General features: G+C 72.2%; 154 protein-coding genes, 4 pseudogenes and 2 riboswitches. Of the genes and pseudogenes, 70 read left to right on the top strand and 88 right to left on the bottom strand.

The annotated features are described in order from the left end of the window. Positions 1-107 precede the first annotated feature (107 nt). On the bottom strand, positions 108-3,647 hold the full coding sequence (gene dnaE / locus ABZ693_RS09710) for a DNA polymerase III subunit alpha (protein WP_359875236.1): 3,540 nt from the start codon (positions 3,645-3,647) through the stop codon (positions 108-110). Positions 3,648-4,036: 389 nt separating this feature from the next. Here dnaE and ABZ693_RS09705 point away from each other — a divergent pair, with 389 nt between their 5' ends. The 5 genes from ABZ693_RS09705 to ABZ693_RS09685 all read left to right on the top strand — a co-directional run bounded on the left by ABZ693_RS09705 (position 4,037) and on the right by ABZ693_RS09685 (position 9,156). Then, positions 4,037-4,765 (top strand): hypothetical protein, encoded by a 729-nt coding sequence (locus tag ABZ693_RS09705; RefSeq protein WP_359875235.1) that lies wholly within the window; start codon positions 4,037-4,039, stop codon positions 4,763-4,765. 41 nt (positions 4,766-4,806) lie between these two features. Next, entirely contained in the window at positions 4,807-5,622 is an 816-nt protein-coding gene (locus ABZ693_RS09700) for a thioredoxin domain-containing protein (RefSeq protein WP_359875234.1), read from the top strand. A gap of 285 nt (positions 5,623-5,907) precedes the next feature. Beyond that, complete coding sequence (locus tag ABZ693_RS09695; protein ID WP_359875233.1) at positions 5,908-7,554, top strand: alkaline phosphatase D family protein; 1,647 nt, start codon at positions 5,908-5,910, stop codon at positions 7,552-7,554. A gap of 319 nt (positions 7,555-7,873) precedes the next feature. Continuing rightward, a complete protein-coding gene (locus tag ABZ693_RS09690) occupies positions 7,874-8,839 on the top strand; it encodes a zinc metalloprotease (RefSeq protein ID WP_359875232.1) in 966 nt (321 codons plus the stop codon). Positions 8,840-8,988: 149 nt separating this feature from the next. Then, positions 8,989-9,156 carry a hypothetical protein gene (locus ABZ693_RS09685; protein WP_359875231.1) on the top strand — a complete coding sequence of 56 codons (168 nt, stop codon included), beginning with the start codon at positions 8,989-8,991 and terminating at the stop codon, positions 9,154-9,156. Positions 9,157-9,270: 114 nt separating this feature from the next. On the opposite strand, the gene ABZ693_RS09680 is transcribed toward ABZ693_RS09685, so the two are convergent. The 6 genes from ABZ693_RS09680 to ABZ693_RS09655 all read right to left on the bottom strand — a co-directional run bounded on the left by ABZ693_RS09680 (position 9,271) and on the right by ABZ693_RS09655 (position 14,600). Continuing rightward, positions 9,271-9,840, bottom strand: a complete 570-nt coding sequence (locus ABZ693_RS09680; RefSeq protein WP_359875230.1) for a dienelactone hydrolase family protein — start codon at positions 9,838-9,840, stop codon at positions 9,271-9,273. A 107-nt stretch (positions 9,841-9,947) separates the two neighbouring features. Continuing rightward, positions 9,948-11,534, bottom strand: coding sequence for a Na+/H+ antiporter (locus tag ABZ693_RS09675; RefSeq protein WP_359875229.1), 1,587 nt, complete (start codon positions 11,532-11,534; stop codon positions 9,948-9,950). An 87-nt stretch (positions 11,535-11,621) separates the two neighbouring features. Then, entirely contained in the window at positions 11,622-12,122 is a 501-nt protein-coding gene (locus ABZ693_RS09670) for a GNAT family N-acetyltransferase (RefSeq protein WP_435842381.1), read from the bottom strand. Beyond that, positions 12,119-13,060: an RluA family pseudouridine synthase gene (locus ABZ693_RS09665; protein ID WP_359875228.1), complete on the bottom strand. Its 942-nt coding sequence runs from the start codon at positions 13,058-13,060 to the stop codon at positions 12,119-12,121. The genes ABZ693_RS09670 and ABZ693_RS09665 overlap by 4 nt, the downstream gene beginning before the upstream one ends. An 87-nt stretch (positions 13,061-13,147) precedes the next feature. After that, entirely contained in the window at positions 13,148-13,720 is a 573-nt protein-coding gene (gene lspA / locus ABZ693_RS09660; RefSeq protein ID WP_359875227.1) for a signal peptidase II, read from the bottom strand. Positions 13,721-13,754: 34 nt separating this feature from the next. Then, complete coding sequence (locus ABZ693_RS09655; protein WP_359875226.1) at positions 13,755-14,600, bottom strand: TraR/DksA family transcriptional regulator; 846 nt, start codon at positions 14,598-14,600, stop codon at positions 13,755-13,757. 583 nt (positions 14,601-15,183) lie between these two features. Here ABZ693_RS09655 and ileS point away from each other — a divergent pair. Continuing rightward, complete coding sequence (gene ileS / locus ABZ693_RS09650; protein WP_359875225.1) at positions 15,184-18,324, top strand: isoleucine--tRNA ligase; 3,141 nt, start codon at positions 15,184-15,186, stop codon at positions 18,322-18,324. 270 nt (positions 18,325-18,594) lie between these two features. On the opposite strand, the gene ABZ693_RS09645 is transcribed toward ileS, so the two are convergent. From ABZ693_RS09645 to rsmH, 16 genes are all read right to left on the bottom strand, one after another. After that, entirely contained in the window at positions 18,595-19,728 is a 1,134-nt protein-coding gene (locus tag ABZ693_RS09645) for a DivIVA domain-containing protein (RefSeq protein WP_359875224.1), read from the bottom strand. Positions 19,729-19,794: 66 nt separating this feature from the next. Beyond that, positions 19,795-20,085 carry a YggT family protein gene (locus ABZ693_RS09640; protein WP_359875223.1) on the bottom strand — a complete coding sequence of 97 codons (291 nt, stop codon included), beginning with the start codon at positions 20,083-20,085 and terminating at the stop codon, positions 19,795-19,797. An 83-nt stretch (positions 20,086-20,168) separates the two neighbouring features. Beyond that, positions 20,169-20,792, bottom strand: a complete 624-nt coding sequence (locus ABZ693_RS09635) for a cell division protein SepF (RefSeq protein ID WP_359875222.1) — start codon at positions 20,790-20,792, stop codon at positions 20,169-20,171. Between the two features lie 136 nt (positions 20,793-20,928). Continuing rightward, positions 20,929-21,648, bottom strand: coding sequence for a YggS family pyridoxal phosphate-dependent enzyme (locus tag ABZ693_RS09630; RefSeq protein WP_359875221.1), 720 nt, complete (start codon positions 21,646-21,648; stop codon positions 20,929-20,931). Continuing rightward, positions 21,648-22,427 (bottom strand): peptidoglycan editing factor PgeF, encoded by a 780-nt coding sequence (pgeF, locus tag ABZ693_RS09625; RefSeq protein WP_359875220.1) that lies wholly within the window; start codon positions 22,425-22,427, stop codon positions 21,648-21,650. The genes ABZ693_RS09630 and pgeF overlap by 1 nt, the downstream gene beginning before the upstream one ends. Next, positions 22,424-23,641 carry a cell division protein FtsZ gene (gene ftsZ, locus ABZ693_RS09620; RefSeq protein WP_359875219.1) on the bottom strand — a complete coding sequence of 406 codons (1,218 nt, stop codon included), beginning with the start codon at positions 23,639-23,641 and terminating at the stop codon, positions 22,424-22,426. The genes pgeF and ftsZ overlap by 4 nt, the downstream gene beginning before the upstream one ends. A 280-nt stretch (positions 23,642-23,921) precedes the next feature. Next, on the bottom strand, positions 23,922-24,716 hold the full coding sequence (locus ABZ693_RS09615; RefSeq protein WP_359875243.1) for a cell division protein FtsQ/DivIB: 795 nt from the start codon (positions 24,714-24,716) through the stop codon (positions 23,922-23,924). A gap of 99 nt (positions 24,717-24,815) precedes the next feature. After that, a complete protein-coding gene (gene murG / locus ABZ693_RS09610; protein WP_359875218.1) occupies positions 24,816-25,910 on the bottom strand; it encodes an undecaprenyldiphospho-muramoylpentapeptide beta-N-acetylglucosaminyltransferase in 1,095 nt (364 codons plus the stop codon). Positions 25,911-25,916: 6 nt separating this feature from the next. Then, the gene (gene ftsW, locus ABZ693_RS09605) at positions 25,917-27,266 is read right to left on the bottom strand and encodes a putative lipid II flippase FtsW (protein WP_359875217.1); all 1,350 of its coding nucleotides are present in this window, start codon (positions 27,264-27,266) and stop codon (positions 25,917-25,919) included. A gap of 58 nt (positions 27,267-27,324) precedes the next feature. Continuing rightward, positions 27,325-28,764, bottom strand: a complete 1,440-nt coding sequence (gene murD / locus ABZ693_RS09600; RefSeq protein WP_359875216.1) for a UDP-N-acetylmuramoyl-L-alanine--D-glutamate ligase — start codon at positions 28,762-28,764, stop codon at positions 27,325-27,327. Then, a complete protein-coding gene (gene mraY, locus ABZ693_RS09595; protein WP_359875215.1) occupies positions 28,746-29,816 on the bottom strand; it encodes a phospho-N-acetylmuramoyl-pentapeptide-transferase in 1,071 nt (356 codons plus the stop codon). Before mraY ends, murD begins: the two co-directional genes overlap by 19 nt. Beyond that, entirely contained in the window at positions 29,813-31,243 is a 1,431-nt protein-coding gene (locus tag ABZ693_RS09590) for a UDP-N-acetylmuramoyl-tripeptide--D-alanyl-D-alanine ligase (RefSeq protein ID WP_359875214.1), read from the bottom strand. The genes mraY and ABZ693_RS09590 overlap by 4 nt, the downstream gene beginning before the upstream one ends. Before the next feature lie 4 nt (positions 31,244-31,247). After that, positions 31,248-32,984, bottom strand: a complete 1,737-nt coding sequence (locus ABZ693_RS09585; RefSeq protein ID WP_359875213.1) for a UDP-N-acetylmuramoyl-L-alanyl-D-glutamate--2,6-diaminopimelate ligase — start codon at positions 32,982-32,984, stop codon at positions 31,248-31,250. Positions 32,985-33,000: 16 nt separating this feature from the next. Next, the gene (locus ABZ693_RS09580) at positions 33,001-35,037 is read right to left on the bottom strand and encodes a peptidoglycan D,D-transpeptidase FtsI family protein (protein WP_359875212.1); all 2,037 of its coding nucleotides are present in this window, start codon (positions 35,035-35,037) and stop codon (positions 33,001-33,003) included. Positions 35,038-35,040: 3 nt separating this feature from the next. After that, the gene (gene ftsL, locus ABZ693_RS09575) at positions 35,041-35,487 is read right to left on the bottom strand and encodes a cell division protein FtsL (RefSeq protein ID WP_359875211.1); all 447 of its coding nucleotides are present in this window, start codon (positions 35,485-35,487) and stop codon (positions 35,041-35,043) included. 118 nt (positions 35,488-35,605) lie between these two features. Continuing rightward, positions 35,606-36,562, bottom strand: coding sequence for a 16S rRNA (cytosine(1402)-N(4))-methyltransferase RsmH (rsmH, locus tag ABZ693_RS09570; protein ID WP_359875210.1), 957 nt, complete (start codon positions 36,560-36,562; stop codon positions 35,606-35,608). 266 nt (positions 36,563-36,828) lie between these two features. Between rsmH and ABZ693_RS09565 the strand changes: the two genes are divergently transcribed. The 4 genes from ABZ693_RS09565 to ABZ693_RS09550 all read left to right on the top strand — a co-directional run bounded on the left by ABZ693_RS09565 (position 36,829) and on the right by ABZ693_RS09550 (position 42,416). Then, entirely contained in the window at positions 36,829-37,482 is a 654-nt protein-coding gene (locus ABZ693_RS09565) for a beta-class carbonic anhydrase (protein ID WP_435842380.1), read from the top strand. Positions 37,483-37,636: 154 nt separating this feature from the next. Then, a complete protein-coding gene (locus tag ABZ693_RS09560) occupies positions 37,637-38,698 on the top strand; it encodes an AAA family ATPase (RefSeq protein ID WP_359875208.1) in 1,062 nt (353 codons plus the stop codon). Beyond that, complete coding sequence (locus ABZ693_RS09555; protein WP_359875207.1) at positions 38,698-40,056, top strand: DUF58 domain-containing protein; 1,359 nt, start codon at positions 38,698-38,700, stop codon at positions 40,054-40,056. Before ABZ693_RS09560 ends, ABZ693_RS09555 begins: the two co-directional genes overlap by 1 nt. Next, complete coding sequence (locus tag ABZ693_RS09550) at positions 40,053-42,416, top strand: transglutaminase TgpA family protein (protein ID WP_359875206.1); 2,364 nt, start codon at positions 40,053-40,055, stop codon at positions 42,414-42,416. The genes ABZ693_RS09555 and ABZ693_RS09550 overlap by 4 nt, the downstream gene beginning before the upstream one ends. Positions 42,417-42,562: 146 nt before the next feature. On the opposite strand, the gene ABZ693_RS09545 is transcribed toward ABZ693_RS09550, so the two are convergent. The 5 genes from ABZ693_RS09545 to ABZ693_RS09525 form a co-directional block, all read right to left on the bottom strand. Further along, positions 42,563-42,970: an SCO2097 family morphological protein gene (locus tag ABZ693_RS09545; RefSeq protein WP_359875205.1), complete on the bottom strand. Its 408-nt coding sequence runs from the start codon at positions 42,968-42,970 to the stop codon at positions 42,563-42,565. Between the two features lie 412 nt (positions 42,971-43,382). After that, positions 43,383-44,171 (bottom strand): class I SAM-dependent methyltransferase, encoded by a 789-nt coding sequence (locus ABZ693_RS09540; protein WP_359875204.1) that lies wholly within the window; start codon positions 44,169-44,171, stop codon positions 43,383-43,385. A 66-nt stretch (positions 44,172-44,237) separates the two neighbouring features. Further along, complete coding sequence (locus tag ABZ693_RS09535) at positions 44,238-44,771, bottom strand: SAV_6107 family HEPN domain-containing protein (RefSeq protein ID WP_359875203.1); 534 nt, start codon at positions 44,769-44,771, stop codon at positions 44,238-44,240. An 88-nt stretch (positions 44,772-44,859) separates the two neighbouring features. Next, the gene (locus ABZ693_RS09530; RefSeq protein ID WP_359875202.1) at positions 44,860-45,399 is read right to left on the bottom strand and encodes a methyltransferase; all 540 of its coding nucleotides are present in this window, start codon (positions 45,397-45,399) and stop codon (positions 44,860-44,862) included. After that, positions 45,335-46,543: an RNA-guided endonuclease InsQ/TnpB family protein gene (locus tag ABZ693_RS09525; protein WP_359875201.1), complete on the bottom strand. Its 1,209-nt coding sequence runs from the start codon at positions 46,541-46,543 to the stop codon at positions 45,335-45,337. Before ABZ693_RS09525 ends, ABZ693_RS09530 begins: the two co-directional genes overlap by 65 nt. A 25-nt stretch (positions 46,544-46,568) precedes the next feature. Between ABZ693_RS09525 and tnpA the strand changes: the two genes are divergently transcribed. Continuing rightward, positions 46,569-47,027 (top strand): IS200/IS605 family transposase, encoded by a 459-nt coding sequence (tnpA, locus tag ABZ693_RS09520; RefSeq protein ID WP_359875199.1) that lies wholly within the window; start codon positions 46,569-46,571, stop codon positions 47,025-47,027. 75 nt (positions 47,028-47,102) lie between these two features. Here tnpA and ABZ693_RS09515 read toward each other — a convergent pair. Further along, a pseudogene (locus tag ABZ693_RS09515) lies at positions 47,103-47,417 on the bottom strand (methyltransferase domain-containing protein); the annotation flags it as partial. Positions 47,418-47,551: 134 nt separating this feature from the next. On the opposite strand from ABZ693_RS09515, the gene ABZ693_RS09510 reads away from it, so the two are divergent. From ABZ693_RS09510 to ABZ693_RS09485, 6 genes are all read left to right on the top strand, one after another. Continuing rightward, positions 47,552-48,577: an ABC transporter ATP-binding protein gene (locus ABZ693_RS09510; protein WP_359875197.1), complete on the top strand. Its 1,026-nt coding sequence runs from the start codon at positions 47,552-47,554 to the stop codon at positions 48,575-48,577. After that, complete coding sequence (locus ABZ693_RS09505) at positions 48,549-50,687, top strand: YhgE/Pip family protein (protein ID WP_359875195.1); 2,139 nt, start codon at positions 48,549-48,551, stop codon at positions 50,685-50,687. The genes ABZ693_RS09510 and ABZ693_RS09505 overlap by 29 nt, the downstream gene beginning before the upstream one ends. 65 nt (positions 50,688-50,752) lie before the next feature. Next, positions 50,753-51,361 carry a TetR/AcrR family transcriptional regulator gene (locus ABZ693_RS09500; RefSeq protein WP_359875193.1) on the top strand — a complete coding sequence of 203 codons (609 nt, stop codon included), beginning with the start codon at positions 50,753-50,755 and terminating at the stop codon, positions 51,359-51,361. Between the two features lie 346 nt (positions 51,362-51,707). Next, positions 51,708-52,358, top strand: a complete 651-nt coding sequence (locus ABZ693_RS09495) for a DUF4126 domain-containing protein (protein ID WP_359875191.1) — start codon at positions 51,708-51,710, stop codon at positions 52,356-52,358. Positions 52,359-52,404: 46 nt separating this feature from the next. After that, entirely contained in the window at positions 52,405-53,844 is a 1,440-nt protein-coding gene (locus tag ABZ693_RS09490) for a phytoene desaturase family protein (RefSeq protein ID WP_359875189.1), read from the top strand. 138 nt (positions 53,845-53,982) lie between these two features. Beyond that, positions 53,983-54,675, top strand: coding sequence for a type 1 glutamine amidotransferase domain-containing protein (locus tag ABZ693_RS09485; protein WP_359875187.1), 693 nt, complete (start codon positions 53,983-53,985; stop codon positions 54,673-54,675). Between the two features lie 27 nt (positions 54,676-54,702). On the opposite strand, the gene ABZ693_RS09480 is transcribed toward ABZ693_RS09485, so the two are convergent. The 5 genes from ABZ693_RS09480 to ABZ693_RS09460 form a co-directional block, all read right to left on the bottom strand. After that, complete coding sequence (locus ABZ693_RS09480; RefSeq protein WP_359875185.1) at positions 54,703-55,521, bottom strand: hypothetical protein; 819 nt, start codon at positions 55,519-55,521, stop codon at positions 54,703-54,705. Positions 55,522-55,572: 51 nt separating this feature from the next. Continuing rightward, the gene (metF, locus tag ABZ693_RS09475) at positions 55,573-56,490 is read right to left on the bottom strand and encodes a methylenetetrahydrofolate reductase [NAD(P)H] (RefSeq protein WP_359875183.1); all 918 of its coding nucleotides are present in this window, start codon (positions 56,488-56,490) and stop codon (positions 55,573-55,575) included. A gap of 299 nt (positions 56,491-56,789) precedes the next feature. Next, complete coding sequence (gene thiE, locus ABZ693_RS09470) at positions 56,790-57,473, bottom strand: thiamine phosphate synthase (RefSeq protein ID WP_359875181.1); 684 nt, start codon at positions 57,471-57,473, stop codon at positions 56,790-56,792. A gap of 134 nt (positions 57,474-57,607) precedes the next feature. Further along, a complete protein-coding gene (locus ABZ693_RS09465; protein ID WP_359875179.1) occupies positions 57,608-57,973 on the bottom strand; it encodes an Rv2175c family DNA-binding protein in 366 nt (121 codons plus the stop codon). A 43-nt stretch (positions 57,974-58,016) separates the two neighbouring features. Further along, positions 58,017-59,240 (bottom strand): NAD(P)/FAD-dependent oxidoreductase, encoded by a 1,224-nt coding sequence (locus ABZ693_RS09460; protein WP_359875242.1) that lies wholly within the window; start codon positions 59,238-59,240, stop codon positions 58,017-58,019. Positions 59,241-59,385: 145 nt separating this feature from the next. Further along, positions 59,386-59,498, top strand: a riboswitch (TPP riboswitch). Between ABZ693_RS09460 and thiO the strand changes: the two genes are divergently transcribed. From thiO to ABZ693_RS09430, 6 genes are all read left to right on the top strand, one after another. Beyond that, the gene (gene thiO, locus ABZ693_RS09455; RefSeq protein ID WP_359875177.1) at positions 59,496-60,752 is read left to right on the top strand and encodes a glycine oxidase ThiO; all 1,257 of its coding nucleotides are present in this window, start codon (positions 59,496-59,498) and stop codon (positions 60,750-60,752) included. It overlaps the preceding riboswitch by 3 nt. Next, positions 60,749-60,973 (top strand): sulfur carrier protein ThiS, encoded by a 225-nt coding sequence (thiS, locus tag ABZ693_RS09450; RefSeq protein ID WP_359875175.1) that lies wholly within the window; start codon positions 60,749-60,751, stop codon positions 60,971-60,973. The genes thiO and thiS overlap by 4 nt, the downstream gene beginning before the upstream one ends. A gap of 5 nt (positions 60,974-60,978) precedes the next feature. Further along, the gene (locus ABZ693_RS09445) at positions 60,979-61,773 is read left to right on the top strand and encodes a thiazole synthase (protein ID WP_359875173.1); all 795 of its coding nucleotides are present in this window, start codon (positions 60,979-60,981) and stop codon (positions 61,771-61,773) included. Positions 61,774-61,901: 128 nt separating this feature from the next. Beyond that, complete coding sequence (pknB, locus tag ABZ693_RS09440; protein ID WP_359875171.1) at positions 61,902-63,884, top strand: Stk1 family PASTA domain-containing Ser/Thr kinase; 1,983 nt, start codon at positions 61,902-61,904, stop codon at positions 63,882-63,884. A gap of 6 nt (positions 63,885-63,890) precedes the next feature. Further along, positions 63,891-64,742 carry a deoxyribonuclease IV gene (locus ABZ693_RS09435; RefSeq protein ID WP_359875169.1) on the top strand — a complete coding sequence of 284 codons (852 nt, stop codon included), beginning with the start codon at positions 63,891-63,893 and terminating at the stop codon, positions 64,740-64,742. Positions 64,743-64,929: 187 nt separating this feature from the next. Continuing rightward, on the top strand, positions 64,930-65,466 hold the full coding sequence (locus ABZ693_RS09430) for a DUF4396 domain-containing protein (protein WP_435842383.1): 537 nt from the start codon (positions 64,930-64,932) through the stop codon (positions 65,464-65,466). A gap of 42 nt (positions 65,467-65,508) precedes the next feature. Here the strand turns inward: ABZ693_RS09430 and ABZ693_RS09425 are convergent, their stop codons facing one another. Then, on the bottom strand, positions 65,509-66,150 hold the full coding sequence (locus tag ABZ693_RS09425; protein ID WP_359875165.1) for a sulfite oxidase-like oxidoreductase: 642 nt from the start codon (positions 66,148-66,150) through the stop codon (positions 65,509-65,511). 188 nt (positions 66,151-66,338) lie between these two features. Here ABZ693_RS09425 and bfr point away from each other — a divergent pair, with 188 nt between their 5' ends. Further along, a complete protein-coding gene (gene bfr, locus ABZ693_RS09420) occupies positions 66,339-66,815 on the top strand; it encodes a bacterioferritin (RefSeq protein WP_359875163.1) in 477 nt (158 codons plus the stop codon). A gap of 20 nt (positions 66,816-66,835) precedes the next feature. Here the strand turns inward: bfr and ABZ693_RS09415 are convergent, their stop codons facing one another. Continuing rightward, on the bottom strand, positions 66,836-67,147 hold the full coding sequence (locus tag ABZ693_RS09415) for a (2Fe-2S)-binding protein (RefSeq protein WP_435842379.1): 312 nt from the start codon (positions 67,145-67,147) through the stop codon (positions 66,836-66,838). A gap of 170 nt (positions 67,148-67,317) precedes the next feature. Then, entirely contained in the window at positions 67,318-68,673 is a 1,356-nt protein-coding gene (locus tag ABZ693_RS09410; protein ID WP_359875159.1) for a class II 3-deoxy-7-phosphoheptulonate synthase, read from the bottom strand. Positions 68,674-68,773: 100 nt separating this feature from the next. Between ABZ693_RS09410 and ABZ693_RS09405 the strand changes: the two genes are divergently transcribed. Both ABZ693_RS09405 and ABZ693_RS09400 read left to right on the top strand, forming a co-directional pair. Beyond that, entirely contained in the window at positions 68,774-68,830 is a 57-nt protein-coding gene (locus ABZ693_RS09405) for a trp operon leader peptide (protein WP_359875241.1), read from the top strand. 140 nt (positions 68,831-68,970) lie between these two features. Next, the gene (locus ABZ693_RS09400; protein WP_359875157.1) at positions 68,971-70,905 is read left to right on the top strand and encodes an anthranilate synthase family protein; all 1,935 of its coding nucleotides are present in this window, start codon (positions 68,971-68,973) and stop codon (positions 70,903-70,905) included. 6 nt (positions 70,906-70,911) lie between these two features. Here the strand turns inward: ABZ693_RS09400 and ABZ693_RS09395 are convergent, their stop codons facing one another. The 4 genes from ABZ693_RS09395 to ABZ693_RS09380 form a co-directional block, all read right to left on the bottom strand. Beyond that, complete coding sequence (locus tag ABZ693_RS09395) at positions 70,912-71,913, bottom strand: 2-hydroxyacid dehydrogenase (RefSeq protein ID WP_359875155.1); 1,002 nt, start codon at positions 71,911-71,913, stop codon at positions 70,912-70,914. A gap of 91 nt (positions 71,914-72,004) precedes the next feature. Beyond that, on the bottom strand, positions 72,005-72,652 hold the full coding sequence (locus tag ABZ693_RS09390) for a response regulator (RefSeq protein WP_359875240.1): 648 nt from the start codon (positions 72,650-72,652) through the stop codon (positions 72,005-72,007). 83 nt (positions 72,653-72,735) lie between these two features. Then, positions 72,736-73,983, bottom strand: coding sequence for a MacS family sensor histidine kinase (gene macS, locus ABZ693_RS09385; RefSeq protein WP_359875153.1), 1,248 nt, complete (start codon positions 73,981-73,983; stop codon positions 72,736-72,738). A 52-nt stretch (positions 73,984-74,035) separates the two neighbouring features. Beyond that, the gene (locus tag ABZ693_RS09380; RefSeq protein WP_359875151.1) at positions 74,036-74,782 is read right to left on the bottom strand and encodes a lysophospholipid acyltransferase family protein; all 747 of its coding nucleotides are present in this window, start codon (positions 74,780-74,782) and stop codon (positions 74,036-74,038) included. A gap of 194 nt (positions 74,783-74,976) precedes the next feature. On the opposite strand from ABZ693_RS09380, the gene ABZ693_RS09375 reads away from it, so the two are divergent. Continuing rightward, on the top strand, positions 74,977-75,759 hold the full coding sequence (locus ABZ693_RS09375; protein WP_359875149.1) for an alpha/beta hydrolase: 783 nt from the start codon (positions 74,977-74,979) through the stop codon (positions 75,757-75,759). Next, positions 75,752-76,456, top strand: coding sequence for a hypothetical protein (locus ABZ693_RS09370; protein ID WP_359875147.1), 705 nt, complete (start codon positions 75,752-75,754; stop codon positions 76,454-76,456). The genes ABZ693_RS09375 and ABZ693_RS09370 overlap by 8 nt, the downstream gene beginning before the upstream one ends. A 112-nt stretch (positions 76,457-76,568) precedes the next feature. Here ABZ693_RS09370 and ABZ693_RS09365 read toward each other — a convergent pair whose 3' ends face one another. The 6 genes from ABZ693_RS09365 to ABZ693_RS09340 form a co-directional block, all read right to left on the bottom strand. Then, a complete protein-coding gene (locus ABZ693_RS09365) occupies positions 76,569-77,348 on the bottom strand; it encodes an endonuclease/exonuclease/phosphatase family protein (protein WP_359875145.1) in 780 nt (259 codons plus the stop codon). 170 nt (positions 77,349-77,518) lie between these two features. Next, positions 77,519-78,460, bottom strand: a complete 942-nt coding sequence (locus ABZ693_RS09360; protein WP_359875143.1) for an ROK family glucokinase — start codon at positions 78,458-78,460, stop codon at positions 77,519-77,521. A 78-nt stretch (positions 78,461-78,538) separates the two neighbouring features. Beyond that, positions 78,539-79,117, bottom strand: a complete 579-nt coding sequence (locus ABZ693_RS09355) for a DUF5304 family protein (protein ID WP_359875141.1) — start codon at positions 79,115-79,117, stop codon at positions 78,539-78,541. A gap of 121 nt (positions 79,118-79,238) precedes the next feature. After that, a complete protein-coding gene (locus tag ABZ693_RS09350; protein WP_359875139.1) occupies positions 79,239-80,513 on the bottom strand; it encodes an ArsA family ATPase in 1,275 nt (424 codons plus the stop codon). A 50-nt stretch (positions 80,514-80,563) separates the two neighbouring features. Then, positions 80,564-81,007 carry an SRPBCC family protein gene (locus ABZ693_RS09345; RefSeq protein WP_359875137.1) on the bottom strand — a complete coding sequence of 148 codons (444 nt, stop codon included), beginning with the start codon at positions 81,005-81,007 and terminating at the stop codon, positions 80,564-80,566. Positions 81,008-81,174: 167 nt separating this feature from the next. Then, positions 81,175-81,930 (bottom strand): metallophosphoesterase family protein, encoded by a 756-nt coding sequence (locus tag ABZ693_RS09340; protein WP_359875239.1) that lies wholly within the window; start codon positions 81,928-81,930, stop codon positions 81,175-81,177. Between the two features lie 409 nt (positions 81,931-82,339). Here ABZ693_RS09340 and ABZ693_RS09335 point away from each other — a divergent pair, with 409 nt between their 5' ends. Further along, on the top strand, positions 82,340-84,151 hold the full coding sequence (locus ABZ693_RS09335; RefSeq protein ID WP_359875135.1) for an AMP-dependent synthetase/ligase: 1,812 nt from the start codon (positions 82,340-82,342) through the stop codon (positions 84,149-84,151). Positions 84,152-84,243: 92 nt separating this feature from the next. Here the strand turns inward: ABZ693_RS09335 and ABZ693_RS09330 are convergent, their stop codons facing one another. Beyond that, positions 84,244-85,386 carry a glycosyltransferase family 4 protein gene (locus ABZ693_RS09330; protein ID WP_359875133.1) on the bottom strand — a complete coding sequence of 381 codons (1,143 nt, stop codon included), beginning with the start codon at positions 85,384-85,386 and terminating at the stop codon, positions 84,244-84,246. A gap of 108 nt (positions 85,387-85,494) precedes the next feature. Between ABZ693_RS09330 and ABZ693_RS09325 the strand changes: the two genes are divergently transcribed. Continuing rightward, positions 85,495-86,823, top strand: a complete 1,329-nt coding sequence (locus tag ABZ693_RS09325) for a glycosyltransferase family 87 protein (protein ID WP_435842378.1) — start codon at positions 85,495-85,497, stop codon at positions 86,821-86,823. Between the two features lie 34 nt (positions 86,824-86,857). Here the strand turns inward: ABZ693_RS09325 and ABZ693_RS09320 are convergent, their stop codons facing one another. The 5 genes from ABZ693_RS09320 to ABZ693_RS09300 all read right to left on the bottom strand — a co-directional run bounded on the left by ABZ693_RS09320 (position 86,858) and on the right by ABZ693_RS09300 (position 92,320). Beyond that, positions 86,858-88,075, bottom strand: coding sequence for a hypothetical protein (locus ABZ693_RS09320; protein WP_359875129.1), 1,218 nt, complete (start codon positions 88,073-88,075; stop codon positions 86,858-86,860). A gap of 40 nt (positions 88,076-88,115) precedes the next feature. Further along, a complete protein-coding gene (locus ABZ693_RS09315) occupies positions 88,116-89,138 on the bottom strand; it encodes a C40 family peptidase (protein ID WP_359875127.1) in 1,023 nt (340 codons plus the stop codon). 218 nt (positions 89,139-89,356) lie between these two features. Beyond that, the gene (locus ABZ693_RS09310) at positions 89,357-90,391 is read right to left on the bottom strand and encodes a C40 family peptidase (protein ID WP_359875125.1); all 1,035 of its coding nucleotides are present in this window, start codon (positions 90,389-90,391) and stop codon (positions 89,357-89,359) included. A gap of 259 nt (positions 90,392-90,650) precedes the next feature. Next, the gene (locus ABZ693_RS09305) at positions 90,651-92,015 is read right to left on the bottom strand and encodes an NYN domain-containing protein (protein ID WP_359875123.1); all 1,365 of its coding nucleotides are present in this window, start codon (positions 92,013-92,015) and stop codon (positions 90,651-90,653) included. 65 nt (positions 92,016-92,080) lie between these two features. After that, a complete protein-coding gene (locus ABZ693_RS09300) occupies positions 92,081-92,320 on the bottom strand; it encodes a hypothetical protein (protein ID WP_352077993.1) in 240 nt (79 codons plus the stop codon). Between the two features lie 151 nt (positions 92,321-92,471). On the opposite strand from ABZ693_RS09300, the gene ABZ693_RS09295 reads away from it, so the two are divergent. Continuing rightward, a complete protein-coding gene (locus tag ABZ693_RS09295; protein WP_359875120.1) occupies positions 92,472-93,209 on the top strand; it encodes a rhomboid family intramembrane serine protease in 738 nt (245 codons plus the stop codon). A 54-nt stretch (positions 93,210-93,263) separates the two neighbouring features. Beyond that, positions 93,264-93,545, top strand: coding sequence for an Lrp/AsnC family transcriptional regulator (locus ABZ693_RS09290; protein WP_359875118.1), 282 nt, complete (start codon positions 93,264-93,266; stop codon positions 93,543-93,545). Positions 93,546-93,690: 145 nt separating this feature from the next. Here ABZ693_RS09290 and ABZ693_RS09285 read toward each other — a convergent pair whose 3' ends face one another. From ABZ693_RS09285 to ctaE, 6 genes are all read right to left on the bottom strand, one after another. Continuing rightward, positions 93,691-95,013, bottom strand: a complete 1,323-nt coding sequence (locus tag ABZ693_RS09285; RefSeq protein WP_359875116.1) for an aminotransferase class V-fold PLP-dependent enzyme — start codon at positions 95,011-95,013, stop codon at positions 93,691-93,693. 176 nt (positions 95,014-95,189) lie between these two features. Then, positions 95,190-95,306, bottom strand: a riboswitch (SAM riboswitch). A 122-nt stretch (positions 95,307-95,428) separates the two neighbouring features. Further along, the gene (trpD, locus tag ABZ693_RS09280) at positions 95,429-96,493 is read right to left on the bottom strand and encodes an anthranilate phosphoribosyltransferase (RefSeq protein ID WP_359875114.1); all 1,065 of its coding nucleotides are present in this window, start codon (positions 96,491-96,493) and stop codon (positions 95,429-95,431) included. A gap of 159 nt (positions 96,494-96,652) precedes the next feature. After that, positions 96,653-98,278, bottom strand: coding sequence for a cytochrome bc1 complex cytochrome b subunit (gene qcrB / locus ABZ693_RS09275; RefSeq protein WP_359875111.1), 1,626 nt, complete (start codon positions 98,276-98,278; stop codon positions 96,653-96,655). Further along, positions 98,275-99,327, bottom strand: coding sequence for a cytochrome bc1 complex Rieske iron-sulfur subunit (qcrA, locus tag ABZ693_RS09270; protein ID WP_359875109.1), 1,053 nt, complete (start codon positions 99,325-99,327; stop codon positions 98,275-98,277). Before qcrA ends, qcrB begins: the two co-directional genes overlap by 4 nt. Next, positions 99,324-100,133 carry a cytochrome bc1 complex diheme cytochrome c subunit gene (gene qcrC, locus ABZ693_RS09265; RefSeq protein WP_359875106.1) on the bottom strand — a complete coding sequence of 270 codons (810 nt, stop codon included), beginning with the start codon at positions 100,131-100,133 and terminating at the stop codon, positions 99,324-99,326. Before qcrC ends, qcrA begins: the two co-directional genes overlap by 4 nt. A gap of 74 nt (positions 100,134-100,207) precedes the next feature. After that, a complete protein-coding gene (gene ctaE / locus ABZ693_RS09260) occupies positions 100,208-100,828 on the bottom strand; it encodes an aa3-type cytochrome oxidase subunit III (RefSeq protein WP_359875104.1) in 621 nt (206 codons plus the stop codon). A gap of 188 nt (positions 100,829-101,016) precedes the next feature. Here ctaE and ABZ693_RS09255 point away from each other — a divergent pair, with 188 nt between their 5' ends. Further along, positions 101,017-101,418, top strand: coding sequence for a response regulator transcription factor (locus tag ABZ693_RS09255; RefSeq protein WP_359875102.1), 402 nt, complete (start codon positions 101,017-101,019; stop codon positions 101,416-101,418). A gap of 83 nt (positions 101,419-101,501) precedes the next feature. Here the strand turns inward: ABZ693_RS09255 and ABZ693_RS09250 are convergent, their stop codons facing one another. The 4 genes from ABZ693_RS09250 to ctaC all read right to left on the bottom strand — a co-directional run bounded on the left by ABZ693_RS09250 (position 101,502) and on the right by ctaC (position 105,976). Next, the gene (locus ABZ693_RS09250) at positions 101,502-102,761 is read right to left on the bottom strand and encodes a L,D-transpeptidase (RefSeq protein WP_359875100.1); all 1,260 of its coding nucleotides are present in this window, start codon (positions 102,759-102,761) and stop codon (positions 101,502-101,504) included. 124 nt (positions 102,762-102,885) lie between these two features. Continuing rightward, positions 102,886-103,284 (bottom strand): cytochrome c oxidase subunit 4, encoded by a 399-nt coding sequence (locus ABZ693_RS09245; RefSeq protein ID WP_359875097.1) that lies wholly within the window; start codon positions 103,282-103,284, stop codon positions 102,886-102,888. Next, the gene (ctaD, locus tag ABZ693_RS09240) at positions 103,281-105,014 is read right to left on the bottom strand and encodes an aa3-type cytochrome oxidase subunit I (RefSeq protein WP_359875095.1); all 1,734 of its coding nucleotides are present in this window, start codon (positions 105,012-105,014) and stop codon (positions 103,281-103,283) included. The genes ABZ693_RS09245 and ctaD overlap by 4 nt, the downstream gene beginning before the upstream one ends. After that, positions 105,011-105,976 carry an aa3-type cytochrome oxidase subunit II gene (gene ctaC / locus ABZ693_RS09235; RefSeq protein ID WP_359875093.1) on the bottom strand — a complete coding sequence of 322 codons (966 nt, stop codon included), beginning with the start codon at positions 105,974-105,976 and terminating at the stop codon, positions 105,011-105,013. Before ctaC ends, ctaD begins: the two co-directional genes overlap by 4 nt. Positions 105,977-106,378: 402 nt before the next feature. Between ctaC and ABZ693_RS09230 the strand changes: the two genes are divergently transcribed. Continuing rightward, positions 106,379-107,767 (top strand): cysteine desulfurase/sulfurtransferase TusA family protein, encoded by a 1,389-nt coding sequence (locus tag ABZ693_RS09230; RefSeq protein ID WP_359875092.1) that lies wholly within the window; start codon positions 106,379-106,381, stop codon positions 107,765-107,767. A gap of 81 nt (positions 107,768-107,848) precedes the next feature. Here the strand turns inward: ABZ693_RS09230 and ABZ693_RS09225 are convergent, their stop codons facing one another. Next, positions 107,849-108,823: a carbohydrate kinase family protein gene (locus ABZ693_RS09225; protein WP_359875090.1), complete on the bottom strand. Its 975-nt coding sequence runs from the start codon at positions 108,821-108,823 to the stop codon at positions 107,849-107,851. Between the two features lie 132 nt (positions 108,824-108,955). On the opposite strand from ABZ693_RS09225, the gene ABZ693_RS09220 reads away from it, so the two are divergent. Further along, entirely contained in the window at positions 108,956-109,171 is a 216-nt protein-coding gene (locus tag ABZ693_RS09220) for a hypothetical protein (RefSeq protein WP_359875088.1), read from the top strand. 73 nt (positions 109,172-109,244) lie between these two features. Next, a complete protein-coding gene (locus tag ABZ693_RS09215) occupies positions 109,245-110,663 on the top strand; it encodes a hypothetical protein (protein WP_359875086.1) in 1,419 nt (472 codons plus the stop codon). A 93-nt stretch (positions 110,664-110,756) separates the two neighbouring features. Here the strand turns inward: ABZ693_RS09215 and ABZ693_RS09210 are convergent, their stop codons facing one another. After that, positions 110,757-111,113, bottom strand: a complete 357-nt coding sequence (locus ABZ693_RS09210) for a HesB/IscA family protein (protein ID WP_018848827.1) — start codon at positions 111,111-111,113, stop codon at positions 110,757-110,759. Positions 111,114-111,431: 318 nt separating this feature from the next. Between ABZ693_RS09210 and nadA the strand changes: the two genes are divergently transcribed. Next, positions 111,432-112,619, top strand: coding sequence for a quinolinate synthase NadA (gene nadA / locus ABZ693_RS09205; RefSeq protein WP_359875083.1), 1,188 nt, complete (start codon positions 111,432-111,434; stop codon positions 112,617-112,619). Positions 112,620-112,730: 111 nt separating this feature from the next. Here nadA and ABZ693_RS09200 read toward each other — a convergent pair whose 3' ends face one another. The 5 genes from ABZ693_RS09200 to ABZ693_RS09180 all read right to left on the bottom strand — a co-directional run bounded on the left by ABZ693_RS09200 (position 112,731) and on the right by ABZ693_RS09180 (position 119,390). Continuing rightward, positions 112,731-115,865, bottom strand: coding sequence for an efflux RND transporter permease subunit (locus tag ABZ693_RS09200; protein WP_359875081.1), 3,135 nt, complete (start codon positions 115,863-115,865; stop codon positions 112,731-112,733). Positions 115,866-116,036: 171 nt separating this feature from the next. After that, positions 116,037-116,789, bottom strand: coding sequence for a response regulator (locus tag ABZ693_RS09195; protein WP_359875079.1), 753 nt, complete (start codon positions 116,787-116,789; stop codon positions 116,037-116,039). Further along, on the bottom strand, positions 116,786-118,075 hold the full coding sequence (locus ABZ693_RS09190; protein WP_359875077.1) for a sensor histidine kinase: 1,290 nt from the start codon (positions 118,073-118,075) through the stop codon (positions 116,786-116,788). The genes ABZ693_RS09195 and ABZ693_RS09190 overlap by 4 nt, the downstream gene beginning before the upstream one ends. 220 nt (positions 118,076-118,295) lie before the next feature. Next, positions 118,296-118,574 (bottom strand): PspA-associated protein PspAA, encoded by a 279-nt coding sequence (gene pspAA / locus ABZ693_RS09185; protein WP_359875075.1) that lies wholly within the window; start codon positions 118,572-118,574, stop codon positions 118,296-118,298. A 9-nt stretch (positions 118,575-118,583) separates the two neighbouring features. Continuing rightward, positions 118,584-119,390 (bottom strand): PspA/IM30 family protein, encoded by an 807-nt coding sequence (locus tag ABZ693_RS09180; protein WP_359875073.1) that lies wholly within the window; start codon positions 119,388-119,390, stop codon positions 118,584-118,586. Between the two features lie 248 nt (positions 119,391-119,638). Between ABZ693_RS09180 and ABZ693_RS09175 the strand changes: the two genes are divergently transcribed. The 3 genes from ABZ693_RS09175 to ABZ693_RS09165 all read left to right on the top strand — a co-directional run bounded on the left by ABZ693_RS09175 (position 119,639) and on the right by ABZ693_RS09165 (position 122,235). Further along, positions 119,639-120,241: a DUF3043 domain-containing protein gene (locus ABZ693_RS09175; RefSeq protein ID WP_359875070.1), complete on the top strand. Its 603-nt coding sequence runs from the start codon at positions 119,639-119,641 to the stop codon at positions 120,239-120,241. A gap of 56 nt (positions 120,242-120,297) precedes the next feature. Next, complete coding sequence (locus ABZ693_RS09170; RefSeq protein ID WP_435842377.1) at positions 120,298-121,044, top strand: class I SAM-dependent methyltransferase; 747 nt, start codon at positions 120,298-120,300, stop codon at positions 121,042-121,044. A gap of 117 nt (positions 121,045-121,161) precedes the next feature. Next, complete coding sequence (locus tag ABZ693_RS09165) at positions 121,162-122,235, top strand: S1C family serine protease (RefSeq protein ID WP_359875066.1); 1,074 nt, start codon at positions 121,162-121,164, stop codon at positions 122,233-122,235. Between the two features lie 40 nt (positions 122,236-122,275). Here the strand turns inward: ABZ693_RS09165 and ABZ693_RS09160 are convergent, their stop codons facing one another. Continuing rightward, on the bottom strand, positions 122,276-122,482 hold the full coding sequence (locus ABZ693_RS09160) for a hypothetical protein (protein WP_359875064.1): 207 nt from the start codon (positions 122,480-122,482) through the stop codon (positions 122,276-122,278). A gap of 101 nt (positions 122,483-122,583) precedes the next feature. Here ABZ693_RS09160 and ABZ693_RS09155 point away from each other — a divergent pair, with 101 nt between their 5' ends. From ABZ693_RS09155 to ABZ693_RS09140, 4 genes and pseudogenes are all read left to right on the top strand, one after another. Next, the gene (locus ABZ693_RS09155; protein WP_359875062.1) at positions 122,584-123,783 is read left to right on the top strand and encodes a bifunctional adenosylcobinamide kinase/adenosylcobinamide-phosphate guanylyltransferase; all 1,200 of its coding nucleotides are present in this window, start codon (positions 122,584-122,586) and stop codon (positions 123,781-123,783) included. A 146-nt stretch (positions 123,784-123,929) separates the two neighbouring features. Further along, positions 123,930-125,078 carry a nicotinate-nucleotide--dimethylbenzimidazole phosphoribosyltransferase gene (locus ABZ693_RS09150; RefSeq protein ID WP_359875060.1) on the top strand — a complete coding sequence of 383 codons (1,149 nt, stop codon included), beginning with the start codon at positions 123,930-123,932 and terminating at the stop codon, positions 125,076-125,078. A 122-nt stretch (positions 125,079-125,200) separates the two neighbouring features. Beyond that, complete coding sequence (locus tag ABZ693_RS09145; RefSeq protein WP_359875057.1) at positions 125,201-126,961, top strand: phosphatidylglycerol lysyltransferase domain-containing protein; 1,761 nt, start codon at positions 125,201-125,203, stop codon at positions 126,959-126,961. Between the two features lie 11 nt (positions 126,962-126,972). Beyond that, positions 126,973-127,638 (top strand): annotated as a pseudogene (locus tag ABZ693_RS09140) (hypothetical protein); the annotation flags it as partial. Between the two features lie 194 nt (positions 127,639-127,832). Here the strand turns inward: ABZ693_RS09140 and ABZ693_RS09135 are convergent. Then, the gene (locus ABZ693_RS09135) at positions 127,833-128,597 is read right to left on the bottom strand and encodes a hypothetical protein (protein ID WP_359875055.1); all 765 of its coding nucleotides are present in this window, start codon (positions 128,595-128,597) and stop codon (positions 127,833-127,835) included. A gap of 100 nt (positions 128,598-128,697) precedes the next feature. Here ABZ693_RS09135 and ABZ693_RS09130 point away from each other — a divergent pair, with 100 nt between their 5' ends. The 8 genes from ABZ693_RS09130 to ABZ693_RS09095 all read left to right on the top strand — a co-directional run bounded on the left by ABZ693_RS09130 (position 128,698) and on the right by ABZ693_RS09095 (position 141,142). Then, positions 128,698-129,462 carry an adenosylcobinamide-GDP ribazoletransferase gene (locus ABZ693_RS09130; protein ID WP_359875053.1) on the top strand — a complete coding sequence of 255 codons (765 nt, stop codon included), beginning with the start codon at positions 128,698-128,700 and terminating at the stop codon, positions 129,460-129,462. 123 nt (positions 129,463-129,585) lie between these two features. Then, positions 129,586-130,785, top strand: coding sequence for a hypothetical protein (locus tag ABZ693_RS09125; RefSeq protein ID WP_359875050.1), 1,200 nt, complete (start codon positions 129,586-129,588; stop codon positions 130,783-130,785). Between the two features lie 243 nt (positions 130,786-131,028). Continuing rightward, complete coding sequence (locus ABZ693_RS09120; RefSeq protein ID WP_359875048.1) at positions 131,029-132,546, top strand: leucyl aminopeptidase; 1,518 nt, start codon at positions 131,029-131,031, stop codon at positions 132,544-132,546. A gap of 391 nt (positions 132,547-132,937) precedes the next feature. Further along, entirely contained in the window at positions 132,938-134,326 is a 1,389-nt protein-coding gene (lpdA, locus tag ABZ693_RS09115; protein WP_359875046.1) for a dihydrolipoyl dehydrogenase, read from the top strand. Positions 134,327-134,388: 62 nt separating this feature from the next. Continuing rightward, the gene (gene sucB, locus ABZ693_RS09110) at positions 134,389-136,203 is read left to right on the top strand and encodes a 2-oxoglutarate dehydrogenase, E2 component, dihydrolipoamide succinyltransferase (protein ID WP_359875044.1); all 1,815 of its coding nucleotides are present in this window, start codon (positions 134,389-134,391) and stop codon (positions 136,201-136,203) included. Between the two features lie 124 nt (positions 136,204-136,327). Next, positions 136,328-136,951, top strand: coding sequence for a GntR family transcriptional regulator (locus ABZ693_RS09105; RefSeq protein WP_359875042.1), 624 nt, complete (start codon positions 136,328-136,330; stop codon positions 136,949-136,951). 396 nt (positions 136,952-137,347) lie between these two features. Next, positions 137,348-140,059: a pyruvate dehydrogenase (acetyl-transferring), homodimeric type gene (aceE, locus tag ABZ693_RS09100; protein ID WP_359875040.1), complete on the top strand. Its 2,712-nt coding sequence runs from the start codon at positions 137,348-137,350 to the stop codon at positions 140,057-140,059. Positions 140,060-140,164: 105 nt separating this feature from the next. Beyond that, positions 140,165-141,142 (top strand): helix-turn-helix transcriptional regulator, encoded by a 978-nt coding sequence (locus ABZ693_RS09095; protein ID WP_359875038.1) that lies wholly within the window; start codon positions 140,165-140,167, stop codon positions 141,140-141,142. A gap of 4 nt (positions 141,143-141,146) precedes the next feature. Here the strand turns inward: ABZ693_RS09095 and ABZ693_RS09090 are convergent, their stop codons facing one another. Continuing rightward, positions 141,147-142,085: an SDR family oxidoreductase gene (locus ABZ693_RS09090; RefSeq protein WP_359875036.1), complete on the bottom strand. Its 939-nt coding sequence runs from the start codon at positions 142,083-142,085 to the stop codon at positions 141,147-141,149. Between the two features lie 99 nt (positions 142,086-142,184). Here ABZ693_RS09090 and ABZ693_RS09085 point away from each other — a divergent pair, with 99 nt between their 5' ends. After that, entirely contained in the window at positions 142,185-142,706 is a 522-nt protein-coding gene (locus ABZ693_RS09085; protein ID WP_359875238.1) for a DUF4240 domain-containing protein, read from the top strand. A 29-nt stretch (positions 142,707-142,735) separates the two neighbouring features. Here the strand turns inward: ABZ693_RS09085 and ABZ693_RS09080 are convergent, their stop codons facing one another. Both ABZ693_RS09080 and ABZ693_RS09075 read right to left on the bottom strand, forming a co-directional pair. Beyond that, the gene (locus tag ABZ693_RS09080; RefSeq protein ID WP_359875034.1) at positions 142,736-143,596 is read right to left on the bottom strand and encodes an SDR family NAD(P)-dependent oxidoreductase; all 861 of its coding nucleotides are present in this window, start codon (positions 143,594-143,596) and stop codon (positions 142,736-142,738) included. After that, positions 143,596-144,390 carry an SDR family NAD(P)-dependent oxidoreductase gene (locus ABZ693_RS09075; protein ID WP_359875032.1) on the bottom strand — a complete coding sequence of 265 codons (795 nt, stop codon included), beginning with the start codon at positions 144,388-144,390 and terminating at the stop codon, positions 143,596-143,598. The genes ABZ693_RS09080 and ABZ693_RS09075 overlap by 1 nt, the downstream gene beginning before the upstream one ends. A gap of 133 nt (positions 144,391-144,523) precedes the next feature. On the opposite strand from ABZ693_RS09075, the gene ABZ693_RS09070 reads away from it, so the two are divergent. Beyond that, a complete protein-coding gene (locus ABZ693_RS09070; RefSeq protein ID WP_359875030.1) occupies positions 144,524-145,165 on the top strand; it encodes a TetR family transcriptional regulator in 642 nt (213 codons plus the stop codon). Here ABZ693_RS09070 and ABZ693_RS09065 read toward each other — a convergent pair. After that, positions 145,162-145,656, bottom strand: a complete 495-nt coding sequence (locus tag ABZ693_RS09065) for a GNAT family N-acetyltransferase (protein WP_359875028.1) — start codon at positions 145,654-145,656, stop codon at positions 145,162-145,164. The genes ABZ693_RS09070 and ABZ693_RS09065 overlap by 4 nt on opposite strands. A 304-nt stretch (positions 145,657-145,960) precedes the next feature. Between ABZ693_RS09065 and ABZ693_RS09060 the strand changes: the two genes are divergently transcribed. Further along, a complete protein-coding gene (locus ABZ693_RS09060; protein WP_359875026.1) occupies positions 145,961-147,325 on the top strand; it encodes an FAD-dependent oxidoreductase in 1,365 nt (454 codons plus the stop codon). Between the two features lie 37 nt (positions 147,326-147,362). Here the strand turns inward: ABZ693_RS09060 and ABZ693_RS09055 are convergent, their stop codons facing one another. Continuing rightward, a complete protein-coding gene (locus tag ABZ693_RS09055; RefSeq protein WP_359875024.1) occupies positions 147,363-148,850 on the bottom strand; it encodes an NsdA family TPR-like regulatory protein in 1,488 nt (495 codons plus the stop codon). Positions 148,851-149,201: 351 nt separating this feature from the next. Here ABZ693_RS09055 and lipB point away from each other — a divergent pair, with 351 nt between their 5' ends. From lipB to ABZ693_RS09035, 4 genes are all read left to right on the top strand, one after another. Beyond that, positions 149,202-150,053 (top strand): lipoyl(octanoyl) transferase LipB, encoded by an 852-nt coding sequence (gene lipB / locus ABZ693_RS09050; RefSeq protein WP_359875022.1) that lies wholly within the window; start codon positions 149,202-149,204, stop codon positions 150,051-150,053. A 102-nt stretch (positions 150,054-150,155) separates the two neighbouring features. Continuing rightward, positions 150,156-151,145: a lipoyl synthase gene (gene lipA / locus ABZ693_RS09045; RefSeq protein ID WP_359875020.1), complete on the top strand. Its 990-nt coding sequence runs from the start codon at positions 150,156-150,158 to the stop codon at positions 151,143-151,145. 258 nt (positions 151,146-151,403) lie between these two features. Next, positions 151,404-151,613: an SCO2195 family GlnR-regulated protein gene (locus tag ABZ693_RS09040; protein WP_359875018.1), complete on the top strand. Its 210-nt coding sequence runs from the start codon at positions 151,404-151,406 to the stop codon at positions 151,611-151,613. 10 nt (positions 151,614-151,623) lie between these two features. Then, positions 151,624-152,334, top strand: coding sequence for a DUF4191 domain-containing protein (locus tag ABZ693_RS09035; RefSeq protein ID WP_359875016.1), 711 nt, complete (start codon positions 151,624-151,626; stop codon positions 152,332-152,334). A gap of 244 nt (positions 152,335-152,578) precedes the next feature. Here the strand turns inward: ABZ693_RS09035 and ABZ693_RS09030 are convergent, their stop codons facing one another. Continuing rightward, a complete protein-coding gene (locus tag ABZ693_RS09030; protein WP_359875014.1) occupies positions 152,579-153,046 on the bottom strand; it encodes an RDD family protein in 468 nt (155 codons plus the stop codon). A gap of 248 nt (positions 153,047-153,294) precedes the next feature. Between ABZ693_RS09030 and glnA the strand changes: the two genes are divergently transcribed. From glnA to ABZ693_RS09015, 3 genes are all read left to right on the top strand, one after another. Beyond that, positions 153,295-154,704 (top strand): type I glutamate--ammonia ligase, encoded by a 1,410-nt coding sequence (glnA, locus tag ABZ693_RS09025; protein WP_359875012.1) that lies wholly within the window; start codon positions 153,295-153,297, stop codon positions 154,702-154,704. 346 nt (positions 154,705-155,050) lie between these two features. Beyond that, positions 155,051-155,458, top strand: a complete 408-nt coding sequence (locus ABZ693_RS09020; protein ID WP_359875010.1) for a type II toxin-antitoxin system RelE/ParE family toxin — start codon at positions 155,051-155,053, stop codon at positions 155,456-155,458. Further along, positions 155,451-155,951: a hypothetical protein gene (locus ABZ693_RS09015; protein ID WP_359875008.1), complete on the top strand. Its 501-nt coding sequence runs from the start codon at positions 155,451-155,453 to the stop codon at positions 155,949-155,951. Before ABZ693_RS09020 ends, ABZ693_RS09015 begins: the two co-directional genes overlap by 8 nt. A gap of 95 nt (positions 155,952-156,046) precedes the next feature. On the opposite strand, the gene ABZ693_RS09010 is transcribed toward ABZ693_RS09015, so the two are convergent. Continuing rightward, positions 156,047-156,322 carry a hypothetical protein gene (locus ABZ693_RS09010; RefSeq protein ID WP_359875006.1) on the bottom strand — a complete coding sequence of 92 codons (276 nt, stop codon included), beginning with the start codon at positions 156,320-156,322 and terminating at the stop codon, positions 156,047-156,049. A 148-nt stretch (positions 156,323-156,470) separates the two neighbouring features. Between ABZ693_RS09010 and ABZ693_RS09005 the strand changes: the two genes are divergently transcribed. Further along, positions 156,471-156,830 (top strand): ArsC/Spx/MgsR family protein, encoded by a 360-nt coding sequence (locus ABZ693_RS09005; RefSeq protein ID WP_359875004.1) that lies wholly within the window; start codon positions 156,471-156,473, stop codon positions 156,828-156,830. A gap of 79 nt (positions 156,831-156,909) precedes the next feature. On the opposite strand, the gene ABZ693_RS09000 is transcribed toward ABZ693_RS09005, so the two are convergent. Then, on the bottom strand, positions 156,910-157,830 hold the full coding sequence (locus ABZ693_RS09000; RefSeq protein ID WP_359875002.1) for a Gfo/Idh/MocA family protein: 921 nt from the start codon (positions 157,828-157,830) through the stop codon (positions 156,910-156,912). A 288-nt stretch (positions 157,831-158,118) separates the two neighbouring features. Between ABZ693_RS09000 and glnII the strand changes: the two genes are divergently transcribed. The 5 genes from glnII (at position 158,119) to ABZ693_RS08975 (ending at position 163,131) form a co-directional block, all read left to right on the top strand. Continuing rightward, a complete protein-coding gene (gene glnII / locus ABZ693_RS08995; RefSeq protein ID WP_359875000.1) occupies positions 158,119-159,150 on the top strand; it encodes a glutamine synthetase in 1,032 nt (343 codons plus the stop codon). 409 nt (positions 159,151-159,559) lie between these two features. Beyond that, a complete protein-coding gene (locus ABZ693_RS08990) occupies positions 159,560-160,156 on the top strand; it encodes a winged helix-turn-helix domain-containing protein (RefSeq protein ID WP_359874998.1) in 597 nt (198 codons plus the stop codon). A gap of 60 nt (positions 160,157-160,216) precedes the next feature. Continuing rightward, the gene (locus ABZ693_RS08985) at positions 160,217-161,017 is read left to right on the top strand and encodes a tyrosine-protein phosphatase (protein WP_359874995.1); all 801 of its coding nucleotides are present in this window, start codon (positions 160,217-160,219) and stop codon (positions 161,015-161,017) included. Positions 161,018-161,146: 129 nt separating this feature from the next. Beyond that, complete coding sequence (locus tag ABZ693_RS08980; RefSeq protein ID WP_359874993.1) at positions 161,147-162,034, top strand: metal-dependent hydrolase; 888 nt, start codon at positions 161,147-161,149, stop codon at positions 162,032-162,034. Next, the gene (locus ABZ693_RS08975; RefSeq protein WP_359874991.1) at positions 162,034-163,131 is read left to right on the top strand and encodes a PDR/VanB family oxidoreductase; all 1,098 of its coding nucleotides are present in this window, start codon (positions 162,034-162,036) and stop codon (positions 163,129-163,131) included. The genes ABZ693_RS08980 and ABZ693_RS08975 overlap by 1 nt, the downstream gene beginning before the upstream one ends. A gap of 19 nt (positions 163,132-163,150) precedes the next feature. Here ABZ693_RS08975 and ABZ693_RS08970 read toward each other — a convergent pair whose 3' ends face one another. Beyond that, positions 163,151-163,627: a hypothetical protein gene (locus ABZ693_RS08970; protein ID WP_359874989.1), complete on the bottom strand. Its 477-nt coding sequence runs from the start codon at positions 163,625-163,627 to the stop codon at positions 163,151-163,153. A 38-nt stretch (positions 163,628-163,665) separates the two neighbouring features. Between ABZ693_RS08970 and ABZ693_RS08965 the strand changes: the two genes are divergently transcribed. Then, complete coding sequence (locus ABZ693_RS08965; protein WP_359874987.1) at positions 163,666-164,439, top strand: TetR/AcrR family transcriptional regulator; 774 nt, start codon at positions 163,666-163,668, stop codon at positions 164,437-164,439. Here the strand turns inward: ABZ693_RS08965 and ABZ693_RS08960 are convergent. Next, positions 164,424-164,756 carry a 5-carboxymethyl-2-hydroxymuconate Delta-isomerase gene (locus ABZ693_RS08960; protein WP_359874985.1) on the bottom strand — a complete coding sequence of 111 codons (333 nt, stop codon included), beginning with the start codon at positions 164,754-164,756 and terminating at the stop codon, positions 164,424-164,426. The genes ABZ693_RS08965 and ABZ693_RS08960 overlap by 16 nt on opposite strands. Before the next feature lie 56 nt (positions 164,757-164,812). On the opposite strand from ABZ693_RS08960, the gene ABZ693_RS08955 reads away from it, so the two are divergent. Further along, positions 164,813-165,322 (top strand): GNAT family N-acetyltransferase, encoded by a 510-nt coding sequence (locus ABZ693_RS08955; RefSeq protein ID WP_359874982.1) that lies wholly within the window; start codon positions 164,813-164,815, stop codon positions 165,320-165,322. Between the two features lie 106 nt (positions 165,323-165,428). Here the strand turns inward: ABZ693_RS08955 and pulA are convergent, their stop codons facing one another. The 6 genes and pseudogenes from pulA to ABZ693_RS08925 all read right to left on the bottom strand — a co-directional run. Further along, entirely contained in the window at positions 165,429-170,756 is a 5,328-nt protein-coding gene (pulA, locus tag ABZ693_RS08950; RefSeq protein ID WP_359874980.1) for a pullulanase-type alpha-1,6-glucosidase, read from the bottom strand. An 88-nt stretch (positions 170,757-170,844) separates the two neighbouring features. Further along, a pseudogene (locus ABZ693_RS08945) lies at positions 170,845-172,227 on the bottom strand (alpha-amylase); the annotation flags it as partial. Positions 172,228-172,436: 209 nt separating this feature from the next. After that, on the bottom strand, positions 172,437-173,501 hold the full coding sequence (locus ABZ693_RS08940) for a LacI family DNA-binding transcriptional regulator (protein ID WP_359874977.1): 1,065 nt from the start codon (positions 173,499-173,501) through the stop codon (positions 172,437-172,439). After that, positions 173,489-175,174: a glycoside hydrolase family 13 protein gene (locus ABZ693_RS08935; protein ID WP_359874975.1), complete on the bottom strand. Its 1,686-nt coding sequence runs from the start codon at positions 175,172-175,174 to the stop codon at positions 173,489-173,491. The genes ABZ693_RS08940 and ABZ693_RS08935 overlap by 13 nt, the downstream gene beginning before the upstream one ends. Positions 175,175-175,381: 207 nt before the next feature. Next, positions 175,382-176,290 (bottom strand): sugar ABC transporter permease, encoded by a 909-nt coding sequence (locus ABZ693_RS08930; protein WP_435842376.1) that lies wholly within the window; start codon positions 176,288-176,290, stop codon positions 175,382-175,384. After that, positions 176,287-177,198: pseudogene (locus ABZ693_RS08925) on the bottom strand (carbohydrate ABC transporter permease); the annotation flags it as partial. The pseudogene ABZ693_RS08925 and the gene ABZ693_RS08930, both read right to left, overlap by 4 nt. Positions 177,199-177,280: the final 82 nt, after the last annotated feature.

The following is a 177,280-nucleotide window of genomic DNA, read 5'->3' as shown; positions in this document are numbered from 1 at the left end:
GGTGCCGATGGCCTCCGCCACGTCGTCCGGGTCGGTGCCGGGCGGGGTGAGCAGGGCGGAAAGGTTCACCGGCTCGCGACGCCCGGCAAACCTTCCCGGTCGCAGCACTAGCCGGCCAGGCAGGACGGGCCGAGCAGCACCTTCAGGTCACCGAAGAGCGCCGGGTCGGCCTGGACCCGGTGCCGGTCGAGCCGCAGCACCGTGGTGTTCCGCGGGCCCTGGAGCTTGATCCGGACCTCGGTGTTGCCCTTGTGACTCTGGAGGATCTCGCCGAGTCGGCTGATCATCGGCGGGGTCACCCGGACCGTGGGGATGGTCAGGATCACCGGCGCGTTGGTGCCCGCGTTGGACAGGTCGGGGACCATCAGCTCCATGGCGACCAGACGCGGGATGTCCTCGCGCTTGTCGAGCCGGCCCTTGACGAAGACGACGGCGTCCTCGACCAGCTGGGTGGAGACCAGCTGGTAGGTGGCCGGGAAGAACATGCACTCGATCGAGCCGGCCAGGTCCTCGACGGTGGCGATGGCCCAGGCGTTGCCCTGCTTGGTCATCTTCCGCTGGAGGCCGGAGATGATGCCGCCGATGGTGACGACCGCGCCGTCGGAGTGCTCGCCGCCGGTGAGCTGGGAGATGCCCGCGTCGGTCTTGTCCGACAGGACGTGTTCGAGACCGAAGAGCGGGTGGTCGGAGACGTACAGGCCGAGCATCTCGCGCTCCTGGGCGAGCAGGTAGGCCTTCTCCCACTCGACGTCGCCGAACTCGACGTCGAGACCGAAGCCGGGCTCGTCGCTGCTCTCCTCGCCCATCCCGCCGAAGAGGTCGAACTGTCCCTCGGCCTCCTTGCGCTTGACCGCGACGACGGTGTCGATCATGGGCTCGTGCTGGGCGACCAGGCCCTTGCGGGTGTGGCCCATGGTGTCGAAGGCGCCGGCCTTGATCAGCGACTCGATGGTGCGCTTGTTGCAGACGACCGCCTCGACCTTGTCGAGGAAGTCGGGGAAGGAGCCGTACTTCCCCTTGCTCTTGCGGGTGCGGATGATCGACTCGACGACGTTGGAGCCGACGTTGCGGACGGCGGTGAGGCCGAACAGGATGACGTCGTCACCCTGGGCGGCGAAGTTCGACTCCGACTCGTTGACGTTCGGCGGGAGCACCTTGATGCCCATGCGCCGGCACTCGTTCAGGTAGACGGCCGACTTGTCCTTGTCGTCCTTGACCGAGGTCAGCAGGCCCGCCATGTACTCGGCCGGGTAGTTCGCCTTGAGGTACGCGGTCCAGTAGGAGACCAGGCCGTACGCGGCGGAGTGCGCCTTGTTGAAGGCGTAGCCGGCGAACGGGACAAGGACGTCCCACAGGGCCTTGATGGCCGCGTCGCTGAAGCCCTTCTTCTTGGCGCCGGCCTCGAAGATGACGAAGTTCTTCGCCAGCTCGTCGGGCTTCTTCTTGCCCATGACGCGGCGGAGGATGTCGGCCTCGCCGAGCGAGTAGCCGGCGATGATCTGCGCGGCCTTCTGCACCTGCTCCTGGTACACGATGAGGCCGTAGGTGACCGCCAGGACCTCCTGGAGCGGCTCCTCCAGCTCCGGGTGGATCGGCGTGATCTCCTGCTGGCCGTTCTTGCGGAGCGCGTAGTTCGTGTGCGAGTTCATGCCCATCGGGCCCGGGCGGTAGAGCGCGGACACGGCGGAGATGTCTTCGAAGTTGTCGGGCTTCATCAGCCGCAGCAGGGACCGCATCGGGCCGCCGTCGAACTGGAAGACGCCGAGGGTGTCACCGCGCTGGAGCAGATCGAAGGTCTTCGGGTCGTCGAGCGGCAGCGCGAGCAGGTCCAGGTCGATGCCCTTGTTCGCCTTCACCATCTTGACGGCGTCGTCCATGATGGTGAGGTTGCGCAGGCCCAGGAAGTCCATCTTCAGCAGGCCGAGCGACTCGCACTGCGGGTAGTCCCACTGCGTGATGGTGACGCCGTCGGTGTGCCGCACCCAGATCGGGGCGTGGTCGACGATCGGCTCGCTGGACATGATCACGCCGGCGGCGTGCACGCCCATCTGGCGGACCAGGCCCTCGACGCCCTTGGCGGTGTCGATGACCTTCTTCACGTCGGGCTCGTTCTCGTACATCGCCCGGATCTCGCCCGCCTCGCCGTAGCGCGGGTGCGTCGGGTTGGTGATGCCGTCGAGGTCGATGCCCTTGCCGAGGACGTCGGCGGGCATGGCCTTGGTGAGCCGGTCGCCCATCGCGTACGGGTAGCCGAGGACGCGGGCGGAGTCCTTGATCGCGTTCTTGGCCTTGATCTTGCCGTACGTGCCGATCATGGCGACCTTGTCGGCGCCGTACTTCTCCGTCACGTACCGGATCACCTCGACGCGCCGGCGCTCGTCGAAGTCGATGTCGACATCGGGCATCGAGATGCGCTCGGGGTTGAGGAAGCGCTCGAAGATCAGACCGTGCGGGATCGGGTCGAGGTCGGTGATGCCCATGGCGTACGCGACGATCGAGCCGGCCGCGGAGCCTCGGCCCGGGCCCACCGCGATGCCCTGGCTCTTCGCCCACATGATGAAGTCGGCGACGACGAGGAAGTAGCCCGGGAAGCCCATCGAGATGATGGTGTCCATCTCGTACTCGACCTGCTTCATGCGGTCGTCCGGGATCCCGTTCGGGAAGCGCCGGGCCATGCCCCGCATGGTCTCCTCGCGGAACCAGGTGACCTCGGTGTAGCCCTCGGGGATGTCGAACTTCGGCATGAGGTCGCGCTTCTCGAACATGCCGGTGGTGTCGATCTGCTCGGCGACCAGGAGGGTGTTGCGGCAGCCCTCCTGCCAGGCGTCCGAGGAGTCGACGGCGTACATCTCGTCCGTCGACTTCAGGTAGTAGCCGGTGCCGTCGAACCGGAAGCGGTCCGGGTCGGAGAGGTTCTTGCCGGTCTGGATGCAGAGCAGGGCGTCGTGGGCGGTGGCCTCGTGCGCGTACGTGTAGTGCGAGTCGTTGGTGACCAGCGGCGGGATGCCGAGCTTCTTGCCGATCTCCAGCAGGCCGTCGCGAACCCGGCGCTCGATCTCGATGCCGTGGTCCATCAGCTCCAGGAAGTAGCGGCCCTTGCCGAAGATGTCCTGGTACTCGGAGGCGGCCTTCAGGGCCTCGTCGAACTGGCCGAGGCGCAGCCGGGTCTGGAGCTCGCCGGAGGGGCAGCCGGTGGAGGCGATCAGGCCCTCCGACCACTGGGCGATGGTCTCCTTGTCCATCCGGGGCCACTTCTGCAGCCAGCCCTCGGCGTAGGCGTCGGAGGACAGCTTGAAGAGGTTGTGCAGACCCGTCGCGTTCGCCGCCCAGATGGTCTTGTGGGTGTAACCACCGGAACCGGAGACGTCGTCCCGCTTCTGGTGCGGCTGGCCCCACTGGATCTTCCGCTTGTTACGGCGGGACTCCGGGGCGACATAGGCCTCGATGCCGATGATCGGGGTCACGCCGGCCTTCTTGGCCGAGTGGAAGAAGTCGTAGGCGCCGTGCAGGTTGCCGTGGTCGGACATCGCGATATGGGACATGCCCATCTCGTTGCACGCGTTGAACATGTCCTTCAGCCGCGCGGCACCGTCCAGCAGGGAGTACTGGGTGTGGACGTGGAGGTGCGTGAAGGGCGGCTTGGACACGGGGATTGCCTCCGGCTGCTTTTCTGGGGGGTCAGCCTGGAAGTCTACGTCTCCGAGCGACCTTCCGAGCGACCTGACAGCGACCTGGCGGCGGCCCGGCGGCGGCCGCTCGCCGGGTGCCGCGGCGTGACGGGGGCGGCAGGCGACTGTCCGCTTTGTCATATGCCAGGTTGATGCCCGACCGCGCCTCGTGTCCTGTCCGCGTTCTCCCCCGGGCGGCCCCTCCGGGGACCCGGCCGAAGCCGTGAAGACGGGGTCTCGGGGCCCGGGCGGCGTCCGGCGGGAGGGCCGAACGGCCCGGGGCGAAGGTCCCCGGCCGGGGCCACGGGGTCGTCTCACAGCACTCTTTTAGGGACCTCTTACGGCGTGTCGTGGCACACTTCCCGGCGATGGACATGGCAGGCATCCAGCTGAGAGCCCTCCGGGCGGCGTTCTTCACGGCAGTGGCCGTGGCGCTGTCCGTGGCCTCGCATGTCCTGCTGTCGGGGGTGCCGCTGCCGCTCGGGACGGTCGTCCCGGTCGCGGCGGGCGTCTTCGCCGCCGCGTACGCGCTGGCGGGCCGCGAGCGCGGCTTCGGGCCGATCGCGGGACTGCTCGTCCCGCTGGAGCTGGCCGCGGACACGCTGTTCACCAGCGGGCAGGTGGCCTGTTACGGCCCCGCCGGCGGCCCGGTCGCCGGGTCGCTGCGGTCGGTCGGCTTCTCCATGGACGCGCTGTGCGGCGGTGCCCTCGGCACGCCGCTGCCGGGGGTGGCGGTGCCCGGATCCGGGACCGCCGCGGCCCTGCTGTCGTCCCCCGACCCGTCGGTGCCCTGGCTGCTGCTCGCCGCCCATGTGGCCCTCGGGCTGACGGCGGCCGGCTGGCTGCGGGGCGGCGAGCGGGCGCTGGGCCGGCTGCTGCGCGCGGCCGTGGCGCTGGCTTTCCGGCCGCTGCTGCTGGTGGCGGCGCTGCACCGGGCCGCCGGAACGGCCCCGCGCCGGGCCGGGCGGCCGGCCGGCCGGCCGCGCCGCTCGCGGACGTGGCTGCTCGTGCACTGTGTGGGACGGCGGGGACCGCCGAGCCGGCCGAGCCCGCGGCGTACGGCTCCGGCCGGTGCGCCCGTGCTCGCCTTCGGCTGAGACAGCACACCTTCCCCACCCGTGTCACGGAGTGATCCATCATGAGCAAGCGCAACAGCCAGGACAACAAGGCCGCCGCCCGCGAGCGGATGCGTGCCGAGCGCGAGAAGCAGGCCAAGAAGGACAAGGCCCGCCGCCAGGTGATCGTCGCCGGTGCGGCCGTCGCCGTGCTCGCCGTCGCCGGCGGCGTCGGCTACGCGGTCGTCCAGGCCAACAAGCCCTCCGCGTGGGAGACGGCCGCGGACGCCACGAACGTCACCGCCCCGAAGAACACCGAGGGCAAGGACGGCACCACGGTCGTCATCGGCAAGCCCGAGGCGAAGAAGACCCTGGAGATCTACGAGGACTCGCGCTGCCCGGTGTGCGCGACCTTCGAACAGGGCGTGGGCGCCAAGGTCGACAAGGACGTGGCCGACGGCACGTACAAGCTGAAGTACATCGGCGCCACCTTCCTCGACAACGCCCTCCAGGGCACCGGCTCGAAGAACGCCCTGTCGGCCCTGGGCGCGGCGCTCGACGTGAGCCCCGAGGCGTTCCTGAAGTACAAGAACGCGCTCTACTCGCCGAAGTTCCACCCGGAGGAGACCGACGACAAGTTCGCGAAGGACTCCTACCTCCTGGAGATAGCGGACACCGTCCCGGCGCTGAAGGGCAACGCGAAGTTCCGCGAGAACGTGGAGAACGGCACCTTCGACGCGTGGGCGATGAAGATGTCGAAGACCTTCGACGAGAGCGGGGTGCGGGGCACCCCGACGGTGAAGATGGACGGCAAGCCGGTGACCGTCGAGGGCAGTGACAACCCGCCGCTGACGGTGGAGCAGTTCGACGCGGCCCTCGCCACGGCGATGAAGGGCTGACCCGCCCGGCGTACCGCTTTCCCGGCCCGGCCCCGGCCCCGCTCTGTGCGCGGGGTGCGGGGCCGCGGTGTACGAGGGGACTTTGCCAGGGATTCCGGCGGGCTTCCGGCCGGGGTTCCGGTTGCTCCCAGGGCGCCGGTCCGGGCCTGGACGGCCCTGGTTCCCCTCCGGTTCCGGTCGGTTCTCTCGCTCCGGTTCCGGTACGGAGAACGCCCGCCGAAGAGTCGGCGAACTTCGCGCCGACCTCTGCCCCGGGAGCCTTACCTGTCGGTAATCTGACGCGCCGTGACCAGTCGTAACCACATATCCGCCCCCACCCGCCGCACGGTCGTGATGGCCGCCGCCGTCACCGCCGTCGCCACACCGGCGCTGGTCGGGGCCGCCTCGCCCGCGTTCGCGGAGACCGGGGCTCCCGCGTTCCGTCACGGCGTCGCCTCCGGCGACCCGCTGCCCGACGGCATCCTGCTCTGGACGCGCGTCACCCCCACCCCCGACGCCCTGCCCGGCTCCGGCAAGGGCCCCGACCTCACGGTCGGCTGGGAGCTGGCCGAGGACCAGGCCTTCACCCGGATCGTGGCCCGCGGCACCACCGTCGCGACCGCCGCCTCCGACCACACGGTGAAGGCCGATGTACGCGGTCTGCGGCCGGCCACCGCCTACTGGTACCGCTTCACCGCCGGTACGACCCTCTCCCCCGCCGGCCGCACCCGCACCGCGCCGGCCGCCGACGCGGCCTCCGGCATCCGCTTCGGCGTGGTGTCGTGCGCCAACTGGGAGGCCGGCTGGTTCTCCCCGTACCGCCACCTCGCCGCCCGGACCGACCTGGACGCGATCCTGCATCTCGGCGACTACATCTACGAGTACGCGACGGGCTCCTACCCGGCCGCGAAGTACACGGTGCGCCGGCACCAGCCCGAGCACGAGATCGTCTCGCTCGCCGACTACCGGCTGCGGCACGCCACGTACAAGACGGACACCGACCTCCAGGCGCTGCACGCGGCGCATCCGATCGTGGCGATCTGGGACGACCACGAGTTCGCCAACGACGCCTGGTCGGGCGGGGCGGAGAACCACACGCCGGGCACCGAGGGCGCCTGGGCGGACCGGGTGGCGGCGGCCAAGCGGGCGTACTTCGAGTGGATGCCCGTACGCACCTCCACCGAGGGCACGGTCTACCGGCGGCTGCGGTTCGGCAAGCTGGCCGATCTGCACCTGCTCGACCTGCGCTCGTTCCGTTCGCAGCAGGCGAAGGTGGGCGACGGGGCGGTCGACGACCCGAACCGTTCCATCACCGGGCGGGCGCAGCTGGACTGGCTGAAGTCGGGGCTCGCGTCCTCGGACGCGGCCTGGCAGCTGGTGGGCACCTCGGTGATGATCTCGCCGGTGGCCTTCGGCTCGCTGCCGGCCGAGCTGCTCGCCCCGATCGCGGAGCTGCTTGGGCTGCCCAAGGAGGGCATCGCCATCAACGTCGACCAGTGGGACGGCTACACCGACGACCGCAAGGAGCTGCTGCAGCACCTGACGGACCGGGCGATCCGCAACACCGTCTTCCTGACCGGCGACATCCACATGGCGTGGGCCAACGACGTGCCGGTGAAGGCGGCGACGTACCCGGTGTCGGCGTCGGCGGCCACGGAGTTCGTGGTGACCTCGGTGACGTCGGACAACCTGGACGACATCCTGCACGTGCCGGCGGGCACCGTCTCGGTCCTCGCGGCGGGCGCGCTCAAGGCCGCCAACCGCCATGTGGAGTGGGTGGATCTGGACCACCACGGCTACGGCGTCCTCGACGTGACGGCCGACCGCTCGCAGATGGACTACTACGCGGTCTCCGACCGGGCCGACCGCGACGCGACGGCGTCCTGGGCGCGCTCGTATCGCACGCGCAACGGAACGCAGCGTGTCGAGCGGGTGTACCAGCCGGTACGCTGACCGACGCTTTTCGGCCATGATCCCTTCTGTTAACGGGAGATGACGTGGCTACGGCGGGTGGCGATTTCCGGGCATCGAATCCGGACACACCACCCGCCTTCGCCGTCCCTTCTGTGACGTGCTTGTTTCAAACTTCGGAGACCGCACGAGTTTTTCTCACCAATGAACTGATTTGCCCACCAAATGATTGGGCTTGATCACTCCTCAACCAGACATGACATGGACGCGTAATCTCCCGGCAGTCGGTGGCGAGGAACGACCTCCCACAACCCCCCGCTAGGAGTCACCCGTGCGCGCTCTTGCCCGTATATCGCCGCGTATGTCACGTCGTCTGCTCGGCACGGCCCTGATGGCCGGATCCCTGGCCCTGGCGCCGATGACGGCCCCGGCCGCCGCGCCGGCCGGCTCGTCCGGCACCACCCTCGCCTCGGCCGAGAAGTGCGCCGACGGCGGCGCCGCGCTCTCCGGCGCCCGCAAGGCCAAGGGCAGCACCACCAAGGCCGAGCCCAACGAGCTGACCGCCGCCCAGGTCAAGGCCATGGACGCCGACCTGGCGAAGAAGGTCTCCGCGGCCCGCGCCGCCGGCCGTACGTCGGCCGCCGCCGGTGCCACCGCGGTGAACATCCCGGTCTACTTCCACGTCATCCACAGCGGTACGACGGGCAAGCTCAGCGCCACCGCCATCAACAACCAGATGTCCGTCCTCAACGCCGCCTACGCGGGCCAGGGCACCGGCAACACCAACACGAACTTCCAGTTCACGCTGGCCGGCACCGACTACACGGACAACGCCACCTGGTACAACCTCAGCGACGGCACCACCGCCGAGAAGAACATGAAGAACGCCCTGCGCAAGGGCGGCGCCAACGCGCTGAACGTCTACACCGCCAACCTCAGCGGCGGTCTGCTCGGCTGGGCCACCTTCCCGTCCTCGTACAAGTCCAGCCCGAAGATGGACGGCGTCGTCATCCTCGACGCGTCGCTGCCCGGCGGCTCGGCCACCAACTACAACCAGGGCGACACCGCCACCCACGAGGTCGGCCACTGGATGGGCCTCTACCACACCTTCCAGGGCGGCTGCTCCGGCAGCGGTGACTCCGTGAGCGACACCCCGGCCGAGTCCAGCCCCGCGTACGAGTGCCCGACCGGCCGCGACACCTGCACCACGACCGGCGTGGACCCGATCCACAACTTCATGGACTACACGTACGACTCCTGCATGTACCAGTTCACGGCCGGCCAGGTCACCCGCATGAACAACTCCTGGGTTTCCTACCGAGGCTGACGCCCCCGCACGGCAGAGGGCCGGCGGTTCCGGGGAACTCCCCGGGGCCGCCGGCCCTGTCGCGTGGGTCCCGGGCGGGCGTGGCGCGGAATCCTCCGCCGGCCATGACGGCTCGGACACGACGGCCGGTCGGGGCACACGCCCCTGCCATGACCCGCTGGGACGCCATGGGTCAGGAAGTCAGGAACGCCCTGGTCGACGGCAACTGGACCATCGAGCGCGGAAGCTTCCTCCTTGATGGCGTACACGGCGGGCAACCCCGGGCGTACGACGCCACGTACCTGCGCGATCTCCTCGCCATCATCAAGCGGAGATGACCGCTCGGTACACGGTCTCGGCGGCGTGCGGTCCTCGGCTCGGCGCGGGTGTCGCGCCGAGCCGAGAGGGCGTCCCGCCGACACGTCGGAAGGGAGCCTCGCCCGGGCGCGCTCCTAGAGGCTGTCGAGGAACGCCAGCGCGATCGTCCACGTCCGGTCGGCCGCCTCGGCGTCGTAGTCCGGCAGCTCCGGGTCGGTGTACAGGTGCCCGGCGCCCCGGTAGCGGTAGACCTCGACGTCGGCCCCGATCTGTCCCATCCGGAGGTACCAGGACGACAGCCAGTCGTCCGTCTCGAACGGGTCGGGCTCGGCCACGTGCAGCTGGACCGGCAGTTCGTCCACGGCGGCCGACTCGGCGATGTCCGAGGTGCCGTGGAACAGCAGCAGTCCGCGCGCCTTCTCGTCGCCCAGCGCCAAGGTCTGCGCGACCGAGGCGCCGAAGGACAGGCCCATGTACACGAGCCCCTGCTCGGAGTACGGGGCCGCTGCGAGGACCGCCCGCTTCAGCAGCTCGTCCTTGCCGACGGCGTCGCGCAGCGCCATGCCCTCCTCCACCGTGGCGGCCGTCCGGCCGTCGAAGAGGTCCGGGGTCCAGACCCGGTGCCCGGCGGCCCGCAGCCGCTCGGCCGCGGCCGTCACGGAAGGCGTCAGCCCGTGGGCGGAGTGGAAGAGCATGATGTTCATGCGCCCCATCCTGCCACCCGGTCCCGGCCGCCCCCGCCGTCACGGTGCGGCATATGCGCCCGCGCGCACCCCGCGGTACGGCATAGGCCCGGGCTCAGGTGCCGCCGTCAGCGCATGCTGCGGACGTCCAGATGCCGCAGCACCCGGTCCACCACCTCCGGATCGGCCCCCGGCTCGCTGCGCGCCGCCAGGACCTCGTGGCGGGCGGCCGACAGCATCTCCCGCTGGATCCGCTGGAGCGTGTGCGCCCGCTGCACGCGCTGGGTGAACGCGGCCCGCCGCTCGTCGTCCACCATGTCCGCGCTGATCCGCGCGCCGATGTCGAAGGCGGCGCGCTGCAGCCGCTCCGCCAGGTCCTCAGGCAGCTCCTCGACCTCCTCGACCTCCTTCAGCCGCAGCCGCGCCGCCTTCGCCGCCCGGATCGCCAGATCCCGCTCGTAGACCCGCTCGGCCTCCGCGTCCGCCTTCACCCCGAGCCGGCGCACCAGCCAGGGCAGGGTCAGCCCCTGGAGCACGAGGGTCGTGAGGATCACGCAGAAGGCGATGAAGACCAGCTCGTCACGGCCGGGGAAGGGCGAACCGTCGTTCTTCTTCAGCGGGATGGCGAGCGCCAGCGCGACCGAGGCCACCCCGCGCATCCCGGCCCACCACATGACGACGCTCTCCCGCCAGCTCATCGGGATCTCCTCGGCGTAGTCCCGCAGCGTGTGCAGCTTCTTCGCCAGCCAGGACGCCGGCAGGAGCCAGATCAGCCGGACCCCGACCACCACTGCGACGACGGCCGCGCCCCAGCCGATCATCCGCCAGCCGCGCCCCTCGGCGACGCCGAAGACGTGCACCAGCTCCAGGCCGATCAGACCGAACGCGATGCCGGTGACCAGGGTGTCGACGACCTCCCAGAAGGTCTGCCCGGCGAGCCGCCCCATCACGTCGTCGGCGTCGCTCGCGTGCTCCGCCAGGAACAGCGCGGTGACCAGCACGCCGAGCACGCCCGAGCCGTGCAGTTCCTCCGCGACGACGTAGGAGACGAAGGGCACGAGGAGGGTGAGGCCGGTCTGCAGGGTCGGGTCGCCGAGGATGACGATGAGCCGGTTGGTGACCCAGCCGAGGGCGATGCCGACCACGACCGCGACGACGGCCGACAGGACCAGCTCGCCGAGCGCGAGCGTCCAGGAGAAGTGCCCGCTGACGACGGCCGTGATCGCCACGTGGTAGAGCACGATCGCGGTGACGTCGTTGAACAGCCCCTCGCCCTCCAGGATCGACACCAGGCGCCGGGGCAGTCCCAGCGAGCCGGCCACGGCGGTGGCCGCGACCGGGTCGGGCGGCGCCACCAGGGCGCCGAGGGCGAGCGCGGCGGCCAGCGGGATGCCCGGCACCAGGGCGTTCGCGACCGCGCCGACGGCGGCCGTGGTGACGAAGACCAGGGCCACCGCGAGCAGGAAGATCGGCCGCCTGTTGGCCGCGAACTGCCGCCAGGAGGTGCGCTGGACCGACGCGTAGAGCAGGGGCGGCAGCACCAGCGGCAGGATGAACTCGGGCGGGATGTCGACGTTCGGCACGAAGGGCAGGAAGGCCAGCACGACCCCGATGAGGGTCATCAGGACGGGCGCGGGCAGCCCGAGCCGGCTTCCGAGCGGAACGGTGAGCACGGCGCCGAGCAGCAGCAGGAACAGCAGGGCCAATTGATCCACGGCCCCTACCCTGTCACGTACGCCCGATTTGGCGCCGATTGCCCCCGGTCATCCACCCGTGAGCCGGTACGCCCCCGTGGGAACGACTCAGAGCGTGCGGCGCATCGCCCGGTGCGGGATGCCCGCGTCGGGGAACTCCGGTCCGTAGACCACGTAGCCGAGCCGCTCGTAGAAGCCGAGGGCGTGCGTCTGGGCGTGCAGGTCGACGGCGGCGAGGCCGCGGGCCCGGGCCGCGTCCTCGATGGCCCGCACCAGCGCGGCGCCGACCCCGAGGCCGCGGGCGGCGCGCGCCACGGCGAGCCGGCCGAGCGAGCCCACGGAGGCGTCGGCGGCCGTCTTGCCGAGGGCGTCCGCCCCGTACAGCAGCCGTCCGGTGCCGAGCGGCACGCCGTCGGCGCGGACCGCGAGCAGATGCACGGCGGTCTCGTCGTACGTGTCGTACTCCTCCTCCGCCGTGACGCCCTGCTCCTCGACGAAGACCTCGCGGCGCACCGCGAAGCAGGCGTCCCGGTCGGCGGTCCCGGCGACCTCCCGCACCTCGTACGCGAGGGTCGAGGTGACCGGGGCCGACTCGGCGGAGGCGGTCACCGGCTCTCGGCCGCGATCCGGTCGAGGGCGGTCTGCAGGTCGGCCGGGTAGGTGCTCGCGAACTCGACCCAGCGGCCGTCGGCGGGGTGCTCGAAGCCGAGCCGGACCGCGTGCAGCCACTGCCGGGTCAGGCCGAGGCGCTTGGCCATGGTCGGGTCGGCGCCGTAGGTGATGTCGCCGACGCAGGGGTGGCGGTGGGCGGACATGTGCACGCGGATCTGGTGGGTGCGGCCCGTCTCCAGCTTGATGTCGAGCAGCGAGGCCGCCCGGTACGCCTCGATGAGGTCGTAGTGGGTCACGGAGGGCTTGCCCTCGGCGGTCACGGCCCACTTGTAGTCGTGGTTCGGGTGCCGGCCGATGGGGGCGTCGATGGTGCCGCTCAGCGGGTCCGGGTGGCCCTGCACGAGGGCGTGGTAGCGCTTGTCGACCACGCGCTCCTTGAACTGGCGCTTCAGCGACGTGTACGCGTACTCCGACTTCGCCACCACCATCAGACCGGAGGTGCCGACGTCGAGGCGGTGCACGATGCCCTGGCGCTCGGCGGCGCCGGAGGTGGAGATGCGGTAGCCGGCGGCGGCCAGGCCGCCGATGACGGTGGTGCCGGTCCAGCCGGGGCTGGGGTGGGCGGCGACGCCGACCGGCTTCATGATCACGACGATGTCGTCGTCGTCGTGGACGATCTCCATGCCCTCGACGGGCTCGGCCACGATCTGCACGGGCGCGGGCGCGCCGGGCATCTCGACCTCGAGCCACGCGCCACCGCTGACCCGCTCGGACTTGCCGACGACGGACCCGTCGACGAGGACCTTCCCGGCGGCGGCCAGCTCGGCCGCCTTCGTACGGGAGAACCCGAACATGCGGGCGATGGCGGCGTCGACGCGCTCGCCCTCCAGGCCGTCGGGTACGGGCAGGGTGCGGATCTCGGGACTCGTGCTCACCCTGTCGAGTATGCCTTGTGCCGGGAGGCCCTCGGACCTCGCCGGCACCTCACGGCACTTCGCCACGCGATCCCGGACCGTGCGGAGTCAGTCCTTGTGGATGGTGCCGTCGGGGTCCAGGCCACGGAACGACAGCAGCACGATCAGGATGCCGCCGCAGACGATCGCCGAGTCGGCGAGATTGAAGACGGCGAAGTGCGCGGGCGCGATGAAGTCGACGACCGCGCCCCGGAAGACGCCCGGCGAGCGGAAGATCCGGTCGGTCAGGTTGCCGAGCGCGCCGCCGAGCAGCAGGCCGAGGGCGATGGCCCAGGGCAGGCTGTAGAGCTTGCGCGACAGCCGGATGATCACCGTGATCACGACGGAGGCGATCAGCGTGAAGATGACCGTGTACGCCTCGCCCATGCCGAAGGCGGCGCCCCGGTTGCGGATGGCGCTGAGCCGCAGCAGGTCGCCGATCAGGTCGATCGGCTCGTGCCCCTCCAGCTTCGCGACCACGAGCATCTTGCTGCCGAGGTCGATGAGGTACGCGAGCACGGCCACCACCAAGAGCGCCGCGAGCTTCCTCTTCCCCTGAGGACGCACCTCGGTCCCGGGACCTGCCGACTCGTCGGCACCTGCTGAATCGGGGGTACCGATGACGCTCTCCGCCTCTGCCATGTGCACGAGGGTACGACACACCCTCGCGCGCGTGTCAGCCGCGGCGTTCCTGTTTCTGCTTGTCCTCGACACACAGGGTGGCCCGCGGAAACGCCTGCATCCTGGCCTTGCCGATGGGCTTGCCGCAGACCTCGCACAGACCGTACGTCCCCGTGTCGAGCCGCTCCAGGGCGTGCTCGCTCTGCTCCAGCATCTCGCGGGCGTTCGCGGCCAGGGCCAGCTCGTGCTCGCGCGTGATGTTCTTGCTGCCGGTGTCGGCCTGGTCGTCGCCGGCGCCCTCGCCGCCGTCGCGCATGAGGCCGGTCAGCTCCTCCTTGGAGTGGATCAGCTCGCTGCGCAGCCGCAGCACCTCCGACTGCAGCTCGCTGCGGGCCTCCGCCACCTCCTCGGGGGTCCACGGGTCCTCCCCCGGGCGTACGGCGAGCTCACCGGCCCGTGCGGGGGGCACGGCGGCGTCGGCCCCGACCTTCGTGGCGACCCCCGCGGTCTTCTTCGCTGGCACCTTCCGTACTCCTGTCTGCTCGCTCGCGGCCTGGGGGGCCGGGGCCTTCTTCGACGCGGTCTTCCGCGCCGTGCTCTTCTTCGCGGGGGCCTCGGAGGCGGCGGTCTTCTTCGCGACGGCCTTCTTGGCGGCGGCTTTCTTCGCGGCGGTCTTCTTGGCCGCGACCTTCTTGGCCGCGGTCTTCTTCGCGGCGGCCTTCTTCGCGGTCTTGGCGGTCTTCGGCGCCGCTTTCGCGGGCGCCGCCTCGGCCGCCTCTCCGGCCGCTTTCCCGGCCGCCTCTCCGGCGTCCTCGGCAGCCGTTCCGGCCGTCGCCTTCCTCGCCGCCGCCTTCCCGGCCGGCGGCGCCGTCTTCTCCGCGGCGGTCTTCTTCGCCACCATGTCGCGGCCCCTTCACATTTTGTGATCTTGCGCGCGAATCGTGCTGGGACGATAAATCGGCCCAGGGCCCTCGGCAACGGGGCACGCCGCCCCTTTCCGCGCCCCGGCACCGCCCCCGGGCACCCCTTCCCGGCCGCACGCGCGCGTGGCCGGGCCCTCCGTGCCGGGAGTCCCCCACATGGCCCTCGCCGAAGTCCGCCCGGGGCCGTGTCGCCATTCGGGTCACGCCGGGCCGGGCACGGCCACCGCCCCCGCCCCGCCGGAAAACGGGTCGGCCGACCCGCGCCCGGCCCCGTACACTGGGCGGAGCGAGAGGCTTGGATGGGGACGAGTAGCGTCGTACGCAGCCATGAGCGACCCGGGGACGGTGCGAGCCCGGGGGTGTGCGCGAGGTGAAGCATCACCCCGGAGCTGCCGGAAGAAAGCCGCGGAGATCCGACCGCGGCGACTAGAACCGGTGTCGCGACCCCAATGAGGGGGCTTCGGGCGTGGACGCGCCCGTGGCCAAGGAGGGTGGTACCGCGGGAGCCGAGGCTCTCGTCCCTCCGGACGGAAACGTGGCACATCCGCCGGAGGAAGATCGATGTCTTCGCAGTACCGCCAGGTACCCGCCCAGGTAGACCTGCCCGCGCTCGAGCACGGTGTGCTCGACTTCTGGCGCGAGAACAAGGTCTTCGCCAAGAGTCTGGAGCAGTCCGAGGGACGCCCCGAATGGGTGTTCTACGAGGGCCCTCCGACCGCGAACGGCATGCCGGGCGCCCACCACATCGAGGCCCGCGTCTTCAAGGACGTCTTCCCCCGCTTCCGCACCATGCGCGGCTACCACGTCGCCCGCAAGGCCGGCTGGGACTGCCACGGCCTGCCGGTCGAGCTGGCCGTCGAGAAGGAGCTGGGCTTCACCGGCAAGAAGGACATCGAGGCGTACGGCATCGCCGAGTTCAACGCCAAGTGCCGCGAGTCCGTGACCCGGCACACCGACGCGTTCGCCGAGCTGACCGACCGCATGGGCTACTGGGTCGACATGGACGACGCGTACCGCACCATGGACCCCGCGTACATCGAGTCGGTCTGGTGGTCGCTGAAGACCATCTTCGACAAGGACCTGCTCGTCCAGGACCACCGGGTGGCCCCGTGGTGCCCGCGCTGCGGCACCGGCCTCTCGGACCACGAGCTGGCGCAGGGCTACGAGACGGTCGTCGACCCGTCCGTCTACGTCCGCTTCCCGCTGACCTCCGGCCCGCTCGCCGGCAAGGCCGCGCTCCTGGTGTGGACGACCACCCCGTGGACCCTGGTGTCCAACACGGCCGTCGCCGCCCACCCCGAGGTGACCTACGTGGTCGCCACGGACGGCGACGAGCGCCTGGTCGTCGCCGAGCCGCTGCTCGACAAGGCGCTCGGCGAGGGCTGGGTGACCACCGGCGAGTCGTTCACCGGTGCCGAGATGGAGCGCTGGACCTACCAGCGTCCCTTCGACTTCGTCGAGTTCACCGAGCCGGCGCACTACGTCGTCAACGCCGAGTACGTGACGACCGAGGACGGTACGGGTCTGGTCCACCAGTCCCCCGCCTTCGGTGAGGACGACCTCAAGGTCTGCAAGGCGTACGGACTGCCGGTCGTCAACCCGGTCCGCCCCGACGGCACCTTCGAGGAGGACGTGCCGCTGGTCGGCGGCGTCTTCTTCAAGAAGGCCGACGAGGCGCTCACCGCCGACCTGGACGCGCGCGGCGTGCTCTTCAAGCACATCGCGTACGAGCACAGCTACCCGCACTGCTGGCGCTGCCACACGGCGCTGCTCTACTACGCGCAGCCGTCCTGGTACATCCGCACGACCGCCGTGAAGGACCGCCTTCTCGAAGAGAACGAGAAGACGAACTGGTTCCCGGACTCGGTCAAGCACGGCCGCTTCGGCGACTGGCTGAACAACAACATCGACTGGGCGCTGTCCCGCAACCGCTACTGGGGCACCCCGCTGCCCATCTGGCGCTGCGCCGACGACCACCTCACGTGCGTGGGCTCGCGCGCCGAGCTGACCGAGCTGACCGGCACCGACCAGTCGGACCTCGACCCGCACCGCCCGTACATCGACGCCGTCACCTTCACCTGCCCGGCCGAGGGCTGCTCCCTCGAAGCGGTGCGCGTGCCCGAGGTCATCGACGCCTGGTACGACTCGGGTTCGATGCCGTTCGCGCAGCACGGCTACCCGTACCAGAACAAGGAGCTGTTCGAGGCCCGCTACCCGGCCCAGTTCATCTCCGAGGCGATCGACCAGACCCGCGGCTGGTTCTACACGCTGATGGCGGTCGGCACCCTCGTCTTCGACAAGTCCTCGTACGAGAACGTGGTCTGCCTCGGCCACATCCTCGCCGAGGACGGCCGCAAGATGTCCAAGCACCTGGGCAACATCCTGCAGCCGATCCCGCTGATGGACCAGCACGGCGCCGACGCGGTGCGCTGGTTCATGGCCGCCGGCGGCTCGCCGTGGGCGGCCCGCCGGGTGGGCCACGGCACGATCCAGGAGGTCGTCCGCAAGACCCTCCTGACGTACTGGAACACGGTCGCCTTCCAGGCGCTGTACGCCCGTACGTCCGGCTGGGCCCCGTCGGCGGCCGACCCGGCGCCGGCCGACCGCCCGGTCCTCGACCGCTGGCTGCTCGGCGAGCTGAACACGCTGGTGGCCGAGGCCACCGAGGCGATGGAGGCCTACGACACCCAGCGGACCGGCAAGCTGCTCTCGGCGTTCGTCGACGACCTGTCCAACTGGTACGTGCGCCGCTCGCGCCGCCGGTTCTGGCAGGGCGACAAGGCGGCGCTGCGCACCCTCCACGAGGTCGTGGAGACCGTGACGCGGCTGATGGCCCCGCTGACCCCGTTCATCACCGAGCGGGTGTGGCAGGACCTGATCGTCCCGGTCACCCCGGACGCCCCGGAGTCCGTCCACCTGGCCACCTGGCCGGAGCCGGACGCGGCGCTGGTGAACCCGGAGCTGTCCGTGCAGATGCTCCTGGTCCGCCGCCTGGTCGAGCTGGGCCGCGCGACGCGCGCCGAGTCGGGCGTGAAGACGCGTCAGCCGCTGTCGCGCGCCCTGGTGGCGGCGACGGGCTTCGCGGACCTCTCCCCGGAGCTCCAGGCGCAGATCACGGAGGAGCTGAACGTCTCCTCCCTCGCGTCCCTCTCCGAGGTCGGCGGCTCGCTCGTCGACACGACGGCGAAGGCCAACTTCCGCGCGCTCGGCAAGCGTTTCGGCAAGGGCGTGCAGGACGTCGCCAAGGCGGTCGCGGCGACCGACGCGGCGGCGCTGGCCCTGGCGCTGCGCGGCGGCGAGGCCCCGCTGGTGGTCGGCGGCGAGACGATCCTCCTCACCCCCGAGGAGGTCATCATCACCGAGACCCCGCGCGAGGGCTGGTCGGTCGCCTCCGACTCGGGCGCCACGGTCGCCCTGGACCTGGAGATCACCCCGGAGCTGCGCAAGGCGGGCCTGGCCCGTGACGCGATCCGGCTGATCCAGGAGGCCCGCAAGAACAGCGGCCTCGACGTCGCGGACCGCATCGCCCTGCGCTGGACCTCCGCCTCACCGGAGACCACGGAGGCCCTGACGGCCCACGCCGGCCTCATCGCCGACGAGGTCCTCGCGACGGACCACGCCGAGGGCGACGCCGACGACACCTACGGCACCCCCTTCGAGGACGAGGGCCTGTCCCTCACCTTCCGTCTGAAGAAGGCGTAACAACCCGACAGAGGCCCGGCTTCACCGCACGGTGGAGCCGGGCCTCTCGCGTATCTCCAGGGGGCAGGCGCGAGCAGCCCCCACCGGCGGAGAGGGCCCCACGACCACAAGCCCCCACCCACCTCGCATCCACCCAGCGCCCCGCACCCGGCCCGCACCCCCGAAACGCCCCCGGAAACGCCGAAGGGCCGGCCCCCGGGAGTGACCCCGGGAACCGGCCTTTCACGACTGCCGCCGACGGCTACGCGCTCACGCGCGGCTCCGCCGCCCTCAGTTGTCGTCCTCGTCGATGAGGAACCCGCGCATCGGCGCCGGCGCCTGCTGCATCGGCTGCGGCGCCTGCGGCCGCACCGGAGCCATCGGCTGCGTCATCGCGGGGGCCATCTGCTGCTGGCCGCCGTACGACGGGCCGCCGGCCATCGCGTTGTTGCCGCCGTAGGACGGGGCACCCGCGCCCGCCGAGGCCATCGAGGGCGACGGCGGCAGGGACGGGGCCGCGGGGGTCCGCGGCGGGGCCAGCGACTCGTCGGCCTGCGAGTCGAGCTGACGCAGCTGCGACTCCAGGTACGACTTCAGACGGGTGCGGTACTCACGCTCGAAGCCCCGCAGGTCCTCGACCTTGCGCTCGAGGGTGGCGCGGGCGGACTCCAGGGAGCCCATCGCGACGCGGTGCTTCTCCTGCGCGTCCCGCTCCAGGGCGTCGGCCTTGGCGCGGGCGTCCCGCTCCAGGCCCTCGGCGCGCGAACGGGCCTCGCCGACGATCTTGTTGGCCTCGGAACGGGCCTCCGCGATCGCCTGGTCGGCGGTCTGCTGAGCCAGCGACAGGACGCGCGCGGCGCTGTCGCCACCGGGGCCCTGCGGGGCCGGCGGCTGCATCGGCTGCTGCTGCGGGTGACCCATGGGGCCGCCCTGCTGCATCTGGCCGGGACCCATGGGGCCGCCCTGCTGCATCTGGCCAGGTCCCATGGGACCGCCCTGCTGCATCTGGCCAGGTCCCATGGGACCGCCCTGCTGCATCTGGCCGGGACCCATCGGGCCGCCCTGCATCGGGCCCGCGGGAAGCTGAGGAGCACCGGACGGCAGCTGCGGCGGGCCCATCTGCGGCTGCTGCTGTACCGGCGGGCCCGATATGGCGGCGGGCACGGGAGCCCCGCCAGGGCCGCCGGGGCCGGGACGCTCCGGCTGCTCCGGGGGCTTGCGCATGTTCTGCTGCTGCTGATTCTGCGCGGCGGCACGCGTCGCCGCGGCCAGCTTGGCGCGCAGGTCCTCGTTCTCGCGGAGCAGTCGCGTCAGTTCGGCTTCGACCTCGTCGAGGAAGGCATCCACCTCGTCCTCGTCATAGCCTTCTCGAAGGCGGACGGTCGTGAACTGCTTGTTCCGCACGTCCTCGGGGGTCAGCGGCATCTCTTCTTCACCTCTACGTAGTCGTCGGCAGTCGGCAAGACCGTATCGTCCACATTCACCCCGTACTCACCGCGCGAAACCCTCTACGACGCGAATCAGGATGAAAACGATGATCATTAGAACGAAGAAGGACAGGTCGAGTGCCACGCCCCCGAGACGCAACGGCGGGATGAGCCGCCGAAGAAGCTTGAGCGGTGGATCGGTGACCGTGTAGGTGGCCTCCAGAACGACCACCATCACCTTCCCGGGCCGCCACGAACGGGCGAACTGGAAGACATAGTCCATGACCAGTCGGAGGATCAGAAGGACGAGGAAGCACATCAGCGCGATGTAGACCACCTGTAGTGCGACGCCCATCCCGCGGTTCCCTCTCCCCTGACTTTCGTGCTCTCACTTGTCCGGCCGCGCGTTCGCGGCCGGCCCCTCTCGGTCTCGTGCTCTCAGCTCTGGTTGAAGAATCCGCCCTCTGCGATACGGGCCTTGTCCTCCGCCGTGACATCGACGTTAGCAGGCGACAACAGGAACACCTTCTGCGTCACGCGCTCAATGCTGCCATGAAGACCGAAGACGAGTCCGGCGGCAAAGTCGACAAGTCGCTTCGCGTCCGTATCGTCCATCTCCGTGAGATTCATGATCACCGGAGTGCCCTCACGGAAGTGTTCCCCGATGGTACGGGCCTCGTTGTAGGTCCGCGGGTGCAGCGTGGTGATGCGGTACGGCTCCCGCTCGGACACGACCTTGGGCATGATCACCGGTGCGTTCTTCTCCAGGCTCGGGCGTTCGGGTGTGATGGATGCCACGGGGGCAATTCGGGCCGGACGTCCGCTCTCGGCGGCAACCGGGACAGAACGGGACACCGGCTCGCGGGGGGCGGGCGGCGTCACCACCCGTACAGGTTCCTCCCGTTCCACCTGCCGCGGGGGCTGGTGGTGGCGCCGGTCGCGCTCGGGCTCCGGCTCCAACTCGGGTTCGAAGTCGTCGTCGGGGTCGAACCCCCGGCCGTCGTAACCGTCGTCCTCCACGAGGCCGAGGTAGACCGCCATCTTGCGCATCGCGCCGGCCATATCGCCGCTTCCTCCGCTCTGTGGTGGATCGCCCTTACCGAATGTCGCAGTGTCACCACGTGCCCGCGATCCACGAGTCCGCCCGCCCCTCGGCGGATTGACCATATTTTCTGCTGTGGTCCGACTCTTCGCGACGTTACCCGAGCTTGGGGCGGACTCCGAGCACCGCCGTACCGACGCGCACATGTGTCGCACCGGCCGCGACGGCCTCTTCGAGGTCCCCGCTCATCCCTGCTGACACCATGTTCGCAGTCGGGCGAGTCGCGCGCAGGGCAGTCGACAAATCCATCAGCCGCTCGAAGGCGGCGCGTTGCCGGCCCGCGTACGAACCGACCAGGGGTGCGACGGTCATCAGTCCACCGAGACGAAGCCCGGGCGCGGCGTCCACCGCCGCCGCCAACTCCTCGATCCCGTCGGGGCTCACCCCGCCCCGCTCGCCCCGCCCGCCGGCCTCGGCGTCGAGGGCGACCTGGATCAGACAGCCCAGTTCGCGGTCCGCCTTCACCGCGGCCGCGGACAAGGCGGAGACGAGCTTCAAACGGTCGACGGACTGCACCACATCGGCATAACCCACCACCGAGCGGACCTTATTGGTCTGCAACTGACCCACGAAGTGCCAGCTGAGGTCGAGATCCGCACACGCCGCGGCCTTCGGGGCCGCGTCCTGGTCACGGTTCTCGGCCACATGCCGCACACCGAGTTCGTGCAGAAACCTCACATCGCTCGCGGGGTAGGTCTTGGTGACCACGATGAGGGTCACCTCGTCCCGGGCGCGCCCGGCCGCCGCGCACGCCTCGGCGATGCGCTCCTCCACGCGCGCGAGGTTCGCGGCGAGTTCCGACTTGCGGTCCGTCATCAGTTCTTTCCCACACAGGATTCGGGGGTCGTGCCCCGGGACGTCTCGGGGTCCAGCCAGACATATCCCGCGAGTCGCCCCGTGGTGCGGTCGCGGCGGTACGAGTAGTGGTCGCGGGACTCCAGGGTGCACACCCCGGCGTCCGCGACGTCCCGTACCCCGAGCCGCTCCAGCTGGGCGCGGACTCCGGCGGCGACGTCGACGGCGGGAGTGCCCCAGGAGGTCTCCGCGTACGCGGCGGGCTCGACGGCGGCCACCTCGGCGCGCATCGAAGCCGGCACCTCGTAACAACGGCCGCAGACCGCGGGGCCGGTGCGGGCGACGATCCGGGCGGGGTCGGCGCCCCGCTTCCGCATCGCCTCGACGGCGGCGGGGACCACTCCGGCGACCATCCCGGGCCGTCCGGCGTGGGCCGCGGCCACCACTCCGGCGACCGGGTCGGCCAGCAGGACGGGGACGCAGTCGGCGGTGAGGACGGCGAGCGCGAGGCCCGGACGGGACGTCACGAGGGCGTCCACGCGGGGGATCTCACGGTCCGTCGCCCAGGGGCCGTCGACCTCGGCGACGTCGGCGCCGTGCACCTGGTTCATCCAGACCACGCGCGCCGGGTCCAGGCCCAGTCCCTCGGCGGCCCGCGCCCGGTTGGCCCGGACCGTGCCGGGGTCGTCGCCCACGGCGCCGCCGAGGTTGAGCTCCTCGTACGGAACGGCGCTCACCCCGCCCCACCGGTCGGTGAAGGCGAAGTGGGCGCCGCTCGTGTCGTAACGCTGCCCTATCACTTCAAGAAGTCCGGGACATCCAGCTCTTCGGCCGAGGTGTCCGGGTACGGGCGGGCCGGCGGGACCACCGGCGGGGCGACGGGCGGCAGCGAGCTCTCGCCGACCGCGCGCACCGGCTCGACGGGGGCCGGGGCGGGCTCCTCGCGCGGGGTCACCGTGCCGAGGCCGCCCAGCGGGCGGGCGGGCTCGGCGGCGCGGGGGGCCGGGGCCGGCTCCTCGCGCTTGGCGGAGGCCGAGCCGATGATGTTGTCCCGGCGGGCCGGCGGCTGGCCGCCGTCGAAGCCGGCCGCGATGACGGTGACCCGGACCTCGTCGCCGAGGGCGTCGTCGATGACGGCGCCGAAGATGATGTTCGCCTCGGGGTGGGCGGCCTCGCTCACCAGCTGGGCGGCCTCGTTGATCTCGAACAGACCGAGGTCGCTGCCGCCGGAGATGGAGAGCAGCACGCCGCGGGCGCCGTCGATGGACGCCTCCAGGAGCGGCGAGGAGATCGCCATCTCCGCGGCGGCCACCGCGCGGTCGTCGCCGCGGGCGGAGCCGATGCCCATCAGGGCCGAACCGGCCTCGGACATGACCGACTTGACGTCGGCGAAGTCGAGGTTGATCAGACCCGGGGTGGTGATGAGGTCGGTGATGCCCTGGACACCGCTGAGCAGCACCTGGTCGGCCGACTTGAAGGCGTCGAGCACCGAGACCTGACGGTCCGAGATGGACAGCAGCCGGTCGTTCGGGATGACGATGAGGGTGTCGACCTCTTCGCGGAGCTCGGCGATGCCGTCCTCCGCCTGGTTGGCGCGACGGCGGCCCTCGAAGGTGAACGGGCGGGTGACCACACCGATCGTCAGGGCGCCGAGCGAGCGCGCGATGTTGGCGACGACGGGCGCGCCGCCGGTGCCGGTGCCGCCGCCTTCGCCGGCGGTGACGAAGACCATGTCGGCCCCCTTGAGGACCTCCTCGATCTCCTCACGGTGGTCCTCTGCCGCCTTGCGGCCGACGGCCGGATTGGCCCCGGCCCCGAGGCCGCGGGTGAGTTCACGGCCGACGTCGAGCTTGACGTCGGCGTCGCTCATCAACAGCGCCTGAGCGTCGGTGTTGATGGCGATGAACTCGACGCCTTTGAGACCGACCTCGATCATTCGGTTGATGGCATTGACACCACCGCCGCCGACACCGATGACCTTGATGACTGCGAGGTAGTTCTGCGGTGCTGCCACGTCGAAGGCCTCTCGCCTCGAGTTACGTGTCGCCGCTTCGCGATGGTTGGCGCGACGCGGCGACGGATGCCGATTGGGACGGTCCGAAACGCCGACCCAAACCCTAACGTTGAAGTTTAGGGTTACCAGTGTCTCTGTTCGCTGGACTCTTCCGAACAGGACACTAAGTCGACAAGCGGCGCCCGTTCAACGAACACGCCGAACCTCCCGTTTTTCTTTTCACCCTATGTGATCACCCGTAGCGCTGGCCAACCAGGGTGCTGACCGGCGCCGATGAACGTCAACTCCTCGAAGAGGCGGGTGCGGTGGGGGCACTTACGTCGAAGTGTCCCGCTTTGGGAGTCGCCTTCATGAGTGCGGTGAGCACGCGCGCCTTGACCGGCCCGTGCTCGCCGCTGCCCCAGAAGACGCTGCGGCCCTTGCCGAGTTCCAGAGTGATGGAGTCGAAGGAGGTAATCCGGACGACACGGACGTCTTGGGCGATTTTCTCCGGGAGTTCGCCCGTCACGCCTACCGCGACCGTCAGCAGCCGGTCGGCGTCGAAACGGCGCAGACTGGGCGATCCGGCCACGTCGAGGACGAGGCGCGGGACACCGCGGAGCGGGGCCTTGACGGTGGCGAACCGGACACCGGACGAGTCCACTTCGATAAACTTTCCACCCTTTTCCAGCAGAAGAACCGGGTGACGTTCCGTCACTTTCAGACCGATTCCGTGCGGCCATGACCGCACGACCTCCACCTGGTCGATCCGCGGCAGCCGGTCGCGCAGCCGCGCCTCGATGCCGGACGTGTCGACCGACACGAGCGGCGCGCCGAGCGGGACCGCCGCGACACGCTCGACCTCCGCGGGGGTGAGCACCTCCGTGCCGGAGGTGCTCACCTGCTCCACCCGGAGCCAGGTCGAGCCGTACAGCGCCCAGAGGACGCCGGCCGTCAGGAGCAGGACACCGAAGGCGATCAGGAGCGCACGCGGGCCGGGGGTCCCGAAACGCCGAACACCCGGCCCGGACGGCCGCCGTGACGGCCTCCTGGACGCGTCGGCCCCGCTCTTCCTGCCGGTCGCCGTTCCCGCCACCACAGCATCTCCTCCGCTTGTCCTGGCTCACGCGCCGCCGGGCGCCCCGGCTGTCGACGATTCATTCGACAGCCACACGCCCGTCCGGCCCGCTCGCCGTTATCCCTGACGGCGGGCGGCGATCGCCTCGTACACCATGCCGACGAGCAGCTCGTCGGCGTCCCGGCGGCCGAACTCGGCGGCGGCGCGGGACATCTCGTACAGCCGGTGCGGATCGGCCAGTACGGGCAGGACGTTGCCCTGCACCCACTGCGGCGTCAGTTCCGCGTCGTCGACGAGGAGTCCACCGCCGGCCTTGACCACCGGCTGGGCGTTGAGCCGCTGTTCGCCGTTGCCGATGGGCAGCGGGACGTAGGCGGCCGGCAGTCCGACGGCGGAGAGCTCGGCGACGGTCATCGCGCCCGCGCGGCAGAGCATCATGTCGGCCGCGGCGTACGCGAGGTCCATCCGGTCCACGTACGGTACCGGTACGTACGGCGGCATTCCGGGCATGTTGTCGACACGCGGCACCTCGTTCTTCGGGCCGACCGCGTGCAGGATCTGGATGCCCGAGCGCTGGAGCACCGGGGCGACCTGCTGGACCACCTCGTTGAGGCGGCGGGCGCCCTGCGAGCCGCCGGAGACCAGCAGCGTCGGCAGGTTCGGGTCGAGACCGAACGCGGCGCGCGCCTCGGGGCGGACCCGGGCCCGGTCGAGGGTCGCGATCGTGTAGCGCAGCGGGATGCCGATGTAACGGGCGTCGCGCAGCTTGGAGTCCGGGGTGGCCACGGCGACCCCGGAGGCGAACCGCGAGCCGATCTTGTTGGCCAGGCCGGGCCGGGCGTTGGCCTCGTGGACCACGATCGGTACCCCGAGCCGCTTGGCGGCCAGATAGCCGGGCAGGGCCACGTACCCGCCGAAGCCGACCACGCAGTCCGCCTTGGTGCGCTCCAGGACCTGCTCGGCGGCCTTGATGGTGCCGCGCAGCCGCCCGGGGACGGTGAGCAGTTCGGGCGTCGGCTTGCGCGGCAGCGGCACGGCGGGGATGAGCGCCAGCTCGTAGCCGCGCTCCGGCACCAGCCGGGTCTCCAGACCGCGCTCCGTGCCCAGCGCCGTGATCCTCACGGTGGGATCCTGCCTGCGCAGGGCGTCCGCGAGGGCGAGCGCGGGCTCGATGTGGCCGGCAGTACCTCCACCGGCAAGGACGACATGCACCGAAATTCACCGCTCTCCGGACGGACGCTTCTTGACGCGCCGTCGCATCGACTTCCATCTCCCCCCGGCCCGCTCACCCCATCCGGGGCGCATGGCCAGGGCCGCTTTCGCGGCGGGCTCCTGACGCGCGAACGCGATCAGCAGCCCGACGGCGAACATGGTCGGCAGCAGGGCCGAGCCCCCGTAGGAGAACAGCGGGAGGGGGACTCCGGCGATCGGCAGCAGACCGAGCACCGCACCGACGTTGATCACGGCCTGGGCCGTGATCCAGGTGGTCACGCCTCCCGCGGCATACCTGACGAAGGGGTCCTCCGTGCCTCCGGCCACGCGGATACCCGCATAGCCTAGAGCCGCGAACAGGGCGAGTACCGACAGCGTCCCCGCCAGACCCAGTTCCTCCCCGGTGACGGCGAAGATGAAGTCGGTGTGCGCTTCCGGAAGTTGACCCCATTTTTCCACACTCGCACCCAGACCGGAACCGAACCATCCGCCGGAGGCCAGCGCGTAGATCCCGTGCGCGGCCTGCCAGCAGGGATCGCCGGCGCCGCCGGGGTCGCTGGCGCCCAGGCACTGGAAGCGTTCCATCCGGTGCGGGCTGGTCTTGATCAGCAGGACGCCGATCGCGCCGGCCACGGCGAGCACCCCGACGAACAGCCGGGTGGGCGCGCCGGCCGTCCACAGCAGACCGAACAGGATCGCCGTCAGGATGATGGCGGTGCCCATGTCGCCGCCCAGCATGATCAGGCCGAGCAGCAGGAACGTACCGGGCACCAGCGGCACCAGCATGTGTTTCCACTGGGTGAGCAGCTTCATGTCCTGTTTGCGGGCCAGCAGATCGGCGCCCCACAGGATCAGCGCCAGCTTGCCGAACTCGCTGGGCTGGAGCATGAACGGGCCGCCCAGCGAGATCCAGTTCTGGTTGCCGCCGACCGCGACGCCTATCCCCGGCACCTGGACCAGCACCATCAGGAAGATCGCGCCGACCAGTATCGGGTACGCGAGCGCCCGGTGCAGCTTCACCGGCATCCGGGAGGCGGCCAGGAGCAGGCCCGCGCCGAGGAGCGCCGCGAAGAACTGTTTGCGGAAGAAGTACGAGGGCACCAGGTCGTAGCGGAGCGCCGTGATCATCGAGGCGGAGTAGACCATCACCAGGCCGAGCGCGGTGATGAGCAGTCCCGCTCCGATGATCACGTAATACGCCGTCAGCGGCCGGTCCCAGGCCCGCATGACCCGCTCGCGGAGCCCGCGGACCCCTCCCCGGCCGGCGCGCGGCCGGCGGGGTGGCCGGGGCGCCGCGGGGGCGGGGCCGCCGCGTGCCGCGGCGGCCTTGCGCGTCCCGGCGGTTCTGCTCGGCATGTTCGCCGTCCCCTCCAGTCGTGCCCGGCGCGCGGCCGGGACCTTGTCACTGGTCAGGTCAGGCGCGCCCGGTCGCGGCGAGCGAGCGGACGGCGTCCGCGAACGCCTCGCCGCGCTTGTTGTAATTGGTGAACATGTCCATCGACGCGCAGGCCGGCGCCAGCAGGACCGTGTCCCCCGGCCGGGCGAGCGCCGCCGCCTCCTGGACGGCCGCGGACATCGCACCAGTGTCGGTCCGGTCGAGGTCCACCACCGGGACCTCGGGGGCGTGTCGCGCCAGGGCTTCGCGGATCAGGCCGCGGTCCCGGCCCATCAGGACGACCCCGCGCAGCCGCTTCGCCGACGCCTGGACCAGCTCGTCGAAGGACGCGCCCTTGGCGAGGCCGCCGGCGATCCAGACAATCGGATCGTAGGCCGCCAACGACGCCTCCGTGGCGTGGGTGTTGGTGGCCTTGGAATCGTCGACGTAGGCCACGCCCTCGATCTCCTCGACCAGTTCGATGCGGTGCGGGTCGGGCCGGAAGGCCCGCAGTCCGTCCCGTACGGCCTGCGGCGGCACGCCGTAGGCGCGGGCGAGGGCCGCAGCGGCGAGCGCGTTGGCGATGTTGTGCGGGGCCGGCGGCTGGACGTCGGAGACCTCGGCCAGCTCCTGGGCGTTCTTCTGCCGGTTCTCCACAAAGGCCCGGTCGACGAGGATGCCCTCGACGACGCCGAGCTGCGAGGGGCCGGGGGTGCCGAGGGTGAAGCCGATCGCCCGGCAGCCCTCCTCGACGTCGGCCTCGCGCACCAGCTCCTCGGTGACCGGGTCGGCCGTGTTGTAGACGCAGGCGACCGTGTTGCCCTCGTAGATCCGGCCCTTGTCGGCGGCGTACGCCTCCATCGAGCCGTGCCAGTCGAGGTGGTCGGGCGCCAGGTTGAGCACGGCGGCCGAGTGGGCGCGCAGCGAGGGCGCCCAGTGCAGCTGGTAGCTGGAGAGTTCGACGGCGAGCACGTCGTACGGCTCGTCACCGAGGACGGCGTCGAGCAGGGAGACGCCGATGTTCCCGACGGCGGCGGTCTTGAGACCGGCCGCCCGCAGGATCGAGGCGAGCATCCGTACGGTCGTGGTCTTGCCGTTGGTGCCGGTGACCGCGAGCCACGGGGCCGCGCCGGGACCACGCAGGCGCCAGGCCAGCTCGACGTCGCCCCAGATCTCCACGCCCGCCGCCTCGGCGGCCTGGAAGAGCGGCTTGTCGGGCTGCCAGCCCGGCGCCGTCACGATGAGCTCGGTGCCGGCCGGCAGGGTCGCTCCGTCGCCGAGTCGGACGGTGATGCCCGCCGCCTCCAACTCGGCGGCCTGCGCCCGGGAGCGCTCGTCGTCGCCGTCGTTGACGACCGTGACGACCGCACCCCGGGCGTGCAGGGCGCGGGCGGCGGGAACGCCGCTCACGCCCAGCCCCGCGACGGTGACGTGCTTGCCCTGCCAGACCGGCTGTTCGCTCACTTTTCGGATGCCCATCCCGCGTAGAAGATGCCCAGGCCGACGATGACGCACATGCCCTGGATGATCCAGAACCGGACGACGACCAGGACTTCGGTCCAGCCCTTGAGTTCGAAGTGGTGCTGGAGTGGCGCCATCCGGAAGACCCGCTTGCCGGTCATCTTGAAGGAGCCGACCTGGATGACCACGGACATGGTGATCATCACGAAGAGGCCGCCGAGGACGGCGATCAGGAGCTCGGTGCGCGAGCAGATCGCGAGACCCGCGAGCGCGCCGCCGAGGGCCAGCGAACCGGTGTCGCCCATGAAGATCTTGGCGGGCGAGGTGTTCCACCACAGGAAGCCGAAGCAGGCGCCCATGAGGGCGGAGGCGACGACCGCGAGGTCGAGCGGATCGCGTACCTCGAAGCAGGCGTTCGGGTTCGTCAGGGTCATGGCGTTGGCGCACGACTCCTGGAACTGCCACAGCCCGATGAAGGTGTACGCGCCGAAGACCATCACCGACGCGCCGGTGGCCAGGCCGTCCAGACCGTCCGTCAGGTTCACGCCGTTGGACATGGCCAGGATCATGAAGAGCGCCCAGACCACGAACAGGACCGGCCCGATGGACCAGCCGAAGTCGGTGATGAAGGACAGCCGCTCGGACGCCGGGGTGTTGCCGCGCAGGTCGGCGAACTGCAGCGAGAGCACGGCGAAGGCGATGCCGACGATCAGCTGGCCGGCCATCTTCGCCTTGGCCCGCAGACCCAGCGAACGCTGCTTGACGATCTTGATGTAGTCGTCGAGGAAACCGACCAGACCCATACCGGTCATCAGGAACAGCACCAGGACACCCGAGTAGGTGGGGTCCTCACCGGTGATGACCTTGGCCAGGGCGTACGCGATGAGCGTGGCCAGGATGAAGGAGATACCGCCCATGGTGGGCGTGCCCTTCTTCCCGGCGTGGCCGCGCGGGCCGTCGTCGCGGATGAACTGACCGTATCCCTTGCGGGCGAGCAGCTTGATGAGCAGCGGGGTGCCGATCAGGGTCAGGAAGAGCCCGATGGCCCCCGCGAAGAGGATCTGCCTCATCGGCCGGCGACCTCGCCCTCGCCGGTGTTCTCGAGCAGTGCCAGGGCGACCCGCTCCAGACCCACCGACCTGGATGCCTTCACCAGGACGATGTCCCCCGGCCGCAGCTCACTGCGCAGCAGGTCGATCGCCGCCTGCGCGTCGGACACGTGCACCGACTCCTCACCCCACGAACCCTCGTTATAGGCGCCCAGTTGCAGCCAGGACGCTTCCCTGCCCCCGACCGCGACGAGCTTGCTGACGTTGAGCCGGACGGCGAGCCGTCCGACCGCGTCGTGCTCGGCGAGCGCCTCGTCACCAAGCTCGGCCATCGGGCCGAGCACCGCCCACGTACGGGATCCCTCGGCCTGTCCAGACCTGCCCATGGCCGCGAGCGCGCGCAGGGCGGCTCGCATGGACTCGGGGTTCGCGTTGTAGGCGTCGTTGACGATCGTCACGCCGTCCGGACGCTCGGTGACCTCCATGCGCCAGCGCGACAGGGTGCCTGCCTCGGAAAGCGCGGTGGCGATCTCCGCGACGGGCATGCCGAGCTCATGGGCTACGGCGGCCGCGGCGAGCGCGTTCGACACGTGGTGCTCACCGTACAGGCGCAAGGTCACGTCGCTGCACCCGGTGGGTGTGTGAAGCCGGAAAGCGGGCTGTCCGGTGGCGGTGAGACGGACGTTCTCGGCCCGTACGGCCGCTTCGTCCGCTTCGCCGAACAGGACGACCTTCGCCCGGGTACGGGAGGCCATGGCCCGCACCAGCGGGTCGTCGGCGTTCAGGATCGCGACGCCGCCGTCCTCGGCCGCCGGCAGGACCTCGACCAGCTCGCCCTTGGCCTGGGCGATCTGCTCGCGGCCGCCGAACTCGCCGATGTGGGCGCTGCCCACGTTCAGGACGAGACCGATCCGCGGCGGGGTCAGACCCGTCAGGTAACGGATGTGACCGATTCCGCGCGCGCCCATCTCCAGGACGAGGTGACGGGTCTCGGCGGTGGCCGTGAGCGCGGTCAGCGGCAGACCGATCTCGTTGTTGAGGGAGCCCGGCGTCCACACGGTGGGCGCGTGCTTCTGGAGGACCTGGGCGATCAGGTCCTTGGTGGAGGTCTTGCCGGCCGAGCCGGTGAGGGCGACGACATCGGTGCCGAGGCGTCCGACGACGAACCGGGCGAGAGCCCCGAGCGCGGCCTGGACGTCCTCGACGACGAGCGCGGGCACGCCGACGGGGCGGGCGGCGAGAACCGCCACCGCACCCGCCTGGACGGCGCGCTCCGCGTAGTCGTGGCCGTCGACCCGCTCACCCGCGAAGGCGGCGAAGAGACTGCCGGGCTTCACCTCCCGGGAGTCGATGACGACCGGTCCGGTGACCCGGGCTGCCTGATCCGGTATGTCGTGCGGCTGCCCGCCGACGATTTCGGCGATCTCGGCGAGGGAGAGGGCGATCACTGCTTCATCCCTGACTGTTCTGGTGACGGGGTGCGTCCTGGGGGTCCGGGGCGTCGGGAGTCACGGAGGCGCCGGAGCCGACGGGGGGCTCGGGCCGGCTCAGCCGGCGTTCGATCGCCTCGCGCAGGACCAGCCGGTCGTCGAAGGGGCGTACGGCCCCGGCGACTTCCTGGCCCTGCTCGTGGCCCTTGCCCGCGACCAGGACGGTGTCGCCGGGCCGGGCCCGGTCGACTGCCGCGGCGATGGCGGCGGCGCGGTCGGCGTCGACGAGGACCTCGCCGCGCTCGGCGGCGGGGACGGCGGCGGCGCCGGTGAGCATCGCGGTGAGGATGGCGAGGGGGTCTTCGGAGCGCGGGTTGTCCGAGGTGAGGACGGCGGTGTCGGCGAGCCGGGCCGCCGCGGCGCCCATCGGGCCGCGCTTGGTGGTGTCGCGGTCGCCGCCGCAGCCGATGACGATGTGCAGCCGGCCGGGGGTGACCTCGCGCAGCGAACGCAGCACGGACTCGACGGCGTCGGTCTTGTGCGCGTAGTCGACGACCGCGAGGAACGGCTGGCCGGCGTCGACCTTCTCCAGCCGGCCCGGGACGCCGGGGACGGCGGCGACGCCGTCGGCGGCGGTCTTCGGGTCGATGCCCGCGGTGGCGAGGGTGGCGATCGCGGCGAGGGTGTTGGCCACGTTGAACGGGCCGGGCAGCGGCGCGGTGGCCGGAATCCGTACCCCGTCCGGACCGACGGCCGTGAAGGTGGAGTCGGCCATGCCGCTGACCACGTCCTCGGCGCGCCAGTCGGCGTCCGGACTGCCCGCGGCGGAGAAGGTGACGACCGGGACGGTCGCCTCCGCGGCGAGCCGGCGGCCGTACGCGTCGTCGAGGTTGACCACGCCGACCCGGCTGCGCTCCAGGGTGAACAGCCGCGCCTTGGCCTGGAAGTAGTCCTCCATGTCGGAGTGGAACTCCATGTGCTCCGGGCTCAGGTTGTTGAAGACGGCGACGTCGAAGACGCAGCCGTCGACCCGGCCGAGCACGAGGGCGTGGCTGGAGACCTCCATGGCGACGGCCTCGGTGCCGCGTTCGCGCATGACCGCGAACAGGGCCTGGAGGTCGGTGGCCTCCGGGGTGGTCCGCTCGGACTTGATGCGCTCGTCGCCGATGCGCATCTCGACGGTGCCGACCAGGCCGGTGGCCTTGCCCGCGCCGCGCAGTCCGCCCTCGACGAGGTAGGCGGTGGTGGTCTTGCCGGAGGTGCCGGTGATGCCGATCTGGAGGAGGTCCGCGCCGGGCCGTCCGTAGATCTCGGCGGCGAGGTCGCCCATCGTGCCGCGCGGGTCCTCGGTGACGAGGACCGGCAGACCGGTCGCGGCGGCGCGGTCGGCGCCCGCCGGGTCGGTCAGGACCGCGGCGGCGCCGAGGCCGGCGGCCTGGGCGACGAACTCGGCACCGTGCACGCGGGCCCCCGCGAGGGCCGCGTACAGGTCGCCGGGGCGGACGGCGCGCGAGTCGTGCGTGATGCCCGACACCTCGACGCCGCCACCGGCGGCGGGGGGCTCGATGCCCAGTCGCGCGGCGAGGTCGACCAGAGGGGTGGGACGCCGCCGCTCCGGGCGGGGCGGGGTGGTTCGGTACTGATCAGCGTGTGACACGGCGGTGAGCGTACCGGGCTGACCCGCCGCGGGGCTAAATCGGTCCGTGGCGTCGCCGGGGGTCCCTTCCTGGTTCCCGAAAGGGGGGGTGATCGTTGTCACTGGTGCTCCCGGAGTGTCACGGAGTGAAGGTGACCGGGAGCCGGGCGGGCCGGCTGCCGGTCGGCGGGACGTGGAGGGTCTTGAGCGAGAACTCCATGACCTTCTTGAAGATGGGGCCGCAGATCTGGCCGCCGAAGTAGCTGCCCTTGGTGGGGTTCTGGATGGCGCAGTAGACCGTCACACGGGGCTGGTCGGCGGGGGCGAAGCCGGCGAAGGACGCGGTGTAGCCCTTGTAGCGGCCGAGTTCGGGGTCCACCCGGTTGGCGGTGCCGGTCTTGCCGGCGACCCGGTAGCCGGGGACGGCGGCCTTGTTGCCGGTGCCCTCCTCGTCGTCGACGACGGACTCCAGCATCCGCGAGAGGGTGGTGGCGGTCTTCTCGCTGACGACCCGGGTCTCCTCGGGCGTGGCCGCCGGGGTGAAGCGGCCGTCGGGGCCCTTGGTGCCGCGGACCAGCGTCGGCTCGACCCGTACGCCCTTGTTGGCGATGGTCGAGTAGACGGACGCGGCCTGGACGGCGTTGAGGGACAGGCCCTGGCCGAACGGGATGGTGAACTGCTGCGAGGTCGACCAGTCCTGCGGCTTGGCGAGGATGCCGGGGGTCTCGCCCGGATAGCCGAGCCCGGTGGGCCGGCCGATGCCGAACTCGCGCAGGTAGTCGTAGAGCACCTTGTTGGACTCGGCCTGGGTCTTGCCGAGCCGTCCGGTGGCGAGGATGGTGCCGATGTTGCTGGACTTCGCCAGGACGCCGTTGAGGGTCAGCGACCAGGTGGGGTGGTCGATGTCGTCGTGGAACAGCCGGTCGCCGCGGTGCAGCGTGTTGGGCACGGTGACATGGGTGCCGGGAGTGGCCACGCCCTCCTCCAGGACGGCGGCCATCGACATGACCTTGCTGGTGGAGCCGGGCTCGTAGGCGTCCTGGAGGGCGGCGTTGCCCATGGCGGTGGAGTTGGCCGCGGACAGGTCGTTGGGATCGAAGCCGGGAGAGTTGGCGAGGGCCAGGATCTCGCCGGTCCGGGTGTCCTGGACGACGACGTAGCCGCGGTCCGCCTTGGACGCCGCGACCTGCTCGGTGATGGCCTGCTGGGCGGCCCACTGGATGTCCCGGTCGATGGTCAGCTCGATGTCGGAGCCGGGCACGGCCGGGGTGCCCTGGGAGCCGACGGTGGGCACCCGGCGGCCGCCGGACTGGGCGTACCGGATCTTGCCGTCCTTGCCGGACAGCTCCTTGTCGAGCATGGTCTCCATGCCGCCGCCGCCGTGGCCGTCGGCCTTGACGTAACCCAGTATCCCGGCGGCGAGTTCGCGGTTCGGGTACACGCGCTTGGTGACCGGCTCGCTGAGGATGCCGCCGAGCAGGTTGACGCCGTTGCCGCCGTGGGCGGGCGCGGCCTTCTGCTCGTAGACCTTCCGCAGGTCCTTGATCTGGTTCCAGATCTGCGGGGTCTGCTTGCGGGCGAGGACGGTGTAGCGGGACTTGGGGGTACGGAGTTTGGCGGCGAGCTCGGCGGGCTCCTTGCCGAGGATCGGCGCGAGGAGCGCGGCCGCCTGCTCGGGGGCGTCCTTGATCTTGGCGTCCGCGGGCGTGAAGAGCTTGGGGTCGGCGGTGATGTCGTACGCGTCGACGCTGGCGGCCAGCGCGATCCCGGCCCGGTCGGTGATCTCGCCGCGGTCGGCGGGGAGCGCGTACTCCAGGTAGCGGTGCTTCTCGGCCTTGGCGGCGTACGCGCTCGCGTCCACGGCCTGGACCTGGAGCAGGCGGACGACGAAGGCCAGCATGACGAGGGTCAGGCCGAAGGAGACCAGACGCAGCCGGGGCTTGGGGCTGCCGAGCCGGAGCGGGCGCGCCTTGGCGGCGGGCCGGGCGGCGGGGCGGCGGGGCGGCGCCGGGCGGCCGGCGGGCCTGCCCGAAGCGGCCGGTCCGCCCGAGGACTTGGCGGACGGCCGGCCCCCGGCGGCTCCGCCGCCGGTCCTGCCGGAGGCCGCGGGGCGGCGCTGCGGGGCGGGGCGCGCGGGGCCGGGAACGCGGCGGCGCGGAGGCTCCTTGGAGGGCACGGGTCACCTGCCGGAAGTCGTCGGGGCGGTGGAGGCGGCCGGGGGCCGGGCCGGGGTGGTGGCTTCCGGCGCCGGCGTGGGCGAGGGGGTGGCCGTGGTGGGGACGCCGATGATCCGGCCGTCCTGGCCGAGGAAGGCGGGGCTGTCGCCGGGCACCATGCCGAGCTCGCGGGCCCGCCGCTCCAGGGCGTCGGGGGCGGCGCTGTCGTCCACGTCCCGCTGGAGGGCCTGTTCCTCGTCGGTGAGTTCGGTGGTCTTCTTCTTCAGCTCGCTGAGCTGGAAGGAGCCTTGGTTGAGCGCGGAGTTGAGCAGCAGGAGGCTGATCAGGCCGCCGCCGAGCAGGGTGACGACGAGCAGCACGAAGGGGGTGCGGGCGGCGGTGCTGGGCCCGGACGGCATGAGCTTGCCGAGCCGGGCGGCCCGCCCTTTGAGGGGGCTCCGCCCGCTCATCACCGCTCTCCCCCCGCGCCCTGTCCCGCCGCGCTCGTCACGTGCGCGCTCCGTGCCGCCGTACTTCTCGCGTGCGCGCTCGTCGCGTCCGCGGGGCGCGTGGCCACGCGCGGGGTGCTCATGAGGCGTCCTCTCTGATCCTTTGCGCCCCCCGCAGCCGGGCGGGGGCGGCACGCCGGTTCTCGGCGATCTCTTCCTCCGTGGGGAGTTCGGCGCCGCGGGTGAGCAGTCGCAGACGGGGCTGGTACTGCTCCGGTACGACCGGCAGGCCGGGCGGCGCGGTGGTGGCGGCGCCCGCCGCGAACACCTGCTTGACCAGCCGGTCCTCCAGCGAGTGGTACGAGAGGACGGCGATCCGGCCGCCCACGGCGAGCGCCCGCACGGCCGCCGGGATCGCCCGCTCCAGGACCGAGAGTTCCCCGTTGACCTCGATGCGCAGGGCCTGGAAGGTGCGCTTCGCCGGGTTGCCGCCGGTGCGCTTGGCGGCCTGCGGCAGCGCGTCGCGGATCAGCTGGACGAGCCGGGCGCTGTTGCTGAACGGCTCCTTCTCGCGCTCGCGCACGATCGCCGACACGATCCGCTTGGCCTGCTTCTCCTCGCCGTACGCCCGCAGGATGCGGACGAGTTCACCGGCCGGGTAGGTGTTGAGGACCTCGGCCGCGCTCATGCCGGTCGTCTGGTCCATGCGCATGTCGAGCGGGGCGTCCTGGGCGTAGGCGAAGCCGCGGTCGGCCTCGTCCAGCTGCATGGAGGAGACGCCCAGGTCGAACAGGACGCCGTCGACGCGCGGGATGCCGAGCCGGCCGAGGACCTCGGGCAGCTCGTCGTACACCGCGTGGACGAGGGTGGCGCGCTCTCCGTACGGGGCGAGCCGCTCGCCGGACAGGCGCAGGGCCTCCTTGTCCCGGTCGAGGGCGACGAGCCGGGCCTCGGGAAAGCGGCTCAGCAGCGCCTCGCTGTGTCCGCCGAGGCCGAGGGTGCAGTCGACGACGACCGCGCCGGGGCGCTCCAGGGCGGGTGCCAGCATGTCCAGGCACCGCTCAAGCATCACCGGGACATGTCGGTCGTTGCTCAAAGCGCCCTCTCAGATCCGGCGGAGACGGGTACCACCGGCGAGCGGACAGGGGGCCGAGCCGTAGGTACCGCCGCACGTACGGGGAGAAACGGCGGAAATCGCGCGATGTCTCCGTGAACTTCGCGCCACTTTAGTCCACCGGACCCCCCGGTCAACCAACCGGCTGGCGCGTCGCGCGGCCCGGCAAGCGTAGTCGGCCGGCCCGCGTGATTCACCCGTCCGGCCCCGCCCGGTCCCCTCTGTGGAGTCGCTCACAACAAGGTTCATTGACGCTCTTTGTCCGCTCTCACAGCAGGCTCGGACGGGTGTCGCCCACTAACGTCGGAGACATGTCGACCTCTGCCTCCGCGCATTCCTCCGCCGCGATAGACGCCACGAGCACCGAGGGCACGGTCATCGACCGCCTCGTCCGGGCGAACACGCACTACGCCGCCGACTTCGCCGACCCCGGAATGGACGCGCGGCCGGTCCGCCGCGTCGCCGTGGTCGCCTGCATGGACGCCCGCCTCGACCTGCACGCCGCGCTCGGTCTGGAGCTCGGCGACTGTCACACCATCCGCAACGCGGGCGGTGTCGTCACCGACGACGTCATCCGCTCCCTCACCATCAGCCAGCGGGCGCTCGGCACCCGCAGCGTGATGCTGGTGCACCACACCAACTGCGGCCTGGAGGACCTCACCGAGGACTTCCGGCACGAGATCGAGGACGAGGTCGGACAGCGTCCGGCGTGGGCGGTGGAGGCGTTCCGGGACGTCGACCAGGACGTACGCCAGTCGATGAAGCGGGTGCGGACCTCCCCGTTCCTGCTGTACGCCGACGACGTGCGGGGCTTTGTCTTCGACGTGACGACGGGCCGGCTGCGCGAGATCGACCCCGCCGGGTCCGACACTCCGGCCGACACCGCCGACCCGGCCGCGTAACATCTCAAACCCCGGCAATTCACTCGCAGTTGTCCCAGTCGTGTCACGGGCGAGTGACACGAACCGTTCCCGGTGACAACAATGCACGGTGACACCCCCCGGCCTTCGTGCCGGGGGCAGGTGTCTGTGCTGCGAAAGGGCCGAGGAGGGCCGGGTGACGACCTTTGACGATCGAGCGAGCCTCACGGATCTGACCACCACAGCGGAGCGGGTCCGCGGGTCGGTGGAAAGCGTGATCGAGGGCAAGCCCGAAGTCGTACGCCTCGCGCTGACGGTGCTGCTCGCCGAGGGACATCTCCTCATCGAGGACGTACCCGGCGTCGGCAAGACCATGCTGGCCAAGACCCTGGCGCGGTCCATCGACTGCTCGGTCCGCCGTATCCAGTTCACGCCGGACCTGCTGCCCTCGGACGTGACCGGGGTGTCGATCTACGACCAGCAGCGTCACGAGTTCGAGTTCAAGCCGGGCGCGATCTTCGCCCAGATCGTCATCGGCGACGAGATCAACCGGGCCTCCCCGAAGACCCAGTCCGCGCTCCTGGAGTCCATGGAGGAGCGCCAGGTCACGGTGGACGGCCAGACCTACGAGCTGCCCAGCCCCTTCATGGTGGTCGCCACCCAGAACCCGGTGGAGATGGAGGGCACCTATCCGCTGCCGGAGGCGCAGCGCGACCGTTTCATGGCGCGCGTCTCCATGGGCTACCCGAGCCCCGAGGCCGAGCTGAAGATGCTCGACACGCACGGCGCGGTCTCGCCGCTGGACGACCTCCAGCCGGTCGCCCACGCCCACGACGTGCTCAAGCTGGTCGAGGCGGTGCGCGCCGTGCACGTCGCCGAGTCCGTACGGCGCTACGCGGTGAACCTGGTCGCCGCCACCCGCAGCCACCCCGACCTGCGGCTCGGCGCCTCGCCGCGGGCCACCCTGCATCTGCTGCGGGCCGCGAAGGCGTCCGCCGCGCTGGCCGGCCGGGAGTACGTGCTGCCCGACGACGTCCAGGCGCTGGCCGCCCCGGTGCTCGTCCACCGGCTGCTGCCCACCGCGCAGGCCCAGCTGAACCGGCGTACCGCCGAACAGGTCGTCGACGAGATCCTCCAGGGCACCCCGGTCCCGGCCTCGGCCCCCGGACCGGCACCGCACCCCGGCCGGCCCGGGGCCCCCGCGCAGAACGCCGGGCCGCTCTACGGCCGCGGTCTGCCCGACTCCCGGCGGCCGTGATGAACGCCGCCGCCCCCCGGGACCACGCGGCGGACGGCGAGGACGGCGGACGGGGCGGCCTGCGGGCCGCCCTGGCCGGTCTCACCACCCGCGGCCGGTCCTTCCTGGCCGCCGGGATCGCCGCCGCCGGCTGCGCGTACGTCCTCGGCCAGGCCGACCTGCTGCGCGTCGGCTTACTGCTCGCCGTCCTGCCGCTGATCTGCGTCGTCGCCGCGCACCGCACCCGCTACCGGGTCGCGGGCAGCCGCCGGCTCGCCCCGCAGCGGGTCGAGACCGGCTCCGAGGCCCGGGTCCACCTGCGGGTCGACAACGTGTCGCGGGTGCCCACCGGCCTGCTCATGCTCCAGGACCACGTGCCGTACATGCTGGGCCCGCGCCCCCGCTTCGTCCTCGACCGGGTCGAGGCCGGCGGCCGCCGCGAGGTCTCCTACCGGGTCCGTTCCGACCTGCGCGGACGTTTCCCGCTCGGCCCGCTCCAGCTGCGCCTGGGCGACCCCTTCGGGATGTGCGAGCTGACCCGTTCCTTCAGCGCGTACGACACCCTCACCGTCATCCCGCGCACCGAACCGCTGCCGCCGGTCACGCTCGGCGGCGAGGCCGGCGGCTACGGCGAGGGCCGGCAGCGCTCCCTCGCGCTGGCCGGCGACGACGACATCATTCCGCGCGCCTACCGGCACGGCGACGACCTGCGCCGGGTCCACTGGCGCTCCACCGCCCGCTACGGCGAGCTGATGGTGCGCCGCGAGGAGCAGCCGCAGCGGGCCCGCTGCACGGTGCTGCTCGACACCCGGGAGCTCGCCTACGAGGGCGGCGGCCCCGACTCGGCCTTCGAGTGGGCGGTGTCCGGCGCCGCGTCCGTCCTCACGCACCTCCTGGAGCGCGGGTACGCGGTCCGGCTGCTCACCGACACCGGCAGCAGCGTGCCCGGCGAGGGCTCGGAGGGCTTCGCGGGCTCCGGCCAGGATCAAGCGGAGGCAGCGGGGCTGCTCATGGACACCCTCGCGGTCGTCGACCACTCCGACGGGGCCGGCCTGTCGCGCGCGTTCGACGTGCTGCGCGGCGGGCACGAGGGCCTGCTCGTGGCCTTCTTCGGCGACCTCGACGAGGAGCAGACGGCGCTGACCGCCCGGATGCGGCAGCGGCGCGGCGCCGCCGTCGCCTTCGTCCTGGACTCCGGCACCTGGCTGACCGGCGGCGCCGTCGCCGGGGCCGTGGAGGACCGGGTGCGCCGGCTGCGGGAAGCCGGCTGGCAGGCGTTCGCGGTGTCCCCCGGCGACCGGCTCGCCGAACTGTGGCAGCTCGCCGGCGGGACGCCCACCCAGGCCCCCGCGGCCGACACGTACGGAGGCTGGTCATGAGCGGGCGCGGACGGCTGACGCTCGCGGCGTACGGGGCCACGCTGGCCGCGTCCGCCGCGCTGCTGCCGCTGGTAAAGCCGGCGACCTGGATCTTCACGGCGGCCTTCGTGGTGGGCCTGCAGAGCCTGGTGGGCACCCTGACCCGGCGGGTGCCGCTGGCCCGGCCGCTGACCATCGGCGCGCAGGTCCTGGTGACCCTCCTGGCGCTGACGCCGGTCTTCGCCCGGTCGGAGGCCCTCCTCGGCCTCCTGCCCGGCCCGGACGCCTTCGCCGCCTTCGCGACGCTCTTCGAGGAGGGCGTGAACGACGTCGGGACGTACGCGCCGCCCGCGCCCAGCACCGCCGGCATCCGGCTGCTGCTGGTCACCGGCGTCGCGGTGATCGGCCTGCTGGTGGACACGCTGGCGGTGACGTTCCGCGGCGCGGCCCCGGCCGGGCTGCCGCTGCTCGCGCTGTACTCGGTGGCCGCCGGCCTGTCCGGCGGCGGCGCGGGCTGGCTGTTCTTCCTGCCGGCCGCGGCCGGCTATCTGGTGCTGCTCCTGACCGAGGGCCGGGACCGGCTCTCGCGCTGGGGCCGGGTCTTCGGCGGCGCGCACCGCTCCGGCCGGCCCGGCTCCGCGCCCGGCGACGGCGGCTCGGCGTCCGCCCCGGTCCGCACCGGGCGGCGGATCGGCGCGGTCGCGCTCGGGGTCGCGCTCGTCGTACCGCTGGCGCTGCCCAATCTGAGCGGCGGATTCCTCGGCGGCCCCGGGAACGGCCCGGGCGCCGGCAACGGCAAGGGCGGCACGATCTCGGCGGTGAACCCGCTGGTCTCGCTGCAGAACAACCTGCGTCAGCCGGAGGACCGCGAGGTGCTCCGCTACCGGACGAACGCCGTCGACACCAGCGGCCTCTACCTGCGGCTCGTCGCCCTCGACCAGTTCGACGGCACCTCCTGGAAGTCCTCCGTACGCCCCGTACAGGACCTGCCCGAGTCGCTGCCCCGGCCCGCCGGGCTCTCCCAGGGGGTCGACACCGGGGAGATCACCACCAACCTGGTGGCCTCCACGGCGTACGAGCAGAAGTGGCTGCCGATGCCGTTCCCGGCGTCCCGGGTATCCATCGGCGGCAGCTGGCGGTACGAGCCGACCGGCCGGATGCTCGTCGGCGACAACGGGCAGACCACCCGGGGCGCCCGCTACATGGTCGGCAGCCTGGACGTGCGGCCCACCGCCGAACAGCTGGCGGCGGCCCCGCCCGCCCCGGAGGCGCTGCGCCGCGAGTACACGCGCGTACCGGCCTCGCTGCCCGCCGACGTGCGGGAGACCGCCCTTCAGGTCACCCGGGGGGCGGGCGACGACTACGAGCGGGCCGTGAAGCTCCAGGACTGGTTCACCCGGGACGGCGGCTTCCGGTACGACGTCACCGTCGAGTCCGGCACGGGCGTACAGGCGATCTCCCGCTTCCTGCAGGACAAGGAGGGCTTCTGCGTCCACTTCTCCTTCTCGATGGCGGCGATGGCCCGCACCCTGGGCATCCCGGCCCGGGTCGCCGTCGGCTTCATGCCGGGCACCCCGCAGCCGGACGGCGCGGTCTCGGTCGGCATCCGGGACGCGCACGCGTGGCCCGAGCTGTACTTCGAGGGCGTCGGCTGGACCCGCTTCGAGCCGACGCCGTCGCGCGGCTCCACGCCCTCGTACACCCGGGAGCAGACCCCGAGCGGCGGTGCGACCCCCTCGGCACAGCCCACGGCCGGCGCGTCGAACGAGCCCTCGGCGGCGCCGAGCGCCTCGGCGAGCTGCTCGGCGCAGGAGAAGCGCCTCGGCGGCTGCGGGCCGGAGCAGGCGGCGGGCGCCGCGGCCTCGGACGACGACGGCCTGCCGACGTCCCGGATCGTGTGGCTGTCCCTGGTGCTCCTGCTGGTGCTCCTCCTGCCGCTGCTGCCGCTGCTGTGGCGGGCCCGGATCCGGGCCCGGCGGCTCGGCCCGGCGGGCGGGGTGCTCACGGTGTGGCGCGAGATCAACGACACGGCCTGGGACTACGGGGTCACGCAGGACGAGTCGCGGACGCCGCGCGCGACGGCCGAGCGGCTGGTGCGCCTGGGTGAGCTGGAGCTGGACGCGGCGGAGGCGGTGCACCGGGTGGCGGGGGCGGTCGAGGAGACCCTCTACGCCCCGCGGCCCCGGCCCGCGGAGGGCCTGCCGGCCGAGGCGCGGATCATCCGGCACGGCTTCCACCGGGCGGCGTCCCGGCGGATCCGGCTGCGAGCGGTGCTGGCGCCGCGTTCGGCGGTCCGGGTGGTGTGGGCGGTCCAGGAGCGGCTCGCGGCCCTGCGGGCGGCCGTACCGCCGCTGCGGCTGCCGCTCCGCAAGGCGTCCTGACGGGGCCGTCCGGTCTCCGGGCGGCCCCGTCAGGACCGTCCGGTCTCCGAACGTGAGGAAGGCCCGCACCGGGGGTGCGGGCCTTCCTCAGGTCCTGGGTCGTGTCCGACGCTCGGGTCGTGTCCGGCGAGGCCGGGAAGACCGCGTCAGTGGTGACCGCCCTGCTGTTCGTCGCGGCGGCGCTGCCACCGGTCCTCGATCCGGGTCATCATCGTGCGGCGCTGCCGGGTCTGCCGGCCCGCGCCGACGCCGCCTCGCGGCGGCTGCTGCTCGCCCGGCTTCGGCGCCTTGCGCCAGCCGGTGACGGCCAGCACCGCGCAGCCCAGCATGACGAGGAAGCCCACCACGCTGATGATCCAGTAATCGGGGGCGATCATGCCGGCCATGAGGAGCGCGATACCCACCAGGAAGCCGGCGACTGCCTGGTACACCCGTCGCCGGGTGTACGTGCGCAGCCCGCTTCCCTCAAGCGCTGTCGCGAACTTGGGATCTTCGGCGTACAGCGCTCGCTCCATCTGCTCGAGCATGCGCTGCTCGTGCTCCGAGAGCGGCACGGGGTCCTCCTAGTCGTCGGTCGCGGGGGCGACCGGTTTGCGGCCCTTTCAGGATAGGCAGGGAATCGCCCCCGTGAAACCCGCCCTCAAAGCCAAATCGCTCATCCGGGCCGCCATGCGAACCGGGTGGTTGGGGGTAGATTCCCCGGCCCCCTGTCCGTCATGCCGGATGGTGCTCCCTCGATCATACGGGGACCGCTCCCCGTATGGACGGCCCGCGGCGTACTCCGTCCGCCGCCGCGCCGCTGCTCAGCGGGGACACCCGCGTCCGAGGGGCCGGACACGGGGCACCGCCGGGCGGGTGGCCCCGGATCCGCGGCCTCGGGGATCCGGCGCCGGGCGGGGCCGGGCCCGGCTTCAGGCCTGCCTCGGAACCGCCTCAAGCCCGCTTCAGGCCCGCCTCAAGCCCGCTTCAGGCCTGCTTCTCGCCGAGGACGTGCAGCTGCGAGGCGACCGCGTGGAAGGACGGCAGCTCGGCCGCCGCGGCCTCCAGGCGCATCAGGGCCTCGGCGGCGCCGGGCTCGGTGTCGACGAGGACGCCCGGCACCAGGTCGGCGAAGACCCGGACGCCGTGCACGGAGCCCACGTCGAGTCCGGCGCCGGCGGCGAGGCCGGAGAGCTGCTCGGCGGTGAACCGCCGGGGCACCGGGTCGCCCTCGCCCCAGCGGCCGGCCGGGTCGCCGAGCGCGTGCCGGGCCTCGGTGAAGTGACCGGCGAGGGCGCGGGCCAGCACGGCGCCGCCGAGCCCGGCGGCGAGCAGGCTGAGGCTGCCCCCGGGCCGCAGCGCGGCGGCGGCGTTCCGGACGCCCTCGGCCGGGTCGTCCACGTACTCCAGGACGCCATGGCACAGGACGATGTCGAAGCCCTCCCGGTCGACGACGTCGAACAGGCCTCGGATGTCCCCCTGGACTCCCCGCACCCGGTCGGCGACGCCGGCCTCGGCGGCGCGCCGGCCCAGCGCGAAGAGCGCGTTCGGGCTGGGGTCGACGACGGTCACCCGGTGGCCGAGGCGGGCCGCCGGAACCGCGAAGTTGCCCGAGCCGCCGCCCGTGTCGAGGACATCGAGGCTGTCCTTCCCGGTGGCCTTGACCCGGCGGTCGAGAGCGTCCTTCAGGACGTCCCAGACGACGGCGGTGCGCAGGGAGGCGCGCGACGGGCGCGCGGTCGTCTCTCGGCCGGAGACAGCGGAAGGGTCCGACACGACTGTTGGCTCCTCGGTGACGGGTACGAACGCCCCCACCCTATGGCCTCGGCCTGTCTCTCCAGGTCATCCCCCGTCCCCCTCCCCCAGCGCCGTCTGGCGGGGCAGGAGCGGCCGGAGGACGAGCAGCCGTTCGACGATCCGGAGAAAGAGGGCGGCGTCCCGGAGGAGGTCGTCGGCGTCCCGCCGGGTGGCCGCCCCGGGGATCCCGGCCTCGGCACGGGCCCGGCGGTCGGCGCCGGAGGCGAACAGGGCGCTCCATTCGGTCAGTTCGGGTGCTATCTCGGGCAGCACCGACCACGCGCTGCGGATCCGGGCCCGCCGGCGCGCGTCCCGCTCGGGCCGGCCGCGCGCGGCGAGCACGGCGGCGGCGGTGCGCAGGGCGGCGAGGTGGGCGGTGGCGTACCGCTCGTTGGGTACGTCGAGCGCGGCGGCCTCGTCCAGTCCGGCCCGGGCCTTGGCGAGCAGGTCCAGGGCGGCGGGCGGCGCCGAGGTGCGGCGCGGCACGGGGTGGATGTCGGACGCGGGTCCGGTACGGGCGGGGGCAGGGCGACTTCCGGTACGGCGCCGGGACGCGGCGGCGGCGAACTGGCCGGCCATGACGAGCCTCCTGTCGTCGAATGACGGCACAAGTGCCGTATGTCCCCATCCTGCCCGCCGCCACTGACAATCACGCTGACCTGCGCGTTCACATCCCGGGCGCGGAGGATTCGGGGGCCGTCCAGGTCATGGCGAGGGCGAAGCCGAGGTCGTCGAAGCGGGCGCCGGGGAAGACGGAGCCGTAGAGGGCGCGGAACGCGGCGCGGGACAGGTAGCGGTCGCTCAGCAGATGGTCCAGCCAGGGGCGGCTGCGCCAGAAGCGGAGCTGGAACCAGGCGTCGCGCGGACCGAGGCGGCACAGCTCGCGGGGGAAGTTCCAGAGGGCGGGCCAGGTGTACGCGCGGCGGGGCGGGGTCGGGTAGCGATCGCAGACGTTGTCGACGAGGGCGATGGTGCCGCCGGGGCGGGCGAGACGCTTGAGGTGTTCCAGGCCCGCGCGGCAGTCGTCCAGGTGATGCAGCGTCGTATGGCTGTAGACGAGGTCGAAGCCGTCGGCGTCCGCCAGGTCGAAGAGGTCCTGGGCGAGTTGACATCCTCTCCCTCCTGAAGGGGGAGATTCCCGCCTACCGTGCCGTTGAAGGCTGCGGTTTCGGGTGGGTTCCTGCTTCGCTGCGCGGTGCCGGAACACGTTCCGGTCTTACCCGCGCTCCACAGGCTGACACCGCCAGTCCGGCGGCCTTGGCGACGTTGACCGCCGCGTTCACGTCCCGGTCGAGGACGGCCCCGCACGCCTCGCACGTCCATACGCGGACACTCAGGGGCTTGGGCCCGTCCTTCACGCCGCACTGCGAGCACACCTGCGAGGTCGGCTCGAACCGGCCGATCCTCACGAAGGCGCGCCCGTACCGGGCGGCCTTGTACTCCAGCATGCTCACGAACGCCGACCATCCGGCGTCGTGGACGGACTTGGCCAGGCGCGTGCGGGCGAGTCCCTTGACCGCCAGGTCCTCCACCGCGACCGCTTGGTTCTCGCGGATCAGCTTCGTGGAGAGCCGGTGGTGGAACTCGCGGCGTGCGTCGGCCACCCGCGCGTGAGCGCGAGCGACCTTCAGCCGGGCCTTGTTCCGGTTGCTGGATCCCTTCTCCTTGCGGGAGAGATCCCGCTGCGCCTTCTTCAGGCGCTTCTCGGCCCGGCGCAGGAAGCGCGGGCTGTCGACCTTCGTCCCATCGGAGAGGACGGCGAAGTGCCCGAGTCCGAGATCGATGCCCACCTCGGGCGCGACCTCGGGCAGGACTTCCTCCGGGCCGGTCTCGACGACGAAGCTCGCGAAGTACCGGCCCGCTGAGTCCTTCACCACCGTCACCGTGGACGGCGTCGAGGGCAGGGAGCGGGACCACTTGACTGTGAGGTCGCCGATCTTCGGCAGGCGCAGCTTCTGCCCCGGGGTGACCGACCAGCGGGCGTTCGCAGTGAACCGGACGGACTGCCGCGTGTCCTTGCGGGACCTGTACCGGGGCGCACCCATGCGCGGGCGCTTGCCCTTCAGACCGTCGAAGAAGTTCCGGTACGCGGCATCCAGGTCCCTAAGAGACTGCTGAAGGACCACCGACGACACCTCGCCGAGCCACGCCCGCTCCGGGGTGCTCTTCGCCTCGGTGATGAGCGCCTTCGACAGGCCGCCGGTCTTCGGGAACGGCAAGCCTTCGCCGCGGGCGGTCTCCCGAGCCCGCAGGGCGTCGTTGTAGACCACCCGAGCACACCCGAACGCCCTCGCCAGCGCTGTGCGCTGACCGGCGCTCGGGTACAAGCGGAAGCTGTACCGAAGCTGCACGAGGATCACGATACGCAGTTGGTTTATGGGTATCGATGAGAACGTTCGTACAGGCCGTCACTGTGCCTTCCGCATGCACGTCCACCTGGTTTTCGTGACGAAGTACCGGCACAAGGTATTCGCTGACCGGCACTTGACGCGGTGCGAGGAGATCATGCGGGCCGTGTGCGAGGACTTCGAGGCCGAGCTGGTGGAGTTCAACGGCGAGGCCAACCACGTCCACCTGCTGGTGAACTTCCCGCCGAAGGTCGCGGTGTCCAGGCTCGTGAACTCCCTCAAGGGCGTGTCCTCGCGCAGGCTCCGCCAGGAGTTCCCCGACCTCGTCCGGCACTACTGGCGGGCGCAGCGCCTGTGGTCCGGCTCGCACTTCGCCGGGTCGGTCGGCGGTGCGCCGCTCAGCATCGTGAAGCAGTACATCGAGCAGCAGAACCGGCCGCTCCGACCCGGGCCGAGGCGAACAGCGCAGATTCGTGCCCGCAGCTGAGGTCAGAGCAGTTCTCGGATTCGCCTCACCACCGGCCTGAAGCCCGGTGCACTGCGAATAGACCCGGTAGCGCACCCGGGGGAGGGCGCGGGTGGCTTCGGCGAGGGCGATCAGAGGGTGGCTCAGATCCACGCCGACGACCTCCTCGTAGCGGTCCGCCAGGGCGAGTGCCGCGTGTCCGGAGCCGCAGCCGGCGTCCAGGGCGCGGCCGCCGCCCGGGGCGAGGCCGAGCAGCCAGGACGTGTTGCGGCCGGGGAGCAGGGTCACGAAGCGGTCGTAGTCGCGGGCGAAGCGGTCGAAGGAGCGGGGATCGGCGAGAACGGCGGAATCGGGGCGACTGGGGGAATCGGCGGGATCGATGGAATCTGCGGGGCCGGCTGACGGATGCATGTCTCGTTCCTAGCGGGCCAACTCACGCCCGGGCAAAGGGAGAAGGCGCCGGCGCCGGGCGGTTTTGCGCGGGGGCGATCTCCGGGGTAGTTTTTGCACTGACTGGTCAGTGCAAAAGGATTTCAGGGGGGATCGTGACAACGAACCCGGACAAGCCGGACGGTGCCGCCGCCGTCGTCGCGGACGGATTCGGGCTGAAGGGCCCGCGCGGCTGGGTGTTCCGCGGCATCACCTTCGAGGCGGCGCCCGGCAGTCTCGTCGCGATCGAGGGCCCGTCCGGCTCCGGCCGCACCTGCCTGCTCCTCGCGCTCTCCGGGCGGATGAAGCCCACGGAGGGCCACGCCGAGGTCGCCGGGCTGCGGCTGCCGCGCAAGATGGCGGCCGTCCGCCGGATCAGCGCGCTCGGCCCGGTTCCCGGCGTCAGCGACCTGGACCCGGCCCTCACCGTCGCCGAGCACCTGCGCGAACGCGCCCTGCTCCAGCGCCGGTTCGACGGCTCCCTGAAGATGCTGCTGCGTTCGCCCGCCGAGCGCCGCGCCACCGCCCGGGCCCGGATCGACACCGCCCTGGCCGCCGCCGGGCTCGACCTGGGCACGCTGGAGAAGGGCGAACGCACGTCCGTGCGGGATCTGGAACGCCTGGAGGCGCTGCGGCTGTCCGTCGCCCTCGCCCTCATCGGCCGGCCCCGGCTGCTCGCGGTCGACGACACCGACCTCAAGCTCTCGGACGCCGACCGCGCCGAGGCCTGGGAACTGCTGCGGTCCGTCGCCGCGTCCGGCATCACCGTGCTCGCCGTGTGCAGCGAGGCCCCGAAGGACGCCCTGCGGATCTCCCCCACCGCCACGGCCACCGCCACCCCGGCCCCCGCCGCCCCCGTCTCGCGCGCCAAGCACGCCCGGCCCGAGCCGGCGGCCGGACCCGCCGCCGCCACCTCCGGAACGGCCAAGGCCGCCAAGGACATCAAGGCCGTCCCGGTCACTCCGGTCACTCCGGTCACTCCGGTCACCAAGCTCACCAAGACCACCAAGGTCGCCGAGGCCCCCGCGCCCGCCGAGCCGGCCACGCCCCCCACCGTCGAGGGCGACGCCGCCGCCGAGACCACCACCACGACGACCGGGAAGAGGGACGCCGATGCGCTCGCCGAGGCTTGCCGCGCTTGAGCTGAAGCGGTTCGGCAGGGGAAAGCTTCCGCGGGCCGCGCTCGTCGCGATCCTGCTGCTGCCGCTGCTGTACGGCGCGCTGTACCTGTGGTCGTTCTGGGACCCGTACAGCAGGCTCGACAAACTCCCCGTCGCCCTCGTCAACGAGGACAAGGGCGCCACCGCCGCCGGCCAGAAGATCACCGCGGGCGCCGACATCACCGAGAACCTGCGCGACAGCGGCATCTTCGAGTGGCACGAGGTGAGCGACGAGGAGGCCCGCAAGGGCGTCGAGGACGGTACGTACTACCTGTCCCTCACCATGCCCGCCGACTTCAGCGAGCGGATCGCCTCCAGCTCCGGCGACTCCCCCGAGACCGGCGCGCTGCAGGTGCGGACGAACGACGCCAACAACTACATCGTCGGTTCGATCTCCCGCTCGGTCTTCGCCGAGGTGCGCAGCGCCGCCTCCACCAAGTCCTCGCGGACCTTCCTCGACAAGATCTTCATCTCCTTCTCAGACCTGCACGACGCCACCGCCGAGGCGGCCAAGGGCGCCGGTGACCTCAAGGAGGGCGTCGACAAGGCGAAGGCCGGATCCAAGAACCTGGCCGACGGCCTGAAGAACGCCAAGAAGGGCAGCGGCGACCTGGCCGTCGGCATCACCAAGCTCGACAAGGGCGCCATGGACCTCAAGACCGGCTCCCGCCAGGTCGCGAACGGCACCCAGAAGCTCGCCGACAAGGTCAACACCGAGGCCGGCAAGGTCCGTCCGTACCTCGCCGACACCAAGGCGATCCGCGACTCGGCCAAGCTGGTCTCCGACTCGACGATCGCCGCCCGCAACAACCTGGCCGACCTGGTGCGTCGCGCCCCGACCACCCGCGCCGCCGCCCACCGGGCCGACACCGACCTGTCCGCGCTCTACCGCAAGCAGTGCCTCACCACGCCGCCCGCCGCCACCACGGCCACCGGCACGGACGAGGACCCGGTCAAGGCCGCCCCCGTCCTCGACGCCAAGGGGTGCGAGCTGCTCCGGAAGGCCACCGTCAGCTCCGGCGACGTCGTGATGATCGCCGACGACCTGAACGAGCTGACCAAGGACCGCACCGGCGACCTGAAGGCCCTCGACGCGCAGCTCGCCAAGATGAAGAAGGACGCCGACGAACTGGCCCGGCGCGCCCCGCAGCTGACCCAGGACGTCGACGGCGCCGTCAAGAAGATCAACGAGCTGAACACGGGCGCCCACAAGGTCGCCGCCGGCGCGGACCGGCTGGCCGCCGGCCTCACCGGCGCGCGCTCCGGCGCGACCAGCCTCGACACCGGCGTCGGCAAGCTCAACAAGGGCGCCGGCGACCTCGACGGCGGACTCTTCAAGCTGGCGGACGGCTCCGGCGAACTGGCCGCGGGTCTCGGCGACGGCGTGAAGAAGATCCCCGACTACGACAAGCAGCAGCGCGACCAGCGCACCGAGGTCATGGCCGACCCGGTCAAGCTCGCCTCCCAGTCGCTGCACAAGGCGCCCAACTACGGCACCGGCTTCGCCCCGTACTTCATCCCGCTCTCCCTCTGGGTCGGCGCGATGGTGGCGTACATGCTCATCCAGCCGCTCAACCGGCGCGCCCTCGCCGCGGGCGCCTCCGCCTGGCGGATCGCCCTCGCGGGCTGGCTGCCGGTGGCCACGCTCGGGGTGTTCCAGGTGGCCCTGCTGATGGGCGTCCTGCACTGGGGACTCGGCCTGGAGATGGCCAGGTCCGCCGGCACCGTCGGCTTCCTCTCCCTGGTGACCTGCTGCTTCGCCGCCCTCATCCAGTGGATGAACGCCCGCTTCGGCGCGGCGGGACGCATCCTGGTGCTCGCGGTGCTGATGCTCCAGCTCACCTCGGCGGGCGGCACCTACCCGGTGCAGACCAGCCCCGGCTTCTTCAACGCCCTCCACCCCTATCTGCCGATGACGTACGTCGTCGAGGCGCTGCGCCGGCTCATCAGCGGCGGCGGTCTCGGACCGGTCTGGCAGGCGTGCGCGGTGCTGACCGCGTTCACGGTGGGCGCGCTCGCGCTGACCGCCGTCTCGGCCCGCAAGAAGCAGGTCTGGACGCTGGACCGGCTGCACCCGGAGCTGTCGCTGTGACCTCTGACGCAGCGGCGAAAGCCCGCCCCGGCCACCGATCCGACAGACCTGTGAGAATGCGCGCCATGGACAGCAGCAGCACCCGTCGCCAGGCCACCCGGTCGAAGCTCTACGAAGCCGCCGTCACGCTCATAGCGGAGCAGGGCTTCTCGGCGACCACGGTCGACGAGATCGCCGAACGGGCGGGCGTCGCCAAGGGCACCGTCTACTACAACTTCAAGAGCAAGACCGAACTCTTCGAGGAGCTGCTGCGGCACGGCGTCTCCCTCCTCGCCGCCTCCCTGCGGACGGCGGCCGAGGAGACCGCCGGACGCGGCGGCACCCGGGTCGAGGCGCTGGACGCGATGATCCGGGCCGGCCTGGTCTTCATCGAGCGGTATCCGGCCTTCACCCAGCTGTACGTGGCGGAGCTCTGGCGCACCGGACGCGCCTGGAACTCGACGCTCCTGGTGGTACGTCAGGAGGCCGTCGCGGTCGTCGAGGACGTGCTGCGCGAGGGCGTGGCGGCCGACGAGCTGAACGAGGAGATCGACGTGCCGCTCACCGCGTCCGCCCTGGTGGGCATGGTGCTGGTGGCCGCGCTCGACTGGCAGGCGTTCCAGAGCGGGCGGTCCCTGGACGATGTCCACGCGGCGCTGTCGCGGCTGCTGCACGGGCGGGTCGGCGGCCGCTGAGCCCTCGCCCCCCGTACCGCCTTACAGCCGCTGTACGGCCGGGCATATGCCAAAAGAGAGCGCCGGTCCGGTGCGGCTCGTTCCCCGCGAGCCTCGCCGGACCGGCGCTCTTTGACGTACCCCCGTACCCCGTATCCCGTTCCCCGTTTTCCCTGCTTCCCCCGTTTTCCCCGTTTCCCCGTACCGGCAGGCGCGCGGCCCCGTTCCGCCGCCCCGTGCCGGCGGTACCGGAGCCGCGCCCCTTCCGTGCCCTCCACTCTTCCGTCCCCACAGGTCACGGCCCATCCGCGCAGCTACTCATCTCGTCACCTAGGTACCCCTACTCATACTGGTTACGATTCCGGGCGTGTCCGTACTTCCTCTGGTCTTCACAAGCGGCTGGGCGAGCGGGATCAACGCGTACGCGGTGGTCCTGCTCCTCGGCCTCCTCGGCGCCACCGGCCTCGCCGACGACGTGCCCGGCGCGCTGCAACGGCCCGATGTCCTGATCGTCGCCGGGGTGCTGTTCCTGTGCGAGGTCGTCGCGGACAAGATCCCGTACGTCGACTCCGTCTGGGACTCCGTCCACACCGTGATCCGGCCGGTCAGCGGCGCGGTCGTGGCCGCGCTGCTCGCCGGGCAGTCCGGTTCGCTGCCGGAGGTCGCGGCGGGCGCGGTCGGCGGCGGTACGGCGCTGCTCAGCCATCTCGTCAAGGCCGGCACCCGGATGGCGATCAACAGTTCGCCGGAGCCGTTCTCCAACATCGTGGTGTCCGTCCTGGAGGACCTGGGGGTGGCGGGTCTCGTCACCTTCGCGATCTTCCATCCGGTGGCGGCGTCCCTGATCGCGGGCACGTTCCTGGTCCTCGGCCTGGTGGTGCTCGCCTTCCTCGCCCACCGCGTCCGCCGCTTCTGGCGGCGCCGGGCCCAGCGCCGCGAGGAGAAACGGCTCGCCAGGGCCGCCGCCGCGGCGCCCGGCGCCCCACCGCCGCCTCCCCCGACCCCGTACCTGGACTGAGACCGCGCCCGACGGACGCGCGGCGGCTGCCGATAAAGTCCCGGACATGGCACGGATTGTGGTGATCGGCGCGGGTCTCGGCGCCATGGCGGCAGCCGCCCGGCTGGCGGTGGCGGGCCACCGCGTGACGGTGTACGAGAGCGGTGCGACGTACGGCGGCGGGGTGCGCCGCCTCACGCGCGACGGGTTCGGTTTCGACACCGGCCCCGGGCTGCTGCATCTGCCCGCCGTCTACCGCGACCTGTTCGTCAAGACCGGCAAGCAGCCCCTGGAGGAGTGCGTCACGCTCACCCAGGTCGACCCGGCGAGCCGGCACGTCTTCGCCGACGGCACCCGCGCCGACCTGCCGAACGCCTCGCGCGCCGGTACGGCCGCCGCCCTGGACGCGGCGCTCGGCGCGGGCGCCGGCGCGCGTTGGGGCGACTTCCTGGTCCGGGCCCGCGAGGCCTGGGACCGCACCCGGCGCCCGCTCCTGGAGGAGCCGCAGGCCGCCGACGTCACCCCGTTGAACCGCGACCCCTATCCGGCGCTCAAGGCCGGTCTGCTGCGCCGCCCCACGACCACGCTCGCCCAGGTCGCCGACCGCGAGCTGCGCGATCCGCGGCTGGTCGCGCTGCTCGGCTCGTACGCCTGGGGGTACGGCTTCGACCCGGCCGACGCGCCCGCCTCGGCGGCCGTCCTGCCGTATCTGGAGCAGACCTTCGGCACCTGGTACGTGGACGGCGGCATCCGGGCGCTCGCGGACGCGGTGTACGAGCGGTGCGTGCAGCGGCGGGTGGAGTTCGTCTTCGACGCCGAGGTGACGGACGTCGTGGAGGAGGCCGGCCGGGCGACCGGGGTGCGCCTCGCGGACGGCCGGACCGTACCCGCGGACCACGTGGTCGCGGGCGCGCCCGTACCGGCGCTGTACCGGGAGGGGATCGTCGGCCCCGGACTCCCGGCGAGCCGGCCCGAGACCTGGCCGCGGCACCAGCCGGTGCGCACGGGCCGGGTGACGCTGTGTCTGGCGCTGCGCGGCGCCCGCGAGTCCGGGGCCGTCCACCGCACGGTGGTGCACGCCGCCGCGGCCCTGCCGACGGTGACGGTGCTGCGGCCCGGCGACCCGGCGCTGCGGCCGGACGACGCGCACGAGTCGGTGACGGTCACCGCGACGACGGAGATCCTGCCGTCCTGGACGGCGTTCGCCGAGCGGATGCTGACGCAGGCGGAGGCGGCTGTGCCGGACCTGCGCGACCGGCTGCTGTGGCAGGAGGTCCGCACCCCCGACGACACGCTGCTCGAAACGGGCGCGGCCGAGGTGCCCGGGCCCGCGCTCGCCGGGGACAAGGGCCGCTGGCTGCCCGCCGCGAACGTGTCGCCGCTGCCGGGGCTGTACTTCGCGGGCGGCTGGTCCCACCCGGGCGGCGGGCTCGCCCACGCCGGGATGTCGGGCGCCCTGGTCGCCGGTCTGATCGTGGAGGGCGCGGACTTCCGCGGCTCGCAGTGACGGTCCCCACCCTCACGGCTCCGTAGCAGGGTGGTGTCCGGGTGCGGGCGGCGGCCCGGTGCGCGATCGTGGCGGAGGAAAAGGCGGTTCCGCGACACGGGCGCGGGCCGTGAACCCGGACCGCAGGAGTGAACGACCATGGCCGGACTGCTCTTCGTCATGACCGGATCCCCCTACTGGACGCTGAAGGACGGCACCCGGTACCCCACCGGTTACTGGGCCGAGGAGTTCGCGGCGCCGTACCGGGCGCTCACCGAGGCCGGACACCGGGTCGTGGTGGCCACGCCCGGCGGGGTGGTCCCGAGCCTCGACCCGGCGAGCCTGCGCCCCGACATGGCGGGCGGTGCCGAGACCGCCCTGGAGCTGGAGGGCGTCATCCGGTCCGCCGAGGAACTCCGGCGGCCGATCCGGCTGTCCGAGGCCCGCCTGGAGGACTACGACGCCGTCTACTTCCCCGGCGGCCACGGTCCGATGGAGGACCTGTGGTGCGACGCCGACGCCGGCCGGCTGCTGACCGCGGCGCTCGCCTCCGGCAAGCCGCTCGCGGTGGTCTGCCACGCCCCCGCCGCGATGCTGGCCACCCGGGTGCGCGGGGTCTCCCCCTTCGCCGGCTACCGGGTCACCGCGTTCACCAACGACGAGGAGGACGCCGTCGGCCTGGCCGCCCGGGCCCGGTGGCTGCTGGAGGACGAACTGAAGGAACTGGGGGTGCTGTTCGAGCGCGGCGAGATGTGGCAGCCGTACACCGTCGTCGACCGCAACCTCTACACCGGGCAGAATCCGGCCTCCTCCGCCGCCCTGGCCCAGGAGCTGATCAAGGCCCTGGCGTAGCCGGCCGGGTCGGGTCTCGGGCCGCGCTCAGCGGTACTGCTGGTCGCCGCCGTTGACGTTGCCGTAGTGCCCGTAGCCGCCCTGCGGCTCCTGCGGCGGGTACGGGGGCTGCTGCGGCTCGGTGTCGCGCTGCTGCGGGACCCAGACGCCGCCGGGCGGGGTGTCGTAGCCGCCGTACGAGGCCGCGTACGGGTCGGCGTACGGCTGCTGGTAGCCGTCCTGCGGCTGGCCGCCGCCGATGTACGGGTCGGAGTAAGCCGCGTAGCTCTGCTGTTCGCCGCCGGTGCCGTAGTCGTACGCGGGCTGCTGCTGGCCGTATCCGGCGCCGATGTACGGGTCGGCGAAGGCCGCCGTCTGGTCGTGGGCCGGGGCCTGGGTGGTCGGGTGGCCGTACGAGCCGTCGTAGACGCCGTAGTTGCCGGTGTCCTCGGGCATCGGCTCCGTCGCGTACACCGCCGTCGCCGGTCCGGCGGCCGGGTCCGCACCGGCGTCGGCATGGGCGTGGGCGTCCTCGTAGGTGAGGTCGCTGACCTCCAGCGTCGGGTTCTGCCGGGCCTCGCCGCCCGCCTTGCGGCGGCGGCTGGCGCCCGGCCGGCCGCCGAGGGCCCAGCCGGTGGAGAAGCCGCTGCGGAAGGAGAGCGTCACCAGGATCTGGCCGGTGGCGAAGGCGAGGGCGCCGATGACGATCACGAACACGGAGGGCAGCAGCACGCCCAGGACCACGCCCAGGAAGCCGCCGAAGGCGAGCAGTCGCCAGCGCAGCCGCGCCTTGTACTGCAGCAGCACTTCACCGAGCAGCCAGAGCGCCACCACTCCGAACGCGATGTAGAGGACCGTCCACCCCATGCCCGCCCCTCTCCTTCGGCCTCCGCCGCGGGTCAGGGCGGGTACGGCCGGTCAGGACTGCTGGTGCAGTCCGAGATTTTCGTAGATCTCGAGCGTCGCCACGGAGTTGTTGAGCGTGATGAAGTGCAGTCCGGGGACACCCTCGGAGAGCAGCCGCGCGCAGAACCCGGTCGCGAACTCGATCCCCAAGGAGCGTACAGCGGCCGGATCGTCCTTCACCGCGAGGATGCGGTCTTTCACGTCCGCCGGGAAGGCCGCGTTGCTCAGAACGGGCAGCCGCTCCAGGGTCTTCACGCTGATCACGGGCATGACTTCGGGGATGATCGGCGTGTCGCAGCCGGCCTTCTCCACGCTGTCGCGCAGGCGCAGATACGCCTCCGGATCGAAGAACATCTGGGTGATGGCGTAGTCCGCGCCGGCCCGGCACTTGTCCACGAAGTGCCGGACGTCGGTGTCCCAGTCGGTGGAGCGCGGGTGCATCTCGGGGAAGGCGGCGACGCCGACGCAGAAGTCGCCCGACTCCTTGATCAGCCGGACCAGGTCGGCGGCGTAGTGGACGCCCTCGGGGTGGGCCACCCACTCGCCCAGCGGGTCGCCGGGCGGGTCGCCGCGGACGGCGAGCATGTTGCGGATGCCGACGTCGGCGTACCGGCCGAGGACGTTGCGCAGCTCGGCGACGGAATGGTCGACCGCGGTCAGATGGGCGACCGGGGTGAGCGTGGTGTCGGAGGCGATCTTCTGGGTGGCCTTGACGGTGCCGCCGCGCGTGGAGCCGCCGGCCCCGTACGTCACGGAGACGAAGCTCGGCGCGACCGCCTCGATGCGGCGCATGGCGTTCCAGAGGCTCTGCTCGCTCTTCTCGCTGCGCGGCGCGAAGAACTCGAACGAGTACGAGGTCCCGCCGGAGGCGAGGATGTCGCGGACCGTGCGTGCGCGGTCCGGACGGACGGAAGCGGTACCAAGGGCCATACGGGCAGGTTAGACGGGGCCCGGTGCGGAGCGGGACCGTGTCCGCTTTGTGGACACCCGCGGGACACCTGCCGGGCACGCGGCGAGGGGCGGGGTTCGGGTCCTGTTCGGGTCCCGTTCGGGCGCGGTTCAGGGTCGGGGCTTGGGAGGGACGCCCCGCGCACGCCGCCACGAGGCCGATCGGTGAGGCCGGGACCGCCGGGGAGGCGGTCGCTCTCGCCGTCGCCCCTCCGCCCGCGGGGATCGGGCCGGCCGTCGCCGGGCCCGACGAGCCCCCGCGCCGGTAGAGCTCAGGACGCTCAGGCCACCGGCGCGGGCTCCGCGTCGCGCTCGCGGACGCGTCGGGCGAGGGAGGCGGCGGCCGCGGCGGGGTCGGCGGCCTCGGTGAGCGCGCGGACGACCACGATCCGGCGGGCGCCCGCGTCGAGCACCTCGTCCAGGTTGGTCTCGTCGATGCCGCCGATGGCGAACCAGGGCCGGTCCTGGGCCAGGCTCGCCGCGTACCGCACGAGGCCGAGGCCCGGCGCGTACCGTCCGGGCTTGGTGGGGGTGGGCCAGCAGGGCCCGGTGCAGAAGTAGTCCACGCCCGGTTCGGCGGCGGCCGCGGCGACCTCCGGCTCGGCGTGGCAGGAGCGGCCGATCAGCACGTCGTCGCCGAGGATCGCGCGGGCGGCCGGCACCGGCAGGTCGCCCTGGCCGAGGTGCAGCACGTCGGAGCGGATGGCGTGGGAGACGTCGGCGCGGTCGTTGACGGCGAGGAGGGTGCCGTGGCGGCGGCAGGCGTCGGCGAGGACGGCCAGGTGGTCGAGTTCCTCGCCCGCCTCCATGCCCTTGTCGCGGAGCTGGACGACGTCCACACCGGAGGAGAGCACGGCGTCGAGGAAGTCGGGCAGGTCGCCCTGGCGCTTGCGGGCGTCGGTGCACAGGTAGAGCCGGGCGTCGGCGAGCCGGGCGCGCGGTGCGGTGCGGGACGGCGTGGGCATGGTTCCCCCCATCGGGTGGCGCCGGGCGGGCCACCGCTCCCGAGGGGGCCGGCCGGCGTCCGCGGAGCCCGTCCGTCCGTACGCGGGTGAGGCGTACGGACGGACGGGCGCGGTCGTACGGGTGTGTGCGTGGGTCAGACGGCGAGCGCCTGGGCGCGGCGCTTCACCTCCGTGCCGCGATTCTCGCCGAGGGCCTGCGCGGGGGTGCCGGGCAGGCTCGGGTCCGGAGTGAACAGCCACTCCAGCATCTCTTCGTCGGTGAAGCCGTCGTCCTTGAGGAGGGTCAGGGTGCCGACGAGGCCCTTGACCACATGGCCGTCCTGAATGAAGGCGGCGGGTACCTGGAGCGCGTTGTTCTCCCCGCGGCGTACGGCGATGAGCTGGCCCTCCTTGACCATCTGCCGGACGCGCGTCACCTCGATGTCGAGGAGCTCCGCGATGTCGGGGAGGTAGAGCCAGGAGGGGACGAGAGCATCAATTCTTGCGTCAATCTCGGTCACGGGACAAGCGTGCCATCCCGGACTGACAGTCGGTAGTCGGGCCCTACCCGAGTGCCGCCTTCAGGGGGACGGCCGGGTCTGCGGCCTTCACCGGGTCGACTTCCGCGCCGCCCTCGATCAGCCGGCGGCCCTGGGCGAGATCGCGGGGGCGGCCGACGGCGAGCAGCGCCACGGCGACGCCGTCGCGCAGCCACAGCACGCTCCACGCCGGGTCGGCCGGGTCGCCGCGCCACAGCAGGGTGTCGGCGTCGGCGTGATGGCCGACGTACTGGACGAAGCGGCCGAACTGCTCGGACCAGAAGTAGGGCACCGGGTCGTACGGCGGCACCCCACCTGTTTCCGCGTCCGAGGCCGTGCCCGTGCCCGAGGTCGTGGCGACGATGTCGGCGGCGACCGTACGGGGGCCCTGGAGGGCGTTGTCCCAGTGGTGGACGAGGAGCCGGGTGCCGTAGCGGGCGGAGGGGAAGGAGGCGCAGTCTCCGACCGCGTACACGTCGGGCAGCGAGGTGCGCAGCCGGTCGTCGGCGGTGACCGCGCCGTTCGGGTCGAGGGCGACGCCGGAGCCGGCCAGCCAGCCGGTGTCGGGACGGGCGCCGATGCCGACGACGACGGCGTCGGCGGGCAGGTCGGTGCGCTCGCCGGAGCGTTCGGCGCCCTCGGCGAGGACGACGCGGCCCGGTTCGACGCGGTCCACGCGCGCGTTGAGCCGCAGATCGGCGCCGCTCTCGGCGTACCAGCGGACCATCGGGGCGGTGACCTCGGCGGGCAGGGCACCGGCCAGCGGCCGGTCGGCGGCCTCGACGACGGTGACGGCGCAGCCGGCCTCGCGCGCGGCGGTGGCGAACTCGGCGCCGATCCAGCCGGCGCCGACCACGACGACGTCGTGCCGGGCCTTGAGGACGGCGCCGAGGCGGCCGGCGTCGTCGAGGGTGCGCAGCAGGTGGACGCCGGGGACGCCCTCGCCGCCGGGCAGGGTGAGCGGGTGGGCGCCGGTGGCGACGACGAGGGTGTCGTACGGGACGGGGCCGGACTCGGTGTCGATCTCGTGGTCGCCGGGGCGCAGTCCGGTGACCTCGACGCCCAGGCGGAGGGCGATGTCGAGGGAGTCGAAGTCGATGTCGAAGGCGGAGTCCTCGGCCTTGCCGAGGAGGACGGCCTTGGACAGCGGGGGCCGGTCGTAGGGCTGGTGCGGCTCGGCGCCGATGAGGGTGACGGGGCCGGTGAAGCCCTGTTCGCGCAGGGCGACGGCGGTCTGGACGCCCGCCATTCCGGCACCGGCGATCACGACGTGGTGGGGTACCTGCTTCTGCTCGCTCACCCGGCCACCTTACGCACCTGACGCTCCGTCAGAAAACGGAGACGGAGAGAGGGGCCTGTGGCGCACGTCCGGGCGAGGGCTAGTCTGGCGGCCGTAGAGCACTCGCGGGAGCCCGGACGCACCGGGCTGAGAGGGAGGCTGGCCGGCCTCCGACCGTACGAACCTGATCCGGGTCATGCCGGCGAAGGGAGGGGCTGGACGCCCATGCCGCGTACATCCAGTACGTCACCTCAAGGCCGTTCCGGTGATTCCGGTGATTCCGGTGATTCCGGTGATTCCGGTGATTCCGGCACATCCGGTACGTCGTCGCACACCGCCGACGTCCTCGTCATCGGGGGCGGGATCATCGGCCTGGTCACGGCCTGGCGGGCCGCGCAGCGCGGGCTGCGCACCACCGTGGCCGATCCCGAACCGGGCGGCGGGGCCGCCCGGGTGGCGGCCGGCATGCTCGCCGCCGTCACCGAACTCCACTACGGCGAGGAGACCCTCCTCGGCCTCAACCTCGCCTCGGCGCGCCGCTATCCCGCCTTCGTCGCCGAACTCGCCGAGGCCACCGGCGGCTTGGACGTCGGCTACCGCGCCTGCGGCACCCTCGCGGTCGCGCTCGACGCCGACGACCGGGCGCACCTGCGCGAACTGCACGCGCTGCAGCGCCGCTGCGGGCTCGCCGCCGAGTGGCTGAGCGGCCGCGAGTGCCGGCGTCTGGAGCCGATGCTCGCGCCGGGGGTACGCGGCGGGCTACGGGTGGACGGCGACCACCAGGTCGACCCGCGGCGGCTCGCGGACGCGCTGGTGGTGGCGTGCGAGCGGGCCGGGGTGGTGTTCCACCGCGCGCGGGCCGAGCGGCTCACGGTCGTACGGGACCGGGCCGCGGGCGCGGACCTCGCGGACGGCACCGCGGTGGCGGCCGGCCAGGTGGTGCTCGCCGCGGGCAGTCTGAGCGGCCGGCTCGACGGGATACCGGCGCACGCGGTGCCGCCCGTCCGGCCGGTGAAGGGGCAGGTGCTGCGGCTGCGGGTGCCGCCCGCGTACGCGCCGTTCCTGTCCCGGACCGTGCGCGCGATGGTCCGCGGCAGCCACGTGTACCTGGTGCCGCGCGAGAACGGCGAGCTGGTCGTCGGCGCCACCACCGAGGAGCAGGGCTTCGACACGACGGTGACCGCGGGCGGGGTGTACGAGCTGCTGCGCGACGCGCACGAGCTGATGCCCGGCATCACCGAGCTGCCGCTCACCGAGACCCGCGCCGGGCTGCGGCCCGGCTCCCCCGACAACGCGCCGCTGCTCGGCCCGAGCACGCTGCCCGGACTGCACCTCGCGACCGGGCACCACCGCAACGGGGTGCTGCTCGCCCCCGTCACCGGCGACGCGATGGCGGAGGCACTGACCGCCGGCACGCTGCCGGACGTGGCCCGCCCGTTCACCGTCCGCCGTTTCGCGCCCACGCCCCTGGAGTACGTATGACCCCCGACGTCACCGCCACCGTGACCGTGACCGTCAACGGCCGGGCCCGGACGCTGACCGGCCCGGCCACCCTCGACGACCTGGTCGCCGAGCTCGCCCCGGCCCGTTCCGGGGTCGCCGCCGCCGTCAACGAGACCGTCGTCCCGCGCGGCGCGTGGGCGGCGACCCGGCTCGGCGAGGGCGACCGGGTGGAGATCCTCACCGCGGTGCAGGGAGGCTGAACGCGATGTCCGACGACACCTTCCTGCTCGGCGGTACGGAGTTCTCCTCCCGCCTGATCATGGGCACCGGCGGGGCGCCCAGCCTCGACGTGCTCGACCGCTCCCTCGCCGCCAGCGGCACGGAGCTGACCACGGTCGCCATGCGCCGCCTCGACCCGACGGTGCGCGGGTCCGTGCTGTCCGTCCTCACGCGGCGGAACATCCGGGTCCTGCCGAACACGGCCGGCTGCTTCACGGCGGGCGAGGCGGTGCTGACCGCGCGGCTCGCGCGGGAGGCGCTCGGCACCGACTGGATCAAGCTGGAGGTCATCGCCGACGAGCGGACCCTGCTGCCGGACCCGGTGGAGCTGCTCGACGCGGCGGAGACGCTGGTCGACGACGGCTTCACGGTGCTGCCGTACACCAACGACGACCCGGTGCTCGCCCGGAAGCTGGAGGACGTGGGCTGCGCGGCGGTCATGCCGCTCGGCTCGCCCATCGGCTCCGGGCTCGGCATCCGCAACCCGCACAACTTCGAGCTGATCACCGCGGGCGCGGGAGTGCCGGTCATCCTCGACGCGGGCGCGGGCACGGCGTCGGACGCGGCCCTCGCGATGGAGCTGGGGTGCGCGGCGGTGATGCTGGCCTCGGCCGTGACCCGGGCGCAGGATCCGGTGCTCATGGCCGGGGCGATGCGGCACGCGGTCGAGGCGGGGCGGCTCGCGCACCGGGCCGGGCGGATCCCGCGCCGGCACTTCGCGCAGGCCTCCTCGCCGCACGAGGGCCGGGCCCGGCTCGACCCGGAACGCCCGGCGTTCTGAGCGCCCGGGGGCCCGTCCGGCCGCCCTGGCGTGCCCGCTCTCCGGCGGGAAACGGGCACGTCACAGAAGCGCTGCAGAGCCGGGCCGGGCGGGCGGGGGGACGGCCGGGCCCTCGTAGACTCGACGACGTGGACACGACCCTTCAGGACCCCCTCGTCGGGCGGCTGCTCGACGGCCGCTACCGCGTCGACGCGCGCATCGCCGTCGGCGGGATGGCCACGGTCTACCGGGCCGTGGACACCCGGCTCGACCGTGAGCTGGCGCTCAAGGTGATGCACCCGGACCTCGCCACGGACGCCGCGTTCGTGGAGCGCTTCATGCGGGAGGCGAAGTCCGTCGCCCGCCTCGCGCACCCCAACGTCGTCGGGGTCTTCGACCAGGGCGCGGAGGGCGCGTACGTCTATCTGGCCATGGAGTACGTGGCCGGCTGCACCCTGCGGGACGTGCTGCGCGAGCGCGGCGCGCTGCGGCCGCGGGCGGCGCTCGACGTCCTGGAGCCGGTCCTCGCCGCGCTCGGCGCCGCGCACCGGGCCGGGTTCGTGCACCGCGACATGAAGCCGGAGAACGTCCTGATCGGGGACGACGGCCGGGTCAAGGTCGCCGACTTCGGGCTGGTGCGGGCCGTGGGCACGACCACCGACAGCACCGGCGCGGTCCTCGGCACCGTGTCGTACCTCGCGCCGGAGCAGATCGAGGACGGCAGCGCCGACACCCGGACCGACGTGTACGCGTGCGGGGTCGTCCTGTACGAGATGCTGACCGGCGCCAAGCCGTACACCGGCGACACCCCCGCCCAGGTGCTCTACCGGCACCTGCGCGACGACATGCCCGCCCCGTCCGCCGCCGTCCCGGGGCTCGCCCCCGAGCTGGACGCGCTGGTGGCGGCCGCGACGGCCCGCGATCCCGAGGCCCGGCCCGCCGACGCGGTCGCGCTGCTCGCCCGGGTCCGCGAGGCGCGCGCCCGGCTCGACGACGCCCAGCTGGACGCCGTACCGCCGCAGGCCAAGGACCCCGAGCACACCCCGGGCACGGCGGCCGGCCAAGGCGAGACGGACGCGGACGCGCGGACCAGCGTGATCCCGCGGGTCCGGCCGCTGCCCGTGGAGCACACCAGCGTGCTGCCCACGCCCGTGCCCGCCGCCTCCCCCGCGTCCCGGCCCGGGTCCGGATCGGGCTCGGGATCGGGATCGGGATCGAGGTCCGGCCCGGGGTCGGGTCGCCGGGTCCCGCGCGGGCCGTTCCTGATCGTCACCGCCGTCCTGCTCGCCCTCGGCATCGGGACCGGCGTCTGGTACATCAACTCCGGCCAGTTCACCCGGGTCCCGGCCGTCCTCGGCCAGACCGAGTCCGAGGCCACCCGGCGCCTCGGCGACGCGGGCCTGGAGGTCGGCGGGACCGAGCGCTCGTTCAGCGACGTGTACGAGCGCGGCACCGTCATGGCCGCCGACCCGGCGCCCGGCGAGCGGATCCGCGGCAACGGCCGGGTGGTGCTCACCCTGTCCCGCGGGCCGGAGATCGTGAAGGTCCCGAACCTCAAGGGCGTCCCGCTCGGCGTGGCGCGGAAGCGGCTGGCCGACGAGGGGCTCGCGCCCGGTGTGGTCACGTACGCCTTCAGCGAGTCCGTCGCGCAGGACGCGGTGATCGGCTCCGATCCGGAGCCCGGTACCGAGCGCGCTCCCGACTCGGCGATCGCGCTCCAGGTCAGCAAGGGCGTGCCCGTGCCGGTCCCGGACGTCACCGGGCAGTCGGTGCCGGAGGCCACGGCCACGCTCCAGAAGGCCGGCCTGAAGGTGACGGTCGCGCCGGAGCGGGTCGAGTCGCCCGTGGACGCGGGCGCGGTCGCCGCGCAGTCGCTGGCCGTGGGCAGCCGGGCCGCCAAGGGCGACACCCTCACGCTCACCGTCTCCAAGGGCCCCCGGATGGTCCCCGTACCGGACGTCGTCGGGCGCGGCACGGACGAGGCGAAGGGCGCGCTGGAGGCCGCGGGCTTCACGGTGAAGATCTCCAAGACCTTCCCGTTCCTCGGCGACGAGGTCACCGCCCAGTCCGTTCCCGGCGGGCAGCAGGCCCCGGAGGGCTCCGCCGTCACCCTCACGATCAAGGGACTCTGAACCATCATGCGCAACCCCGTCGGCGGCCATGTCCCCGTGGCCGGCGGCCTCGCCACCACCGGTCTCGGCTACGCGCGCGAGCTGGGCGCCGAGGCCGTGCAGGTCTTCGTCGCCAACCCGCGCGGCTGGGCCACCCCCACCGGCAACCCGGCCCAGGACGAGCTGTTCCGGGCCGGCTGCGCGGACCAGGGCCTGTCGGCCTGGGTGCACGCCCCGTATCTGATCAACTTCGGCTCGCACACCGAGGCCACCGTGGAGAAGTCGGTGGAGTCGATGCGGCACTCGCTGCGCCGCGGCCGGGCGATCGGCGCCGGGGGCGTCGTGGTGCACACCGGCTCGGCGACCGGGGGACGGCCGCGGGCCGAGGCGCTGGCACAGGTACGGGAGCGGGTGCTGCCGCTGCTGGACGAGCTGACGCACGACGACGACCCGTTCCTGCTCCTGGAGTCGACGGCCGGGCAGGGGTCCTCGCTGTGCTCGCGCGCGGAGGACTTCGGTCCGTACTTCGACGCGCTGGACCGGCACCCGAAGCTCGGCATCTGCCTGGACACCTGCCATATCTTCGCCGCGGGCCACGATCTGACCGGCCCGGACGGTGCCGCACGCACGCTCGACGAGCTGGTGGCGGTGGTCGGCGAGGGCCGGCTGAAGCTGATCCACGCCAACGACTCGAAGGACGTCGTGGGCGCGCACAAGGACCGGCACGCGAACATCGGCGCGGGACACATCGGCCAGGAGGCGTTCGGCAGCCTGCTGCGGCATCCGGCGACCGCCGGCGTCCCGCTGATCATCGAGACGCCGGGCGGGACGCAGGGCCACAAGGCCGATGTGGAGCTGCTGAAGAAGCTGCGCGGCTGACCCCGTTCGATGGCCTGAGCAGGCAGGATCAGGGAATTTTCGATTGAGGAATACCCCAGGGGGGTATAACGTTCCCGAGCCAGGCAGGAACGGTCATCGCACTTTGGGGGCTCCCATGCAGCACGAGCAGCACACCCCGCACGAGCACCACAACCACCACCAGGGACACGACGGCCACACGGCCCCGATGGACCACACCGACCACACCGCACACGCAGATCACACAGGCCACACGGACCACGCGAACCACGCGGGTCATGCCGCCCACACCGGCCACAGCGGTCACGGCCCGGCGTCCTGGGCCATGGCCGCGCAGGCCACGCTGCACTGCCTCACCGGCTGCGCCATCGGTGAGGTGCTCGGCATGGTCATCGGCACCGCGCTCGGCTGGGGCAACCTGCCGACGATGGTGCTCGCGATCATCCTGGCGTTCGTCTTCGGCTACACGCTCACGATGCGTGGCGTCCTGAAGGCCGGCCTCGACTTCAAGAGCGCCCTGCCGATCGCGCTCGCCGCCGACACCGTCTCCATCGCGGTCATGGAGATCATCGACAACGGCTTCATCGTCCTGTGGCCGGGAGCCATGGACGCGACGCTGTCCGACGCGCTGTTCTGGATCTCACTGGCGGCCTCGCTGGCGCTCGCCTTCGTCATCACCACGCCGGTCAACAAGTGGATGATCGGCCGCGGCAAGGGTCACGCGGTCGTCCACCAGTTCCACTGACCCGTCGGCATCGTCACAGGGCCGTCGGGGTCGCCGGAGTCGTCAGAGTTCGGGGCCGTCGCCCGGCTCCTCCTGGTACGAGTAGCGCTGCTCCCGCCACGGATCTCCGAGGTTGTGGTAGCCGCGCTCCTCCCAGAAGCCCCGCCGGTCGGCGGCCATGTACTCGATGCCCCGCACCCACTTCGGGCCCTTCCAGGCGTACAGGTGCGGCACCACGAGACGCAGCGGGAAACCGTGCTCGGCGGTGAGCAGCTCATCGTCTTTATGGGTGGCGAAAATGGTGCGCTCGGCGGTGAAGTCGGCGAGCCGCAGATTGGCGCTGTAGCCGTATTCGGCCCACACCATCACATGGGTGACCTGCGGCGCGGGCGGCGCCAGCTCCAGGATCGTCCGGGCGGGCACGCCGCCCCATTCGGACCCCAGCATGCTGAATTTGGTCACGCAGTGCAGATCCGCCACGACGGTGGCGAAGGGCAGCGCCGAGAACTCCTCGTGGTTCCAGACATGCTTGTCACCGTCGGCGGTCGCCCCGAAGACGCGGAAGTCCCAGCGGTCGGGCTTGAAGCGGGGAACGGGTCCGTAGTGAGTCACCGGCCAGCCGCGCTGGAGCCGCTGCCCCGGGGGGAGCTCCGACGCCGCCACTGCTGTTTCCCGGCGTGCTCCGCCCTCCTCCGGCTGACCCATGTCATCCATGGTGACAGACCGCGAGGGGTGGTCATGACCAGCCATGCTTCGACATCCCAGGAATATACCGACGATTCGGACAACTACTAGTAAGCCTGCACTTACTGGACGTCACTCAAGCCTGCTGCAAGGATGCGGCCATCCTGCCCAGTGGCGGCACCGACATGCGTGGAAGGGATCCCGAAGCGATGCAGGGCGACCCCGAGGTCCTCGAATTCCTCAACGAGCAGCTGACCGGCGAGCTGACCGCGATCAACCAGTACTGGCTGCACTACCGCATCCAGGACAACAAGGGCTGGACCAAACTCGCGAAGTACACGCGCGAGGAGTCCATGGACGAGATGAAGCACGCGGACAAGCTGACCGAGCGCATCCTGATGCTCGACGGCCTGCCCAACTACCAGCGGCTTTTCCACGTCCGGGTGGGACAGACGGTCGGCGAGATGTTCGAGGCGGACCGGCAGGTCGAGGTGGAGGCGATCGACCGTCTCAAGCGCGGGATCGAGGTCATGCGGGCCAAGGGCGACATCACCTCGGCCAACATCTTCGAGGAGATCCTGGCGGACGAGGAGCACCACATCGACTACCTCGACACCCAGCTGGAGCTGATCGAGTCCCTGGGCGAGGCGCTCTACGTCTCGACGCTCATCGAGCAGCCGAGCTGACGGAGCCCACCGAGAGGGTCCTACGCGGCGTCGGGCAGGACCGCGAGCCGGACCGGCATCAGGGCCGGCACCTGGACGGGCGCCTGCGCGGGAATCCCGGGCGACTCCGTCACCTCGGGAGCCCCGGGAGTCTCCGGAGCCACCACCGCGTCCTCCGGCGCCTCCGCCGTCAGAGCCGGGCGGCCGCTGTCGAGCAGTTCACGGCGCGGGCAGGCGCCCCGGCCGAGGAGGGCCTGGATCCGGCGGACGCACGAACCGCAGTCCGTGCCCGCCTTGCACGCCGAGGCGATCTGGCGGGGCGTGCAGGCGCCGGCCTCCGCATGCTGCTTCACCTGCCGCTCCGTGACGCCGAAGCACGAGCACACGTACACGCGGTCCACCTCCCGCCGAGATCGATAAGGTAAACCTCACCTTACCTGGGACGGCAGGGGGACAGAAGCCCTGGATACGGCAGTGGGGCACGGATCACAATGATCCGTGCCCCATCGCCGCAGGTCAGGACTTACTGGTCGCGGTACATCTCCGCCACCAGGAAGGCCAGGTCCAGCGACTGGCTGCGGTTGAGCCGCGGGTCGCAGGCCGTCTCGTAGCGCTGGTGCAGGTCGTCGACGAAGATCTCGTCGCCGCCGCCCACGCACTCGGTGACGTCGTCGCCGGTCAGCTCGACGTGGATGCCGCCCGGGTGGGTGCCGAGCGCCTTGTGGACCTCGAAGAAGCCCTTGACCTCGTCGAGCACGTCGTCGAAGCGGCGGGTCTTGTGGCCGGAGGCCGCCTCGAAGGTGTTGCCGTGCATCGGGTCGGTCACCCAGGCGACGGTCGCGCCGGAGGCGGTGACCTTCTCGACCAGCTCGGGCAGCTTGTCGCGGACCTTGTCGGCGCCCATGCGGACGATGAAGGTCAGCCGCCCGGGCTCGCGGTCCGGGTCCAGCCGGTCCACGTACGTCAGCGCCTCCTCGGCCGTCGTCGTCGGGCCGAGCTTGATGCCGATCGGGTTGCGGATCTTCGAGGCGAACTCGACGTGCGCGTGATCGAGCTGCCGGGTGCGCTCGCCGATCCAGACCATGTGGCCGGAGGTGTCGTACAGCTCCCCGGTGCGCGAGTCGGTACGCGTCAGCGCGCCCTCGTAGTCGAGGAGCAGCGCCTCGTGCGAGGCGAAGAACTCCACCGCGCGGAACTCGGCCGGGTCGGTGCCGCAGGCCTTCATGAAGTTCAGCGCGTTGTCGATCTCGCGCGCCAGCTGCTCGTAGCGCTGGCCCGACGGCGACGACCGCACGAAGTCCTGGTTCCAGGCGTGCACCTGGCGCAGGTCGGCGTAACCGCCGGTGGTGAAGGCGCGGACCAGGTTCAGCGTGGAGGCGGACGCGTGGTACATCCGCTTCAGGCGCTCGGGGTCCGGGATCCGGGCGGCCTCGGTGAAGTCGAAGCCGTTGACGGAGTCGCCCCGGTAGGTCGGGAGCGTCACCCCGTCGCGGGTCTCGGTGGACTTGGAGCGGGGCTTGGAGTACTGCCCGGCGATCCGGCCGACCTTCACCACCGGCACGGAAGCCGCGTAGGTGAGGACGGCGCTCATCTGGAGCAGCGTCTTCAGCTTGGCCCGGATGTGGTCGGCGGACACCCCGTCGAAGGCCTCGGCGCAGTCGCCGCCCTGGAGCAGGAACGCCTCGCCACGGGCGACGGCTCCCATCCGGGCGCGCAGCTGGTCGCACTCGCCGGCGAAGACGAGGGGGGGATAGCTCTGGAGCTCCGCGACGACATCGCGCAGCGCCTCGGCATCGGGGTACTCGGGCTGCTGCGCCGCGGGCAGGTCTCGCCAGGTCGCCGGAGCGGCGACGGCGTGGAAATCAGCGTTCACGGTCACGCCTCAACAGTACGGGTACGCGGCGTTCGTCCACTCCGGTGACCGAGGGATGAGACGAAGGTGACCGGTTGTGACCGGATCGTGCGCTACGATCGGCGCCATGTTCGCGCAAACAGTCCAGAACTGGTGGTGGACCGCTCATCCGGCGGCCCACTGACTGCGCGTACCCCAGTCCACGCGAAGGCCGCCCGAGAGGCGGCCTTTCTCGTATCCGGGCACCGCGCCCGCGAGGCCGTTCCTCTCCCGCAGGCCCTTCGAAGACCCCTCCCCGGTCCACCGAAGGAAGGAACCCCCGCCATGGCCCGTCCTCCCCGCCACCCCGTACTGTCCCGTCTCCTCGACGCCGGCTGCCGGCCGTTCGCGCTGCTGCGCCGGCGCACCCCCGGCCGGGACCACGACACCGTCGAGGTGCTGATCGGCCCGGTGCACGAGGCCGGCCGGCTGGCCGAGCTGCCGGTGGGCGAGCGGCCCGCGCTGGCGCTCGTCCCGTTCCGGCAGATCCGCGAGCGCGGCTTCGACGTCCGCGACGACGGCACCCCGCTGTCCGTGCTGGTCGCCGAGGAGGCGTACGAGCTGCCCCTCGCCGAGGTGCTCGCGGCGCTGCCGGAGCACGCCGTGCGGGTCGAGGGCGGCGGCTTCGACATCGACGACGAGGCGTACGCGCGGATCGTGCGGCAAGTGATCGACGAGGAGATCGGGCGCGGCGAGGGCGCCAACTTCGTCATCCGGCGCACCTTCACCGGGAGCGTCCCGGGCTTCGGCCGGGCCGACGCGCTGGCGCTGTTCCGACGGCTGCTGGTGGGCGAGCGGGGCGCGTACTGGACCTTCGTCGTGCACACCGGCGAGCGCACCCTGGTCGGGGCCAGCCCCGAGGCGCACGTGCGGATGTCGGGCGGGACGGTCGTGATGAACCCGATCAGCGGCACCTTCCGCTACCCGGCGGGCACCGCACCGACCCCCGAGGGGCTGCTCTCCTTCCTCGCCGACCGCAAGGAGACCGAGGAGCTCTCGATGGTGGTCGACGAGGAACTGAAGATGATGTGCACGGTCGGCGACCAGGGCGGGGTGGTGATCGGGCCCCGGCTGAAGGAGATGGCGCACCTCGCCCATACGGAGTACGAGCTGCGCGGCCGGTCCACGCTCGACGTGCGCGAGGTGCTGCGCGAGACGATGTTCGCGGCGACCGTCACGGGCTCGCCGGTGCAGAACGCCTGCCGGGTCGTCGAGCGCCACGAGGCCGGCGGCCGCGGCTACTACGCGGGCGCGCTGGCGCTGCTCGGCACCGACGCGTCCGGGGCGCAGACGCTGGACTCCCCCATCCTCATCCGGACCGCCGACATCGCGGCCGACGGCACGCTGCGGCTGCCGGTCGGCGCGACGCTGGTGCGGCACTCCGACCCGGCGGGCGAGGTCGCCGAGACGCACGCCAAGGCGGCGGGGGTGCTCGCGGCGCTGGGCGTACGGGAGGGCCGGCCGGCGGCGGAGTCGGTGCCCGGCGGGGACGCGGGCCCGGACACGGGCGCGGGGCGGCCGCGGCTGGCCGACGATCCGCGGGTACGGGCGGCGCTGGACGCGCGGCGGGCCGACCTGGCGCCGTTCTGGCTGCGGATGCAGGCCCGGTCGGCGGAGCTGTCGGGGCACGCCCTGGTGATCGACGCGGAGGACACCTTCACCGCGATGCTGGCGCATCTGCTGCGCTCCTCCGGCCTGGAGGTGTCGGTGCTGCGTTACGACGAGCCGGGGCTGCGGGAGCCGGCGCTCGCGCACGAGGGGCCGGTGGTGCTCGGCCCGGGGCCGGGCGATCCGTCGGACGCGGCCGACCCGAAGATGCGGTTCCTGCGCGGTCTGACGGCGGACCTGCTGCGCGGCCGCGGACACGGAGGCGGGCACGGTCTGCTGGGCGTGTGCCTCGGGCACGAGCTGATCGCGGCGGAGCTGGGCCTGGAGATCGTACGGAAGCGGACCCCGTTCCAGGGCGCGCAGACCCGGATCGACCTGTTCGGGCAGGAGCGGACCGTCGGCTTCTACAACAGCTTCACCGCGCGCTGCGACGACGCGGCGGCGACGGAACTGGCGCTGCACCGGATCGAGGTGAGCCGGGACGCGGCGACCGGGGAGGTGCACGCGCTGCGCGGGCCCGGGTTCGCGGCGGTGCAGTTCCACCCGGAGTCGGTGCTGACCCGGGAGGGCGCGGCGATCACCGCGTCGCTGCTCGCGGGCGTCCTGGTGTGAACAACCTCAGGCGACGCGCGGGACGAGGACGTTCTCGCCGCGTCGCCCCGCCAGGTAGTCGAGGACGTTGCCGACCGTCGTCTCGATGATCTGCCGGACCGCGTCGGCGGTGTAGTACGCCTGGTGCGAGGTGACCAGTACGTTCGGGAAGGTCATCAGACGGGCCAGGGTGTCGTCGGCGATGCCCGCGAGGGACTTGTCGAGGAAGAAGAGTCCGGCCTCGGCCTCGTAGACGTCGAGGCCGACGCCGGTGAAGCGGCCCGCGCGCAGTTCGCCGACCAGGGCCGCGGCGTCGACGAGTCCGCCCCGGCTGGAGTTCACCAGGATGGCGTCGTCCTTCATCGCGCGCAGGGCGGCGGCGTCGACGAGGTGGTGGGTGGCGGGGAGCAGCGGGACGTGCAGGCTGATCAGATCGGCCTCGGCGAACAGCCGTTCCTTCTCCACGTACGTCATGCCGAGTTCCCGGCAGGCGGGGTTCTCGGCGATGTCCCAGCCGAGCAGGCGCATGCCGAAGCCGTGGGCGATCCGGGTGAACGCCTCGCCGATCTTCCCGGTGCCGACCACGCCGACGGTCCGGCCGTGCAGGTCACGGCCCATCAGCCCGTCGAGCCGGAAGTCGAAGTCGCGGGTCCGGATGGCGGCGCGGACGATCCGCCGGTTGACGGCCATGGCGAGGGTCCAGGCGAACTCGGCGACGGAGTACGGCGAGTAGGAGGACACCCGGGCGACGGTGAGGCCGAGGCGCTCGGCCACCTCCAGGTCGATGTTGTTGAAGCCGGTGGAGCGCTGGGCGACCATCTGGGTGCCGCCGGCCGCGAGGGTCTGCAGCACCCGGTGGTCGAGGCTGGCGTTGACGCTGGTCGAGATGACCTCGTAGCCGGCCGCGATGGGGGCGGTGTCCGCGGTGAGGAACACGTCGAGGCAGCGGACCTCGTGCCGGCTCGCGGCGAAGGCCTGCTCGATGAGCGGCTTCTCGTCCGCCTGGACACCGAACGCCAGGATTTCCACGGGCCCCTCCGGGTGGTGCGCCGGACTGCTCTGCCTGCGGGCGGATCTCCGCCCACGGGCGAATATAGGGGCCCGGCCGGGCGCGGGCCCGTCAGGCGCCGTCGAGGCCCCGCTCGATGGCGTACCGGACGAGCTCCACGCGGTTGTGCAGCTGGAGCTTGCCGAGGGTGTTCTGGACGTGGTTCTGCACCGTGCGGTGCGAGATGACGAGCCGTTCGGCGATCTGCTTGTAGCTCAGGCCCTTGGCGACCAGGCGCAGCACCTCGGTCTCCCGTTCGGTGAGCCGGGGCGCGTCGGGGGCGCCGGCGCCGGGCGCCGGGGCGGGCGTGGCGGCGAGCCGCCGGTACTCGCCGAGGACCAGGCCGGCCAGGCCGGGGGTGAAGACGGGGTCGCCGACGGCGGTGCGGCGGACCGCGTCGAGCAGTTCCTCCGTGCTGGCCGACTTCAGCAGATAGCCGGTGGCGCCGGACTTCACGGCCTCCAGGACGTCGGCGTGCTCGCCGCTGGCCGACAGGACGAGGACGCGCAGCCGCGGGTCGGCGGCGACGAGTTCCTTGCAGACCCGGACGCCGGGCTTGAGCGGCAGGTTCAGGTCGAGGACGAGGACGTCGGGGGCGGCCGCGGCGGCCCGGCGTACGGCCTGCTCGCCGTCGCCGGCGGTGGCGACCACGTCGAGGCCCGCCTCGCCGAGGTCACGGGCGACGGCGTCCCGCCACATCGGGTGGTCGTCGACGACCATGACGCGGATGGGCCGCTCGGCCCCTGCCCGCTCGGCCCCCGGCTGCGCGTCGTTCCGGCCGCTCCGGTGCTCGCTGACGTCGCTCATGCCTTCCCCCGTTGTTCTTGCCGCTCCCGCGCCGCGCGCGGGACCTTCAGTTCCACTTCGGTGCCCTGGCCGGGCACCGAGATCAGCTCGGCGGTGCCGCCGAGGTCCCGCAGTCTGCCCCGGATGGACAGCGCGACGCCCATCCGGCCCTCGCCCTCGGCCTGGGCGAGCCGGCCCTCGGGGATGCCGGGGCCGTCGTCCCGTACGGTCACGATCACCTCGTCGCCCCAGTCCTCGACCAGGATCCAGGCCCGGGCGCCGTCGCCCGCGTGCACCCGCACGTTGTCCAGGGCGGCGCCGACGGCGGCGGCCAGTTCGCGGGCGGCCGGGGCCGGCAGCGGGACGGGGGCGCCCGGGTCGGCGAGAGTGATCCGGGCGCCGGCGCGCGGGGCGAGCAGCGTCCGCAGGTCGATCTCGCCGGACTCCCCCGCCGCGTCGGCGGCCTCCGGCTCCTCCCCCACCTCGACGAGCCGGACGACCGCGCCGGCCGACTCGTCCTCGGAGACGTACGAGGGGCGGACGAGCCCGCCCGCGACCAGGGTGCGCAGCGCGACCTCCTGCTCGCCGGCCATCCGGCCCAGTTCGGCGGCCTCGCCGCCGAGCGCCGTACCGCGCCGCTGCACCATGGCGAGCACCTGGAGCACGCTGTCGTGGATGTCCCGGGCGAGCCGTTCGCGTTCGCGGGTGGCCGCCTCGATCTCCAGGGCGCGGGCCAGGGTGCGCTCGGAGGCGCGGGCGATCTCGACGACGTAGCCGATGCCGATGGAGGCGACCCACACGAGGAGCACGTTGTGCAGGGTGTCCCGGCTGGGGTAGCCGCGTTCGACCAGGTTGGCGACGGCGACGAGGGAGGAGGCCAGGCCGGCCCAGCGCCAGCCGCCCTTGATCGCGTACGCGAGGACGGCGCCCGCGGTCCATATCGACGGCAGGGTGGGCCCGTCGACGGACTGCGCCTGCTGGTCGGCGAGCGGGGTCAGCAGGATGCCGGAGAGGGCGACGGTGAGGTCGGCGGCGAGGAACCGCCGGGTGCAGCTCGCCGCGTTCGCCACCTTGGGGAGGGTGGCGAGGGTCCACACGGCCAGGACGGCGAGGTAGCCGGCCGCGACCGCGGGGTGCTCGTAGCGGTCCCGGCCGAAGAAGCCGAGCAGCAGGGCGTACACGAGGGTGATGACGCGGTACGCGGCGAGCGCGCGCCACAGCGGTTGTTCGACCGACATGCGCACGACCCGCTCGCGCCTGGCCATCGTCGCCCCCGTACCCCGTAAGCCGTTCCGCGTGTGTGCCCCCCTCGACGGGTCAGGCGCCGGATTCCTCGCGTGCCGCGATCTCTTCCTTCACGGCTTCCTTGGCGGCCTTCTCGGCCTCCGCCATCTGGCGCTTGGCGGCCGTGGCGTAGATGTCCACGTACTCCTGGCCGGACAGCTTCATGATCTCGTACATGACCTCGTCGGTCACCGAGCGCAGGATGAAGCGGTCGCCGTCCATGCCCTGGTAGCGGCTGAAGTCGAGCGGCTTGCCGATCCGGATGCCGGGGCGCATCAGCTTGGGCAGGACCTTGCCGGGCGGCTGGATCTTCTCGGTGTCGATCATGGCGACCGGGATGACCGGCGCGCCGGTCGCGAGCGCCACGCGCGCGAGGCCGCCGGGCTTGCCGCGGTAGAGCCGGCCGTCGGGCGAGCGGGTGCCCTCGGGGTAGATGCCGAACAGGCCGCCGCTCTCGATGACCTCGATACCGGCCTTGATCGCCGCCTCGCCCGCGCCGCGCGCGCCGGAGCGGTCCACCGGGAGCTGGCCGACGCCCTTGAAGAAGGCGGCGGTCAGCCGGCCCTTGACGCCGGGAGTGGTGAAGTACTCGGCCTTGGCGATGAAGGTCACCTTGCGGTCGAGTACGGCCGGCAGGAAGAAGGAGTCCGAGAAGGACAGGTGGTTACTCGCGAGGATGGCCGGTCCTTCGGCGGGTACGTTCTCCAGGCCCTCGACCCAGGGCCTGAAGGCGAGCTTCAGGGACCCGCCGAGGGAGAACTTCATTGCGCCGTAGATCAACTCTCCATGCCTTCCGTGTGCCGCCGCGCTCTTCCGGGCGGCGTCACGACGACTTTATCCCGAGGGGCGGGCCGCGGGAGAGTCACGGGAACGGGGCGCCCGAGACGCCTTGGTGCGAACGGCCCTGGTCGGTGTCGGTCCGGTCGCGTACGGTGAAAGCCCTTCTTCCATGCCGAACCCGAACAGGAGACCCCGTGCCGGTCCTTCCTGGAGCCGAACCGTACCGCCATGAGGGCGGAGAGGTCGGCGTACTCCTCTGTCACGGATTCACCGGTTCCCCCCAGTCGATGCGTCCCTGGGCCGAGTTCCTGGCCGCGCAGGGACTGACGGTGTCGCTGCCGCTGCTGCCGGGGCACGGCACCCGCTGGCAGGACATGAGCCTCACGACCTGGCACGACTGGTACGCGGAGGTGGACCGCGCGCTCCACGAGCTGACCGAGCGCTGCGCGCGGGTCTTCGTCATGGGCCTGTCGATGGGCGGCGCGCTGACGCTGCGGCTCGCGGCCCGGCACGGCGACGCGGTGAGCGGGATCGTGCTCGTCAACCCGGGGAACAAGGTGCACGGCCTGGCGGCGAAGGCGCTGCCGGTGATCCGGCATCTGGTGCCGTCCGTCCCGGGCATCACCAAGGACATCGCGAAGCCGGACGTGGACGAGGTGGGCTACACCCGGGTGCCGCTGCACGCGGCGCACTCGCTGCGGCGGTTCTTCCAGGTCGTGGACACGGAGCTGCCGCAGGTCACCAGTCCGGTGCTGCTGCTGCACAGCCGGGAGGACCATGTCGTGCCGCCGGCCGACTCGGCGCGGGTGCTCGGCCGGATCTCGTCGACGGACGTCGAGGAGATCGTGCTGGAACAGAGCTACCACGTCGCGACGTTGGACCATGACGCGGAGCGGATCTTCGAGGAGAGCTGGGCATTCGTGACCAGGCTCGCTCCGGACCTGGTCGGTGAGAAGGGAATCGCGAGCGGTGGCTGAGCAGCAGGACGGGGAGCGGGAGCCGCAGCCCATCGACGAGGAGGCGGCCTGGGCGGCGATCGTCGCGGGTTACGGGGAGGAGCCGGCGGACCCGCCGGGGGCGCGGCCGTTCCGCCGGGTGGAGGATCTGGCGTTGCCGGAGCCCGGGGAGAACGGGGCCGGCGGGGCGGACGCGGCGGCTCCGGGTGAGCGCGCGGACGGTGGCGGCGGCAAGAGCGAGGCCGGTGACAAGGACGGGGGCACGGACGACGCGGGCGAGAAGCGGGCGGACGCCTCGGAGGCGCCGGAGAAGCCGGACAAGTTCCGCCGGCCGAAGGCCCCGGACGAGCCGGACAAGCCGACGCTCGGGTCGTCGGTCGTGTTCGCGCCGGGCGTGGGCCCGGCGGGGCCGCGGGACTACTCGCCGGCCGATCCGGACGCGGGCCCGGACGGGCACGACGAGGGCCATTTCGTACCGCCGGAGCCGCCACCGCTGCCCGAGGCCGACGTGACGACCAAGTTCGCGTGGCTGGCGGCCGCCGGTGGCCCGGTCCTGCTGCTGCTCGCGGTGCTGCTGCAGTGGGACATGACCTGGTGGCTGACCACGCTGTGCGTGGGTGGCTTCCTGGGCGGTTTCGTGACCCTGGTGGCCCGGATGAAGAGCGACGACGAGGACGACGACGGCTTCGACGACCCGGGCCGGGGCGCGGTGGTCTGATCGTTCGACGCTCCCGCTGCACCGATCGGCGCCGGGGCGCCTCACGGGCTTCGGGGAGCTGCGGCGGCCCCCGGCCGCCGACGTCCGCGTACCGGCCGCCGCGCACCGCGGCTCACACCGGCCAGGCCCCCGACACCGCGGGGAGACGGACCACCGCCAGGACCGGCAGGTGGTCCGTCGCCGTTTCCAGGTCCTCGCGGTCGAGGTCCGTCGGGACGCCACAGGCCAGGAACTCGACGCCCGGGGAGGCGAGGACGGCGTCGATCCGGCGGTCGGGCGCGGTGGCCGGGAAGGTGTCGCCGGTGCCCCAGGGGGCGGCCTCGTGACCGTCCCGGAGCTCCTTGGCCAGCCGGTTCCAGGCCCGGCCGCCGGGGCGTTCGTTGAGGTCGCCGGCGACGATCGTGTACGGGGTGCCGAGCGCGGCGACCCGGTCGAGGAGCAGGCCCGCCTGGGTGTGGCGCTCGACCGTGTCCAGGCTGAGGTGACAGCTGACGAGCCCGACCCGCGCGCCGCCGAAGCGGACGACGGCGGTGGCGAGGCCGCGCCGGTGGCGGCCGGGGGTGAGCGGGAGGAGGACGTCCTCGGTGCGTTCCACGGTGGCCCGCAGCGAGCACAGCAGCAGCGGTCCGGCGGCGGTCGCGCCGCCCGACAGCACCACGAGTTCACTCTTCGCGGCGAGCCGGGCCGCGTGCTTGCGCCAGCGGAAGAAGCGCGGGGCCTCCTGGACGAAGACCAGGTCGGGGGCGCAGGCCCGGATCACCCGGGCGAGGGCGTCCTCGTCGTCGCGCATCGAGCGCACGTTGTACGACAGGATCCGGACGACGGCCGAACCGTCCGGCTCGGTACGGGAGTCGGGCAGGCCGGCCAGGCCGCTCCGCGCGCTGATCGCCATGCGGGCCACCCTAGACGGCGGATCCGCCGCGCCCCAGAGGGCACGGCGGGCACAACGGGCGCACGGAGGGTGGCGTGGGAGCGCGGGGCGGCTCAGCCCGGCTCAGCCCCGACGGGACCGCCGGGATCCGCCGGGATCCGCCGGGATCCACCAGGATCCGCCGGACGGGCTCAGCCCTGGCGGGCCAGGTCGGCGGCGCCGACGAGGCCGGCCTTGTTGCCGAGCTGGGCGGCGAGGACCTGGGCGTGCGGCCGGTGGCGGCCGCCGACCAGCCAGCGCCGGAAGGACTTGCGGATCGGGTCGAGGACCAGTTCGCCCTCGTCGGAGACGCCGCCGCCGACGATGAACGCGGACGGGTCGAACAGCGACGCCAGGTCGGCGAGGCCTGCCCCGGCCCAGCGGGCCAGCTCGCGGAAGGAGTCGACGGCGACCGGGTCGCCGGCCCGTGCGGCCTCGCTGATGTGCTTGCCCTCGATGCCCTCGGGGGTGCCGTCGCCGAGGCCGAGGAGCACCTCGGCGTTCTCGGGGGTGGCCTGGGCACGCTGGCGGGCGTAGCGGACGAGGGCGCGGCCGGAGGCGTACTGCTCCCAGCAGCCCTGGCTGCCGCAGCCGCACAGCAGGCCGTCGGGGACGACCCGGACGTGGCCGAACTCGGCGGCCACGCCGAAGCGGCCGCGGCGCAGCTTGTTGCCGATGATGATGCCGCCGCCGAGGCCGGTGCCGAGGGTGATGCAGATGACGTCCTCGTGGCCCTGGCCGGCGCCGAAGCGGTACTCGCCCCAGGCGGCGGCGTTGGCGTCGTTCTCGACGACGACGGGGAGGCCGACGCGCTGCTCGACCTTGTCCTTCAGCGGCTCGTGGCGCCAGTCGATGTTGGGCGCGAACAGGACGGTGGCGCGCTTGTCGTCGACGTAACCGGCGGCGCCGATGCCGACGGCCTCGATCCGGTGCCCCTTGCCCGCTTCGGAGACGGCGGCGCAGATGGCGTCGACGATGCCCTCGGGGGTGGACGGAGTGGGCACGGTGTGGGTGTCGAGGATCTTGCCCTCCTCGTCGACCACGCCGGCCGCGATCTTCGTGCCGCCGATGTCGACGCCGATGGTGAGTCCCATGTGTCCCTCAGTTTCGGTGGAGCCCCGCGGGGATCACCGTACCCGAGGCGGCGGGCCGCTCCGGCTGGGCCGACGGGCTCAGTCCAGGTCGATCTGCTGCCCGGTTCCGGGGCCGTCGTCGTCCGGTGTGCCGGGGCCGTCGGCCCGGCCTTCCGTCCCCTCGGTGCCCCCCTTGTCGCCCTCGGCGCCGCGCTTGTCGCCGTCGGCGTCACGCGTCGCCTCGGGGCCGTCGTTCCCGTCGGCGGGCTTGGTCCCGGGGGCCTGCCGGTCGGCTTCCCGGCCGGCCTCGCGGGTGTCGCCGCGGGTCCAGCGGGCCTCCTGGGTCTGGACGGCCGAGCGGTACGCGGCGAGCAGTTCACCGCCGGCCGCGGCGAGGTGGTCGAAGACCTGCGGGTTGCGTTCGATGACGGGTTCCACCAGGGCCTTCGCCTGGTGCACGACCTGCTGGACGGTGGCCGCGGCCTGACCCGCGGCGGCTCCGCCGAGCGCGCCGCCGAGGCTCCCGGAGAGCTTGTCGGCGACGGCGTCGAAGAGCTTGCGGAACTCCTCCGCCGGAGAGCCGGGCTCCTCGCCGCGCCGGGCACGGCGGCGGGCCTTCTCGGCCTCCAGGTCCTCGGCACACGCCTGGGCCCAGGCGTCCGGTTCGCTCTCGCTCATGGCGTACTCCTTCGGCTTCTACGATCGACGGTACACGCCTCGCGCGGGCCGCCAGGAGTCTCTCGCCGAACCGGCCGGATCGGGCCGGACCGGGCAAGATCGGCCCCCCGCCGCCGTCCCCTCAGTCCTTGCCCGCCGGCCAGAGCCCCGGGTCCGGGGCGAAGCGGATCCGCAGGTCGCCGTCGACGAGTCCGGCGCCCGTGACCGTGCACCGGCGCAATGCGGCGGGCAGCGGGACGGCGCGGCGGAACGGGCCGACCGACAACAGCAGTTCGTCGCCGCGCCGGACCAGGCCGAGCCCGTCCTTGACGGCGCCGGGCAGCGGGACGTGCCAGACCAGGATGCCGTCCTCGGCGCGCCGGTCCTCGACGGTCCGTCGTACGGGTGCGGCGGCTTCCGGTCCCGGGCCGGTGACGGCGAGCAGCGCGAGGTCGTCGGGGCCGCGCAGGCCACGCCCGAGGTGCGGCAGCTCGTGCAGGTCGGGGTGGTCCTCGCGCAGGGCGGCGAGGTGCCCGTGCTGTTCGGCGGCGAGCCCGGCGAACCACGGGTCGGGCGAGTCGGCGGGCAGCACCCGGTTGGCGACGACCGTGTCCAGGGCGAGGCCCTGCAGGGCGAGGCCGAGGCGGGCGGTGCGCAGGGCGCCGGTGGCGGCGGGGCCGGGTTCGAGGACGAGCCGGACGGCGGTGCGCGGGGAGTCGATCACGTCCTGGACGGCGGCGAGCTCCGCCTCCCAGCGGGCGGTGGTCTCGTACAGCCACTGCGCGGGCAGGGGTACGCCGGCCAGCTGGGCGAGCATGGGGCGCAGCGCGCGGGCGGCCTGGCGTTCGGCGGGCAGCAGCCGGCGCAGATAGCGGCGGAGCTGTTCGGGCAGGGCGAGCAGGGCGAGCGCCTCGGGGACCGGCGGCAGCTCGACGACGGCGAGGTCCCAGTCCCCCGCGGCGGCGTCCCGTATCGCCCGGAGCAGCGCGACCTGTCCGCTGCCGGGCAGCTCGGTCAGCTCGGCTTCCTCGAAGGGGGTGGCGCCGAGCAGGTCGAACGCGGTCCGGGAACGGTCCTGGAAGGCGAGGAACTCGCGCCGGAAGTCGCCGGCGGGGTCGGGCACGAGGACGTGCAGGCTGCCGGGCCGTGCGCCGTGCGCCGGGGCGCCGCCTCCGGCGGGGTCCGGCGGTCCGGCGGGAGCGCCGGGGGCGTCGAGCGGGACCGGGCGCGGGCGGCCCGGCGGGGCCTCGGCGGCCCGGAGCCCGTCCGGCCCCTCGAACGCGCCCTCGAGCGCGCCGTCGGCCGCGGCGGAGACGAGCAGCACCCGGTGGCCCGCCCGGGCCTCGGCGAGCGCGGTGCCCGCGGCCACGGTGGTCCGCCCGGCGCCGCCCGTTCCGGTGACAAGAATGATCCGCATGCGCCGAACCGTACCGGCGTCCGCGGACCGTCCGTCGCCCCGGCCCGGGATCACTTCCCGGCTTCGACGCGCTTCTTCAGGCCCGCGAGGGCGCGGTCGATGATGACCTTCTCGGCCTTGCGCTTGATCATGCCGAGCATCGGGATCTTGACGTCGACGGTGAGCTGGTACGTCACCTCGGTGCGGGCGCCGCCGGCCACCGGGGCGAGCCGGTAGGAGCCGTCGAGGACGCGGAGCATCTGGGACTTGACCAGCGTCCAGCTGACCTCGTTGTCGCCGGTCCAGGTGTACGCGAGGGTGTGGTCGTCCTTGATGGCGCCGGCGTCCAGGAGCAGCCGGACCTGCTCGGCGCGGCCGGCGGCGTCGGTCTTCAGGACCTCGGCCTCCTTCACCTCGCCGGTCCACTCGGGGTAGCGGGCGAAGTCCGCGATGACGCCCATGACCTCGGCCGGGGCCGCCTCGATGGTGATGCTCGAGCTGGTGTGTTCCGCCATCGCGGGGGCTCCTCGTGTGGACGCGATCCGTGTCTGCCGAAAGGCTATCGCGCCCCTGTCCGGTGCCCTTCACCGCTCCGGCACAGGCGGCCGCGCGACGTCACCGGCGGACGTACGACGTCATCGGCGGACGCGCCCGGCGCCGCCGGCCGGTCCCGGCGCCGCCGTCACCACTCCAGGGTCCAGGGGCGGCCGGTCGCGGCAAAGTGCCCGACGTTCACGCACTCGGTCGCGCCGATCCGCATCCGGCGGGCGAGCGGCTGGTGGACGTGGCCGAAGAGGGCGTAGCGGGGGCGGATCCGGTGCACGGCGTCGAGCAGGGCGCGGCTGCCGCGCTCGAAGCGGCGGGCGACCGTGTCGTACGTCAGCTCGGGCACCTCCGGCGGGATGTGCGAGCAGAGCACGTCGACCTCGCCGAGGGCCTCGACCTTGGCGGCGTACTCCTCGTCGGGGATCTCGTACGGGGTGCGCATGGGCGTGCGCAGGCCGCCGCCGACGAAGCCGAAGACGAGGCCGCCGATCTCGACGCGCCCGCCGTCGAGGACGGTGGTGCCGGGCCGGGCGTACTCGGGCCACAGGCCCGGCATGTCGACATTGCCGTAGGTGGCGTACGTCGGCGTGGGGAAGGCGGCGAACATCTCGGCGTACTGGCGGCGGACGCCCGCCTCGATGGCCTCGGCGCGGTCGACGCCGAGCCCGTTCCAGAGCCGTCGGCCGAGGTCACGGGCCTCGTCGAAGCGGCGGGCGGTGCGCAGGGCGACGAGGGCGTCGGCGTTCTCGGTGCCGAAGAGGTCGGGGAAGATGCCGCGGCTGTGGTCGGCGTAGTCGAGGAAGAGCACGAGGTCGCCGAGGCACACCAGGGCGTCGGCGCCGTCCCCGGCACGGGCGAGGGCCGCCGTGTTGCCGTGCACATCGCTCACCACGTTGATCCGCATGGAGCCCAGGGTAGGACGCGTTCGGCGGAAGGTGACCTCCCCGCGGAGTGCCGCTTCCCCGGGGCGGTCCTCCCCCGGACGACCCCGCCGGCGTGCGGAATGAACCCTTCCGCTCGCCGCCCGGACCGGCCCGGACAGACACCTCCGGGGGCGCGACCTGCGGTTACTTGGGAGTCGGGAAAGCGGTCGACTACTCTGCGGCCAAGAGCGTCAGGACGGTGTGACGCATGGAACATCTGGCCGGGACCCCCTATCGGGAACCATGTACTGATGGGTAACGTCCGGGCAGTCCAGTCGTGCTCACCCCCCCCACCACCTGAGCACCCTGCCCGATCTTGGACCGCACCGGTGCATCACACAGAGCCGTGGCGCCGGCGCCCGATGAGGAGCAGCAGTCTTGCGCGAGTTCAGCCTTCCGGCTTTGTACGAGGTCCCCGCCGACGGGAATCTGACGGATCTCATCCGCCGGAACGCCGCCCAGCACCCAGATGTCGCCGTCATGGGACGCAAGGTGGCGGGCACCTGGACCGATGTGACCGCGAAGCAGTTCCTGGCCGAGGTCCGTGGGGTGGCCAAGGGCCTGATCGCCGCGGGCATCGAAGCGGGCGACCGGATCGCCCTGCTGTCCCGGACCCGCTACGAGTGGGTGCTGCTCGACTTCGCGATCTGGAGCGCGGGCGCGGTCACCGTGCCGGTGTACGAGACCAGCTCCCCGGAGCAGATCCAGTGGATCCTCAGCGACTCGGGCGCGTCCCTGGCGCTGGTGGAGACCGCGGCGCACGAGGCGTCCGTGGAGTCGGTCCGGGCGAACGTGCCGGCCCTGAAGAGCGTGCGGCAGATCGACGGCGACGCGATCGCCCGCCTCACCGAAGAGGGCGCGGACGTCTCCGACGCACTGCTCGACGAGCGGATGTCGACTGCCAAGGCCGACGACCCGGCGACCATCGTCTACACCTCGGGCACCACCGGCCGCCCCAAGGGCTGCGTGCTCACCCACCGCGCCTTCTTCGCCGAGTGCGGCAACGTGGTCGAGCGCCTGAAGCCGCTGTTCCGTACCGGCGAGACCTCGGTGCTGCTGTTCCTGCCCGCGGCGCACGTCTTCGGCCGGCTGATCGAGGTCGCCTCTGTGATGGCGCCGGTCAAGCTGGGCTGTCTGCCCGACATCAAGAACCTCACCGACGAGCTGGCGGCCTTCCAGCCGACGCTGATCCTCGGCGTGCCGCGGGTGTTCGAGAAGGTCTACAACGGGGCGCGCGCCAAGGCGCAGGGCGACGGCAAGGGCAAGATCTTCGACAAGGCCGCGCACACGGCCATCGCGTACAGCCGCGCGCTTGACACCCCGCGCGGGCCCGCGTTCGGGCTGCGCCTGAAGCACAAGATCTTCGACAAGCTCGTCTACACGAAGCTGCGGGCCGTGCTCGGCGGGCGCGGCGAGTACGCGATCTCCGGCGGCGCGCCGCTCGGCGAGCGGCTCGGCCACTTCTTCCGGGGCATCGGCTTCACCGTCCTGGAGGGCTACGGCCTCACCGAGTCGTGCGCGGCGACCGCGTTCAACCCGTGGGACCGCCCGAAGATCGGTACGGTCGGGCAGCCGCTGCCGGGCTCCGTGGTGCGGATCGCCGACGACGGCGAGGTGCTCCTGCACGGCGAGCACATCTTCTCCGGCTACTGGAACAACGAGGCGGCGACCGCCGAGGCGCTGGCCGACGGCTGGTTCCACTCCGGTGACATCGGCACCCTCGACGAGGACGGCTACCTCACGATCACCGGCCGCAAGAAGGAGATCCTGGTGACGGCGGGCGGCAAGAACGTCGCCCCGGCGGTCATCGAGGACCGGATCCGGGCGCACGCCCTGGTCGCCGAGTGCATGGTGGTCGGCGACGGCCGGCCGTTCGTGGCCGCGCTGGTCACCCTCGACGAGGATTTCCTGGGCCGCTGGGCCGCCGAGCACGGCAAGCCGGCCGGGTCGACGGCGACGTCGCTGCGCGAGGACCCGGAGCTGCTCGCGGAGGTCCAGCGGGCGGTGGACGACGGCAACTCGGCCGTCTCGAAGGCGGAGTCGGTGCGCAAGTTCCGTATTCTGTCCGCCCAGTTCACGGAGGAGGCGGGGCACATCACCCCGTCGCTGAAGCTGAAGCGCAACGTGGTGGCGAAGGACTTCGCGGACGAGATCGAGGCGCTCTACAACGCCCCGCGCACCACCGCCTGACGGACCGTACGCACCAGACGAGACGCCCCTGGCGGGCCCGGATTCCGGGTCTGTCAGGGGCGTCTCGCATGTACGGCATACGGCATACGGCGTCACAGCAGCTCGCGCAGGCGCTCCGCCAGCAGGTCCCAGCGCCAGCGGTCCTCGACCCACTCCCGGCCGCGCGTGCCCATCCGCTCGCGCAGCTCCGGGTCGAGCAGCAGCGTGGCCACCCGGTCGGCGGTCTCCTCGGCGCTGCCGCCGCGCACCACCCAGCCGGTCGTGCCGTCGAGGACGGCGTCCGGGGCGCCGCCCGAGTCGCCCGCGACGACCGGCAGACCGGTCGCGGACGCCTCCAGGTAGACGATGCCGAGGCCCTCGACGTCGAGCCCGCCGCGCCGGGTGCGGCAGGGCATCGCGAAGACGTCGCCCGCCCCGTAGTGCGCGGGCAGCTCCTCCCACGGCACGGCGCCGGTGAAGCGCACCGAGCCCGCCACACCGGTCCGCTCCGCGAGCCGGCGCAGGTCCTGCTCGTACGGGCCGCCGCCGACGATCAGCAGGACCGCGCCGGGCACCCGGCGCAGGATCTCCGGCATGGCGAGGATCAGGGTGTCCTGGCCCTTGCGCGGCACGAGCCGCGAGACGCACACGACCACCGGGCGGTCGGTGAGCCCGAGCCGCTCGCGCACCTCGGCACCGCCCGAGCCGGGGTGGAAGGTCTTCTCGTCGACGCCCGGCGGGAGCTGGACCATCCGCGCCGCGGCCTCCGGGGTGAGCGCCGAGGCGATCCGGGACCGGGTGTACTCGCCGAGGTAGGTGATCGTGTCGGTGCCCTCGCCGATCCGCCGCAGCAGCTGCCGGGCGGCCGGCAGCTGGGCCCAGCCGGCCTCGTGGCCGTGCGTGGTGGCGACGATCCGGCGGGCGCCCGCGCGCCGCAGCGCCGGGGCCATCAGGCCGAGCGGGGCGGCCGCGCCGAACCACACCGACGTACAACCGTGCTCGCGCAGCAGCGCCGTGGCCCGGGCGGTGACCCTGGGCGTCGGCAGCAGCATGGTGGTGCGATCGCGGACGACCATGAAAGGCTGCTCGCGGTCGAACGCGGCGGTCGCCTCCGTCCCCTCGTGGCCTCGCTTCCACGTGGAGGCGTAGACCACGACCCGCTCGGGGTCGAGGCGCAGCGCCATGTTGTGCAGGAATGCCTGGATTCCGCCGGGGCGTGGCGGAAAGTCGTTCGTTACGATCAGGGTCTTGTGCATCGTGGCCGACAGTACCGCGCGCACGCCCCGGGCCCGGCACCAGCACCTCAGCCCACTCCGCCCCGCCCCTCCGCCCCGGCGGACCGACAGGACAGGAACAGGACAGCGATGACGGCCGGCGCGATAGGCACGGGTGCGGACACACGTACGGGGATACGCGCGGCCGTGACCGCGCGCACCCGCGGACTCGGCAAACCCCTCGGACTGTGGGGCCTGACCCGACTGCTGCTCCTCTTGTGCGTCTTCAAGATCGTCGTCGTCCCGGGCCCCGATGTGACCACCGACATCGAGGAGATCTACCAGGGCTGGTACGAGGTCCTGAAGACCGGCACGTACCCCCTCGACGACGTCACCTGGCAGTACCCGCCCGCCGCGGCCCTCGCGATCGTCTCCCCCGCGCTGCTGCCCTTCCTCGGCTATTCCGCCGGCTTCTTCACGCTGTCGCTGCTGTGCGACGCCCTCGTCTTCGGGCTGCTGCTGTACACCGGCCGCCGCCCCGGCCGCTCCTCGCGCGGCGCCTGGCTGTGGCTGGCCGGCGTGCCGCTGCTCGGGCCGACCGCGTACAGCCGGTACGACCTGATGGTCACGGCGGTCGCGGTGGCGGCGCTGCTGGCGGCCCTGCGCAGCCCGGCCGTCCTCGGCGCGCTCGCCGGGTTCGGGGCGGCACTCAAGGTCTGGCCGGTGCTGCTGCTCGCGGGCTCCGCGCGCGGCCGGGCCACCTTCCGCTCGTGGGCGGCGGCGGCCGGCGCGGCGGCCGGAGTGATCGGCCTGTGCGCGCTCGCGGCGCCGGGATCGCTGTCCTTCCTGGGCTTCCAGCGGGACCGGGGCACCGAGGTCGAGTCGCTGGGCGCGCTGGTCTTCCATGTGGCCCGCAACTTCGGCTGGCCGGGCGAGGCCCGGATGAACTACGGCTCCATCGAGTTCCTCGGCCCGGGCGTGGCCGCCGTGTCCACGGCGGCGATGCTGCTGACGATCGCCGCGTTCGGCTGGCTGCTGCTGTGGCGGCTGCGGGCCCGGCACCGGACGGTGACGACGACGGCGGACGCGGCCTTCACGGCGGTGCTGCTGTTCGTCACGACGAGCCGGGTGATCAGCCCCCAGTACATGATCTGGCTGGTGGGGCTCGCGGCCGTGTGCCTGGTGTACCGGGCGAGCCGGATGCGCCGTCCCGCGTACCTGGTGCTGTGGGCGACGGCGGTGACGCAGTTCGAGTTCCCGGTGTGGTTCTCCCACGTCACGCACAGCGATCCGCTCGGCATCGCGCTGCTGCTGGTACGCAACGGTCTCCTGGTGGTGGCCACGGTGTCGGCCTGCCGGATCCTGTGGCGCCAGACGGTCACCGAGCCGCGCCTCGCGGAAGCGGCCGCGGCGCGGGTCCCGGCCCAGTCGGCCCGTACGGCGGAGCGCCGGCCGGAGGTCCCGGTCTCCGCGCGGTAGGCCGGGCGAGCCCCGCGGTCGTGCCTCGGGGGCGTCAGCCCAGCCGCTCCGTGAGGTACGTCCGCCAGCGGGCCGTGAAGTCCTCCGGGGTGATGCCGAGGACGTCGTTCAGCGCCTTCTCCACCGCGCCCGCGCGGCCCGGGTGGGCGCCCACCGCCCCGTAGAACGCGGTCAGCTCGGCCGCGCCCCACCGGTCGGCGATCATCGCGCAGGCCAGCCAGCCGCCCTCGTAGGCGCGGGCCAGCGCGTCCGCGTCGCCGCCGAAGGCGAAGTGCTTGTCGTCGGGCAGCGCGGCGGGCACCTTGCCGGCCCGGATCTCGCGGGCCAGTTCGGGGGCGGCGGCCGTGGGGGTGCGGCCGGTGCCGCGATAGGCGGCCCAGTCGGCGAAGCCCTCGGACAGCCAGAGCGGGGTGGCCGCGGTGGTGCGGGCGCGGGTGGCGACATGGGTGGTCTCGTGGGTGAGCACGAAGCGCCGGCCGAAGTCGCCGAGACCCGCGTACGCCTCCGGGTTGACGATGATCCGGTCCGCGGGCGCCTTCGGGCCGCCGCCGGCCTCGCCGGTGGTGACGGCCGCGATGCCCCGGTACGCGGACGCGGGCGCGCCGAGCAGCCTGCCCATGGCGTCGGTCGACGCGGGGACGAGCACCACGATCCGGCCCGCCCAGGGCGAGGGCCAGGCACCGGAGGCGGCGGGCACCGCGCGGTCGGCCGCGGCGGCGATCTCTTCGAGCCGCTCGGGGCTCTGGCCGACGCCGAGGACCAGGCTGTGCCCGCCGGTGACCGCGCGGACCGCGCCCTGCTGCCAGAGCTGCTGCGGGGCGCCGTCGGTGGGGCGGTCGGCGGTGACGTACCAGCGGCCGCCGCGGTCGGCGAGGTCCAGGATCCGGGTGCCGGTGACGGGACCGGAGTCGTAGCCCTTGATCCGGTAGCCGAGCTCGGCGCGGGCGGTGGCCCGGCCGGGGCCGGTGCGCTCGACTCCGGTGACCCGGTAGCTCCAGTCGGCCAGCGGGACGGGCGCGAGCCGTTCGAACTCGGTGCGCGCGGCGGGGACGAGGGCCGGGTCGAGCGCGGCGAGATAGCCGGGTTCGTCGCGGGCGAGGAGGGCGTGGGCGCGGGCGTCGAGCAGCCGCTGGATCCCGGCGCGGTCCGGGGCGGGTCGCCCGGGGTCGGCGCAGCCGGTGAGCGGGAGCAGCAGCGCGAACAGCGCGGCGGCCGCGCCGCGCGCCACCGCTGCGCTCCGCCGGCCCGTCACGCCCTCGATCGTACGGGGTCGGGATCGCAGGACGGCGGCCTCAGACCCGGGTGACGACGACCGGGGACATCATGGTCACCGGGTCGTAGCGGACACGGGCGCCGGGGTGGGGCGCGTGGATGACCCGGCCGTTGCCGGCGTAGACCGCGACATGGCTGGCGTCGCCGCGGTACGTGACCAGGTCGCCGGGCTGCGCCTGGGAGAGCGGGATCCGCCGGCCGGCGGCGCGCTGGGCGGCGGCGGTGCGGGGCAGGGAGATGCCGGCCTGCCGGAACGACCAGACCATCAGGCCCGAGCAGTCGAAGGACGAGGGGCCGGTGGCGCCCCACACGTACGGCCGGCCGATGGCGCCGCGGGCGGCGACGACCGCGGCGGCGGCGCGCGAGGAGCCGAGATCGCCGAGCGGGGGCAGCAGGTCGCCGAAGGCGTCGCGGCCGGAACGGGAGGACCGGTCGTAGCCGGCCCGGTCGGCGGCGGACAGGGCGCCGAGCACCCGGCGGGCCTCGGCGAGCTTGTGTTCGACCAGGCGTTTGTGGCGGGCGGCCTCGGCGCGGCTGTGGACCAGTTCGTCCAGGGCCTGGCCGGCCTCGGCCCGTTCCTGGGCCATACGGCGCAGCCGGCCGCGCAGCTCGCCGAGGGCGGTGCGCTGGCGGGCGCCGACCCGGTCGAGGACGGAGGCCCGCTGGAGATAGCTGTCCGGATTGGCGGAGAGCAGCAGGGCGAGGGCGGGGTCGAGGCCGCCGGAGCGGTACTGGGCGCCGGCGACCGCGCCGAGCGCGCCGCGCATCAGGTTGACGCGCTCCTGGTCGCGGGCGAGCCGGTCCTGGGCCCGGGAGACCGTGCGGCGCAGCCGGTCGGCCCGCTCGCCGGCCCGGTTGTAATCCTCGGTGGCCTTCTCGGCCTCCTCGAAGAGCCGGTCGACGGTGGCCCGAGGGGAGCGGGTGGTGTGCGGGGCTGCGGCGTCCGGGTCGGCGTGCGCGGGAACGGCTCCGAAGGCGGCGGCCGCGGTGGCGGCGGCCGCTGTGAGGACGGTGACCCTGGCGGGTCGTCGGTGGGACGCCACGGATCGCGCTCCGTTCGGCTCGGCAACTGGCGCGGCAGACAGTAGCCGTTGCTCACTCCCCGTCCAACGAGGGTGCCGGGCACGCACAGTGACGCCCCGCCGGAGACCACAGGTCACCGGCGGGGCGTCACGTCACTTCTGGTTTCGGCAATCCACCCGTTCGGAGGGCATGTCGCCGGGTCGGCGGGGGCAGCGCGCGGCGCCCCGGACGCGGAGCGTCAGATGCGCACGCCGAACTGGAAGGTGCCGAGGTAGTCCATCGACTCGTAGCGGACGAACGCGCCCGGCTTCGGGGCGTGCAGCACGGTGTTGTTGCCCGCGTACAGGCCGACGTGCTGCAGGCTGTTGAAGAAGACCAGGTCGCCGGGCTTGAGCTGGCTGCGGCCGATCTTCACGCCGTCGTTCTGCTGGGTGTAGGTCGTGCGGGTGAGCTGGACGTCGGCCTGGCGGTAGGCCCACTGGGTCAGGCCCGAGCAGTCGAAGGAGTTCGGACCCGTGCCGCCGCGGAAGTACGGCTTGCCGATCTGCGTGGCGGCGGCGTTGAGGGCGGCGGCGCCGCGCTGCGAGGCCGGCACCTCCTTGCCGAGGCTGACCCGCTGCTGGCTGGCGCCGCGGCTGGCGCGCTGCTCCTCTTCCTGCTTGATCTTGGTGCGCTCGGCGGCCGTCAGCGAGTTGAGCAGCTTCTGCGCCTCGGCGAGCTTGGCCGAGGACTTCGCCTTCTTCTCGTCGAGGGTCTTGCGGACGTCCTCGAGTTCGGCGAGCTTGCCCGCCGCCTCGGCGCGCTTCTGGGCGAGCGTGCGCTGCTTGGCCTGGATCGTCTGCAGGACGTCGGCCTGCTTGGCGCCGACCTGGTCGAGCGCGGTCGCCTGCTCCAGGTAGGTGTCCGGGTCCGCGGAGAGGAAGAGCTGGAGCGCCGGGTCGATGCCGCCGGAGCGGTACTGGGCGCTGGCGACCGCGCCGATGCTGTCGCGCAGGGTGTTCAGCTCGTCCTGGCCGCGGGCGACCTTGTCCTGGAGATTGCTGATCTCCTTCTGGAGCTTCCCGCGGCGCTCGCCGGCGAGACTCGACTGCTCCGTGGCCTCCTCGGCCTCGTGATACAGCTTGTCGACCTTCGACTTGACGTCGTCGATCTTCGGCTTCGGGGCCGCCTGGGCCGCGGTCTGGGCGGTGAGCGCGACCGCGGCTGCGGCGGTCACGGTGAGCACGGTCACGCGGGCGCGGCTCGGCTGCTTGGGACGACGGTGGGACGCCACGGAGGCGAGCTCCTTCTTCCTCGAGCCGCCCGACGGGTCAGCGGCAGGCGGTGACCGACGCTGTCCACTCCGGATGAGTGATCAACCGCGCGTAGGTTCGAAGCCTGACCCTAGTAACCATCTTGTGATCAGTTCAAATCCTGACGGACAAAATCTCGCGGTTCCGACAACTTATTTAGCGACATCACACAGGCTGTGAAGGCGGGTTGACCCTGCGCCGATCAGAAAAGGTCTGTACCGGGCAGAAAGTGACACCACGTTACGAGAGGCGCGAAAGCCGCTTCAGGAGCAAGGCGGACGCGACCGGCCGCGCACCCACCACGGCCACCCCGTCGGCCACTTCGCGGTCCGTGGACACCACGACCACCGGACGCCCCGGCGGCTCCGCCCGTACCAGCTGACGGATCAGCTCGTCGGCCGTCACCCCCGGCTTGGAGAACAGCACCCGCACCCCGCGCGGCGGCGCGAGCAGCACCGGCGCGGCCAGCTCGGCCCCGTCGAAGACACAGGTGACCTCGGCACCGGAACGGGCCGCGAGCGCGGACAGGCCGCCGAGCAGCCGCAGCCGCTGCTTCTCCAGCGGCATCGTCGGATAGCCGGTCTTGGTGACGTTGTAGCCGTCCACCACCAGGTGCGCCTGCGGGAGTTCGAGCAGCTGGTCCAGGAGCGCCGGGTCGGTCTCGGACAGCGCGCGGGCGGCGATGTCCTTCGGCGACATCCGGCCCGGCTCCACCGCGTCCACGGTGTCCGCGGGCCGTACCGACACGGGCGGCAGGGCCAGTTCGCGGCGCAGCCCGCGGGCGGCGTCGAGCACCGTGTCCAGGAGCAGCCGCAGCCGCATGTCCTCCACCGAACGCCCCTCGCGGGTGGCCCGGCGGCTCGCCTCCAGGGCGGCCTCGGCCTCCCCGAGCCGGGCCTTGAGGCGCCGGGTCTCGCTCTCGGCGGCCGACACCTGGGCGGCGGCCTCGGCGCGCGCGGCGTCGGTCTCGGCCTGGACACGGCGCAGCGCGGCCTCGCCGCGCTTCACGTCGCTCTGCGCGCTGCGCAGCTTGCGGTGCAGCGACTCCGCTTCCTTGCGGGCGGCCTCCAGGTCGTGGCGCAGCTGCTCGGTCTCGGCCCTGGCCCGCTCCCTCGCGGCCACGACCTCCTCGCGCAGCCGCTCCAGCTCGCGCCGGCCGGCCTCGTCGGCACGCTCGGCGTCGGCCCGCTCGGCCTCCTCGCCGGCCGCGGCCACCAGCTTGCTCCAGCCGGCCGGGCGCAGCACATAGGCCGCCGCGGCGACGTCGACCGGGTCGGCGGCGGCGGGCGGGGCACCGGACTCCAGGGCGCCGGTCAGCTCGGGCTGCGCCTCCCGGATCCGCTCCCCGATCCGCTGCCGGAACACCGGGTCGCCGGCCAGCGCGGTGGCCATCGCGTTCCCGGCGAACTTGGCCCGCCGCGACGCGGTGAACCGGGCGTACTGACGCAGCGGGGCGGGCAGCTCGCCGAGCGTCAGACCGCCGAAGGCGTCGGCGACGAGCCCGATCACCTTGCGCCGTACGGATTCGGGCAGCGGTCGGTCGAGCGTCTCGGCGGCCTCGCCTGCCGATCCCGCCGGCGCATCACCGTGCGCGGGCTGCTCCACGATCCCGTCACCCACTCCCTGTCGTCGCCCTCGCCGGGGCGTCTCGCCCTCGCCGCGGCCGCTTCTCAGGAAGCGGCGCCCGGCCTGTCCACCAACTCGATCTGGTCCACCGCGTTGCACCAGCGGCAGCGGACCGACTCGATGGTCTCACTGACCACCTCGCGCTCCTCCACCTTGGGCTCTCCGGCGAGGTCCAGATGGACGTACTCGACGACCTTCGACGAGCGGGTCACGTCGAAGCGGGTCAGATTGCCGCACAGGGTGCAGCGCCAGCGGGTGTCGGCGGTCGGCAGGGGTACCGTCATGATGCCGTCCTCTTCTCGTGCGAGGCATTACGGGCCCGCGGTGCGCCGTCGGACTGCGGGGGTGCTGCCCGTAACCCTACGGCCTCACGGGTACCCAGGGGCACGGCGAGGCACTCTGTCCCGATGGGCCCCGTTACGCCATGATCTGCCCATGATCGACTGGCGCGGTGCGACCCTCGGCGCGTGGCGGACCCTGCGCGGCGGCCCGACCGTCACGTACGGCCTCATCGCCGGCTGCGTGCTGCTCTTCGCGCTGAGCCCGGTCGGCGGGATGAACCCGGCGTACGGCACCGGCGACACCCTGCTCGCCGCCCAGGGCGCGTACTTCCGGGACTGGGGTGTGATCCCGGACGACCTCACCCACCTCGCGACCCTGCGGCCCGAGGCCCTGCTCACCCCCCTCACCGCGCTGTTCGTGCACGGCAGCTGGCTGCACCTGCTCGGGAACATGCTGTTCCTGTACGTGTTCGGTGCGATGGCCGAGGAGCGGATGGGGGCGCTCGAGTTCGGCCTGTTCTACCTGGTCTGCGGCTATCTCGCGCTGTGCGGGTACGCGCTGGCGCACGCGGACAGCGGGCAGACCCTGGTGGGGGCGTCGGGGGCGATCTCGGGGGTGCTCGGGGCCTTCCTGCTGCTGTTCCCGCGGGCGCGGGTGACCAGCCTCTTCCCGTTCCTCTTCTTCCTGCCGCTGCGGTTCCCGGCGTGGGTGGTGCTGGTCTTCTGGTTCGCGCTCCAGTGGCTGGCGGCACGGTCGGCGGGGGCGGGGCCTGGCGTGGCCTATCTGGCGCACGTCATCGGCTTCGCGCTGGGGTTCGCCTACGCGTGGGTGCGCCATGGAAGGAAAGGAGGGGCTCGCGCAGCGCTTCCCTCCAAGGGTGGTGGTGGGTGACGGGCGGGCTAAAGTGAGGCCACCAGCCGCGGCCACCGAGGGAGAAAGCCAGCCGTGATCACCGCGATCGTGCTCATCAAGACCAGCGTGGACCGCATCCCGGAGATCGCCGAGGAGATCGCGTCGGTCGACTGCGTCACCGAGGTCTTCTCCGTCACCGGTACGTACGACCTGATCGCCATGGTCCGGGTGGGGCGGCACGACGATCTGGCCGATGTCATTCCCGGCCGGATCTCCAAGATCCAGGGTGTCGAGGGCACCGACACGCATGTCGCCTTCCGCGCCTACTCGCAGCACGATCTGGACGCGGCCTTCGCCATCGGTCTGGAGTCCTGACACGGTTCTCCGCGGTGCGAGGAAGCCGGCCTCTCCCCCATGGGAGGCCGGCTTCACTCGTACGGGGGATTCGACACGGGTCCGCGGTGACTGCGCTCTGAGCCATCGGCCCCGGTCAGGGCCCCCCGGACCCGGTCGGTGAACGTCAACCGCGGTCCGGGCCGCGGCGGACCAGTTCGCGCACCGCGCCGATGAACCGCTCCACGTGCTCGTCCGGGGTTCCGGCGCCGAAGCTCACCCGGATCGCGGCGAGCGAGGACGCCGGGGCGCCGCACTCCCCCGGCGCGGCCGGGTCGCCGCCGAGCAGGGCGCGCACCAGCGGGTGGGCGCAGAACAGGCCGTCGCGCACCCCGATGCCGTATTCGGCGGAAAGCGCGGCGGCGAACCGGGAGCTGTTCCAGCCCTCGACGACGAAGGACAGCACGCCGACGCGCGGGTGGTCGTCGCCGAAGAGGGTGAGCACCCGCACCGCCGGCACCTCGGCGAGGCCCGCGCGGAGGGTGGCGATCAGCTGCCGCTCGCGGGCGACGAGCCGGTCGAAACCGGCCTCGGTGAGGGCCTTGCAGGCGGACGCGATGGCGTAGGCGCCGATGACGTTGGGCGAACCCGCCTCGTGCCGGGCGACGGTGGTGTGCCACTCCACGTCCACCCCGCCGTCGGCCCGGCGCGCCACCGTACGGGAGGCGCCGCCGCCGGCCAGGTAGGGCTCGGCGTCCTGGAGCCAGTCGGCCCGGCCGGCGAGCACGCCGGAGCCGAAGGGCGCGTACAGCTTGTGCCCGGAGAAAGCGACCCAGTCGACGCCCAAGTCCCGTACGGAGACCGGGTGGTGGGGCGCCAGCTGGGCGGCGTCGAGCACGATCCGGGCACCGTGCGCGTGCGCGGCGGCGGCCAGGTCGCGTACCGGCCACAGTTCGCCGGTGACGTTGGACGCGCCGGTCACGCAGACCAGTGCCGGGCCGTAGGGCTCCCGGTCGGCGAGCGCCCGCTCCAGGGTGGCGACGGCCTGGGCGGGATCACGGGGCGCGTCGAGGACGGTGACCCGGGCGTCGCTCCAGGGCAGCAGCGCGGCGTGGTGCTCGGTCTCGAAGACGAAGACCTCGCAGCCGGCGGGCAGCACGTGCGCCAGCAGGTTGAGCGAGTCGGTGGTGGAGCGGGTGAAGACGACCTGGTCGGCGGGCCGGCAGTCGAGGAAGCGGGCGATCTCGGCGCGGCTGTTCTCGAACAGGTCGGTGGACAGCTGGGACAGGTATCCGGCGCCGCGGTGGACGCTGCCGTAGTAGGGGGCGTACGCGGCGACGTCGTCCCAGACCCGCTGGAGCGCCGGGGCGCTGGCCGCGTAGTCGAGCGCGGCGTAGGTGATCTCGCCGCCGTCGGCGAGGGGCACGGTGACATCGCGGCCGAGGACCGGCAGCGGGACGTCGCAGAGGGCGTCGGAGTCGGTCACGGCGGTGTGCGGGTATGCGGACATGACGGTGTCTCCCGGGAGAAAAGGGGTGCGCGAAGGCCCGTGCGACGACAGTACGAACACGTGTACTGCGGACGGGTGTCGAATGAAAGGAAGGGGCCGAAAACAGCCCTAGCGCATTCGCTGGCTCACGAGACACCGCTCCCTGGAGGACCAAGGACCCCAGGGTGGTGCACAGGGGTCCGCGCTTGCCGTCGGCTTCTGCTCGTACGGCCTGGTCTTCACCCGGGGCACCCCGCCACGGACGGAGGGTTGCCGGACAGCCAGCCGGGGCTTTGTCGCTGTCACTCATGACCTGCCGAAGAACCTATGCCAGTCGATCGAAACGGCGCAACCCCGTCCCGGCATCCGGGACGGGGTCGCGCCGACCTGCGGCGAACGGCCGCTCAGGCGTACGGCGTGGACGGCCGACGGCCGCTCAGGCGTTGCTGGCGGCCACCCAGCGCTCCAGGGTCCGCCGGGCGGCCCCCGAGTCGATGGACTCGGCCGCCCGGTCCATGCCGGCCCGCAGCCGCTCCGCCAGCGTGCCCTCGCCCGGCTCCAGGGCGACCAGCGCCGCAGCCGAGTTGAGCAGCACCGCGTCGCGGACCGGACCGGTCTCGCCGGCCAGCACCCGGCGGGCGACGTCGGCGTTGAACGAGGCGTCGGCGCCGCGCAGCGCCTCCAGCGGCACCAGCTCGATGCCGACGTCGCGCGGGTCGAAGCGCTCCTCGGTGACGGCCCCGTCGCGGACCACCCACACCCGGGAGGTGGCGGTGGTGGTCAGCTCGTCCAGGCCGTCGTCGCCGCGGAAGACCAGCGCGGAGTTGCCGCGTTCGGCGAGCACCCCGGCCACGATCGGCGCCATCCGGGGGTCGGCGACGCCGACCGCCTGGGCGCGGACCTGCGCCGGGTTGGTCAGCGGGCCGAGCACGTTGAAGGTGGTGCGGATGCCGAGCTGGCCGCGGGCCGCCGCGACATGCCGCAGCGAGGGGTGGAACCGCACCGCGAAGCAGATGGTGATGCCGGCTTCCTCGGCCACCTCGGCGACCCGGCGCGGTGTCAGGTTCAGATTGATGCCGAGCTTCTCCAGGACGTCGGAGGAGCCGGAGGCGGAGGACGCGGCCCGGTTGCCGTGCTTGACGACCTTGACCCCGGTGCCGGCGACCACGATCGACGACATCGTGGAGATGTTGACCGTCTTGGCGCCGTCGCCGCCGGTGCCGACGATGTCGACGGCCGGCCCGGGCACCTCGATGACGTTGGCGTGCGCGTACATGGTCCGGACGAGACCGCTGATCTCCTGGACCGTCTCGCCCTTGGCCCGCAGCGCCACCATGAAGCCGGCGATCTGCGCGTCGGTCGCCTCGCCGCGCATGATCAGGTCCATCGCCCAGGCCGTCTCGTCGGCGGACAGATCACGGCCGTCGAGCAGGCCGTTCAGCAGGACGGGCCAGGAGCGGCCCGCCGCGATGTCGCCTCCAGCGGGGTTCACAGCGCTCATGGTCGCTCCTGTGTACGTGCGTGCGTATGGGTTCGGACGGTCTCCACCCTATCGATCCGCGGGCATGGCAAAGAGCCCCGTCCATCGAATGGACGGGGCTCTCACCGTGGCGACCTTGCGTCCGGGGCTCAGGCCCCGGGGGTCGGGAGTCTTACGGGATCAGTGGTGGCCGTGGCCGCTCTCGATCTCCTTGAACTCCTCCGCCGTGGGCTTGGCGATCTGGCTGTCCGCGCCGTAGTAACCCCGGTTGAGCTTGACCCGGAGCTTCTCCATGCGGCCGACCTTGCGCTCCACGCCGTTCTCGTCGACGGCCGGCGGCAGCGCGGCGGCGTCGTACTGCTCGTGGGCGGTGAGCTTGTAGCGCTCGCCCTGGCTGAGCGGCTGGTGGACCTCGACGAACTCACCGTGCGGCAGGCGCTTGATGATGCCGGACTCGCGTCCGTGCAGCACCTTGTCCTTGTCCCGGCGCTGCAGGCCGAGGCAGATCCGCTTGGTGATGACGAAGGCGATGACCGGTCCGAGGAAGAAGAAGATCCGGACGAACCAGGTGATCGCGTTGATCGACAGGTGGAAGTGGGTGGCCCAGAGGTCGTTTCCACCACCGACCAGCATGATCATGTACGCGGTGATCCACGCGACGCCGAACGCGGTGCGCGTCGGCGCGTTGCGCGGGCGCTGCGAGATGTGGTGCTCGCGCTTGTCGCCGGTGATCCAGGACTCGATGAACGGGTAGACACCGATCACACCGAGGACGACCGGGAAGATCGCCAGCGGGATCATCACACCGAGGACCAGCGTGTGGCCCCACAGGTTGATCTCCCAGCCCGGCATGACACGGATCAGACCCTCGGCGAAGCCCATGTACCAGTCGGGCTGGGCGCCGGTGGACACCTGGTCCGGGCGGTACGGGCCGATGCCCCAGATCGGGTTGATCGAGGCGACGGCCGCGACGATCGCGATCACACCGAAGACCAGGAAGAAGAATCCTCCGGCCTTGGCCATGTAGACCGGCATCAGCGGCATGCCGACGACGTTCTTGTTGGTGCGGCCCGGGCCCTCGAAGTGCGTGTGCTTGTGGACGAACACCAGGATGAGGTGCGCGACCACCAGGCCGAGCATGATGCCCGGGAGCAGCAGCACGTGCGCCGAGTAGAACCGCGCGACGAAGTCGCCGCCCGGGAACTCGCCGCCGAACAGGAACATCGAGAGGTACGTACCGACGATCGGCACGGACAGGATCGCGCCCTGCATGAAGCGCACACCGGTGCCGGAGAGCAGGTCGTCCGGGAGCGAGTAGCCGGTGAAACCGGTGAACATGCCCAGGAAGAACAGCAGGAAGCCGAACAGCCAGTTGATCTCACGCGGCTTGCGGAACGCACCCGTGAAGAACACGCGCATCATGTGCACGAACATGCCGGCGAGGAAGATCAGCGCCGCCCAGTGGTGGATCTGCCGGATCAGCAGACCACCGCGCACCTCGAACGAGATGTGCATGGTCGAGTTGAACGCCTCGGACATCAGCTGTCCCTGAAGCGGGACGAAGGGTCCGGTGTACTCCACCTCGTTCATCGACGGGTGGAAGAACATCGTCAGATAGACGCCCGTCAGGATGATGATGAGGAAGCTGTAGAGGCAGACCTCGCCCAGCATGAAGGACCAGTGGTCCGGGAAGATCTTCCGCAGGTTGGCCTTGGCCAGCGAGTAGATCCCCAGACGGCCGTCGGCCCAGTCGGCGACCCGCTCACCACGGGAGGCCGGCTTCTTCGTATCGGTCACGGTGCTCATCCGCGCTCCCAGAATGCAGGACCGACGGGCTCTTCGAAGTCGCCGAGCGCTTCGAGGTAACCCTTGTCGTTCACGCCGATCCGCAGCTGCGGCAGGGCGTGCCCGGCCGGGCCGAAGATGACGCGGGCGCCGTCGGACAGGTCGAAGGTGGACTGGTGACACGGGCAGAGCACGTGGTGCGTCTGCTGCTCGTACAGCGAGATCGGGCAGCCGACGTGGGTGCAGATCTTCGAGAACGCGACGATGCCGTCGTGCGACCACTCGAGCTCGTTCTTGTCCTTGATGTCGTCCGGCTGGATCCGGACGATCATCAGGGCGGCCTTGGCGATCTCGGTCTGGAAGTGCTCGTCGTGGACCGTGAGGCCCTCGGGCATCGCGAACGTCAGCGAACCGACGGCGACGTCCTCGGGACGCAGCGGCTCGTTGGTGTTCATGTTGATGAGCTGCTTGCCCTTGGCCCACAGCGTGCTGCGGAGCTTCTTCTCGGGCAGCGGACCCATGTCGCGCAGCAGGACGATGCCGGAGAGCGGCACCATCGCGAGCGCTCCGAAGAGCGTGTTGCGGATCAGCTTGCGGCGGCCGAAGCCGGACTCGGCGGCACCGGCCGCGAAGTCCGCCATGACCTTCGCCTTGACGTCCGGCGTCGCCTCGATCGGGTGACGCTCGTCGGCGACCTCGACGTCGGACATCAGGGTGCGGGCCCAGTGGACCGCGCCCGCGCCGATGAAGAAGAGCGCCGCGCCGAGGGTCAGACCCAGGGCGAAGTTGAGCGCGGACACCCGGCCGAACGGCCAGATGTAGACGATCTGGTCGACCGGGAAGATCACGTACGACGCGATGAAGCCGATGGTGGCCAGCATCGAGAGCGTGAACATGAAGGCGACCGCACGCTCGGACCGCTTGGCGGCCCGCTCGTCGATGTCCTGGATGCGCGGCTTGTGGGGCGGAAGGCCCGGGTCGGCGAACGGGTCGTCGGCGACCTTCACCGCGCCGTGCGCGGTGTCCTGCGCGGACGGCAGGTTCTCTTCAGGATTCTCTTGGGTACTCATGACTTCTTGGCCTTAGCGGTGTGGGCCGCGACCCAGATGGCAACTGCGATCAGACCGCCCAGGCCGAAGATCCAAGCGAACAGACCCTCGCTGACGGGGCCGAGGCCACCGAGCTTGAGACCACCCGGGTTGTCGGCCTTGTCACTGTTGACAGCCTGGACGTAGGCGATGATGTCCCTCTTCTGCTGCTCCGGCATGGTGGTGTCGGGGAAGGAGGGCATGTTCTGCGGGCCGGTCTGCATGGCCTCGTAGAGGTGCTTCGGCTCCACGCCTTCGAGGGTGGGGGCGTACTTGCCGTAGGTCAGCGCGCCGCCTTCACCGGTGAAGTTGTGGCACTGGGCACAGTTGGTGCGGAACAGCTCGCCACCGCGGGCGGCGTCGGCACCCTCAGGGCTGTACTGGCCAGGCTTCGGCGTGATCGGGCCGGCACCGAGGGACGCCACGTACGCCGCGAGCTGATCGATCTCAGCCTGCGAGTAGATGACCTTCTTCCTCGGAACCTGGGCGCCCGGCTGCTGCGCGGGCATACGGCCGGTGCCGACCTGGAAGTCCACCGCCGCCGAGCCCACGCCGACGAGCTGCGGACCGTCACTGGTGCCCTGACCGCCGGTTCCGTGGCAGCTTGCACAGCCGACGGCGTAGAGCTTCTTGCCCTCCTCGATGGCGAGGGACTGGGCGGTTTCATCGGCCTTCGCCGTGCCCGCGGGCGCGAACGCGGCGTACAGCCCCCCAGTTGCCGCCAGCGCGAGAAGTAGGACGACGACCGCCGCCAGCGGATGGCGTCGTCGTGCGGAGAGCTTTTTCACGGATTACCCCGGTGTCAGGATCTTCTGCGTCGATCTTGCTGGATGTGTTCGGTCCGCCCGGAGGCGGACCCCGATTACTTGATCAAGTAGATCGTGGCGAAGAGGCCGATCCAGACGACATCGACGAAGTGCCAGTAGTAGGACACGACGATGGCGGCGGTTGCCTGCTCGTGAGTGAACCTCTTGGCGGCGTACGTCCGGCCGAGGACCAGCAGGAAGGCGATGAGACCGCCCGTCACGTGCAGGCCGTGGAAGCCGGTGGTCAGGTAGAACACCGTGCCGTACGGGTCGGAGGAGAGCGAGAGCCCTTCCTCCTTCACCAGCTCGGTGTACTCGAAGACCTGACCGCCAATGAAGATCGCGCCCATCACGAACGTAAGAGTGAACCACGCCCGGAGCTTCTTCACGTCACCGCGCTCGGCGGCGAAGACGCCGAGCTGACAGGTGAGAGAGGAGAGCACCAGGATCGCGGTGTTCGTCCCGGAGAACGGGAGGTTCAGCGCATCGGCCTTTTCCGCCCAGAAGTCGGGACCCATCACGGATCGCAGGGTGAAGTACATCGCGAAGAGGGCCGCGAAGAACATCAGCTCGGAACTCAACCAGATGATGGTTCCGACGCTGGTGAGGTTCGGTCGATTGACCGACGGGTGCGCGTGCCCGGTTTCTACTGTCGTTACTGTCGCCACGACCGACATTATGTCGGTCCCTTATCCCGCCCTCACTCCGGGGGGTGCCGTTCGGAGTGTCCGGGGCGTGTGTCCAGCCCGAACGGCCCATCGGAGCCGCCTCCCGGCACCCTTCGAACGGGTGTTGAACGGGTGTTGACGCGGTGTGGTCCGGAGTAGCATCCCGCGCAACGACCGACCACCTTCACGGAGGAACGATGCAGTCGAGCGCCACGGTTCTGGTCTACAGCGACGACGCGAACACCCGCGCCCGGGTGCGCCTCGCGGCCGGGCGCAGGCCCGCCGCCGATGTTCCCCCGGTCGAGTTCGTCGAGTGCGCGACGCTGCCCGCCGTCCTGGCGGCCCTGGACGCGGGCGGCATCGACGTGTGCGTCCTGGACGGCGAGGCGGTGCCCGCGGGCGGCATGGGGGTCTGCCGGCAGATCAAGGACGAGGTCTTCCGGTGCCCGCCGGTGCTGCTCCTGATCGGCCGGCCGCAGGACGCCTGGCTGGCCACCTGGAGCCGCGCGGACGCCGCGGTCACCCACCCGGTGGAGCCGGTGGAGTTCGCGGAGTCCCTGGCGGCCCTGCTGCGCAAGCGCCTGCCCGTCAACGCGTAACCCCTGGGGCACCCGTACGTGTGGATTGCCCCTCGCATCACACCTTCCGGCGTGGTGCAAGGGGCAATCCGGGTCGCGAAAAATCACAGAGAAGGACGCAGGCGGGCCTTCGCGTCGATCGTCGCGTTCGGGTCCGTGCCGTCCTTCACGAGGGCGCTGCCCTTGCGCCACTCGTCCCACTCCATGTTCCAGTCCCCGTAGCCGTTGCCGAAGGCGTCCATGGTGTCGCCGTAGCTGTTGATGACGGTGACGAGGTCGCCCTCCGTGATGTTCTCGTAGAACCAGGCCGCGTTGCCCGTGGACATGCCCACACAGCCGTGGCTGACGTTCGCCGCGCCCTGGGAGCCGACGGACCAGGGGGCCGCGTGGACGTACTCGCCGCTCCAGGTCACCCGGGTGGCGTAGTAGACCGGCAGGTCGTACGAGTCGGAGGTGCCCTCGGAGATGCCGATGCTGGTGCCGCGCATCCGGACGAAGTACTCCTTGCCGAGGACCACTTTGATCCCGTTTCGGGTGGAGTAGCCCGGTTTCCCGGTGGTCACCGGAATGGTGTTGATCACTTCCCCGTTGCGCTTCACCGTCATGGTGTGGTCGCTCGCGTCGGTGATCGCCTCGACCCGGTCGCCGGTGGTGATCTTCAGCGGCTGCGAGGCGCCGCCGTACAGCTTGTCGCCGATCTTCACGCCGTCGAGGTTGCCGGTGACGGTGATGGTCGCGTCGTTCGGCCAGTACTCCTTGGGGCGGTAGTGCAGCTGCTGGTCGTCGACCCAGTACCAGGAACCGCCGTCGGCGGCCGGTACGGAGCGGACCTTGAGGGCCCGTTCGACGATCGAGCGGGCCGCCTTGTCCTTCACCGGGAGGCTCAGCTCGGCGATGATCGGCTGGCCGACGCCGTACTTGCCCTCCTCCGGCCCGAACGTGGCGGTGAGGGCCCGTTTGGCCGTCGCCGTCTCGTACGTGAGCGTACGGGCGCCTGGGGCGCCTTCCTCGTCCTCGGTGGACACCTTGACGGTGTACCGGGCGCCGGCCGACAGGGAGCCCGTGGAACGCCACTTGCGGCCGTCCGCGGTGAGATCGCCGGCCAGGTGGTGCCCGGTCTCGTCGATGGCGCTGACGTCGGTGATCCGCCCCTCGTCGCCCTTGGCGCTGACCTCCAGTGGCTTGTCCGGGTCGGCCTTCTTCCCGGCGGCGGGCGCGTTGAACGCGATCTGGGCGGCCGCGTCGTAGGGCCTCGCCCGCAGCGGGCGTTCCGCGGGACCCGCACACGCGGTGGCGGCCACGGTGACGGCGATGACCAGCAGGGTGCAGCTCCGGGCAGTCCGGGTGCGCGGCGTGTCGTTCATGTGCCCACGGTAAGAACAATCCCCGCCCGGGGCGCGCCGGGTGAAGCAAACGAGGGGCCCCCTCACTTCGTCGTACGAAGCGAGGGGGCCCCTCGGGTGTCACGGGTACTGCTGCGGGAATCCGCTACTGGTTCTGGTTCTCACCGCGGTAGAACTCGAAGACCCAGCCGAAGATGCCGACGAGGATGAACGGCGCCGAGAAGTACATCAGCCACCAGCCGATGGCGATCGCCAGGAAGGCGAGGGCGCCACCGAGCGCCAGCGAGAGCGGCTGCCAGCTGTGCGGGGCGAAGAAGCCCAGCTCGCCGGCCTCGTCCGCGACGTCGGCCTCCTTGTCGTCCTGCGCCAGGTCGTCGACCCGCCGGGCCGTGAAGGCCAGGTAGTAGCCGACCATGATGCACAGGCCGAACGCCAGGAAGAGCGTCGTGGTGCCGACCGCTTCCTTCGCCCAGACACCGTAGACGATGCCCACGGCGAGGATGAAGACGCTCAGCCAGATGAACATCTTGCCCTGGATCTTCACTTGCCGGCCTCCTTGCCACCGGTGAGGGCCGCCACCTCGAGATGGTTCTCGAGCTGGTCGACAGCCGCGATCTCCGGGTGGTGCAGGTCGAACGCCGGGGATTCGGAGCGGATACGGGGCAGGGTGAGGAAGTTGTGCCGCGGCGGCGGGCAGGAGGTCGCCCACTCGAGGGAGCGGCCGTAACCCCACGGGTCGTCGACCTCGATCTTCTTGCCGTACTTGGCGGTCTTCCACACGTTGTAGAAGAACGGCAGTACCGACAGACCGAGCAGGAACGACGCGATGGTCGAGACCGTGTTCAGCGCGGTGAAGCCGTCGGCGTCGAGGTAGTCCGCGTAACGACGCGGCATGCCCTCGGCACCCAGCCAGTGCTGCACCAGGAACGTGCCGTGGAAGCCGATGAACAGCGTCCAGAAGGTGATCTTGCCCAGGCGCTCGTCCAGCATCTTGCCGGTGAACTTCGGCCACCAGAAGTGGAAGCCGGCGAACATCGCGAAGACGACCGTACCGAAGATCACGTAGTGGAAGTGCGCGACCACGAAGTACGAGTCGGTGACGTGGAAGTCCAGCGGCGGGGCCGCCAGGATGACACCGGTCAGACCACCGAAGGTGAAGGTGACCAGGAAGCCGATGACCCAGAGCATCGGAGTCTCGAAGGACAGCGAGCCCTTCCACATCGTGCCGATCCAGTTGAAGAACTTCACACCGGTCGGAACCGCGATGAGGAACGTCATGAAGGAGAAGAACGGCAGGAGCACGCCACCGGTCGCGTACATGTGGTGGGCCCACACGGTCACGGAGAGACCGGCGATGGCGATCGTCGCGGCGACCAGACCGATGTAACCGAACATCGGCTTACGGCTGAAGACCGGGATGATCTCGGAGACGATGCCGAAGAACGGCAGGGCGATGATGTACACCTCTGGGTGTCCGAAGAACCAGAAGAGGTGCTGCCAGAGCAACGCTCCGCCGTTGGCCGCGTCGAAGACGTGGGCACCGAACTTGCGGTCCGCCTCGAGGGCGAAGAGCGCAGCCGCCAGGACCGGGAAGGCGAGCAGGACCAGAACACCGGTCAGCAGCACGTTCCAGGTGAAGATCGGCATACGGAACATCGTCATGCCCGGAGCGCGCATGCAGATGATCGTGGTGATGAAGTTGACGGCACCGAGGATGGTACCGAAGCCCGACATCGTCAGACCCATGATCCACATGTCGGCACCGATACCCGGCGAGCGGACGGCGTCCGACAGCGGGGAGTAGGCGAACCAGCCGAAGTCGGCGGCACCCTGCGGGGTGAGGAAGCCGGCCACGGCGATGATCGAGCCGAACAGGTAGAGCCAGTAGGCGAACATGTTCAGCCGCGGGAACGCCACGTCGGGCGCGCCGATCTGCAGCGGCATGATCCAGTTCGCGAAACCGGCGAACAGCGGCGTCGCGAACATCAGCAGCATGATCGTGCCGTGCATCGTGAACGCCTGGTTGAACTGCTCGTTCGACATGATCTGCGTACCCGGACGGGCCAGCTCGGCGCGCATGAAGAGCGCCATGACTCCGCCGATACAGAAGAAGACGAACGACGTGATCAGGTACATCGACCCGATCGTCTTGTGGTCGGTGGTGGTCAGCCACTTCACCACGATGTTGCCGGGCTGCTTGCGGCGAACCGGGATCTCGTTCTCGTACGAGTCCTCAGCCGCGGCCGCACCCTGGGGTTCGTTGAGGATGCTCACAGTACGTTCTTCTCCGCATTCCTGGCCGGGTCCGTCTGCTCAATGCCAGACGGGATGTAGCCGGTCTGCCCCTTCTCCGCAAGCTCCTTCAGGTGCGCCTGGTAGCGCTCCGGGGAGACCACCTTGACGTTGAAGAGCATCCGGGAGTGGTCGACACCGCACAGCTCGGCGCACTTGCCGAGGTAGGTGCCTTCCTTGTTCGGGGTGACCTCGAAGGCGTTGGTGTGACCCGGGATGACGTCCATCTTCATCAGGAACGGAACCGTCCAGAAGGAGTGGATGACGTCACGCGAAGTCAGGACGAAGCGGACCTTCTCGCCCTTGGGCAGCCACAGGGTCGGACCCGGGTTGCCGGTCTGCGGGTTCCGCGTGCCGGGGATACCGGCGTCGTAGACGCCGCCCGCGTTCGCCGGGAACTGGTTCTTGAGCTTGTCCGGGATCGCCGCGAGGTTCGCGTCCTTCTTGGCGTCGCCGGTCACACCGGGCACGTTCTCGACGTAGTTGAAGCCCCAGCTCCACTGATAGCCGACCACGTTGACCGTGTGGGCGGGCTTGTCAGAGAGCTCGAGAAGCTTCGACTGGTCACGCGCGGTGAAGTAGAAGAGCACCGACACGATGATCAGCGGAGTGATCGTGTACAGCGCCTCGATGGGCATGTTGTAACGGGTCTGCGGAGGAACCTCGACCTTGGTGCGGCTGCGCCGGTGGAAGATGATGGCCCAGATGATCAGGCCCCACACCAGCACACCGACGACGAGAGCGGCGGCCCAGGAACCCTGCCAGAGCGACAGGATCCGGGGGGCCTCTTCGGTCACCGGGGTGGGCATACCAAGTCGGGGGAAGTCTTCCCAGTTGTACGAGCAGCCAGTGGCTGTCGCCAGGACCAGGCCCGCAGTCAGCACCTGCGGCAGCTTCCGCCGCATCGGGCGCCGCGACGAGCGGTCGGAGCCGTTGGGACTCACGTAGCGCCTTCCCGAGAGTCTCGGCCCGCGCTGGTCGGCTACGGCCGCCCGTCTCGCTGGTCGGTCGCCGCCCCGGCCGCGGGCAGGGGTTTGGATGTTTATGCGGACCAAACCCTACTGGACGCTATTTGGGGTCGCGCGGGGAGGGTGCCCAACGCGCCGCCCGAGCCCCCGAAGGGGTGGCCCCGGGCGTGTCGCGGCCCGTTCGGCCTGGGCCGGACGGCCCCCTACCGGCGGATCGGGGGCGGCTTTTGACACGGTGTCGCCCGGTCGGGGCGGGGATGTGGAGGGATCGGTTCCGGCGGGGTGCCCGACCGGTGTCCGGCAGGGCGCGCGCACCCGTCCACGACCCGCGTCCGGGCAGCCGGACGAACCGGCCGGGACCGGGGTTAGCGTGGGCGGATGCCGTACTTCGACGCCGCATCGGCGGCTCCGCTGCACCCCGTCGCCCGCCAGGCGCTGCTGGCCTCCCTGGACGAGGGCTGGGCCGACCCGGCCCGGCTGTACCGCGAGGGGCGGCGGGCCCGGCTGCTGCTCGACGCCGCGCGCGAGGCCGCCGCGGAGGCGGTCGGCTGTCGCCCGGACGAGCTCGTTTTCACTCCTTCGGGGACACGCGCCGTCCACACGGGTGTCGCGGGGGCGCTGGCGGGCCGCAGGCGGGCCGGGGACCGGCTCATGGTGTCGGCGGTCGAGCACTCCTCCGTGCTGTACGCGGGAGAGGCACACGCGGCCGCGGGCGGGACGGTGACGGAGGTGCCGGTGGGGCGCTCCGGCGCGGTGGACCCGGAGGCGTTCGGGGCGGCGCTCGACTCCCGTACCGCGCTGGCCTGCCTGCAGTCCGCCAACCACGAGGTGGGCACCGAGCAGCCGGTGGCCGAGGTGGCGGCGGCCTGCCGGGCGGCGGGGGTGCCGCTGTTCGTGGACGCGGCGCAGTCGCTGGGCTGGGGGCCGGTGCCGGAGGGCTGGTCGCTGCTCGCGGCGAGCGCGCACAAGTGGGGCGGTCCGGCGGGGGTCGGGCTGCTCGCGGTGCGCAAGGGGGTCCGGTTCGCCCCGCAAGGCCCGTCGGACGAACGGGAGTCGGGCCGGGCACCCGGGTTCGAGAACCTGCCGGCGATCGTGGCGGCGGCGGCCTCGCTGCGCGCGGTGCGGGCGGAGGCGGCGGCCGAGGGGGCGCGGCTGCGGGCGCTCGTGGACCGGATCCGGGCGCGGGTGCCGGAGCTGGTGCCGGACGTGGAGGTGGTGGGCGATCCGGTGCGGCGGCTGCCGCATCTGGTCACGTTCTCGTGTCTGTACGTCGACGGGGAGACGCTGCTCGCCGAGCTGGACCGGGAGGGTTTCTCCGTTTCGTCGGGTTCGTCCTGTACGAGCGCCACGCTGACGCCCAGCCATGTGCTGCGCGCGATGGGGGTGCTGAGCGAGGGCAACGTCCGGGTGTCGCTGCCGGCCGGCACTGCGGAGGAGGACGTGGACCGCTTCCTGGCGGTGCTGCCGGGGGTCGTGGCGTCCGTACGCGACCGGCTGGGCGCGCCCGCCCCGGCGGCGGCCGCGGCGGCGGAGCCCGCCCGGTCGCTGGTGGTCGACGCGCTGGGACGGCGCTGCCCGATCCCGGTGATCGAGCTGGCCCGGGTGATCGGCGACGTGCCGGTGGGCGACACGGTCACGGTGCTGTCGGACGACGGGGCGGCACGCCTCGACATCCCCGCGTGGTGCGAGATGCGGGGGCAGGAGTACGTGGGCGAGGAGCCGTCCCCGAAGGGCGGCACGGCCTACGTGGTGCGCCGGGTGGCGTGAGACCGGACACACGGACGAACGAGCCCCTCACCCGGATCCGGGTGAGGGGCTCGTTCGTACGGAAGGGCGAGCGGGCCCGGCTCAGACGAGGTGGGCCTGGACCTCGGCGGCGGCCTCGTCGCCGTACGCCTTGGTGAAGCGCTCCATGAAGTTGGCGCGGCGCAGGGTGTACTCCTGAGTGCCCAGGGTCTCGATCACCAGCGTGGCGAGCATGCAGCCGACCTGCGCGGCGCGCTCCTCGCTGACGCCCCAGGACAGACCGGTGAGGAAGCCGGCCCGGAAGGCGTCGCCGACGCCGGTCGGGTCGACCTTGGCCTCCTCCTGCGGGCAGCCGACCTCGATCGGCTCCTCGCCGACCCGGTCGATGCGCACGCCGCGCGAGCCGAGGGTGGTGACGCGCCGGCCGACCCGCTCCAGGATCTCCTGCTCGCTCCAGCCGGTCTTCGACTCGATGAGGCCCTTCTCGTACTCGTTGGAGAAGAGGTAGGCGGCACCGTCCATCAGGGTGCGGATCTCGGTGCCGTCCATGCGCGCGATCTGCTGCGAGAAGTCGGCGGCGAACGGGATGCCGCGGGTCCGGCACTCCTCCGTGTGGCGCAGCATCGCCTCGGGGTCGTCGGCGCCGATGAGGACCAGGTCGAGGCCGCCCACGCGGTCGGCGACGGCCTTGAGCTCGATCAGCCGGGCCTCGCTCATGGCGCCGGTGTAGAAGGAGCCGATCTGGTTGTGGTCCTGGTCGGTGGTGCACACGAAGCGGGCGGTGTGCAGGACCTCGGAGATGCGGACGGAGCCGGTGTCCACGCCGTGCCGGTCGAGCCAGGCGCGGTACTCGTCGAAGTCGAAGCCGGCCGCTCCCACGAGGACCGGGCCGCCGCCGAGCTGCCCCATGCCGAAGCAGATGTTCGCGGCGACACCGCCCCGCCGGACGTCGAGGTTGTCGACCAGGAACGAGAGCGAGACCGTGTGAAGCTGGTCCGCCACGAGCTGGTCGGCGAACCGGCCCGGGAAGGTCATGAGGTGGTCGGTGGCGATGGAGCCGGTGACTGCGATACGCACGGCTGGGCGCTCCAGTGGGGGACGACGGTGATGACACTTCACGCTACCGGCTGTGGAGGGCGTTGCCGAACAGTGGAAACTACCCCAGAGTAGGTCTTTTCCCCGGCACGTGGACGTGCGTACGGTGCGGCCATGACCCAGTACCCCGCTCCTCGTGAGCCCCGCGAGCCCCGTGAGTCCGACTTCAGCCTCGCCGAGCTGCGCGGCGACGGCGCGCGGATGGCCCCGCACTGGGCGCCCGCCTCGGCGCCCGCGACCGCCCCGGTCTCCCCCGCGCTGATCCACGGCGTGACGGTGCCGGCCGCGTCGGCCCGGCTGATCGCGGCCACGCGGGAGTACGGCGTCTGACCCGGCCGCCGCGAGCGGAACCGTTCGCCCGCCCCGTCCGTCCCAGGGACGTCCTCGGGAAGGGAGAGTCGTGGTGAGCAGGACGGAAATGCGGCCGAACAGGCGCGGTGCGCTGCTCGTCGCCTCGGTGGCGGCGGGGGTGCTCCTCGTGGGCGGCGGGGGCGTGTACTACGCCGCCACGGCCTCCGGCGACGGCGGCGGCAGCAGCGGTGCGAGCGATACGAGCAGCAGCGGTAAGGCGGCGCCGGGGGCGCCGCAGGAGAGCGGCGGTCCCGGTATCGCCCCGGGCGAACCCGCCCCGGGCGGTGCCGGCGGCACCGTCTACCGGGCCGAGGGCTCCCTCCCCCAGGGGCCTTCGACGGCCGCCGTCCACCGGCCGGAGGGCCGGGTCTCCTCGGCGGAGGCGACCCGGCTCGCCCGGGCCCTGGGCCTCGACGGCACGCCCCGGCTGGCGAGCGGGGTGTGGCTGGTCGGCCCGGACAGGGACGGCTCGGGGCCGCGGCTCAGCGTCGCGGAGAAGGCGCCGGGCAGCTGGACCTTCCACCGGTACGAGGGGGTGGCGGGCGGCGACAACTGCCTGAAGGGCAAGGCGTGTCCGCCGGCCGGCGACGCGCTGCCTCCGGCGGGCGGCGCCGCGGTGGGCGAGGCGGCGGCCCGGGCGGCCGTGGCACCGGTACTGAAGGCGGCCGGCCAGGACGCCCCGAAGCCGGCCGAGCGGCAGACCGCGAACGGCCCGGTGCGGACCGTCACGGTCGATCCGGTGGTGGGCGGGCTGCCGACGTACGGCTGGTCGACCACGCTCCAGGTGGGCCCGGACGGCACCCTGCTGAACGGCAGCGGGCGGCTGAAGGAGCCGGCGAAGGCCGAGAGCCTGCCGGTGCTGAGCGCGCAGGGGGCGCTGGACGAGCTGAACGGGATCACCCGGGGCACCTCGGGTTCCGGTACGGGCGGGCTCGCCGCCACGCCCGCGGCCCCCTCTCCCCGGGTGGCCCGGGTGACGGGCGCGATCCTCGGGCTGGCGCCGCGTGACGACGGCGGCGCGGAGACCTTGTCCCCGGCCTGGCTGTTCGAGGTGCGGGACACCCCCGGGGCGACCCCGCACACGCTGGTGCGTCCGGCGGTGGACGACCGGCGCACGGCGGCCGGTTCCGTACCGCCCGCGTCGGCCGCGTCGTCGGCGCCTCCGGCCTCTCCCGCCTCTCCCGCGGCGGACGCCACGCCCGGCCGGCAGTTCTCCGCGTACCGGACCGACTCGACGGGCCGGCGGCTCTCGGTGACCTTCTGGGGCGGGGTGTGCGGTACGTACACGGCCTCGGCGGACGAGGAGACGCCCGGGCGGGTGACCGTGACACTCACGGAGCAGGCACAGGAGCCCGGCCGGGTGTGCGTGTTGTCGGCGGTGGAGACCACGAGGACGGTCACCCTGCACCAGCCGCTGGGCGACCGGACGGTGGTGGACGGGGCGAGCGGCGAGACGGTGCCGCGCGGCTGACCCTCGGCCACCCGCGCGTACACGAAAGGGCGGCACCCCGGAGAACCGGAGTGCCGCCCTTCTCGTACGCGCTGTGCGCTACGCCGCTACGGCTTAGCTGAAGCTGTCGCCGCAGGCGCAGGAACCCGTGGCGTTCGGGTTGTCGATCGTGAAGCCCTGCTTCTCGATGGTGTCGACGAAGTCGATCGAGGCGCCGCCCAGGTACGGGGCGCTCATGCGGTCGGTGACGACCTTGACGCCGTCGAAGTCCTTGACGACGTCGCCGTCGAGCGAACGCTCGTCGAAGAACAGCTGGTAGCGCAGGCCGGAGCAGCCACCGGGCTGAACGGCGACGCGCAGGGCCAGGTCGTCACGGCCTTCCTGGTCGAGGAGGGCCTTGACCTTGGCCGCGGCGGCGTCGGACAGGAGGATGCCGTCGCTGACCGTGGTCTTCTCGTCCGATACGGACATCTGCTTAGCTCCCGGGTTGGTACGGAGACTGCTTGCCGACGGTGCAACCGACGGGGCCGCGGATTCATTCCGGGCCGAGGCGTGTCTTTCCCTTTCATGCTCGCACACCGCGCCCGGAGGCGGTCCGGGCTTACACGGACGGCGGAGCGGAGGACGGAGCGGAGGACGAACGGCGTGCGCGACCGCGCGCACGAGGACCGCCGGACCGAGGGGCGAATACGTCACATCGACACGATGGCCATCGTCAAAGTGACGCGAACCGGATATGATAGATAGCGTCATTTAGACGAAAAGTGTGACAGGCAACCTGTAGAAAGGGTGCGTGACGTGACCACCGCCCAGCCCCTGGACGTCCAGCCGACGCCGCTCGCCCTGCTCCTGCTCGGTCGTGAGGCCGATCCGAAGAGCGAGCGCGGCGTGGAGTGTCCCGGCGACCTGCCCGCGCCCTCCGATCCGGATCTGGTGGAGCGCGCCCGCGCGGCCAAGGAGAAGCTCGGAGACAAGGTCTTCGTTCTCGGCCACCACTACCAGCGCGACGAGGTCATCCAGTTCGCCGATGTCACCGGCGACTCCTTCAAGCTCGCGCGGGACGCCGCGGCCCGCCCGGAGGCCGAGTACATCGTCTTCTGCGGTGTGCACTTCATGGCCGAGTCGGCGGACATCCTGACCGGCGACGACCAGAAGGTCGTGCTGCCGGACCTGGCGGCCGGCTGCTCGATGGCCGACATGGCCACCGCCGAGCAGGTCGCCGAGTGCTGGGACGTGCTGACCGAGGCGGGTGTCGCCGACACGGTCGTGCCCGTCTCGTACATGAACTCCTCCGCCGACATCAAGGCCTTCACCGGCCGGCACGGCGGCACCATCTGTACCTCGTCGAACGCGAAGAAGGCCCTGGACTGGGCCTTCGAGCAGGGCGAGAAGGTGCTGTTCCTGCCGGACCAGCACCTGGGCCGCAACACCGCCGTGCGCGACCTGGGCATGTCCCTGGACGACTGCGTGGTCTACAACCCGCACAAGCCGAACGGCGGGCTGACCGCCGAGGAGCTGCGCGCCGCGAAGATGATCCTGTGGCGCGGCCACTGCTCGGTGCACGGCCGCTTCAGCCTGGACTCGGTGAACGACGTCCGCGAGCGGATACCGGGCGTCAACGTGCTGGTGCACCCCGAGTGCAAGCACGAGGTCGTCGCCGCGGCCGACTACGTGGGCTCGACGGAGTACATCATCAAGGCCCTGGAGGCGGCCCCGGCCGGCTCGAAGTGGGCCATCGGCACCGAGCTGAACCTGGTCCGGCGCCTGGCGAATCGATTCGCCCCCGAGGGCAAGGAGATCGTCTTCCTCGACAAGACGGTCTGCTTCTGCTCGACCATGAACCGCATCGACCTGCCCCACCTGGTGTGGACGCTGGAGTCGCTGGCCGAGGGCAACCTGGTCAACCGGATCCAGGTCGACCAGGAGACCGAGCACTTCGCCAAGCTCGCCCTGGAGCGGATGCTGGCGCTGCCGTAACGGTTCGCCCGATCCGGTCCCACCCGGATACGCCAGGAGCGCCCCGCGTGATCGCGGGGCGCTCCTTCGTTCGCGTACGGGCGGATCCGTACAGGGCTACGGGCCCGCGGATCAGACCGCGGCCGGCTCCTTGGCCTGCGGCGGCACCGGAGTGCCGTCACCGCCGTCGCCGCCCGCCTTCTTCGCCCGCTTGTCGGCCTTCTTCTTCGCGCGGCGCTCCTTGCGGAGCTCCACCATCGCGTAGAGCGTCGGCACGAGCAGCAGCGTGAGCAGCGTCGACGTCACCAGACCGCCGATCACGACCACGGCCAGCGGCTGGGCGATGAAGCCGCCCTCGCCGGTGATGCCGAGCGCCATCGGGATCAGCGCGAAGATCGTCGCGAGGGCCGTCATGAGGATCGGGCGCAGCCGGTGCCGGCCACCCTCGATCACGGCCTCGATGACGCCCATGCCCTGGGCCCGGTACTGGTTGATCAGGTCGATCAGGACGATCGCGTTGGTGACCACGATGCCGATCAGCATCAGCATGCCGATCATCGCCGGGACGCCCATCGCGGTGCCGGTGATCACCAGGAGGCCGATCGCGCCGGTCGCCGCGAACGGGATGGAGACCAGCAGGATCAGCGGCTGGATCAGCGACCGGAACGTCGCGACGAGCAGCATGAAGACGATCGCCACGGCCGCGAGCATCGCGAGGAGCATCTTGACCATCGCGTCGGACTGGTCCTCGGAGACACCGCCGATGGAGACGGTGGCGCCCTCGGGCAGGTCCAGCGCGTCGAGCTTCTTCTGCAGGTCGAGGCTGATCGCGCCGGTGTCGTCCGTGGTCGGCTTGGCGGTCACGGTCGCGGTGCGGGCGCCGTCGATCCGGGCCAGCGAGACCGGGCCGGGCACCAGCTTCACGTCCGCGATGTCGCCCAGCTTCACCGGGCCGAGCGGCAGCGCCTTCAGCTCGGCCAGGGTGGTGGCCGGGTGCGCCGAGGTGATCAGGACGTCCCGCTCGGTGTCGTCGAGAACGGCCTTGGCGGCCGGGGTGCCGTGCACCGCCTGGGCGACGATCATGCCGAGGCTGGTGTTGTCGAAGCCGGCGTCGGCGGCCTTGGCGGTGGCCTTCACCGAGACCCGCGGCACCGAGGTGGACAGGTCGCTGCGTACGTCGGTGACGTTCTTCAGGGTCCCGACCGCCTCCTTGACCTGCTCGGACGCCTTCTTGAGCAGCGCCGGGTCGGAGGCCTTGACGACGACGCTCAGGTCCTGGCTGCCGAAGCCGCCGCCCGCGGAGACGGTGGTCTCGCCGATGCCGTCGAGCGTGGCGAGCTCCTTGTGCAGGTCGTCGGCGATCTTCTCGGACGAGGCGGAGTCCTCCAGGGTCAGCTGGTACGACGCCTGGTTGGAGCCGGTGCCGCCGCCGAAGGCCGCCATGAAGCCGGAGGAACCGACGGTGACCTGGTAGTCCTTGACGCCCTTGGCGCCGGCGAGGACCTTCTCGACCTTCTTCGCGGCCTCGTCGGAGGCGGCGAGGCTGGTGCCCGGCGCGAGCTTCTGCTTGATGGACAGGACGTCCTGCTCGCCCTGGTCGAAGAAGTTGGTCTTCAGCAGACCGCCCATGCCGAAGGTGACGACGAGGACCACCAGGGCGATGCCGAGGCTGGTGAGCCGGCGCCGGGTGGCGAAGCCCAGCACCCGCACGTACGCGCGCTGCAGACGGCTCTTGGCCTCCTTCTCCTCGGCCTCGCGGCGGGCCCGCTCCGGGTCGTCCGAGGTGCCCTTGGGGGCGCGCAGGAACCAGAACGAGAGGACCGGCACGACCGTCAGCGACACCAGCAGCGAGGCGAGCAGCGCGACGGTGACGGTGAGGCTGAACGAGCCGAACAGCTCGCCGATCATGCCGCCGACCAGGCCGATCGGCAGGAAGACGGCGACGGTGGTGAGGGTCGAGGAGGTGACCGCGCCGGCGACCTCCTTGACCGCGGTGATGATCGCGGTCTGCCGCTCCTCGCCGTAGCCGAGGTGCCGCTTGATGTTCTCCAGGACCACGATCGAGTCGTCGACGACGCGGCCGATGGCGATGGTCAGGGCGCCCAGCGTGAGCATGTTGAGCGACAGGTCACGGGTCCACAGCACGATCAGGGCGAGGACGACCGACAGCGGGATGGAGACCGCGGTGACCAGGGTGGAGCGCAGCGAGGCGAGGAAGACCAGGATGACGAGGACGGCCATGACCAGGCCGAGCGCGCCCTCGGTGGTGAGGCCGGAGATCGACTTGGCGACGGCCGGGCCCTGGTCGGAGACGACCGTCAGCTCGGTGCCCTTGCCGAGGTCGCGGCGCAGGTCGGGGAGCTTGTCCTGGACGGCGTCGGAGATGGCGACGGCGCTGCCGTCCTTGTCCATGGTGGCCATGACGGCGAGGCTGGGCCGGCCGTTGGTACGGGTCAGGGAGACCCGGCTCGACTCCTCCTGCTTCACGGTGGCGACGTCGCCGAGGCGGACCGCCTTGCCCTTCTCGGGCTTGATCCGCAGGTCCTCGATCTGCCGCAGCGAGGTGTAGCCGCCGCCGACCTGGACGGTCCGGCTCTTGCCGTCCTCGGCGAAGGCGCCGGCGGGCATGGTGCCGCCGCCGTTGCGCAGCGCCTCGGCGAGCTTCACCGGCGTCAGGCCGGCGCCCGCGAGCTTGCGGTCGTCGGGCGTGACGGAGACCTGGAGGTCCTGGACGCCGTCGACGCTGACCTGGGCGACGCCGTCGATGTCCTCCAGGGCGGGGACGACGGTCTTCTCCAGCTGGTCGGCCAGCGCCTGCTGGTCCTTGTCGGAGGTGACCGCGAGCACGACCGTCGGGATGTCGTCGGTGGAACCGGCGATCACCTGCGGGTCGACCGTGTCCGGCAGCGTGTTCCGGGCCCGGTTGACGGCCTGCTGGACATCGGCGACGAGCTGCTGGGTCCCCACGTTCCCGTAGTCGAAGCCCGCCATGATGACGGCGCTGCCCTCGGAGGCGGTGGAGGTGACGCTGGAAATGCCCTCGACGGCCTTGAGGCTGTTCTCCAGCGGCTCGACGACCTGCTTCTCGACCACGTCCGGCGACGCGCCCTGGTAGGGGGCGATGATCGAGACCATCGGAAGCTCGATGGACGGGAGCAGCTGTTGCTTCAGCTGCGGGATCGCGATCGCTCCGAAGAGCAAGGCGATCAGGGACATCAGCCCTATCAGGGCCCGTTGCGCGAGGCTGAATCTGGACAGCCAGGACATGGGGACTCTCTTCTGGTGGCGTACTCGGCGTGCGGATCACCCGTCCGGGCCGCGGCGGGCCGACGAGTGCGCATCTATACCATCAGCCCTTCATACCGGTGGTTTCCTCGGCCCCCGGTCCCGGATTCGCCCGCCGCGTGTACCGCGTCTGGAGTACGCCCGGTCCGCGCCCTACTCCCTCCTCGGGCGGACGAGGCCCGACTCGTACGCGGTGACGACCAGTTGCGCCCGGTCGCGGGCGCCCAGTTTGCCCATGGTCCGGTTCACGTGCGTCTTCACGGTGAGCGGGCTGACGTCGAGCAGCCCGGCGATCTCGTCGTTGGAGCGGCCGCCCGCCACCAGGACCAGCACCTCCCGCTCGCGCGCGGTCAGCGCCCCGAGGCGTTCGGCGTAGCCGGGGCGCTCGCCGTCCGCCGGGTCGGCGCCGCCGCCCTGGGCGAGGAAACGGGTGATCAGGCCCTTGGTGGCGGCCGGGGAGAGGAGCGCCTCGCCGGCGTGCGCGATCCGGATGGCGTCGAGCAGCTCCTCCGGTTCGGCGCCCTTGCCGAGGAAGCCCGAGGCGCCGGCGCGCAGCGAGCGCACCACGTACTCGTCGACCTCGAAGGTGGTCAGCATGACGATCCGTACGGCACACAGCTCGGGGTCGTCGGTGATCAGACGGGTGGCGGTGAGACCGTCCGTACCCGGCATCCGGATGTCCATCAGCACGACGTCGGGGCGGATGGCGCGGGCCCGTGCCACGGCCTCGGCCCCGTCGGCGGCCTCGGCGACGACCTCCATGTCGGGCTCGGAGTCGACCAGGACGCGGAAGGCGCTGCGCAGCAGGGCCTGGTCGTCGGCGAGCAGCACCCGGATGGGACGCGCGGCCTCCGGTTCCGTGTCCGTCTCGCTTCCTGGCGGGATCTCGTGCCGGGTCTCGGTCATGCGCGTTCGTCCTCCCCCGTACGGCGGTCGCCGGACACGGGAAGTATCGCCTGCACCCGGAAGCCGCCCCCGTAGCGGGGGGCGGCGGTGAGCGCGCCGCCGAGGGCGGTCACCCGCTCCCGCATCCCGACCAGACCGTGCCCGCCGCCGTCCGCGACGGGGTCCACCGGGGCCGCCGAGGCCGCCGGATTCACCGGGTTCGCCGGGTCCGGCTGCGGGGCGGTGCCGTCGTCGAGGACGGTGATCTCGACCGTACGGCCGACCCTGAGCACGCTCACCTCGGCGCGGGCGCCCTGTCCGGCGTGCTTGCGGACGTTGGTCAGCGCCTCCTGGATGATCCGGTACGCGGCGAGGTCGACGGCCGACGGCAGCGGGGCGCCGCCGTCGGTGCGGGTGACGTCGACCGGCAGGCCGGCGTTGCGGAAGGTGGCCAGCAGGTCGTCGAGGACGGCGAGGCCGGACACCGGCTCGGTCGGCGCCTCCGGGTCGCCGGACTGGCGCAGCAGCCCGACCGTGGCACGCAGCTCGTCGAGGGCCGAGCGGGAGGCGGCGCGGACGTGCGCGAGAGCCTCCTTGGCCTGGTCGGGACGCTTGTCCATGACGTGCGCGGCGACCCCGGCCTGCACGTTGACCAGCGCGATGTGGTGGGCGACCACGTCGTGCAGATCGCGGGCGATGCGCAGCCGCTCCTCGGCGACCCGGCGCCGGGCCTCCTCCTCGCGGGTGCGCTCGGCGCGCTCGGCCCGCTCCCGGATGGCGTCCACGAACGCCCGGCGGCTGCGGACCGCGTCGCCGGCCGCCGCGGCCATGCCGGTCCAGGCGAAGATGCCGAGGTTCTCCTGCGCGTACCAGGGGTTGGGGCCGAAGAACATCGCGCCGCCGGTCAGCACGGTCATGGTGACGAGCCCGAGGCGCCAGGTGGTGGGCCGGTCGGTGCGGGAGGCGACGGTGTACAGCGCGATGACGGCGCCCATGATGACCGGCGCCGGGCGGGTGTCGCCGATCAGGTCGACCAGCGAGACGGCGGTCGTGGCGCCCAGCACCTCGATGGGCCGGTTCCGCCGCAGCACCAGGGTGGCGGCCCCGGCCAGCATGAACACGATCCCGAACGTACTGGGCACCCGGTCCCCGAAGGAGGCCCCGCCGTCGGGGCCGCCGTGCGGGTCGGTGAAGGACGCGGCGAGCATGCAGCAGAAGACGAGGACGGCGAGCCCCGTGTCGAAGGCGAGCGGATGCGCCCGCAGCCGCTGCCGGACCCGGGGGAACAAGGCGCCGTCGGTGCTCATCCGGCCACCGTACGGGTTCCGGCGGGAGCCTCGGGACCGTCCGTCGGATCGCGGGCCGGAGCCGTGACCGGGAGGACCGGGCCCGGAACGCACGCGTGCCCCGGCTCCGGGGCGGAGCGGGGCACGCGTGCGTGGAGTGGGGCGCGCGGGATCGCGTACGGGCACGGGCGGCGTCCGCCGGAGCCCCGGGTGACGGGGCGGCCGGGCGGACGGTCCGGGGTCAGCCCGGGATGAGCCCGCCGTCGGAGAGCATGGCGCGGACCTCGTCGAGGCTCGCGTCCGGTGACGGCAGGATCAGCTCGGAGGGCTCCAGGGCATCGTCCGGGAGCGGCTCGCCGAGCCTGCGGACCGCGTCGAGGAGGGCGCCGAGGGTCCGGCGGAAGCCAGGCTCGTCACCTGCCTCGGTCTCGGCCAGAAGCTCGTCGTCGAGCGCGTTGAGCTCGGCGAAATGACTGTCGGCCAGCTTCCACTGGCCCTCCCCCATGATCCGTACGATCACGACGACGTCCTACTTCTCGTAGCGCGGGTGGGACTGGTTCTGCGACGGGTTCTGCTGGTTCTGGCCGGTGGTGCCGGAACCGCCTTCGATGGCCTGCTGCTGCGCCGACGGACCGCCGGCCAGCTCGGCCTTCATCCGCTGGAGCTCCAGCTCCACGTCGTTGCCGCCGGACAGCCGGTCCAGCTCCGCCTGGAGGTCGTCCTTGGCGAGCCCCGACTGGTCGTCGAGCGCGCCGGAGGCGAGCAGCTCGTCGATCGCGCCGGCCCGCGCCTGGAGCTGCGCGGTCTTGTCCTCGGCCCGCTGGATCGCCAGGCCGACATCGCTCATCTCCTCCGAGATGCCGGAGAACGACTCGGCGATCCGGGTCTGCGCCTGGGCCGCCGTGTACGTGGCCTTGATCGTCTCCTTCTTCGTACGGAAGGCGTCGACCTTGGCCTGGAGGCGCTGCGCCGCGAGCGTCAGCTTCTCCTCCTCGCCCTGGAGGGTCTGGTGCTGCACCTCCAGGTCGCTGACCTGCTGCTGCAGGGCGGACCTGCGGGACAGCGCCTCGCGGGCCAGGTCCTCGCGGCCGAGCGCCAGCGCCTTGCGGCCCTGGTCCTCCAGCTTGGCGGACTGGCCCTGGAGCTGGTTCAGCTGCAGCTCCAGGCGCTTACGGGACGTCGCCACGTCGGCGACACCCCGGCGCACCTTCTGCAGCAGCTCCAGCTGCTTCTGATAGGAGTAATCGAGGGTCTCGCGCGGATCCTCGGCCCGGTCGAGGGCCTTGTTTGCCTTCGCGCGGAAGATCATCCCCATACGCTTCATGACACCGCTCATGGGCTTCGCGCGCCCCCTTCTGACGGACTGGGCTCCAGCACTCCAACATGAACCACACTACGGTTCATGTCTCCATTACCGCACTGTTCGGGACCCGATGTGCTCCTCCCCAAGGACGAGTGCGCGCCGTGCGGCCTCCCGCCCAGGGAGTAGTGGATCCCTGTTCTCAAGGGCAGGGACGCCGTCCGTTAGCGGATCGTTCCCGCCCGCGCTGGGTCGTACACCCCGCACCACGTACCCTTGGCGTTGTGTTCCGTAGCCGTTCGAAGGATGAGAAGGCCTCCGCCCAGCAGGTGACGGCGGACCTCTCCAAGAATCCCCGTGACCCCGAGGCCCCCAAGGGCCGCCCGACTCCCAAGCGGAGCGAGGCGCAGACCCAGCGGCGCCGCGCGCAGTCCGCGCCGATGGACCGCAAGGAGGCCGCCAAGCGCCAGCGCGAGGCCCGCCGCGCGGACCTCGTCCGTCAGCGCGAGGCGCTGAACAGCGGCGACGAGCGCTTCCTGCCGGCCCGTGACAAGGGTCCGGTGCGGCGCTTCGCCCGTGACTTCGTCGACTCGCGGTTCGCGGTCGCCGAGTTCTTCCTGCCGGTGGCCGTGGTCATCCTGGTGCTGTCGCTCTTCGGCAACCGCGTCCCGCGGCTCCAGGACATCGCGCTGCTCCTGTGGGGCGTGCTGATCGTGCTGATCGTGCTCGACTCGATCGGCACCTGGATCCGTCTGCGCAAGCAGCTGAACACGCGCTTCCCGAACGAGCCGAAGCGCGGCGCGATCCCGTACGCGCTGATGCGTTCGCTCCAGATGCGCCGACTGCGACTGCCGAAGCCGCAGGTCAAGCGCGGAGAGCGACCCTGAGCGCGGAGCTCACGGGGCCGGGTGAGGTGCTGCCCGTCGTCGGTCACGGACCTGCCGTGCCCGGCGGGCTGCGCGTCACCGTCCGCCAGGAGCTGGTGGCGCGGCAGCTCGACGAGCAGATAGCCGCCCGCTATCCCGTGGGGCAGCGGCTGCGGATCCTCGACGCGGGCATGGGCCAGGGCTCCCGGGCCCTGCGGCTCGCCCGGGCCGGGCACACCGTGACCGGCCTGGAGCCCGATCCCGCGCTGCTGCAGGCCGCCCGCGAGTCGCTGGCGACCGAACCGGCCGGCATCCGCGAGCGGGTCCGGCTGATCCACGGCGACGGCCGCGAGACCGGGGTCCACTTCCTGCCCGGCAGTTTCGACGTCGTGCTGTGCCACGGCGTGCTGATGTACGACGACGAGCCCGACGCCCTGCTCGCCGGCCTGGCCCGGATGCTGGCCCCCGGCGGGCTGCTCTCCCTGGTGGTGCGGAACGCGGAGGCGCTGGCCATGGGGCCGGGCCTCGCCGGGGAGTGGGCCGGGGCGCTCGCCGCCTTCGACTCGGACGAGTACACCGACCACGCCGGGGTCAAGGGACGGGCCGACCGGCTCGACACCCTCACCGCGACCCTGGCCGGGATCGCGGCCCCGCTGCACGCCTGGTACGGGGTACGGGTCTTCACCGACGGCCTCCCGGGCGATCTGGGCCTGCCGGCGGCGGACGAGCTGGAGCGGCTGCTCGCCGCCGAGGACCGGGCCGGCCGGATCGACCCGTACCGCCGGGTCGCGGGACTGCTGCACCTCTGCGGCGTCCGGGGCTGACCCGCCCCTTCCCCGCACCGTCCTCGCTTCGGCGGTGAGTGGCGCCCCGCCGGAACACGCACCCGATCGGGCGACTCCGCCGAGGCACGGCGGCACGGCGGCGACCAGACTCGGGGCATGAGACGTCTCCCGCGCTCCCTCGTCGCCGTGGCCGGTGCCGTCGCTCTGACCGGTGGCTGTACGGGCGGCCTCGTCCCCCGCGCCGCGCACTCCTCCCCGGCCGTCCCGCCCCGGGCGTCCTCGCCGCTGGCCGCCTCGCCGCTCGTCTCGAACCAGCTCCAGGACGACTACCAGCGGGTGATCCGGAACGTCCTGCCGTCCGTCGTCCAGATCGAGGCCTCGCAGAGCCTGGGCTCCGGGGTCGTCTACGACGTGCAGGGGCATGTCGTCACGAACGCGCACGTCATCGGCCAGGACAAGACGTTCAAGGTGTCGGCGGCGACGGGCGGCGAGACGGTGACGGCGCGGCTGGTCTCGTCGTATCCGGAGCAGGATCTCGCGGTGATCAGGCTGGACACCGTGCCGCAGGGGGTGCGGGCGGCGACGTTCGGCGACTCGTCGAAGGTCGACATGGGCCAGATCGTGCTGGCGATGGGCTCGCCGCTCGGGCTGTCCGGCAGCGTCACCCAGGGCATCGTCTCGGCGACCGGCCGCACGGTCAGCGAGGGCGGCGCGGGCGGCGGGACCGGGGCCACGATCGCCAACATGGTGCAGACCTCCGCCGCAATCAACCCGGGCAACAGCGGCGGCGCCCTGGTGAACCTGAACAGCGAGGTCATCGGCATCCCGACGCTCGCGGCGGTGGACCCGGCCCTCGGCGGCGGCTCGGCGCCGGGCATCGGGTTCGCGATCCCCGCGTCGATGGTGCGGACGGTGGCCGGCCAGATCATCCAGCACGGCCGGGTGACCGACTCGGGCCGGGCCGCGCTCAACATCACCGGCCGTACGGTGCTCGGCGACGACTACGAGCCCAACGGGGTCGCGATCGTCCAGGCCACCCCCGGCGGGGCCGCCGCGGACGCGGGGATGCGGGCCGGGGACGTGATCACCAAGGTCGGCACCACCCCGGTCACCACGATCACCTCGCTCGCCGAAGCGCTGGCGGCACACCAGCCGGGCGACAAGGTGACCGTGGCGTTCACCCGGGGGACGAAGCAGGAGCGGGTACAGGTCACGCTGGGCGAGATGTGACCCGCGGGCTTCCCGGCTCCACGGCCCCTGGGGGCCGGTCTCAGCCCTCGGCGTTCAGCGGCATCGGGCCGTAGACCGTCGTGCCGTCCTCCGCGAGGGTCGCCTGGTCCGCCCCGCCGTCGAGCAGATCGCGCCAGTACTCACCGAGCCAGGACTCCGCGTCGCCCTGGGTGGTGAACTCCTCGGGGGTCACCGACGGGGCGACCTCGCTGCCGTCGGACTTCTCGAACCGCCACGTCCATGCCATGTCCGCCTCCTGGGGTTTGCCGGCGCTCACCGGATGATCGGTTTGCTGCCCGCAGCGTAGCCGGGCGCGCACGGCTCGCGGCAGCACGGGAAAATCCGATCGTGGAACTGACTCTGCTCGGCACCGGCGCGCCCCTCGGACTCCCCCGCCCCGACTGCCCCTGCGCCGTGTGCGCGCTGTCCCGGGGACCGGCGGCGCGGGCCTCGACCTCGCTCCTGGTGGACGGGGCGCTGCTGCTCGACCTGACCCCGGGGGCCGCGCTGGCCGCCGCCCGCGCGGGCCACTCGCTCGTGGGCGTACGGCAAGTGCTGTTGACGCGGCCGCACGACGGCCCGGCCGTGGAGATGCCGGCCGGACTGCCGACGGCCGGCCGGGTACCCGACGGGCGGGAGCTGACGCTGATCAGCGGCCACCGGGTGCGGGCGGTGCCGATGGACGCCCCGGGCACCGGGTACGAGGTGGTCTCCGCGGAGGGCGAGCGGCTGCTGTACCTGCCGCGCGGCGGGGCGCCCGCCGGCCTTCCGGACGACCACCGGGTGCCGTACGACATGGTGGTGGCGGACGTGACGGGCCGCCCGGACGCGCTGGCCCGGCTGCGGGCCACCGGCGCGGTGGCGGCGAGCACCGACGTGATCGCCGTGCACCTGGACCACGACGCGCCGGCCGGTCCCGAGCTGGACCGGCGGCTCGCGGCGGCGGGCGCGCGGGCGGTGCCGGACGGGACGACCCTGTACGTGGGCGAGTACCACGCCGTACCGGACGTCCCGCGCCGCACGCTGGTGACGGGCGGGGCCCGGTCGGGCAAGTCGGTGGAGGCGGAACGGCGCCTGGAGACCTTCCCCGAGGTCGTGTACGTGGCGACCGGCGGCACCCGCGCGGGCGACGCGGAGTGGGCGCAGCGGGTGGGCCTGCACCGGGAACGGCGGCCTGCGTCCTGGCGTACGGAGGAGACCACCGACCTGGTCCCGCTGCTGGCGGCGGACGGCCCGGCGCTGCTGATCGACTGTCTGTCGCTGTGGCTGACGGACGCCATGGACCGGGCCGGCGCCTGGGACGACGCGACCTGGGAGAACGACGGGCGGCAGGCGCTCGCCGAGCGGGTCGAGGAGCTGGTGGCGGCGGTCCGGGAGACCCGGCGCACGGTGGTGGCGGTGACGAACGAGGTGGGCTCGGGCGTGGTCCCGGCGACCGCGTCGGGGCGGCGGTTCCGGGACGAGCTGGGGCGGCTGAACGCGGCCTTCGCCGACGCGTGCGAGCAGGTGCTGCTCGTGGTGGCGGGGCAGGCGCTGGTGCTGCGCTGACGACGGGCGTCCGCGCCGCCCGGCGGGTGGCGCGACGCACGGCGGTGAGCGGCGGCCGGGCGGGGTGCCCGGGTAGGGTTCGGACGATCGATGTACGAGCCCACGACCGATTCACGACCGATTGACGTCCCTAGGCGGAACGAACCTTGAACCTCGACGACTTCTCCGATCTGATCCAGCGTCCCGACGGGGGAATCCGGCGTGACGCCGAGGAGCGCAGGGAGCGGCTGAGCGTCCGCCCCGGGGCGCTCGGGCGCCTCGACGAGCTGGGCGAGTGGCTGTCGGCGGCCCAGGGCCGGGTGCCGGTGCGACCGGTGGAGCAGCCGAAGGTCGTGCTGTTCGCGGCCGACCACGGGGTGGCCACCCTGGACGTGTCCGGGCGGGCCGCGGGCAGCGCGCACACGCTGGTGCGCGCCGTGCTCGACGGCGCGAGCCCGGTGGCGGTCCTCGCGCGGGCGCAGCGGGTGCCGGTACGGGTCGTGGACGCGGGCCTGGACTGCGACCCCGGGCTGCTGCCGGCCGAGGTCACCCGGCACCGGGTACGCCGCGGCTCGGGCCGGATCGACATCGAGGACGCGCTGACGGCCGAGGAGGCGCTCGCCGCCCTCGAACTCGGCATCGCGATCGCCGACGAGGAGGCCGACTCCGGCACCGACCTGGTCGTCCTCGGCGATCTCAGCGTGGGTGGCACGACCCCCGCGTCGACGCTGATCGCGGCGCTGTGCGGGACGGACGCCTCGGTGGTGACCGGCCGCGGCGGCGCCGGGATCGACGACCTGGCCTGGATGCGCAAGTGCGCGGCGATCCGCGACGCGCTGCGCCGGGCCCGGCCGGTGCTCGGCGACCAGCTGGCGCTGCTCTCGACGGTCGGCGGGGCGGACCTGGCGGCGATGACGGGCTTCCTGCTCCAGGCGTCGGTGCGCCGGATGCCGGTCGTGCTCGACGGCGTGGTCGGCGCGGCGTGCGCGCTGGTGGCGCAGCGGTCGGCGTTCCGGGCGCCGGACTGGTGGCTGGCGGGTCAGGTCAGCGGCGAGCCGGCGCAGGCGAAGGCGCTGGACCGGATGGCCCTCGAACCGCTGCTCGACCACGGGGTCACGGTGGGCGAGGGAGCCGGGGCGCTGCTCGCGCTGCCGCTGGTCCGGGCCGCCGCCGCGCTGGCGGCGGAGCTGCCGGAGAAGACGGCGGACGCCGGCGGCACGGAGGACGGCGAGAGCGCCGGGAACACGGAGGCGAGCGAGGCTTCCGCCGACACCGGGGCTGCCACCGGCACCGGGGCTTCCGCCGACGCGCGCTGAGCGTCCTTCACGAGACCGGGCCCGGCCGGGCGGCCGGACGGCACGGGGGCACCGCCACGCGGGTGGATCGCGAACGGTGCTCGACCCGTCACACCATGCGATGCCCCATATGATCGCGTTTTATGGGAGAAGTCCGCCTGCCCGTCGCCGGAGCCGCCCGGAGCACGGTCCGCTCGCGGCGCGGAGCCGCGATCGCCGTCTGGTATCTGCGCGCCGTCGCCTTCGTCAACTTCCTGAGCGCCGTCTGGGTGTCGTTCGGCCAGGACCTGCGGCGGCACAACCAGCACGACTTCTTCACCCCGTACATGCTCACCGCCGGCTTCGCCTCCGGCTTCTTCACCCTCTTCCTGGCGATCACCATGCGGCGCCGCAAGCGGGCCGCGTGGATCCTGAACTTCGTCCTGTGCGGGCTGTTCCTGCTGCTCTTCGTGCTCGTCATGTTCTTCCCGGAGATCCGCGAGCACGCCCAGAACTGGGTGTCGCTCGCGCTGACGGCGGGCTTCTTCGGCGCGCTGCTCGCCGGCCGCCGGGAGTTCTACGCGAAGGGCGACCGCTCCAACCCGCTGCTGGCGGCGGTCGTGGCGGTGGGCGGGCTGCTGGTCACCTCGCTGCTCGCCGCGTTCCTGGTCACCGTCACCAACCACGCCACCGGCCCCTCGACCTTTGTGGAGCGCTGGCGGTACGGCGTGATGCACCTGATCACCCTCGCCACCGACGAGGACCGCTTCCCGGGCATCGCGCCCCCCGGCTGGGTGGACGTGGTCATCAACGTGATGTCCACGCTGCTGCTCATCGCGGTGCTGTTCGCCGCCTTCCGGTCCCGCCGCGCGGTCGACCCGCTCACCGAGGAGGACGAGAACCGGCTGCGGGCGCTGCTCGGACGGCACGGCGACCGGGACTCCCTCGGCTACTTCGCGACCCGCCGCGAGAAGAGCGTCGTCTGGTCCCCCAGCGCCAAGGCCGCCATCGCCTACCGGGTGGTCGGCGGGGTGTCGCTGGCCTCCGGCGACCCGATCGGCGACCCGGAGGCGTGGCCCGGCGCCATCGACCCGTGGCTCGCCGAGGCGCGCGAGCACGGCTGGATCCCGGCCGTGATGGGCGCGAGCGAGGAGGCGGGCACGATCTACGCCCGGCACGGCCTGGACGCGCTCGAACTGGGCGACGAGGCGATCGTGGAGACCGCGGAGTTCACCCTCGACGGGCGGGCCATGCGCACCGTGCGGCAGGCGTTCAACCGGGTCAAGCGGGCCGGCTACCAGGTCCGGATCCGCCGGCACGAGGAGATCCCGGCCGCCGAGATGGACGCGCTCGTGCGCAAGGCGGACGACTGGCGCGACGGCGCGACCGAGCGCGGCTTCTCGATGGCGCTCGGCCGGCTCGGCGATCCCCGGGACGGCCGCTGTGTGATGCTGGAGTGCACCGACGAGCGCGGCGAGCTGCGGGCGCTGCTGTCCTTCGTGCCGTGGGGACCGGAGGGACTGTCCCTCGATCTGATGCGCCGCGACCGGGACGCCGAGAACGGTCTGATGGAGTTCATGGTCATCGAACTCCTGCAGCGGGCACGGGAGATCGGAATCATTCAGGTATCGCTCAACTTCGCGATGTTCAGATCCGTCTTCGAACGTGGCTCGAAGCTCGGTGCGGGGCCTGTGCTGCGGCTGTGGCGTTCACTGCTGAGCTTCTTCTCCCGCTGGTGGCAGATCGAGTCGCTGTACCGCGCCAACGCCAAGTACCGACCGATCTGGGAGCCCCGCTTCATGCTCTTCGAGAAGAGTGCCGACCTGCTGCGCATCGGCCTCGCCGCCGGCCGCGCCGAAGGCTTCCTGGAAGCCCCGGGGCTGCCCAAGTGGCTGCACCGCAGACATCTGGAGGGCAGACGGTGAGCCGCTCGACCATGCGGGCGTCCGCGCGGGCGTTCGCGCGCCGCGAGTGGGGACCGCTCTACGCGACCGTACGGGAGGCGCTGGTCGTACGGCGCCGGCGGGCGATCCCCCTGACCCTGACCGCCGTCCTGCTCACCTCGGTCCTCCAGGTCGTCCAGAACCAGGACTGGGGCTACCAGCCGGTCCAGGACCTCGGCTCGGTGCGGGCCGCGGACCCACTGTGGCTCGCGCTGCTGCGTACCCCGCTGTCCCTCTTCGTACCGGCGCTCGATCTGCCGGTGTGGGGCGCGCTGGCGCAGATCCTGCTGGTGTTCGGGATCGCCGAGATCTGTCTGGGGCGGGGGCGGACGCTGTTCCTGGCGTACGCCGCGACACTGGCCGGCACGCTGTACGCGCGGGTCGCCCTGGTGCTCGGGCCGGACACCCCGCTGGGGCTGCCCGCCACCGAGGCGCAGGTGGTGGACACCGGCCCGTCGGCGGCGGTCGTCGGGCTCGCGGTGTACGTGTGCTGGCGCCGCCGGGCGCGCTGGACGGCGATCCTCGTGGTCGTGGCGATGGTGGTGGAGGTGCTGGTCAAGAACAACCTGGCCGGCAAGGAGCACATCGCCGCGCTCGCGGCGGTGGGCGCGGTCGTCGCGGTCCAGGAGTGGCGGGCCCGGCGGCGGAACGGGGGCGGGTCCGTGGACAGGGCCGCTGACGGATCCGCCGACAAATCCACGAGCCGATCCGCGGGCCGATCCGCGGGTGCGCCTTCGTCCGAGGCCGGATCGGGGGCCGGGCCCCGGTCCGGGTCGGCGCGCGGCTCCGGTTCCGGGTCCCGGTCCGCGTTCGTGTCCGAGGCCGCGTCCGGCCCGGTCCCGCACCCCCCGCTTCAGCCCGAGGCGGAGCCGCGGCCCGGCGTGCGTTCCTGAAAGCCGCCGATCAGGTCCTGCACCTTGCGGCGCACCCGGGTCCAGCGCTTGTCGTGCCGGTAGCCGCGGATCCGGGAGCGGGCCCGGGCCCGGGGGCGGCGGCCGTAGAGCCGGCGCGCCCACCAGGAGCCGGGGCGGGCGAGGCGGAGGGCGCCGACGAGGGCGACGAAGGGGACGAGCGCGCCGATCACGGCCGTCCGGAACTTTCCCTTCATCAGGGTGACGAGGACGAAGAGGAAGTTGACGAGGAGGGTGAGGAGGAAGGCGGCCCGGTTCTGGCGCTCGTCGGCGGTCACGTCGTTCACCCCGAACGGCGCGAAGCCGACGAGCCCGAGCAGGACGAGCGCGGCGGTGAACACGACCACCTCGACGCTCTTGCGGCCGTCGTCCGTCCAGTAGACGTCGTCGAGGTGCAGGATCAGCGCGAACTCGTCGAGCACCAGGCCCGCGCCGGTCCCGAAGACCACCGCGAAGATCATCGCCCCCACCCCGTACCGGCCGCTCGCCACCGCCCCGAAGCCGCCGAGCACGGTGAGCACGACGCCCGGCACCACGTGGTGGATGTGCAGCCCGCCCGAGGAGATGTTCCCGAACGGGCCCTTGCCGGCCCGGATCAGCCGGGTGACGGTCCGGGTGATCAGGAAGGTCAGCACGAACGCGGTCAGGGCGAGGAGCATCGGGAGCTTGCCGGGTTCGACGATGTTGCGCGAGAACCAGTGACCCATGCCACCCTCTGCCGATTGATCAGATTTCGCACGGTTTCATGCCGTTATCGACGATTCGCCGACCCTACCGGGCCGGGGACGGGGCATTAACCTTCCGCGGATGGACGGCCTGCGTTTCGCCTTCGGCACCCTCACCGTGCTGCCCGCCCGCATCACCCGCTGGGACCGCGAGGCGGCGCGGTCCGGCATGCTCTGCGCCCCGCTCGCGGGGCTCGTCGTCGGCCTGTCCGCGGCCGCGGCCGGCGGGGTGGCACTGCTGCTCGGCGCGAGTCCGCTGGTCGCCGCCGTCCTCACCGCCCTGGTCCCCGCCCTGCTCACCCGCGGGCTGCACCTCGACGGCCTCGCCGACACCGCCGACGGCCTCGGCAGCGCCAAGCCCGCCGAGGAGGCGCTGCGGGTGATGAAGCGGTCCGACATCGGGCCGTTCGGCGTCCTCGCGCTCGTCTTCGCCCTGTTCGCCCAGGTCGCGGCGCTCGCCGAGCTGTACGGGGAGGGCTGGGCGCGCGGCACGGTCGCCGTCGCCGTCGCCTCGGCGACAGCCCGCCTCGCCCTCACCCTGGCGTCCCGTCACGGCGTCCCGGCCGCCCGGCCCGAGGGGCTCGGCGCGATCGTGGCCGGCACCGTCCCGCACCGCTCCGCAGCCCTCGCCACCGCCCTGGTCCTCGTCCTGGTCGCGGCGGCCGGCGCGGTCTTCTCCCCGTACGACGCCCTGCGTCACGTCCTCGCCGCGCTCGTCGCCCTCGGCACGGCCGAACTGCTCCTGCGCCGGTGCGTCCGCCGCTTCGGCGGGGTCACCGGCGACGTCTTCGGCGGCGTGGCGGAAGTCGCGGGCACGGTGACGCTGGTGGCCCTGACCCTGGGCTGACGCGGGGGTCCGACACGACCCGGAGGGTACGGCCCGGGCCGTACCCGGAGAGATGGCCGATAGCCGCTCCCGTGTGACCGGTTCGAGGCGCAACCCTCTCGGCCGCCGGCCGGTCATGTTGCCATGATCATGTTAAGAGGCTCCGTTCGCGCGGGCGCCGTGCTCGCCGCCGCCATGCTCCTGACCGCCTGCGCGGGCGGTGACGACAGCGCCCCGGCCGCCAAGGCCACGCCCGCCAAGCACCCCGTGTTCGACCAGAAGCTCGACCGGCAGCTCCTCCTGGCGGTGCGCCAGACGAAGCAGGCGGGCAGCGCGAGCTTCGTCCACCACCTGACCTTCGCCTCGGGCAAGGGCGACGCGGTCCAGACGATGAGCGGAAGCATGGACTTCGCCGGCGGCCGCGGACAGGCCGACACGACCTGGAAGGTTCCCGGGAAACTTCCCGAGGAGGCCCGGAACGTCCTGGTCGGCATGACGGCCGGCCGCACCTCCGGCGCCCTCTCCGGCCGGTATCTGATCGACAGCGACCGGATCCACTACCGGGCCGCCCGAACCTCGTACTGGATCCGCTACACCGCCGCGGACACCCAGCAATCGCAGGACAACGCCACCCTGGAGCACCTCCATGGCACCGAGGCACCGGTCGGCGGCACGCTCTTGGAGGGCCTATCCGGAGCGGAGGCGACCAAGCGGACCGACGGCCCCGACGGCCGCCGCGTCTACCGGGCCGAGATGCCGATGAACGCGCTGGAGGGCCTACTCCCCGACGACATCCGGAAGCACACCGACCGGGACGCCGCCGACGGGCTGCCGGTCACCGTCACCGTGGACCGGCAGGGCCGGATCCTGGACGCGCGCGCCGACCTGACCGCCGTCCTGCGCAAGGGAGACGCGCTCTCCGGCTTCACCAAGTTCACGATGGACCTCACCCTCGGCGGTCACGGGACGTCCGCGCCGAAGGACTCCCCCGCCGGCACCGTCCGCACCGGGGCCGAGGACGTCCTGCCCCTGCGGGACGTGAAGAAGAACGCCTGTGCCGACTTCGACACCGGTCAGCGCCTGGCCCGGAACGTCGTCGGCGTGCCCTGCTCGGGACCGCACGACGTCCGGGTCTTCGCCCAGGTCCCGTTGGGTCCGGGCAGCTCGGCCGAGGACACCCAGGGCCGTGCGGACACCGCGTGCTCCATCGCGCGGGACATGGCCCGGGCTTCCCGGCTGCCCAAGAGGGACGCGTACTGGGCCTGGTGGACACCCGAGCCCCAGGGCGGCGTCGGCAAGGGCCGGGTGACCTGTTACGTGACCACCGCGCGAGGCGACTCCTGATCAACCCACCTCTCGCGTACGGGACTTCCGCCCGTCGGGGCCGTCCTCGGCGCGACTCGGGCGAGGTCCTCCGACACGTACCCCGGCCGGGTCGAGCGGGCCGGACCCACGCCGCCGTGGGCGAATCCGGCGGGCGAGCGTAGGCTCCTGTCCGGCGCTCGTCGGGCCGAAATACGATACGGCGGGCACGGTCGGCCCATCCCACGACCGCCAGGAACTCAACGGAAGCGAGAAATCACCACCGTGACTGCTCTCACTCTCAGCACCGCCGGCGCGGCCACGCTGCGCGCCGACGCCGTCGTCGTCGGCGTCGCCAAGTCCGGCAAGACGCTGGTCGTGGCCCCGGGCGCCGAGGCCGTCGACCAGGCCTTCGACGGCGGACTCACCGCCGTCCTGGAGACTCTGGGCGCCACCGGCGCCGAGGGTGAGGCCACCAAGCTGCCCGCCCCGGCCGCTCTGAAGGCCCCGGTCGTCCTCGCGGTCGGTCTCGGCTCCGTGGCCGAGGACGACAAGGACGCGTCGGGCTTCGGCACCGAGGCGCTCCGCCGCGCCGCCGGCACCGCCGCCCGGGTCCTGGCCGGGGCGAAGAAGGCCGCCTTCGCGCTCCCGATCGGCTCCCCCGAGGACGTCGTCGCGATCGGCGAGGGCGCGCTGCTCGGCGCGTACGCCTACACCGCGTACCAGGAGGACGGCGAAGGCCGCAAGAAGCCGCTCGGCGAGGTCGCCCTGCTCGGCGCCAAGCCCCGCGACAAGGCCTACAAGGCCGCCGCGGAGCGCGCGGTGGCGGTCGCGGAGGAGATGAACCGCGCCCGTGACCTGATCAACCAGCCGCCGAACGACCTGACCCCGGCCGCGTTCGCCGCCGCCGCCCAGGCCGCCGGCAAGGAGCACGGCCTCAAGGTCCAGGTGCTCGACGAGAAGGCGCTCGCCAAGGGCGGCTTCGGCGGCATCCTCGGCGTCGGCGCCGGTTCGGTGAACCCGCCGCGTCTGGTCAAGATCGCCTACACGCACCCGAAGGCGGAGCGCACCCTCGCCCTGGTCGGCAAGGGCATCACCTACGACTCGGGCGGCATCTCCCTGAAGCCGGCCGGCCACAACGAGACGATGAAGTGCGACATGAGCGGTGCCGCCGCCGTGTTCGCCGCCGTCGTGGCCGCCGCCCGCCTGGGCCTCGCCGTCAACGTCACCGGCTGGCTCGCGCTCGCCGAGAACATGCCGTCCGGCTCGGCCACCCGCCCGGGTGACGTGCTGCGCATGTACAGCGGCAAGACCGTCGAGGTCCTCAACACCGACGCCGAGGGCCGCCTGGTCCTGGCCGACGCGCTGACCCGCGCCTCGGAGGAGGAGCCCGACGCGATCGTCGACGTGGCGACCCTGACCGGTGCCATGGTCCTGGCGCTCGGCAACCGCACCTTCGGCATCATGTCCAACGACGACGCCTACCGCACCGCGATCCACGAGATCGCCGGCGAGGTCGGCGAGGCGTCCTGGCCGATGCCGCTCCCCGCGGACCTGCGCAAGGGCATGGACTCCACCACCGCCGACATGGCCAACATGGGCGAGCGGATGGGCGGCGGCCTGGTGGCCGGTCTGTTCCTGAAGGAGTTCGTGGGCGAGGGCATCACCTGGGCCCACCTGGACATCGCGGGCCCGGCCTTCCACGAGTCCGCCCCGTACGGCTACATCCCCAAGGGCGGCACCGGCTCCTCGGTCCGCACCCTGGTGCGTCTCGCCGAGCGCACCGCGGACGGCGAGATCTAAGATCCGCCGGATCCGACCCGGCCGGATCCGACTCGGTCGGACCCGACCGCGCCGGATCTGACGTACTCGGGACGCCGACGGGCCCGCCCCGTCCGCGCCCCGCGTCGGTTCCCCGCACCGGCCCCCAGGTCCTCGGCCTGGGGGCCGGCGGCGTTCACGGAGTGTTCGCCCGCGACGAAATCCGCAGGTTCCCGGGCGTGTCCCGGCCCCCCGTCCGGCCGATCCGCCGTCTCGGAGCGCGGCCCCGCGTCCCGCCGCCCGCCAACAAGTGCGAAGATGGGTTCTCGGCAGGACAGGGCCCCCACCACAGGGCCGACGAAAAGCGGCCGGACACTGAGCCGCCGCCGGTCGGGACGACCGGCGACGAGCGCATATGCATGGAGGACGTGACGTGGCGAACGACGCCAGCACCGTTTTCGACCTAGTGATCCTCGGCGGCGGTAGCGGCGGTTACGCCGCGGCGCTGCGCGGAGCGCAGCTGGGCCTGGACGTCGCACTGATCGAGAAGAACAAGCTCGGCGGCACCTGCCTGCACAACGGCTGCATCCCGACGAAGGCCCTGCTCCACGCCGGCGAGGTCGCCGACCAGGCGCGCGAGGCGGAGCAGTTCGGTGTCAAGGCCTCCTTCGAGGGCATCGACATCAAGGCCGTCCACACGTACAAGGACGACGTGATCGCCGGCCTGCACAAGGGTCTGCAGGGTCTCGTCGCCTCCCGCAAGGTGACGTACATCGAGGGCACCGGCCACCTGTCCTCCCCCACCTCCGTCGACGTCGACGGCCGCCGGGTCGAGGGCCGTCACGTCCTGCTCGCCACCGGCTCCGTGCCGAAGTCGCTGCCCGGTCTCGAGATCGACGGCAACCGGATCATCACCTCGGACCACGCGCTGACCCTGGACCGGGTCCCGGAGTCCGCGATCATCCTCGGCGGCGGCGTCATCGGCGTCGAGTTCGCCTCGGCGTGGAAGTCCTTCGGCACCGACGTCACGGTCATCGAGGGCATGAAGCACCTCGTCCCGGTCGAGGACGAGAACAGCTCCAAGCTGCTGGAGCGCGCCTTCCGCAAGCGGGGCATCAAGTTCAACCTCGGCACCTTCTTCCAGTCGGCCGAGTACACCGAGAACGGTGTGAAGGTCACCCTGGCCGACGGCAAGACCTTCGAGGCCGAGGTGCTGCTCGTCGCCATCGGCCGCGGCCCGGTCTCGGCCGGTCTCGGTTACGAGGAGCAGGGCGTCGCGATGGACCGCGGCTACGTCCTGGTCGACGAGTACATGCGTACCAACGTGCCCACCATCTCCGCGGTCGGCGACCTGGTCCCGACCCTCCAGCTCGCGCACGTCGGCTTCGCCGAGGGCATCCTGGTGGCGGAGCGGCTCGCCGGTCTGAAGCCGGTGCCGGTCGACTACGACGGCGTGCCGCGGGTGACGTACTGCCACCCGGAGGTCGCCTCCGTCGGCATCACCGAGGCCAAGGCCAAGGAGATCTACGGCGCGGACAAGGTCGTGGCCCTGAAGTACAACCTCGCGGGCAACGGCAAGAGCAAGATCCTCAAGACCGCGGGCGAGATCAAGCTCGTCCAGGTCAAGGACGGTGCCGTGGTCGGCGTCCACATGGTCGGTGACCGCATGGGCGAGCAGGTCGGCGAGGCGCAGCTGATCTACAACTGGGAGGCGCTGCCGGCCGAGGTCGCGCAGCTCATCCACGCCCACCCGACGCAGAACGAGGCGCTCGGCGAGGCCCACCTGGCCCTGGCCGGCAAGCCTCTGCACTCCCACGACTGACGCTTACGTCATCACAGGGCGCGACGACCACTTTCCGCAATTCGTTAGGAGCAACTGAAACCATGTCGGTTTCCGTAACCCTGCCGGCGCTCGGCGAGAGCGTCACCGAGGGCACCGTCACCCGCTGGCTCAAGGCCGAGGGCGAGCGTGTCGAGGCTGACGAGCCGCTGCTCGAGGTCTCGACCGACAAGGTCGACACCGAGATCCCCGCCCCCGCCTCGGGCATCCTGGCCTCCATCAAGGTCGCCGAGGACGAGACGGTCGAGGTCGGCGCCGAGCTGGCCATCATCGACGACGGCTCCGGCGCCCCCGCCGCCGCCCCGGCCCCCGCGGCCGAGGCCGCTCCGGCCCCCGTCGCCGCCCCGGCGCCGGTCGCCGAGGCCCCCGTCGCCGCTCCGGCCCCCGTGGCCGAGGCTCCGGCCGCCCCTGCCGCCGCCCCGGCGGGTGCCGCCGAGGGCACCGACGTCGTTCTGCCGGCGCTCGGCGAGTCCGTCACCGAGGGCACCGTCACCCGCTGGCTGAAGTCCGTCGGCGACACCGTCACGGCCGACGAGCCGCTGCTCGAGGTCTCCACGGACAAGGTCGACACCGAGATCCCGGCCCCGGCCTCCGGTGTCCTCCTGGAGATCACCGTCGCCGAGGACGAGACCGCCGAGGTCGGCTCCAAGCTGGCCGTCATCGGTGTCGCGGGTGCCGCCCCGGCCCCGGTCGCCGCCCCCGCTCCGGCTGCCGCCCCGGCCCCGGTCGCCGCCCCCGCTCCGGTCGCCGCCCCGGCCCCGGTCGCCGCCCCGGCCCCCGTGGCCGCGGCTCCGGCTCCGGTCGCCACCCCGGCCCCCGCCCCGGTGGCCCCGGCCGCCCCGGCCGCCCCGGCCCCCGCGCCGGTCGCCACCCCCGCCCCGGTCACCCCGGCGCCGGCCCCGGCCGTCGTCGCGGAGCCGGCCGAGGACGGCGCGTACGTGACCCCGCTGGTCCGCAAGCTCGCCTCCGAGAACGGTGTCGACCTGTCGGCCGTCAAGGGTTCGGGCGTCGGCGGCCGTATCCGCAAGCAGGACGTCCTCGCGGCCGCCGAGGCCAAGAAGGCCGCCCCGGCCCCCGTCGCCGCCCCGGTCGCCGCCGCCGCGCCCGCCGCCAAGGCTCCGGCCCTGGAGGTCTCCCCGCTGCGCGGCCAGACCGTCAAGATGACCCGCATGCGCAAGGTCATCGGCGACAACATGTTCAAGGCCCTGCACACCCAGGCGCAGCTGACGACGGCCGTCGAGGTCGACGTCACCAAGCTGATGAAGCTGCGCAACCAGGCCAAGGACGCCTTCGCCGCCCGTGAGGGCGTCAAGCTGTCCCCGATGCCGTTCTTCGTGAAGGCGGCGGCCCAGGCGCTCAAGGCGCACCCGGTGATCAACGCTCGTATCAACGAGGACGAGGGCACGATCACCTACTTCGGCACCGAGAACATCGCGATCGCGGTGGACTCCGAGAAGGGCCTGATGACCCCGGTCATCAAGGGTGCGGGCGACCTGAACATCGCCGGCATCTCCAAGGCCACGGCCGACCTCGCGGCCAAGGTCCGGGCCAGCAAGATCACCCCGGACGAGCTGTCCGGCGGCACCTTCACCATCAGCAACACCGGCTCGCGCGGTGCCCTGTGGGACACCGTCATCGTGCCGCCGAGCCAGGTCGCCATCCTGGGCATCGGCGCCACGGTGAAGCGCCCGGCGGTCATCGAGACGGCCGAGGGCACGGTCATCGGCGTCCGTGACATCGTCGTCCTGGCGCTGTCGTACGACCACCGCCTGGTCGACGGCGCCGACGCCGCCCGCTACCTGAACGCCGTCAAGGCGATCCTGGAGGCCGGCGAGTTCGAGGTCGACCTGGGCCTGTAAGGCGCGCCGTCGCCTCCGGGCAACGTAACGAGCCTCACCTGCGGCGCCCCCGTCCGGATGTGTTTCCGGGCGGGGGCGCCGCCGTATTGTCTAGGTGACCGTGTCTCCCGAGGAGCGAGCTCACATGACCATGCCCGTCGTCCATTCGCTGCGCGAGCAGATCCGCGAGCACATCGTGGAGGGCATCGTCAGCGGCCGCTGGAAGCCGGGCGAACGGATCGTGGAGCGGCGCATCGCCACCGAGCTGGAGGTCTCCCAGACGCCCGTCCGCGAGGCGCTGCGCGAGCTGGAGTCGCTGCGGCTGATCGAGTCGGCGCCGAACAAGGGCGTCCGGGTCCGCAATCTGACCGCCGCGGACCTGGAGGAGAGCTATCCCGTACGGGCGGGTCTGGAGCAGATCGCGGCGGAGCTGGCGGCCGGCCGGCTCGCCGCCGACTGCTCGACCCTGGAGCCGCACGTGGCGGCGCTGTACGAGGCGGACGCGGCCGGGGACGGCACGGCGCAGGTGCGGCACACGGTGGCGTTCCACCGGGAGCTGGTGAAGGCGGCCGGGAACAGCGTGCTGCTGCACACCTGGGAGGGCCTGGGCATCGAGGTGTTCACGGCGCTGTCGATCCGCTGGCTGGGCACGGTGCAGAAGTCGTACGCGGAGGAGCACCAGGAGCTGGTCGAGGCGTTCCGCCGGGGCGACCCGGACATCGGCGCGCTGGTGAAGGCGCACGTGCTGGGATGCGCGCCGCGCGCGTGACCCGTCGCCCGCCGGGGGCGTGAAGCGTCGCGTGCGGGCGTTCGCGGGGCGTGAAGCACCGCGCGTGCGGGCGTGCGCGGGGCGTGAATCCGGCCACGTATCGATCGAGCGGGTCCGTCGTGCACGGGCCCGCTCATTTGTGCGCGGGGCCCCTCAGGCACGCCCTCACCTGCGGAAATCCGACGCCGATCCTTCGAAAACAAGGCACCGGGTGCCCATTTAGGCGGCACCCTGTGCCTACTTTCTTGAAATCGAGAAGTTTTTCGCTTCAACGCTTTGATCGATCATCGATCGGAGGATTACAGTCTTCGGCGGGCCGTCACCCGGCCCGCCGCCCTGTCCTGCCAGACAAGGCCCCTTTATCTCCACCCCCCTCCTGTCCGGAAGGCGGCGATCATGACCGATCCCGTAGGCAAGATTCCGAGCGAGCTCGACCAGCTCCCGGACCGTGACACCGAGGAGACCGCCGAGTGGGCGGCCTCCCTCGACGCCGTCACCAAGGCCGCCGGCCCTCACCGGGCCGCCTACCTGATGCGCCGCACGCTCCAGCACGCCGAGGGCGCGGGCCTGGCCCTGCCCAAGCTGCTGGAGACGGACTACCTCAACACCATCCCCACCTCCGCCGAGCCCGTCATCGACGGTGACGAGGAGATGGAGCGCCGGATCACCGCCTGGAACCGCTGGAACGCGGCCGCGATGGTCACCCGCGGCGCCAAGCACGGCGTCGGCGGCCACATCGCCACCTTCGCCTCCGCGGCCTGGCTCTACGAGACCGGCTTCAACCACTTCTTCAAGGGCAAGGACGCCAAGGACGCTCCCGGGTCCGGCGACCAGCTCTACATCCAGGGCCACGCCTCCCCCGGCATCTACGCCCGCGCCTTCCTCGACGGCCGGCTGTCCGAGGACCACCTCGACAACTTCCGCCAGGAGGCCGGCGGCAACGGCCTGCCCTCCTACCCGCACCCGCGCCGGCTGCCCTGGCTGTGGGAGTTCCCCACCGTCTCCATGGGCCTCGGCCCGCTCTCCGCGATCTACCAGGCGCGCTTCAACCGCTACCTGACCAACCGCTCCATCAAGGACGTCTCCGCCTCCCACGTGTGGGCCTTCCTCGGCGACGGCGAGATGGACGAGCCCGAGGCCACGGCGGCGCTCGCGCTGGCGGCCCGCGAGGGTCTGGACAACCTGACCTTCGTCATCAACTGCAACCTGCAGCGCCTCGACGGTCCGGTCCGCGCCAACTTCAAGATCGTGCAGGAGCTGGAGGCCCAGTTCCGCGGCGCCGGCTGGAACGTCGTCAAGACCCTGTGGGGCAACGCCTGGGACGAGCTGTTCGCGCTCGACACCACCGGCGCCCTGGTCCGCCGCCTCCGCGAGGTGCCGGACGCCCAGGTCCAGACGTACCAGACCCGCGACGCCGCCTACATCCGCCAGGACTTCTTCGGCAAGGACCCGGCGCTCGTCGCGATGGCGCAGCTGCTGAGCGACGACAAGATCCTCGAGTGCTTCCACCTCTCCCGCGGTGGCCACGAGCCGCGCAAGGTGTACGCCGCGTACAAGGCCGCCCTGGAGTTCAAGGGCGCGCCGACCGTCATCCTGGCGCAGACCGTCAAGGGCTTCACCCTCGGTGAGGGCTTCGCGTCGAAGAACGCGAACCACCAGATGAAGAAGCTCTCGTCGGACGAGTTCAAGCAGATGCGTGACCTGCTCGACCTGCCGATCCCGGACGCGCGGTTCGACGACGGCCAGGTGCCCTACGGCCACCCGGGCGCCGACTCCGCCGAGGTCCGCTACCTCCAGGAGCGCCGCGCCGCCCTCGGCGGCCCCGCCCCGGCCCGCCGCGTCCACCCGCTCGCGCCGCTGCCGGCCCCGGCCGACAAGGCGTTCGCCGCCTTCGACAAGGGCTCCGGCACGCAGTCCATCGCCACCACGATGGCCTTCGTGCGCCTGGTCAAGGACCTCGTCCGGGACAAGGAGACCGGCAAGCGCTGGGTCCCGATCGTGCCCGACGAGGCCCGCACCTTCGGCATGGAGTCGCTGTTCCCGTCGCTCGGCATCTACTCGCCGAAGGGCCAGACGTACGAGCCGGTCGACCGCGACCAGCTGATGTACTACAAGGAGGCCGTCAACGGCCAGATCCTGAACGAGGGCATCACCGAGGCCGGCTCGATGGCCGACTTCATCGCCGCCTCGACGTCGTACGCGACGCACGGCGAGGCGATGATCCCGTTCTACATCTTCTACTCGATGTTCGGCTGGCAGCGGACCGCCGACCAGATGTGGCAGCTCGGCGACCAGCTCGGCCGCGGCTTCCTCGTCGGCGCGACCGCCGGCCGCACCACCCTGACCGGTGAGGGCCTGCAGCACGCCGACGGCCACTCCCCGGTGATCGCGGCCACCAACCCGGCGGCGCTCTCCTACGACCCGGCGTTCGCCTACGAGATCGCGGCCATCGTCAAGGAGGGCCTGCGCCGGATGTACGGCGAGGCGGCCGAGGGCGAGGACCAGAACGTCTTCTACTACCTCACCGTCTACAACGAGCCGATGCCGCAGCCGGCCAAGCCGGGCCACGCGGGCGTCGACGAGGGCATCCTCAAGGGCCTGTACCGCTTCAACACGGCCGAGTCGGCCGGCCTGGAGCTGCCCGCGAATGCCTCGCGCGTCCAGCTGCTCGCCTCCGGCACCGCGATCCACTGGGCCCTGGAGGCGCAGAAGCTGCTCGCCGCCGAGTGGGGCGTGGCCGCCGACGTGTGGTCCGCGACCTCCTGGACCGAGCTGCGCCGCGACGCGCTGGAGGCCGACGCGGCCCTGCTGCGCGGCGAGGAGCGCGTCCCGTACGTGCGCCAGGCCCTGGAAGGCGTGGACTCCCCGGTCCTGGCCGTCTCGGACTACATGCGCCAGGTCCCGGACCAGATCGCGCAGTGGGTCGAGCAGGACTACACCTCGCTGGGCGCCGACGGCTTCGGCATCTCGGACACCCGCGTCGCGTCCCGCCGCCACTTCGGCGTCGACGCCCAGTCGATCGTGGTCGCCGCCCTGGCCCAGCTCGCCCGCCGCGGCGAGGTCCAGGCCACCTCGGTGAAGGAGGCCCGCGAGCGCTACGGCCTGTAGGCCCCACGTTCCGGACCCGAGCGAAGGAGGCCGTACCCCGTGACAACGGGGTGCGGCCTCCTTCGCGTGTACTCCTTCGCGCGCACGGGGTGGCAGGCTGGGCGGATGCGTGCCGCCCGTCTGATCAAGTTGGTGCTTCTGCTGCAGTCCCGGCCGTCGATGACGGCCGCCGAACTCGCCGCCGAGCTGGAGGTGTCGGAGCGGACCGTCACCCGGGACGCGCAGGCGCTGTCGGAGGCCGGGGTGCCGGTGTACGCGGACCGGGGCCGGGTGGGCGGGTACCGGCTCGTCGGCGGGTACCGGACGCGGCTGACCGGGCTCGCGCGCGGGGAGGCGGAGGCACTGTTCCTGTCCGGGGTGCCGGGGGCGCTGCGGGACATGGGACTCGCGGACGCGGCGTCGGCGGCGCGGCTGAAGGTGTCGGCGGCGCTGCTGCCGTCGCTGCGGGACGCGCCGGAGGCGGTGGGGCGGCGGTTCCATCTGGACGCGCCCGCCTGGTACCGGGAGCCGGAGACGCCGGAGCTGCTCGCGCCGCTGGCGGAGGCGGTGTGGGGCGACCGGCCCGTGGCGGTCCGCTACCGGCGCGCGGACGGCGAGGTGGCGCGGGAGCTGGAGCCGTACGGGCTCGTGCTGAAGGCGGGGGTCTGGTACGTGTGCGCCAGGGCCCAGGGCGCGTACCGCACGTACCGGGTGGACCGGTTCACCGCGGTGGCGGTGGGCGAGGGGGAGTTCGCGCGGGATCCGGACTTCGATCTGGCGGGGTTCTGGACGGAGCGCTCCGCGGAGTTCGCGCGCTCGCTGCTGCGGACGGAGGTGGTGCTGCGGCTGACGGAGGCGGGAGCGCGGCGGCTGCCGTACGTGACGGACCGGGCGGCCGCCGAGGAGGCGCTGGCGGCGGGGGCGGCCGCCGAGCCGGGGGGCAGCGCCGGCGGCGGGGTACGGGTGACGCTGGCGGTGGAGAGCGAGGAGGTCGCTTTCGGTCAGTTGTTCGGGCTCGGACCGGAGGTGGAGGTGCTGGCGCCGGCGGGCCTCCGCGAACGGTTCGCGGAGGCGGCGCGCCGGACGGCCGGTCTCTACGCCTGACCGGTCACCGATAGTCCTCGACCCGGGTGTCCGGGTCGGCTTCCTTGGCGAGCATGAAGCCCCAGGAGTCGGGCCGGGAGCCGTCGGCGTCGGTGAAGCCGTACTCCCGGGCGAGCCCGCCGCTGTCGAGGGACCGGCCGTTCCAGCGGGCCCGGCCGGGGTCGGCGGCGAGGGCGGCGATGGCGCGGCCGACATAGACCGGGGACTCGGACACGGCGAAGTCGGGCAGCTTGGCGACGGCGTCGCGCCAGGTGTCCTCGGTGACGCCGAAGGTCTCCAGCATCTGTTCGGAGCGCAGCCAGCCGGGGCTGACACAGACGGCGGTGGCCTCGTACGGGGCGAGTTCGGTGGCGAGACCGAAGGCCATCCGGATCGGGGCGTTCTTGGCGAGGTCGTAGAAGACGTTCTCGCGGTAGTGGGTCTCGTTGTACGCGGTGGTGCCGTCGGTGACCTCGACGAGCAGTCCGCCCGGGTGGCGGGTCAGCAGCGGCAGGGCGGTGTGGACGGTGACGACATGGGTCCGCACGCCGAGTTCGAGCATCCGCAGGCCGCCGTCGAGGCCGATCTCCCAGGTCTTCTTGCCGAAGGAGGGGCCGAGCAGGTGCTCGCCGCCCCAGACGTCGTCGACGAGGATGTCGAGCCGGCCCTGTTCGCGGTCGATCCGGTCGACGAGGGCGCGGACCTGGTCGGCCTGGAGGTGGTCGGTGGGGACGGCGATGCCGTGGCCGCCGGCGGCGGTGACGAGTTCGGCGGTCTCCTCGATGGTCTCGGTGGTCCGGCCCACCTCGCTGGCCTGGGCGCGGGTGGTGCGTCCGGTGACGTAGACGGTGGCTCCGGCGGTGCCGAGCTGGACGGCGATGGCGCGTCCGGCGCCTCGGGTGGCGCCGGCGACGAGGGCGATACGGCCGGCGAGGGGGCGGGTGCGGTCGGTGCTTTCGGTCATGCGGGCAGCCTGGCAGGAAAGGACGACATCTCCTGTCCGGATTGTTTTCGGCCGTTTCCGAGTGCGCCGCCCGGCCGTACGCACGATGCTGGACCCGTGATGGACGAGACGGAGTTCTGGAAGATCATCGACTCCACCCGGGAACGCGCGGAGGGCGATCCGGAGGAGCACGCGGACCTGCTCGTCGAGCGGCTGACGGAGCTGGACCCGGACTCGGTGCTGGACTTCGCGCGCCATTTCGAGGCCCGGTACAACCGCGCGTACACCTGGGAGCTGTGGGGTGCGGCGGCGGTCCTGTTCGACGGCGCGGGCGACGAGGTCTTCGACTACTTCCGCTGCTGGCTGATCGGGCAGGGCCGGGAGGTCTTCGAAGGGGCGGTGCACGAGCCGGACGCGCTGGCCGAGCTGCTGGTCGACTTCGACGAGGAGATCGACGGGGACGGGGAGGAGCTGGGGTTCGCGGCGGACGAGGCGTACGAACGGCTGACCGGCACGGAGGCCCCGGACCTGGGCATCCCGCCACCGGGCGCGGAGCCGGCGGGCACCCCGTTCGACCTGGACGACGACGAGGTGCTCGCGGCCCGCTTCCCGCGGCTGTGGGCCCGGTTCGGCCCCGGATAGAACCGAGCGGCCGGGGCCGGTCCGGTCCGTCAGCCTCCGAGCTGGAGCTCGGGGTTCACCTGGCCGAGGATCATGTCGGTCCTCGGCTGGAGGGCGGGGAAGAGCTGCTCGGGCTGGGGTATCGCCCAGTACTTGCCCTCGGCGACCATCCGGAAGACCCGTTCGGCGTGCTCCTCGGGGGTGAGCCCGTGCGCGTCGGCGAGCTGCTGGAGCTGGTCGTTGAAGGCGGCGATCTCCGGGGGCTCGTGCTCGCCGGGGCGGGCGGCCTTGAAGATCTCGCTGTGGACCGAGCCGGGGGTCACGACGGACACCTGGATCGGCGCGCCCTTCATCCGCATCTCGTAGTGCAGCGACTCGGTGAGGGCGAGCACGCCGAACTTGGTGACGCTGTACGGGGCCATCAGCGGGCTCGGCAGCAGGCCGCCGATCGACGACACGTTGACCACCCAGGCCCGCTCGCCGCGCTCCAGCATGCGCGGGACGAAGGACCGGATGCCGTGCACGTATCCGCCGATGTTGACCCGGAGCATGGCGTCCCAGCGCTCGGCGGGGATCTCCCACGAGTAGCCCATGGCCATGATTCCGGCGTTGTTGACCAGCAGGTCGACGGTGCCGAAGCGGGCGTACGCGGCGTCGGCGAGGGCCTCGACGGAGGCGGCGTCGGCGACGTCGGTGACCACGCTCTCGACCTCGGCACCGCCGGCCCGCAGCTCGTCGGCGAACGCGGCGAGCCGCTCGGCGGCGATGTCGGCGAGCACGAGCTTCATGCCGAGGCGGGCCGCGTGCCGGGCGAGGCCGGAGCCGATGCCCGAGGAGGCGCCGGTGATGACGGCGACCTTGCCGCCGAAGACCTCTCCGGCCAGGTCCGTGTCCGTGGGTGCGGTGGTCATCAGAAGTGCGTCCCTCCGTCGACTCGGATCTCGGTGCCGGTGATGAATCGGCCGTCCTCGGAGGCGAGCATCGCGACGACACCGGCGACGGTCTCGGGGCCGGCGAAGCCCTGCCCGAGGGCGGGGGCCAGCTTGGCGAAGAGCGACCAGTCGGTGTCCTCGGGCAGGCCGGGGCCTATGGACTGCTTGCTGGCGCCGGAGCCGTCGGTCATGCCGGAGGAGATGGAGCCGGGCTGGACGGCGGTGAAGCGGATGCCCTCCTTCGCGTACTCGGCGGCGAGGGCGTGCGTCATGGACTGGATGCCGCCCTTGCTGGCCGCGTAGGCCGCCATGTAGGGGTGGGCGAACATCGCGGAGGTGGAGGAGAAGTTGACGACGGCCGGGGCCTCGCCCTCCCGCAGGGCCGGTATGGCCTCGCGGATCATCAGGAACGTACCGGTGAGGTTGATCCGCAGGACCTGCTCGAACGCGTCGAGGCTGGTCTCGTGGGTGTGCGAGGAGCGCAGCACGCCGGCCGCGTTCACCAGCACGTCCAGCCCGCCGAGGGCGGCGACGGCGGCCGCGACACCCTCGCGCACCGACGTCTCGTCCGCCACGTTCACCACGACCGTCGTGAGGCGCCCGGCGGCGTCGCCGGCCTTGGCGACGGTGTCCTTGAGGCCGTCCTCGCTGATGTCGGCGGCGACGACGGTGCCGCCCTCCGCCAGCATGCGCAGGACGGTGGCCTGGCCGATGCCGGAGCCACCGCCGGTGACGAGTGCGCGGCGCCCTTCGTAGCGGGTCAGCTGATTCATGACGACAACCTCTCGAGGTCGAGCTTCGCGGGGCCTTCCGGATCCCGTGGCTTACCACCGTACGCCCAAGTGGCACGTTTTGCCATACCTGCACACCATGCATTCCTGGCAGGCCCCGGCGTATTCTGAGGGAATGAGTGCGAAGCCCCGTCCTTCGACCCTGACCGAGCGCCGCAAGGCCGCCACACAGCACGACATCGCGCGGGCCGCGGCCGAGCTGTTCACCGAGCGGGGGCCCGACGACACCACCGCCGAGGAGATCGCCCTGCGGGCGGGTGTCGCGCTGCGCACCTTCTACCGCTACTTCCGCTCCAAGCAGGACGCGGTCGCCCCGCTGCTCGCGGGCGGCGCCGACCGCTGGCGCGCCGCGCTCGCGGCGACCGAGCCGGGCGTCGCGCTGCCGACCGCCCTGGAGCGGTCCATCGCCGACTCGCTCACGGCCCGGGACGCGGCCGAGGAGGAGGGCCTGCGCTGGACCCGCGGACTGCTGCGCGCGGCCGAGGACGATCCGGCGCTGCGGGCCGTCTGGTACCGCGTCAACCAGGAGTCCGAGGAGCGTCTGCGCCTCGTCCTCGGCGGCCTCGCGGGCCCGGACGCCGACCCCCTCGCCCTCCGTCTGGCCGCCGCCGCGGCCACCGACGCCATCCGCATCGCCCTGGAGACCTGGTCCGAATCGGACGCCCCGACCTCCGGCGAGGGCGCCCCGGCCGACCTCGCCGTGCGCTGCCTGCGCGAACTGATGGGCGTCACGAGACTGCTGACCCGGGAAAGCTAAAGCGCCCGCCCCATCAGGATGTCGTCCACGTACTCCCCGTCCAGCAGGAACTCCCCCGGCAGGACCCCTTCCACCGCGAAGCCCTCGGAGGCGTAGAGGGCCCGGGCGGGAGCGTTGTGCCCGAGCACCCTGAGCGTGAGCCGGGTGGCCCCCTCGCCGCGGGCGCGCTCCCCCGCGGCCCGCATCAGCGCCCGCGCCACCCCACGACCCCGCGCGGCGGGGTCGACCGCGAGCCCCTGGATCTGCCGCACATGCGCGTTGCAGGCCAGCGGCGTGGACGACCCGACCCGCACATACCCGACCACCCCCAGGTCCTCCGTCTCGGCGACCAGGTAATGCGCGGGCACATGCCGCTCGTCGAAGAACTCCTGCCCCGGCTCAGGCCGGGGCATCACGGCATGCGACGGCGACCAGGTCTCCCGATCAAGCCGGGCGAGCACCTGCTCGTCCCCGGCCACGGCTTCACGAATCTCTACCCCACTCAAGATCATGAGCCCACCCTCCCCCATCCCCTCCCGCCACTCCACCCCCCACCCGCACCTTCCTCACCCACCCACCCCAGCCACCCACCAGCCCGCCCCGCGCCCGCGCCCCCACGACCACCACCAGCGCACCGCCCAACGCACCGCGCGCCCCAACCGCACACCCCCGCACCAGCGCGCTCCGCGCGCCCCCGCACGCGCGCTCCTCCCCACCCCTCCCCACCCCCTACTCTCTTGCGAACTCCGGCATTCCGGGGACGTGTTGGGGGCATAGGCCTCCCACATGAAGCGCGAACGACCTGGGGAGGGGCACGTGCGCGACTACTCGGACGTCGTCGTGGTGGGAGCCGGAATCGCCGGTCTCGCGGCGGCTCATCAGCTGACCACGGCGGGGCTCTCGGTCACGGTCCTGGAGGCCGCGCCGCACGTCGGCGGCCGGCTGGCGACCGACGTCGTCGACGGCTTCCGGCTGGACCGGCTCGGGCCGCTGTTCACGTCGCCGGAGGTGGCGGGCGTCCCGTTGCGGCCGTTCACGCCGGGTGTGCTGGTGCATCAGGACGGACGGTACGGACGGTGGGGCGCGCCGCACGCGCGCTGGAGCCCACGGGGCACGACGGGTGGCCGGGGCGCGGCGGTGCCGTGGGGCACGACGGGCGCACGGAGCACGACCGGCGTACGGGCCGCAGGCGGCGGCGCCCGCGGGGTGGCGCGCGCGCTGGCCGGCGCGCCCCGCAATCCGGCGGCGTCGCTGGACCAGGCGCGGCTCGGCGCCTCGCTGGTGCGGCTCGCCACGACGCCGGCGCAGCGGATCCTGACCCGCGCCGAGCGGACGGCCCGGGAGGCCCTGACGGTCCGGCTGCCCGGCCGTACGGTCCACGGGGTGCTGCGTCCGCTGCTCGGCGCGCTGCTGGGCGATCCGGACATGGCGACGTCCAGCCGGCGCGCGGATCTGGCGCTGCGGTCCTTCGCGCGGGGCCGGCTGGGAGTACCCGAGGGCGGTTCGGGCGCGCTGCTGGAGCGGCTGGTGGCGGCGCTGCCGCCGGGCACGGTGCGGACCGGGGTGCGGGTCACGGAGGCGTCGATCTCGCGGGTGACGACGGCGGAGCACGGGGTGTTCCGGTGCCGTTCGGTGGTGGTGGCGACGGGCGGCCGGTCGGCGGCGGAGCTGCTGCCGGGGCTGCGGGTGCCGGAGTACCGGGCGGCGACGGTGGTGCACCACGCGGCACCGCTGGCGCCGATGTCCGAGCCGGTGCTGCTCCTGGAATCGGATCCGGGCGGCCCGGTGGCGTACACGGCGGTGATGAGCGCGGTCGATCCGGCACGGGCCCCGGCGGGCCGGGCCCTGGTCACGTCGACGGTGCTGGGCGGGCCGCCGGACGGCGACGACACCGAGCGCCGGGTGCGCAAGCATCTGGCGACGCTGTACGGGGTGTCCACGGACGACTGGGAGCCGCTGGCGGTGCGGCACACCCGGGACGCGTTCCCGGTGATGCGCCCGCCGTTCGACCCCGAGCGCCCGGTACGGGTCCTGTCGGGCCTGTACGTGTGCGGTGACCACCGGGCGACGGGCACCCCGTTCGGCGCGCTCACGTCCGCCGGCCGCGCCGCCACCGCACTCCTCGCGGACCTGGGCGCGCGTCCGGCCGAGCCGTCCCGGCCGGACGCGTCGGCGGCGTAGTCCCAAGCCGGGCCGCGAAGAGCCCAGGCCCCCGAGATCAGCCCAGCGCGGCCACCCGGTCGCGGTAGGTGCGGACCGCGGGGGCGTCGCGGTACGGCTCCAGGCGGCGTTCGAAGTCGCGTACGTACTCCACCGCCCGCGCCGACCGCATCTCCGCGGCCTGCTGCGCCGCCTCCGCGCCGAGGGCGCACGCCTGGTCCAGCTCGCCGAGCGCGAGCCGGGCCGAGGCGAGCACCACCCGGCAGAACAGCCGGCTGCGGGCGTGGCCGGGGCCGCGGAGCTGGAGCGCGCGTTCGGCGTGCTGGGCCGCGGCCCGGTACTGCTGGAGGTCGCGGTGGCAGTGCCCGAAGTCGTCGGCGAGCTGGGCCTCGTCGTAGAACTTGGCCCAGTACGGCACCTCGTCGCCCGGTCTGGCCGCGTCCAGCGCGCGTTCGGCGCGGGCGAGGGCCGCCCCGCAGGCGCGCGCCTCGCCGAGCACGCCGTGCCCGCGCGCCTCGACCGCGTGCAGCAGGGCCTGGACGACGGGCGGCGCGGCCGAGCCGACGCCCTGCTGGGCGACCCGGGCGAGCTGGACGGCCTCGCGGCCGTGCCCGAGGTAGACGGCCTGGTGACTCATGGTGATGAGGACGTACGAGCCGTACGCCCGGTCGCCGGCGGCCTGGGCGAGCCGCAGCGCCTGGACGAAGTACCGCTGGGCGAGCCCGTGCGCGGCGATGTCGTACGAGGTCCAGCCGGCCAGCCGGGTGAGGTCGGCGACCGCGCCGAACAGCCGGCGCCCGACGCTCTCGCCGTAGGTGCCGCGCAGCATCGGCTCGGCCTCGTGTTCGAGGTAGCGGACCAGGGCCTGGCGGGCGTGGCCGCCGCCGTAGGCCTGGTCGAGGGTGCGGAACAGTTCGCCGACGGAGCGCAGCGCGGCGATGTCGCCGCTGGAGACCCGCTGTCCGGGGCCCCGGTCGGTGCCGCGCTGGCGGGGCAGCCCGTACCGGCCCTGCGGCGGGACCCGCGGCTCGGCACCCGTACCGGATCCGGTGCCTCCGCCGGAAGCGCCCGGCGCCCCGCCGCCCGGATCACCGCGGGCCACGCGCTCGTCGGCGCGGCCGATCAGCCAGTCGCGGCTGGGCACGACGAGCCCGGCCGGGGTGAAGGCGATCTTGCGCAGTTCGGCGTGGCTGCCGGAGTCCTTGCGCCACAGGCCGCTGACGATGTCGACGGCCTCCTCGGGGGTCGCGGCGAACTCCAGGCCCGCGTAGACGGGCGCGCAGGCGTCGAGTCCCAGGTCCTGGGCGGACAGCCGGCGGCCGAGCCGGCGGGTGAAGACCTCGGCGATCAGGGCCGGGGTGGTGCCGCGTGGCTGCTGGCCGCGCAGCCATCGGGTCACCGAGGTCTTGTCGTACCGCAGGTCGAGTCCGTGCTCCAGGCCGAGCTGGTCCACCCGCCTGGCGAGACCCGCGTTCGAGAAGCCGGCTTCGGCGATGAGCGCGGCGAGCTGGCGGTTCGGCATGCGCTGCGAGGGTCGTTCCGTCATCAGCTGTGCGGTCTCCTGCCTTCCGGGCCCGGGGTGGCAGCCCGTATGGACCTATATGGCCCTCATGGAACGGCGCGAATTTAGCCCTCTTCACCGCGTTTACCGGCAGCTTTTCCGCACATTCATCCGATCGTGTGAGGATCGGCGACCCGCTGACGCGGCCTCCCGCGCGACCCCGGAACACCCTCCCGCCCCGCCGTGGCCCGGCTCCCGCCCCGCGCACCTGCCCGGGGGCGGCCGGTCATACCGCCGTACAGTTGCGTCGGCGTGATTGACGCATGGCGCCGAGCCGGCTCCCGCCCCGGGACGACCCCCGGAACCCGGCTCCGGCACCCAGGAGGAGGCATGGCCGTGAGTGAGCTGCGATTCGTCCGTGTGGGCTTCGGCGAGGACGCCGTCGACTACCAGGTGGCGTGGGACAAGCAGCGCGAGGTGCACGCCGCCCGGTTCGCGGACGAGATCGAGGACACCTGCCTGCTCCTCGAACACCCGCCCGTGTACACCGCCGGCCGGCGCACCGAGGACAGCGAACGACCGCTGGACGGGACGCCCGTGGTGGACGTGGACCGCGGCGGCAAGATCACCTGGCACGGCCCCGGCCAGCTGGTCGGCTACCCGATCATGAAGCTGCCCCGCCCGGTCGACGTGGTCGCGCACGTGCGCCGCCTGGAGGAGGCGCTGATCCGTACCGCCGCCGGCTTCGGCCTGGAGACCACCCGCATCGAGGGCCGCAGCGGCGTCTGGGTGCTCGGCGACCCCGTCGAGTCCCGCCCGGCGATCGGCGGCCTGTCTCTGGACCTCGCCCCCGGGATCGAGCCGGCGGCCGACCCCCGGCTCACGGACAGCGAGTTCGACCCGCGGCTCAACGGCCCCGAGTACGCCCCGTCCAACGCCGGCCAGCGCCGCGAGGACCGCAAGCTCGCGGCCATCGGCATCCGGGTCGCCAAGGGCGTGACGATGCACGGCTTCTCGTTCAACGTGAACCCGGACAACACCTGGTTCGACCGGATCATCCCGTGCGGCATCCGCGACGCCGGCGTCGCCTCGCTCGCGAACGAACTGGGCCGCGACATCACGATCGAGGAAGTCCTCCCGGTCGTCGAACGGCATCTGCGCGACGTGATGGCCGAGGCGACGCCGAAGCCGCGGGACGTCGAGGCGGAACAGCGGGCCGTACACGAGCACGAGCGGGCCTCGGCCTGAGGAATGCCAGGCTCGGGCCAGAGGTTGGCCAGAGCGTCAAGGCATAAGAAGCAACGGGCGTACCCTGGTGTGCGCCGAAGAATCGAAGCTACAGGAGCCGATGTGTCCGCAGTCGCACCCGACGGACGCAAGATGCTGCGCCTGGAGGTCCGGAACAGCCAGACCCCCATCGAGCGCAAGCCCGAGTGGATCAAGACCCGGGCGAAGATGGGGCCCGAGTACACGAAGATGCAGAGTCTCGTGAAGAGCGAGGGCCTGCACACGGTCTGCCAGGAGGCGGGCTGTCCCAACATCTTCGAGTGCTGGGAGGACCGCGAGGCGACCTTCCTCATCGGTGGCGACCAGTGCACCCGGCGCTGCGACTTCTGCCAGATCGACACCGGCAAGCCGCAGGCCCTGGACCGGGACGAGCCGCGCCGCGTGGGCGAGTCCGTCGTCACGATGGACCTGAACTACGCCACCATCACCGGCGTCGCGCGCGACGACCTGGAGGACGGCGGCGCCTGGCTGTACGCGGAGACCGTGCGCCAGATCCACCAGCAGACCGCGGAGCGCGCCGCCGGCCGCACCAAGGTCGAGCTGCTCGCCCCCGACTTCAACGCGGTGCCGGAGCTGCTCCAGCAGGTCTTCGATTCCCGCCCCGAGGTCTTCGCGCACAACGTCGAGACGGTGCCGCGGATCTTCAAGCGGATCCGTCCGGGCTTCCGGTACGAGCGTTCCCTCGACGTCATCACCCAGGCGCGGGACTACGGTCTGGTCACGAAGTCCAACCTGATCCTCGGCATGGGCGAGACCCGCGAGGAGATCAGCGAGGCGCTGCAGCAGCTGCACGACGCCGGCTGCGAGCTCATCACCATCACGCAGTACCTGCGGCCGTCGGTCCGGCATCACCCCGTGGAGCGCTGGGTGAAGCCGCAGGAGTTCGTGGAGCTGAAGGAGGAGGCCGACGAGATCGGCTTCTCCGGTGTCATGTCGGGCCCGCTGGTCCGCTCCTCGTACCGCGCGGGCCGGCTGTACCAGCAGGCCATGGAGCGGCGCGGCGAGACCGCGGGCGCGGCCACGGCCGTCGCCAACGCGACGCAGGCCGTCTGACGACGCCTTTCCTCATGACGCCTTCCGCGCGCCCTGAGCCCTTTCCGGTGGCCGTCCGTACCTCGTACGGGCGGCCACCGGCCGTTGGGGCGGTGGGCGCGGCGGGGTCACGGGGCCGGGGCGTCCGGGCCGGGGGCATCCGGACCGGTGGGCGGCACGGTTTCACCTGTGTTTGACCGCCGGGTCACGTCCTGGTAACACCGATTTGTGAGTGTGTACGCACGCACCGCAACCGAGTGCCCACGGAGGTCCCCTCCCATGCAGGCCGCGCACGTCCGAACCCTGCCGTTCCCGTCCATCACCGGCGCCCTCCGGGCCGTCGAGGCCCTGCTGCTCGCACGCGGCCAGCGCACCGCCCGGCGCAACGCGTGGAACTCGGTCCTGGAGGACCGGCGCCGCGCGAAGGACCGGGTGGAGGCCCAGCGCGTGATGGAGGCCGTGGCGGGGCCCGCCTCGCGGGCCACGTAAACTTCAGGACATGGCGAGGAAGGCAAACACGGGCGGCGCTGACGCCGCGAACCCCGGGCGACTGAAGCAGATCGCCCTCACGTACAAGATGACCCGGAAGGCCGACCCGATGGTCGGTCTCGTCGTCGCGGGCGTGGGCATCGTCGTACTCGGTGTCCTCCTCGCGATCGGTTTCCTCATCGGACACCCGCTCTACCTGGGCATTCTCGGTTTCGTCCTGGCGTTCCTGGCGATGGCCATCGTCTTCGGCCGGCGTGCCGAGAAGGCGGCTTTCGGCCAGATGGAGGGCCAGCCGGGCGCCGCCGCGGCGGTGCTGCAGAACGTCGGGCGCGGCTGGACCGTGACCCCGGCGGTGGCGATGAACCGCAGCCAGGACGTGGTGCACCGGGCGGTCAGCCGCGCGGGCATCGTGCTGGTGGCGGAGGGCAACCCGAACCGGGTGAAGCCGCTGCTCGCGGCCGAGAAGAAGAAGATGGCCCGGATCGTCCTCGACGTGCCGGTGACCGACATCATCGTCGGTGACGACGAGGCCGCCGGTCAGGTGCCGCTGAAGAAGATCCGTACGAAGATGCTCAAGCTGCCGCGCGTGCTCGCCGGCCCCCAGGTGACGGCGGCCAACGACCGGCTGCGCGCGATGGGCGACCTGATGAGCAACATGCCGCTGCCCAAGGGTCCGATGCCGAAGGGCATGCGGATGCCGCGCGGCGGAAAGATGCGCTGAGGCTCACGCTCTCTGGCTACACGCTCAAGAGGGGCGTCCCGGACCTGTCGATGGTCCGGGACGCCCCTTTTCTTGTACGCGTCGTGTGCGCAGATGACGGACTGATCAAGGGATCGGACCGAATCCGATCACGGTTTCACCGGTCCGAACCGGACGAGGCCGGGTCGGACGGGAGTTGACCGGAGACGACCGGAGATGACTGGATCAGGCAACATCGGCCCCGGTCGGACCGGACCGGATCGGATCAGATCCGGACCTGGACGGCTCCGGAGAAGCGGTCGTGCAGGCCGCGCCCGTCGCGGTCCCAGATGAGGGCCGGGATAGCGAGGCAGACGAGGGCGCTGCGCAGGATCACGCGCAGGACGCCGAGCCGGCCGCCGCGCGCGGAGACGACGCGCAGGCCGAAGAGCCGCTTGCCGGGGGTGAAGCCGACGGTGCCGACCATGAGCACGCTCATGACGAAGAGGATGAGCACCGCCCAGTTCCCGGTGGCCTGGGTGTACCGGTGGGTGATCAGGCCGTACGAGATGAGCATGCACAGCGCCCAGTCGACGGTGAGGGCGCCGAGGCGGCGGCCGGGCCGGGCGATGGAGCCGGGACCCTCCTCGGGCAGGCCGAGCTGCTGCCCGCGGTAGCCGAAGTCGACGCCCGCTTCTTCGGCCGCGGCGCGGGGGCCGGACAGCCACGATCCAAGTGCTTGCCTGTTGTCCACCCGACCACGGTACTGTGCCCGATTTCGATCACTTCCGGCCGGGGGCGCCGGGAGCGCGCGACGCGTGGCCGGTTCCGCACGTGGCCTACCCCGGCCCTGCCACCGGCTCGGTTAACTTCGACGAAACAAATGGGTCATGCTGGAGAAATCCGGTCTGCCTATGGTCGGGTCCAGCGTGGGCCACCACCCTGGCCGACACACCGAGCCGCAGCCCCGCCCCTCCCCGGGCCGGGCGTAGGAGGAGTTGGATGTTCCAGAACGCCGACGAGGCCAAGAAGTACATTCAGGACAATGACGTCAAGATGGTCGACATCCGCTTCTGCGACCTTCCCGGCGTCATGCAGCACTTCACGATCCCGGCGACGGCGTTCGACCCGGCCGAGGAGCTCGCCTTCGACGGCTCGTCGATCCGCGGCTTCCAGGCCATCCACGAGTCGGACATGGCGCTGCGCGCCGACCTGTCGACGGCCCGCCTGGACCCGTTCCGCCGCGACAAGACGCTGAACATCAACTTCTTCATCCACGACCCGATCACGGGCGAGCAGTACAGCCGCGACCCGCGCAACATCGCGCGCAAGGCGGAGGCGTACCTGGCGTCCACGGGTATCGCCGACACCGCGTTCTTCGGCCCCGAGGCCGAGTTCTACGTGTTCGACTCGGTCCGCTTCGAGACGTCGGCGAACCAGGGCTTCTACCACATCGACTCCGAGGCCGGCGCCTGGAACACCGGCAAGGAGGAGGACAACCGGGGCTACAAGGTCCGCTACAAGGGCGGCTACTTCCCGGCCCCGCCGGTCGACCACTTCGCCGACCTGCGTGCGGAGATCTCCCTGGAGCTGGAGAAGGTCGGCCTCCAGGTCGAGCGCCAGCACCACGAGGTCGGCACCGCCGGCCAGGCGGAGATCAACTACAAGTTCAACACGCTGCTCGCCGCGGCCGACGACCTGATGCTCTTCAAGTACATCGTGAAGAACGTCGCCTGGCGCAACAACAAGACCGCGACCTTCATGCCGAAGCCGATCTTCGGCGACAACGGCTCGGGCATGCACGTCCACATGTCGCTGTGGGCGGCCGGCGCTCCCCTGTTCTACGACGAGGCCGGCTACGCGGGCCTGTCGGACATGGCCCGCCACTACATCGGCGGCATCCTGAAGCACGCCCCGTCGCTGCTGGCCTTCACCAACCCGACGGTGAACTCCTACCACCGCCTGGTCCCCGGCTTCGAGGCCCCGGTCAACCTGGTCTACTCGCAGCGCAACCGCTCCGCCGCCATGCGCATCCCGATCACGGGCTCGAACCCGAAGGCCAAGCGCGTCGAGTTCCGCGCGCCGGACCCGTCCTCGAACCCGTACCTCGCCTTCTCCGCCCTGCTCCTCGCGGGCCTCGACGGCGTGAAGAACAAGATCGAGCCGGCCGAGCCGATCGACAAGGACCTCTACGAGCTGGCGCCCGAGGAGCACGCGAACGTCGCCCAGGTCCCGACCGACCTCTCCTCCGTCCTGAAGGCGCTGGAGGACGACAACGAGTACCTCCAGGCCGGCGGTGTCTTCACCTCCGACCTGATCGAGACCTGGATCGACTACAAGCGCACCCAGGAAATCGCCCCGATCCAGCTCCGCCCGCACCCGCACGAGTTCGAGCTCTACTTCGACCTCTAAAGATCGCGCGCGCAAGAGCCCTGCCCCTCTCCCCGGAGAGCGGCAGGGCTCTTTGCCGTGGCGCCCGACGGCCCCCGGCGGGGCTTCGTCGCCTCCGGCTCGTCCTGCGCGTACGTCGGCAGTGCCATTCGAGAGGCTGGGTCGTTGCTCAGGGCACCACCGCGTTGTTCGCCGAGGGAGGACGACGCCGTGACCGTCGCCCCGAGCACCGGCCGCGACTTCCTCTGACCCAGCCCCAGGCCCCTGGCGCGTGGCTTCCAGGGAGCGTCACACCACCTCGATCGCGAGGGGTCAGGGGAGCTCCCCGGATGTCCGATCACCGCGGATACAGGATCCTCCCGCCCAGATGGAGGGCATTGTGAGTCCTACACCACCGCCGTACCGCCTTCGGATCGTCCCGGAGGTCCACGAGTGGTTACGAACACTGCGCGCGATCGACCGGCAGGCATCCCGGTGGGTCGCCGAAGCCCTCGGTGCACTGATCGAGCGAGGACCCGCACTCGGACGCCCGTTGGTGGACACTCTGAGTGAAGGGAAGAAACCCACATACCCGAACCTGAAGGAGCTGCGCCCGCACTCAGGGCACGAAAGCGCGCCGCGAATCTTGTTCATCTTCGATCCCGACCGTAACGCGGTCCTGCTGGTGGCTGGCGACAAGGCGGGGAACTGGGCACAGTGGTACAGGGAGATGATCCCCTTGGCGATCGAACGATACGAGGACTACCTGAAGAAGGCGGAGGCGGACGGTGAGTAAGGGATACGTGGAAATCGGCTCCACGGACGAGCTGCTGGACGCCTTCGTGGCCCCCGCAGACCACCGGGCCGTACGTGAGGGAACCGCCCGCCTCGTCGCCGAAGACCGTCGCAGGGAGTTCTCGGACACCCTTCTGAAGCTCCTTGAAGTCTCCTCACCCAAGGGGGACGACCACGAGGTGATCGAGTGGCTCCTTGATCGTCTGGCGGCCCTGCGGGAAGAAGCGGAGGCATTGCACCACACCCTTCCGACCGCGACTCCACTCCGGCCATCCGCGCCGGTTCTCCCGTCGGATCCTCCGGCCGCGGATCTGCCGGTCCTCCGAGCCGAACAGGCGGCGCTCGTGGAGGAGTCCTTGAGCGAGGCTCGGGACGCCGCGGAGCATCAGGCCCCCGTGAGCATGTCACTCCTCATGCGGATGCTGACCGCGATCGGCGTGGACGACATCGAACTCACCGGCAAGGTGCAGGGCCGCAGGGTCCGCATCGTCTGAGTTTCCGCCGCCTCGAAGCCCGCCCCCGCCGATGCCGGCCGGCCGTGCCCTTCCCCTGGTGAGGAAGGGCACGGCCGGCGTGCGTCACCGACGCGTCAGCGGCTGTAGCGGATCAGGGCGCGGACCATGTGGCAGGTGGTGTCGGAGGGCGGGTGGATGCCGAGTTGGGCCGCGGTGGTGCGGATGCGCGCGTTGGTGGCCCGGGACGGGAGGTAGACACCCGCGTCCAGCAGGGCTATCGCGAGGCGCATGGCCTTCAGTCGGCGGTTGTGGGTGACGTACCACTCCCGCGGGCGGCCCGCGGGGAGCGGCTGCTTCTGGAGGGGCTTCCAAGGTTCGATGGACGGTGTCCGGATCGTGGCGACAGCCATGGGCGACCTCCTGGCGGACGGTGGGCGGGGGCCCTCCCCGGGACCCTCGCCTTCACCCATGATTTTAGTGGGGACCACTGACAATCGCCCCTGGCCAGCACGGTTTTGTGCGGGGAATCGGGGGTGGCTTCGGCGGTACGTTGGGGGCATGGAGATCTGGATCAATCCCGCCTGTTCCAAGTGCCGCAGCGCGCTGACCCTGCTGGACGCCGAGGGTGCCGACTACACCGTGCGCCGCTACCTGGAGGACGTGCCGTCGCCGGACGAGATCCGGGAGGTGCTGGAGCGGCTCGGCCTGGAGCCGTGGGACATCACGCGGACGCAGGAGGCCGAGGCCAAGGAGCTGGGGGTCAAGGACTGGCCCAAGGACGCGGCGAACCGGGACCGGTGGGTGGAGGCGCTGGCGGCGCGTCCGAAGCTGATCCAGCGGCCCCTCATCACCGCCGAGGACGGCACGGCCGTCGTGGGCCGGTCCGAGGAAGCCGTGCGGGACGCGCTGTCCCGCTGAGCCGGACCGGCGCCGGAGCGCCGTCTGCCTGGTGGGCGGGCGGCGCTCCCGCGAGCGAAAGCGAACGGTGTGTGCCGCTCTACGCTTCCGGCTGCCCGGCGGCCTCGGCCTGGCTTTCCGCTTCGGCGAGGATCTCGGTGAGCCGGGCGCCGAAGCGGATGTCGCAGGGGTGCGGGCGGCCCGTCCGTATCGATTCCAGGAGGGCGTCCACCGCGTTCCCGAACGCGTCGAGGGCGCCGTTCCAGTCCGGCATGGTCACCCGGCCCCCCTCGCCGTACAGGGACAGCGCGGCCTCGGAGGCGGCCGGCGGGGCGCTGAGGGTGAGGGTCATGGTGGTGCTCGCGCCCGAGGCGTGGCGCAGCACCAGATGGCGGGTGTCCGCCCGGCCGGCGGCGCAGGTGACGGAGGTGACGTCGCCGAGGATCGGCAGGTAGACGGAGAGGACGTGCGGGCCGACGTCCCACAGGCCGCCCTTCTCGCGCCGCCAGGGCGAGGCCGCGTACGGGCTGTCCGCCTCGGGGGAGAAGAGCGCGCCCAGCCAGTGCGCCTCGCCCAGGAACCAGCCGCCGGCCGCCGTCTGCTCCTCGATCCAGCGGGCGGTCGGCTCCGCGAAGCGCAGGGTGCAGAACACCACGGACGCGACCCCGGCCGCCGTCACCGCGTCCGCGGTCTTCCGGGCCGGCGCCGCGTCGGTTGCCACCGGCTTGTCGAGCAGCACATGGCAGCCCGCGGCCGCCGCGCGCGCCGCGAGCGGGGCCTGGACGTCCGGCGGCAGGGCGAACGCGACGGCGTCGCAGGCCGCGAAGAGGGCGTCCACGTCCTCGTACGCCGTGGTGCCGTGCGCCGCCGCCAGCGCCGCGGCGGCCTCGGGGCGCCTGCCCCACACCCCGGCGAACTCCACGCCCGGATGCGCGGCGAGCGCGGGCGCGTGGGTGCGCCCGGCCCAGGGGCCGGTGCCGAGGAGACCGATGCGGGGCTTGGGGCCCGGGAGGTTCGTCATGCCCTCCAGTCTGCCGGGCGCGTACGACAGGCGGAATGCGGGATTTCCCTGACGCACCCCTGGTCCGCCCCGGTGCCACCCCTGGAACCGGACCTGGGGAGACCCCGGACACCGGCCCGGGGATGCCCCGGAGCCCGGGGACGGGAGGCCCGTTAACACGGGGTTCACAATCGGGCAACGGGTGGGAAATCCCGTCTTGCGAAGCTTCGGGCAGACACCGCCCCGCCCGGGCCGCCCCCTCACGGCGAGCCACCGGGCACCGCACCACCCGCTAAGGATGACGTTCCCGTGACCTTCAAGGCCGAGTACATCTGGATCGACGGCACCGAGCCGACCGCGAAGCTCCGTTCCAAGACGAAGATCATCGCGGGCGCCGGTCTGCCGCTGGAGGAGCTCCCGCTGTGGGGCTTCGACGGGTCCAGCACGAACCAGGCCCGGGGGCACGCCTCGGACCTCGTCCTGAAGCCGGTCTACTCCTGCCCGGACCCGATCCGCGGCGGAAGCGACATCCTCGTGCTGTGCGAGGTCCTCAACACGGACATGACGCCGCACGACACCAACACCCGCGCCGCCCTCGCCGAGGTCTACGCGAAGTACGCCGGCCAGGAGCCGATCTTCGGCATCGAGCAGGAGTACACGTTCTTCGAGGGCACCCGCCCGCTCGGCTTCCCCGAGAACGGCTTCCCGGCCCCGCAGGGCGGCTACTACTGCGGTGTCGGCGCGGACGAGATCCACGGCCGTCCGATCGTCGAGGCGCACCTGGAGAACTGCCTGGCCGCGGGCCTCGGCATCTCCGGCATCAACGCCGAGGTCATGCCGGGCCAGTGGGAGTTCCAGGTCGGCCCGCTGGCGCCGCTGGAGGTCTCCGACCAGCTGTGGGTGGCCCGCTGGCTGCTCTACCGCACTGCCGAGGACTTCGAGGTCTCCGCGACCCTGGACCCGAAGCCGGTGAAGGGCGACTGGAACGGCGCGGGCGCGCACACCAACTTCTCCACCAAGGCGATGCGCGAGGGCTACGACGCGATCATCACCGCCTGCGAGTCGCTGGGCGAGGGCTCGAAGCCGCTCGACCACGTCAAGAACTACGGCGCGGGCATCGACGACCGCCTCACCGGTCTGCACGAGACCGCCCCGTGGGACGAGTACAAGTACGGCGTGTCCGACCGCGGCGCCTCGGTCCGCATCCCGTGGCAGGTCGCCCGGGACCAGAAGGGCTACATCGAGGACCGCCGCCCGAACGCCAACGTCGACCCGTACACGGTGACCCGTCTGATGGTCGACACCTGCTGCGAGGCGCTGGAGAAGGCCGGCCAGATCTGAGCCGCCCGACCCGGACCGGTCCGAAGGGGCGTTCGCCGTACCACGTGTACGGCGGGCGCCCCTTCGGCGTCCTCCCCACCGAACGGCCGTCCCCGACCCCGAACCGGCGGGCGGGGACGGCCGTTCGGGCGGTCCGCGGTCGAACACCAGGGCTGCCCACGGGACTTCCCTGCTGCTTTAATAGGGATATGGCCAGCATCGGGAACGACACCGCGTCGGGGCGTCACGACCTCGAGCCGTTCTGGCCGTCCCGTCAGCACCACGACTACGACCGGTGCTGTCGGCGCGTAGGGAACGCGTCGGCCCTCTAAAGCCCCGCCGGATCCGTGTCCGGCCCCTGGCCTTCGGCCGCCGCGCATCGCGTACGACTCCGTCCGCCCTCCCTCGCGCGAAAGAGCTGAGCTTCCCCATGGCCCACACCCGTGCCGTCGCCCCGCCCCACTCGCTTCTCCGCCCCCGCCTGCGCGCCGTCGCCCCCGCTCAGAGCCCCCTTCAGGCCCCCGCCCCGATCCCGGTCCAGACCCCGGTCAGGACCCCGGCCGCCCCGCCCGCCGATCTCCGGGACCGGCTCGCGGAGGTCGCCGAGTACCTGCCGCCGGGCGCCACGCTGCTGCCCGCGCCGCAGCACACCCTGCCGGCGCTGCCCGGTCGCCCGCCGATGGTCGGGTACCTGGTGCTGCTGCCCGCCGGGCCGGAGACGGCGGCCGCCCCGCCCACCGCCGAGGAGGGCCCGGTGACCGTCGACGGCGAGCGGCGCGTCGCCCGTGTCGACGGGCGGCCGCTCGACCTCACGTATCTGGAGTTCGAACTGCTCGCCCACCTGGTCGCCCATCCGCACCGGGTGCACTCCCGGGACCAGCTGGTGCGGACGGTGTGGGGGTACGGGCACGTGGGCGACGGCCGGACCGTCGACGTGCACGTGGCGCGGCTGCGCCGCAAGCTCGGCGCCGAGCACCGGCACACGATCCAGACCGTGCGGCGGGTCGGCTACAAGTACCTGCCCTGACCTTCGGCTACGGTGCGGGAAAGGCACCGAAGCGCCGCAAAAGGGTCGAGGAGTCGACGTATGCCCGCCATTCCCGCAGCCACCGTCGCCAACCTCCGCGACCTCGGCGCCGTGCCCCTCGGCGGCGGGCGGAGTGTGCGCGCGGGTCTGGTGTTCCGTTCCGGGCAGCTCGACCGGCTCGATCCGGCCGAGCCGGTGGTGGCCGCGCTGGGCATCCGTACGGTCGTCGACTTCCGTACCGCGCGCGAACGGGCCGAGCGCCCCGACCACGTGCCGGTGGGCGCCCGGCCGCTGGTCGCGGACGTGCTCGCCGACCAGCTCGCGGCCAGCGGACTGCCGCCCGCCGCCCGGCTGAAGGCGCTGCTCGCCGATCCGGTGCTCGCCGAGCAGTCGCTGGGCGGGGGCCGGGCGCGGACGGCGTTCGCCCGGACGTACCGGGCCTTCGTGCACAGCGCGTCGGCCCGCGCCTCCTACCGGGCCTTCCTGACGGAGCTGGGCGATCCGTTCGCCGGGCCGCTGCTCTTCCACTGCTCGGCGGGCAAGGACCGGACCGGGTGGGCGGCGACGATCGTGCTCGCGCTGCTGGGCGCGGACGAGGAGACCACGATGGCCGAGTACCTGGCGGTCAATCCGGGGGTACGGACGGCGTTCGCGCCGCTCATCGAGGGGTTCACGGCCCAGGGCGGCGACCCGGAGCTGGCGCTCTCGCTGGTCGGGGTGCTGCCGGAGTACCTGGAGGCGGCGCTGGAGGAAGTGGCGACGCGGTACGGGACGATGGAGCGGTACGTACGGGACGGGCTCGGCGTCCCGGACGAGGCCGTCACCGTCCTGCGGGAACGGCTCACGGTGTACGCGGCCTGACTCCTCGGGAGCGCCCCGCCCGAGGCCCCCATCCGAAGCCCCTGTTCGAACCGACGAACCCGCCCTTCCCGGCGAGAAGTCCGTGCCCGACCCCTGGCACCCCGCCCTACCCCTCAGTACATTGACGCCATGTCTAATACGCAGCCTGCACCGGTGGCGTCCGAGCACATCGAGCTCAAGGCCCGCAAGGTCTCCTTCGACTGGGAGGAGACCCCGCTCCACTGGGTCCCCGGCGACCCGTTCACCACGCACACGATCAACGTGCTGCACCTGCTGCTTCCGGCCGGCGAGCGCTGGTTCGTGCACGTCTACAAGCAGGTGCTGCCGTACATCACCGACGAGCGGCTGCGCGCGGACGTCATCGGCTTCATCGGTCAGGAGGCCGTCCACTCCCAGGCCCACGACGACGTCCTGCCCCACCTCAAGCGGCTGGGGCTCGACCCCACCCCGTACACCGCGCAGGTCGACTGGTTCTTCGAGAAGCTGCTCGGCGACCGGACCCTGCCGCCCGGCCGGCCGCGCCGCTGGTGGCTGATGGAGCGGGTCGCGCTGATCGCCGCCATCGAGCACTACACCGCCTTCCTCGGCAACTGGGTGCTCAACGCCGACGAACTCGACCGGGTCGGCGCCGACCCCGTCATGCTCGACCTGCTGCGCTGGCACGGCGCCGAGGAGGTCGAGCACCGCTCGGTCGCCTACGAACTCTTCCTGCACCTCGACGGCGGCTACCGGCGGCGCGCCCGCACCTGGGCCGCGGCGTTCTCCGCGCTCGTCTTCATGTGGCAGCGCGGGGTGCGGTTCTTCATGGAGAACGACCCGACACTCCTCGACGCCAAGCCGAGCGTCGGGCAGTTCGTCCGCAAGGGCCGCGAGGGCGTGCTGCCGTCGACACCGGACATGCTGCGCTCCATCCCCCGCTATCTGAGCCGGAGTTACCACCCCTCCATGGAGGGGTCCACCGTCCAGGCCGCCGCCTACCTCGCCGCCTCCCCCGGCGCGAACGGAGGCCGGCACTGATGGCGCTCCCGCTCCCCCGCCTGCGTACCGTCGTCCTCGTCGCGGGTGCCGCGCTGCTCGCCAAGCGGGCGCTGCACCGACGGATCACCGACTCGCCGCTGTGGCCGCTGCCCGCGCTCGACGCACCCGTCTCGGGGTACGGGCGCCAGGCCACCGTCACCCGGCGGGTCCGGGTCGCCGCGCGCGCCGAGCCCGCCGAGGGCGTGGCCCAACTCCGCCTGGAGGGAGCCGGTCTGCCCGCCTGGCAGCCGGGCGCCCACATCGACCTGGTGCTGCCCTCGGGGGCCGTACGGCAGTACTCGCTGTGCGGCGACCCGGCCGACCGCGCCGCGTACACGATCGCCACCCGGCTGATCGACGAGTCGGCGGGTGGCCGCGGCGGCTCGCGCGAGGTGCACGAACGGCTGTCCGTCGGCACGGAGATCGAGATCCGCGGGCCGCGCAACCGCTTCCCGCTGGCCCCCGCGCCCGCATACGTCTTCGTCGCCGGCGGCATCGGGATCACGCCCGTCCTGCCGATGGCACGCGCCGCCGAGGCGGCGGGCGCGGAGTGGCGGCTGCTGTACTGCGGGCGCAGCCGCGCCACCATGCCGTACGCCGAAGAGGCCGAGAAACTAGGGCAGTCGGGGCACTCGGGACGGAGCGGCGGCCGGACGACGGTCGTCGCCGAGGACTCGGACGGGCGGCCCGACCTGTCCTTCCTGGGCGACCTGCCCGCCGGGACGGAGGTCTACTGCTGCGGCCCCGAGGGGCTGATGGACGCCGTCGGCGCCGCGCTGCCCGCGGACCGTACGCCGCGCCTGGAGCGCTTCTCCGCCGCGCGCGCCGAGGACGGGACGGCCTTCGAGGTCGAACTGCGGCGTACGGGACGGACGGTGGAAGTGGCCGCCGGCCAGTCGGTGCTGTCCGCCGTACGCGAGGCGGTGCCGGGTCTGCTCTACTCCTGCCAACAGGGGTTCTGCGGCACCTGCCGACAGCGGGTCCTGGAAGGCGAGGTGGACCACCGGGACGAGCTGCTCACCGACGAGGAGCGGGCCGGTTCCATGCTGATCTGCGTCTCGCGCTGCACGAGCGAGCGGCTGGTGCTCGACCTCTGAGCGGGCCGCCCTCGCGCGGTCAGGGCAGCAGCCAGTCCATCGCGAGGGTCGCGGCCAGACCGCCGGCGAGGAGGTAAGTGGCCAGCCGGGTCCGGCCGTTGCGGGAGAGTTCGATGACGATCCCGCACAGGATCATCGCGAGCCCGTACACGCCGACGACCAGGACGGACGTATGGGCCGCGAGGCGGACCACCAGGACCACGGCCATCGCCACGAGCACGACCGAGCCGGCGGCTATCCGCGCCAGGCGGGCCTGGCGCGGGGTGAGACCGGTCCGCTCGTCCACGGCCTCCCCGTCGGTCACGACCTCCCCGGCGTCCGCCGGCTCCCCCACGTCTGCCGGCTCCCGGGCGTGCGCCGACTCCCCGACCTGCACCGGCTCCCGGGCGTCGACGGCCTCGGGCGTCCCGGCGGCCTTCGGCGTGTCCGCGGTCTCCGGCGTCTCCTCGGTGTCCGGCCTGCGGGTGTCCTGGGTGTCCTGCTCGGAAGCGCTCATATGCCGGGAGGGTAACGGACTCCCGATAGGCTGTTCGCATGACGACCGGAGTGCGCCGCAGGATGGGCGTCGAGGAGCGCAAGCAGCAACTGATCGGGGTGGCCCTGGAGCTGTTCAGCCACCGCTCCCCCGACGAGGTCTCCATCGACGAGATCGCCGCGGCCGCGGGCATCTCACGGCCGCTGGTCTACCACTACTTCCCCGGCAAGCAGTCCCTGTACGAGGCGGCCCTGCGACGCGCCGCCGACGAGCTGGCGGCACGCTTCGTCGAGCCGCCGCACGGCCCGCTCGGGGCGCGGCTGCTGCGGGTGATGGTCCGGTTCTTCGACTTCGTCGACGAGCACGGGCCGGGGTTCGCGGCGCTGATGCGCGGCGGCCCGGCGGCCGGCTCGTCGAACGCCAACGCGATGATCGACGAGGTCCGGCAGGCCGCGTACGAGCAGATACTCGCGCACCTGGACGTCGAACGACCCTCGGCGCGGCTCGAACTGGTCGTCCGTTCCTGGGTGTCGCTCGCCGAGTCGACGGCGCTGCTGTGGCTGGACGGGCGGCGGGTGCCGCGCGAGGAGCTGGAGCGGCAGCTCGTGCACGACTTCGCGGCGCTGGCGGCGGTGAGCGCCGCGTACGACACGGAGATGGCGGGCATCCTGGTCCGGATCCTCGCCGACGAGCCGGCCGACGGTCCGTTCGGCGAGCTGGTGGGCCGGCTCGCGGCGCTCGCGCCGGAACTGCCGGGCCCGGCACAAGCATCCGAGGCTCCCGTCGAGCCCGGCCCGGCGGCGGGTCAGGCAGCCGGTCAGCGCTTGGCGTAGGACGGGTCGAGGTCGCGTACCTCGGCGCTCAGGGTGACGCCCTCGGTCTCCTTCAGATAGCCAGGCAGCAGGTCGAGCACGGCCGCCGACAGACGCGCCTTGGCCTCGGGGCTGCGGCCCGCGAACAGGGCGATGTCGACGTGGACGAGGGCGCCCGCGCCCGTACCGTCGCCACTCACGGTCTCCTCCACCTCGCGGAAACTGGTCACGCAGGCCGCGAGGCGCGCGCCGGCCGTCTCCACGACGATCGGGTGCAGGGCGAGGGCGAAGCCGCGCCGGTCGAGGGGCGCGGAGTAGTCGACGGTGATCTGGGGCATGGCGGGGGTCGCTCCTGGTGGTACGGATGTCCTGGCACACCTTTACGGTGATCGCCATGACGGTACAAGTGACCTTCCGGCAGGCGGACGCCCGCGACCTCGACGTATTGGTGCGGCTGCACGACGACGCCGCGCGCTGGATGCTCCGCCACGCGATCGACCAGTGGCGGCCGGGGACGCGCGGCCCCGGGCATTTCGCGGCGCGGATCGCCGCGGGCGAGGTGTGGCTGGCGGAACGCGAGGGCCAGGTGGCCGGCGCGTACGAGCTGTGGTGGGAGGACGCGTCGGTGTGGGGGCCGCGGCCGCCGGAGGCCGGGTACGTGCACCGGCTGATGACCGACCGGACGGTGGCGCCCGCCGGGACCGGGCGGGTCCTGCTCGCGCACGCGGAGGAGCGGATGGCGGCGGCGGGCCGGCAGCTGGCCCGGCTGGACTGCGAGGCGGGCGATCCGCGGCTGCGGACGTACTACGAGGGCGCGGGGTACGCGGTCACCGGGCGTCTGGAGAAGGCGGCGGCGGACGGGCGGGAGTACGCCGTCACGCTCTTGGAGAAGACGCTGGCCTGAGAAACGGCCGGCGCCGTCGCGCCGGCGGAGAAGCCCCTGGTCCGGGACACGGCCGTGCCCCCTCCCGCCGGAGCGGAAGGGGGCACGGGTCACGCGCGGGTCGCGCCTATCGGGCGGTGAACACCGCCACGGTCCGCGCCGGGACGGTGAAGGTGCCCGAACCGGTCGCGTACGCGGCGGACTTCACGACCGCGTCGGTGCCGCCCGCCTGCACCGGGTGCAGCCGGTAGCCGGTCCCGGCCAGGGCGGCGACGGTCTGCCGCTGCTCCTTCGGGGTGGCGTTGAAGACGACGACCAGGTCGCCGAGGCGCATGGTGATCACGCCGGGCGTCTCGCCCTGGCCGGACAGCGGGAAGGACAGGGCGTCCTGGACCTTCCGCGCGGTGTCGAGCGAGAAGGCGGGCTCGGTGGTACGGATGGTCAGCAGGTCACGGTAGGCGGCGGAGGCGCCGTCGATCTCCGGACATCCGGGTGAGACCGCCTTGTTCGCCAACAGCGGCTTGCCATATGCCCACTTGGACTGATTGTCGGCGGCCGGCGGCAGTCCGCGGCCGAAGCCGTTGCCGTCGCGGCAGTCCCAGTGGATCGCGTTGAACCAGTCGCCGCTGTCGTACGAGTTGCGGTCCAGGGACTTGGAGCGCAGCAGGTCGCTGCCGGCCTGGGAGAGCGACGGGCCCTGCGACAGGGCGGCGGTGGCCATGGCGAGGACCTGCGCGCGGGCCCGGCCGGCGGCCGGCGTCGCGGCCGGCAGCTTGAAGGCGAGGGCGTCGTACAGCGACTCGTTGTCGTGGGCGTCGACGTAGGCGAGGGCGTCGCCGGGGACGGCGGCGTAGCCGGCCGGGGCGCCGTTGTAGTCGACCTCGGAGCCCTTGACCGTACGCCCGGAGGTGTCGGTGAAGGTGTACCCGGCGAGGTTGCCGGTCAGGCCGACCTTGATCAGGTCCTGCTCGTGCAGGAGCCGGGCCTTCTGCTGCTCCGGACTGCCGTTGGCGGGCGAGGAGTTGGGGTCGGTGAACAGGCCGGAGGCGAAGCCCTGGACGCCGGGGTCCTCGTCGAAGGGGCCGCCGCCGCGCACGGCGTCGCGGGCCCGGTCGGAGAAGGTGGCGATGCCGGTGCCGGCCATGTTCTTCTGGGTGGCCTGGACGAAGCGGGCGTCGTCGGCGATCTCGCCGAAGTTCCAGCCCTCGCCGTACAGGATGATCGCCTTGCCGTCGACGCCGTCCTTCTCCAGGGTCAGGGCGTCGAGCGCCCGGCGCACCGCGAGGATGTTCTCCTTCGGGTGGTGGCCCATGAGGTCGAAGCGGAAGCCGTCGACCTTGTACTGCTTCGCCCAGGTGACGACGGAGTCCACGACGAGCTTGCCCATCATGGCGTTCTCGGGCGCGGTGTTGGCGCAGCAGGTGGAGGTGGTGACGGAGCCGTCCTCGGCGAGGCGCTGGTAGTAGCCGGGCACGATGCGGTCGAGGACCGACTTGTCGGACTGTCCGGCGGCCACGGTGTGGTTGTAGACGACGTCCATGACGGTGCGCAGCCCCTCGCCGTTGAGGGACTGGACCATGCGCCGGAACTCGGTGGTGCGGCGGGTGCCTTCTGGGTCGGTGGCGTACGAGCCCTCCGGCACGGTGTAGTGCAGCGGGTCGTAGCCCCAGTTGTAGGCGTCCTTGGCGGCCGCGGCGGTGACGCAGGCCTGCTGCTCCTCGGAGTCGGGGGCGTAGACCTTCAGGTCGCAGGCGGGCGCGGCCTGGTCGCTCCTCTTCTCGGGGATGGTGCCGATGTCGAAGGCCGGGAGCAGGTGGACGTACGACGTCCCGGCCTTCGCGAGGTCCTTCAGGTGGCGCGAGCCGGTGCTGCCGGTGTCGGTGAAGGCGAGGTAGGTGCCGCGGTGGCCGGCGGGGACGGTGGCGTCCGCGATGGAGAAGTCGCGGATGTGCAGTTCCTGGATCTGCGCGTCGCGCAGCGGCACGGCGGCCGGCTTCCTCAGTCCCTGCCAGCCCTTCGGCGCGAGCTTCGGGTCGGCGAGGTCGACGACGAGACCGCGGGCCGAGTCGGTGGTGAGGGCGGTCGCGTACGGGTCGGTGACCCGGTTCTCGACGGTCTTCTGGACGCTCGGCGCCCAGACCTTCACCACGTAGCGGTACGGCTTGCCGGTCCAGGCCTTCGTGCCGGTGACGGACCACACGCCGGAGGCGCCGTCGCGGCGCATCGGGACGCTCCGGCCGTCGAGTTCGAGGGCGACGGACCGGGCGGTCGGGGCCCAGACGGAGAGGGTCGGCTTCCCGCCCCGGAACACCGGGCCGAGGGCCGCCCCGCCGGCCTCCTTCGCGTACAGGTCGTCGAGGACTCCGGCGGTCTGGACGCCGGTGGCGGCGAGCAGGGCGCCGTTCGCGGCGCGCTGGGTGGCGAGGAGCTGGCCGCGCAGCGAGTCGCGGACCCGGCCGGTGTCGCGCGGGTCGACGCGGAAGGCGGGGTAGTCCTTCAGGTGCGGGAACTTCGCCTTCTGGGCGTCGGTGAGCGCGCCGGGGGCGAGCCGGAGCCAGCGGCCCTCGTCGCTGAGCGCGCCGTCGGTGACGGTGATGCCGCCGGCGGCCGTGCCCGGCGCGTACACCAGCTGCTGGCTGGTGGCGTCGGTGGCCTTCACCTTCCAGACGACGGTGTCCCGGTCGATCCACTGGGCCTCGGCCTTGCCGAGGTCGAGGTCGGGGGCGCCGCCGGTCTGCGGCAGCAGATAGCGGGGTTCGCCGCCGAGCAGCCAGACCTCGTTGCCGTAGGTGGCGAGGTCGAGGGACTGGTCGGTGGGCAGGTCCTTCTGGTCGCCGTTGTGGAGGATGTACGAGAGGTTCGTGGCGCCGTCGGCGAGCGGCACCTCGTACACGGCGCCGTAGGCGTCGAAGCGGGCCGGCATCAGCGGCTTGGACCAGTCGGTGGGCTGGGCGGCGCCGGTCCACAGGTGCAGGCCCCAGCCGTCGTACTTTCCGTCGGGGCGCTGGTAGTGCAGGACGGCCTTCGTCTTGTCCTGCGGCGCGGACGCGGGGGCGGTGTCGGACTGGCCGGGGTCGCCCCGCGTGATCCAGACCTCGCCGGTGCGGGCGAGGGTGATGCTTCGCTGGGGGCCGTCGGCGGTGCCGTCCTTCTCGACGGTGTACGGGAGGGTGGTCTCGCCCTCGGGGACGCGGACCCAGGCGAAGGCCCCGTACGCGTCACGGCCGGTGAACGGGGTGCTCTGACCCGCCGACTTCAGGGTCCAGCCGTCGTAGGCCTTGTCGTCCTCGCCCTCCCGCTGGTAGTGGACGACGGCCCAGGTGCGTTCGACGGCGACGGGCTTCTCGGGCGCCGGGGCCTGGCCGGCGGTGCTGGTCGCCAGGGCGCTCGCGGTGCGGCCGGCGGCGTCGACGGCCACGGCCTTGTAGCGCAGCGCGGTGCCGGCGGGGGCGGTCACCTGCTGGGTGACCTTGTACGGGGCGTGGTCGGCGGTGCCGAGGGTGCGCCAGGGGCCGTCGCCGGCCTGGGCGGCGAACACGACCCGGTTCAGGCCGCCGCCGCTGACGTCGGCGGCGATCTCGACGGTGCCGGTGGCGCCGGCGGCCGGGGCCTTCAGGGAGACGGTGGGCGCGGCGGCCGGGGCGGGAAGCGGGGCGCCGGCCTTGAGGACGAGGGAGCCGAGGGCCGGGACGGTGACGGTGACCTTGCCGTCCTTCGCGGCGACGGCGCCCTGACCGCCGTACAGGGGAAGGAAGTTCCTTCCGTCGACGGGGACGGTGACCGTCTTCGCCGTGGTGGCGCTGTTGGTGGCGACCAGGTACGCGGTCCGTGTCCTCGGGTCCGTGCGCGTGAAGGCGTAGACGGAGCCATCGGCGAGGCGCTCCTGCTGGACGCCGTCGCGCAGCGCCGGGTGGTCGCGGGTCAGCTTCGACAGGGCGGCGATCGCCTTGTACAGCGGGTGGCCGGTGTCGTAGGCGTCGGACGCGTGGGTGCGGTCGGTGCCGAGCTGGTCGTCGTCGAGGTAGTCGGCGGTCTTCGAGGCGAAGAGAGTCTGGCGGGCGTCCTTGTCGCCGCCGGGGCCCGTGAAGCCCTGCTCGTCGCCGTAGTAGACCACCGGATTGCCGCGGCTGAGGAACATCAGCTCGTTCGCGAGACGGGCCCGCTGGACCAGCTCGGCGTCGGCGGCGTCCGGGTGGTCCTGCTTCAAGAAGGAGCCGATGCGGCCCATGTCGTGGTTGCCGAGGAAGGTGACCTGCTCGTAGGCGTTGGCCTTGTCGGTCGTGTAACGGAAGTCCTCGGCGAAGACCTTGGCGAGCTTGTCGGCACCAGCGCCCTGCGAGGCGTAGGCGCGGGCGGCGTCCTGGAAGGGGAAGTCGAGCGTGGCGTCGAGGCGGCCCCGCGTGACGTACGGGGAGGTGACGGCCGGGTCGGCGGAGTAGACCTCTCCGAACATGAAGAAGTCGTCCCGGCCCCGCTTCTTGGCGTACGCGTCGAGGGCGGTGGCCCACTGGGTCCAGAAGTCCAGGTCCACATGCTTGACGGTGTCGACGCGGAACCCGTCGATGTCGAAGTCCCGGACCCACTTCTCGTAGATCCTCTTCATGCCCTCGACGACTTCGGGACGCTCGGTCCACAGGTCGTCCAGGCCCACGAAGTCGCCGTACTCGGCGGACTCGCCGACCCACGTGGAGTCGCCCCGGTTGTGGTACATCGTCGGGTCGTTGAGCCAGGCCGGGACCTTGTCCCGGGTGGTGACGGCCGGAGTGTACGGGAAGGAGCGGGCGTCCACCGCCTTCGCCGGGACGCCCGCGCGGTCGTCGAAGGGGCGGCCGGTGCGATCGAGGTACGGGTAGGCGCCCTTGGGGCGGTAGCCGTACGTCTTCTCGGCGTAGTCGACGGTGTCGGCCGTGTGGTTGGTGATGACGTCGAAGAAGACCTTCATGCCCTTGGCGTGGGCCGCCTTGATCAGCTTCTTCAGGTCGTCGTTCGTGCCGAAGTGCGGGTCGACCTGGGTGAAGTCGGTGATCCAGTAGCCGTGGTAGCCGGCGCTGGCGTCCTTGCCCTCACCCTGCACGGGCCGGTTCTTGAAGATCGGCGCCATCCAGATGGCGGTCGTGCCGAGGCCCTTGATGTAGTCGAGCCGGTCGGTCAGGCCCTTGAGGTCGCCGCCCTGGTAGAAGCCCTTGTCGGCCGGGTCGAAGCCGGTCGCGGTACGGCTGCCGGTGAGTCCGCCGCGGTCGTTGGCGGGGTCGCCGTTGGCGAAGCGGTCGGGCAGCACGAAGTAGAACTGGTCGCGGGTGAGGTCGTGGCGGGGCGGGGCCGCGGCGAGCGCGGCGTCGGAGGGCGGTGCCGGGGGGCGGGGCGCCGCCGCGGCGGACGCGGTCGCGGGTAGGGCGGGCACGAGGGCCGCGCACAGGGCGGCGGCCAGGACGGTCGCCGTTCTCTTGCGTATCACGGGGGTTGGCTCCCAGGAGGTGCGGGTCTGGTGGTACGGGAGGGCGGGGCGGCGCGGGCTGCGGGTCGTGGGTCCCTGGAGAGGGTCAGCAGCCTCGGGCAGCCGTGTGGAGGGCCACTGCCGTGTTGGGGGCGAGGGTGGCGGTGAATTTGCCCGTCGCGTCGACCGTCACCCGGGTGTTGTCGCGCTGGACGTCGCAGTAGGCGCCGGCGGGCAGGGAGGTCTGGAAGGTGCGGGTGAGGGACGAGGGCTCGTGGTTGATCGCGACGTAGGCGGCGTTGCCGCGGCCGAAGGCGATGGCGTCGTTGCCGTTGTCCCACCAGTTGGTGACGCCCTGGCCGCGCGCGGTGTTGCGGAAGCCGACCATGGAGGAGATCTCGCGCCAGGCGTGCTGGCACTTCCAGCCGTTCTGGTAACAGGCGCTCACCTGGTGGTTGTTGGGGGCTCCGGCGTCCTTGCTGGTCCACTCGTAGCCGGAGTTGACGTCCGGGGAGCCGTACGGCCAGGCGAGCATGAAGACGTTGGCGAGGGTGTAGTCCGCGCCGTTCTTGTAGTTGAGGGTGTCGCCGCCGCGCTCGGTGTCGTGGTTGTCGACGAAGACGGCGGACTGGCCCGAGGGCATGTAGGCCCAGCCCTCGCCGTAGTTGTTCAGATAGGCGAGCTTCTCGTTCTGGAAGACGCGCTTGAGGTCGCGGGCGTAGCGGAACTCCTGGACGTCGCCGTTGCCGAGGTACTCGGTCGGGGACACCGCCTCGCCGGCGCCGTAGATGGCCTCCTGCTTCCAGTAGACGGAAGGCTTCGTCAGCCGGGACTTGATGTTCGCGAGGTCGGCGGCCGGCATGTGCTTGGCGGCGTCGATCCGGAAGCCGTCGGCGCCCAGTGACAGCAGGTCGTCGAGGTAGCCGGCGATCCGGCCGCGGACGTAGTCCTCGCCGGTGTCGAGGTCGGCCAGGCCGACGAGTTCGCAGTTCTGGACGTTGGCGCGGTCCTGGTAGTTGGTGATCTCCGCGCGGCAGTCGTCCATGTCCCAGCCGGAGTACAGGCCCGGGTAGTCGTACTTGGAGTACGTGCTGCCGCCGGTCCCGGTGCCGGAACCGGCGGACATGTGGTTGATCACGGAGTCCACGACGACCTTCACGCCGGCGGCGTGGCAGGTGGAGACCATGGACGAGAACGCGGCGCGGTCGCCGAGCGGGCCGGCGATCTTGTAGCTGACCGGCTGGTACGCGGTCCACCACTGCGTGCCCTGGATGCGCTCCTGGGGCGGCGAGACCTGCACGTAGCCGTAGCCGGCCGGGCCGAGCCGGTCGGTGCAGGCGCGGGCCACGGAGGCGAAGTTCCACTCGAACATCACGGCGGTGACGTCCTTGGTGCCGGGAGGCGCGGCCTGGGCGGCGGGCGCGGGCGCCGTCACGGCCAGGGCGGCTCCCGCCGCGAGGGCGAGCGTGGCGGACACGGTCTTTCGGGCCATGACTTCCTCCTGTGCGGCTCCCCGACCACTTGCCGACACCAGCGGTTCGCAAGATGTTGCCGCAAGCGACAGAAACGGATTTCAGCCGTGACCGTAGGGGCGTACAGGTGTGCGGTCAACCCTTTCCGCACGTCCGGGCGGAACCCGGGGGCCACCCACGGGAATACGACGGGACCCCGGCGAACATCCGCCGGGGTCCCGGGGGTTGGTCAGAGACCGGTGGGGCGCTGGGCCGTCGAGCCGCGGACCACCAGTTCCGGCTGGAAGACGAACTCCGTGCGCTGGACCGGGTTTCCCTCGATCTCCTCCAGGAGCGTGCCGACAGCCGCCGTCGCCATCGCCTGCACCGGCTGCCGGACCGTGGTCAGCGGCGGGTCGGTGAACGCGATGAGCGGGGAGTCGTCGAAGCCGACCACCGACACGTCCCGGGGCACGTCGAGCCCGCGGGCGCGGGCCGCCCGGACGGCGCCGAGCGCCATCAGGTCGGAGCCGCACACGATGCCCGTACAGCCCTCGTCGAGCAGCAGGTCGGCGGCGGCGTGCCCGCCCTCCACGCCGAACAGGGTGGGCCGGACGAAGCGTTCCGCCTCGTCCCGGGCGATGCCGAGCCGGGCGTGGAGTTCGGCCGCGAAGCCCTCGGCCTTGCGGCGCGAGGGGACGTACCGGACCGGTCCGATGGCCAGGCCGATCCGCTCGTGGCCGAGGTCGGCGAGATGGCGTACGGCCATCCGGGCCGCCGCCCGGTCGTCGGGCGAGACGAAGTTGGCGTCGACGCGCTCGTTGAAGCCGTTGACGAGGACGAACGGCACCCCGCGCGCGGCGAGCCGGGTGTAGCGGGCCGGGTCGGCGGAGGCGTCCGCGTGCAGCCCGGACAGGAAGACGATGCCGGCCACCCCACGCTCCACCAGCTGCTCGACCAGCTCGTCCTCGGTGGCGCCGCCGGGCATCTGGGTGCACAGCACCGGGGTGTAGCCGTGCCCGGCCAGCACCTGCTCGATGACCTGCGCGAACGCCGGGAAGATGGGGTTGGTCAGCTCGGGCACGACCAGGCCGATGAGGCCCGCGCTGCGCCGTTTCAGCCGTACGGGACGCTCGTAGCCGAGCACGTCGAGCGCGGCCAGCACCTTGTGCCGGGTCGCGCCGGCCACGCCCGCCTTGCCGTTGAGGACCCGGCTGACGGTGGCCTCGCTCACCCCCGACTGGGCCGCGATGTCCGCGAGCCGCGGAGCGCCCCCTCCGGCGCCCCGCGGCGGGGGAATCGTCACACCGCCCACCAGACTGTCGTGTCGGCGGGCAGCTCGACGAACTCCTCGCCGGCGAGGACGGCGGACGCGCCGACGGCCTCGCTGGCGAGCAGGAACCGGCCGGGCCGCGGGACGGTGATGACCCGGCCGGTGGTGTTGGCGGTGCAGACGAATCCGTCGCGGCGGAAGGCCAGGACGCCCTCGGGGGCGTCCAGCCACTCCACGGAATCGCCCGCGCCGAGCCCGGGTCGCGTCCGGCGCACGGCGAGCGCGGCGCGGTACAGCTCCAGGGTGGAGGCGGGGTCGCCGGTCTGCGCCTCGACGCTGAGGGCGCCCCAGGTGGCGGGCTGCGGCAGCCAGGAGCCGCCGGCGCCGAAGCCGTACGAGCCGCCCTCGACGGTCCACGGGATCGGCACCCGGCAGCCGTCGCGGAAGCCGTCCTGGCCGGTGGCGCGGAAGAAGGACGGGTCCTGACGGACCTCGTCGGGCAGGTCGGTGACGTCGGGCAGGCCGAGTTCCTCGCCCTGGTAGACGTACGCGGAGCCGGGCAGCGCGAGCATCAGCAGGGTCGCGGCGCGGGCCCGGCGCAGGCCGAGGGCGCGGTCGCCCGGGGTGCGCAGCTGGGTGCCGAGGCCGGCCGGGTTGGCGAAGCGGGTGGCGTGCCGGGTGACGTCGTGGTTGGACAGCACCCAGGTGGTGGGGGCGCCGACGGGGCGCATCGCGGCGAGCGAGGCGTCGATCACGAGCCGCAGCTCGGCCGCGTCCCACGAGGTGCCCAGGTACTGGAAGTTGAAGGCCTGGTGCATCTCGTCGGGGCGCACGTAGTGGGCGGTGCGCTCGACGGTCGGGGTCCAGGCCTCGGCGACCAGGACGCGGTCGTCGCCGTACTCGGCGAGGACGGTGCGCCAGGAGCGGTAGACCTCGTGCACGCCGTCCTGGTCGAAGAAGGGCATGACGTCGTTGCCGAGCAGCTTGAGCTGGTCGTGGCCGCCGATGTCGGGCAGGCCCTCGGCCTTGACCAGGCCGTGGGCGACGTCGACGCGGAAGCCGTCGACGCCCATGTCGAGCCAGAAGCGCAGGATGGAGCGGAACTCGTCGCGGACGGCCGGGTGTTCCCAGTTGAAGTCGGGCTGCTCGGGCGCGAAGAGGTGCAGATACCAGTCGCCTGGGGTGCCGTCCGGGTTCTCGGTGCGGGTCCAGGCGGGGCCGCCGAAGATGGACTCCCAGTCGTTGGGCGGGAGTTCGCCATCGACGCCCTGGCCGGGGCGGAAGTGGTAGCGCTCGCGCAGCGGGGAGCCGGGGCCCTCGGCGAGGGCGCGGCGGAACCACTCGTGCCGGTCGGAGGAGTGGTTGGGGACCAGGTCGACGATGATCCGCAGGCCCAGGGCGTGGGCCTCGCGGATGAGGGCGTCGGCGTCGTCCAGCGTGCCGAACATGGGGTCGATGGTCCGGTAGTCGGAGACGTCGTAGCCGGCGTCGGCCTGCGGGGAGGCGTAGAAGGGCGAGAGCCAGACGGCGTCGACACCGAGGTCCCGGAGGTACGGCAGCCGGCTGCGGACGCCCGCGAGGTCGCCCATGCCGTCGCCGTTCCCGTCGGCGAAGCTGCGCGGATAGACCTGGTAGATCACCGCGTCTCTCCACCAGTCCGACTGCGTGCCGGTGGCGGGGGCGGCGTCGGTGGCGGTGGTGAGGTGCTGGGTCATGTCTTCCTAGCGTCGAAAGGAGCGTGCGGACACGGGACGGCGGTACGGGCGGGACAGCGCGGTTCCGCGGGTGCGGCGGCGGTGCGGCAGGGGCGGCCGGGCAGGACGGCACGGCCGCACGGCCGCGTAGTGGCGGTGCGGGACACCGGCGTACATCCTGGGCGGGTGTACGCCGGTGCCCCGGCCGGGACTTCGCGAAGTGGGGGCTCAGCCCTTCACGGCACCGGCGGACATGCCGGTCACCAGGTGGCGCTGGGCGAAGAGGAACACCAGGGCGGCGGGGACGGCGATGAGCACGGAGGCCGCGGACATCGGGCCCCACTGCGCGCTGTACTGGTTGACGAACTTCTGCAGTCCGCCCGCGAGGGTGAGGTTGTCGTCGCCGACCATGAAGGCGGAGGCGTAGGCGACCTCGCCCCAGGCCGTGATGAAGGAGTAGAAGGCGGTCACGGCTATGCCCGGCTTGGCGAGCGGCAGGATCAGCCGCCAGAAGGTGCCGAACGGGTTGAGGCCGTCGACGTATCCGGACTCGTCGATCTCGCGCGGGATGCTGTCGAAGAAGCCCTTCATCATCCAGGCGCAGAACGGCACGGCGATCGTCATGTAGGTGACGACCAGGCCGGCCGCGTTGTTGAGCAGGCCCATCGACGCCAGGATGTTGTAGATCGGCACGATGAGGACGGCGACCGGGAACATCTGGGTGATGAGCAGGGTCCACATCAGTCCGCGCTTGCCGGGGAAGCGGAAGCGGCTGACCGCGTAGCCGGTGGTGCAGGAGATGAAGACGCCGAGCGCGGTGGTGAAGGCGGCGATCACCACCGAGTTGCCGAACCAGGTGAGGAACGGGGTGTCCCCCAGCAGGTTCGTGTAGTTGTCGAGCGTCGGCTCCTTGAAGAAGTCCGTGGTGGTCGCGTACGCCGCGGGCTTGAGCGAGGTCAGCAGGACCCACAGGGCCGGGAAGACCGCGATCACGGACGCGACGATCAGCGTGAGGTGCAGGGCGACCGACGCGAGCGGCGAACGCTCGCCGCGGCGGCGCGGCCTGCCCGCGCGGCGCGTGTCGGCGGAGGCGGGAGCGGTCGTGGGGGCCGTGGTGGGGGCGGGGGCGGTGGTCACCAGACTTCTCCCTGCTTGCGGAGGACCCGGCGGTAGACCGCGGCGAAGGCCATCAGGAGGATCAGGATCAGCACGCCCCACGTCGAGGACTGGGCGAAGTCGCGGGGGCTGATCTCGAAGGAGAACTTGAACGCCTGGGTCACCAGGATCTGGGTGGCCTCGCCCGGTCCGCCCCGGGTGAGCAGGAAGATCACCGGGAACTGGTTGAAGGTCCAGATGACGGAGAGCAGCGTCACCGTCGAGGACACCGACCGCAGGCCGGGCAGGGTGATGTGGCGGAAGCGCTGGAAGGCGTTCGCGCCGTCCATCTCGGCGGCCTCGTACAGCTCGCCGGGGATGGACTGGAGCCCGCCGAGGAGGGCGACCATCATGAACGGGACGCCGATCCAGACGTTGACCGCGATGACCGAGACCTTGGCCCAGGTGGGGTCGTTGAGCCACGGGATCGCGTCGATGCCGCCGCCCGCGAGGATCTTGTTGAGCAGGCCGTTGTCCTTGTTGTACAGGAAACGCCAGGAGAAGACGGAGACGAAGCCGGGCACCGCCCAGGGCAGGATCAGCAGCGTCCGGTAGACGGAGCGGCCGGCGATCCTGCGGTTGAGCAGGACCGCGAGGCCGAGTCCGAGGCTGAAGGTGACGGAGACACAGGCCACCGTCCACAGCAGCGTCCAGCCGAGCGTGCCGAGGAACTGGTCGCCGGTGATCGCCGCGGTGTAGTTGTCGAGCCCCACGAACTCGTACGTCGCGGGGATGTGGTTGACCCCGATGGAACGCTCGACGTTGCGTTCGTTGGCGTCGGTGAGCGACAGCCAGATACCGCGGACCAGCGGGTATCCGATGATCACGCCGATCACGAGTACGACCGGCGCGACCATCGCCCCGGCGTACCAGTGGGTGGCCAGGGAGCGCTTGCCCTTCCCTCGCCGCTTGCCAGTTCCGCGGGGGGGGGGCCCGGGGGGGGGGGGGGGCGCGGGGGGGCGCCCTCACAAC

The organism is Streptomyces laurentii, assembly GCF_040635425.1.
GTDB lineage: Bacteria > Actinomycetota > Actinomycetes > Streptomycetales > Streptomycetaceae > Streptomyces > Streptomyces laurentii.
Note: the sequence above shows the minus strand (reverse complement) of the source record. Positions and strands in the feature narration are given on the sequence as shown.

Coding starts and splice junctions, on each gene's coding strand:
- ABZ693_RS09355 (WP_359875141.1), bottom strand. CDS start 79,117: ATGAGCGAGAGCGAACCGGACGCCTGGGCCCAGGCGTGTGCCGAGGAC.
- murD (WP_359875216.1), bottom strand. CDS start 28,764: ATGGGCATCCGAAAAGTGAGCGAACAGCCGGTCTGGCAGGGCAAGCAC.
- ABZ693_RS09220 (WP_359875088.1), top strand. CDS start 108,956: ATGACCCAGTACCCCGCTCCTCGTGAGCCCCGCGAGCCCCGTGAGTCC.
- thiO (WP_359875177.1), top strand. CDS start 59,496: ATGCCGCGTACATCCAGTACGTCACCTCAAGGCCGTTCCGGTGATTCC.
- ABZ693_RS09690 (WP_359875232.1), top strand. CDS start 7,874: ATGTCACGTCGTCTGCTCGGCACGGCCCTGATGGCCGGATCCCTGGCC.
- macS (WP_359875153.1), bottom strand. CDS start 73,983: ATGGCCAGGCGCGAGCGGGTCGTGCGCATGTCGGTCGAACAACCGCTG.
- ABZ693_RS09200 (WP_359875081.1), bottom strand. CDS start 115,865: ATGTCCTGGCTGTCCAGATTCAGCCTCGCGCAACGGGCCCTGATAGGG.
- ABZ693_RS09300 (WP_352077993.1), bottom strand. CDS start 92,320: ATGACGGTACCCCTGCCGACCGCCGACACCCGCTGGCGCTGCACCCTG.
- ABZ693_RS09135 (WP_359875055.1), bottom strand. CDS start 128,597: ATGGGTCACTGGTTCTCGCGCAACATCGTCGAACCCGGCAAGCTCCCG.
- ABZ693_RS09125 (WP_359875050.1), top strand. CDS start 129,586: ATGATCATGTTAAGAGGCTCCGTTCGCGCGGGCGCCGTGCTCGCCGCC.
- ABZ693_RS08935 (WP_359874975.1), bottom strand. CDS start 175,174: ATGACCCAGCACCTCACCACCGCCACCGACGCCGCCCCCGCCACCGGC.
- ABZ693_RS09055 (WP_359875024.1), bottom strand. CDS start 148,850: ATGACGGAACGACCCTCGCAGCGCATGCCGAACCGCCAGCTCGCCGCG.
- mraY (WP_359875215.1), bottom strand. CDS start 29,816: ATGAGGCAGATCCTCTTCGCGGGGGCCATCGGGCTCTTCCTGACCCTG.
- ABZ693_RS09685 (WP_359875231.1), top strand. CDS start 8,989: ATGACCCGCTGGGACGCCATGGGTCAGGAAGTCAGGAACGCCCTGGTC.
- ABZ693_RS08985 (WP_359874995.1), top strand. CDS start 160,217: ATGCCCGCCATTCCCGCAGCCACCGTCGCCAACCTCCGCGACCTCGGC.
- ABZ693_RS08975 (WP_359874991.1), top strand. CDS start 162,034: ATGGCGCTCCCGCTCCCCCGCCTGCGTACCGTCGTCCTCGTCGCGGGT.
- ABZ693_RS09095 (WP_359875038.1), top strand. CDS start 140,165: ATGCGTGCCGCCCGTCTGATCAAGTTGGTGCTTCTGCTGCAGTCCCGG.
- ABZ693_RS09640 (WP_359875223.1), bottom strand. CDS start 20,085: ATGGGCGTCGCACTACAGGTGGTCTACATCGCGCTGATGTGCTTCCTC.
- qcrA (WP_359875109.1), bottom strand. CDS start 99,327: ATGAGTACCCAAGAGAATCCTGAAGAGAACCTGCCGTCCGCGCAGGAC.
- ABZ693_RS09535 (WP_359875203.1), bottom strand. CDS start 44,771: ATGGCCGGCCAGTTCGCCGCCGCCGCGTCCCGGCGCCGTACCGGAAGT.
- ABZ693_RS09705 (WP_359875235.1), top strand. CDS start 4,037: ATGGACATGGCAGGCATCCAGCTGAGAGCCCTCCGGGCGGCGTTCTTC.
- ABZ693_RS09500 (WP_359875193.1), top strand. CDS start 50,753: ATGGACAGCAGCAGCACCCGTCGCCAGGCCACCCGGTCGAAGCTCTAC.
- ABZ693_RS09360 (WP_359875143.1), bottom strand. CDS start 78,460: ATGGGACTCACCATCGGCGTCGACATCGGCGGCACGAAGATCGCGGCC.
- ABZ693_RS09425 (WP_359875165.1), bottom strand. CDS start 66,150: ATGGGTCAGCCGGAGGAGGGCGGAGCACGCCGGGAAACAGCAGTGGCG.
- ABZ693_RS08990 (WP_359874998.1), top strand. CDS start 159,560: ATGGCCCACACCCGTGCCGTCGCCCCGCCCCACTCGCTTCTCCGCCCC.
- ABZ693_RS09190 (WP_359875077.1), bottom strand. CDS start 118,075: ATGAGCACCGACGGCGCCTTGTTCCCCCGGGTCCGGCAGCGGCTGCGG.
- ABZ693_RS09010 (WP_359875006.1), bottom strand. CDS start 156,322: ATGGCTGTCGCCACGATCCGGACACCGTCCATCGAACCTTGGAAGCCC.
- ABZ693_RS08960 (WP_359874985.1), bottom strand. CDS start 164,756: ATGCCCCAGATCACCGTCGACTACTCCGCGCCCCTCGACCGGCGCGGC.
- ABZ693_RS09105 (WP_359875042.1), top strand. CDS start 136,328: ATGACCATGCCCGTCGTCCATTCGCTGCGCGAGCAGATCCGCGAGCAC.
- ABZ693_RS09490 (WP_359875189.1), top strand. CDS start 52,405: ATGGCACGGATTGTGGTGATCGGCGCGGGTCTCGGCGCCATGGCGGCA.
- ABZ693_RS09645 (WP_359875224.1), bottom strand. CDS start 19,728: ATGCCGCTGACCCCCGAGGACGTGCGGAACAAGCAGTTCACGACCGTC.
- ABZ693_RS08970 (WP_359874989.1), bottom strand. CDS start 163,627: ATGAGCGCTTCCGAGCAGGACACCCAGGACACCCGCAGGCCGGACACC.
- ABZ693_RS09080 (WP_359875034.1), bottom strand. CDS start 143,596: ATGACCACCGCACCCACGGACACGGACCTGGCCGGAGAGGTCTTCGGC.
- ABZ693_RS09550 (WP_359875206.1), top strand. CDS start 40,053: ATGAGCGGGCGCGGACGGCTGACGCTCGCGGCGTACGGGGCCACGCTG.
- ABZ693_RS09255 (WP_359875102.1), top strand. CDS start 101,017: ATGCAGTCGAGCGCCACGGTTCTGGTCTACAGCGACGACGCGAACACC.
- ABZ693_RS09390 (WP_359875240.1), bottom strand. CDS start 72,652: ATGGTCGTCGACGACCACCCGATGTGGCGGGACGCCGTCGCCCGTGAC.
- ABZ693_RS09090 (WP_359875036.1), bottom strand. CDS start 142,085: ATGACCGAAAGCACCGACCGCACCCGCCCCCTCGCCGGCCGTATCGCC.
- ABZ693_RS09000 (WP_359875002.1), bottom strand. CDS start 157,830: ATGACGAACCTCCCGGGCCCCAAGCCCCGCATCGGTCTCCTCGGCACC.
- ftsW (WP_359875217.1), bottom strand. CDS start 27,266: ATGCCGAGCAGAACCGCCGGGACGCGCAAGGCCGCCGCGGCACGCGGC.
- ABZ693_RS09430 (WP_435842383.1), top strand. CDS start 64,930: ATGGACCACACCGACCACACCGCACACGCAGATCACACAGGCCACACG.
- ABZ693_RS09210 (WP_018848827.1), bottom strand. CDS start 111,113: ATGTCCGTATCGGACGAGAAGACCACGGTCAGCGACGGCATCCTCCTG.
- ABZ693_RS09330 (WP_359875133.1), bottom strand. CDS start 85,386: ATGCACAAGACCCTGATCGTAACGAACGACTTTCCGCCACGCCCCGGC.
- ABZ693_RS09085 (WP_359875238.1), top strand. CDS start 142,185: ATGGACGAGACGGAGTTCTGGAAGATCATCGACTCCACCCGGGAACGC.
- ABZ693_RS09630 (WP_359875221.1), bottom strand. CDS start 21,648: ATGACGGACCGCAAGTCGGAACTCGCCGCGAACCTCGCGCGCGTGGAG.
- ABZ693_RS09005 (WP_359875004.1), top strand. CDS start 156,471: ATGGAGATCTGGATCAATCCCGCCTGTTCCAAGTGCCGCAGCGCGCTG.
- ABZ693_RS09345 (WP_359875137.1), bottom strand. CDS start 81,007: ATGGCGGAACACACCAGCTCGAGCATCACCATCGAGGCGGCCCCGGCC.
- ftsL (WP_359875211.1), bottom strand. CDS start 35,487: ATGAGCGGGCGGAGCCCCCTCAAAGGGCGGGCCGCCCGGCTCGGCAAG.
- glnA (WP_359875012.1), top strand. CDS start 153,295: ATGTTCCAGAACGCCGACGAGGCCAAGAAGTACATTCAGGACAATGAC.
- lspA (WP_359875227.1), bottom strand. CDS start 13,720: ATGGCAGAGGCGGAGAGCGTCATCGGTACCCCCGATTCAGCAGGTGCC.
- ABZ693_RS09400 (WP_359875157.1), top strand. CDS start 68,971: ATGGCCCGTCCTCCCCGCCACCCCGTACTGTCCCGTCTCCTCGACGCC.
- ABZ693_RS09635 (WP_359875222.1), bottom strand. CDS start 20,792: ATGGCCGGCGCGATGCGCAAGATGGCGGTCTACCTCGGCCTCGTGGAG.
- qcrB (WP_359875111.1), bottom strand. CDS start 98,278: ATGAGCACCGTGACCGATACGAAGAAGCCGGCCTCCCGTGGTGAGCGG.
- ABZ693_RS09020 (WP_359875010.1), top strand. CDS start 155,051: ATGGAGGGCATTGTGAGTCCTACACCACCGCCGTACCGCCTTCGGATC.
- ileS (WP_359875225.1), top strand. CDS start 15,184: ATGTCTTCGCAGTACCGCCAGGTACCCGCCCAGGTAGACCTGCCCGCG.
- ABZ693_RS09230 (WP_359875092.1), top strand. CDS start 106,379: ATGCCGTACTTCGACGCCGCATCGGCGGCTCCGCTGCACCCCGTCGCC.
- ABZ693_RS09350 (WP_359875139.1), bottom strand. CDS start 80,513: ATGCGGATCATTCTTGTCACCGGAACGGGCGGCGCCGGGCGGACCACC.
- ABZ693_RS09365 (WP_359875145.1), bottom strand. CDS start 77,348: ATGGCGATCAGCGCGCGGAGCGGCCTGGCCGGCCTGCCCGACTCCCGT.
- sucB (WP_359875044.1), top strand. CDS start 134,389: ATGTCGGTTTCCGTAACCCTGCCGGCGCTCGGCGAGAGCGTCACCGAG.
- ABZ693_RS09460 (WP_359875242.1), bottom strand. CDS start 59,240: ATGGCGGGCGTCCAGACCGCCGTCGCCCTGCGCGAACAGGGCTTCACC.
- ABZ693_RS09445 (WP_359875173.1), top strand. CDS start 60,979: ATGTCCGACGACACCTTCCTGCTCGGCGGTACGGAGTTCTCCTCCCGC.
- ABZ693_RS09250 (WP_359875100.1), bottom strand. CDS start 102,761: ATGAACGACACGCCGCGCACCCGGACTGCCCGGAGCTGCACCCTGCTG.
- ABZ693_RS08965 (WP_359874987.1), top strand. CDS start 163,666: ATGACGACCGGAGTGCGCCGCAGGATGGGCGTCGAGGAGCGCAAGCAG.
- thiE (WP_359875181.1), bottom strand. CDS start 57,473: ATGCCCACGCCGTCCCGCACCGCACCGCGCGCCCGGCTCGCCGACGCC.
- ABZ693_RS09285 (WP_359875116.1), bottom strand. CDS start 95,013: ATGTCCGCATACCCGCACACCGCCGTGACCGACTCCGACGCCCTCTGC.
- metF (WP_359875183.1), bottom strand. CDS start 56,490: ATGGCCCTTGGTACCGCTTCCGTCCGTCCGGACCGCGCACGCACGGTC.
- bfr (WP_359875163.1), top strand. CDS start 66,339: ATGCAGGGCGACCCCGAGGTCCTCGAATTCCTCAACGAGCAGCTGACC.
- ctaE (WP_359875104.1), bottom strand. CDS start 100,828: ATGTCGGTCGTGGCGACAGTAACGACAGTAGAAACCGGGCACGCGCAC.
- ABZ693_RS09035 (WP_359875016.1), top strand. CDS start 151,624: ATGGCGAGGAAGGCAAACACGGGCGGCGCTGACGCCGCGAACCCCGGG.
- ABZ693_RS09435 (WP_359875169.1), top strand. CDS start 63,891: ATGCGCAACCCCGTCGGCGGCCATGTCCCCGTGGCCGGCGGCCTCGCC.
- ABZ693_RS09480 (WP_359875185.1), bottom strand. CDS start 55,521: ATGGGGTGGACGGTCCTCTACATCGCGTTCGGAGTGGTGGCGCTCTGG.
- ABZ693_RS08955 (WP_359874982.1), top strand. CDS start 164,813: ATGACGGTACAAGTGACCTTCCGGCAGGCGGACGCCCGCGACCTCGAC.
- thiS (WP_359875175.1), top strand. CDS start 60,749: ATGACCCCCGACGTCACCGCCACCGTGACCGTGACCGTCAACGGCCGG.
- ABZ693_RS09195 (WP_359875079.1), bottom strand. CDS start 116,789: ATGACCGAGACCCGGCACGAGATCCCGCCAGGAAGCGAGACGGACACG.
- ABZ693_RS09040 (WP_359875018.1), top strand. CDS start 151,404: ATGCAGGCCGCGCACGTCCGAACCCTGCCGTTCCCGTCCATCACCGGC.
- ABZ693_RS09165 (WP_359875066.1), top strand. CDS start 121,162: ATGAGACGTCTCCCGCGCTCCCTCGTCGCCGTGGCCGGTGCCGTCGCT.
- ABZ693_RS09065 (WP_359875028.1), bottom strand. CDS start 145,656: ATGATCTTGAGTGGGGTAGAGATTCGTGAAGCCGTGGCCGGGGACGAG.
- ABZ693_RS09130 (WP_359875053.1), top strand. CDS start 128,698: ATGGACGGCCTGCGTTTCGCCTTCGGCACCCTCACCGTGCTGCCCGCC.
- ABZ693_RS09070 (WP_359875030.1), top strand. CDS start 144,524: ATGAGTGCGAAGCCCCGTCCTTCGACCCTGACCGAGCGCCGCAAGGCC.
- ABZ693_RS09295 (WP_359875120.1), top strand. CDS start 92,472: ATGATCGACTGGCGCGGTGCGACCCTCGGCGCGTGGCGGACCCTGCGC.
- ABZ693_RS09145 (WP_359875057.1), top strand. CDS start 125,201: ATGGGAGAAGTCCGCCTGCCCGTCGCCGGAGCCGCCCGGAGCACGGTC.
- ABZ693_RS09075 (WP_359875032.1), bottom strand. CDS start 144,390: ATGAATCAGCTGACCCGCTACGAAGGGCGCCGCGCACTCGTCACCGGC.
- ABZ693_RS08980 (WP_359874993.1), top strand. CDS start 161,147: ATGTCTAATACGCAGCCTGCACCGGTGGCGTCCGAGCACATCGAGCTC.
- tnpA (WP_359875199.1), top strand. CDS start 46,569: ATGGGTATCGATGAGAACGTTCGTACAGGCCGTCACTGTGCCTTCCGC.
- trpD (WP_359875114.1), bottom strand. CDS start 96,493: ATGAGCGCTGTGAACCCCGCTGGAGGCGACATCGCGGCGGGCCGCTCC.
- ABZ693_RS09555 (WP_359875207.1), top strand. CDS start 38,698: ATGAACGCCGCCGCCCCCCGGGACCACGCGGCGGACGGCGAGGACGGC.
- ABZ693_RS09325 (WP_435842378.1), top strand. CDS start 85,495: ATGACGGCCGGCGCGATAGGCACGGGTGCGGACACACGTACGGGGATA.
- ABZ693_RS09180 (WP_359875073.1), bottom strand. CDS start 119,390: ATGAGCGGTGTCATGAAGCGTATGGGGATGATCTTCCGCGCGAAGGCA.
- ABZ693_RS09680 (WP_359875230.1), bottom strand. CDS start 9,840: ATGAACATCATGCTCTTCCACTCCGCCCACGGGCTGACGCCTTCCGTG.
- ABZ693_RS09160 (WP_359875064.1), bottom strand. CDS start 122,482: ATGGCATGGACGTGGCGGTTCGAGAAGTCCGACGGCAGCGAGGTCGCC.
- ABZ693_RS09505 (WP_359875195.1), top strand. CDS start 48,549: ATGCGCTCGCCGAGGCTTGCCGCGCTTGAGCTGAAGCGGTTCGGCAGG.
- ABZ693_RS09700 (WP_359875234.1), top strand. CDS start 4,807: ATGAGCAAGCGCAACAGCCAGGACAACAAGGCCGCCGCCCGCGAGCGG.
- ABZ693_RS09485 (WP_359875187.1), top strand. CDS start 53,983: ATGGCCGGACTGCTCTTCGTCATGACCGGATCCCCCTACTGGACGCTG.
- ABZ693_RS09655 (WP_359875226.1), bottom strand. CDS start 14,600: ATGGTGGCGAAGAAGACCGCCGCGGAGAAGACGGCGCCGCCGGCCGGG.
- aceE (WP_359875040.1), top strand. CDS start 137,348: ATGACCGATCCCGTAGGCAAGATTCCGAGCGAGCTCGACCAGCTCCCG.